Source organism: Paenibacillus sp. FSL R10-2736 (genome assembly GCF_038000245.1).
Taxonomy (GTDB): domain Bacteria; phylum Bacillota; class Bacilli; order Paenibacillales; family Paenibacillaceae; genus Paenibacillus_AQ; species Paenibacillus_AQ phytohabitans.
The window spans coordinates 2996884-3227569 of record NZ_JBBOBN010000001.1 but is presented as its reverse complement, the minus strand read 5'-3'; the positions used below and the strand labels follow the sequence as shown (position 1 = coordinate 3227569).

Here is a 230686-nt window from a genome sequence, read left to right as displayed (position 1 = left end):
CGCTGCTTCACACGCTGCAGCAGGTAATCTGTATGGATGCCATATCGGCGCGCGTCACAGGTATGGTCATTCTGCTTAATGGGCTTGTCCTCGCCGCGTTCGGCAGCTTTTTCATCCCAAACGTAAGACACCAACTCCTGAAGGGAATTGGTGTTGTCAGCACAGATATACAATTCATTGAGTTGGAACCGGTTGGACACGGTCTGTATGCCGTCCAGCACCGTATTCACGGCAGCCCGGATGTTTGCAATGCCCCGCTTCTGCAACTCAATAATAAAAGCCTTTGCTGACGGGTCGATGAAGATTGCATACTCATCGCCGTCAAGAAAGGCTTCCAGGTCATCAGCGTATTCGCCATTTGTTTTCTCACCCTTGCGGCGAATGTTGTGATAATACTCATCCAGCTCATAATAGATATTCCCGCGGACTCCGTATTTTAAGAACGCTGTCGGGTTATTGGCCCCGTAGTCGATACAAATGAACTTACGGTCAAACTTGGCCGGGAACCATTCCCTTGCCTTTTTATGGATCGCGTCATCAAACTTGGAGAAGATGACTCCTTCTGCCATAACCCACAGGCCCAGGATGTACCGCTGATAGAAAATCCCGCTGTACATGCGCCGGTACCGCTCGCGTACCCGCTCGGAGAGAGACAGGTTGTCCTCCATTGTGAAGTGCAAGTGCAGCGCATGCTTCTTCTGCAGCTGATCGAGCCATTCCATCTTGAACCAATGATACGGGCCAGCGGGGTTGCAGTTAAACCAAAGCTTGGCACCGTCCACGGAACAGCGTGCGGTCGCCTGATCCACAAAGGACTTCGGCATCAAGGCCACTTCATCAAAGAACATGCCGGCCAGCGTAATTCCCGCAATTAGATCCTGCGAGCTTTCATCTCGGCCACCAAATAAGAAAAACCGGTTGCTGATAAGCCCCCGGTTAACGGTCAGTACATTTTCAGATCGATTGTCATGAACGTGATAGCCACGACTGGCCAACATGCGCTTCAGCGGACCGACTACATTACGACGGAGCGCGCCGATTGTCTTACCCGACATGCCAAACTGCTCGCCTCGAAAGGTATCCATCGCCCAGGCAATAAAAGAGAACGACATGCAGACCGTCTTGCCGGCCCGGACAGAACCATCACAGATAATTGCATCCTTATCATTGTGAGGGCTATCAGGCGTCCACCAGGTCAGAACTTTAAGCTGCTTCTCAGAAAAAGGAGACCACTTGAACGCCGGCGATTTGAGTTTAAGCTTTGCCATCGTTGCTCCACACTCCCGACGCCATGCCCTTCAGCGCATCGATAAAGCCATCATCCTCGAAGTCTTCCTTACCACCACCGCCACGGAGCATCTGCAGCTCATATTCCATGGTTTCGATGCGGATACGCTTCTCGTCATCGGTCAGCCGGTTCTTAAGCTCAATGGCCCGGATTTTCTTATCCTGAATGCGGGTCAGTGCTTCCTCCAGTTTCACAATGTCATCCAGCTTGCGAAAGCCTTTCTCCTCGATCTTGGATTCCATCATTTCATTGCGGCTATGCGGGATCTTTTTCGTGATGCCCGTCTTCTCATCATGGATTGTAGCGACTTCCTTGATCGCCTTCAGTTCATAAAAGACATTACGCTCCGTTTCAGTAAGGCCATCCATCAGGGCTTTGATCCGCTGCATCATACGGCGCTCCCGGATCGTTAAAAGGTACAGAGATTCATTCGCCTGGATGATCGGATCAGTGTCCACCTGATCGATGAGCAGCTGCTCGGTTTCGGTCAAGGTATCGAGCCAGATCGTTTCATACTCACCGGTGGTTACGGCCTTTTTGTTTCCAGGCGGCCCCCCGGCCCCACCGCTGTTCCCCTTCGCGTTTTGATTGCCTGGAGGAGCACCGCCGCGATTCCCAATTGCGTTTCTGTTCCCTTTGGGAGCGCCGCGAAGTGGAGCGCTCCCATACGTTCCAATTGGAGCGCTTCCTTTGAATTCAGGAGAAACGCTCCCTTTGAGCTCTTCTTCCCAACCGTCCATCGTCTTCCACTTTCGGACTTTGCTGTCCTGAATAGAAAGAGCAGCGGCGATGTCCTTAAGCTTCATCATTCCGCCGCTCTCCAGCCACATCTGCTTTGCCTTATCCCGCTCGGGACTGCGTTTTCTAGCCATGTTACATGTCACCACCCCCAACAAAAAAGAACGCCCGAGGGCGTTCTTAATGAGTTACTGTAAGATTATATTTTCCAGCATGCCATTCAAAATACTTTTTGGTATTCTCATTCCAGTGAAGACTGCTTTGTCCTTCAATCTCAACTATTTTCTCTAAGAGATCAGTTGTGACTGGCATACTCAGATTCTTGTGAATCACTCCGTCTTTAAGATAGATGTAGCCCTTTTCATAAAGATCATCACAACCAAATTTGCACATTGGCATAACAATATTCTGATAGTCTAATCTCTCTTCTCGAGAGCACTTCGATCTCTTCTTGATGTGAGCAGCCACCAACATGTTTACAGGATAATGTTTTCCGCAAATACCGCAGTATCCAGATTTCTTGTTCTTGAAGAGTCGTTTCCGAAGAAATGGCTGCTCTTTTCTTCCTCTCCCCGAATGACTGGTATCCAGATCGCCTTCAATTTCTAAGCGGAGTACCTCTTCCATGTATTCCTCTTCCGTTACCTCAGGAAGATAAATCTCGCTCATTAAATCAAAAGCTGTAAGAATTCGTTCACTGCGCTCTTCGTTAAGAACCGAAAATCCCTGAATAACAAAATTATCCGCATATCCAACAACCTGATTGAACTGAGAATACGGAATCTGATGAGAGTTTACTTCATCCAAGAAGTACATATACTCCCATGTTTGACCTTCTTTATCATAATTCCATAAACGAGCAGCCAAATCCTTATTATGAAGCTTATGTGTTACTACACCTGAACCAAACACGTGACCATTAGCAGAAAATAAAGTTACATCTCCTACTTGAATTTTCCCCCACTTATTTACGTTAACGTTGCCTTTCCCAGGAGTAACTCCCCAAGTCGGAACCCGTCCGTCTGGATAAAGAGTTTCAATTAATTCTATATCTGCAGCTGTTAAATACTCTGCAAGAACTGAGATTGAGACTGGTGATTGAATCGTATTTTCATAGTGTTCTCGTGCATCTTTATTGCCAGATGGTTGTAATATAACTCTCTGCATAGAATCCTCCTACAGTTCGGTGTACTTCTTGTTGGATCCGAATGCTTTATTAATCGGGTATTTCTCAGCATTCTTTTCAAGTTTTTCAAGCAACGCCTGCCTCGGATCAATTCCAAGGTCGTGACACATCAATAAGGCGTAGTACATCACGTCCGCTAGCTCATCTTGAATCTCGTCTCTTTTCTGGTCTAAAGCCTCATCACTACTTTTCCATTGAAACAATTCCAGAAGTTCGGATGCCTCCAGGTTTAATGAAATGGCGAGATCCTTAGGATTATGAAACTGAGCCCAATTTCGTTCCTCTCTAAAAGCGACAATTTTCTTTATGATTTCATCCAAGACTACTCACCTCAATCCCATAATTCGACGAAAAGGAAGACGTTTCCTGTTATGATAACGTCAATCCTACCAAAGAATTATCAAATCGAAACTACGATATATCACAATTCTTCTCTTTGCAGTTGAATATCTATCTCAATCAGCTTCTTCAGATCGTCCACCGTCTTAATTTCAATCCGACCTTCCTGAAAGTCCTTGACCCACTTTGCTATCCCAGCCTTAACGATCTTCCGGTATTGCGCCTTACTTTCGAGGATACCGGCCATGATTTGAAGCTCATGTTGCAATAAAAGTTCATCTTTTGTTCCCATTGCGTTCCCCTCGGCTTCCGTGTATATTTGGAAACGAGACAGCGGATGTCTGGAAATGCCACGCGTGGCGCGCCGCTGTCTCAGCCGGGGGATACCCTGGGTGATCGGGAGGACGTTCGCGCGTCCTCCTTTTATTTTGTATTAAGCCATTGCATGTGAATCTGTTCGGAGATCCGCTGCATCATCAGCGGCGGAACACTCATACCGCATACATAAGAAACATCAGCATCCATGAAATCATAATCGCTCGGGAACGTCTGGATCCGGATAGAATCCATATCGCTGATCCGGCTTGGTTCATCTGATCGAAGGAACCAGGAGGAGCTGGCCAAGGTATTCGATACCTTCTGATCTTTGAGAATGATTGTGTTGTAGTCGCTGGCCTTCCCCTTTTCTCGCTCGGTTACATCCCCCATGCTGAGATCAGCTGGCCGCTTCCGTTGCCATCGACGGAATGTCTCTTTTGCCGGGTTGAGCGGCTTCCCATCTCCGCTCCGCACATCCCGGTATAACACCGGTGGCTCATTGAAGTTCAAACGAAGCGACGGGAGATTCAGATCTTCCCTTGCCGCAGCAAAGAAAAGGCGCTCCCGCTTTTGAGGAACGCCCATCGTAGCTGAATTAAGAAGAAAGAGCTGCGGCTTGTAACCAAGCTCTCGGAAGCGGGACAAGACTAGGCTGACAAAGCCGCGGGCTTTACCAACCATCATGCCGCGAACATTCTCAGCAATAACAACCTTAGGCCGAAGCTTATCAGCCACATCCAAGAAATCAAAGAACAGATCATCCAGCCGCTGGACGGCTTGTCCCTCACGGAAAGCATGCTCTCCTCCCCATTTATCTTCCCTGTCACCCGACATAGAGAATACGCTACATGGCGGCGATCCGTCCAGGATGTCCAGGTCAAATAGCTCCGATGGCAGCTGTGCATCTGGCAACTCCTTAAAGTCCTGAATAGGCATAAGAAATGGATAACGCGGATTATGGTTCTGACGGTAGATCCGCATCATCTGCGGATCAATCTCCACATTGCCCAGCACCGTATATCCTGCGAGCTTATAACCCATCGTGGAGCCACCGCCGCAGCTGAAGCAGGAGAACACGGTCCGCCCATGCTTCGGCACGCTGGCAAGGTCTGATAGCCTCCAGTTCCATGCAGGCTGACTCATGAGGCACCTTCCTGGTCAAAGACAAATCCACAGCGCGGGCATTTACAGTCAAAGCGGGATTCATCGAATTCACTCACATCCAGCTCCCGGTTTTGGAAGTCCCCCAGCTGATCTGCAGCTGGCTCTGTGAAATCGGAGATTAACCTGTCGGCTTCTCCTATATCAAAACCGGACAGCGCCAGATCCGCACCGCCCTCCTGCAGCTCACTAAGCAGCTGTGCCAGCGCTTCATCATCCCAGTGACCTGATACCTTATTCAGCGCCAGATTCAGCAGACGCTCCCGCTCCGGGTCTAGGTTAACTACCGATACGGCCAGCTCCGTGCAGCTCTGCTCATTGACCAACACCTTGTACCGTTGATGGCCGCCGACCATGTTGCCGGTCTGCTCATTCCAAACAATCGGATCGACATAGCCATATTCGTTCAGGCTGCGTCGAAGCTTCTCATACTCCGGATCCCCTGGCTGCAAGTCGACGCGGGGGTTATAGGCAGCGGGATTAAGCTGCTCGATCGGTATGATTCTGATTTCCACTTATACCTCTCCTTAACAATATGTTCAAAGCACCTCAACCAAAGCCACCCATGCAGCGATAGTTAATTTGACTACACTGGAAGGGAGACAAGATTGATGCTTACAGTAATTCTCAGCACTACAATTCCGGCTATCTGTAAAGTGATAGTAGCGTATTACACGTATAAAGCAGTAGAAGCAAAACTCAGACTTCTGAAGTAAGTCAAAGAGGGCAAACCTTGGTGGTTTGCCCTCTTTTTGAGTTGAGTCGATTTTTGCTTTACGACCGGATGGATTTTACCCATAAGTCTCCATCCATATTTTTATTACTGATGTTAATACTAAGTTCAAATATCAAAAGGAGTTGAAATCATGGCAGGTTTTGGTATACCAAAAATATCTATTCCTAACATCCCTGTCCCTAACATCCCTGTTCCCGACTTCAAAGTTCCTAACATCCCTGTCCCTAACATCCCTGTTCCCGACTTCAAAGTTCCTAACATCCCTGTCCCTAACATCCCTGTTCCCGACTTCAAAGTTCCTAACATCCCTGTCCCTAACATCCCTGTTCCCGACTTCAAAGTTCCTAACATCCCTGTCCCTAACATCCCTGTTCCCGACTTCAAAGTTCCTAATTCCCCGTCCCTAACATCCCTGTTCCCGACTTCAAAGTTCCTAACATCCCTGTCCCTAACATCCCTGTTCCCGACTTCAAAGTTCCTGAGTTACCCACGACAGGGTATGAAACTAATAAGTTTGATTTAAAATCCCAAGTCGAAAGTGGACCTCCTCCATGGAATGTCGCTTGGGCTGATGACATTACAGAACAGGATGCAATGATAGGGATTGTTTCTGTAGGTGTTTCCATTTTTGCCGAGAACCCTGCTCCTTTTTATCTCTGGATTGAAAACTTAATTAACCGTACAGTTTCTTCGTTATTAAAAAGCGGTGAAAATTTCCCTAATGCTATAATAAATCAAGCTAAAGAACTTGCTGCAAATGGGATAAGACAGGCTATATCCGGAAATAATCCCATTGAAGTATTTCAGAACTATGACACTGTTGATTTTAAAGCAGGTGCCATAAAATATTCAGGCAGGAATCTACTACTTGGTCAGACAGTTTCACCAACGTTCGGATTAAAACCATATGTCGCATTTCGTTGGAGAGCAAGTGGCATTCCCGTTTATTATTATTAATATTATTCACTTATTCGGGGGAATTTTATCGAATCAATTGGATATTTCTTCATATTATTTATTTGACATTTAATTCTTAAACAAAACTGCGAAGAACCTTCCCACCTGCCCCAGATACACTGTTTACACTTCTTTGGTTGCTGGGGCGGGCCAATATAATGGATTCGTTTTTTATTCATTGCTACTTTAACTCCTTTTTTACATAATAAAAAGCCGCCCAATAATGAGCGACTTCAGAATATGTATACAGTTACGCCGTGCATTGAGCAGGGCCAGATCAGTGGCGTCCGCTCCGCATCCGCAGCAAATGCGCTGCGCTCTTTGCTTAAAATCTTTACGGACTTTGTAACAAAGGAGGACAAGACCATTTTACAAAAGTACAGGATTAAGAGTCAAAAACAGAATAACCATCAATCGACTATCATTCCCCCGAACTCTTCCACGTTCTTGTTCATTCTTGTTATTTTGATATTGCAAATAAAAAGGTTTATTCTGGTAGTATACCAAAACGATAGGAGAATGAGCTTGGAAGTATTGAAAAGAAATCTTGGAACAATTGTCGCTATAACCTTCGTAGCTGTCTTTGCAATTGGTATTTGGAAAGGCCTCTTTTATGCATTTGAAACACTCCCTGAAAGAGTGGCATTCTTTGGAGCCAGATTCGGTAAGTAACAGAAAAGGCGAGAGGAGGTACGCCCCAGTTAAGCGCCGCAAGTGCGGCCGTGCGTGTCACTCTCGCCTGATTATCACAATACAAATATAACATGCCCAAACCCTAATGGACGGCCACTATGCGGTCAATAATCGGTCAAAAAACGGTCATTCTAATAACAATTCAGATCTTTAAACGGTACTTCTTTTTCTAAAGGCATTGCTCTCTCAAACATCACTCGATAATACAATTTTAAATTATCTTCCTCAATTAGCTGCCATGAAACCCTATCAATCGAATAATTTATATCCACTGGAAATTCATATCCTATGAGTTCTAACTCTTCGCCTGGATAAATGGGATCCTTTACATCTATAAAGTATTCAATATATTCTTTACCATCCAGTTCGACAAATCTTCTAAGTGTTAAGCCGTTTTGATAGTTAATATGTATCTTTTTTGGCCAAAGAACCACTAGTCTAAATTGATTTAACACAGGAGGTGTTAAGAGCTTCATTGTAATTTTCAGACTGTTTGTATGAACATCCGCTGTGCTTTGATCCGCATGATAATTATAAGTCACTCTAATAAAGAGATATGATTCATCCTCTTGATCTAAGGCTGGGTTCTGAATATCGCCTTTAACAACTTGGGCAATTTCTTTAGCAACTGTTAGAATCCCTCTGTTTGTATTAGTTCCTAATTTATCTGAGAGAATAAGCGAAAACTCAGCCACTTCCCTTGGTGTAACATTGTGCCAAACAGGAAGGATTACCTTCTCTCTTTTAAAGAGTACCTCTTTTTGAATTAACCCGTTTAGTTCTGCTACAGTCCATTGCTTAGCAAAAAATGCAGGACTCAATACAACAATCCCATACTTTGAATGTTTTAAACCTTCATCGATCTTTTTTCTCAAACTATCTCCAAGCTGTAAAGACCATTTATCATACCATACAGATAAACCGAGTTTAATTAACTCCGTCGCGAGAGGTTCTACCACTTCTGTTTTATCTTCACTGGCATGACTAATAAATACGTCATATATTTCTTGAGTCGCCTCAGCTCCAGGTTCATCTTTTTCTTCTTTACTTAATCCCTCTATCCTTTGAAGCCCGTCAGGTCTAATGTAGATTTCTCCTTTTTCTATATCCCTAACCCCGATATAGTTATTATCAAGAAAAATAGAAATGCAAAACAACAGATATTTCTTCTCAATTTCCAGTAGACTTGCTAATCCATCTAGATTAAGCACGTAAGTCTGGTATTTAACTGGATCTTCTTTTCTGACATTATATAAAATTTGCAGAAGCGCTCTTTCAACTTCCCCCTTATCCTTTTCGTTTTTTTTCTCTTCAAACTCTTTGGAATTTAATAATTTTTCATACATTTTTTCCTTATCAAAATAGAGAAAAAGCCTAGATTCCGCCCGTGAAAAAGCTAAATTCCTAATATAATCAAGTGACTTTTGACGATCCCCCAAAAAATGAGTTCCAATAACAGATCCAGATAAACCAACTTTTTCAGCAAATAAATATTCGTTGGCCGAGTTGTAACAAAAAACAATATAATCTAAACGATCTGAAACTCTAGGCTCAGCTCTACCGTTTAAATTAAAACTCAGAATTTCTTTCTCATCCAAAGCTAAATCCCCCTAAACTGTTTTCTAAATGCTATGTTTATTCTCTATTTAACATCCAAAATCCTCCATGCAAAAAAAGAACTAGCGCTAGCCAGTTCTAATTATATGCTAATTCATTTGAATCTTTTAACACTTCTATGCTCAAAGCACACGCCAAAATATAAATCGCCCTTGACTTCACCCGCCGATACTTTCGCTCACTCATGCCAAGTTCCCCACACAGTATCGAATCATACTCATCCTCATGCTCCAGGTACCGAAGCTGAATAATTTCCCGCTCAGCCTTCTTAAGCCGCCCCATTGCCAATTCCAGCAGCTTAGACTGTCGCTCCAGTTCCACTTCCCGGTCCGTATTCCATACCGCTATATTCTCCGTCGTCCGGCTTATCATATTGGTAGATCCATGATACCGCGGCTCTGGACTGGCCGTGAGCGCCGCCTGACGCCGCACGAAGCCAATCTGTCGGTACACACGAACTGTTTCTAGATATTCCTCCACCCGGCGACGGGTCTCTGTTTCGTCGATCGGGAGGATGTCAAAAGCCAGTTGGATTGCTAATTTGTCGCTTTTCCCCATGATAATCCCCTCACTCGTGGTATAATTCGAATGAAGGTAAGAGATTGGACCCCCGCCCCGGCCAAGGATATGGGGGTTTTTGTCATAAAATGTACAATTCAATCTACTTTATTTACTTAACTTATTTATTCATTTTGTTATAATTCTCATAAATGATTATGGGAGCTGACATATGCCTAAAGAAAATAGTTGGTCAAAGCCTAATATTCCTAACTTATTAGGTAGAAAGCAAATAGACTGGAGTATGTTTCAATGGGGGAGTACCATTCCCATTGATTATCATGATAGCTTCAAGGGTTTTGGTGAATCTGATCCTGATCAGAAGTTAAATAGAGAGAGAATAAAACTTGTTTATCAAGGTGAAGAGTATTTAGCTCATATACAAAAATCATCAATTAAAACCCGTAGTAATGATACATATCAAATTAGATTCGATTCAAATCATACTTTAATAAATCTGATTAAGAGTAACTTTAGCACTAGCCTAAACTACATAAATGCTGAGCGTGAGCGTCAAAAAAAACTTGGAAAAGAAAAACCATTTGCAATTGTTCCAGAAGATCGTGCCGAATATATCGACTTTATTACCACCTCAGAACCATTTGTCCTCGAGATGATCTTCTATCCTTTTTTTGATATAGAGGATGATGATGTTTATTTCCAAAATAATATGTTAAGCACAACCGTAGAAAAAGACATTCCGATAATCGATGTTCCAAAAGAAAAAACTCCAATAACAGGAACAACACGCAAGGATGCACCGTATAAAAGAAATGCTGTTACAGCAAAAAAATCAATCGTCCAATCAGGATACAAATGCGAATATAACCCAGAACATAAGGATTTCATTTCTGATAAAACAAATGAAAATTATGTTGAGGCACATCACATAATCCCTATGGGCTTTCATGAGCTGTTTCTGTATAGTATTGACGTAGAAGCAAATATCGTCCCACTTTGCTGTTCTTGCCATCGGAGAATTCATCATGCTATATTTCCAGAGAAAGTACATATTCTTAATATACTGTTTGAGAATAGATCAAAACGACTTCGGAATTGTGGCATTGAATTAACACTGGAACAGCTTCATACTTTCTATGGAATCAGTAGTAAAAATCAATACTAACCTCCAAAACTATCAACTGTAAAAAAACGTTGATAGTTTTTTTACCTATTCAAAATCACCATATATTAATTGTATATCGAAACATTTGGCCTTCAACTCAAGGGTTATTTAAGATTCCTCTGCTTAAAGTTGAACCCTATACGCTCCAGCTTACCTCGTACCCCCAATGCGCTTCTTCCAACCTTTAGAGCAATCGTTTCATAACTATAGCCTTCTTGTGCCATTCGCAGCAGTATCTGTACGTCCTCTGCGGTGTATTTAATATGATTCTCAAGCCTAACCGGGCGCACCTTAACTCCGAGATCATGGAGCCGCCGCTTCACAGCAGCCTCGGAACGATCAAACAACTTGGCAACTTCGGGATAGGTCATTCCTTTAGTTCCAAGCACCTGAACCAGTCGCTGATCTTCCTCGGGTGTCCAGTTTACCGCCTGATATGTCTTTTGGGACCGCATCAGGTCTGCTCTGCGTTTCACTTTCGCCCAAGCCGGCTCAGCGCCAAGTAGGTTCGGGTCCATCTTAGCCAGGTTAATCAGTTCCTTATGCTGCTCTGCCCACTTCCAGAAATCATCGTAGCCTACTACTAATACTCGAGCGCTACTGGCGAATATCTTCCGCCTTGCCGGGAAGCCATACTGTGGAATCCAGTACCGAATGATCTGGTTATATGATTTATCAAGTGCAAGGGATAATTGATTCACTGTGATCCCATCAAAATTCATACGACAATCTTTTAGTCCCAGCTTACCAGCCTTCAGCTTAATAGCCTCAATACTGCGGTCAAGCCTAAGAGCAATTGATTTTAAACTTACAACTCCCCAGCGATCTTGCAAATATTCAACTTCCTCAGTTGTCCAGTTTCTTGCTCTACCCACAGCCTACACCCCCACAGACTTAAGCTCAGCACCCTCAGTCTCATCCATCGTAATTGTTTCCATACCGTCCCAGGTCTCCCGGATCTCATCGGCCTTAGCTGTTACTGCAGCAACCTGCTTCGGCTGAAGGACAATCCCCATTGCCTCCTCGTAGTGCTGCTGGGCTTTTGCGTAGGCCCGGGAGTGGATCATGTTCATCCAGGCCCAAAACTTCTCATTGGAGAATGACTTCACTTTTTGAAACGCCCTCCGGCGTTGTCTTTCGTTCATGAGATTCCTTCCTTTCATACTGACTTGAAATCCTCAGCTACTGCCGGACCCGGTATGCATCGTAATGCTGTTAGCTTGTAGGGTCTCAGGTATCATTTCCGAGCTTGACTCCATTTGTGCGTTGAACGAATACATGTATTACGTAAATTTGGTGAGACTAATTAACAATTAAATAAAAGGAGTGAGTTTTTGTGCCAAAGGTAGATGTAGACATAGGTGTCCCAGGTATTCGTGAAATTTATGTTGAATTTGAAGGTGATGATGAGGAAGTTAAAGCTTCCCTTTTCGTCCTTGGGCATAAAATTGGTGATAGAAGAATTGGAATTGATCCAGCAAGACAGGATGGATATAGCTACTACAGTGAAGAAGAGAACGCGCCAGGCAATGTACAATTAAAATTAGAAGTATGGGTTCATTGGGCAACACGAGTATTGACTCTTGTTGTCTTATATAAGAGTCCATTGGGCAAAGGAAAAAAAGAAAACAGAACTACTTGGTGATCCAACTAAACCGCTTCTTTAAGAATAACTCACCCATAATTTTCTTCTCCGGCGCCACTCCGCGGCAGCTTCCTGCCGCAGAACCTGGTGCGCGCCGGTGTCCCATATGACCATCCTTAATTGCTGAGGAGTTGCGGCGCGCCAGTTCATTTTAGTCCCAGGTCGGAAGGTCCTTGACCCGGACCCGCTGTCCATCAAGCGAAAGTTCTGGCTTCACGACAATGTAGTAATCCTCCCCGTTATGCTCAACCCGTGAGCTCACCCACCTGGTATCTTCGCCAGGCTCCGTCAGCAGGTACTCTATATATCCACTGCTGGAAAAGTAAGTGCCGTCCTGCAGGCCGTACCGCCCATCTGAGCGCTTGTACAGAACCCCCTCTTTCAAAACCGGAGCCACCATAAACCGAATCAGACGCCGAGCATCGTTCAGCTTGTCTTCAATCTGATAGAACATCCCCCGGAGATACAAGTCATCCGGCTGAGTCCGGTCATAATGAGCCGGCCAGTCTTCCTCAGCCTCTTTGATCATGTTCGTAACCCACTTAATCTGCGGCAGCAGCTTCTCCAGCTCTAGCTGTATTTGAGCTTTCATATCATTCCACCTGTAAGAGAAGAAGCAGCTTACGCTGCTCCCCCGCCACCCTTCATCATTTTTCTTTCAACCCGCTTCTTGTAGGCGCCCCACTTGGCCGACAGCACAGATGGGCTCACTTCCTTCTCCTGGGCGATCTCCTTCCAGGTCTTCTTCTGCTCCAATCGCTCCTGCAGCAGCTCCGGGAACAGAATTGGCGTGCCGTCAATCTCAATGTCGTCATAAACCGGACGGTTGGTCAGGATGAATGATTCTAGCGCTTCCTTGCTTACTTCTTCCGGAGTATCAGTTCCTTCAGTGTCTTGCTCCGCGCCCTGGTTCTCTTCGCCGGTATTCTCTCCAGGAGCAGCTTCGCCTCCTTCGCCTTCAGTGCCGCTGCCGTCTCCCTCTCCGTTCAGCCATTCTGGTTCCAGACTCTCGTCCTGATCTCCATCCACATGATCAGGATCGTTCCCCGCCTCTTCCTGCTGCTCTTCTGACTCCTCTTCTGTATGAACAGCATCACTGGTTCCTTCTGCCTCAGAACCCTCACCAGAGGCGCCACCTTCGCCCTCTTGGCCAAACAGAAGGACCTGATTGGGATCATTCCCCTCCCGCTGCTCAATGTCCACTACAACGCCAGAAGCATCGGTGGTCACACGGCGACCGGTTACTTCCCGGTAGATCTCCCCATAGTCTTCACCGAAATCAAACGCCGCCTGTGGATCTCCCATGAAGACATTGATCTTCTCCCCCTGATTGCTGCTTAGGAACAGGAAGTTTTCCTGCATGACTCTCAGAGGCAACAACAGCTTAATCTCAACCTCCGTGTCTCCGACCTTAATCCCCTTCGCTACCGTTGCACTGAATTTCGCATAATCCTTAATCATTCCGATCCCATCCCCTCTGGATTTATTGGAGTTGCTTAATTTTGACTTCAATCCGTGGCCTTGCACTGTACCGCTTCTTCACAAACGCGTCCACCACCTGGCTGTCGTCCTTCCAAATGATCCCCTTCAGCGCATCTTTGACGCCCTTCAGGTAATTGTCCGCGTCCGGTTTGGTTGTTGGCAGGATCTCGCCTCGTTCTGCGGCCGCAGCCTTTTTCTTGCTAAAACTCTTCGGAGTCGAACGGTAGGCTATCACTGCGACTCCCAAAGCGCCCTCCAAGAGGGCGGCCGGTGCAAACTCTCTCGCTGCTAAACGAACATAGTCTTTATAGTCCCGGGACTTGGCCGGATCATATGCTCGAGTGAAGCCACCTGCGGTACTAAACTTGGGTCTACCTTGGGCGACGGGCTCGCCGTACACGGTGAACTGAATCATCAGGCTTTGCTCCCCTCTGTCTTGGCGGCATCATCGATGTATCCAGTACAAATACCGTCCCTGCCAGCTTTCCGCCGTCGTCCCATACGGTGAAATAATTCCGCCGCTGGAAGAACGGATCAATCGGCTTGCGTGTGCTCTTTGCCATCCGGTACCGCCCCCCGTTTCCGCTTGCCGATTGCAAGCTCAAATTCTGCAATGCCCTCGTCGATCTCCCCGGACTCCAGCTCCGCGAACTCTTCCAGGAGATCTATGCGTTCCGCTGCTACGCCTGTTGCGATATAATGCCGGCGTAGCCAGTTATACACGTGCCAGTAATTGCGCCCGCTCATCAGGCACCCTTACGGATTGTCCGAGTCTTCGTCTTGCCGACACTGACCCTTGCGATCAGCACCAGCTCCGCAGGCGTCTCCCGCTCAACCAGCCAATTATCCGGATTAAGCCGACTGGCCCGGATCGTTTCCTTCTGCCGGCGCGTCGGCCGTTTTCCCTGTTTCATCTGCTCCGTCCCCCTTATTCAGCTGCTTCCACTCTTCAGGCCATACGTACTGGCCGTCGATCATCTGTACGACGATAGAATCACCACCATCTGTCACCCGCACCTCGCGAAACATCCCGGTTCTACCATGCAGTTGCGTATAGCGGTAAATCTCCTCCGGAGTATTCAGCGTCACCGGAGGTGTATGCCAGCCTCCCGGCTCCGGGAAGCAGTAACCGTAAAATTGCTCCTCCATGTTGACCTCCTTCATGCCCATTTGCGCTTGTTCATGTCCTTCACATTCCCCGCAGGTGGCGGTGATGGGTCCGCATGAGCATGCTCGTAGTTGGCGAATTTATTAAATTGCTTCAGGAAGACCAGTTCGGCTGTGCCGAGTGGGCCATTCCGCTGCTTGGCGATAATGATCTCGATGATGTTCTTCTTTTCGCTTTCCTTGTCGTAGTAATCATCCCGGTAAAGAAAAGCAACAATGTCCGCATCCTGCTCAATGGAACCAGACTCCCGTAAATCACTGAGCATCGGCCGTTTGTCCTGGCGCTGCTCTACGCCGCGGCTGAGCTGAGACAAAGCAATAACCGGCACGTCCAGCTCCCGCGCAATCTGCTTCAAGGTACGGGAGATTTCGGATACTTCCTGCTGCCGGTTCTCATTCCGTATTCCCGCCCCCGAGATCAGCTGCAGGTAGTCGATCACGATGAGCCCAAGTCCTTCTTGCTTCTTCAGGCGGCGGCATTTATTCCGGATCTCGAAGACTGTCAGTGTGGGTGAATCGTCGATCAGGATATTACTCTCTCCCAGCCGCCCGATCGCGTCCGCACCTTTCGTCCAGTCGTCCTCGACAAAATCAGCTGTCCGCATGTGATTGGCATCCAGGTTTGCCTCAGCACAGATCATACGCTGCACCAGTTGTGGAGCCGACATCTCCAGACTGAAGATGGCCACTGTCTCATTTGATTTCACCGCTACATTTTGCGCAACGTTCAAGGCAAAAGCCGTCTTCCCTACAGAAGGCCGCGCTGCGACAATGATCAGGTCACTCCGCTGAAATCCGGAGGTTAACCGATCCAGATCAGCAAAGCCCGAAGAAAGACCGGTTACCCCACTCTCCGTCTTCGTCATCGCCCGGTGCTCCATGTCCTCATAGACCTCGATAGCCACGTCTCGGACACGCTTGAATTCCCGCTTCGGCGCCGCCTGATCTGATAGCTTTGCAGCTGCTACCTGCATTGCTGTAACCACCTGAGCAGCATCGCCGCTCTCCGTGATCATACGGAGTTGCTCCCTCGCCGAACGGGTCGCTTCCCGCAGCGTGAACTTCTCCTTCAGAGTGCCGATGTAATAGTCAATATTGGCTGCTGTAGGTACGCTATGTGCCATCTTAGACAAGTAGCTCACTCCACCCGCTGCTTCAAGCTGCCCATTGGCCTCTAGGGTGGTGGTCAGAGTGACTAAATCAATCGGAGAGCCATCCTCTCCGAGTTGTATCAAGGCCTCGAACACATACCGGTGTTGCGGATTGTAGAAGAACTCCGCCGTTAATTCCATGACTGAATCTATTGCCTCGCCGGTCGCATCGATAAGCACCGCCCCTAAGACAGAAGCTTCCGCCTCAGGGCTGTGCGGCATCTCAGCGCCGAATGCCGAGTCTTGCATATAATCGCTCCTTCAAGCCCACAGGCGGTGGGACAGCAGCTGTACGGGACTGGTCCATCACAGCAAATAGCTCTGCCGTCTGTTGGCGCATTCGCTCCCGTTCCAGTTGTTCCCCGAGTCGGCCACGGATGTTTGCAATCTTGGGTTCTGTTGTTTCCGTCAGAATATAGCGATCAATATTCTCCTGGGCTGCTTCTGCTGGGAAATCCTTAAGATATTTATAATCTGCCTTCACCTTTTCGACAGACGCATCAAAAAATGGGTAATGCTTCTTGATTTCACGATAAAGCTGAGCAATCTCAACCACTTCCACGCTTCTTCTCCTCCTCGATGAACTGTTCAAGCTCGTCGATTTCTAGTTGTCGTTGGCTTTTCCGACGCTCTCTTGAGGCTCCCAGGGCGACTGTTCCCTGCTGAGAAGATGCAGGGGGAGTTAGGTACCGCTCAAGAAATGAGGACAATTCATCCCAGCAGCCATAAATCACGGTTTTGCAATACGAGAACGTCCGGATCTTATCCGAAGGTCTCCTCCGTTTGGCTTTCTTCCGGGCAATTGCCAGATCGATGAAAAAGTATACGAGATCCAGCGGCATGGCCTCGTTCGCAATCTCACGAACATGTTCCCAATCGGTAGTAACGGGACTAAGTAATCCGTTACGCTGCATGTAGTACTGCTCGATTTGAAGGACACGCCGTTCGACTGTCGGTTTATCAAAGTCTATTTTGCCTGTGGAGACGGCACCCACAGCGGTAGTAAGAACCCCGGACCTTGAACTCAACTCTTTTTGATCATCTTCTTCCAAGCCATCAATCCATCTATCAATCAAAATCTTTATAATATCTTTATTAGATCGGAAGTTTTCTTCCGGGTGATCGGAAGTTTTCTTCCTATCTCCATCCTCCAGAGTGGAAGTTTTCTTCCTATCTCTATCGTCAGAGTGGAAACTTACTTCCGGTCTATTTTGATACTTTTTGGAGTTTTTCACGCTGAAAATGAGTCCATATGGAGCACGAGTCACACGTATGTAACCATGCTCCTCTAATTTTTTAATCCATTCTCGGATAGTTCTTCCGGTCACTCCGAAAGTATCCTCCAGCTCACTGCTGCGGATCGGCTTGTTCCCGAGGACAATACCCCAGACAGTTCCCTCTCTTTCCTTCTCCGATGTCGTGGAGCTGATACACCACAGGAAAAGCCATATCGCGCTGCCTATTTGTTTGTAATGTTGTGGCTGCAAAAGCCCTGAGTATGTCGGAAACGGGTAACTGCCATCGGGCATTCAATCATCCCCCAAAACTTCTATCAATCTCGCTTAATTTTTATAAAGGTACCTTCCATGCCAACGGCCACCATACCCGCCTGAATCCCATCTGTCAGTGTATCGATGGCCTGACTCATGGCCGGGCCAATTCCGGCCGAGTGACCGACTGCAATCGCTATACAAGAACCGAGCGTAAACGCTGCAGCGTCCAACATCTGAGCAACGTGCTCTTCTCCCTTTTCAGAAGCCTGTTCTAATTTATTCATGAAGTAATCCAACAACTCATCAGCTTCCTTCTTGGCCTGTTCCTTTGTTAAAGTGCTCATATTGCACGCTCCCTCATCGTTTTGTCCTTCCACGCCTTGTCCCCCAAGCATTGCCTGGGAGGTACTTCATAGTGCCGGCGGCCCTGCACGAAGGTGACAAACAGGTCTGTCTCCCGCTCATAGTACAGGCCGTTCAGGAGTGGCTTTTGGGCCGCGGCGGACGGTTTCGGCTTGGAATCAAGCAGAGCAAACAAATCAATCTGCTGCGGCTTGCTCATTGTACTGGCCCCCGTTCGTCCTGAATGTAAATGTAGGGATAAGCTGCTCGGATAACCCGGAACCCTGGATGCGCAATGGCATAATACTCTCTGACAGCTGTTTTAAAGGCTTCTTCATCCACCGGCCGCAAGGCCCACAGGCGCTCACTGATCATGCTCATCCAGATCCGCTCTCCCATCGGGCCGTTCATCGGTCCGCCACCTGCACTGCAGCACCAGTCAGTTCCTGAATTTCACGCTTGAACATCGCTGCGTCGCTGTTACCATCAGACAAATGGAGCAGCCAGATTTCATCTACTTGGCGGGTATCATTGGCTTTCAGAAATTCTTTAACATGCTCTAGGCTGAAATGAGAGCGGAGCAGCCGCTTTTTCTGCGCTGGATGAAGCTCACCCGCCAGTACCCGGCGATTTACGATATCTATGGAATAATTGCACTCAATCATAATGTGGGTGAGTCCTTGAAACTTGTACCGGCAGTAATAGCTATCCGTCAGGAAGAGAAGCTTATCGCCGTCCTGATTGGCCAGCAGCCAGCCCAGCGGCTCTGCTGCGTCGTGCTCTACGCCGAACCCCATGATTGTCCAAGAGCCTAGTGTGAACGGCTCCAGCACCACCACGGCGCGCAGGCGGTGCCCGGACAAGCCAAGTGCATCCGCCGTCCCGCGGCTGGTATACACTGGGATACCGGCGCGCATGATGTCCGCCGCCGCCCGGCTGTGATCGCCGTGCTCGTGTGTAATCAGGCACCCGGCAATCTCCGTCATTCGGAACTGCAAGGCCCGCTGAATCGACTTATAAGGAAAACCGGCTTCCAGCAGGAGCGCGGTGTGGCCGTCCGATATTCGGTAGGCATTACCGGCGCTGCTGGAGCCGAGACATTGGATATTAATCATTAGAAATCCAGATCTTGTTGCATTGGCGGAACATCTGCAGCAAAGCCATAAGGATCATCAACAGGTTGCTTTGTGCGTGGTGCCGGCTGTTGTTTCGATGACGGCGGGGCAGCATCCGGTTTGATATCAATCACTTCTCTGTTCGCGTGCTCCGCAATCTCTGCTTTGACCTCTTCAGGCGTCACATCGATACGCTCGTCATACTCGTTTTCTGTTGAGCGATTAATGGCATCGACGAGCAGGTCACTGTCGTCACTGGTGTTGATGTAAGCCTTGGCCGCACGGTTGATGACAGTCCGCTTTGCCATTTCTTGCGGGAATTTTTTATGGACGGATTGACTTGTTTTACTCTGACTCCACGATGCGTCAACCTCCTTTTTCGTCATGACGGTAAGGATTTCGTCATCATCAACGGCCTTCACGACCGCATACACACCTAGAATTTCATTGTCACGATTCTCAAACTTGGTTTCATGTTTGACCAATTTTTCACGTCCGCCATCAACTTCATATTCGAATACATCACCTTTATAAATCACGTTTGCCCAAATATCCTTAACGTTGGACAAGCGCTTAAGAACAGCTTGTGTACCGAAATAGGAGCGATTAAGCTGAAGCTTGCTACCGTACACAATGAAATAGCATTGTGTCTTGGCCGGGCTTAAACCTTGCACAACCATATCCAGCAGGGCATTTGCGACAGATTCCCGCGAGCACACCTCCAGCGCAGGCTTACCGTTCTTATCCTGTACCTCCTGGAGTTTGAAGAATGCGCTTTTCAGCGCATTGCTCGCATTATAATTCAGAGGCAAGATCAACCCGTCATCCTGCAGCCGTGTAAGACTCCGATTAACATCATCGGTGATGTCCTTTTGAATAATCGCCACTTGATTACCTGTACTCATTCCTCATCCTCCTCATATTAATCGCAGTAAGAACGGAAGCAGTGCGGGCATCCGGTAACGAGCTCACGCCCTGCTTTTTCAACAGAAATCCCCGCGGACTCACGTCCATCGGATTTCCCCTTCCATACGTGATGGCCGGGTGCATAAATGTTCTGATTACAAGACCAGCAGCGACCATCTTTTGGAGCAAAGTGAGGATCTTGATGTTCCTCACAAAAATGCTTCTGTGCCTCAATGCTCTCCTGAACGTTGTACAATTAAATCGCCTCCTGTATCTGTTGATCCGTTTCTACACGCAATGTACTATTTCTCTTAATCCAATTTCGTTCGGCATTCTCATGACTTCCGTGAATTGAAACTAAATGTGCTTGCACATCATCGGGCAGCTTTTCAAAAGATGGCGGAACAATCAATTGAATCATTTGCCCCTCTGTTTTGACCAGTTTTGTTACTCCCTCTGCATTATCAATAAAAATAGGAGCTGAGAAGCCGTAATGCTCACCCAGCGTATTGATGATGTCCAGACCGACATTTATCCGAGCGGCATTGTTCAGGCCGCCTTCGTACGGAACACCCTTGTAAAGCGTGTCGCAGACCTCCTTCAGCCCACCATTCACCTGTTCTTCAAAGAGCCGGAACCGCGCCAGCTTAAACTTGCTGTTTATTTTGGCATCCAGCAGATTGACCTTGGTGCGGGTGAACTCTTCGCACAAGAACAGTTCGTGCTGCAGCCGCTCATATTCACCGGCCAGACTTCTCTCCTGCTGCTCCAACTCGGCGACACGTTGCTGTCCGCGCTGAACGCCGTCAAACTTAGCCAGGTCACGTTCCATATCCTCGACTTCCAGCCGCAGCCTGCCGATCTCTTCCCGGACGCCCGCAGCCGCCGATTGACTAGACTGCCGCAAAGTTACGATTTCCTGCTGAAGCCGGGTTGCTTCGGCAATCTTGCCGGCATACTCCGGATCTGCTGCTGGGTCCTTGACGCCCGCCCGCAGCTCAGCCAATTCAGATTCTGCTCCGCTGATCTCTGCCTGCAAGGTGGCCAAAGTGTTATTGAGCTCGTCAATATCGATCTGGAGCCTTTTGACTTCTTGCTCAAATTTCTCAGCTTCTGCGACAGCAGCCTTCCCATCCGCGTTAATGCGCGCCTTCCGGTCTGCCAAGTGGAGATTAAAATCAGCCTCCGCCTTTTCATGTGCCGCTTTGATCTGCTCCTCCGGAAGATTCTGGCCGCAAGTCGGGCAGCTCGCATCATGATGATGTTCGAATACCTCTTCTTTCAAAGCGGTAAAATCTGCTCGGAGCCGCTCTGCTTCCTTATGGCGACCAGCAGCCAAGCGCTCGTTCTGCTTGATTCGCTGCTGCATATCTTCGATGCTACGGCGATGCTGATCGAGCTTCGAATGCTTCAGATTGACTGCATTCCGCTTCTCGGCCACCTTATTCAGCACCGATGATTGCAGCCGAGATTTAATATCAATCTGCTCTGCCTCGACTTCGCGCAGACGCTTCTCCTTCACAGAAACCTCACCACCGGAGAGAATGCGAGATACCTCTGCCTCCCGGGACTCAATTCGGCTACGCAAGAGCGCTATATCTTCCTTCAAAAGCTCTTCGTCCAGTTCTGCCACATCCGGCATCTGCCGCTGAACCTCGCTGATGCGGACCGGCAGCTCCTTAATCTCCTTGTTAATAGCTGCACTTCGAGCGGTGATGACTTTCTTATGAGCCTCCATTTCACGACCAGCCAGGATTGTAGGGAGCCCGGCCAGTTCCTTATTACTGTGAAGAACTTCTTCATCTGTCAGATCACCAGATACCTCCAGCAGCACCTTGCGTCGATCCTCTTTCTTGAGGACCTCGTTAAAGTAAGATGGGCTGGTCAGCAGTCTGAACAATTCCTCGTTGATGATGGAGTCAACCTCACCCTGGAATTCCCGCATGCTGAGTGGGACACCGTCAACATAATAGGTGGTGGTGTGGCCCTCGAAACTCTCAACCGGTGCACCGCGCTTCTTCGTCCATTTCTCCGCGTATACCCGACGGAATATCCGCCGGCTGCCATCCACCAGGAGAGAACCTTCAATTTCATGCTCCAGCTTGTGCTGCAGGACCTTGCCTACCGAGTTCAGCTCTTTGATCTCGAATTTCTGTTCTGTGCGATTCTCGCTATCCTTACCAAACAGGAGCCACAGAAAACCATCGAATATCGTGGTCTTACCTGTGGCATTGTCTCCATAAATGTCAACGTCTCGGCCATCTGCCAGGACATTGAATTCCTTGATTCCCTTAAAATTGCGGAGCGTCAAACGCTCTAGATCGATTCGCTTCAAGCGATCTCCTCCTTCTCGGCCGGCTGTACCGACTGAGGATATTTGATATTGTCGATATGCGTATTGACCATATAAGCCAACTCCGCAATAATTTCATCTGGCAAATGGAGCTGGACAGAATATCCTTCAGTCCGCAAGCTAATTACTGCAGGGCAAGAAGGATTTTTCGGAACAATTTCAATTTCAACGGGTTTCCCGTTTGGATCAAACGATGTGGCCATGCTCATGAATAACCACTCCCTCTTGTGTAGTTCGCCCCCACCTGCTAAAATGGGGGCAAGTTAATTTGATTTTCAAAGAACTGAGATAGCCCATTGCCCTGGGCTATTTTTTATTTCTGCAATAAGGGAACTGGAACATCGTGTTCAACGATACTCTGCCAGTCGATGATGACCGGCGCATTCTCCACGCTTGCGATCAGTTCACCATTTTCATCTTCAACATGAAATTCAGAATGAACATGATCCTCGTAATTCGCGCCAACCTGCCGGATCTCAATAACTTCCCGGCCATCCATTTCCGTGCCGACCTCAAAAATCCGTGTCGGGTTACTAATAACCGTCAATTTCCGAATAATTTGCATAAGCCTCCTCCTTTCTATGTACTTTTCAAGGTGGGCGAGGGAGTAACTGCACCAATAAAGACGGCCTCTTCGGCTCCCTTGACCTATGTGATCCGCCACCACCTTGGATGCGTCAGCCGCATCTCCAAACGCCAACCGGAGGAAAGGTTATTTCTAAGGGGCGACGCTTGGAGACAGGGGCCGAAGCCCATGTCTGTCCTGCTTATATCCCAGCCGCTGCAGCCATTTGCTGAATAATAGCGCGGCTGTACAGTTTCCCTTCGAACGGGACCAAATCTTCCTGACTGCCAGTGATCGCACATCCCGGTGCATATTTGCGGAGGATGATTTTCTCGTCATCCACGAAGATCTCCACAGGGTCTTTAATTTCCAGATTCATCGTTCTGCGCAGTTCAATCGGAATAACGATCCGTCCAAGCTCGTCGATTTTGCGTACAATTCCAGTAGATTTCATATTATTTATCCTCCGTAGGGTTTATTTTTTGAAAGTGATCAATGAAAGCCTTTTGAATCTCAAACGGTAGATTGTCAGTGACTTCCTTCCAGGAGTCAAAAGCAGCCTTGGTCATATCCCGCCTTCTCTCTAGTTCCAGCACCTCAAAGCGAGTGGATGTTGAAGAGTACAGTGTTTCGCGGAACCGCCTTTCTGCGGAAGCTTGCTCATCCCCTATTTGTTTAAAGCGTTCAGCCAGAGCTTGACCGAAACTTCTTACCTGCTGATCGGTCACGCTGCCCCCTCCTTGCGCTTTTCGCGCTTCGGGGTTAAAATGGACATCAAGAGATTCTCTAACCGAGATTTCAACCTAAGTGACTGCCCTGACCGGCGGTCATTTTTCATTTCCATTTCTGCAAATCGGATCATATTATTAAGATGTGCTTCTGCATCCTCGATTTTCCCTGGCAGCATGATCTCCGGATTCTTCCGGATCATCTGCAGGTTATGAGCTGCATGCTGACCCGCTTCTCTTGCCTCAGCAATCAACTGTTCTCTTTCCAAGGCCTACCCCTCATTTCATGTATTTCTTAGCTTTTAATTCCGCTCGATGTTCTTTCCAGGTACCGAGCCAACTGAAGGAATACTCTTTACATAACACTGCAGCCAGATGAGTCAGTGCCGTGATTGCCTCAACCGTTTCCATAAGCAATTGCTTAATTTGATAACGTTCCGATTCTGTGATCTGCTCATTAGTCTTGCTGATTGGAGCACGTCCAGAGGCTTCCAATACTTCCTTCATCTCCTCTAGCGTCTTCAATAGAACACTCGCCCTATGAAGATCAACATTGTCCAACCAAGGAGCGGAAGCGCCACCGGTGACTTCTGCCGCCGCAGCAAGGAAAAGTTGGCTATCATCATAATGCTCAACTGCCGCTCTCATGACCGGTTCGGAAGCTTTACGGGTTCCTTTAACGATCTTTCCGATCTGCGAGCCATCAACATGGGCGGCTCGTCCAGCATTTGCTAAAGTGTCTCCCTTGCGCCGCATGACATCCTTGAGCGCTTCAGGAAAATGTCCAATTGCCAATCTGGTTTCACCTCATTTGTCCAATTTAGTGGGATGCTATCGGACAGAGGCCTGATGTATGATGTTGTTAAGCAATTCCCCTTGCCGAATCCCCCACCCGCCGTTGCCGGTACAGCTCGGCGGGTTTCCTCTATCCTGCAGCATGTCGGCGTTTGCTTTTGAAATTGTCGCCGGCATTTTTGCGCACCCAATCCGTATGTTCATCAATCCACTGTAGCAACAATCCCGTTGGTATTCGCGGATTGCCAAACTCACGATTAACCGGAAAATCCGGACGTTTGAACAATGCTGTTGCGGTAGGGCTGCTAATGTCTAAGAGATTCATAAACTGTGTTCTCGTAAGCACAGGAGGTAGTGCGTTCGGAACCTGTACGGCGTACTTTTCAATTGCTTTTGAGACAACTTTATCGAGCAGGAGTTCCAGATCGTCGCTGTCCATTACGACCACAGCCATTTAGATCACTTCCTAATTTGAATTTGATGAGCACGTACCGGGAATAACCTTGACCGTGCTCTCGGTAATCGAGGACTCAGTCTTCGCTTATTAGTCGAGTAGCTTCGTCTGCTTTACGTGTTTCCTTAATTTCGTTGATGTCCTGAGCTTCCAGTTAGATCACCTCCTTCTCAGCATCCCCATTAGTACACTGAACTTGTACTTTCAATTCAGAGAAAAGAACATTGATATCTTCTTCAAGAATTTCAGATACCTTGAACGCATCCGAAAGTGACGGGTTAGAATAACCATTCTCCCAGTTACTCACACTTGCCTTCGAATAACCAAGTAATTCTGCAAGTCCTTCCTGAGTAAAACCCTTCTTCTTTCGAGCCTGTGTCAAGGATTCATTTTTCATGTCGTTCACCTCACGTGTACACCAATCTTGTACTTGATGATCTGATTATAAAGTACAAGATTGGTGTATGTCAACGCAATAATACAAGTATCATGTACTTTATTTATTTTAATTCAACCCCAATGTACAATATACTTGTACTTTCATTTTCTAGGAGGGCTTATATTGTTCCGAGGAGATCGACTTACCAAATGGAGGAAGATAAGAAAACTAACTCAAGAGGAACTTGCCTTAAAAATTAAAATGACAAAATCAGCAATAAGCAACTATGAAAATGGACATAGCTCGCCATCGGATGAGACTCTTGTTGCATTAGCCGATTGTCTTGATGTTGACACCGATTATTTATTAGGAAGAAGAGATACACCGAAATTTGAAACCAACATTTCTTTTTTTGGTGGTCCTGATAATTATACTTCGGACGAAATTGATGAGATGGAAGCAGCCCTTCTGCGCTATCGCGAGATGAAGAAGCGCGCAGCTGAGCAGGTAGACAAACAGAATAACTGAGCAACTCCCTCATCCGATGAGGAATTAAAATGGAGTATCTATAACAATGGGTTATATTTTTTTGCTAATAGGAATTATCGGTGTACCGTATGCATTGTTTTCTTTACGAATCAAAAAAAACGAAGCTAAAAAGAATTTCATTCTTGCTTTATTATGCACAGCGGTATTATTCATAGGAATTTATGAAGTGTCTTCACCTAATCAAAATAATGATAGTGCGGTTGAAGAATCAACCTCCAAGGTTAGCAATAATGTTCAGAAACTAACGGAGTTTAGTGAAGCTGATAAAAAGACAGCATTAGAAATTGACTCGACCATTTCGGAACAAGTCAAATATTTGGAACCAACGGAGTTAGAAGCCAATGAGCTCATAAATAACTATGCAGATGGAAAAATTGATGGATATACTGCCTATGAAGGAGTTAGAGAAGCTAAAGATCAATATTCAGCTGCCTCAATATCTGTAAATAGGATTTCAATTCCCGAAAGTTTATCAGATGAATTGAAAAGTGATCTTGAAAAGATAAAATCTGGGGTAGCAACTAACTATTACACACGATCAAAAGCAATGGAGCATTTCATGAATTACATTGATAACCAGAAAATTAGCGATCTTGATAAAATGAAACAACAATTAGAACTTTCTAGCGGTCTTGTCAGGGAAATAAATTTGAACACTGGCTTGTTTTATTCAAAAGTCGGTATTCCAGAAAATCCACAACAATAAAGCCAGTAATGGCTTTTCTTTTCGCAATAAAATAGAACATACGTACTCATATCGGAGGTAATTACATGAATTTATCCAACTACTTCAGAACCCCTCTGGAACAATGGATTGAGGAACAGTACCTGTTAAGTGGCATCTTGACTCCACACGATCTTGATTTAGACAAAATTGCTATGATCTTTGGAGTAGACATCATTTATCATGACAATAGCCCATTCAGCGAAAATGAGGATAAGGTTATCTTCCTGGACAGGCGCGACGACTACATTGAGCAGCGAAAGATCTTTTTCCACGAGCTTTGTCATGTCATTCGGCACTCCGGCGATCAGCGGTGGATGCCTGAACTCTTCCGAGAAGCCCAAGAGTATGATGCGAATCAATTTGCGCTTTATGCAATGATTCCATTCTTTATGCTTGAACAAATGCAGTTGCCCATGAACCGAAGTCAAGCGCTTAGCTTACTGGTCAGCGAATTCCACGTATATCTGGATTTTGCTAAATTACGCCTTAGTCAAATTGAAGATCGAATAACCGAATCAAAATTAATGTCGACCCTTACATATGCCAGCCACTCTCCGGCAAATCCCGTTTCAACCATTTATGACTCTCCGATGACAGGCCTCGATTACCTCCAGCAGCCTCGTATAAGTTCCTTGTATGGGTTAGATCTCTCCCGCCCGGAAGCCTTGGTCATCGAGCAACGTCATGGATTCATTTGGGATGAGCCTTTACTTCTCAATGTGGAGCGATCCTATAAGCTGCATGATTCGTCTTTCTATCGCTCTAGACAAGAGGCCACCGTTCTCCCTGGTGATCTTTCCCTCCCTCCGAATCAGAGAGGGTACGTAAATATTAATTTGTCCCGTGTTGCCTGGCGTCACGGTCAGAGCGTGACACGGCTGATTCTGCCTATGGAGGCGGTTGACGATGCTATTAATTTTTAATGTTTACTAATTCATAGAAACTGGAGCATAAATATTACATGAGTTGTCTTCACCTCGAATAATTCAAAAAGGAGCGACCCCATGGACAATCCAAAAAAACGATCATCTGCCCCCACTCCAAAGAAAGTGCCTGCCAATAACAAGCAGGGATACAAATGGCGTCTTGTCATCGAGGGACCGCCCGACCCTGTAACAGGCGAACGCACACAGATCCCCCGTGTGCGTGATACAATTAACGAAGTAAAAGCAGCATGCAAAGCAGAATACGATAGATTGGCTGCAGGTATTGATACCAAAAAAGCAAAGAAAACCACTTTTGCTGAGGCCGCTTCTGAATGGCGAAGAGAATATATTAAAACGATCAGTAAAGATGCTACACTACAGAACAGAGACAAAGCGATTAAAATACTAACACGTTATATAGGAAATTCAGCCATAGGCACTGTGACAAAAAAGCAATACCAGGGAGTTATTGATAAGATGGGGACATTCGGATATCCAGTCAAAGATAAAGAGAACCCTGGTAAGTTTATTTATAAGCCGTATGCCATAAATACGATCAAGAGCACACATTCTGTAGCTGGCATGATTTTTGAATGGGCCATTAAAGAAGGGTTAAGAAAGGACGACCCAACTGAAGATGCTATAATCAAACAAAAAGCATTAACCGTCGAGGAAATCGAGGGTGATGATTTAGAGGCCTCTTATTTAGAGCGGCATGAACTCGAAAGTTTTTTAAATGCAGTGATGAGTCATGGGTTTGAGCGTGATCTGGAGACATTCTATCTATTGGCCTTCAGTGGATTAAGATCCGGAGAACTTTGTGCGTTAAAGTGGTCGGATATCAATTTTGACACAACCATGCTCCGGGTAACCAAAACACTATATAGTCCTAAAAATAATATGAGAATTTACGAATTAACTCCACCCAAGACAACAGGATCTATACGGTCATTTAATTTAGACCTTTCAATCATTAAATTACTCCAATCTTATCAAGAACAACAAATTAAAATCCACAATAGATACAAGGAACAGTTTGACGATCATCATACTAAGAACTTTGTGTTTTGCAGGCCTAATGGTTATCCGTTTCACCCAACTAATGTAATCGAACGAATGGAACGGATTTTAAAATACACGAACATAACAAAACATGCTACGCCCCACATTTTCCGGCACACCCACATCAGCATGCTTGCAGAGGCTGGAGTGGATATCGCCAATATTATGAAACGTGTCGGACACGATGATGCAAAAACAACTACGAAGATCTATTTACATGTCACGAAGAAGATGAAGCTGGATGATGTAAATAAACTCAATATACAATTCGGTGACCTGTTGAAAATGAATACATCCACACTCTTGTGATTTTCATGTGATTTCTCCAATAATAAAACCCTCGAAAAGCCCGAAGAACCGCGCCTTTCAAGTGTTTTTCCACGCAAAAAGGAGCATTGGGGGAATGCTCCTCTTCGGCTTGCATATACCGTTATTGGAACTGCGCCTCCGGTAAAAGTTAATCCGGAAGTTATATCAATAAGTTACCTTAAAAATGACAATAATACAAGTATTTCCTACTCCGTCCAAGAAAATAAGACCCTATAATGATTGCGCTTCCCTGTATAGCAGCCCATGCGGGTATTTCGGCCGGAACGGACTTTGCCGACTGAAGAGCTCGCCCGTTATAATGAACCTACTCTGCGCAGAGAGTAAACGAGAGAAGGTACTTATACAATGGATGCTAATCCCCCTATTCAACGCAGGACCGCACAATATTCCCATATCGTTACGGAGGGCACACATTATGAGGTCGGCCGTGCATTTGGCGCTCATTACAAGCATAATTCCGAGCTAATCTCATTCTTATCCTCACCATTCATGGGGGCTTCCCCGCTGCTGCCATCTGCGGCAGATAGAGTCATGGAGAGCTTCGAGAAATATTGCCCCGGCATGAACGAAGAAATCAAAGGCTTCGCCGACGAGACCGGTATTGAACCCGGCAAGGTTGTGTTCTATTACTCCTACTTCCAGCCATCCGGTCACTGTACACAGGCTGCATACCGGACAGGTCCTGATAACGGCGGGCATATCTGTCACATGCGTAATTATGATTTTGGCTGGGAGGATGAGCCTTATAATCAGCTGCTGCTTAGCACCACCCGGGTGAAGGGTAAACCTGCACATATCGGCTTTGCGCTCCAGCTGTTCGGCCGTTATGACGGGATGAATGATGCAGGGCTTACCATTACAACTACATCGGGGAGAATCCGGCCGGAGATGACCGGGGAAGGCTTTATTTTTCCGGGAGTGGTCCGCGCCTTGCTCAACAACTGCACCACTGCGGCAGAAGCGGCGCTGCTGATGCGCAGCATGCCAGTCTCCGACTACCGGAATTTCCTGATCTCAGACGCCAAAGGCGACATCGCCCTCGTTGAAACTGCCAGTACGCATAAAGAGATCCAGTATTATCCGGCAGCGGCTGGCGGGAACTGCAACCAGCTTGTCCTATCAGCCAACCATTATACCCTTCCATCCATGCAGGTTCATAATTTGCAGGTGATGGGGAATTCGAGGACAAGGTATGAAGCGCTACGGTCGGCATTTACGGACGAAGTTGCCCTCCAAAGCCCCGTGGCAGCCATGCAAGCCATCGCAGGCACAGAATACCCTAAGGGAGTCTGCTGTCATCATTACAGTGAGGGCTTCGGAACGTTATGGTCGATGGTCTTCGATAACACGGCCCGCGAGGCGCATATTTGCTTCGGTTCCCCGCAGCTGAACAGCTGGAGGACTTTTGGGTTCAACGACCCGGCCGGAGTCCGCGAATATCACGCCGTTCTGCCTAGCCACCCATCCCCAGCCGGGTTCTGGAACTGGCTGCCTTCCGCAGAATAGAGTGCACGAACTCTGTCTTCCCCTCACAATACGAATCGATATCATAACGGTATTCGTCAGCCAGCCGCTGCTTAACCGCTTGATACTCCTCAAGGTCAGCTGGACTGCTGCGCAGATAATCGCGGAAAACGATATGCTCAAGATATCCCTTCCCGTCCTTCGGACATACGTAAAGGTGGTACTTCATAAATCCGTCATCCTGCAAGCTCCGGAAGGCTTCCCTGCCCTCAATCCCCAAATTGCCCTGATGCTCATAACCGTACTGCTGTAATCTCCGGATGATCTCCGGCAGCTTCTCATAGCTCTCCATCACCAGATCGATATCGATAACAGGTTTGGCCGATAACCCCTCGATGGAGGTACTGCCCACATGCTCAGCCGCTATGATCAGATCTCCCGCGATCTCCAGCATCCGCGCTTCAATTCTGGCGTATTCAACCTTCCAGGCCGGGTCGTAGGGAACAACTTCAACAACTTTTGTTTTCTCAGCGATGATCTTCCCCTCCTTGGTGAGAACAGTTTTTAGTAAATATATTATAGCGCACCTGTCAACGGGGGAAGGCGCCTGCCTGCTAAGTATTCTATGTAACGTTTAAGTCTGCCGGGATAAAATGCAAACCGCTATCTCATACTATCCATCAGATATGGAGGTGAACAGTGTGCCCAAGAACAGTGCAGATCCGAAGCATGACCGTGCTGATAACCGTGCCGATAAAAAGAACAACCAGCAGAATCACTCCAGCATCACCGAAATCCCCCAGATGGTGAATCCGGATAAGGCCGAAGATTATGTGCCAAGCTTAAATGGCGTGACCAAGAACGAAAGCTGAATGTAAAAGGACCGGGCTTCGCTGATGGAAACATTGGCGGAAGTCCGGTCTTTTTTATGTTTTCCGATGAAATTCCAGATCTCAAGCACAGCCGGGAATCAGAATTCATATATGAATTAGAGTGTGTGAATCTGAACGGGCAATGTAGTTATAAAGTTAATGTAGTGATAGAATAATACAATCATTCTAATAATCACGGGAAGAGTGGAAATATGCGAATAGGATTTTTTGACTCCGGAATAGGCGGTTTAACGGTGCTTCATCAGGCACTGAAATTTCTGCCGCAAGAAGATTACCTCTTTTACGCAGACACTGCACATGTTCCTTATGGAGAGAAAACAAAAGAAGAAGTTAGAGAGTACATTCTAAATGCTGTAGATTTCATTGCTAAACACAATATAAAAGCTTTGGTCATTGCTTGTAACACTGCCACCAGTATCGTGATTGAGGAGCTCAGAAGCCGGTATGACTTTCCTATCCTGGGCATCGAACCGGCAGTGAAGCCTGCCATTGAACAATCCGAAGGAAAACAGAAAAAGGTTCTGGTGCTAGCCACGAGACTTACGCTGCAGGAGAAGAAGTATCATGATTTAGTTCACCGTATAGATCATGGGGAAATTGTGAACAGTTTACCACTTCCCGGACTGGTGCAGTTCGCTGAAAGCTTTGAATTTGATGAAAAGAAGATCATCCCCTACTTGAATCAAGAATTGTCCCGGTTTAATTTGCAGCAGTACGGCACAGTGGTACTCGGATGTACTCATTTTCCTTATTTTGAGAATAGTCTTAAGAAGGTTTTCCCTGAAGACGTTGATTTCATCTCAGGAAGTATTGGAACAGCCAGACATCTGAAACGTATCCTCGAACACAAAGGTCAGGTTAACCAAGGTAGTGGTGATATCATCTTTTTCAAGTCTGGTGTGAAAGTTGAGGATACCTGCACATTAGGCAATTACCATCGCCTGTTTAAACTTCTGGATGAACTGTGAGTTTAATTATGTTCAGTTGCTGATGATTACCGGAGAAAAGGAAGTGTATGACTTGAGCCACTATGAAGCGGTCATGGGGAAATTACGCCGAAACCCCCTGAAGAATATAACGCTGCTCAAAATGATGACCGCCTATCACACTCAGATTGACAGTACGCTAATCGAACAGCAGGATCACTGGGGAGTATTATTGATGATGCCTGCCGTGACCTTCCCCTACGATCACCGGACCTATCCTGAGGCCGACACCGTTGTGCTAATGGACTACAGCAGCCCGGAGGTCTTCCCCGCCCTGCTGAAGCTGCTGCCAAGGGACGCAAGGCTCGTATTTAAGCTGCAGGAGGATGCATACCGCCAGGCGCTGGAGCCGTATTTCACACTGCATAAAGTCCGCAGTCTCTATTCCTATTCTACGGCCGAAGGCCAAACCTTCAGCGCGGACGGGGCATGCATCGTAAGTGAAGCAATAGATGAACGGCTGCTGCCGTTATGGATGGCCAACGACTATTCACAGGGGGAAATCAGTCAATATTTTCAGGAGGGGGCTTTCTCTGTAGCATTGTTCGAGGGAGACGTGCCTATCAGCACTTGTATGGTGTTCCGCAATGAGGAGTCTGTCTGGGAGATTGGGGCTGTACATACGGCTGCTGCCGCAAGAAAAAACGGACTGGCGCAGCGCGTGGTCCGCACAGCGTTATACCATACTCTGCAAAGGGGATATATTCCGAGGTATCAGGTACTTGAAGACAATCTCGCCTCCATCCGTCTGGCTGAATCGATTGGGCTTACTCCCGCAGTGAAGCTTGAGCACTGGATTAACTATTAACGGTTATCTCTGTATTCAAAATATTATATACTGTTAGAAACATGTATCTGTCTATGGAGCCTCTGCTCACAAACTATGAAGGAGTTAACCTATGAGTTATCAACCCCCACCTTTTGGAGACCAGGAATTTTACCAGCAGTTTCCCCCGCCGCCCCGCCAGGAGCGGACGAACGGCAAAGCGATCGCAGCACTGGTGCTCGGCATTCTCTCCATCGTAGTTCCTTATATCGGACTTATCTTCGGGATTATTGCGATCGTTCTGGCTGCACTCGCCTTCAAGGAGATTCGTCTCCGTTATGAACAAGGCCGGGGGCTGGCGATTGCCGGGCTGGTCTGCGGGATTGTCGGCACCATCATTTACGCTGTACTCATCCTCCTGTTTGTTCTTGCACTCGTGATGTTTGGTAATATTGACACCGACACGGTGAATTATTTCAACAATTTAAACAGCTTTTAAATGGTGAAAAAACAATCAAAAGGAAGCTGACACCGGTTTCGATAACCGGCATCAGCTTCCTTTTATTGTTGCGGCGGCGTACCCTTACTCATGAGAATATTGATGCTCTCCTGCTGACGGTATTCCGTCGGTGTAAGCTGATATTTCTTACGGAACATTTGCGTGAAGTGGCGCATGTCCTGATAACCCACCCGTTCAGCAATATCGGCGAGCTTCAGCTTGGGATTGAGCAGCAGCAGCTTGGCCTGCTCCAGCCGCAGGGAGGTTACATATTCCTTGTAGCCCTGCCCCGTCTTCTGCTTGAACAGCTGGCTGAAGTACGCAGGATTCAGGAACACCACCGAAGCCATTTTCTCCAGCGACAGATCCTCGTAGAAATGCTCCTTGATATAGTGCAGGGCAACATCAATGGCCTTCTCCCCGCTGCCTTTCATCGGCTCCAGTTCAAGCGCCTGGGAGGCCGATGCCTCCCGCATCCGCTTCACAACCTGCGGCACGGTGTTGAAGTCGTAGCTGAGCCCGGAGTGGATGATCTGGAAAGGAATCTTCAGGTAATGCGTCAAATGAGCCTTGACCTCTTCCTGGAATTGCTCCACCCGGATGTTCTCACCCGGCGTAATAAGACCCAGCAGGCTCTGCCGGTCATAGCTGACAACGAATCCCCGTCCATGCTGGTCGATCAGCTCAGACAGCACATTCTCGACGATGAAATGCTCCAGGCGGACACTTTTGTCACCCGGGTCCAGCTGGATCATTACCAGATAGAAGTGGTTGTAATCTTCAATAAAAGGCTCAATATCCAGATTCCCGATATCCAGCCCAGAGGCCAGCCGCTGGAATACCCCCTCGCGGAGGAATCTCAGACTGGCCTTCAGCCGCTCGCCTTGCCGCGAGATATTGTTGTCCTGCTGGATTTCCGTTGTTAGGCTGTCAATAAGCTCAGTCAGCTTTGTTTTGCCGATCGGCTTAAGCAGATAGTCTCTCGCACCCAGCCGGACCGCTTCCTGCGCATAGGAGAATTCGCTGTGGGCAGAGATGACAATCCATTTCACATAGGGATACCGGCGCTTCGAAATCTTCATGAATTCGAGGCCGTTCATTCCCGGCATCAGAATATCGGTCAGCACAATGTGGATGCGCTGTTCTTCCATGATTTTAACCGCTTCTTCCGCCCGGGCGGCCACGAATACCTGATGCTCCGGGCTAATCTGCCCGATGGTGCGCTTGATGCCTTCACGGATGACCCGTTCATCATCGGCAATAAGAATATTCACGTAGTCTGTTCTCCTTCCACTGAAATCGGCAGCACGATGGCAACCTGCGTCCCTGCTCCGGGGAAACTCTGAATCTGCAGGCCATAATACTCCCCGAACATGAACTGCAGCCGGCGGTGCAGGTTCTGCAGGCCGATGCCGCTTTTGCCGCTCTCCTTGGGACTGGGACCAGGAGCGTCCCCATTCAGCGAGTCCTGAAGCCGTTTCAGCTGCTCCTCATTCATTCCGTTTCCGTTATCTTCCACAATCAGTCTAAGAACAGAACCTTCTTCTCTGGTATATACCTTCAGAATACCTTGGCGGCCCAGTGATTCCAGACCGTGCTTGACGGCGTTTTCAATTACAGGCTGGACCGTCATTTTGGGAACACGGATGTCCAGCCAGCGTTCATCGATTTCCGTAATAATCTGCAGCCGGCCTTCCAGCCGGATCGAGATAATCTTCAGATAATGGCCAATCTGCTCCAGCTCTTCGCGCAGGCTTACTTCGGCCCCATCCTCCCACTGGCTGCTGTAACGGAACATTGAGGACAGGGACAAGACCAGCTCACCCAGCTGCTCATTGCCTTCCTCATCCAGCATCCAGTAGATCATATCGAGTGTATTGTACAGGAAATGCGGATTGACCTGGGACTGCAGCGCATGCAGCTCGGCATTCTTCTCACTGACGGACGAGAGCTTCACGCGTTCAATCAGCTCCTCGATCCGCCGGACCATCCGGTTGAACGAAGCCACGAGAATATTAATCTCCTGATAGGAGGAGACATTGACCATTCCGCGGAAGTTACCGACCTCTACCTGCCTCATCTCCCGGATCAGCTTCTTCAGCGGCGAGGAGATGGTCTGAGATACGATCGAGGCAATCAGCGTGGAGACAATAATCAGCGCCGAAATGACAATCAGCAAATAACGCTTCATCTCAATCAGCTCTACATTCAAATCCTTGTCCGGGGTTATACTCATCACCCACCAGCCGGAGAATGACAGCTTGGAGGCTACGACCAGCCGGTCGCTTTGCTGCTCAACCATCACATTCTGCGTAGTCGGCAGCATAGGCAGATTGGAGACGTCCGGCGTCGGATCTGTAGCAGAAGTGACAAACCGTCCATCCGGGGACATCAGGTATACCTGACTGTGCTCACCGAGCTTCAAGTTCTCAAGGGCATCCAGCACCGGCTGCGGATTCGTCTCATACAGCACGATCCCGATCGGCTTATGCTCATTCAGATCATAAATCTGCCGGCCGAAGGCGAACACCGGGCTGTCCTCCACCTGATCGATCAGGGAATGCTGGTACACCCCCAGCCAGACCATTTTACCTGACGAGGCCTGCAGCTGGTGATACCAGTCTTCATTGGCGTAATCCGGATCGACCACGTTCATATAATTCCCGTAATTATAAATCTTCCCTCTGTCTGTAATCACATGAATGCCCACCAGGTCATCCCGTGAATAAAAAATCGAGCCGATAATATTCGTCACGGTCTGCTCATTGATATAAGCCACCGCCGGCTCATCGGTTTTCTCATTAATCAGACGAATCATCTCGAAGTTATTGCTGAGCGATTTGGACAATGCATCATAGCCCTTGTAGAGGAGTGTGAACAATCCTGCGGTCTGGGCGACGTTTTTTTGCGACAAATCACTGATCTTCTCATGCAGCTGATCCGTAGTCCGGTTATAGTACAGCAAGCTGACAATAAGCAGAATACTGGACATGCAAAAAAGAAACAGCAAGAACAACCGATGATGGATGGAATGAAAGCCGCTCTTCATAGGACTCTCTCCTTTCAACACCCTGTCCTGCCGTTTCCTATTATAAATCTAACCCAATTTTATATGCAACGCGTGAATTCATAATTCTGCAGATCAGCCTTTGACAGCCCCTGCCACCATGCCTTTTGTAATCTGGTTGGACAGGAAGAAGTAGATCAGGATCACCGGCAGCGCACCCATAACGAGGAATGCCCCGATGTTGCCGTAGTTGACCGAATACTGGCTGACGAAGGTGTAGACCCCGAATGGCAGGGTTTTGAGCTTCTCGGACGAGATGAACGTTGCCGCCAGGATGTACTCGTTCCAGATGTTGATGAAGGTCAGGATACATACCGTCATTACCGGCGGTACAGACACCGGAAGAATAATGCTGCGGAAGATCCGGTACACACTCGCTCCGTCGATGAACGCCGACTCTTCAATCTCATGCGGGATAGCTCTCATGAATCCGCTTAAGATGAATACGGCGATTGGCGTGGAGAATGCGACGTAAGGCAGAATCAGCGACCAGTGAGTATTCAGGATATGCATATTTTTGAAAATAATCATCAGCGGCAACAGTGTAGCCTGCATCGGAATCATCATCCCCATCAGGAAGATGGTCATCACGAGATTGCCGTATTTCCAGCGGAACCGCGAGATCGCATAAGCTGCCATTGAAGCCAGCAGGATGACACAGATCATTGTAAACGCAGTAACGAATACGCTGTTGGACAGATACTTCAGATAACTCCCGGAGGTGTAAGCTTCATAGTAGTTATGCCATTGAATTTTTTTGGGAAAAGAAAAGAAGCTGCCGTCCATGATTTCTTCGTTGGTCTTGAGTGAGTAAAGCAGCAGCCATAACAGCGGGTACAGCTGGGTGACCACAGGGATTGCAAAAAGAAGATACACGATTCCTTTTTTAAATTTACGCATGATTCGCGCACTCCTTTCCTAGTTGTATTTTTTCTCAAGTTTATTGAAGATGGTATTGATCACTCCGGTAAAGATGAGACAGACAACAACCAGGAACGTTGCGATCGCACTGCCGTATCCATACTTGAAGGACATGAAGGAACTGTTATACATATGGGTTGAGATGACATCCGTCGCATGCGCCGGACCGCCGCCTGTCATGACCATGACCAGATCGAAGGCCTGCAGGGAGCCGATAAATGCCAGGATAATCGATATTTTGAAGATCGGAACAATCAGCGGGAGGGTAATATAACGATCCGCTTTGAAACCGTCTGCTCCGTCAATTTTGGCCGCTTCATATAGCTCATCAGGAATATTCTGCACTCCTGTATACTGGATCAGCAGATGGTAGCCGAAGAACTGCCAGAGTGATACCAGATAAAGGGAATACATAGCGATGTTCGGCTCGGTGAGCCAGTTGTGAGTCCAGCTGTCAAGACCCAGTGACACCAGCACGCCATTCAGCATGCCCCCCATGGAAGTAGGGTTGTAGATGGTCTTCCAGAGTTGTCCAATGATAACAACCGACAGGATAACCGGTGTGAAGTAGATCGACACCAGTGTGTTGGCTTTTTTCAGATAACGGTTAAGCAGGATAGCCATTCCTAAGCATAGTGGAATTTCCAGCATGGAAGCCACTGCATACAGCAGCGTTCTTCGTACGGAAGGCCAGAACACAGGATCATTGAAGAACATATCTTTGAAATTGCCTAAACCAATAAACTCCGCAGTAGTAAGACCGTCCCACTTCAATAAGCCCGTATATAATGATACCAGTATGGGAACAAACACAAGGCACACGTACAAGAGCAGACATGGCAGTATGAAGACGGCTATTGTGCGTGCTGGCACCTTAAGTACTTTCATCTTTCCCGCCTCCTAAACAAGCAGATTCTTTGTCTATTTACGATATTCACGATATTTACATTGAAAATCTTCATGATAAACTCGATGCGAAGAAGCCTGGATCAGCTTGCTTCGCATCGAGAAGGACAGCTTTACGGTTGCCTGTAGCGTATTGCTTATTGCTTATTTGTTGGCTTCAAATGCAGCCTGGTGCTCTTTCGCTACCGCAGCGGAATCCATTTTCTGAACGAACAGGTTCTGAATGCTGCTGAGGTGAACTTGAGCTGTTGCAGGGTTCATCGTGTTATCGAACGCCAGGTCGCCGCCTTTAACTTGGTTGAACAGGCCGGCAATGTTAACAGCCAGATCAGAGTAACCGGCAGCTTTGAGGTCGCCGTCTACCTTTTGACCGATACCTACAGCATTTTTCAGTTCAAACTGTTTTTTAGGATATTCGGAAGCGAAGTAGTTCAGGAAGTCTTTGGTTTCTTGCAGGTGTTCGCTGTTTGCAGATACGGCAAATGCGCTGCCTGGTGCAAGCATGAATTCGTTAGGGTCACCCTTGCCGTTTACTGTAGGGAACTGGAAGGCTCCAACTTTACCGGCTACAGGGGATGCGTCAATTGCGCCTGTTTCCCAAGATCCGATCGACCACATTGCTGCTTTACCTGTTTTGAAGATGTTACCGCCGGCGTTGGCATCAATGGAAGTAGCTCCATCCGGGAATGCACCAGCTTGAACCAGTTGCTGGAATGCTTCTACAGCTTCTACGAATGCAGGATCTTCGAAGGTTTTCTTGCCGTCAAGCACATCCTGCAGGAATCCAGGGCCGCCGTTGGTGCGGAGCAGGATGTTCATGAACAGGAACGAGCCGGTCCAGGAATCTTTTTCACCGATAGCCAGTGGGGTAATTCCCTTATCTTTCAGGATTTTGACATCCTGGAGCAATTCTTCAAAGGTTGTCGGAGGAGCAGCAATTCCTGCCTGTGCGAACAGGTCTTTGTTGTAGTACACGACTTCGATGTTGTTGCCGTCAGGAAGCGCATACACATTGTTGTCGAAGCTGTAGTAATCGAGCAGGCCTTCCTGATAAGTGTCTTTCAGGCCGTTCTGTTCGAGCATATCATTCAGCGGTGCGAACAATCCTGCATCTACGAAAGGCTTCATTTGTGCAGCCGGGTTAACGATGGTAATGTCCGGTACTTCTTTGGAAGCAGCCTGTGTTTTGAGCTTCACCTTCTGCTGGTCTGTGTTCAGCGTATCCAGTTCAATCTTCACATTCGGATGATCCTTCTGGTACTGCTCGGTCAGCTCGTTGATCATTTTGTAAGCCGGTGTTGCAGGGTCAGGATAGATATTCTGGAAGGTAATTGTTACTTTCTTGTCGCTTGGAGCAGTTGTTGCTGCGGCGTTTCCGCTATCTGTTGTGTTCGGTGCGGCGTTGTTCTTGGCGCCGTCGTTTGCGTTGTTGTTCGAGTTACCGCATGCTGCAAGGCTTAACGCCATAACTGCGGTGAAAGCGATGGTAGCGGTTTGCTTCATTTTTCTGTTGACCATTAATTGATGCCCCCTGTGTTCGTGATATGCTTATTATCATCCTGTGAAGCGCTTCCAACAAGGTGGGAACTACAGAATAAAGGTTTGTTTTTTCTAGGTATACTGCACTTAAGCAGCCTAATCGTCCAACCTTTTCTCTAACATCTGTTCATCGTCTTTAACATAGCTCCCAACCGTACATTTGCAACAGAATCCATCTTCGGTCACCCCTGCATTTCTATATCTAACCCCTTAAGTTTAATAAAACTAATTCTTGAAGAACTTCCTGTACATCACAGTTGGAATTTAGGATATTGATCATCTCTTCCGTAATGGGGTAATCATCGTAAATTTTTGCAACAACATCTAAGGATAGTGATAACTCAAAATAACCTATTGCAAAATCTACAAAATCCTCTGGTGTATGGAATATACAGCCCACTAAAAAATCAGAACCATCACTTTCACCTTTTGGAATCTCAACTTTTCCCTTGTGCCAGTTAGTGTCACTGTTTTTACGCCATATGGGCTTAATTCAGATTCATGATCGAAGCCTTTTATTATGGAGCCATCAGGGGAAAACAAAATAATTAGATGATCACCTGCTCCATTATCTATTTTCGCCATACAAACACCCTCGTCCCAATTTTGAACAAAGCTATGGTAACGAAGCCATTCATCTTGACAAAGAATAATATTTAGCGATGCTTGGATTTTCATTAGCTTTTTTAAGAATATTGGATTTGGTAAACGCTCTAAAACATTTACTTCCATAGAATCCTCACCCTTTCATCTTTCCTTGCAAAGCAATTCTTCCAAGGATATCCTATCCACTCACTTCAACGTCTGCCCATAGCTAACCGAGGCTGCCGTCTCATACCGGCAACCTCGGTTAAATGATTGTTAAGCTATAGTTACCCCGTTATGGAGTTCAATGATTTTATCCTGTAATAACTAATCCCTTATTTCGGTATTTCTTTGAAAGCAGCCGTCGAGTAGGTTTTTTCCTTTATGATAATCTTTCATTAATTTTGATCAATATTTCCTTCAATTTTTGCTTCTCCTCCTCGGTAAGGACTTGAACGATTTCTTCCTCCACCCTTTGGAATGAGTCTTGAAAGTCTGCAATCAGTTCAATCGCTTTTGGCAATACATATATATTTTTTTGCCGTTCATTATTGGCCGGGATTTTGCGCTCGATGAACCCTTTTTGCTCTAAGCCTTGAAGCATGCTTGTAATGCTGGCCCCACGTAGATGAAACCTATCGGCAAGGTCCTTTTGAATAATATGATTATTTTGGTTCTGGTAAATATAATCGATTACTTTTCCTTGTTGAGCGTTTAACCCCTGCTCTTTTATACTTTCGTCCGCTCTTTTCTTTAACTTAAGACCTATAATCTGAAACAAATCCAGATAAGGCGTATCCTTTCGGGATTCCATGATCTTCCCCCCTGTGATTGTTAGGAATCTAACTGTAAGCAAATAAACTATACAGTGATCCTATAGGCTTGTCAAAAGAATAATTAGATTATTGACAGTTAGTTAACTAATAGTTATACTTCGAATTGTTCAAATTACAAACACTTGGGAGGAATTCATATGGAGATGGATAAGGTCACACAAAATGCTGCGTTAGAACAAGTTACGGCAATTACAAATATACGTATTTTTGATGGAAATCAAATGATTGCGCCAAGACATATTGTCGTCAAGGGGGAGTCCATAATTTCAGTGGGCGGAGACCTTCCGGCTGGTGCAACGATTATCGATGGAGAAAATGCGACTCTAATGCCTGGTTTCATTGATGCACATGTCCACACCTCGATCGGCGGATTACGAGATGCACTAAAATTCGGCGTGACAACAGAACTCGAAATGAACGGCGATTTTACTAAAAGAGGGCGGGAGATTCAGTTAAAAAATGTGAATGACGTCGCAGACGTCCGTTCTGCTGGCACAGCGATCACCGCTCCGGGCGGACACCCAGATGAATTATTGCCAGATGGAGATGAAATACCGGAATTCATATTAAAGGAACTAGAGAAGTTATCTGAGGAAGACCGGGAATCGATGTTGGCTGCATACGCTCACGATCACGAAGAAATACCGCAAGTGACGACGGTGGAAGAAGCGATAAAACATGTGCATACCCAAGTGGAGAATGGCGCCGACTATATTAAGATCATGATTGAAGAAGGAACGGTCATGGGTGCGCCTGGCTTGCCTGTACTAAGCGACGAAATTCTAAAAACAGCCGTGACAGAAGCCCACAAGTTCGATAAGCTGGTCATCGCCCACGTATTGACGGCACTTTCATCGCAAAAGGCCATCGATTTTGGAGTCGACGGTTTGGGCCACTTGTTTATCGACAGACCCGAGTATACGTCCGGGTTAGTAATGTCCATAGCGGCTTCAGGCGCTTTTGTTACACCGTGCTTGGTGTTGAATTCATCTATCATTGGAAATCCGGCATCGGAATTGGCGAATGATCCGCGTGTTCATTCCAAGTTAAGTTCGGATTGGATCGATATTTTGAACTCAAGCTTCAATACGTTTCCGCAAGGCAATATGGAGAACAGCTTTAAAAATGTGATGGACCTTCACCGTGCCGGAGTTGATATTCTGGTAGGGACGGATGTCGCGCCGGTTCCTGTTCCGAATCTTGGCGGCCTTGCTCATGGAGCCAGCGTCCATCATGAAATGCAATTGCTGGTGAAGGCCGGGTTCACTCCGATAGAAGCGCTTCAGTCAGCTACCGCGAAACCGGCCCGTTGCTTTGGTCTTAACGATCGCGGTCGTATTGCCGAAGGCGCACGCGCTGACCTTATTTTAGTAACCGGTGATCCGACAACCAACATCTCGGATACCTTGTCGATCAAATCCGTGTGGTTCAAAGGTGTGCAACAACGATATTAATCAAAGCCGATAACCCCGTACTATGTCGTCAGAGCGATTACATTGTGTAAACGAAATAATTACACGGCCGCCCTACAAACATTTAAAACATTCTGATCGTTGGGTCCATGAGTTTCATTGGAGCATCCCGTTGAAAGCAAGCATTACTTTTCACCACTAATTATTCAAAAGAAGCAGCCGATTACGTTAGAATCGGCTGCTTCTTGTTATATATTACTATATCAATTATGCTGGCGGCTGCTTCCACTGTTTAATCACGCTGAGCAATCCCGGAACATCCAGCCCGTCGAGTGAAAAAGCTTTGCGCAGCAGATTATGCGGGATGAATTCATCGTATTTGCCGAGGTAAGGTGCCTCATCCGGTCCGAGCAGGGAAATAGCATCCGTAGCTGCGGCGGTTTCGGCAATAATCTCTTCCTCCAGCGTCTCTGCATCTGCCTTGCCGGCGACAACCATATAATAAGGTTCCATCGGCACGACGGACCGCAGACCGAGCGGTCCCTTCAGATTGTTCTTCAGCAGGCGCTCCAGCGTACGGAACTGCCGGCTGCCCGCCCATGGAAGGATGAACATGGAGTCTCCTCCGGCAGGCAGGACAGAACGCGTCAAGAGTCCGCTCTCTTTGGCAAGCCTGCGGGCCCGCTCCAGTCTGGCGGCCGCGCTTGGTGCAAGATACGGATACAAGGCTGTCGATCCCAGCACTTCGCGGATCTTCGTCATGATCCGGGTGTGGACATCCCCTCCCGCTCCAAGCCATAAGGTGTCTACCTTGCCGCGCGATCCTTTGACATAGACCGCCTTGTGGCGGTTGTCGACCTCTTCCACCTTCCACAGCTTACCGGCCAGGGTGAAGCAGTAGCCCGGCGGCGGCACTGTAGTAATTGAACCGATTTCCTCGGTGCCATTATAGACAACATGCTCTTCATCGTCTTTGAATACCGCATAGAAACGGAAGTTGTTGACGATCTTCTCCCCCGCCATCCCGATCAGCAGACTGCCCTCATCCATCTTCTCAATATGGCCCATGCCCTGCATGTATTCCATGAAGGCGTCATAATCAGCGGGATCAATACTGCGGAAGGACGGCAGGCTCAGCACCGCCTCCTTCAGGTCATCCGGCTCCGCTTCCCCCATACTCTTCAGGATGCTCATCGTCTGATGATACAGCAGCCCGACCGGCAGCTGGCGCACGACCAGCGGCTCGACCCATTTCTCGCGCACGTACAGCTCGATTACGGCAATGGCCCGCAGCAGCGTCCACGGCATCCGCGCAGGCAGCTGCGCCTCCTCGTCCTCCTCCTCGGGCGTGACGAAGATCATCTCGGAGGCGGCGTCCCCGCGCCTGCCCGAGCGGCCCAGCCGCTGCACGAAGCTCGCGCAGCTGTAAGGCGCGCCGAGCTGCAGCACCCGCTCCAGCTCGCCCAGGTCAATCCCCAGCTCCAGCGTCAGCGTCGCTGCAGCCACAGCCGGCCCCGCACCCTGGCGGAGCGCGGCCTCTGTCTCCTCGCGCAGCATCGCGGAGATGCTTCCATGATGCACATGGAAGACATCCCGCTCACCGCGCTTAGCGGCAATGCGCCGCATCTCCAGAATCGCCTCCTCGGCGTCCGTGCGGCTGTTCGTGAAGATCAAAGCCTTCTTCACATGCGTATGGTCGTAGATGAAGCCGTAATAAGCCTGTCGCGCCCGCTCCAGGTGTTCGGCTTCTTCCTCATTCCGCGCATCCGGGAAAGAAAAGTGCTCCACGCTCAGGCGCAGCTTGCGCCCGCCCTGCGGTGCACTGACCTCCACGCTCTCCCGCGTGCCCGCCGCCAGCCACTCCGTGACGGAGGCGTAGTCGCTCAGCGTTGCGGACAGACCCACCCGCCGCGGATGACAGCCGGCCATCCGCGAGATCCGGGCCAGCTGGCTCAGCACCTGAATGCCGCGGTCCGCCCCCATGAAGGCATGCACTTCATCGATTACGATGAAGCGCAGATCATGGAATAGCGCCGGGATGGCATTCGGGCGGTTCATCAGCAGGCCTTCCAGCGATTCCGGTGTAATCTGCAGCACCCCGGAAGGATTCTGCATCAGCTTCGTCTTATCCGCCTGCGGTACATCGCCATGCCAGTGCCAGACCGGAATATTCCCTTCGCGGAGCAAATCATTTAACCGGGTGAACTGATCGTTGATCAGCGCCTTCAGCGGAGCGATATACAGAATACCTACAGATGCGGACGGACGCTCATACAGCTCCGTAAGCGCGGGGAAAAAAGCCGCCTCTGTCTTACCCGAAGCGGTCCCGGAAGCGATAAGCAGATGATGCGGCGTGTCAAACAGTACACGGCAAGCATCTACCTGAGCCTCACGCAACGTATCCCAGCGGTTCTTGTAGATGAATTCTTTAATGAACGGAGCCAGCCGGTAGAACGGGTTATCACTCATAGGTCAAACTCCGCCAGGAATCCGTCCAGTTCATTCTGCCCGGTCTCGGCAGGCCGCGGAGTCCGCTCCCCGACCAGCTTCTCGAACGACATTTCCGGATGCTGGTTCAGCGTATGCAGCAGATCCATGAAGTCGCGCACGACCTCACGCGCGGTAAGCAGCTCATCTGCACCCAGCCGGTTCACAGCCTCTTCCATGAAATGCACCAGCTGCTCCTGCGTCAGTCTGGCTTCATACCCGTAGTGCAGCGCGTGAATGTCCCGCAGCTTCTGCAGCAGAATCAGAATCTCCTCATGGGAGAGCATATCCAGCGCGATGATCGGCCCGGTGAAGTTGTTCAGTCCGGCACCGGCATACCGCCCGGCTACCAGCCTGGAACGGAGTGCCTCATAGCTGAATAAGCCGCGCCGGTGGTCTTCAACGAACTGCGGCGTGCCGCCGACGAAGATCCCCAGCCGTTCTGCCTTGCCCTGCATCGTATCGTTGAACATGGTCAGCAGCTTCTCATAATTGCTCTGGCGGGAGATGCTGTTGGTTATCTTGTAGAGGTTGACTCCCTCATCGATGAACAGCAGCAACCCCTTATAGCCGATGGCCCCGGTGAATTCCGCCCATAGCTTCATATAATCATACCAGTTGTCGTCATCGATAATAACGCCCACACCCAGCGCCTTGCGCGCTTCCGTGCGGGTCGCGAACTCGCCGCGCAGCCAGCGCAGCGAATCCTGCTTCAGTGCGTCATCGGCCAGCTTATGCCCGTTCCAGTAAGAGGCGAGCACCTTCGCGAAGTCGAAGCCATGAACAAGCCCGCGCATCTCGGAGGCAACCGCATAGATCCGCTGCTCCACTTCTTCACCAAGCTCCAGCGCATCCGGCCCATAGCCCTTCTCTTGCATGACGGCCTGCTGCAGAGACATAATCCACTTCTGCAGCATAATCTCCAGTGCCCCGCCATCGGGACGCGTCCGGGTTGACAGATGGCTCATCAGCTCGCGGTAGGTGGCAAGCCCCTGCCCCTTCGTACCGACAAGCCGCCGCTCCGGCGACAAGTCCGCATCCGCGACCACGAAGTCCCGGTCCATCGCGTAATTGCGGATAATCTGCAGCAGGAAGCTTTTGCCGCTGCCGAATTTGCCCGTAATCAGCTTAAAGGCGGCTCCGCCCTCGGCGATATTATCCATATCGCGGAGAATGGCTTCAACCTCCGGCCGGCGGCCGACGGCAATATATTCAAGACCGATACGCGGCACAACTCCCGCTGTCAGCGAGTTGACGAGCGCGGTGGTCATCCGCTTCGGTATTTTGAGTGGGTTCATTCCTGATTTCACCTCTTTATATAGTGCAGCATGGATATACATTCTTCGGTCAGCTCTTCACCGTCGATGACGAGATCCCCCAGACTATCCATAGCAAGTTCATTAATCTCATCGAACAGCAGCTCTGCCATGGTCCCGCCGCCCGCTGCCAGCCGGTTCACCTTCACCAGGCCGTCATCCTCTGCCAGCGCAAGCAGCACATCCCGCTGCAGGAGACTCAGTTCAGAAGCGAAGGACGTCCAGCTGTCCGCTTCGCCATCAATAATTGGTAGCGGAGAATCTGCTTGTCCTTGCACAGCAGGTTCTTCAACAATAATGTCCAGCTTCTCTTCGTCACTTTCTCTAACCGCTGGCTCCTCTGACCTGGAACCAGCCGCAAACGCGGCACTTCCAGGTTCATCTTCATCCACTGCCTCATTATCCCAATCCGTTTCATCATCCTTCTCCAGCGCTTCCTCCACCGTGAGCAGCGAACGCACCACCTCGGAGTCATTCTTCAGCTGTTCCAGCTTCCGCTGATCAATCACAACTGCCGGACCCTTCTCCTCCTGCTCCGCCTTGCGGAATTCACGCTGCAGGAACTTGGTCACCAAGTCCTCCATGTCGGCATCAACCTTGACATCCTTGAGCCGTCCGCGATAACCCATAAGTGCCCGCAGCTTGTTCTCGGTCAGCCGGAATAAGCGTGTAATCAGGCTGCGCAGCGGAGGCGATTTGCTGATTCGTACGACAGGTATAAGAACAGAGTAGCCATAGAGTGAGATATCATATACTGCGCTGCGGAACAAATACCGCTCACGGACAACCGGCGGACCGGGCGGGAACATCGTGATCAGATTCGAGCCGTGCTTCCGCGCTACATACGTATCAATTAGTGCCACTACTTGAGGGATGTACTTTTCCGCAGCAGCTTTTCCTTCACCTGTATAGAATTTCGATTTGCTGATATCATAATCCGACATCACACTCAGCACCTCGATGCTAAGCTGCTCCGGGGCAGCAGACAGGCAGCGGACAAGCTCAAGCTCAGCCAAGTCCCCGGCAAGCCCGCGTGTACGGATCACAATCTCCGAGAGCGGGATATCCAGCTTATGCACGAATGAGAAATCCGCAATCCATCCGCCAAGGTATTGATCCAGACGTTTATACTTGTCACGGTAGGCTTCCCAGAGCAAGCCGAGCTGACGGCAGCCATCCTGCGGCTCATCCCAGCCTACACCGTTAATCAGCTCATATATATGCAAAAAGATATAGGAGAGGTCGGTCTTCGGGTATCTCCCTTGCCGGACTTCATCCCGCCAGAAGAAATACCACCGGCTCTGCGCACCTGTCATATGTCCGTAAGTCGGCCAATAGCTCTTAAACGGGACAAATAAAGCCGCAGGCTCCTTATGATCCGCAAGCTCCCGGGCCCGCTGGACAAACTGGCTCTCCGTAGTAGTTACCGGCTCCTGAGTCTCTTCCATATCCCATAGCTGGAGCTGTACTGTATCATATTGGGACGTTTTCTTCTTGCCCGGACCTTCCGGAGGCTTCGGTATAACCGCTTCTGCAGAACTGCGCGGCGGAATTGCCATATTCTGCTCCGTGCTCTCCCAGACCAGCTCCGTGAAATGCAGGCCCTGCCTGTCTTTAGCCATACTTACCCGCTCCATTAGTGTGCCATAATAATTTTTACCATTATACCATATGCGTTATGACGGTGATGCAGCGGTCTCCAGTCCTGTACTGAACCCCCACCAGTCCGCATGCGAAATAAAGAGTAAGACTCCCTGAAATTCCCAGGCAATAGTCAGAAACAGCTTCTCTGCACTCTAAGGGATGGCAACCGCCGTTTCGGCAGGCGTAAACATATCCATGCTGGCGTATATTTCAAAAAAGACCTTGAGAGACTGGCCCCTCAAGATCCTAGATTAGAGTGTCTGTCACTGCACATTGCCGGACAATGAGAACGTTCGTTTGTGTCTTCCTTAAGAATATACTATATTCCCCCTGTGGGCTGCAATAGCGGAGGCTTCCCTCCAACCGCATCGCAGGTGTTTTTTTGTATCGCGCGTTTCACGCACTCATCTGGCTAAAGCCATAACAAAGGCCAGCCGGAAGCTCCGGCTGGCCTGGTTGCAGTATAACTCCGATGATTTTTCAAATTATGCTTAGAGCAGCTCTGTGCCCTTCGTTTCCTTGCCCAGGAACAGCACGGCCAGCGCACCAATGATAATCGTTACGAAGAACAGCATGAAGATCGTGCTGATCGCGACCGAATTCCCCACCATCACGCCGACCAGTGTAGGTGCAATAATACCCCCGATCCGTCCGAAAGAGGTTGCCAGTCCGGCACCAGTCGAACGGATGGTAGTCGGATACAGCTCCGGTGTATAAGCATACATCCCGCCCCATGCCCCCAGGTTGAAGAAGGACAGGCAGATCCCGGCGGCCATCAGCATGCCTTCGGTCGTGGAATTCCCGAACCAGGCCGCGCTGACCGCTGTCAGCAGCAGATAGATCACGAGCACGAACTTCCGGCCGAATTTCTCGATGAAATAAGCGGCGGTGAAATATCCCGGAAGCTGGGCGAGCGTCATGATCAGCACATACTCGAAGCTTTTGACCAGACTGAAGCCCTTAAGCACCATAACTGTCGGCAGCCACAAGAACATGCCATAGTAGGAGAAAACAACCGTAAACCACAGAATCCACAGCATAATCGTCGAACGGCGGTATTCCGCAGACCAGACTGCCGTAATCCGGTTCCGCAGGGATACCGGAGCCTTCTTGATCTCGGCGAATTTCGGCGAGTCATCAATCGCCTTACGCAGGTAGAGCGCATAGAGCGCCGGGACTGCACCAATCGCGAAGGCAATCCGCCAGCCGTAATCCGGAATAACGAAATAAGCGATCAGCGCGGACAGAATCCAGCCAAGCGCCCAGAAGCTCTCCAGCAGCACGACTGCCCGCCCTCTTTCTTTGACCGGCATGCTCTCGGACACCAGTGTCGAGGCAACCGGCAATTCACCGCCCAGCCCGAAGCCGGCAATGAAGCGCAGCACACACAGCATTACATACCCTGCGGCGAATGCTGACAGGCCGCTTGCTATGGAGAAGATCAGCAGCGTCCACAGCAGTACGGATTTGCGGCCGAACCGGTCCGCGAGAATCCCGGCCGCAGCCGCTCCCACAGCCATCCCCACCGAGTTGATACTGGTTAAATATCCGATCTTCTCCGGTCCCAGCGACCATTCCTTGGCCAGCGCAGCCACCACAAAAGATATCATCCCCACATCCATCGCATCGAACATCCAGCTGAGTCCTGCACTGAAGAGCAGTTTTCTTTGCTTCGGATTCTGCAGCAGCGACATTTGATTCATCATATCAAGCACCCTCTTCCCTGATTCCCGCTAAGTCTCGGAGTAAGACTAGTTTCACTTACACATTCTAGAATCGGACGGTTCAAAAATCAAGGAATAACACCGCATTGAAATATTGCCGGGCCATCGCCTGAAAATAACAGGTCAGAACCGATATGGCGGCGATCAGAAGCATATTCTGCACGGCATCCCGCTGTGATCTGGTCAGATGGCTGAGCCGCTTCATCATTCCGTCCATCGCCGATTTGAGCGCACTGTCGGATTTCAGCAAATACTCTTTGGGGTTACCAGGCTGAGCCTGCCCCTGCACCGGCATCGGGGAGCGGGTCTTGATCTCCTCGAACAGCTCTGCATACCCGTGATACAGCTGTGCCGGCTCGACCAGATCGTCATCATCACGCTCAGGCGCCAGGAACAGCATACGGAAGAGCTGGCGGATGCTCTCGAAATCGAGTGCAGCCTTGAGATCATCAATTATAAATAGAAGCGCAGCCTGATTAATGGAATACTTCTTCCCTTCACGCGGCGCCCCGAGATATTCCTTGAAGTCACGCTTTACCCAGTTCTGCATAGCCGTAACAGATAATGTGGAATACTCAATCAGACTGCCAAGCGAGGCGATTTCACCAAGGGATAACCCTTTGATGCCGCTGCCTTTGATCAATTTCTGCAGGATTGGGGGAATATCCGTAGAGAGAAAAGCCGGCAGTGACGTCCCCTCCCGCACCTCTTCACGGTGGAACTTGGTCCAGGCTTCCTGCAGAATATGGAGCGGCTTCCGCTCCGAGTTTTCGCTTAGAGACAGTAATAGTCCGGACATCTCTATCCGGCTAAGTGTAAATGCTTCCATAGATGGCAACCCTCCACCATTTGATATTTCATTGAAAAGTTCGTACAATAGGTTCATATGAACTCATAATATGAGTATAACCTATTTTAGGGACGAAAGGGATGGTAAAGATTATATGGGTATAGGACTTAGTTTGACGCTCGTGGCAATTTTGATTATTTTAACCGCATTTTTTGTAGCAACGGAGTTTGCAGTAGTGAGATTAAGAGGAAGCCAGGTCAGCCAGATGGTACTCGACGGGAAGAAGAATGCGCTAGCGGTACAGCGGGTATCTGCTAACCTCGATGGATATCTGTCTGCTTGTCAGCTTGGAATCACCATTACTGCACTCGGGATCGGGGCGTTGGCAGAGCCTGCATTTGAGCAGCTGCTGATACCATTGTTCGACCTGACGAACCTGAGCCACAGCGTTAGTGAGCCTATTGCTTTTGCACTGGCCTTCATTATCGCCACATTCCTGCATGTCGTTGTCGGTGAACTTGCACCGAAGACGGCCGCTATAAACATTCCGGAGAAAATCGGTCAGATTACCGCACCGCTGATTATTTGGTTCTACAGAGTATTGTACCCTTTGATTTGGATCATGAACGGTTCCGCCAACCTGCTCGTCCGTATGTTCGGAATGAAGCCGGCCAGTGAACATGGCGATGCCCACAGTGAAGACGAGATCCGCCTGATCTTGTCCGAGAGCTATGAGAGCGGCAAAATCAACAAAGCGGAATACGGTTATGTGAACCGGATCTTCACCTTTGATGAAATGCTGGCCAAAGAAATCATGGTTCCCCGGACAGATATGGTATGTCTGTTCACCGACCACTCGCTGCTGGAGAATATCGCTATTATCCGCAAGGAGCAGTATACGCGTTTCCCTGTAGCAGACGGCAGCAAAGACAATATCATCGGTATGATTAATACCAAGCAGCTGTACCTGCAATATGACAACAACCCTGATTTTGATTTCAAAAGCCTGATTCTGCCGATTCTAACCGTATCGGAAGTAACGCCGGTGAAGACGCTGCTGACCCGTATGCAGAAGGAGCGCGTGCATATCGCCCTGCTGCTGGATGAATACGGCGGAACCTCCGGCCTCATTACGATCGAAGACATCCTGGAAGAGATTGTCGGTGAGATCCGAGACGAATTCGACGGGGACGAACGCAGAAATGTAGAGAAGCTGAGCGAGACCCATTATCTGTTTGACGGCAATGTGTCTCTGCTGGAGATCAAAGATCTTACAGGTCTTGATTTCCACGACGACGAAGTGACTACGATCGGCGGATGGCTGTATAGTCACCTGGAAGAACCGGTTGTCGGCAAAAGCCATGTGTATGAGCATGTCACTCTGACTGTGCGTGAGATGAACCGCCACCGTATCCGTAAGGTTGAGATCAAGATTGATCTTCCGGTCACCGAAGATTCCGCAGTACACAGCGACTAAAGCGGATAGATACGCTGCAGTAATACAGAAAGGCGCTTCCTCAGGGAAGCGCCTTTCTTGCATAATTTGGTGAGTACTAAAGTAATCACGCCTATAATTAATACCATTAACTATATAGAGGCGGGGTTAAATATTTTACTCATATAATATTCGTCTACCCATTCCCCATCCACCAGCAGCGACTTTTTCTTCACGCCTTCAATCTCAAAACCATACCTCGTATACAGCGCAACAGCCCGCTCATTATGCTTCATTACCGTAAGCTCCAGACGCACAATGGCGCTCCGATTCGCCCACAAGTCCATCTCGTGGAACAATGCACTGCCGATTCCCATGCCCTGATATTGCTTCAGGATGCCGATAACTATATAGGCACTGTGTTTATTGCGGCTGACGCTTCCTCCCCTGACTGACAGGTATCCCGCCAGCTCACCGTCAGCTTCGGCTCCGATCAGGATAGAGGTTTGAGCATTCCCGAAGCTTGCTATCATTTCTTCCACCTGCGGAATTCCGGTCTGCCTCTCTCCGGGTGCAAGCAGCATATACGAAGTTTCCTGATCCAGCCGGTGCTGCAGACTTAAGAGTGCGGCGGCGTCTTCAGGAATCAGTTCCCTCAGTATGATATCCATTTCATTCCTCCTGCATTTAGACCGGTATGTATTTTTTGAAAAGCTTGCTTCCCTCTCCGTCGTACCCCAGACGCTCGTAGAAGCGGTGGGCATCCGTGCGGCAGCTCTTGCTGGACAGCATCACCTTAAGGGCGCCTCTGGCCGCTGCTGCCTCTTCTGCGAATTGCATCAGTGAGGCTCCTATTCCCTTGCCGCGCAGCTGCGGGTCAGTTACAACACGCTCTATGACCACGAACGGGCGGTCACCGCTAAGCGCATCCATGCACAAGTGCAGATGTAACGTACCCGCTACCTCCCCGTCTTCTTCGTATACGATCAGCAGGCTGTCCGGATTACTGGCAATTTGGCTGATTCTTTGCGGCGATACTTGGATATCCGTGTGCTCCGGCAACAGAATCCGGTACAGCTTCTCTAAGCCGGAGGCATCCTCCGGTGTGGCTTCTCTTATCATTCGCAATACTCCCTGTATTATAATTAACAACATTAATTAATATAGTTAATGCGATTAATTAGTTGGTTGAACGGCAAATCATCAGCACATTCCCGTCCGGATCTTTGAAATTAAACCAGTGATCATGTTCAATATCTGTGAGAATTTCAGCTCCGGTAGCTTTGACATAATCATAGGCAGCATCAATGTCGTCGGTAAGCAGATGGAAGGAAGGCACCTTCAGCACAGCCTCGGCTGTAAAAATTCTGCTGTCGAGCACGATTCCCGGACCCTGCATCGGCACGTCATACAGATGCCCGAACAAAATTTCACCGTCAAGCGGCAGTCCAAGCAAGCTGCAATACCAGTTTTTGGACCTTTCGATATCACTAACCGGGATGAAGACAGCGCCAACCTGATTCCGTATGGGACTTGTCACAGCAAGTAGAGCCTCCTCTAAAAGTACAGTAGTAGGTGGAGCCTTTAATCATTTCGATAAAATATGTCAATTTCCTGCCTCTTTGGTGACGGGAATATAAGTTATGCTATAATCTTGTCAGATCCTATCCAGATGTCAGGAGAATGAGACTTGGCTAACCTATCCTTTGGGTATCTCAGGCTGACGCCGCCCAAAATATTATCACTGGGCTTTGCAATACTAATCGCGGCCGGCACCCTGCTTCTGTGTCTCCCTGCTGCTTCTACCGGCGGAAGAATCTCTTTCATTGATGCACTGTTCATGGCTACCTCAGCGACCTGTGTAACCGGGCTTGCTGTCATTGACACAGGAACGCAGCTGACGGCTTTTGGACAGATTGTACTGCTCGTGCTATTCCAGTTCGGCGGTCTCGGGTTCGTTACGATGGCGACGCTGATCACGCTGGTGCTGAACAAGCGGATCTCACTGAAGGAGCGCCTGCTGCTGCAGGAATCCATGAATCAGAATTCCATGCAGGGAATTGTGAAGCTGATCCGCCGGGTGCTAATCTACTCGCTGGTGATTCAGCTGACCGGGGCCATTCTTCTTGCCGCAAGATTTATGATGGACATGCCTTTTGGCAAAGCAGCGTATTACGGAGTATTCCATAGTATATCCATCTTCAACAATGCCGGATTTGATCTGTTCGGGGATGTTCACGGGCCCTTCAGCGGTTTAACCCGCTATGTTGAAGATCCGATTGTGAATATTACCTCCATGCTGCTGATCTTCCTCGGCGGTATCGGCTTTATTGTATTATCTGATGTAATCGACTTTCCGAAACGTAAGCGGCTGACTCTTCATTCCAAGGTAGTCCTTGCCACTTCTGCTGCTCTCATTGTGATTGGCGCGGCTATTTTCTTCTGGCTGGAGCTGAATTCCACGCTGAAGCCGCTGCATGCCGGAGGCAAGATAATGGCTTCCTTCCTGCAGGCGATTACGCCACGCTCTGGTGGGGTGACAACGATCGAGATCCCGCTGCTCCGTGAATCCACGCAATTCCTGATGATTCTGCTGATGTTTATCGGGGCAGCTCCCGGCTCCACCGGCGGCGGAATTAAGATTACCACCTTTGCGATTCTGGCCAGCACAGCCTATGCCAAGCTTCGGGGCAAAGAGGATATCGTGATGTTCCGCCACCGGATCTCGAAGGAGAATGTCTACAGGGCGATTACCATGACCCTGCTGTCACTGATGCTGGTGGTCATCTCGACCATGCTGCTGTCCGTGACGGAAAGTGCGGATTTTCTGACCGTGCTGTTCGAGGCAGTCTCCGCTTTCGGTACTTCCGGTATAACAATGGGACTGACTACAGAGCTGACAACAATCGGTAAGGTGCTGGTGATCATTCTTATGTTTGTCGGCCGGACAGGACCGCTTACACTTGCTTATGCACTCAAACCGAAGAACAGTAAGGATCTCTACCGGTACCCTGAAGGCAATATTACCATCGGCTAAACTCTGCGTTACCTTTGAAATGTGAAATGCGACCCTGTGCGGCAAGATTATTCTGCCGGAACGGAGTCGCATTTTTTAATAACAGCTTGTACATAGAAAGTCTATTGTATGACAAGGCTATCCGGAAAGGGTCTAGGCTTCCTCTTCCGGAATCTCCTGAGTGTCGAGTGCCGCGTCCAGCAGCTGATTGTATACATCGTCATCATTCTCCAGCAGGGCATCCACCTCAAGGAACTGCTCTTCACTTCCCGGTTCACCGGCGAAGCTCAGGCTGTAATCCCATTCGGTTCCCCGTGAACTGAAGAAAGTGATCTCATAAGGGGAGCTGTGATTCTCCAGTGTAAACACCGTTCTCCCGACAAAACTTCTATCCTCTACGCGTTTCATTTCTGCTTTGGTGATTTCTAGGTTCATACTCTTTCCTTCCTTTCATCTGATCATGCCCACAATATTCAGTATAACATTGATATGTAAGCAATTCCTTTCCTTTTGCGCTGTAATTGACTTTTTTCATCCGGCGGTTAATAATTTAGTACAATGCTTATTCCGAGCTAAAATTATGGTAATGGAGGAAATCGCAATGACTCAAACAGAGCTTCAATCCAAGCTAAGTAAATATGCTGATCTGGCTGTGCAGATTGGTGTAAATGTTCAGCCGGGGCAAATCCTGGTCGTGAACGCTCCGATTTCCGCAGCCGAGTTCGTCCACCTGATTACCGCCAAAGCATATGCCATCGGCGCAAGCCAGGTCAAGGTTAACTGGAGTGACGAGTTCATTACGCGCCAGCAGTTCGAGCATGCTTCACCGGAAGTGTTCACCAAGGCTCCAACCTGGTACGCGGGTGAAGTAACCGAATTCGCCGAGAACGGTGCTGCATTTCTGAACGTTATTGCCGAGAATCCGGACGCGCTCAAAGGCATTGATCCTGAGCGGATTGCCAACTTCCAGAAGACCCGGGGGGCTGCACTTACGAAATACCGCGAAATGCAGATGTCCGATAAAGTCAGCTGGAGCATTGTAGCCATCCCGTCCCAGCCCTGGGCAGACAAGGTATTCCCTGACGTGCCTGAAGAAGAGCGCGTAGATAAACTCTGGGAGGCAATCTTCCACACCGTACGCCTGGACCGCGAAGACCCTGTAGCCGCCTGGCAGGAGCATCTGGATACGCTGGAGCAGAAAGCGGATGTTCTCAATGCTAAGAAATACAAAAGCCTGCATTACATAGCACCTGGAACCGACCTTAGTATCGAGCTGCCTGAAGGCCATATTTGGGCGCAGGGCGACAGCATCAATGCTAAAGGTCATTCTTTTGTCGCCAACATGCCAACTGAAGAAGTGTTCACGGCTCCGAAGAAAACCGGCGTTAACGGTACTGTCAGAAGCACGAAGCCGCTCAGCTACGGCGGGAATATTATTGACGGCTTCTCAATTACCTTTGAACAGGGCCGGATTACCAGCGTAAGCGCCGAGCAAGGCCAGGAAGCCCTGGAATATCTTATCAGTCTCGATGAAGGCGCCAAGTATCTGGGTGAAGTCGCACTCGTGCCGCACAACTCGCCGATCTCCGACTCCAACATCCTGTACTTCAACACCTTGTTTGACGAGAATGCGTCCAACCATCTGGCGATCGGCACCGCATATGCCTTCTGCCTCGAAGGCGGCAAAGAAATGAACCAGGATGAGCTAATCGCCCATGGTCTCAATACCAGCGTAACCCATGTCGATTTCATGATCGGCTCAGCAGAGATGGATATTTATGGTATTACTGCTGACGGTACGCGTGAGCCTGTATTCCTGAAGGGCAACTGGGTATTCTAATGCCTTTTCTACTCCATATTACAAAATAGAAGATAGTGAAAGGAGCTGAAATCATGCTGGATTTCAAGCAAAAGCTCGAAAATTACGCCCTGCTCGCTGTAAAGATCGGAGTCAATATTCAGCCCGGTCAAACGCTTGTAGTCAATGCGGATATCGTCTCCGCAGAGCTGGTACGGCTCATTGTACGCCAAGCCTATGAAGCTGGAGCGAAGCTGGTAAAGGTTAATTATACCGATGAATTCGTTACACGGACACGTTATGATCTTGCTCCATCCGAGAGCTTCCTCGAGCCGCCCAAGTGGCAGGCGGATGAACTGGAGGATCTCGCGCGTAATGGCGCTGCGTTCCTGACGATTATCTCGGCTAATCCGGACTTGCTAAGCGGGGTAGAACCAAGCCGGATCTCTGATAACCAGAAGACTGCCGGCCAGGCCATGGCTCCTTACCGGGAGATGATGATGGCTAACCATGTCAGCTGGAGCGGCATCGCCTTCCCTTCTCCTTCATGGGCCGCCAAGGTATTCCCGGACGCTGCACCTGAGCAGCAGATTGAACTGCTATGGGATGCAATCTTCAAAGCTGTGCGCGCAGACCAGGAGAACCCCGTTGCAGCCTGGAGCAGCCATCTGGGCGGCCTCAAGCAGCGCTGCGATCTGCTGAACGCCAAGAAGTACCGCAAGCTTCACTACACAGCACCGGGAACCGATCTGACGATCGAGCTGCCTGAAGGCCATATCTGGTGTCAGGCCGGTGCGGTGAACAGCCGCGGTATGTCCTTCCTGGCCAACATTCCGACCGAGGAAGTGTTCACAGCCCCGCTGAAGACCGGTGCAAGCGGCAAGGTCAGCAGCACCAAGCCGCTTAGCTACGGCGGCAACATTATCGACCGTTTCACCTTGACCCTGGAGAACGGCAAGGTCACAGACTTTACCGCAGAGGTCGGCCAGGAGGCCTTGGCTTCCCTGCTGGCTATGGATGAAGGCGCGGCCTACTTCGGCGAAGTGGCCTTGGTTCCTTTCCACTCTCCGATCTCGGAGAGCGGCATTCTCTACTACACCACGCTGTATGACGAGAATGCTTCCTGTCACCTTGCGCTGGGTGCTGCTTATGCTTTCACGCTGCAGGACGGCATTAATATGACTAAGGAACAGCTCGCTGAAAGAGGCATGAACCAGAGTCTGACACATGTAGACTTTATGATGGGTTCCCCGGAGATGAGCATCGACGGGATTGCCGATGACGGCTCTGTTGATCCAATCTTCCGTAACGGAGATTGGGCTTAAGCTTTTGTTTGTAGATTGTCGCTTGAGGATTGTAGCTTGAGGACTGTGGTTTGACGTTTGTTAATGAATTGTTGTGGCCCCGCTGTTCCCCTTATTGGAGAATGGCGGGGTCTTTTTGTATAAGAGAGCTATGGAGTTAGTGTATCGAGAATTTTCCGACTCAGATTCCGCTAAGTAACCTTGGTAGGGTGTGCTCCCTCGTACAGCTTGGAACTAGAATCGTTAGTTTCCTTCTTGTTCATTCCTCCAATAGCCCAAATTTGAAGATATGTTCAAAGAATATTCACAATATTGTTGAATTTAATTCACAAATATGTCACAATACAATTAAGGATGGTATTTACAAGTCCCGCATCCAAAGTTATCACAAAGCTTCTGATGCCAGAATTACGAAACGATGCTGGAAGTTTATGCTTACCAAACACTTAGGAGGGAATCCTGATGAAAGAATCTTTTAACCAAGAAGTGGATTCGACTGAACCGGAACGTCTGGAAGTCCAGGCCCCCAAAGACTTAAGTATCGTAGCCTCCGATGCAATCAAGTACACAGCCTACATCATGCTGCTGTTCGGGTTCTTGTACTTTTTGATTGCATACCTCGCCCCTATGCTATAAGGCTGCTTCAATATATACGCTTCCCCGTAAGCGCTTACGGCCGGTCTGTTCCTAAGGGAAATGGATTAGCCGTTTTATTTTGCAGATAGGGGTTCTAGAAACAGCCTCTCTAATCTGGCAACTACGGCTAGAGTAAAGGGCTGGATTTAAACCAGCCCCTCCTCATCAAACCGTACGTGAGGTTTTCCCTCATACGGCTTTCCGATGTTTGTCATTCATGGGCATGCAGATTACAACAGCGTTTTTAGTCCATATTGCTTGGCACTATACTTAACTTCAGAAACTGAACTCATCCATCTCCCGCGTTGTCTCTTCTTCGCATACCACCGTGTGAATCTCTGCAAGATATACCAGTCAAGCTTGGCTAACCTCTTCTGGCTGTAGTTCGTGTAATAGTAATTTCTCCATCCTTGAATCTTTGGATTGAGCCATTCCACATGCTCCACGAATGATCTTGAGCGCATACTCGGCGGTGCTAATCTTTCTTTGACCACTCCTCGAATACGTTCCTCTGCCTTCTTTGTTAGCCACTGCTGCGTGGTGTAGTACACCTTCCCTTGAGAAGTCTCTGCTTTCGTTTTTCGGTGGTGCATCCCTAAGAAGTCGAACCCTTCGTCTCCTGTCCATAGGCCTACAATACGGGTTTTGGTTGGATGTAAGGTCAGTTCCAAACGTTCCATGATTCTGCCTATGAGCTCATAGGCATGCTCGGCGTCCTTTTTGGATTTACAGACCACAACAAAGTCGTCTGCATACCTTGTCAGTTCTCCCAATCCACTTCCGTGTTTCTCCCACAGTCGGTCAAAATAGTTCAAGTAGATGTTCGCCAGAAGCGGTGAAATGACGCCACCTTGCGGTGTACCTAAATCGGATCGCCTTACGTTTCCTTCTTCCATGACTCCCGCCTGTAACCACTTCCGTATTACCTTTAGGATCCGCCTGTCATTAATACGCATTTGTACCAATTTCATAAGCTTCTCCTGATTAATATTGTCGAAGTAGCCTTGGATATCGACGTCGACTACCCAATTCCCTTTGCGGTTGCAGGCTTTCCGGATTCGATCTAGCGCTCCTTTTGCACTTCGTTTCGGGCGAAATCCGAAGGATACATCTTCGAAGTCTGCTTCGAAGATGGGTTCAATCACGAGTTTCGTTGCCATCTGCACTACTCGGTCGCGCACGGTGGGTATGCCCAGCGGTCTTGGCTTCCCGTCTTTCTTCGGGATATAGTGCCGTCGTACGGGCTGCGGATGGTAATTGCCTTCTTTCAATGCTCGCTCGCATTCCTTGAGGAACCTTGTTTCTCCTTGTTCCACAATATCTGCAAGCGTCACCTCATCTACTCCGGCCGCTCCCTTATTTGCTTTCACCCGTTTCCAGGCTTCGCACAGCACATCCCACCGATAGACTTTGTCGTACAACGCATGGAATTTACGCTTACTGTTCTCCTTGGCCGCATGACCTAGCTTTTCTTGGAGTTCTTGAACTTTTTCCTTGGGTGTCGTTAGCCGTTTGGCATTCACTCACTCGTACCTCCTCCAAAAGCATAAACAAAGCAGGGCTCCTTCCCTCCCTAAGGTTATGTTGTCCTTAGGTTCTTCGGTACTATGAGCCCCTCGGACTCCCTTCCCACAGACGGTTCATTTCGTCTTCTGGACTTATAGAGCGCCTCTTTACGGGTTCCTAAAAAAAAAAATCCCGTGTGGGGGAGGGTCTCCCCAGTTCACTGCATTATCTTTCAACCCATGCCGTTCCCTATACGCCGGAGGATTCTTCACTGCTGATCCAAGTTCTGTACAGTTTCCTTGGCCTTCGTCCAGTATAGCGAGACTCGGCATCCTCTCTTCCCCTTCGCAGGGCCTTTTTGACGACGCGGCAGGATTCACTTGATGTTGCGGCCTGGGTTGTTGCTCGCCCGGTCTCTGACCCGTACTTTTGTCGATGCGCTTTTACACACAGATTTCGCCATGCGCAAGCATCCTAGCTACAAAGGTGGCTTGGCCCCTCCTTTGATTGGACTTTCACCAATTAGATAATGCGTGCCTCTGGGCACGCCTATACAAAAAAAGTAGTCCCCGCTAATCTCGAGGACTACCTTAATATGCTTATTTCCAGCCTAACACCTTGCTGATCGAGGCTATCGCTTCCGGCGTCCAGCTCCCGTCCATTCTTGAACGCAGCCACGCCACCGCCTCTTCTCTCGTTCCTTCAAAAGGTTCGATTCCCGCTTCATTCATCCAGTGGCCCGAGGTTTCAAAAGAGGTACTGTTCCACCCGTTCGGCTCACCGTCTGCATTCAGTCGCTGCTTAACTCCGGAGATTACAATATCCAGAGTGCCCTGAAGCTCGGTTACCGCGTTGTCAAAAGCCGTTTTCTTCTCTTTGGCCTTCATATCAGCCATAGAACGGAGCTGGCGTGTCTCAATGCCTTCGTGCTCCCGGATAATCTGCAATAACGTTAGCGCTTCTCTGGTAGCAAGACCGCTGTCATACCGCTCCTCCAGGGAACGCGGACTGCCTGCAGCCGCCAGGTAAGCGGGAAGCCACTCACGGGATACCAGAACGGCTTTTTTCTTGATAAACTTTCCGTATCCGGCCAATCCTTCTCCCGGAAATCTCACCCGCCAGCCCCAGGGGTCCAGCTCGGAACCGGTATGCCAGTTCTCCGCCAGGGTCAGCCCGTTCACAGAAGGATGCCCAGGGATCAACGGGGCCAGCGGTACGATCCCCAGCTTGACCACAACCTCAGCCATCTCCTCAAATGTTGTAATACTCTCTGGGCTTTCTACACTACCCACTCATTCCGCCTCCTCGATGTAAATTCATTCAAGCTCATCTGCTCCCTCACCCATGCAGCGGATTCCGGCAATATAAGCGCGGATCAGCCGCGTAAGACTGACATTCAAGTCCAGCGGCATTCCGAAGCCTCCTTGATTCTCAAGGGCAGAGAACCCGTGCAGTATGCTGCGCAATCCCCGGACGGCGTGCAGGTTCCCTTCCTCATCCAGCCCAAAGCAGGACAGGACTTGAATAATCAGTGACAGGACCTTCCCGCCCGCAGCCTCCAGTGCGGTATCTCCCTGCTCAGGTGCTCTCAATGTTGTTTCGTACAGCCCCGGATGTTGTCTGGCAAATCCGATGTAAGCCTGACTTAGCGCATGAACGGCCTGTTCGCCCCGTGCGCCTTCCGCTGCCGCTGACATGGCGTCATAGAGCTGCTCCAGCCCGTGAATCGCCAGCAGTGTCCGCAGACCCGCGAGTCCGTTAATATGATTATACAACGACGGCGGGCGAACGCCCAGCTTGGCCGCCAGTGCGGCCAGCGTCACCTCCTGAACACCCTGTGCGTCAGCCAGCTCTGCTGCTGCCAGCACCAGAGTATGTGTGTCCAAACCGGCTCTAGCCATGCACCTTCCCTCCATTCACCAATACCCTGCCCGCCTCTGCTGCCGCATGTTTCATGGATTCCACCGGGTGCCTCACCAGATTTCCATGTCCTACAGCCAGCACTGAAGGCACTAGATCAATCAGCTTATAGGCACTGGCCAATGCCTGCTCCAGACTCCATGTCGCCATAGCCGGAAAAGGAAACAACGGCACCTTCTTGCCGGACACAGCGGTTGCCCGGAAGGTCTGGAACGCATCTCCTACAATCAGTGCGCCACTGCGCTGATCCCGGAAAGACATAGATCCCGGAGTATGACCGGGTGTACTTATGGCCGTCAATGAGCCGATGGTATCCCCGTCGTACAGCAGCACATCGGGCTTCGTTGCTATCTTGGACGGTACACTGCCCTTAATCGGGGTCTGAAGCTCACCTGCTCTTAGCGAGCGGTCACCGGCCAGCAGCGCCGCATCCCGTTCCGAGATATAGACCTTGGCCCCAGGAACAAGCTTCTTGAGCGCATCCAGCGCCCCGACATGATCCATATGGCCATGGGTTAGCATGATCCGGGTAAGCGGCTTCTGAAGCCTGGCGGACTGTTGTAGAATACCTTGTAAACTATATGGCATGCCTGCATCTATTAGAGTAAGCTCCTCTTCTTCTTCGACCAGATAACAGTTAACGGGAAATAAGCGCGGCAGCCAGGTAAGCTGGTGCAGATACCCTTCTTGAGTTACTCTCATAAGGACCCTCCTCAAAACTAATGTAATTAGTTAAATAATAAACTAATATAATTAGTTTTACAAGTGGCACTTGTATTTTCTACATATGTACTGAAAAAACGAGGGTTAAATCCCCGCCGATTGCAGATTCTTCCTAGTTCTCCGAGTCCAGCGTTTTGTCGGCATTTTTATTGGACCGCTTGATCATTAGCCACTGCAGCGCGGTAATTCCTAAGAAGAAAACCATTATGTACATTATATATTGCATTTATGATATAAAATAAACACCATCCGCAAGGAATGGTGCCTATGGCTCCTGAAACTATTGTAATGCCTGTCCGTCAGCCGAAACGGCCCATAATATATTCTTGGGTCATCTGATTCTCCGGATTGCTGAAGACCTTCTCTGTCTTGTCATATTCCACAAGCGAGCCCAGATAGAAGTAGGCTGTATAATCCGAGATCCGCGCTGCCTGCTGCATGTTATGGGTAACGATTACGATCCGCAGCTCTTCCTTCAGTTCCTTAATCAGCTCCTCCACCTTGCCTGTCGATACAGGATCAAGTGCTGAAGCCGGCTCATCGAGCAGCAGGATCTGAGGGTTAACAGACAATGCCCGGGCAATACACAGACGCTGCTGCTGTCCGCCGGACAATGCCAATGCAGAGTCCTTCAAGCGGTCTTTGACCTCATCCCACAGGGCGGCGCGGCGCAGGCTGCTCTCCACGATTTCATCCAGTGCTTTTTTGCCTTTAATTCCATGGTACTTAGGACCAAAGGCGATATTGTCATAGATGGATTTGTAAAAAGGGTTCGGCTTCTGCCAGACCATACCGATTTTTTGCCGCAGCTTGATGACATCTGTTCCGGAAGCGTTGATATCTATACCGTCAATCCAGATGCTGCCTTTGGTAGTCGAGCCGGAGATATCATCATTCATCCGGTTAAGGGAACGGAGAAAGGTTGATTTCCCGCAGCCGGAAGGGCCGATCAATGCTGTTACCGTATTCTGGGCGAAGGGAAGACTAATTCCTTTAACCGCCTCATAAGTGCCATAAAAAATACTCAGATCCTCAGTTTGAAATGATTCGCGTACCACCGGTTCCGCTATGCCCATCTCTTACTCCTCCTAAAAGTTTTGTCAGCATCCGCTTCTTGCATCACCTTCGCAAAACTTGCTTCGAAAGCATACACTTAGTTTTGTCAGCATCCGCTTCTTATTAGCCTAGTTCATTCTCTTGGAAGCGGTAAGCTTGCGGTAGATGAATCTGCCGAAGTAACGGGCAGCCAGGTTGAAGATTAATACGGTCAGCACCAGCACTGCCGAAGCACCTGCTGCGATCTGCAGCGCATCCGGCGCCAGACCTTCGCTGTTGACCTTCCAGATATGAACCGCCAGTGTTTCTGCCGGACGGAACGGGTTAAGCGGTGAAGAAGGACTAAGCGGATTCCAGTTGCTGAAGTCCAGACGCGGACTGCTCATGCCCGCTGTGAACATCAATGCCGCCGCTTCACCGAAGACGCGTCCGGCGGACAGGATCGTTCCCGTAATGATTGTTGGCAGAGCTACCGGGAGCAGTACCGAAGTCACAATCTTCCACTTGGATAAACCAAGCGCGAAGCCTGCTTCCTTCTGCTGCTTAGGTACCGTGCGGAAAGCCTGCTCGGTGATACGAACCATCAGCGGAAGGTTGAAGAAGGTAAGCGCGAGTGCTCCCGAGATCAGGGAGAATCCGAGATTGAAGGTATTGACGATCAATAGGAGACCGAACAGACCGACGATGATGGACGGGAAGGAAGATAACACTTCCACAACCAGACGGATGAAGTTAGTCAGTCTGCCGGGACGGGCATATTCTGCCATGAAGATCCCCGCTCCAAGTCCAAGCGGTATAGTAATAATCAGGGTCAGCACCAGCAGGAACAGGGAGTTGAAGAGCTGAGGTCCTACACCGCCTCCTGCACGGATCTTCTGTGGTGCCGATGTCAGGAAGTCCCAGCTGATATGACTCATCCCGCGGATGAGGATATATCCAAGCAGGCCAACCAGAATAGCTACGATAAGCAAAGCGAACGTTACAATGATAGCAGTGGCAATTTTGTCTGCTGTTCTCGGCTTCAAATTTTATTTCTCCTTTCGAGCATTCTAACAAGCAATACGAATACAAATGTCATCAGCATAAGCACGAGAGCCATGCTCCATAGCGCGTTGTTCTGCGGTGAACCCATCGTCGTGTTCCCCATACCCAGCGTAATAACACTGGTCAGCGTGGACGCGGATTCGAACAGCGAACGCGGCACAAAAGGTGCATTACCGATAACCATCTGTACAGCAAGTGCTTCACCGAATGCACGGGCCATCCCCAGTACCACCCCTGTCATAATAGCCGGGAAGGTCGTCGGGAGAATGACACGGGAGATCGTCTGCCAGCGAGTGGCACCGAGCGCAAAGGAGGATTCTTTCAAGTTTTGCGGCAAAGAAGCAAGCGCGTCTGCAGCCACGCTGGTAATGGTCGGCAGGATCATCACCGACAGTACTAGCGCGCCTGCAGCAACCCCGATGCCCTGTCCGGGCAATGTATTCCGCAGAAAAGGTACAATGACACTTAAGCCAACGAATCCGTATACGACAGACGGAATACCTGACAACAGCTCGATAACGGGCTGCAGCAGTTTTTTGCCCCAGCCAGGGACGATTTCAGTCATAAATAATGCGGCGCAGATGCTAAGCGGACTTGCGATAAGCGCGGCAAGCAGGGTTACCAGGAAGGAACCGGCTATAAACGGAAAAGCTCCATAAGAAGGCGTATCCGCTTCAGGCGACCACTTCGTGCCGAACAGGAAATCGGAAACCTTAACCTCACCGCTTACAAAGTTCGCAATTCCTTTAGAGGCTACAAAATAAACCATCGATACAATGATTACAATCAATAGCAGTACACAAAAGGACATATAAGCGCGTCCGATAAAATTCTCTATATGATGTTTTTCAAACCGCGTTTTCTTTGGTTTTACCCTCAAGATGCTCCCTCTTTCTAAAGTGAAAAGAGAGGCAGAAGAAATCCGCCTCTAATCACATGAAGTTCTAATGGATGATACCTGTGAATGAATTTGTAGTACTTACTTAGTTGTTACAGTTCCTGCTACATCGCGGGATACCTGCATCTGCGAAGCCGGGATGTAACCAAGCTCTACTACGTCACCTGTCTGTACTTCGTCAGTCATCATGAAGTCCAGGAATGCTTTTACTGTTTCATTCGGCTCACCGTTAGTGTACATGTGCTCGTAAGCCCATACCGGATATTTACCGGAAATTACGTTGTCTACAGAAGGTTCAACACCGTCATAGCTCAAGGTTTTAACGGAATCGTCCAGGTAGGACAGAGCCAGGTAACCGATAGCTCCCGGTGTTTCACCGATAATTTTCTTAACAGTACCGGAGGAATCCTCTTGAATAGATCCTGGAAGATCATCCGTTTTGGTGCCAAGCGCGAAGCTCTCGAAGGTTGCGCGTGTACCTGAGCTTGCAGGACGGTTGATGATCTGAATCGCCTGGTCAGCGCCGCCGACTTCGCTCCAGTTCTTGATTTTGCCAGTGAAGATGTCGACCAGCTGCTGCTTAGTCAGTGTATCTACGCCTGCATCCGGATTGCTTACTGCTGCGATAGCTACAACGGCTACCTGATGATCAACCAGCGCTGCCGCTTTTTCAGCATCAGCATCTTTCAATTTCTCTTCTGCGAATACGTCGGAGTTACCGATATCCACTTGCTTCTCAGCCACTTGTGTCAAGCCTGTTCCGCTTCCGCCGCCTTGAACCTGAATATCCACGCCTGCATTGGCATCCATGAATTTCTCTGCCGCCTGCTCTACGAGCGGCTGCAGTGCTGTGGAGCCCGAAGCCAGGATAGATCCGCTTAATTCGGCGCCGCTGCTGTTTTGTGTATTTGTTGCAGCTGCATTTCCTCCGTTATTGGTTGCCGCATTATTTCCCCCGTTGCCACATGCCGAAAGTGCTACTACGCTTGTTAAAGCCAAAGCCATGATCCAAGATTTTCTGAATTGCATTGTTTTTTTTCCTCCTAAAGGTTTTGTGAGTGTCTGCTTCATTGGTCTGCTTCGTACAAAACTCACTTTGGAAGCATTGTCTGTGCTCATGTCAGCTTCTCTTCTGACTCTTCTTATTCTAGGACTCGTTCGTTATGTAAAAGTACTGAGTTTGTAAAGCGGAAGATAAAAGTTATAATAGATTTTGAATAATGTCATAGATATAATCTATATATAAGCAACAATCGTTAATTTATCGCCATCTAACCGGAGGAATCAGCATGAATCTTGTGAAATTACAAATTGTAGTCCTGATTGAAAAATATAAAAAGGTAACGGACGTAGCCGCCGAGATGGGGCTTAAGCAGCCGACCGTTTCCTTCCATATGAAGAGTCTCGAGAGTGAGCTTGGCGCTTCACTGTTCCAGTTCAGGAGCGGCCGGGTGCTGCTGACCGATGCCGGACGCGCCCTGTATCAATATGCTGTGCGGATTGTATCGCTGACGGCAGAAGCAGAGCGGACAGTTAAGCAGTTTACCTCTCTGGCGTCGGGGAATCTGGAGCTTACAGCAAGCGATATCCCCGGTAATTATCTTGTGCCTAAACTGCTGTCCCAATTCACTGGCCTGCATGATGGAATTGATGTGTTCCTGTCCATACTGCCGGATGATGCCGTCAGGGAGCGTCTGCGGAGCCGGGAGATTCAGCTGGCCGTGCTGCACAGTACGGACGGACAGGATGATTCCTTCCATACTCAAGTGATTGCCAGAGATGAAACGGTGCTGGTTTTTGCGCCTGGACATCCTTTTGCCGGAGCGCAGGAAATTACGGTAGAAACGGCAGCAAGAGAACCCTGGGTGCAGCATGAAGCCGCCTCCTTCCTGCGCGGAATCTCCGACAAGTGGACGCAGCTCAATCATGTGAAAGTGTGGAACCATGCCGTACTCGGCTCGCCGGAGGCGGTCAAACGTATGATTAGCGGCGGCGGGATGGTCGGAGTATTCTCCAAATCAGGGATTGAGGCCGAGGTGGCGGCCGGAAGTCTTGCCTATGCCCCGCTGCCGGGACTTCATCCCGGGGATGGTGCATTTGTGCTGGCCTGGCGCAAAGACTACACCCTCTCCCCGCTACAGAAGGCTTTTGCCGGAATGGCAGGCCGTGACGGATTACAGGAGGAGGACCAGCGCGAAGATCTGATACCCAGTGAATAGCTGGACTTCTGAGTGGCGGACGGACGTCGTTGTAGGAATTCCCAGATTATCCGCATTCCTGAGCAGAATCCAGTAACTTTATATAAAATCCTGCCCATAATACAACAATTCCCTCATTATATTGACCCGAAACTAAAATTGTTGTAAAAAAGGCAGCATTTCACCTTTTCCAAGCGGCTAAGCAGGATTATTCTTGTATTTCATACAACAATCGATCTGAACACCTGGCTATCCATACATCAAAGTTGTAAAACGTACAACACTTATGTCTACAGTGCGCTTTATTTACATTTACATAACAAAAAGGTATCCCTTAGCACACGACGTAACCGCGCTTCAAGAGATACCGTTTATATGACTTCTTAGGTTTCACACTATAAATTACTGCTATTCCCCGCTGAAACGGCTTTGCTGTCTTTAAAAAGGATGGCAAAGCCGTTTCCACTTCGTTGATTATCTTTTTCCCGCCACCAAAGTGAAGGTCTTGGGAATCCCCTTGTCATATACATCCGACGACAGGTTGGGCTCTTCCACCAGCTCCTGAATAACAAGCCCGCTGGCCGCAGCAGCCGTTACAATCTCGCCGAGTGTCCAGCGCCGCCAGTAGACTACATTAGGTCTGTCTGCCCCCGCTGCTTTTTCGGAAGAAGGCATATACTTGGAATAGGACACCTGCTTCTCTTCCAGTGCCGTATCGAAATAATCACCGCTCACTTTATGCTTGCGCACCTTGGCGGTTGAACCCTTGGAGGAGATTAGCTTGGTCGTTACCGGGTGGAAATCCCGCAGTACGAACTTCCCGCCGGGTGCCAGCAGCCGGTATGCCGTAGTCATAAACGGAGCCAGGTCGGTGAAATAGTGGACAATTCCCATTTCCGCAAACACCAGGTCATACGAGCCATCCAGCACAGCTTCAGGCAGTCCCAGCACATCTGAGACGATATAATCCAGCTTCACTCCGGCTTCCTGCGCCAGTTCAGTAGCATAACGCCCATTCGCCTCCGAGAAATCAGCAACCGTCACTTCTGCCCCCATCAGCCCCAGCGCTACCGCCTTCATGCCGTTCGAACCCATCAGGTTCATAATCTTGCGGCCCTGCACATCTCCCATATAGGCATTCAGCGGGAACAGCTTCCCAGCCGGATCTTTGACCAGCTTCTCTGCTGCCTCGGCTGGTGATCCGAACCGGCTAGTCCATGCCGCATAGGTATCCTCATTCCACAATTCTTCACTGGAAGGAGCAGCCCCGCCGTTTAGACCTGAAGGTTCGTTCTGATCTTGTTCATTCATTACGTTCGTTACCCCTTTATATATGTTCTGTGAAAATAATGTCATCGCTCCACCGTTCTAACGCATTATGACGCATTAGGCAGAGCTTCCTGGAGCTTGAGCGCCTTCCTGCGTCCGGAATACAGATAGACCCCGAGGCCGGCCATGACCAGCACACCTCCTGCCCATTGTAAACCGCTCAACTGTTCCCCCAGCAGCAGGAAAGCAAGAATGCTTGCGCCGACAGGCTCTCCCAGAATATTCATCGATACTGTAGTCGCAGATGCATACTGCAGCAGCCAATTAAACAGAATATGGCCGAATACGGTTGGCACCACCGCCAGCAGGACAAAGATGCCCCATTCCCGGGCGGGATAAGCGAAGAAAGGTATACTTGTTACCAGATTGTAAACAGCAAATACGATGGCCGCAGAGATGAATACAATCAGGCTGTACAAATAGGAAGGCATACGCGCCACCAGCTTCTGACCGATTAGTAAATGTGCGGCTACAGCTACCGTTCCGCCAACGGACAGCATGTCACCCTTCAGGTTCTCGGCGGACAATCCGATATCGCCCCAGCCGATAAAGACAACCCCAAAGATTGCAATAGCCATACCCAGCATAGCAGAGGCGCTGTTTCGCTCTTTATACAGTATGTACGCACCGAGCATAATGAATAACGGCTCCAGAGCCATGATCATTGTCGAGCTGGCCACTGACGTGTAATTCAGCGATCCCATCCAGAGCAGAAAATGAAGGGCCAGCATTACACCGGAAGCGCCCAGCAGCAACCAGTCTTTCAGGCGCAGCGCCCAAGCTGCTCCGCTATAGCGGCGGGCGAACGGCAGCATCAGCAGTGAGGTGAACAGCAGCCGGTACATCCCCTGAACCGACACCGGAGCAGACGACCATTTAATGAAGATAGAAGAAAAGGATATGGCCACAATTCCAATCACCATCAGCAGCGGTACGGGAACGGGCGGTTTTTTGGGAATCATACGTAGTTGCCCCTTCGTGTTTTGTAAGACTCATTATGTTAATTTAACGCAAATTGCAGAAAAAAGCAGCATTTTTCATTAAAAGAGACATAGAATCCGTCTTTCAGCGGGTTCCATGCCTCATACGAGCTATACCAGTGCTAATAAGCATCTGTATCTATGGCTTAAGTACAACCTTGATACAGTCCTCTTCCTTCTCTTGAAACACCTTATAGCCATGCTCTGCTCTGCTGATCGGCAGCCGGTGGGTGATGATATCTGTGGGATCGAACTTATTCTCCTTAATCATCCTGTAGAGCGCCGGCATATAATGAATGACCGGAGCCTGTCCCATCTTCAGCGTAATATTGCGCTCAAACAGATGACCTAGCGGGAACATATTATAGTTCAGCCCATACACCCCTACAAGCTGAATCGTACCGAATTTGCGGACCACCTCTGAGGCGATACGGAACGCCCCTAGTGAGCCGCCCTGCAGCATTAATGTGGTCTCCACCTTTTCTACAACCGTCTTCTTGGCGTCGAGACCTACACAATCAATAACCACATCGGCCCCGCCGCGGGTGATCTCCTTCATGTGCTTCTCGAACTCTTTAATTTTCTCAAAATTAAAAATCTCCACATTATTCGTTTGCTTCGCATGCTGCAGCCGGTATGGGATATGGTCGACGGCAATGACCCGGGATGCGCCTTTCATCCAGGCGAATTTTTGTGTCAGCAGACCTACCGGCCCGCATCCGAGCACAATTACGGTATCTCCGGGCTTCACGCCGGCATTCTCAACCCCCCACCAGGCGGTAGGTACAATATCCGAGAGGAACAGCAGCTTCTCGTCTTCCATCTCAGCATCCTCCGGAACGACAAAGGGGCCGAAATTTCCGTACGGTACACGCAGCAGTTCGGCCTGCCCACCGGCGAATCCGCCGTAAGTATCCGAATAGCCCAGATAGCCGCCGGTATCCTTGGCTTCATTCGCGTGGTCACATTGGCTCTCCATCTCGTGCTGGCAGAAGAAGCATTGCCCGCAGGCTACATTAAAAGGGATAATGACACGGTCACCCTTCTTTACCTTGGTGACCTCCGGTCCCACATCTTCCACTATTCCCATAGGCTCATGCCCGATAATGTAATCATCATGCATGCCGGGGATTTCGCCATTATAGATATGCAGATCCGATCCGCAAATGGCGGTTGAGGTAATGCGGACAATGATATCATCCTTTTTCTCAAGCCGCGCATCAGCGACTTCCTTAACCTCGACTTTCTTCTTGCCCTGATAGGTTACTGCCTTCATGTTGAGAGTCACTCCTTCAGAAGTTGGGTATGGACATCGCAGCTGTAAATTCACGCTACACTATGTTATAACCCCAAATCCTCCGGCTTTATCCGTGCAGCAGCGGAGAATACATCATCAGTGCATGGTTCTCGGCGACAGCCTCATCACCCGCGAGCTCTCCTGTATGGGTAAGCACCCTGCGGCGGATAGCGTTACTTCGTACATATCCTCCCCACGGCTCCAGGCTGATCACATGGCCGTCTTCATAGACCTCATAATTGTAGAGCTGCCGGCTGTCACAACGCCACTCCCCGTGCAGATGGGTCTCATCCAGATGAAGCTTCAGCTGGTAGGTGTACTCCGTATCATTTCTAAGCTGCAAATCCAGATAGTTATAGGAACAGGTGGCCCCGCTGCCAAAAGGCTGTGTCCGCTGCTCATCGGGAAAAACATCATAGCTGTGCCGGTGCCGTTCAGTAACCGTGAGCGGTGTATGCAGCGCCATCCAGTAGATCAGATTCGACAATTGGCAGAGTCCGCCTCCCGTTCCGGACCGGAAGCCGCCATAATGCAGAACCATTCCATCCAGATATCCCTTCCTGCGGGTCGGCTTTCCGATACTCCGCCAATAGGAGAAAGTCTCGCCGGGACGGATGACGAGTCCGTCAAGCTTGGCAACAGCCAGGCGCAAATTCGTTATTTTATTATACTGCAGCTGCATATCGACATTACGCAGGCTCCGAAGCAGAGGTGTGGCATGGCTGGCCGCCTCATAAGGCAGAGCTTCCGGGCGAAGTTCCTTGGCGAGCCTGCCCCGTGCTGTGATCCATTTCCAATATCTTTTCCAGATAAAATAGCGCTTGCCGGCAAATAATCTCAGCCTGGAGCGGCGGATCGGCTTCATTGCGGGAATTACCGGATTCATCGGAAGGTTACTTCCTGTTCCGAGCGCAGCGCAGCAATTCCGGAGCCAAGCGCATCATTATGCTGCTTCACGATTTCTTCACCTGTGAGATGGTTATCATCGAAGGTACTATGTGCATCTTTGACCAGGACGCTGGAATACCCAAGGCTATGTGCGCGTCTGCTGGTGGCATTTACACAGTAATCCGTCTGCATCCCGCAGATAACCAGCTCCGTCACTCCAAGCCGTTCAAGCTCTTCCTGAAGCCCGGTGAGATGGAAGGAATCCGGAGTTGTCTTCTCGATTACCTTCTCCCCTGCCTGCGGTGCAATGCGGCTGCTGATCTCCCAGGTAGGGATCCCCTTCACAAATTCCCCCTCTTCTTCAGTATGCTGGATGTAAATCACCGGAACCCCGGCTAAGCGGGCCTTGTCCAGCAGCGAGCTGATCCGCTCCAGAACTCCTTCTTCGTCATACAGCTTCATATCAGGATAAGCAAACATCGCCTCTTGAACATCAATGATCAGTAATGCGGTTGACATCATAAATCCCTCCCCGGACTGTTATTCTCCTGCTGCAGACTTTCTCCTGCATACCAGCTGGACCGGATTGCCGTCCGGATCACTTATCCATGCGGATCGCAGATCATTTAGGAAATCATGCGCTGCCGATAGAAGTATGCTGTAGCCATGGCGTTTAGGCACTAATACTCCCTAATATTATAACTGATAATTCACTCTGGTAGCTTATCCGAGATCACCAGGATAAAGGTAGCCAGCGGTCCCAGCAGCAATGACAGCAGAAACCAGTTTAATCCGCTCCGGTTTTTCCCCTGGGCAATTCCCGCATTAATCAGTGCCAGCGTTCCCCAGCCTGCGTAGTATCCGTTCTCCATTTCAATTCCCCCTCATACTTGATCATCCATCAAGTATATTACGCCTAGAATGGGTGATGCACCTCCGCTTGTTACATTAATCCTAATAATTACATTAAAAGGTATTGGGTACCGGCACCCCGAAGGAAGAGCAGGCGGACCGGGGGACTATAACACAAAGACCGGACCTCCGCATCGCAGAGGTTCGGTCTTCATTCAATATATAATGCGCAAGCCTTACTTGCCCCGCTTATTATGCCAGATTAGTGCGTGAAGCTGCGGCAGCACCCGCGCCTTGTTCATCTGCGGGTCGGCAATCACCAGATTAAACAGCCATTCCAGCCGGCCCAGCAGGCGGCCTGAAATGTCGCCTTCCTCGGTGACATTATCGTTCCCCGGCTGAAGAAACAGCGGGACCTCCGGGTACCTGAAATGTACCTTCCGGGCATATTCATAATCCTCCTGGCTAAAAACAACCACCTTCAGGCTATGGGCAGCCTTGCCGCTGCTGCCGACTCTAAGCATAATCTCATCCAGCTTATCCCAGTCGGTCTTCATCCCGGAGCTTGGCGGCTTGGGGCTGATCGTCAGCACATCGACATCACTGAACCAATCCTGCCAGCGGCTGCCCTGTGTCTCGATGGCCGCCTGGATACCGCGTTCGTGGAGCAGGGTGATGAACTCACCCATGGCTTCCCCGATAAGCGCCGGATTGCCTCCGGAGATGGTTACGCAATTGAAATTATCTCCTGCCAGCTCAAGCAGCCCGGCGAGAATCTCCTGCGGTTCCATCAGGGTTACTTTATCTTTCGCCGATCCGTCCCAGGTGAAGGCGGAATCACACCAGCCGCAGCGGTAATCGCAGCCGTAGGTGCGGACGAACATCGTTTTGACACCGATGACCGCCCCTTCCCCCTGAATCGTCGGGCCGAACATTTCGATAACGGGTATTTTACTCATGGTCGCAGCCTCCGTACAGACGGTAAGACGGCCCCGCTTCCGGAATGTCTGCCGCCAGCACCTCCGCCCAGGAGGTCGGAGTCTCCCACAGCTTGACCGAATAGACCGGTAAGGAAGCCCGCTTCAGCTCATAAGCGATGTATGCTGACATGTTCTCCGCCGTCGTACGGAACGACAGCAGTGCTACCTTGGAGCCAGTAGCCGTAAGTGTCTCCAGTACAGGCTCATTGCCCATGGCCAGGAAAGCATGATCCAGCTGGTCGACTACAAGCTGCTTCACCGTCGCTTTGATATCGCTGAAATCGATGACAAACCCCTCATCCGACTGGCCGTGCTCCACGGACGGAACGCCCTTCAGTACAACCTCAAGCTTATACGTATGCCCGTGCAGATTACTGCATTTCCCCTTGTGCCCTATCAGCTGATGGGCGGCGTCAAAGGTAAAGATTTTGCAGACAGATACTTCGCCCAGCATTATAGTCCAGCCTCCTGGCGCTCCGCCTCATACTGCTCAAGGCCGCGCTGGCGCAGCAGACATGCCGGACAGGTGCCGCAGCCGCTGCCGATAATCCCGTTGTAGCAGGTAAGAGTCTGCTCACGGATATAGTCGAAATAGCCAAGCTCGTCGGCCATTTTCCAGGTTTCTTTTTTGTCCAGCCACATCAGGGGGGTATGAATCACGAACTCATAATCCATCGACAGATTAAGTGTAACATTCAGTGATTTCACGAACACATCCCGGCAGTCCGGATATCCGCTGAAGTCCGTCTGGCAGACACCGGTGATGATATTGCTATAGCCCAGCTGCTTGGCCAGAATCGCTGCAAAGGACAGGAATAGCAGGTTCCGTCCGTCTACAAATGTACTCGGCAGCTCCTCGCCCTCCCCGGCAGCGATTTCGATATCGTCCCGGGTTAGCGCGTTCGGGGCCAGCTGATTCAGCAGTCCCAGATCGAGAATATGCTGCTTCACCCCAAACTTCGCGGCAATCTCCTTGGCGACTTCGATCTCTGCCGCATGGCGCTGATTATAATTAAAAGTTACCACCTGAACCTCCTGGAACTGCTGCAAAGCCCATACCAGACAGGTGGTGCTGTCTTGGCCGCCGCTGAAGACGACCAGTGCTTTTTTATTCATCGTAAGTTCTCTCCTCCTTATTGTTCTGTGCGTTGTGGATCTCCCGGATTAACGGTTATCCACTTTCTCGGGATACAGGTCGTGGTTCATCAGCCGGTGCTCGGCCATGGCCTCATACTTCGTTCCCGGACGCCCCCAGTTGCAGTAAGGATCGATGGAAATGCCGCCGCGTGGCGTGAACTTGCCCCAGATCTCAATATAGCGGGGCTCCATCAGCGAGATCAGATCATTCATAATAATGTTGACACAGTCTTCATGGAAATCCCCGTGATTGCGGAAGCTGAACAGATAGAGCTTCAGGGATTTGGATTCAACCATTTTGATATCAGGAATATACGAAATGTACATCACGCCGAAATCCGGCTGTCCCGTAACCGGACACAGGCTGGTGAACTCCGGGCAGTTGAATTTGACAAAATAATCACGGCCGGGATGCTTGTTATCGAACGCCTCCAGAATTTCCGGAGCATAGCCGAAATTATACTTCGTACCTTGATTACCCAGCAGGGTAACCTCCTGCATTTCCTCTTTCAGTCTGCCTTCTGACATGACAAAAAACCCCTCTCTTTTCCCTAGGCTCACGGCCTGAACTGGAAAGAAGAACGAGATTTCGAAAACCTGGCTCTACTAAGATGAGACACGCGCGGCATAACAAGAAATAAGTACAGGCAAATGCCCGTACTCCTTAAGCCCCCGGATATCCGGAAAGCTGCTCATGCCTGTAGCGGTCTTAGTTTTTTATAGAGGGAGTTTGCGAACCTCTCCTGCGCTTGCGCGCGCAGATTCCTTCTTTGTGCTTATGACTATACATATGGTGCGTCTTGAACTATACCATGATTGCCGGAGGCTTGACAACCCTCACAGCTGATCCAGGATCAGCGAGCACAGCAGCCCCATGGCGGCGATAAATCCCGTTAGCGGTCCACCGTCCTCATAGGCTTCCGGCATCATGCTGGAGGAGACCATCGCGATAATCCCGCCCCCGGCAAAAGAAGCAATCATCGCCTCCGTATACCCGCTTGCATGGTCCATAAATGTATAGCCAGCGCCTGAAGCCAGGGTGGAGATTACCAGTACGCCGAGCCAGAGCAGCATAATTTTTCTTTTGCCGTAGCCGTCCTGCTTCAGCCCTGCCGTGCTCGACAGCCCTTCCGGAATATTGCTGATAAAAATAGCAATAACCAGCAGCAGACTTACACCTTGGCCGGCAATCAGACTGGCCCCGATCATGATCGACTCAGGAATAGCATCCAGTACCGTTCCGGCAAAAATAGCCATGCCGCTCCCGCCTTTAGCTTCCGTCTTCCCTGATGCTCTGGCTGAGCGTTTGCGGCCGGCTCCGCCTTTCCGCGAGATATACCAGTCAAACAGCGTGAACACCAACGCTCCTGCGGTAAAACCGATGATCGTCGGGGTCAGCCCGCCGTCACTCGCGGAATCCTCCAGCAGTTCATAAGCAGCTGCTCCAATAAGTACGCCTGTCCCGAAAGCCATAATGAAGCCGATCAGCTTGGTGGGAATGGACAGGAACAGAGCGAGCAGCGCCCCGAGTAACACAGCTGAGCCGGAAATGGCGCCCCACATCCATGCACCCCACATTATGCTCACCTTCCCCGTTTATGTATTGTTAATAGAAGTGCATAGATGTAGTTTACACCCTAATGGGGAACTGCAAACAATGCATCTTCCGGCGGGCACCTATTCGAGATCTATTCTTTTACGCTTATATATTATTCATTATGTTAATTATTAATATTATTAATTATATTTCGCCTTCACGGGAATGGAGCAGTTGGTTAGGCTGTGAGCGGAGATGTGACAAGCCGATGGATTCATTTGCCCGGAAAAGGGTAACTTAGAATTATCAATCTCTTACTAACCAAAGGATGGGATCCTATATGGAACAAAACGTACAGAAGCTTATCGATTGGCTGGAGGCGCAGGAGCATGCAACCCTGGTGATCAAGAAGCAGGAGCTGGATGATCTGGATACAGTTCACTTTAATCTGGACACCGTAGACTACCGCAATGCCGAGGATGTTCTTGATGAATACCTGGGCAGTGCACTGATTCTGCGGGGAACGGGAAATACACTCAATGCAGACGGTGAGCTTGTGCCGCTTCCGCAGCCTAATTATGAGATCGCGGTCAGCGGGCTGAAGCTGAATACAGTAGCTGAGGATAATGTCGAGCTGGAGACGGACAGAGCGAAATATTCCTTAGCCTTAAGCTGAATGATCTAGTATTACAGGAAAGTTGTGCGCGTCATGTTTATTTCCCCTCTACTTGAGACACATACAGGCCATGGGTGAAGCACACCCATGGCCTTACACACGTCTATTGATTCAAATACAAGAATTTATTAGCTGATTTATGCTTCTTCCCCGAGAATCTCGACTTCCGTCTCCAGCTCGACATCGAATTTATCCTTGACCGTTGAGCGCACATGCTGAATCAGTCCGATGTAATCACTGGCCGTCGCATTATCCGCATTGACGATGAATCCGGCATGCTTGCGCGATACCTCCGCTCCGCCGATGCGGGTTCCCTGCAGGCCGCTCTCCTGAATCAGCTGGCCGGCATAGCGGCCCGGCGGCCGCTTGAACACACTGCCGCAGGAAGGATATTCCAGCGGCTGTTTAGATTCGCGGAGATAGGTCAGCTCATCCATGGAGGACTTGATCGCAGCAGGATCACCCGGCTGAAGCGCAAATCTGGCCTCCAGCACAATATACTCTCCGCTGGCAAAGATACTTTTGCGGTATCCCCACTGAAGCTGGTCGCCCTGCATAGTAATAAGCTGTCCGTCCTTGTCGATCACAAGTGCACTTTGCAGCACGTCCTTAACCTCACCGCCGTAAGCTCCGGCATTCATATACAGCGCCCCGCCTACCGTGCCGGGGATGCCGCAGGCGAACTCCAGCCCCGTCAGCTCCAGCTCCAGCGCATATCTTGAAGCATCGATAATCTTCGCCCCGCACTGCGCGTAGAGCAGTCCGTCCCGGATGCCCATTTCCGTCATGTCGGAGGTCTGAAGCACAATACCGCGGATGCCCCCGTCCCGGATGATGACATTCGAGCCGTTTCCGAGTACAGTAAGCGGAATATGATGATCATGCGCATATGTAGATATTCTCTGAATTTCATCGTAGGTTGCCGGAGCAGCCCAAATATCCGCTTCCCCGCCCATGCGGGTATACACCAGATGCTTAAGACTCACGTGGCGCTTCAGCGAGCCTGCGGTGACCAGCTGCTGCAGGTCCTTATATATGTTGTCGATATTCATACTTCATGCTCCTAACTCTATGAAAATGATGATCGTGATCATCTGCCTGCCTCAACTGCATCGCGGCAACCACAACTTTAACAACGAACAGGCTCCCTTGTCAATGACAGGAGCCTGTTTGGAAGCTGCATACAGCATTATTATGTTTCATCATTCCCGTTTATAACCTAACTTCTGTCCGGTAGTACATACAGCAGCGGTTGCGCATCTGTACAGTTTGCTCCGGGTCAACGAGCGATTCAATTCTCCGTACCTTCACATGAAACGGATTCCGGGGCATCTGGAATACTTCAGCAGGCAGTTCATCTTTCAGATAGCTGTAATCTGCTTCAATCCGCTTAAGCACTGCAGGATCGGTAATTCCGGCTGCAAAGGACTCCACATAATAATTGAATTTGGACGGCATCTGTCCCCATATCTCACCAAGTGATAAACTGCTCACCTGTGAAATACAGCGTACCAGCGGCCCGGCAGTCTCTTGATAAAAGCGGGCAAACACATCATTTCGCCACGCGTCCCTGCTCTGCTGTTCCTCAGGAGCCTGCTCAGTCTTCCACGCGTGAAGGGAGAAGGCAATCCGGCAATATCCGTCTGCCGGAATGAGATGAATCCCCAGATTCGCTAGTCTGAGCTCAGGAACGAAGGAGAATCCTGTGACTGAATACTGAACCGCAAGCGCCAGATTGGACAGATAGCCGCCGAAATATGCAGCAACCGCTTTATCGTCCAGTGCTTTCATTAACGGCCCGTAAGTGTCTACAAATGCCCTCATACCCTGCTCATGCACCAGTTCAGCTGCAGCGAAGGAGTGCAGAGCTCCCTCCGGTACCGCAGGATGCAGGTCAAACTTAGTGGTGAATTCCTTAATCAATTGTTCATTCATTGCACTGCCCCTCTCCGCTCCACTAGCCTGCACAGCTCGCGCTTATAGTCCAGCTGCCTTGTACGCAGCCAGCTCGTAAGGGAGGCACAGCGGCACTCCGGTACGCGGATCAGGCACAATATCGGCTTCAATGCCGAATACCTCACGCAGAACTACCGGTGTCATTACATCAACCGGCGCACCTTCACTGATCACATTGCCGGATTTGATCGCTACCATATGCTGTGCATAACGGGATGCATGGTTCAAATCATGTACCACCATGATAATCGTCCGGCCTTCTTCTTCATTCAGCTTCTGCAGCAGCTGCAGCACCTCCAGCTGATGGGCCATATCCAGGAATGTCGTCGGTTCGTCAAGGAACAGAATATCTGTCTGCTGCGCCAAAGCCATGGCAATCCAGGCCCGCTGACGCTGTCCGCCGGAGAGCCGGTCAATCGGACGGTCATGGAACTCCGTCATACCGGTAACTTCGATTGCATTAGCAATGATGCTGCGGTCTTCAGGCGTCATGGTGCCGAAGCCCTTCTGATGCGGGTAGCGGCCGTAACCCACAAGCTCGGATACAGTCAGACCGTCAGGCGCAGTAGGATTCTGCGGCAGAATCGCCAGCTGCTTGGCCACCTCTTTGGTGGACAGGTTATGAATGGATTTGCCGTCAAGCATGACGCTGCCGCTCTTCGGCTTCATGATGCGTGCCATCGTCTTCAGGATGGTCGATTTACCTGAGCCGTTCGCTCCAACCAGCGCTGTAATCTTCCCTGTCGGAAGTGACAGGTTCAGCCCCTTTACAATCATTGCCTCTGCGTATCCGATACTCAGCTGTTCTGTATTCAAACGTTCCGACATGATACTCACTCCTCAGGATTTTAATTTTTCATGATAATTCGCCTATGAATGCCTCTGTTAAGCCTTAGATTTTGCCAAAAGATATAAAAAGTACGGGGCGCCGATGATCGCCACCACGATACCTGTAGGTATCTCTGTTGGCTGCAGAATCCAGCGCCCGATGGTGTCTGCGGTGAGCAGCAGCAGCGCGCCTATCAAAGCGGCTGCAGGCAGCATGATCTGATGACGCGGGCCTACAAGTCTGCGGGCGAGATGCGGTGCAATCAGTCCGACAAAGCCGATGCCTCCGCTGACCGAGACGCAGGCGCCTGCGAGAGCCACAGCAGCAGCCAAGAGCAGCAGACGTTCCCGCTCCAGCGGCAGCCCAAGTCCCTTGGAGGTTTCATCCCCCAGGTTCAGTACGTTAAGCACCCGGGCTTTGTAGAACGCGAACGGCAGCAGAATCAATATCCAGGGGAGCAATGCCAGCACGAACCGCCAGTCTCCGCCCCAGATTTTGCCGGCCAGCCAGATGGCTACGAACTGATAATTCTGCGGGTCCAGCCTTAATGACAGGATCAGCTGAAAAGCGTAAATGCCGGCACCTACGGCAATTCCGATCAGGATCAGCCGTGTCGGCGAGAGTCCGTCGGCTCTCCGGTAGGAGAGAAAATAGATCAGCGTGGCCGTAAGCGCTGCACCTGCCAGCGCCAGCAGCGGAAGAACAAAGATGGGCCCCGCTGTGGTTGCCGGGACAAATGAAATGAAGATCAGCACTGCGAATCCCGCTCCGGCGTTAATCCCTAAGGTAGAGGGTTCAGCAAGAGCATTGCGCGACAGGCCTTGCAGAATAGATCCGGATACTGCGAAACCCGCCCCGATGAGCAGTGAGATCACTATACGCGGCAGCCGGAAATCAAACAGAATCAGCTTCTGCTGCTTCGTTCCTTCACCGAGCAGAGTATGTAGAACATCAAGTGGTGATAAGCGCATGAAGCCGGTATTCATACTGACAATAAAAATAATGATGATAAGTGCAGCAAGCAGCGTTAGAATACCGGCTTCTCTGGTGCGGCGCGATTTCACTGAGGGTACAGACATGGTCCTGTTCATTACAGCTCCCCCTTGCGCTTGCTGGCCAGATAGATGAAGAACGGTACGCCGATTACTGCAATCAGGGCACCTATCGGTGTTTCATAAGGCGCATTAATCATTCTCGCAGCGATATCGGCAAAGAGGATCAGGACGCTCCCGAGTACTGCCGAGCAAGGAATGATCCAGCGGTAATCCACCCCCACCAGATAACGGGTAATATGCGGAATCATTAATCCGACAAAAGCAATCGGCCCCACCGTCGAGACCGCCGCTCCGGCAAGAATGACTACAATGATCATCCCTGCGGACTGTACCAGCCGTGTGCGCTGCCCCAGTCCTGCGGCAACATCCCTTCCCAGGCTTAACAGCGTGATGGAACGCGAGAGCACCAGCGACCCGATAAGCGCACCTGCAACCCAGGGGGACATAATCTTGAGCTGTGTCCAGTTCGCTCCGCCAATCCCGCCTGCCATCCAGAACGCAATATCCTGGGAGAGGTGATACAGAATGGCGATGCCTTGGCTGACCGCCAGCAGCATGGCACTGACCGCCGCACCCGCTAAGGTCAGGCGTAGCGGTGTCAGCCCGCTATGGGACAACGAACCGATGCCGAAGACTAAGAGCGATGCCACAGCCGCTCCAATGAAGCAGTAGATCATGATATACATGAAAGACAGCGAAGGCGCAAAGGCGAAAGCCAATGCCAGGCCGACACCGGCTCCGGCGTTGAGTCCCAGCAGCCCGGAATCCGCCAGCGGATTCCGGGTCATCCCCTGCATGATCGCGCCGGCAACAGCAAAACATGCACCCACCAGCGCTCCGGCCAAAGCGCGGGGGATTCGCAGCTCCCGGATGACCTGATGCTGTCCCAGCTCCGGATTGAAGCGGAAGACAGCTTCCCATACAGTAGACAGCCGGATATCTGCCGCTCCTAACGATACAGACAGCATCAGCCCGAAGACGATGGCGGCTATTCCGAGCAGCAGGATCGTAGCTGCAGCTACCGGCCGCGACTTGATGGGTTTATCCTCTGCGGCCTTATAAGGATTGAGGTTAGAACGTGTGGATGAAACCATAAGCCGTCTCCTTAACAGGATTATTACTTGCTTATTACTTGCTTCTAATTGATTATCATTCTCATTATCGCAAATATATGAATATTGTACAAGCAGATAACGCGTAATCTATACTGAACGCCCTCATCTATCGCTCCATTTAAAAAAAGGTGCAGATCATCGTATCCGGGGATACAAGGACCTGCACACTCGCTACCGGCAAAGGCTGATCACCGGCATTTTGAACGCTGCTTATTTTACAAGACTGCTCAGAGCATCATCAATTGTTTTGGAGTTAGCTATAGGACCGCTGTACAGCCAGCTGGTTGCTCTGCCAAACTCATGAACATTCCCCGCCTTAACAGCCGGAATCCCCTTCCAGATCGCGCCATCCGTAACTTCAGCAGCATCCGCCCCGTCACTGTTCACAAGGATGATATGATCTGCAGTCAGCTCAGACAATTTCTCAAGTGAAATCGGATTCCACGTTGCTCTGGACTCAGCAGGAATTTCGGTAACCAGATTCGGGAGCTTCAGTCCAAGATCTCCATACAATACCGCTCCGCTGCTGCGGGTTTCGTCTACAATGAAGAAGCTCTTGGAGACCAGCCAGAGAATGGCAACGGACTCATCGCCGATGGCAGCAGAGATTTTGGCTTTTGCATCAGCAGCTTTTTGATCGTACGCTGTAATTGCTGCTTCAGCTTCAGGCGTTTTGTTCAACAGCTCGCCGATCTTGAGCAGCGATTTGCGCCAGTCCTTGCTGACTTCGTCGCCGAGTACATACGTAGGTGCAATTTTGTTCAGCTGGTCATACAGGCCGTTCTGAACAGTACCTTCCGATTGTACAATGGTGAAGTCCGGTGCGAAGCTGGTTACGGCTTCCAGTGGAAGGTCATAGCTGATGGTTGGAATATCTTTAAGCTCAGCTGCGAGGTATTCCATAGTACCGTTTGTAACGGACCATTGGGCAACCGGGGTCACGCCAAGTGCGACCAGATAATCTTCCAGATAAGAAGCCAGCACACGCTGCGGGTTCGCAGGGATAGTGACTTTATGTCCCATGGCATCCGTTACTGTTTGCTCTACCGCTGGAGCTGTTGTTTCTGCAGGTGCAGTTGTAGCTTCGGTAGTTGCTGCAGGTGCTGTAGTTGCCGCAGCTTCATTATTGGCTGCATTGTTATTTCCGCACGCGGATAGTAACAACGTTGTGGTCATGAGTCCGGCCATAGCCAGCTTCATGCTTCCTGATCTTTGTAGGTTGAACGAAAACATTAACTACCCCTCCTGTAAGTACATTCATTATTGGTCAAAGGTTACTGCTGCCTTCGCCTCACATAAACTGATGATATTGATTCTCATTCTCTCTGTCAACTAAATTATCTGGTTCCATGTACACTCACCCTGCGCTTAACAAAAAACGGCTGTCCCCGCAACCTGCGGAAACAGCCGTTTTACATATAAAGGGTATGTCTATTTGTGCAAATGATACGGTACAGTTGCTATAACGATATCCTTCTGATTCATCAGATAAGAACGGATGAACAAGCTGGTCTGATTATGCAGAATCGCCTGCCACCAATGCTTCGTAACAAATTGCGGAATGAGTACAGTAATATGGTCTGTAGAAGCGGTTTTCCACTCCACCGTATCGATGAATTTCACCAGCGGGCGGATGATGCTGCGGTAACGCGAGCGGAGTACAATCAGGCGCACCCCAGGGTTCCACTCTTCCCACTTCTGTTCCATTTTGTGAATCTCTTCTTCATCGAATCCGACATATACAGCCACTACATTCTCAGTCAATGACTTCGCATAGCTGATCGAATGCAGTACCGCGCGGGTGACACCGGCAACAGGTACAACCACTGTGCTTCCTTTAATACAAGGTTTATCCGTAGCCGGACAAATGCGCAGCTGATCGGCAATATTCATATAATGGCGGTGAATCCGGTGGAACACGATGATTACAAGCGGCAGGAAGATGAAGGCCATCCATACACTCGAGAATTTAGTAATAATGAAGATGAGCGTAATGGTTAAGGTTGTGAGCATGCCTACTGTATTCACAGCGAATTTGCTCTGCCAGCCCTTAGGCTTGGTTCTGTACCACTGGACCATCATGCCAAGCTGTGAAAGGGTAAACGGAATGAATACCCCAACGGCGTATAATGGAATCAACCCTTCGGTATTTCCGTGAAAAGCAGCTACAAGCACAGCCGACATTACGCCGAGGAAAATAATGCCGTTGGAGAATCCCAGCCGGTCTCCGCGCACCATGAAGGCATGGGGTAAATATTTGTCCTTGGCGAACATGAAAGCCAGCAGCGGGAAGGCCGAATACGCTGTATTCGCCGCCAGGAACAAGATTACTGCAGTGATGCCTTGGATGAAGAAGTACAAACCGCCGCGGCCAAAGGTAGACTCGGTAATCTGCGACACAACCGTTGCTTTCTCATCCGGCATGATACCGTACCAATAAGCCAAAAGCGTAATCCCTGTGAACATAGCTCCGAGAATCAGACCCATCAGCATCAGCGTTTTAGCCGCATTTTTCTCAGCCGGTGCTTTGAAGTTAGGGATCGCATTGGAGACCGCTTCTACCCCGGTCAGTGCCGAACAGCCGGAGCTGAAGGCCTTGAGCAGAAGGAACATACTAACGTTTGATACCGCCGAGCCAATCTCAGGAACCTGGGCATGAGCACCGCCGGTTGCATATTTGAAGACTCCCGCGATAATCAGTACAAAGATGGATACGACGAACAGATATACCGGAATGGCTATGAAGGAAGCTGATTCAGTAACACCCCGCAGATTGACAATCGTTAAGAGCAGAATGACAGTAACCGCTATGAGTACACTATGATTATGAAGACCCGGGAACGCTGATGTAATTGCATCCGTTCCCGCCGAGGCGCTTACCGCCACCGTTAGAATATAATCGACCAGCAAAGAGCCACCGGCAAGCAATCCGGTATGAACCCCTAGATTGGTTTTGGCAACAATGTAGGCGCCCCCGCCCTGCGGATAAGCAAAAATGGTCTGCCGATAAGACAGGATTAAGATGGCCAGCAGGCCCAATACGGCTAATGCAATTGGCAATGAGTACCAGATAGCTGTGAAACCTGCGGCCACAAGTACGATTAGGATTTGTTCTGTTCCGTAGGCTACAGACGAGAGCGCATCAGAAGACAGGACAGCCAGTGCTTTCACCTTGGATAACTTTTCATGATCGAGTTCGTTCGACTTCATCGGACGCCCGATCAATAGTCGTTTTACCTTGCTTACCATTGTAGTAACAGTTCCTCTCTTTGTTAAGTTGAAACGGCAGTACCGCGCGCTGTTTTCATAAGTGGATTTCATAAATGCAGGCACAAAAATAAGCATACGGAAATGATCCGCATGCCTTGAGTGCATGGTCATTATCCCACTATTGCTTACGAGGTTAGCTGGCGGATTCGGGCTGTGGTAGCCCTACGGTTTTCGAGTCTGCTGACCCGCTTCCGATTCACCCCGTTGGCACTCGGCCAAGTTTGGTTCCCCCGTTTTTCCTTCCGGAAAATTCAGCGCATATTCAACTTCTCACAAGGACTAATAATAATCTACAATGCCTCTTCCGTAAAGCGTTGAAACAAATGAAAAAAGAATGAAAAACAACCAAAACAACCAAATCCATGATCCGGTATGTCTTGATCTTTCATTCTCTTTCATTATCCCTTTATCGCGTGATTTTACAGCATTTCTGCTTAATAATTTACACTCAATTTAAGGGAAATAGTTACTCTTCATTCTGCCTGACGGCTTCTTACTCACCTGCATCCTCTTTACGCCCTGTCCATAGCAGAATTGTGATTAATGCGAACGCAATGAGTGCCAGCAGCGGGATGGTGATGAATCCGAAATAATTCAGATAATCCGTGTTGCACGGCACACCGATTGTACATGGAAGCACCTTGCTGAGTGCCGGAATTTTCTGCTCTGCGTAATGATAGATCGAAATGCTTCCGCCAATCAAACTTAAGGGAAGGACATAAGGGATAATGCGCTTATCCCCCCGGTAAGTGGCGATTCCGAGCAAAATCAGCTGCGGATACATAAATATCCTCTGAAACCAGCATAGCTTGCAGGGCTCATATTTCAGCACTTCACTGAGATACAGACTGCCTGCTACAGCAACAACCGAGACGAACCAGGCCAAGTAGAGACAATTCCGGCGGCAGAATGCAGAGAATTTATTCATTGTGCAGCCACAGCTTCCGCAGCTACCTGGATTTGAGCATCAATCTCCTCCATATTAAAAGGTTCCTTCACCTTGACTCCATTGACAAACAGTGATGGCGTGTTGGTTACGCCGGTGTCAGTGCCAAGCTGGATATCTCTCTCCAGTTCGCTTTCGTAGGTCTTGTCTTCAATATCCTTACGCAGCAGGTCGAAGTCAATGGGCAATTCTAATTGCTGTGCCAGACTTACCAGGAAGTCCGGTGTTGCCCACTCTACCTTTTCTTCACCCTGGTTAGCATAGATGGCATCGAAGAATTTCCAGAAAGCCTCTTGATTCTGATGGTACACGGAGAGTGCCGCAAGTGAGGCTGTTCTCGAATCCGTACCGATAAAGGCCAGGTTGACGAAGTAAAAGGCTGCTTTATCCTGATTGACATACTCCTGAACGATTTGCGGTTTAATCACCCCGGTGAACTGGGCGCAAGCCGGACATTTGTAATCGCCGAATTCAACGATTTTGACGGGTGCGTCTTCTTTGCCCAGCCGTGCCATTTCACTGTAATTGAAGTCAACGGGAGCGGCAGCAGATCCTGTGGTTGAGCCGTCCCTCGAGGCCAGCATGAATAATCCTACAAAAATAATAACGACTAACGCCACTGTACTCACGATCAGAATTCTCGTTTTCTGCTTCTGCTGCTCCTGCTCTGCCCGGCGTTTCTCCTGCTTGCTCATCTGGGGAAGCGCGACATTGTTCTTTTTCGGTTTGCTCAAAGAGAGTTCCTTTCTGTCCATAGGACTGTCGTGATAAAAGATAAGTTACTTTAAAATTATATAATTAAAGTTCTCTCCTTGGCAAACCCTACATTATACAGCTTTGGTTGCCGCAGGCACTCCGCTGTCTTCATTTTCTTGGTTGTAAATCAGCTCCGGCGATGAATCCAGCGACTGTAGTACAATTCTGAAAAAGAACTGGGTCCCGCCGCCCGGCGCCGGTTCCGCCCATATTTCTCCCTGCATAAGCTCCACCAGCTTCTTGCAAATGGCCAGACCCAGACCGGTACCCGGATATTTACGCGTGTGGGAAGCATCCACCTGGGAAAAGGATTGGAACAGCAGCTGCAGCTTATCCGGCGGAATACCAATGCCCGTATCATGCACTTTGAATTGCAGCGTCTGAGACGCTCCCTTCAGGCCGCAGGACTCTACAGTAACTGTAACCGCTCCCGAAGGAGTGAATTTCACCGCATTGCCGATTAAATTAACCAGGATCTGACGGATCCGCGCAATGTCTCCCACGAACTTGCCGGGAAGCCCCTCTTCTACCGACAGCACAAACGACAATTGCTTGTCTCTGGTGATAACTTCGAACAGCTCCATACACTCCTGCAGCAGCACAGTCAGCTGAAACGGCTCCTGGTTCAACACGAGACCATCTGCTTCCAGGCGGGAGATATCAAGAACATCACTCATTACACGGAGCAATGCCTGGCTGCTGGTACTCTGCAGCTTCAGTAGCTCCAGATGCTCGGGTTTGCTGATCTCTTCGGCCAGCAGCTGATTGATGCCGATAATTCCGTTCAGCGGTGTACGGATTTCATGGCTCATCGTCGCCAGAAACTCGCTTTTCATCCTGGCAGCACTCTCTGCCGCATCCCGGGCCTGAATCAGTTCATGCTGGTACTGCATCAGGGCAGTGACATCCTCGGCAACGATATAGACCAGCTGTTCCTTATTATGAAGCAATGGAAACACCGTTACGCTGCAGATCATCTGCTGGCGGTCCCTGGTGATAACCTTCAGCTCCAGCTTGGAGGACTTTCCTTGGGAGGCATTGCGCACAGCTTCCTTGACTGCGGCTTCATCCCTGTCACTGTACAGGATGTTCTTGAATTCCCCCAGTTCTTCTCTTCCATATCCGGTGGTATACCGCAGGGCAGGATTGGCACTGATGATCTTCTTAAGGGCCGGATCAATACACAGCACCATATCCGGGCTATGCTCGAACAAGGCCATATAACGCTGCTCATTAAACGCTGCAAAGCGGAGCACATGCTGCCGGTCCCTATAGAGCAGGCCAAGCACAATCGTCACAATGAACAAGAAGGAACCGCCCAGAATGATGCCCAGCAGTGAATCATCCAAGAGCGGAGCGCGCCCTGTATACAAGAATGAGTCTACTACTGTGAAGGATGCGCCGGCCATTGCAGAATAATGTATACCTGTGAACGCTCCGGTCAGAGTTAACACGAGCAGCAGTTTTTTGACACTGAACATGTTGTAGGCATTCTCCAGCCATTTCGGGTCGTAGGATGCGGTAATAACAGGGACAACCAGGGCGAACAGGATGGACAGGATAATGGAAAAGAACCCTTGTTCATACGTTGCTGAGAGCTTCATCGCCAGAATGCCGCTGAAATGCATGATCAGGATTCCGCTGCTGAACAGCATGCCGCCAAGACCCAGATAGACACGGCTGCGGGTATGGGGGTTGCCAAGCATTACGAACAGCATATAAGAAGCGGCCACAGGAATGATCAGCGAGAACACAAGCAGCAGCAGATCATACGATACCGGAACTCCCATATCCATCGCCCGCATTCCAATAAAATGCATACTCCACATCCCTGTACCCAGCACTACAGAGATAAGCAGAATATAGAGATTTCCCTTGCGGCCACGGAGAAGCCGTTCCGCCAGATCCAGGGCTGTGAAACACGATAGAAATGCTATAGCAACAGATAAGAGGACAAGCAGATCATTGTAATGATTCGGATGATGCTCCATAGCCTCTCTCCTTCCTTGATTTCACAATATTGCACTGCACCTATTTACACTACCTTACCCTTGGTGAATCCAGTCGAATCGTGGATTTTGCCTTATGGGACAAGTAGTTTTTGCCTAAGGAGAGCGCTGCAAAAACTGGAGCCCCTGAATGCAAAAAAAAGCACAGCGCTGTAATAGCGCCATGCTCTTGTCTTCTTGTAATTAAGCTCCGGCTTCCTCCGTCAAAAACTGCACCTTCAGCAGCTTAATCCGGGAAATCCGCTTATTGTCCGTCTCTTCAACCACGAATAAATGATTGTCGAACTCCACCGTCTGGCCTTTTTGCGGAGGATTCACCTCCAGCTTGGAATACAGCCAGCCGCCTATCGTATCGTAATCATCCGTCTCCATATGGATTCCGAGCGTATCATTGATCTCCTCGATCAGCATCAGGCCGTCGATAGAGAACTCATCCTCCCCCAGCTTCTCGATGCCGGGACGTTCCTCGTCGAACTCATCCTGAATCTCTCCGACAATCTCTTCCATAATATCCTCCAGAGTAACCATTCCCGAGGTACCGCCATACTCATCAATCAGGATAGCGATTTGGGTCTTGGCACGCTGCATGACCTTGAGGAGGCTGCTAATCTGAATTGATTCCGGTACAGTCAATATCGGACGGATCAATTCGTTATACTTGGGCGCATTATCACGGATCATATCCTTGATATGAATGAAGCCGAGAATATGGTCCTTGTCTCCGTCGCAGACCGGATAACGGGTTCTCATTCCGTCAAAGGCAATTTCAAGATTCTCGTCCGTCTCCAGATGCGTGTTAAGACAGATCATTTCCGTGCGCGGAATCATAATCTCCCTGGCCATCGTGTCAGCAAATTCGAAGATATTATCCACCAGGGTCATTTCCGTGTTGTCGATCAATCCGCTTTTGTTGCTCTCCTGCATCAGAATGCGTATTTCTTCCTCCGTATGGGCTGTAGCCAGCTCCGATGCCGGCGTCAGACGGAAGATACGCAGCAGCCCGCGTGCCAGGCCGTTAACCACCCAGATGAAGGGATACATGATCCGGTAAAAGACATTCATCGGACCTGCAGCAAGCAGAAGTACAGCCTCGGCTTTATTCACCGCAATGGTCTTCGGGGCAAGCTCGCCCAGTACAATATGCAGAACAGTGATGAACATAAAGGCTATGATAAGCGAAACCACAAAAACAGTTGTTTCTCCGAAGCCGAGGTTCGTAATAACCGGCCCCACAATCGTAGCAATCGCCGGTTCTCCGAGCCAGCCTAGCGCAAGCGAGGCAAGTGTTATGCCAAGCTGACAGGCCGACAGATAACCATCCAGATTATGAACGATCTGTCTTGCTGCAGGGGCTCTCTTGCTGCCTTCCTCAATCAGTGAATCGATGCGCCCGCTGCGCACCTTCACCATCGCATACTCAACCGAAACAAAAAAACCGTTAAGCAGCACAATCAAAATAATAAGACCTACATTTAATATACCGGGTAAAGGGTCGCTCAATTTATACTCCTATCCGCCGTTTCCTGTGCGGGCGGATAGGCCCACCTCCTTCGTTTGTTCAAAATGTCAGACTGGATCATGCCAGCTGTTCCTTTCCGTATCAATTTCCCAATGCCTTCATCTCCAGTACATAAATCACGGATTATAAATAATACTTTTATTATATAAATATATTAGGTGAAACAGCAAGCATGCGTGTCCCCTCGAAAAATACAGCATATGTGCGTACGGTAGCAAAAGAAACGGCTGACCGCCTTTAAACAAAGGTGGACAGCCGTTTTTGCGTTATTCTATGGATAAATGGCCAGAAAGCTTATCGGCAGCTCCGTACAACCGCCGGATTTCCGATAACTCCCGGATATTGATAGACAAGCGGCTCTTCAAAGGTGGCATAATCGAAATTTACCATCAGCAGCACAACCCGCTGTCCGGTCGCCCGGTCGCTGATAATCAGATGGTCGCGGCCCGCAGCTTCAAGCACACCGGTATAGACCTTGGCGTTCCAGTCTTTGTTGTTCTCATAGGTGAAGTAGAAGGTGCCGACCTTGCCAAGGTTGAGGCGGAAGATGTTCTCCACATAAGACTGTTCGAACACCGGTGCAGTTGTTGAGACCACGGTTCCGGCTGGCGTCATGGGGCTGCCGCTGGTGACCTGCGGCGGCATGCTGCTCATAGTACCCATGGTGCCCATGTTTCCAATGTTCCCCTTGTTGCTCATGGCACCCATAGTATTCATCGGGCCCATGCCGTTCATGTTGTTCATGTTGTTCATGTTGTTCATGTTGCTCATGCCACCTGCTGGGTTGCTGCCCATCATATAATTAACGGGACGATAGGGTTGAACGATCATTTACAAATAACCTCCTTGAATTTGAATTAGCATTCACTTAAGCGTACCTAGAATAATGACGGGCAATCCACCTGGGTCGGAGTGAAGAAGCAGTGTGCCTTGTAGCGGCCGGTGTTCTGCTGGTTATACCAGTTGGCCGGACAAGCCCCGACAGGCCGGAAGAACCACAGTGCATTTGATGCTGGCCAGGTTCTTTCCCCGGCGATAGCGCGTTTTGCCAAACGGATGTCGGCCTCCCGTGCACGCTGATAGAAGTACCCCTTCTGCGGGGCTTCAAAGCCGCCCGGGCTCTGGTACACCATATCATTCACACTGCGGATGTTGTTGAAGTCCAGACAGTTGCCGAGAATCCGGTTGACCCCGACATTACCGACCATCAGCATGCCTGACTCCCCATCCTCTTCGGCCTCGGCCCGCATCAGCCGCGCAAGCACCCTTACATCCTCCGAATTCGTTTTGATGACGGCCACGCGTTCTCCTCCTTGTAATCACTTCATTGACAGTTATGGAACAAAGCTGTAACGCCAAGCATCCGTTGTTCTTTACTGCTCGCTGTATTGTATGTGCATTCGCCTAAGTGGTGACAGTCCCCGCCCAATTTCCTGCGGTCTGCAGCAATACCTTGTATACCATGAAAAACCTGCCTTTGAGCCGAGGCAAGCACAACCCAAATACCCCCTTGCACCGCTGACGGTTACAAGGGGGCTGCTGAACACTTTTCAAATAAACATCACACTATCCATGAACAAGCCTGTTCACTATTCCGCTGTGGAGTAATGCGGGCGCCGCTGAAAGCCATGATATCTTGTACCCTGATATGTCAGCACCCCTCTGTCCCCTTCAGCACTCATGCCATATTCATGGCCATCCACCTTGAACTCTCTGCGGACACCATCCTCCGCCTCATACGTCAGGTAGTAGGTTGTGCTGGTGCGGCTGCTCTCATCCTGTGCCTGCTGCTGGCGGACTTCGCTGCGCTTGCTGACAATGCGGGCGGGTATGGACTGCAGGGGGGCATTATTGTTCCGGCTCCACTGAAGCAGTCCTCTGCCTGCAGACACAGCGATAATCCCCACGACTACAGCGAGGAATATCGGCAATACCGTTCCTGTAAAATCAAACATCCAGGATGGATCCGGTCCCGTTCCCATGGTCTCTTCCCCCTTGTTCCCATCTGGTTAGATTCCCTGCCCTTGCAGGTCTTCTCTACATGTATATGCCTCTTCCCTTCAAGACAGCATAACAAATGTGTAACAACCCCGGCTGCTCCGAGAGAATCTTCACTTGGGGTGATGACAGCACGCCAAAAAGACCACCTAAATCCCCCTATATCCGGGAACCTAAATGGTCTTCATTATACCAAAAGAGGTGATCACATTAAGCATGTACGAGATCTAGCAATTGTCTGGTTTCGCTTGTTTCTTCCGGCAGCATACCGTTGTCCGCCCAGCAAGCTCTGCATTGTTCTTCCGTTTCACACAGGTGAGCATCGTCACAGTTGTAGCACAATTGCAGCAGGTTTCTTGTCATATAATCCGTTTCAAATGTTTTCATAATAATCTCTCCTATTCGGGATGAAAGTTTGTGAAAAAATGAACTTGTTCTCTATGTGTTAAATATATCACAGGAGTGAAAGTTTGTCATGTGATTTTTTTCACATTTTTAAAGAAAATTTTAAATAAGATTTTTCCTTATATTAAGAGGGCTTTGCGGCCTTATTATCCAAAAGAAAAGGCTGCCCGCCAATGCGGACAACCTCTTAATTACTTTTACATAACCCGCCAGCTCACTCCGCCATTCGTAGTCTGTAGCAGGATAGATCTGCGGTCCTCTTCTTTCTGGATCAGCAGCCAGCCTACATCATCCGAGATGAATTGCAGCTTCACTACTTCCGGGTATTCCAGCAGCTTGGACTGCAGTACACTGCTGGCAGGAAGTGCCGTCCAGGTCTGTCCCTGATTCATCGTCTTGTACAACAGGTTCCCCTCTAAAGACCAGCCCGCCTGCGAGCTGAGGAATTCAGGTGCCACATGCCGGTTAATTCCCGTCAACGCCGGCCGGCTGAAGCTGATAAACTTCCAGTTTTCTCCCCCGTTTGCAGTGAAATAGCCGTTGTAGGTCATGCTGGCCTCTTTTTCTTTTTGACAACCAACAGACAGCCATCCGCTTGTATGATCCGTACCGAAGAATTCAGGTTCACCGGCAATGACCCGGTCACAGCCTCCAAAGCTCTCGTTGACCAGAAATTCAGAGCCTGCCGCCCAGGTTGCCCCGCCGTCTTTGGTGACATAGATCTTAGGCAGCGCCCCGGTCTGCAGCGTTACGAATCCGCGGCTTCCGTCCTTGAATATCATTCCGGTCGTAACGCCAGGCAGCGGAATTGTATTGTTAGGCAGATTCGGATTATACTGCTCATTCTGCATGACCAGGGCCCAGGTTGCCCCGCCGTCCTGCGTTGTATACAGGGCTTTGCTCTCTTTGGTGGAGCTGGCATCCCATGAAGTCATCAGCCAGCCATGGGACGGTGAACTGAAGTAGAACGAAGACAAGGTGTTGGTGTCAGGAAAAGCAGAAACTTTCCAGGTGTGTCCCCCATCTGTTGTGCGCAGCACCACGGTCTCGGTCGTGCCGAAAGAGCTTCGTATAATCCAGCCGTTGCTGGGATCGGTGAAGAAAATCTCTTTGCCATACACCGGGTTGCTCAGAAACTGCACAGTCGTAGCCGGCGAGATGTTGGCCCAGGTTTTGCCGTTATCAAGGGTCATATACATGCGCAGCTCATTTTTGGTGACACCCCAGGCTATTCCCGCTGACGGGTTAAGCAGCCTGAAGTCTGTCAGCCGGGTCTGAATCTGATATTTCGGGGCATTCTCATTATCGACGTTCTTGGCATCCGGTGTGATGACCGTAATCATCTGCCCTTCTTCCGGCGCTTCCGTCGGCTGCGGGGGCTGGGAAGGCTCGGGAGCGGGAGCAGAAGAACAAGCCGAGAGAATAAGTAAGGTCAGGAGAAGCAGCAGCACCCTTCTCAGAACCTTGTAACCTGAAGCTGTGGATGACAATGCTCTCTCTCCTCTTCCCGTTAATCGTTATTTCTTCGTATTTAAATTACTGCGTTTGTATCCGTACAGACCATAGATTAGCAGTCCTACCGCAAGCCAGATCAGGAAGCCAATCCAAGTTTCTCTTCCCAGATTATACATTAGATAACCGCAGGTTGCCGCACTAAGGAGCGGAATGAACGGAACCCAAGGAACCTTGAAGCCTCTTTTGAGATCTGTTTTCGTACGGCGGAGCACAATAACACCCAGCGAAACCACCAGGAAGGCGAATAAGGTCCCGATACTGGTCAGATTGGCCAGCCGGTCAAGCGGAACGAAGCCGGTAAGAACGGCAATCAGTCCGCCGACCATCCATGTGCTGCGCACTGGCGTATGTGTTTTGGGGCTGACCTTGGACAAGCTCTGCGGCAGCAATCCGTCACGGGAAATGGCAAACAGCAGACGGGTCTGTCCGAACAGCATTACCAGCAGCACGGTAGTCATCCCGGCAATCGCACCTACAGAGATCAGACCGGCGATCATATTCTGGTCAACGAACCGCAGGGCGAACGATACCGGATCACTTACATTGAGGTTCTGATAAGGCACGATCCCCGTAAGTACCAAGGATACGGCGATATAGAGCACGGTACAGATCGCAAGCGACGAGATAATTCCGATCGGCAGATCGCGCTGCGGACGCTTCACTTCTTCGGCAGCAGTCGAAATGGCATCAAATCCGATATAGGCAAAAAATACGGTTGCCGCACCATTCACCACACCATGGAAACCAAACGGCAGGAATGGCGTCCAGTTCTCCGGCTTCACATAGAATATACCGGTGACGATAAACAGCAGCACCACCGAGATTTTGATCACAACCATCACTGCATTGAAACGGGCGGTCTCCTTGACCCCGCGTGTCAGCAGGTAAGAGATCAGCAGGATAATGACCACTGCGGGTAAATTAATAATGGTTCCTTTATCTGCATTATACGCCCCTGACAAAGCGGTGGGCAAATGAATGCCGAAGCCTTCCAGCAGTCCCTGGAAATAACCGGACCACCCGCTGCTTACCGCCGCTGCGGCTACGCCGTATTCAAGCACCAGATCCCATCCGAGAATCCAGGCCAGCAGTTCCCCGAAGGCGACATAGCTGTATGCATAAGCGCTGCCGGATACCGGCAGTGTGGAAGCAAATTCGGAGTAACACAGTGCGGATAACACACAGGCAAAGCCGGCGATGATGAAGGACAGCACAAGTCCCGGTCCGGCATGTTCTGCAGCAGCCACTCCCGTCATTACAAAAATTCCGGTGCCGATAATGGCCCCTACACCGAGCATGGTCAGATCCATTGCACCCAGTGTCTTGCTAAGTTTCTCCGCTCCGGTATTCTGGGGAATAGCCAGCGGTTTTTTGCGGAATAAATCCATTCTGAAATTCGCTCCTGTCAAGTGGTTGAGTGGATAATAAGAAATACATTGTTAGCATGCCCGTTTTGGGGTAATGGATTAAAAGCGGACAGCTTGAAAACACTATCCCTAGAGATTATGATGGATAAGATTGGACCGCAAGTGGAAACGGCTCTGCCTTCCTTATATAGGACGGTACCGTTTCAGCGAGAAATATAAGGATGAATGATGGCGTTTAACTTATAAACCCTTATATTTCAAAATTCGAAAGCTGGAGGAGATCTAACAATGGCCCCATTTAAGCCCAATCGTGTCGTAGTGATCGGCACCGGTGCAGTCGGAACCACGACAGCCTATACGCTGCTGCTGCGTAAGCGCATGCCCGAACTAGTACTCATCGATGTGAACCATCAGAAGGCGCTTGGTGAAGCGCTGGATATGAACCATGGCATGCCATTTGTCGGCGGTGTGAAGCTGTGGGCCGGCACCTATGAGGACTGCAAGGAAGCGGACATCATCATCGTCACTGCAGGAGCCTCCCAGAAGCCTGGTGAAACCCGGATCGACCTGCTGCGCAAGAACATCTCGATCTTCAAAGATATCATCCAAAAAATCACGAAATACAATCATCACGCTATCCTGCTGATTGCCACAAATCCGGTCGATATTCTGTCCTATGCCACCTTGAAGATCAGCGGCTTCGACCGCAGACGGGTTATCGGTTCCGGTACTGTACTGGACAGCGCCCGCTTCCGTTACCTGATTGGGCTTCATAAGGAAATCGATCCGCGCAGTATTCATGGACAAATCATCGGTGAACATGGCGATTCCGAGCTGCCGGTCTGGAGTCTCGCCAATGTCGCGGGAATTGACCTGGGCTTCGATGAAGCGGAACGTGATGAGATCTTCGAGGACACCAAGAATGCCGCCTACGAGATCATAGATGCCAAGGGCTCTACCTCCTATGCCATCGCATTGGCACTGGACCGGATTGTTGCGTCCATCCTGAACAATGAAGGCTCCGTCCTGAATGTCTCCACACTGCTGAACAACTACAACGGCGTATCAGACGTGTTCCTTGGCGCTCCATGTGTCGTAGACCGTTCCGGCGTGCGTGAAGTACTTGATCTTCCGCTCAGTGACGAAGAACAGCTTCTGTTCCAGCAATCCGCCGATAAGCTCAAAAGTGAGATTGCCAAGCTGGAGCTGTAATCTCCGTGCTTGGACAAGCCTGCCGCCAATCCTCAGAGGATTGGCGGCTATTTTACTTATAGGAAGAGATTCAAGATTCAGACTCTGCTTCTTCTCCAGCCCGCCTTACCATCAGACGTGCACAGACGCGTTAACCAATTAAAGTCAGAATTGCTGTCCAGCTTATCAATTTCTTTCATCCATGGTCTAATCGTTGTGTCTACGACTTCGAGGCTTGTCCCTCTCCGCCTTCTACCCTGAATAATAACCCCTTCTCATGGTAGCAATTCACGGCGGTGTTGTCATTATAAAAATGCACATTCCGTGTGATTTATGCGTTATGTTTTGAACAAAAGTTCATAGTGTGTATTGACGCTGTTAGCCCCAGGTTCACGAGTCACCGCTGCCTGTCTTATACGGCATGCCGATCTGCAGTCTGGACATAGCTTCTTCCTTCTCACGGCTCGTAATATGTGTGTATACAGTGGTCGTCTGGATCGAGGAATGGCCCAGCAGCTCCTGCACCGTGCGCAGATCCGCTCCCTTACGCAGCAGCATGGTGGCAAAGGAGTGCCGCAGCTTATGGCTGGAGTACGGCCGGCGCTGGGACAAAGGCACCTCACTCTGGAAGCGGCTGAATGTATCCGCAGCAATCCCTTGGATGCCGCGGATGGAGAGCCGGCGGCCTTTTTGCGAGATAAACATCGCCTCCTCCTTGCTGTGCCAAGGATTAAGACGGTCCGTCAGCGCCTGGTCAAGATACGGGGCAATATCCTCAGGAACTGGGACATTGCGCCATTTGCGTCCTTTGCCGAAGACACGCAGTGAACGTCTCTCTACATTATAATCACTCTGATTCAGCGTATGTACTTCTCCTACCCGCAAACCCATATACGACATCAGCAAAAAAACAGCCAGATTGCGGCTTCTGTATTTGCCGTCTACCGCTGACAGAAACCGCTGCAGGTCTTGTTCATCCAGATAGACCGGCTCACGGTTTTTTTCAGTCTTGGACTTCTTGATTCCGGCGGCCGGGTTGATATTCAGCAGCTCCAGCTCCGTCAGTGCCTTGAAGAGGCAGCTTATTGAGGCATGCTTGCGGTTACGTGTCGCATCACTTACCCCGCGTTCCCGCACAGAAGTCAGATAGGAGACAACCTGCAGCTTTTTAACAGTACCCAGCTCCCGCCCATTCAGACTGCCCAGAAATTCCCGTGCATCAGCAAGATAGGATTTCTGGGTATATGCTGTGTAGCCGGCGTCCTTCATCCAGATCAGAAAGGCATCCAGCTCTTCTTCATATTCAAGCTCCGGCTCATTCATGCCCTGTGCTCCTCCTCTTCCCTCCACATTACAGCATGCTTCTGTACCGTTCCAAGAAACTCACTTAACGCCGGGGATTTCCACTTTTTGCTGTGATATGCAATTTGGGTTGCCACCCGCTGGGATTCATCATTCCAGTTCAGCCGGCCCAGCTTGCCTTCCGCCAATTCCCTGCGGACCGTAATCATCGGCAGGAATGAGATACCGAGTCCAGCCATTACGCACTGCTTGATCGCTTCAATGCTCCAGAACTCCAGATTCGGATCGGGGAATACTCCATGACTGTTCAAATGGCGCTCGAACAAAGTGCGGTAAGTGCAGCCTGTTTCGGTATGCAGAATCGTTACATTTTTAAGATGCAGCGGTTCTACTTCTTCCAATTCCAGCAGCGGGTGATCCAGTGGAGCGACCAGCGCCATCGCTTCATGGATCAGCGTGTCACAGTACATCTCCTTATACTCCGTCTCCGGTTGGAGAAGAAAGGCAAGATCAAGCTCTCCTGAGCGGACGAATTCCGTCAGCTCCCAGCAGGCTCCCGGCTTCAGCGTAATCTGCACCTGCGGATGCCGGCTGCGGAATTCCTTAATAATCCCCGGGAGGCGGAAGGCCGCCAAAGATTCAGGTGCACCAATCCGCAGCGAACCGGATATTTCCGTCTCCGACCGCAGGGCGTTCTCGGCCATCGTGTGCATCTTGGAGATTTCCTGGGCATACGGCAGGAGGCGGCGGCCGGCATCGGTGAGAATGATCTTTTTGCTGATCCGGTCAAACAGGGGCTGCTCCAGTTCTGCCTCCAGCGCCTGAATCTGTGCGGTAATGCTGGACTGGGCGTAATCAAGCTTCTGGGCTGCGCGGGTAAAGCTGCCGGTCTCAACTACAACGAGAAAGGTGAACAGATGCTTAGACTCCATAGTACCTCCTTCAACCTATCGGTTATTCGAATGGATTCCATTCGATAATTCCGTTTTTCCAATGGATCTATTATCTGATACTCTATATTTAAATACAAGGAAAGCGGGACTATTTATATGAAGGAAAATAAATCATTACAACGGAATATCGGGATGCCGCAGGCTATTGCCCTGTACATAGGAGCCGTCCTCGGCTCAGGTGTGTTAATCGTACCCGGACTGGCAGCGGAGATGGCTGGTCCCGCTTCGCTGCTGGCCTGGGGATTCATGACCCTGCTGATTCTCCCGCTTGCGCTGTCCATGGGTCTGTTGTCGGCCAAATTCCCTAATGCCGGCGGGGTATCCCATTTCGTCACCCTGGCCTTCGGCCCGAAGGCAGGCGCACTGGTCGGCTGGTTCTTCCTCATGTCCGTGCCGATTGGCGGTCCTGTCGCTGCACTGACCGGAGCGGGCTATATGACAGCCGCCATGGGCTGGGGCGATCCGGCCAGAATTGCCATCGCTGCAGGGATGCTGGCCATTGGCCTGATTGTCAACTGGATCGGCATGAAGGTTGCCGGTAAAGTGCAGATCGCCGTGGTTATCGCGATTGTTGCCGTACTGGTCTTCTCTTTTGCTGCGGCTCTGCCAAGAATGGAGAGTGTCCACTTCACACCGTTTGTTCCGCATGGCTGGATGAGTGTCGGGCAGGCGGCAGCGATTCTCTTCTGGTGCTTCATCGGCTGGGAGGCCGTCTCACATCTGTCTGAAGAATTCAAGGACCCGCAGCGCGCTGCGGTCAAGGGTGTGACCATCGCTGCGGTCATTGTCGGAGTCCTCTATTTCCTCTCGGCACTCGCTACAGTCGGTACGCAGAGCTATCTCCGCGGAGGAGCCGACTCTTCACTGGTCTGGATCATCAGTCAGCCGCTTGGAGCCTGGGGCGGATTCATTGCCGGACTCACCGGACTCTTCATCTGTACGGCGACGATCATCGCCTACTCAAGCGCTGCATCACGCGTAGCATATGCCTTATCACGGCAGGGATACGCCCCGAAATGGATGGGCCGCTTATCGGCCCGCTATCAGACACCCGTCGGAGCAATCGGCTTCCTGACCTTCTGCTTCACAGCAGTGTTATCGCTCTACGGCGGCGGCCTGCTCTCGATTACGACACTGATTAAATTTCCCAACGCCACCTTCATCCTCACCTATATTGGCGGTTGTGCTGCAGGAATCCGCCTCTTGCGGGGCAGCCGGGCAGGCGTGATGATCAGCTGGATTTCTTTTGCCGCTACGGTAGCCGTGTTTCCGTTTACAGGCTGGGCGATCGTGTATCCGCTGCTGATTACACTGTTGTTTGTTCTGGTGGATTATTTAAGACAGGGGCGTAAACGTGCAGACAATAATCCTGCAGCTACAGGTGCTGAAGAGATTTCCCGGCGCGCATTATAAGAACACTTAAAAGAAACAGGCTGCACTCCTCCTTATTTGGAGGATGCAGCCTGTTTTTCTATATGAGCGGCGGAGTTTCCAGCCCCTGACCAGGGCCTTCCGTTCGGTATACGTTTCAGAAAACTGTCAGATGGTTATGGATGAAGGAGAGCCTGACCTAAATCAGATCTAAGAAGGAGACTATAAACCATGCCAGAAGACAAGAAGATTGTTCTCGAGCCCGCAGCCCAGAAATTCGCTGATGACAACTCCGAGCCTCCCTTTCTGCCCGACCTTGGGCCTGAGAAAGGCCGCGAAACTGTAAATACAGTTCAATCCAGTGAAATATTCAAGCCCGAAGCCGATATCCAGGATCTGACGGTATCCGGCGGCCCTGGTGGTGAGGTGAAGGTACGAATTGTCCGTCCTATCGGCTCCGCTTCTACTTCTCTCCCGGTCATACTCTATATTCATGGAGCCGGCTGGGTATTCGGCAACAGCCATACGCATGACCGCTTAATCCGCGAGCTGGCCGTCGGTGCCGAAGCTGCAGTCGTTTTCCCGGAGTACAGCCTCTCTCCCGAAGCCAAATATCCTACAGCCATTGAAGAAATCTACGCTGCACTGGAATGGATTGCCCAAGAAGGCTCCACTTACGGGCTGGATGCGTCCAAGCTTAGCGTTGCCGGAGACAGTGTTGGCGGCAATATGACTGCGGCCATCACACTGATGGCCAAGGAACGCAGCGGCCCGGCAATCTCCAAGCAGCTGCTGTTCTATCCGGTAACCGATGCAGCCTTCGATACAGAATCATATCACCTGTTCGCCGAAGGATATTTCCTGCAGCGCACCGGCATGAAATGGTTCTGGGATCAATATACCACTGATCCGGAGGAGCGGGCACAGATTACCGCGTCCCCGCTGCGGGCCAGCCTGGAGCAGCTGAGCGGTCTGCCGGAAGCCTTAATCATCACCGGCGAAGCGGATGTGCTGCGGGATGAAGGCGAAGCCTACGCGGCCAAACTCCGCGAAGCAGGAGTGCCGGTTACGGCAGTGCGGTTCCAGGGCATCATCCACGACTTCGTGATGCTTAACGCCCTGGCAGAGACCCATGCCAAAAAAGGGGCCCTGCTGCTGGCAACGGCCTGGCTCAAGCAATAAAGATTACGTTAAAATACGAAATCACATAATGAAAACAGCGGCAGCCATGGATGATATACATCCGGAACTGCCGCTGTTTTATTGAATCAGACTGGTTCCCGGTGGTCAAATGATGGAGATAAACGCGCTACTTCCGCTGGGAATAGAATTCCGCCGCTTTGACAAGCATGTCCTTCAGTGAACTGAAGGAGGTAGTTTTCGTGACATGCTCGTTCAGCTGATCCTGCGGCAGCGACTTCAGCTCCTCTGCTGATCCGGCAGAGAATCCCCCGCTTTGCAGAAGCTCCGTCAATGATTCGAACGGAGTGAACTGTTGCAGAAAAGAACCCGACAACAGTTGGTCCAGCGGCAGCTTCTCCAGCAATTGATCGACAGGCAGCTGGTCTAGCGGAAGCTTTTGCAGCAGCTCACCGACTCCGCCCTCTTTGAACGTATCCACTAATCCTTGTATTTTATCGCCAAAGCCTCCGAAATTGAATCCCATAAAGGCAACCTCCTGATAACTGTAGTTGCTCCTTATTACCCTAAATACCGCTCAGCGAATTATCTAGTTTACATAATGTATGTTATGTTACGTTATTGTTATGATTGTAGTTATGATTGTAGTTATGATTATGTTTATCGTTGTGGCTGTACCTACGGTTACAATATTGTCTTCCTTATTTTAGCAACCAATCCTTGCTCCCGGCGTCTTACTATTTAGTACAAGACACATCAAGGAGATGACTCAGATGCCGCCAATGAAACCCATCCTCACCAGTTTACTCGCCCTTTCCCTGCTCTCATCCCTCACCGCTCTCTCTTCAGCTGACCTCTTGCCGGGTACAGCATACGCTGCTTCCGCGAACAATGCAGTCCCTGCGGTCTCCAAAGATCTGCTGCTGCCCCTGAAGTGGCAAGTAGCCACGGATGGCATGGGCATGTATGACAGCAAGCCGCCTATTATGAATGGAATTCTCTACTACTCAGACAGCAACAAGACGCTGTACGCCAAAAATATAGCTTCCGGCAAAGTTCAGTGGTCCTATAAACAGGGGGCGCATCCGCAATTCGTCACGAATAACTCCGTATTCTTCATCGACAATCAGGAACAGCTCGTCAAAGTATCCGCTGCAACCGGAAAGCTGATCTGGAAGGTTAAGGTGTCGGAGCGGCCTATAGAGATTGGGGCACAGGCCCGCCTGATTAACGGAAAAGTCTATTTTGCCAATGAGTACGGCGTTGTCGCGGCCTATAACCCGGTTACCGGAAAGAAAGTATGGGAGAATAAGAATATTCCTATGTATGCGGGGACTATTTATGGAGAATATTCAGGTGTGTTTGTCGTTTCCAGCACGGTCGATAACATCCGCACCCAATTCTACGGCCTTGATCCGGCTACCGGGAAGCGGCTGTGGAGAATTGAGGGGTTATATAGTTATGTAACTTATCAGAATGGACAACTATTACTCCGTGAGCAGGCAAAGACTGCAGCGGGGAATACGGCAACGGCCGTGCCGGGTTACCAGCTGACTCTGGTACAACTGAATCCCGCTACAGGCAAGATTTCCGGCCGGGAAAACTATAATCTGCTGGACGACATCTCCAGATTGGGAAGTGCCGCTACCTCCATCCAGAACTCTTATGTTTATACGGCAGACGGCAATCTCGACCAGGATGGATATACTCTTACGCGCTTTAAGCGTGGAGCGGATACCGATACGGCCCCCACAAGCTATGCTAGCTTCGGCAACTGGCTGGCCGGTCCCGCGAACGGAATGGCCTTCTTCCAGCATGAGACACAGATTAGCGGAATCAATATTGCGAACGGCAATGTCGTTGCGTTCGATCATCCGGCAGACAAGGTGGAGCACCTGCAGCACGTTGGCAAGGCTGTATTCGCCATTTACAAGAATGGCTATATCTCGATTAACCATTCCGATACCGGCGCACTGCTGGGGATGATCAACAGCGGTTCAAAGTATCCATACTTCGGCAATATAACCATCGATCATGGAACCGCGCTGATTCCTACTGAACACCATATCTTAGCCGTTGCCCTGCCACAAGAATATCAGTAACATACGCGAAGTTTAAACGTTCGTACGCAGAAACTCCCCTATCCTCCGGGCGGCTTCCAGAAGCCGCTCTTCATCCTCAACCAGCGCTATTCTGACGAAACCCTCTCCCTGGCTCCCAAAAGCACTTCCGGGAATTACCGCTACCCCGGTCTTCAGCAGCAGTTCTTGAGCGAAGCTCTGTGATCTTCCGGCTTCACCGTTCACTCCATAGGTCTCCGGCAGCCTCGCCCAGATAAACATCGTTGCTTCCGGCAATGGCACACTCCAGCCTTCACGTGCCAAGGCTTCCACAAAAACATTCCTGCGGCGTTCATACAGTGCAGCCACTCCCTGCTCCGGTCCGGAAGTCATCGCCTGCTCCAGCGCTGCGACTGCCGCTTCCTGGATGGGATCGAAGACACCGTAATCCACATTGCTCTTCAGCTCCCGCAGTGCCCCGACGGCCTGAGCATTGCCCGTCATGAAGCCGATGCGGCAGCCGGCCATATTGAAGCTTTTGGAGAAGGAATGAAATTCAACCGCCGAATCCATCGAACCTGGTACCTGAAGGATACTGACGGGCCGGTAGCCATCGAAGCCCATCTCCGAATAGGCCAGGTCATGAATGATCAGCACGTCCCATTTAAGAGCAAGCTCCACTAACCGCTCCATATAAGCCAGATCTACCGTGACAGATATCGGATTGCCGGGAAAGCTGAGTAATATAAATACCGCTTCACGCCATACCTCATCAGGGATGCTCTCCAGATCGGGCCGAAACGCATTCTCTTCCAGCAGCGGCAGCGGCCAGGCTCTAACGCCGGCTATAGCCAGTGATCCTGAGTAGATCGGATAGCCGGGGTCCGGCACAATCGCCAGATCCCCAGGATTGCAGACCGCGAGTGCGAGATGTGCCAGTCCGTCCTGCGAACCCATCAGGGATACGATTTCTTCATCCGGATCAACTTCAGCATCGAAACGCCATTTCATCCATTTGGCCGCCTGCTTACGGAATGCTTCACTTCCTTTGGAAGCCGGATAAGCATAACTGTCCTCCCGCAGCACTGCTTCGCTTAAGACATGACGGATTTCAGGCAGAGGCGCCCGGTCCGGACTGCCAATCCCGAGATCAATGACCTCCAATCCAGACTTTCGTGCTTCCGCCTTCCAGGCGGCTACCTCAGCAAAAATCGACGACCCCAGATGAGACAGCTTGTCCGATCTCCATTTATGTTCCGGGCTGCTATGTACCAATACAATACCTCCAGCATTTGTTTTCCAATTATTATAGCATGCGTTCAGAGTGCAGAAACCATGAAAGCCTGAGCAAATTTCGCGAATGGGATTATATTACATTAATATATTATTATTCTACTAAATTGACTCTATTTGAGCTGATCACTAGTGCCTGAATTCATATAAAAGTCCCTCAGAACTGAAATAGCGTATAATTTATATTATACGCTGTTTTTTCGGGGTATATTTCGGCCATTTTAGCCCCTATTTCAACGGACCTCACTTCCTTTCAAATGATTTCAGTTCCGGCCGAACCGTAGGTTCCCTCTGGGCATAGGATAGGGGTATACATTACAAAGGTGGGACGTATCATGGCCAAAAACAAGCGCGGCAAAGCACTCTGGCGCACTCCTTCCAGAGCAAGGGGCACCTGTCCGATCTGCGGGAGCACCCGTATTAAGCTATTGTATTTCGGAAAAGGTCCTGCGGGCGAGAAGCTCACCGTCTGCAAGAAATGTGACGGCAAGCAGCAGGCGGCGGTCTGAGCTAATCCCAGCTTCGCCTGCACAAAGAAACGGCTTGCTTGTCCCCTAGGGGAAGCAGCCGTTTCTTCAAGTTAACCCTCTCTCCTGTTCCAGCTTAAGCAGAGACTCATTGCAACTCATGCTGCGGTACCCAGTTCTGAATTCCATTATCCTCGAGTATGCCGAGCGTCACATCGGAAATATGCGGGTCTGCAAGCAGCTTGTCCCTTACCTTGAACTTAATATCGTCGGCATCGGCAAGTGTCATTCCCCGTTTCAGCTCAATGAGTCCTTCTACGTGGTAATAACGTCCCTCCTGCAGAATCCGCATCTGATAAATATCCGTCACCCACGGGTCATCAAAAATAATCTTTGCCACCCGCTCCTCAATCTCCGGCGGTGCAGCCACACCGATCAACCCGACCATGTTGTCGTAGCCTACACGGAAGGCCACCCCGATCATCATGAAGGCAATCAGAATACTGCTCACACCATCCAGCAGCTTGAAGTTTGTAAAAGCGGTAACCAGAATGGCAATCATGGCGAGCAGCCCGCCGCTGGTTGCGACCAGATCCTCATAGTAGACAAGCCGGGTAGGCGGGGCGGCTCTTTTTACATTTTTGAGGGAAGCCGTGAACTTGCCCAGCCCCTTGGCCTCAACCCGTGATTCATGCAGCACCTCGTTCATCGCCTTAACCCAGACGAATCCGTCTGCCGCGATTGACAGCACAAGTACCAGCACATTGATCCAGTAGCCTTGCGAGTCCGTAGCCGGATGCTTCAACAGATGGAAGCCTTCATGCATTGTCTCGTACGCCATGATGGTTACAACAATTACGGCCACCATGCAGAACAGATTAATCACCCGTCCGAAGCCGTCCGGGAAGCGGCGTGTCGGTCTTTTCTCAGCCAGCACACTGCCTGTAAATACAAACATCTGATTCACAGCGTCGGCAATCGAATGCATCATTGTGGCAAACATTGAACCGCTGCCTGTCAGTGCAAAAGCGATTCCCTTAACGATGGCAATACCTGTATTGCCGATAGCAGCCGAGCCTGAGGATTTATTGCCCTTTTTGATTAAGCTTCTTATGCTTTCGTTTGTCTGCTCCATTATCCGGCAGCCTCCTTAAGCTCATATACCGAAATCCGGCAAACGCCTCCGCAGCTGATTTCGTACGGCTCCCGCCGTGGTCTATGTATCTATTTACCCCATGCGGCAATTTTCTATCAGCTGCGGTGAGTTGGAGGTTGAATTACTGGAATCCCGATTTAACCCATAGCTTCGAAATATCCAGAAATCCGAAAGAGCCGGTCTGCAGTCCGAACAGGTTTTGGCTAAGCTGCGCTTTTTTGTTCATATGGCAGCCATAGAGCACCCAGCAGTTGTCGCGCAATTGGTCTTCCGCCAGATCCAGCAGCTCCGCCCGCTTTTCAGCAGGCAGTCGGGAGAAATGCTCCAGTACCCGCTGCAGCGCCAGTTTCTGACGATCCAGCAGCAGATCATGCAGATAGTTCGACTCATTGCGGAAATAATTGATCATCCCCCACTGCCAGTCATCCTCCAGCACCTCTTCGGCAATCAGCAAGTCAGCATAGCCCATGATATCTGCGAGATCGTATTCGGTCAAAGGATGCAGCTGGAGCTTAAGGCCGATCCTCCCGCCGCGTTCCTGCAGCCATAAAGCCTCCTCCTGATCCTCCTTCCGGCTCCGGTAGGCAATCGTCAGCACTTCTCCCCCGTAGCCGCCAGCCTGAAGCAGCGCTCTTGCTTCCTCAAGCGATGGCTCTCTGAACTCCTGCTGATTACTCTTCCAGGGCAAAAAGCTGTCCGCCGGCATAATCCGGTTGCCCCCGAGCTCCCGGATCATGGCCGGCTGATTGTACAATATCCGTAACGCTTGCCGTACAGCCTGCTGATGGTGAAGTCCTTCTCTTCTAAAATTAAACAGGATATAGCGGCAGCCCAAGGCCGGGTAATCAATGCTATGACCCTGCTCTTCCCCGGCAGGAAGCGGGTTGTGCCCGGCATCCGTAAGCTGATACTGGCGGACACTCGATCCCAAATGCGGTAAATACCAGATTTCTACCCGGTCCAGCAGTGGGCGGATTCCGTAATAGAGGTCATATGCGCCTAGCACCAGTACATCCTCATTCAGATCCAGTACCTGATATGGCCCCGTCCCTACCGGATTAGCGGCGAAATCCACATCATAAGGCAGAATAGACATATAGATTGAACTGAACAGATGCAGAAAAAAGGTATTGGGCTGCACGAGGTCAAACCGGATTCGATAATCACTTTCCAGCTCGACATGACAGATATCCCTAAAATGGCTGATCGCCGGACTATTCAGATCGGTCAGACGCTGCAAGGTCTCTTTGACATCCCGTGAAGTCATCCCCCGTCCGTGGTGAAACCTTACCCCCTTACGCAAATAGAACAGGTAACTTGTACTGTCCGGATTGGCCTCCCAAGTATGCGCCAGCCCAGGCAGAAAGCTGCCATTCTCTGCATCATAGGTAATTAATGTACTGCAAATATGCCCCAGCAAATAGGTTTCAAAAGCTGTGTACACCATCGCCGGGTCCAGCTTCTCCATCGGGCGGTTACGGGAAATCCGCAGCACCTCCTGCCCGGATGTGGAGTCCGGCTCACTCCAGAAGCCCATTTGTTTGTCGAGTACTGCCAGCAGGCGTTCCTTAAGCGGCTCGTTCACCTGATATTGGCCAATTAACTCGATCGCCGGTTTAATCCGGCCTTTATGGACCATGTCCTGAAACTTCTCCTCCAGCACCTCGTCCACACTGCGCAGGAACGTCAGCTGCGAATAATTTCCTCTGCCTCTGCCGGGTATCCATGTGATCAATTGCTGTTCCTCAAGCTTCCGCAGAATAAACTTTACATTGCGCGGCGTGCAGCACAGGATGCCGGTTAGTTGCTCAATAGTGACCGGAATGGGCTGCTGTACGATAAAAGCCGGGTCTAAAGCCGCGGCCAAACAGAGATAATTCATGCTGCTATTGTCCATATATCCAGACTCCTTTAAAGGTGAAAAGTCACATGAAATTCTTACACTTTTATTTCATCCTTTTATCTATACAATTATACTTAATTCAGCATCAAGAAGCATTCGCCAAATTCAATCACCCGATTAGGAGACATCTGATTCTATGAAACAGCATTTGCGGCACATTCATCCTCTGGCTTGGACCATTATCATCGGAACGATGTTTGGCCGGCTGGTCACCTCCATGAGTATCCCTTTTCTATCGATTTACCTGACACAAGTCCTGGGCGCTACTGCCACCCAAACAGGATTTACGGTAGCCGTCAGCTCTCTGGCGGGTGTTCTGATCAGCTTCTACGGCGGTTACATATCTGACGTGATCGGCCGCAAAATCGTTATGCTGGTCTCCGTTTTCGGCTGGGCCTGCGTATTCTTCGGCTTCTCAGCCGCGCAGCATTTATGGGTCTTTTTCCTCGTCAATACGCTAAATGGGCTATGCCGTGCAGTATTCGAACCGACCTCGCGAGCTTTACTCTCGGATATTACACCTCCGGATCACAAGCTGCTGGTCTTCAATCTGCGGTATGCAGCGGTTAATCTGGGTGTGGTATTCGGGCCGATCATTGGCCTGCAGCTGGGCTCAGCCAAATCCACATTCCCGTTCATGATCGCCGGGATCGTCTATATCGCCTATGGACTTGTACTGTTCCTGCAATTCTCTGTACACCGTGCCAGCCTGCCGGTTCATGGCGAAGTCCGTACACCGAAGCTGCTTGAAGCGCTGTCCACCACCGGAAGGGATAAGGTCTTCCTGCCCGTTCTGCTCGGTACGATCTTCTGCGTGCTGGGATATGGGCACTTCAGTTCAACACTGGCGCAATATCTGGCGAACAACCCCCATTTCAGTAATGGCAAACAGCTCTTCTCCTACATGCTCTCTCTGAATGCGGTAACGGTGCTGATTGTGCAGTATCCGATCGTCCGTACAGCCAGCAAATTCCCGCCGGTCATTCCTCTGATCCTGGGTAATAGCTGCGTTGCTCTCAGTCTGCTGCTGTTTGGCATGCCTGGCGGAGTCGCGCTGATCATGTTCAGTGTCGTGCTGTTCACAGTCGGGGAAGTCCTGCTCTTCACGATGATGGATATGCTGATTGACCGGATTGCCCGTCCGGAGTGGAAAGGTACTTATTTCGGCACCATCGGCTTCAATAACCTTGGCAATGTAATGGCGCCTATTCTGGGAGGCCTGCTGCTCGATCAATTCGGTACGGCGAATGGTCCGGCCGTATTCGTGCCGCTGGCTTTGACTACCGCGCTGGGTCTGCCTTTCCTGATTACGGCGCACAAAAGGCTCCAGAGCAGAGAGCTTGCCGAAGCTGGCAATAAGGCTAACATAAGTGCCTAAGACATCAATAATCCCCAGACTTGGCTGAGAAGCTTAAGTCTGGGGATTATTTTGACTACCTTGCTCTATAACAATAACATGCTGCCATAAATTCACTCGCGAACTATTGCTTAACAACCACTCACCCTCAATTAGTTAACATAATATTAATTATGTTATCCAATCTCAACAATACATTTTATTCCATGTACTAACCTGACTGCTAATGTATTCCCGAAGCTCTGCCGGTTCCATAATTTCAGCTTGGACGAGCAAAGGAAGCACCTTCTCACACGCAGTCTCATAGTCGTACATATTCGCAGTGATGATCTGGAATTCACCCTCTGGTTCCGTATTCATAACTTCTAACCTCTTACTGATCCCCTGATTATGCACTGGCGTGCGGATGACTACGGGGTAGATTTCCCGTGCTTTGCTGGCATTAATGAAGGCAAGCTCTCCTTCCTTCCAGTATACCTGCAGGGAGAAGTGTTCAGGGATAGTATAGGTCCCCTCTATTAACGACACCGCGGCAAAACGCTCGCATTTAAACGTACGAATAGCCTCTGCCCCCTCGCAAAAAGCGGCCAGATACCAATCGCCCTGCTTGACAACAAGCCCATAGGGATGCAGCTTCCGGCGGGAGAGCTCTCCATTCACTTTGCGGTACTTCGTCTCAATCCGTCTGCCTCGCCACACCGCAGTGCGCAGCGTCTCCAGATATGGCACTGCCGCCCGATCACTCCACCACGGTGTATCATCGAACAGAAAACGGCTCTGCGCGGTACGGATATCCTCCTGATAAGGAGCGGGCAAGCTTGCTTCGAGCTTCAGCAGAGCATTTTGGAGCAGAAGACCGGTCTCGCCCGAACCGCCTGCTGGCATCCCCATCCCTGTCAAAAACAGCTGAATCACCTCTTCGCCATGCAGCCGCCGCAGATTCACCGTATAGCCCTCCATCAATGAAATCCCGCCGTTCGGCCCGGTTGTGGTAACGAGAGGAATGCCCGATTCAGCCAGGACATCAATATCTCTGTAGATGGAGCGGACAGAAGTTTCGAGGGCCTCTGCCAGAGCAGCTGCCTTCATCCTGCCCCTGGATTCAACCAATAAAAGAATTGCAATCAAGCGGTGCAGCCGCATCCTATCCCTCCAGTTTCTATTTCAATGACGCATCGTTTCACAACTCTATTCTTGCCACTCAGTTGTCAACAATAGGACGTTATGATGAATGTATCAAATCTAAGGAGCTGCTGTAAATGAATATTGGCATATTGGGAACAGGTTTTGGAGCCTATCATGCATCGATCTTGAAGCAACTGGAGTCTACAGACCGTGTGGTCGTCTTCGGACGTAATGAAGCCAAGCTGCTGAAGCTGAAGGAAGAGCTTGGGGTAGAGATCACGTTGTCTATAGAAGATATAATGTCTGATCCCGGGCTGGATGTAATAGATATCTGTCTGCCTTCTGCGCTTCATAAGACTTATGCTGTGGAGGCACTGAGACGCGGGAAGCATGTATTTTGCGAAACGCCGGTTGCCCTGGAGCCGGAAGATGCACAGGAGATGCTCTTGGCTGAACAGCAATACGGCCGGAGAATTCTGGTCAATCAATTCATCAAATTCGATTATGCCTATGAATACTTATATAAGGCAGTTCAAGAACTAACATACGGCAAATTGCTGCAAGTCACCTTGCGCCGGGAAACGGCACCGCTATGGGGAGACCTGGGCCTCTCCAAGATCGCAGCTAATCTGATGATTCATGATCTGGATTTCATCGAGTGGCTGCTGGATTCACCTGCACCTTCTGCGGTCTGGGGTACCTCTGGAGCTAAAAACGGTCAAGCATTAGTGCATGCTTCCTTCTCTCAACCTGAGGTGAGCGCACAGCTGATTGTCTCTTCGCAGATGCCGGAGTCTTATCCTTTTACCGTCGGTTATGAAGCTTATTTCGATCAGGCGAAGCTGGTGTTCCACGAGGTCGGTTATGCGAACGGGGATATAGAGGCCAGCTTAACCGCATATACGTCTATAGGCAAAGAGAGTATTCCATTGACTCCTAACAATCCTTATGAAAAAAGCTTACGCCATGCACTCCAATGTCTGCAGGACGGTACGGACTCTATCCTCTCTCTGCAGCATGCGCTGAAGTCCCTGGAAATGGCGTCAAAATTGACGGAAGTACTCCGTTAATTATTCGCGATAAATACTGTTGATTTCTGTAGCTGGTTGTGGTACTTTCATCCTTTTTTCTATCTTTTTGTGGATAGGTACGTATTGAATTTGCAGAGGAGTGAGGTAGCTAAGTGGAGTAATTGGGGAAGACTTTACTATTATGAATTTTTCATATGTTGAAATAGTATAATACATAGAGGAAGGTCTGTTATTTTTAGAGATAAATACAGATTGTTAGTTAACATAATTATATTTATGTTACCCTAGATAGAGTTGAATGCTATATCTTCCCAAAATCAATGCAGCGGCAGCTCTTTGCACAGGATCAATTTCCTTGGCTGCCGCTCTTTTACAGAAACTTTATCATTCCAGCCCCTGCCGTTGGCTTGCAGCCAATCTAACTCACTGTCATTGCACGCGCGAATCCTTCGAGCTTATTCATCGATAATCCAGCTCCAGCTTCATTCCCTTTCCCCTTGACCATCCGCAGAACCCATTTGTCCAGTGCTGAAATTCTCTCCGGATAAATCTCATCGCCCAGGATTTCCTTGGCAAGTGCCTTCTTGTACAAAACCTCCGGATAAGCTTGCTGAAGCTCCTGCTCCGCTTTCTCCCCCGTCATCCCTGCACAGATGAATAACCCGAGCCGCTTACCCGACAGCTCCTGTACATTTTTGGAAGTGAATGCCGCCATTTCTTTACGGATTGTACCGTAGTAGATGGAACCGCCCAGAATCACCGTGTCATAGGCAGCCAGCGCCGGCACTTTGGCATACTTTAGATTCACAGCCTCAGCCTCTCCAAGCCTCAATTTCAACAGAAATGCCGCTTTCTCGGTACATCCATACTTGCCTGCATATAGAATCAGTGTTCTATTACTCATATTATCCGCCGCTCCTTATCTATGGTAAATGGGTTTGAAGACTATCCCGGTTCCTGTACATTGCTTAATACAAGGTATAAACAAACAATAGCACCTAAATTAAACGCAGGAAACGCTATCAGCTCTACCGTGGATACACTTACTCCCGCCCTCAGCATCCCAATGATCATGGCAGTGATGGAGGTTAGCAGGGCCGCAGCTTTTACTATGACTACAGAAGCAAGCAGATAACCATAAGGCCGTCTGCGAATGAGCAGTACTCCGGTAATTGAAGATAGCGGAACAACAATGGCTAAATCGAGTGCCTGAATCACTAATGTGCTGTAATGCTCCAACCCTTCGGGTGCTATCCCTTGGCGATAAGAACCAGCGAGCCTGCCCAGCCATAACAACATGATCATTAATGAGGTGAAAAGCAGGAATACACCTATGCTTTGTGCCGGTAAACTTGGTCTAAAGAAACGTTCTACCTTCTCCTTCTCTAATGACAGCAGAGTCAGAATAAATGCAAATAAGCTGGATGAGAATAATATTACATAGATTAGAAACAGGTTATTGTACATAGACAGGAAGCTGTAGGACGCATAAGTATACGTAAAATATCCCAAGGCTCCAGCTAACAGCAGCCGCCCTCTGACCAGCCCTCTGAAGCTCATAACCAGTGAAACGAGCAGCAAGGGAACCCCCAGTACCAGTGTAACTCCATCCTGGGCTTTGGCCTGGGCAACGACAGAAATTGAATCATTTTTATAGATTCCGCTACCATATAATTCGACCTTCTCACCCCGGATTGAGGTAAAGGATTCAGAACTCCCTTTCACCCCCGGTCCGTGACCTGACAGCAATCCGTACCCCGACGCGGCTATCGCAAGGATAATAATTAATCCCGTTAAAATGCCAACTGACCGTCTATACCCCATCGCCTTCTACCCCTTAACCGAATAATCGTAAAAACTCATTCCCTACTCCCTGCAATAAGCACCATTAACTCGACATGCCGGGCAATCAGCGCCTCCTTCTGCTCCTCCGGCAGATTCTTCTCGACGCTCAGCCTCATGATCAGTCCAAATGCCGCACTCCAGATCACTTGGGCAGTAAGTTCAATTTCCTCCTCTTGGCGGGCTGCCATCCCTCTGAATTGGCGTAGAGTCCTGCAGAGCATGCTGATCGCATTACGCTCCAGTGCAGCCCCTTTATGCAGTACTGCAGTATGGTTAAGTACAGCAGGCGAATCATTAAGCATCACATTCCGGTACTGTGATCCTTCCGCGGTGGTCATCCGGATAAACTGTGACAGCGACTGGCTTAAGTTATCCTCAGCCGATACTTCACTCCGCGCAGTGTCTGATCCGGCTGTTAGCCCGCCCATCAACTCCCTGTACCCCTGCTGAAGAAGCTGCTCCACTATATCCTCTTTTCCCTGAAAATAGTGATAAATGATCCCGGCGGAATACTCCATCCGTTCAGCAATCTTGCGGATAGACAGCTGCTCAATCCCCTTCTCGGCCACTAGTTCACCAGCCGTTGTCAGAATTAAATTGCGCATCGCTTTCCGTTCCTGCTCTTGCCTTTCTTCTTTGCCCATGATTGTAAGACTCCTTTAACAAGGCGTTAATTAATTTAACACTGTAATGTTTTTAAACATTGTTCAATTCAGATTATATGCACCGGGATACCTTAAAAGATGTGATTATTTTTACATTTTGAGAAATCGACCCATTGCACGAGCAGAAAAAGCCCGGGACTAATCCCCGGAGGGCATCCCAAGCTTTGCTTTAAGTTCACTTTTAAGTTCTCTTTTCATTGCAATCCCGCTTTAGCCGATTAAACTCAGGAATTAGTTAACATAATCATTATTATGTTAACTAACCGTTACCGTCTTGCGTTTTTTCTCCCGGAAGATCCATTTAAACAACGGCGGAACCGCAAAAAAGATGAAAAACGTCCGGAATAACTGATAGCCCGCCACCGTTGGCAAATCCGCCCCTACCTCATGCGCGATCAGACTCATCTGATCCATCCCTCCGGGAGCAAGACTGAGCAGCGCGGTTGCTGATGATACCGAATCCAGATAAGCGAACAGCAGACTGAGGCCATACGCCCCTGCTATCAGCACTGCCCCGCTGCCTACAGCCAGCGATAGAGTCAGCAGTTTATTGTTCAGCTTACGCGGATCGAGCAGCAGTCCGACATATACCCCAATCATCAGCTGCGCGGCATTGATTAGAGCATCCGGAAGCGCTGGCCCCTGAAGACCGCTGATCTGCAGAATTGCCGTAATAATAGCCGGACCGAGGAGATACGCGGTGGGAAATTTAATCTTTTGGCCTACAATTCCGCATACCGTACAAGCGACGCCAAAATAAAAGATATTCGGGAATAGCCCTCCCCACCCGGCCGCAGATTCAACCAGAAGAGGTGTATTCTCTCCCCCGCCAGCGTGGCTGGCAAACAAGGGACTGTAGATCAGCAGCGGCACACAGATAATAATCATCATCAGCCGTACCACCTGAATGACGGTTACAACCGTAAGATTGATATCCTCCGACTCTTCGGCCAGCACCAGCATCTGGGTTAAGCCGCCAGGGATACTTCCCAGCAGGATGGTCTTGTAGTTGGTTCCCGACACCTTAGATACAATCACCGCAATTCCGGCGCAGAACAGCAGCAGAAGCGTAGTCATAAGCAGCATAGAGGGCAGCTGATAAGCTATTTGATTCAGTGCAGAACCGGTCAACGAGAGACCAATCGTATAGCCGACGATAATCATCCCTGTATTCCGTATTTGTCCGGGCCAGATATATACTTGCTTACGCAGATTGGAACCGGTCAGCACAGCGATCATAGGGCCGAGCAGCCAAGGCAGCGGGAGATGCAGCAGCATAAAGATGCCCCCGCCAGCCAAAGCGGTAATCAGGGTCATCAGAACATATAGCGGATTACGCCGGGTCACAGATAGGGTTGACATCAACAATCCTCTTTTCCAGCCCATTCAGCTTGGTTCATATTGGAGAGTATAGATGTGATTCAGTCCGGCAAGGGTCTCACCGGTAATCACCAGCTCTTCTACAACGTTAACAGGCCGGCCTGCAGCCTGCAAGAACTTATCCGCTTTGGCAAAATAAAACCGGCCGAGCAGTCCCAGCGCTTTGGTGCTGTAATGCATAGGAATGGCAACCGCCGGCTGCAGCTGCTTCACCACTGCCGCTGCTCCAGTACCATCCAGCGTCATTCTTCCGCCGACAGGAATCATCAACACATCAACCTCCCCTATCTGCTCCACTTGCTCTGGGGTCAGAATATGGCCGAGGTCACCGGCATGACAAATCCGCAGTCCGTCGACGGTGAAGACAAAGACCGTATTGCTGCCTTTTTTGGCCCCTTCAACATTATCATGATAAGTGGGCACCCCATGAATCTCCACTCCTTTTACACTGAAATGCCCTGGGTTATTAATTAGTTCGTAGTCGCCTTCAGCGATATGAACCTGGTTATGATCCTTATGCTCATGGGTGACTGCCAGTATATCCGCCCTAACCCGGGGCATCCGGTAGCCTAGGAATTTCCCGTACGGATCAATCAGAATTACCGTCCCCTGCTCCGATGTGAGCTGAAATGCGGAGTGTCCAAACCAGTGTATTCTCATTTAATCTCCTCCATAATTGAATAGTGCTATTAAATTGTGCATTTATTTGCACATTTTAAATCAAAAAAAGCATGTGTTTGGAGAACGGCCACGGAATCCCAGCCGTCACTCCACCAAATCAGCAACCGTATAGGATTTCAGCACATGCTCAACCTGGAAACGGATATCCGTCATAATCTGATCGAAGGACTGGCGGACCTTCTGTCCAAACAAATGATTGCCTGTAGTGTCCAGCATGCCGTCCAGCATAGGTACATCATCATGCATGGACAGATATACCTCTGCCAGGGTAATATCTCCGGGTTGTTTAGCCAGCATATAGCCTCCACCCCGGCCTTGACGTACCTCAATATAACCGGCTTCAGTAAGCCGGGACAGGATCTTGCGCAGCGCTGTCGGCTCGCAGCGGATCTGTTCAGCAATCTCCCTGCTTGAGTACTGTTCCTTAGATGAAGCGAGCACGACTAACGCCTGCAATCCATAACCAAATCGTTTGAGCTCTGCCATGGGAAGTAGTGACTCCTTCACTGCTACTAATATGTGCAAATCATAGCACACTTAATATCTGCATACAACCTTATTAAACGGCTAATCAATACTAGCTATCTTCCATTCACCTTGCTTGTTTTTGAGCAGAGAGATCTCATTAGCTCCATCAATAATATATCCCTCTGAAGTCATCCGGGTATAGCTGACGATGAAGGCAGCCCGTTTGGCCCCTTCCATAGGAATGCCCCGGACGGTCAATTCGGAGAAATGATAGACATTCTTATGATCCAGAAAATACTGCAGAGCTTCATTAAGCTGCGGTGAGTACAGAGTAGAGTCGAATTTCTCCTTATCCCCTGCCGCCCAGGCTTCAAGACAGTCCATCGTTTCCTGCAGCGCTTGCTTTTTCCCGGGATCACTTCCTACATCCGGCGCTGTTAAGAACACACCCGGAGTGATAGGCGGTTGCTTCTTCATATATTCAACATCTCTAAGCATATCAATGAACACAGGAAGCAAAGTTGTACGTTGTTCATCCTGTATATGGATTTCCGCCCTGTAAGCCTGATCTTTCGCCGTGAAGTTGAATGCTTCGGCCGTCTGGCTTCCATTTACTTTGCTTCCGAGGTATTCCTTATATTTCAGCAGCACCAGATCATTACCTGGCCCAAATTCTCCATCACCAGCTGCCGTATCCGCTCCGTCAAGTTTAATTAAAGTAATATAATTCTGTTTATCCTGTGTGCCCCAGGCAGACCTTCCGTCCTGTTCAAACCGCACCATTGTTTCGGGCATGAACAACCCCAAAGGCAAAGTCTGATCTGCCGAGAATGAAGCTTGTACAACCTCTCCCTTAATCACATAACCTCTGCCGCTCTCGGTATAATCCGGCACTGCCGGAATCAGCGCGACTGATTTGTTGGCTACAGGCCGCTCGGTTTGGACTACAGCCGGAGTTGTGGCGGCCGGAGCAGGAGTAACGGATACTGCAGCTGTCGTTGCGGACGGCTGTGCCATCCCCCCGGCACCGGACGAATTAATCTCTGCCCCGTTGCCGCAGCCTGAGCTGAACGCTAATACAACTGTAATGCAGCCCGCTCCGAATACACTCTTACGCATGGACATTTGTGATCACCTCAGTTACCAGACGCTGGAAGCGCCCTAAAGTTGCGCGTCATTCAGGTAAGTGTATGTGATGAACCGGTGAATTTATTCAAGTTCAGACGTTCGCATTTATTTCTTAATCCGATTAGTATTTAATGTGCTGAAGTATTGACTGGGATTGCCTTGCCGGGAGTTGAACCTCTCCTGGAACTCCCCTCCTGTATATGAACCGATCACCCGGTGCCAGAAGTTACGCGCAGGCGTATTCGCGCGGATCTGCGAGACCTTCCAGTCGCCGGGGAACATATCGAACAGCCGGTGTGCAGCCCAGGTTCCTACGCCGCTGCGGCGGTATTTCTGCATCACAAAAAACTCCGTCATATAGAACTGTCCCTCCGGATCACGCAGTAGCCGGTCTACAAGCGCAAAGCCGGCAATATTGCCGTCTACCGTGAATAAGTAGGCAAACTTGTTTAGACCGCTGTTCCAGTAGGCCTCCAGCCCGGGATAAGACGGAAACAATCCGTCACGGTCCACCTGCAGCTCCAGGTACCGCGTAAAATCATACAAATAGAACTGCATTAATCTGCTTATAATCTGCTTCTGCTCTTTAGGAACCAGCTCGATTCCAAGTTCCATCAGGTTCACCTCTGCCGTTTTCGTTTACTTCACATCATATAACTTTGTCACATCAGGAGCAAGGGCACTGCCTTTCCCGGAAGCAGATTCAAGCCATAAAATGCTAAAACATGTTAAGATAGAATGACAGCCCTATCGGGCTTCCGGCAAACTATAAAGAAGGTGATTCCTATCAGTATTCAAAAAACCACCGACCGGAAAAACCTCGACCAGCGTCTGCCGCAGATGCCCTGGTTCGTCCAGCAGTTCATTGATTATAAACGTCCGGATCTGTCCCCCTCCACGCTGCTGGAGTATATCCGTGACTATGAATCCTTTTTCGGATGGCTGCGCGGTGAAGGTCTGTCCGTGGCTGCCAGCAATACTGAAATTACGCTGCTCGATCTGGAGACCCTGCATATGGACAGCATCGTCGGCTACCGCCTGCATCTGACAACCCGGGCTGAGAGTGCGAATACACGCGTTACCGTGTCCCGCAAGCTGTCCGCGCTTCGCTCCCTTTTCCACTATTTAAGCCAGATTGCGGAGGATGAGAACTTTTATCCGCTGCTTAAGCGCAATATTATGGCCAAGGTGGAGATCAAACGGATTCACAAACCGAAGGATACGGCCGCCAAGCTGAAGGGCAAAATTCTGGAGGATGAGGAGCTGCTGGAATTCGTAGGCTATATCTACGAGGGGTATGGCAAGGATGTAGAAGCCAACAAGCAGGCTTATTATTCTTTTCAGCTGAACCGTGAGCGGGATGCCTGTATTGCCAGTCTGATTCTGAACTCCGGCCTGCGCGTATCCGAGGTAGTCAATCTCAATGTGGATGATCTGGATGTGAACAACAAGCTGCTCTATGTCTTCCGCAAGGGTCATAATGACGAAACCTTCAAGACCCCGGTCTATTTCCGCGAGCAGGCCAAGGATGATCTCAGCCTATACCTCAGCCTCCGCCAGTCCAGATACAAGACTCCCAAACGGGAAAAAGCGCTCTTCATCACCCTGCCAAATGGCAGCACTGAGGGCAAACGGATGACCAAGCGGGCGATTCAAGAAATGATTATCAAATACGCCAAGCGGTTCGGCAAACCTTATCTGACTGTACACAAGCTGCGGCACTCCTTCGCAACCGACTATTATCTGCAAAATGATATTTACAGGACGAAAGAACAGCTTGGACATGCTTCAACTGAAACCACCGAAATCTATGCCCATCTCACGGACAAAACAATGTCAGAAGCTATTGAGCGCCGTCTGGAGAGTGAATCCCCCCAATAGTCTGACATTTCCGGAAGACTCGGGCTGAGTCTCATTAATTATGTGGAGGTATTATTCCTTTGATTGAAAATTATTTAAATTGGACTGAAACTCAGGATACTGGACTGCATGAGCTGCATTCTGACTGCCTGAACTGCTTTGGCCTGTGCTGCGCGGCGCTCCCTTTTGCCGCTTCGTCCGACTTCGCTATAGATAAGAATGCCGGACAGCCCTGCCCCAATCTGCGGGAGGACTTCCGCTGCGGAATTCACACGGAACTGCGGGAGAAAGGCTTCCGGGGCTGCACAGTGTATGACTGCTTCGGAGCCGGGCAGAAGGTCTCCAATCTGACCTATGGAGGCCGTGACTGGCGGCAGGCCCCTGAAACCGCCGGGCAGATGTTCGAGGTCTTCCCGGTGATGCGCCAGCTTCATGAGCTGCTATGGTATCTGCGGGAGGCGATAGCATTCCCCGGCGCTGATATTATGCATGATTCTCTTATGCTGATGATAGAACGGACCTTGAATCTGACTACACTCAGCCCAGAAGAACTCCTGACGCTAGATGTGCCTGTTCACCGCGCTGAAGTCAATGAACTTCTGCTGCGCGCCAGCGAATTGGCACGTAATGCCGCTTGGGCGCAGCTGACACCGGCTCCCAAGGGGCAGAAAAACTACGGCCGCGGGGCAGATCTGATCGGCGCCAAGCTGCGTAAGGCCGATCTCCGCTGTGTCAGCTTACGCGGCGCTTATCTGATCGCCGCTGACCTCAGCGGTGCAGATCTGCGGCATGCCGACCTGATCGGCGCTGACCTCCGCGACACGAATCTGAGCGGCGCCGATCTGCGGGATAGCCTCTTCCTTACCCAAGCGCAGCTGCAAGCCGCTAAGGGAAATTCGGCTACCAAGCTGCCGGGATCGCTTACGCATCCTGAGCACTGGTCAGCGGACAAAGGGTGCGACTAAGTTAGGCTGCTCTGCTGTTTTATATAGCAACAGGTGGCTAGTTACTGGCGTATTTGTGTGTTGATTGAGGTTATCAGACTGTCTGTACCATATCTTCGGGTACAAGCGCATTTGTACACCTGATTCTCCCCTTTTCAGCCGCATGCGGATGATCATGGGTATCCTTATGCCTGATTCGGGCTTTACGCGACAAAGCAGCGGTTTGAAGCGTACTTCTGCTTCTGAGCTTAGATTATCGAGAAACCCGGGTCGTAGTCGACCCGGGTTTCTTTGTGATATTCATTAAGTATTCTGAGAACTTAGGGCTTTCCCTTGTAACCCGTCTTTCGGGAGGCGCATTATGAAAATAGGAGCACGATGGGATGATCCTGCTGGCAGGTTGCTCTACTTTTTTTGATTTTCTATTGTGAATTTTTCATATGTTGCAATATTAGAATTAATCCCGTTGCTGCCCATAGCAGAATTGAAAATATTCATATCAAGTTAGCCTTCATCACAGTAAATATTGGACCTTTTAGTCTGTTGGGGCAAGATTTTACGATTTCAACCAGCAGTGTGTGAGGAGGAACGGATTACTTTGCCAAATCTTGCACAGAATACAACAATTCCCTTATGATTCCGGCTATAATCGAGAATTGTTGTATAAAAGGCATCAATTCTCCTCCCCCAAGCCGTTGAGCGAACCAATTCTTGTATTTCATACAACAATCTCTCTGAACACCCCGATATCTTGGGGTCCGAGTTGCATTACGTACAACATTTAAGCCGCTACGATATGAAACTTAAGCAAACTTAAGCATCTCATGCACTACCAGTAAGTCACTTTTCTATTATGAATTTTTCATATGGTGAAAATATTAAATAAATTATAATACCATACATCAAGCGATAGTAACATCAAGTGATAGTAACACATCAAGCGATAGTAACATCAAACGATAGTAACACATCAAGCGATAGTAACATCAAACGATAATAAGTCATCAAACGTTAAAATACATTAAACGGATAATAAGTCATCAAACGTTAAAATACATTAAACGCCTACGTTTTATCCGCACTCATAAGTTGTTCAACCCCAGTATTCCCCTTACATTTTCTCACAAAATGACATACTCAGCATGACCATACGCTTGTCCATGCTGATGAGCACCCATCTATGAGGTTTCGCCCAGGTTCGGGTTCGCGCGTCCGCGTCCGGGTTCAGGTTCGCGCGTCCGGGTTCGCGCCCGGGCTCTACTTGCTCTACTTGCTTCTGCACAGTTCCTTAACCTTTCCTTTCAAAGCTGATATGCGCTTCTGTTGAGGTTCCCGTCTCCTCCACTATTCACCCCCGGATCTCCCCCGGCAGCTTAAGTACGGTTACCTTATCCCCGGAATTCATCTGCCCGCTATCCGGCGGAATGACGATGAGGCAATCGCTGTCTTTGATCGTAACCGTCACGGAGGATTCGTCAACGCCGGCTGGATATGCATAGAGAACGCCCTCCCGGATCTCCAGCCGGGCCCGGACATACCGGGTGAAGGAGTTTACCCGCTTATAATCCACGCCAAGCGCAGCAGTCCATTCCGGCAAAAAAGGCCGCGCCGCCCCCTGCATCAGCCCGATGACAGGCCGGGCGAACAGCTGGAACCCTACAAAGCAGGCTCCCGGGTTGCCTGATAAGGCCAGCAGAATAGTCCCTCCACGTACTGCTGCAGTTGTAACGCTGCCCGGTCGCATGGTTACTTTGTTAAACAGCATTTCGCCGCTTTGCTCGCGGATCAGATCACCCATAATGTCATAATCTCCGACGGACACACCTCCAGTAGTAATTACAAAATCATAGCTCTCCAGTGCCATCTGGACTTTACTCCGGGCAAGCTCCAGATCATCAACAATTGCACCAAGCATTACGGGTTCTCCGCCTGCCTCCCGTACAAGCGCCTCCAGCATAGGAGAGTTGCTGTTGCGGATTTTGCCTGGAGCCAGCGGCTCGTCCACCTCAAGCAGTTCAGTCCCGGTGGCGAAGATTGCTACCTTAGGTTTGCGATGCACGGGAACATTCGCGACACCCAGCGCAGCCAGTGCAGCGATATCACCGGCACCGATTATTTTCCCCTCAGGCAGCACCAGTTCTCCTGTCCCCAGCTCCAGGCCGCGCGGCGTAATATGAAGACCCGCCGCTTGCGGCTTGCGAACGCCCACATAAGTAACACCATCTTCCATCCGGCTCTCTGTGGCTTCCAACATAATTACAGTGTCCGCTCCATCCGGAACCTGTGCTCCGGTCATGATCCGCGCAGCAGTCCCCGTAGAAATCTCTCTTGACGCTACTGCGCCGCAGGGAATAACATCGACCACCTCAAGCCACACCACGCTGTTATCGCCAGCCGATGCTGTATCTGCTGCGATAACTGCATAGCCGTCCATACTTGAGCGGTCAAATGCCGGAAAAGGATGCGGTGCATGAACGGACTGGGCCAGATAGCGCCCGCAGCTTTGATTCAAGGGCACTTCTTCATGTGTAAGTGGTGTTGCATATGCTGTCAACCGGGCCTGAGCCTCTCTAACCTGAAGCGCCGAGCGCTGAAATTTATCATTGGTATATTCCTTGTTATGGTTCTCTGGGTTAGCCATGGAAGTAGTCCATCCTCCTTGTTAAGTTGGCAGTTTCCTGCATCTGCTAAGCTACGCCCATTTTAACATGCAGCACTACAAAGGGAAATTCAGCTCCGGGTTGCTCACACGCAAAAAGGGACGCATACGGCCTGTAGCAGGCAGTTGCATCCCTTAATCTCAATACATTTCAGTTGTTAGCAGACTGATCTCTTCTGCTCCATGTTAACCTTAAGACGCACGAATCACTCGGACATCAGCCGGAATGACAGTTTCACCTTCATAGAGCATGAACCGGCCATTCTGCCATTCCACACGCAGCAGCCGTGAATCATCCGACTGGTACTGCCAGACATGCTGTTCTCCGCCATTCATGTATGGAGTCTGGCCTGTAACTGCTGCATACCCCTCGTATTCTTCCTCCAGATAAAAGGTACAATCATCCAGCTCCAATGTAGCCGGTACCTCGGAAGGGCTATCCAGACGCCCGTCGATCGGATGATACAATCTGTATTGCAGCTGTTCCCGTTCTTCAATATACAGATAGGAAATCTGGCTTCCGTCGCGAAGCGTCAATACAGCAGCATTGCGGCCGCTGGTCTTCGTCCGGCCCGTTACTTCGTAGGTTACCAGAGATACTTCGCAAATATCTCCGGGAGACAGGTCGAGCATGCTTTTGGGCGCAGCGGGCGCCTCCGGCTTCGAGAACATATTACCGATCCTTTTCCATAAACCCAAAGCCATCAATCCTCCTAAAAGTTTTGTTAGCATACACTACGTCGATTTTTCTTCGCAAAACTCGCTTCAAAAGCATCCGCTTAGTTGTGTCAGAGTAAGTATGTTATCCACGAATAAATGCAGCAATAATTAAAGCCCCGATTACATGCAGAGAGCCTGCAAGCAGACCGTAGCCGACTTTGCCCAGCTGAGTGCCATGATCGAGATCAAGCTTGCCCACCCTGCCCAGCAGCAGCTCGGCTGATTTTTCCAGAACGAACAACAGTACAAAAGATACAATAGAGACAACAAGCGCTTCCCCAAGCCGGCTAGTCGCAGCAATGGATGACGATAAAATATAGCCCTGAGCCCCCAGCTTCAGCACAAAGCGCGTAGTGACTGCCATATTGCCTGCTTTGAGTTCTTCCAAATCATCATAACGGGTAAACAGCGAATCCACGAACATCAGCACACACAGCAGTACTGCGCCGCTGACCGTCCACACTACCATGGACACCAGGGTATGGAAATCCATTGCTTTAGCCCCCGCTTGTTCAGATTACCTTCCAGGTAAGACAAAGATAAGGCGAAGGAGAAACCGCTAGTTCTGTCTCCCCTTCGCCTGTGGACAACCGCCTGAACTCCGGCTTATGCCAATATATTATTGTTTGTCGTACTGCTTCATCAATGCAGCCAGCTCATCCTCAACCGCCTGGTCTTTACCCAGCTTCTCGAATTCATCATCCAGCGATTTGTTGCCGGAGCTCATCTCGTTGCTGGCTTCTGCCTGCGCTTCTGCCTGAAGCATCTTGTCTTCCATCCGTTTGAGACCGGCGGAAGCCGAATCGGAGCTGAATCCGCTCATGGCTTTGTTGATTTCAGTCTGCGCCTTCGCTGCGTTGTAACGGGCAACAAGGGTCTCACGTTTGTTCTTCATCTGTGTAAGCTGCTTGCGCATTTCTTCGAGCTTGCCGCGGAGATTGTCCGCCGAAGCCTTATTCTGGTCGAAGCTGGTTTTGTACTCTACAAGCTTGGCTTCAGCCGATTTCTTCTCTTCCAGTGCACGGCGGGCCAGATCGGCATTACCGGCTTGAGCAGCAGCGTGCGCCTGCTGGTTACGCTTGTTCACCAGAGCTTCCTGCTCTTCGTACAGTTGCTTGAACTTCTTCTCAATAGCGATCTGGGCAGCTACCGCTTTCTCGGCATCTTCCAGATCCTCGGTCATATCACGAATGTATTGGTCGGTCATTTTGACCGGGTCTTCCGCTTTATCAATAATCGCATTCACATTGGACATGGTCAGATCACGCAATCTTTTAAATATAGACATGGTTCATTCCTCCAAAATAAAAGTTAGTTGCTCATTTGGTATCTTTTACGCAGGGAGTGCCACTATCGTTTCAAAAATTGTTAAACATTCTGCAATAAATATTGGTCCACTTTGGTATTCACAATATTTACGATTTCCATAATGCCCTCTTTGGTCAGATTGTCATAATGAATTCCCATCACAACCGTGACCGTCCGGTTCAGCGCTGCTGCTGCCCGGAGTGCAACCGATTCGCTGATCGTATGCTCCTTATGATGCGGGACCGCTGAAGTCATGACCCTGGCAGTGTCACCATCCATATAAGCGGTGCTTGCCGCACCGATATGACGTACACCTCCGGTAATTAGCAGCAGCAGGTCACGGCCAACCGTGATTTCAGACAGCTCAATGTCATCAGGATGCGGCTGATCGGATGTCATAACAGAATTCCCCCTACTCATTATATTAACCATGGCAAGTGAAGATCTCTCAGGCTGTGCAAAAAAGTTATGCAAAATCGCAGGATCAGCCTTCCAGCTATACAATACCGCGGATTTCATCCAGCGAGCTGATATTCTCTTCAGCCATAAACTGCTGCAGTTCTTCGACAAGCGTTCTGCCGGCCCGTAAATTCATGAAGTTGTACGTTCCCACTTGAATGACGGCTGCCCCGGCCATAATGAATTCAATAATATCGGTAGCAGAGGTGATGCCGCCCATCCCGATAACCGGAATGGATACTCGTTTGGATACCTGATGCACCATCCGCAAGGCTACAGGCTTAATGGCAGGTCCGGACAGACCGGCATACAGATTATTAAATACACTGCGGCGGCGGCGCACATCAATCTTCATTCCTGAGATCGTATTGATCAGTGAGACGGCATCCGCTCCCTCAGCCTCACACATCTCAGCCATCTCTGCGATATCCTCGGCGTTCGGCGACAGCTTCACGGCCAGCGGAAGACGGGTTGCTGCTCTAACTGCCCGGACAACCTCAAGCGCTGCCGGAGTCTTCACGCCGAAGGCGATGCCGCCTTCCTTCACATTCGGACAAGAGATGTTCAGCTCGATCATATCCACTGCCGGTTTGCCTGTAAGCAGTCGGGCATCCGCATCACGCTGGATCAGCTCGGCGCCGAGCACGTAATCAGCCAGCGTGTTGCCGCCCAGATTCACGATACGCGCCGTGTCCAGTGTCTCCCAATATGGGAGCTCCTTGGCCAGGAAGGCTTCCACTCCCGGATTCTCAAGTCCTACACTGTTCAGCATGCCCGAAGCTGTCTCATACACGCGTACACCGGGATTTCCCGCTTTGGCATGGAGAGTGAGCCCTTTGCCGGAGATTCCGCCAAGCAGGGACACATCATAGAGCTTGCCGTATTCACGGCCGAAGCCAAACGTACCCGAAGCCATAACAATCGGGTTCTTGAAATGAACACCGGCAATAGTAGCAGTTGTATTAATCATGGAACAGCACCTCCCCAGCCAGGAAGACAGGGCCGTCTGCGCAGGCCTTCCGTTGTCCATCCTTGCAGGATACACTGCAGACGAGACAGGCACCGATGCCGCAGGCCATGCGGTTCTCCAGCGACAGATATACGTCAGGACGCTTGCCGGCTGTTTCCGCTGCTATGCCCTTTAGCTGTGCCGCCTTCAGCATGGGGTGGGGACCGCAGACAAATATATGATCATAGGCTGTGAAATCCACGCTGTCCAGAATGTGGCCGCCCACATCGACGGTTAGCTCGGCAGCAAGCGGACGGAAGGCTTCGGTACGGAAAGGTTCCCTGCTGAAGCCGAGGTAGATGTCACTCTCCGGAAGCTCCTGGGCGCAGTAATAGAGCGGAGCAATTCCGATGCCCCCGCCTACTAACGCAACCTTACCTTCCACATGCGGGAAGCCGGTGCCGAATGGCCCTTCGAGTTCAAGATTGTCTCCCGGCTTCAGTCCGGCAAGAATCTCCGTGCCTTCCCCTACTACGTGATACAAAAAATCAACACCGCTGTCATTCACCTGATGTATGCTAAGCGGTCTGGACAGCAGCGGATAGGCTCCCCATGCCCGCAGCATGTAGAATTGACCCATCGCACCGCCGTTACCTCCTTCAACCACCAGGTGGTATACTCCGTCTCCAAGCCGCTCGTTACTTATCACCGTCGCCACGTTATCAAGCTCCTTCAAATTTAATCTTATTAACCATGCCTTAGAAGGAGCTTAAAATCTGTGACATACTTCACAATCACAGCCTTCTATTTCTTGTTCCAAAGCCCTCGCATATAAGGTTTAGGCAAATTGTCCTGATGTACCCCTCCGAGCACTTCTTCCGCATGCAAAGCCCAGTACGGATCACTAAGCATCCCCCGGCCGACAGCCACAAGTTCGGCCCTCGCTTCGGTAATTACCGCCTGGGCCTCCCCGTAGGATTCCAGACGGCCGACAGCTATCACCGGTACCTGCAATCCGCTGCGTATGTACTCAGCAAGCTCTACCTGATAAGCCGGTCCTGCGTTAGGACCTCCATTAGAGCCGATCGGGCCTTCCCCGCCGGATGATACATGGAACATGTCTACTCCTGCAGCTTTGTAGCGGCGGCAGAATTCCAGCGCGTAAGCTTCATTATATCCGCCTTCTACATATTCCTTAGCGGAAACTCTCATTAGTAGCGGCATCTCCGCCGGCAGCACTTCACGCACCGCCTCAACTACCTGCTCACCGAACAGCGCGGGATCGCTGCCGTACTCATCATCCCTGACATTGGACAGCGGGGAGTGGAATTGGTGGATCAGGTACCCGTGGGCTCCATGCAGCTCAACGGTATCAAATCCGGCCTCGACCGCCCGGCGTGCAGCATCCCGGTATGCCCCGATCATCTCTGTAATCCCGTCCCGGGTCAGCGCGCGGGGCGTTTGGGAATGTGCATCAAACGGGATCGCTGAAGGCGCAACCGGGGGATTGGCATCCACCGCCTTACGGCCGGCATGTCCGAGCTGGATGGCGATTTTGGCACCCTGGGCATGAACAGCCTCTGTTATCCGCTTAAACGCCGCAATCTGCCCGTCCTCCCAGATCCCCGTATCCTGATTGGTAATTCTTCCATCAGGATGAATCCCGCTCATCTCTACGATGATAAATCCGGTACCGCCGACAGCGCGGCTGACATAATGCACAAAGTGCCAGTCCGTCGGAATCCCATCCTGCTTCTCAACTGCGTATTGGCACATCGGCGGCATAACCACCCGGTTCTTCAAAGTGAGGGCCTTCAGTTCATAAGGTGCAAACAAATCTGTCATTCTTGTCTCCATCCTTCCCGTTTCTCTCATCATTTGGCGGGCTTCCCCCCGTATTCATTAAGTATACACGTATTTACGGACAGGTTAAATCTTTAGGTGATTCACATGCTGACAGCATAAATTCGCAAAGGCTGGGAATAACAACCCTTGTATTTCAAAATATCCAGCTGTGTGATCAGAGGAGGCGTAACCCATGAAGTTGGCAAGAATCCGCCGCGTTTTGCTCCTTATCTTCATAATAATAGTGATCCTGCCCAGCATCTTCCCGATTGCTGCGTCTGCTTCTGTATCCGCTCCAGCCTCCGCCGGGCCGAATGTCTCTATGGAAGAAGATCCTGCTGTTCCGGCCGACTCCACCGCCTCCCAGTCTTCAGCCCGGCGCCACAAAAGAAATAAAGGACTTTCTCTAAGCCAGCTGCTGCGCAAATATCCGGATACGATCAAGACCCAGGGTCCGCGGCGCAAGATCATTGCCCTGACCTTTGACGATGTGCCTGATCCGCGCTTTACTCCGCAGCTGCTGGATGTACTCCATAAATATAATGTCAAGGCCACCTTTTTCGTGGTCGGCAGCCGTGCCGAGAAACATCCCGGTCTGGTTGCGCGGATCATCCGGGAAGGTCATGCGATCGGCAACCACTCCTACAATCATCCCGAATTCGGCAAGCTGGGGATGAATGAATTCCGCACCCAGATTATCCGTACCGAGAATATTATCCAGGCTCTTGCGGGCTACAAACCGCGGCTGATCCGTCCCCCGTACGGTGACATCAGTGAGCAGCAGCTGAAATGGGCCAGAGCCCACGGCTACAAGCTGGTGAACTGGAACGTCGACTCCCTGGACTGGAGAGGCTTATCCAAGACCCAGGTGCGGAACAATATCCTCTCCAGGGCCGGAAAAGGCGCAATTATACTCCAGCACGGCGGCGGCGGCCGGGGCAGCAATCTGCAGGGTACCATACAGGCGCTTCCGGAAGTCATCAGCATTATGCGCAAACGCGGGTATAGCTTCGTGACTGTTCCGCAAATGTTCGAAGTCAGCAAAAGCAAATGAACCGGCTGATGCACCGGAGAGCCAGTATATCAAATAGAAGCCGAGGGATAAATTATAGCTTGAAACCTTTTATAAATTAAAAAAGGAAACAAAACCTGCCGGAGAACGGCCGGGTTTTGTTTCCTTTGGTAAATGGTGCAGCTATACATTTATCGGGTTATTGAATAATATACAACTGTACATATTGATAGCCGAAATCGGCTACAAAGCTCTGGCTGCCGGGAATGAAGATGTCAATCCGGTTGCCCTTGATCGCGCTCCCCATGTCAGTGGCGGTCGCCAGGAATGCCTGCTTCGGGAGACCCGGATGAGAATATCCGGTAACGAGAACCTTGGTACCCAGCGGAATGACACTAGGATCAACTGCAATCGTTCCCAGCTTAAGCGCGTTGCCGAAATAATCAACCGCTCCCCACTTTCCATTCTCACTGGCAGCAGAGGAATAGGCCGAAGCCTTTACCTGTATGGATTTGGCATAAGTATAAGCTTTACCCCATGCTTGAACGGTGTTTGATGCAGGCTCCACACTCAGTGCTGACAAGTCTGCGTTAGTTACAACTGCGGCGGCTGCCGATTCTGTGACTGCTACCGTTTTGGCCTGAACAGTGCCGGGAATGGCAAGCTTAAGACCCGGATAGATGTTGCTTGCAGAAATCTGCGGATTTGCGCTCATGAGTTCTTCTACGCTGATGTCATAATGATTGGACAGCGTATAAAAGGTAGTTGCTTCTCCAGCGATATGTACGCTGTCAGCTTGAACAGGGGCGGCTTGGAGCAATGTGCCGAGTCCCAGTACAGCAGCCAGGGCTGTGATGGCTCCGAACTTGATTTTCATTAAATAGCCTCCTTCATTAGTGGGCGTCCAGGATATAACGGATACGCTCCGCCAGTGACGCCAAGATAACGCTGGACCTATGTACTTTTTTGTTGCCAGGTCTCTGAGTTGCGGCGCTTTGTAAACTAACAGTTATGAATATATCACAACTTTGTAACCAATGGCTATGTTTTTGTTACGTTTGGAAATATTTTGCCTATTTGCAGCGTTTTCATTGGGTTAATTATTACATATTCTTAATATTTATCATTGGAATTATCGTGGCTTCGGCAATCTTTTTTAAGTTTTCGCGAAAATTTTACACAGTTTTAACATTTCTCCCTTTGGCAAATAGTAGAATGATAGAATACGATAGATAATGTAGAGACTGAAGCATAACTTGGAGGGTCAATGAACGTGAATGCAGAAGAGAAAAAAAACAACCACACCAGTCCCGCAACAGCCTATCTGAACCGCGATTTGAGCTGGATTGAATTCAACCGCCGTGTCCTTGCCGAAGCACAGGATCCGGAGAACCCGCTTATGGAGCGGGCCAAATTCCTGGCGATTGTGTCCAGCAATCTGGATGAATTCATCAGTGTCCGGGTAGCGGGCATTCAGGATCAGATCCGGGCGGGTTATACCAAAAAGGATTTCACCGGCTACACCCCCTCCGGCCTGTACAAGCGTCTGATCAAACGGGTCACCAAAATCATCGCCGACCAATACCGTACCTTCAAGGACATTTCCCGGAGTCTGCACAAGGAAGGGATCGTGTTCGTCGATTACAAGGACCTCACGCATGCCCAGGAGCAATCCATTGAGCAATATTACCGTGATATCATCTATCCAGTCTTAACGCCGATGGCCGTGGATCAGAGCCGTCCGTTTCCGCTTGTGCACAGCCAGTTCATCTATCTGGCAGTAGTGCTGACACGCAAGAACAGCCAGGAAGAAGAACCTTATTTCGCAATCCTGCAGATTCCCTCGAATCTGCCGCGCTGTATCCCGCTGCCCCACCGCTCCAACAGTAAGAAACGGCAGTTTGTCTTCATTGAAGATGTGATCCGCCAGCATATCCAGACCTTGTTCAGCGGGTATGATCCTGTGGCTGTCAGTGAATTCCGCCTGACCCGCAATTCCGATCTGACCATTGATGAGGAAGGCGCAGAGGATCTCCTTGAGGAGATTGAGAAGGAGCTGCGCAAACGCCGCCGCGGCGTCCCTGCCCGTCTTGAAGTGCAGAAGGGGATTCACCCTTATGCCCTGGAGCAGCTGCAGGCTGAATTCGAGCTTGAGGATTTCGTGTTTGAAATTGAGGGGCCGCTGGATCTCAGCTTCCTGCGTGGGTTCGCCGGCAGCGTCAAGGGCTTCAGCTACCTGCATCATGCACCGATCGAGCCGCTCTATCCGGCGGAATTCGAGGAGAATGAGGACTTCTTCGAGGTGCTTGGCGAACGTGATGTGCTGGTCTATCATCCGTATGAATCCTTCGATGCCATGACGGACTTCATCATTCAGGCTTCCGAAGATGAGCAGGTTATGGCAATCAAAATGACCCTGTACCGGGTCAGCGGGAACTCCCCGCTGATCACCGCCCTGGCCAATGCCGCCGAATCAGGTAAGCAGGTTACGGTAGTTGTGGAGCTGAAAGCCAGATTTGACGAGGAACGCAACATTGCCTGGGCGCGTAAGCTGGAGCAGTCCGGCTGCCACGTGGTCTATGGCCTTGTCGGTCTCAAAACCCATGCCAAGGTCACGCTGATAGTCCGTCAGGAAGGCCCTGAGCTGCGCCGTTATGTGCATGTAGGGACTGGTAACTATAATGACAGCACGGCCAAGGCGTATACAGACCTTAGCCTGTTCACCGCCAATCATGAGATCGGCCTGGATGCCTCGGAGCTGTTCAACCAGATGACCGGTTATTCTGCCAACTATAACTGGAACTCCTTCATTGTGGCACCGACCAATATGAGCCTGTCGCTCCAGAAGCTGATCCTGCGCGAAGCAGAGCATGCTGCGGCCGGCAGACCGGCACGGATCATCGCCAAGATGAACTCCCTGTCCAATCAGGAGGTCATCGACAACCTGTACAGCGCAGCACAGGCCGGTGTATCGATTGATTTGATTGTACGCGGTGTCTGCTGTCTGCGTCCGGGCATTGAAGGATTAAGCGAACGGATTACAGTCCGCAGTATTGTCGACCGTTTCCTGGAGCATTCACGCATCTATTATTTCGAGAACGGCGGTAAACCGGAGGTCTATCTGTCCAGTGCGGACTGGATGACCCGGAACCTGACGCGGCGGATTGAACTGATGTGTCCGGTGAAGGACAGCAGCATCCGCAAGCAGATCGTCAAAATACTGGACCTGTCGCTGATGGATAATGTGAAATCCAGCTTCCTGCAGCCTAACGGTTATTACGAACGGGCGGACGACAAAAAGGCCCCGTTCCGGAGCCAGTTCGCTGCTATGAATGTTACCCGCTGGAAGGGAAGCCGAGCTTTACCTTCACCGACCAAGCATTCCTGAAGGCTTTGAGCGCATTCTCAATGTCCTCCAGCCCGATAAGAACTTGTCCGCCCTGCAGCTCCAGATCCAGCGTATTGTTATGCAGCCGGGCATTGACCCCGCTGACAATGCCGATCTCGGTGCTGTCCAGGGCAATGCTTAACTGCACCAGCGTACCCAGCTTATGAATCCACTCTTCGTCGGAAGCCAGCAAAATGTCCTTATGCATCTGGGACAATTTCTGCTTCCGGCTTTTGGTGCTGTAGGAAGCAATGTACGCACTTAGAATCAGCTGCCGGTGGGTCAGGCCGCGGATCGGGGAATTCATCAGCCAGTAGCGGGTATGCCGCTTGGACTGATAATAATTAATGTTGGAGCCGGTACGGTGCAGCATAATCGCCACGTAGATCAGCATCTCATGCTCCTCCCGGTCACCTTCCCTCTCAAAAGCCCCCAGCAGGCCGAGTGCCAGCTTATAGATATGATCCAGATGCCGCTTGGAGGTACGGATATCAAAGCGGATAATGGTATCCAGGCTGTACTCCAGCGCGCTGTCACGGACCGGCTGCTCCGGCTTCAGCAGATCATGCAGCATGCCCTCACGCAAGCCTTCCCCGCTAATTACAGCACGGCTGGCCCCGATATAATGGTACACCGTATGGAAAATAACCAGACCGGACACGATGATATCTCCCCGGCTTTTCGACAAACCATCCAGATCCTTGCGCTTCTCATATGGAGTCGCTGGCAATGTCTCCATGAACTTCTCTATGGTCTCCCCTTCCAGCACGTAGCCATGGGAGTTCGGCAGCGAATATTCCCGGTTCTTCTGGTCCAGCTTGCCGAGTGAACGCAGCGTTCCGCCGAGTCCATATAACGGAAGCCCGTTGCCCGTAGTGAGCCAATCATGCTCTACCAGCCTGCCGGTAACGTATAGCTGCAGCTTACGGACCTGATCAGCGTTCCAGTTGCCGCCCTGGCTGAACATCAGATTCGTATTGACTGCACCGAACGGGAAAGAGATGCTGTGCTGATAACGCCGTCCGCGGAACAAGGTGACCTCCGTGCTTCCGCCTCCGATGTCAATGACGAACCCGTCCTGAATGTCAAAGGCATTGATGACCCCAAGAAATCCGAAATAAGCCTCCTGATGCCCGCTGATCACTTCAATCCGGATGGATGACGCTTCAGACAGATAGCTTATAATCTCGGCGGAGTTGGCTGCGTTGCGGATTGCGGCGGTAGCTCCTGCGCGGATGTTATCCACTTCGAAATCATCACAAATCTCTTTGAACTGGTGGAGGACAGGAATAATCGTATCCATATCCTTCTTCTCCAGTCTGCCTTCTTTGGTGATTTTCTCACTCAGACGGGCAGAGTACTTGCATTCCTTAATAATTTTGTAGCCGCCTGCCTGCGTCGTATCATAAATTACAAGCCGTATGGAGTTGGAACCAATATCAATAATGCCTATCCGGCAAAGATCATCTCTCATCTGTATGTACTCCCTTTCAAGTAGATTGATCATTTGTATACTATATCACCCATTTCTCGCTCCGCCAAAATTTAATTCCCTCACAAAAACGGCCGCTGAAGAAATTTTCAGCGGCCGTTCCAGGAATTTTATAAAACTTTGCTCAAGAAATCACGGGTACGGGCGTGTTTGGGATTGCCGAACACCTCTGCCGGTGTCCCCTGCTCTACGATAACCCCGCCATCCATGAACAGGATCCGGTCGCCGACTTCACGGGCAAAACCCATTTCATGCGTCACAATGACCATCGTCATACCGTCTACAGCCAGCTGTTTCATAACCTCCAGTACCTCACCGACCATCTCCGGGTCAAGCGCCGAGGTTGGCTCATCGAACAGCATCACATGCGGCTGCATCGCCAGCGCCCGGGCAATCGCGATCCGTTGCTTCTGTCCGCCGGAGAGCTGGGCCGGATACGCATCCCGCTTGTCCTCAAGGCCGACGGTGCGGAGCAGCTCCGTGGCTATTTTTTCCGCTTCGGAAGCTTGCTGTTTACGCACCTTCAATGGCGCGAGCATAATGTTCTGCAGCACAGACTTATGCGGGAACAGGTTGAACTGCTGGAATACCATCCCCATTTTCTCGCGGGTCACGTTGATATCATGCTTTTTGGCTGTAATCGATTGTCCTTCAAACGAAATCTCACCGCCGGTAGGCTGCTCCAGCAGGTTCAGACAGCGCAGGAAGGTGCTTTTGCCCGAGCCGCTGGGACCGATCACTACAACAACCTCGCCCTTGTGAATATTCAGATCAATCCCCTTGAGGATCTCCAGCTTGCCAAAGCTCTTCTGCAGGTTCTTAACCTCGATCATCCGTATTCAGCCTCCGTTCCAGAATGCCCAGCAGCTTGGATAACGTGAAGGTCAGCACAAAATACATGGCGGCAATCACGATCAGCGGGCTAAGTCCTTCATAGGTGATCGAAGTAATGGATCTGGCTTCAAACAGCAGATCAGCCACCCCAATCATCGATACAATGGAAGACTCTTTAATAATGGTAATAAATTCATTTCCGATCGCGGGCAGCACATTCTTCAGCGCCTGCGGCAGAATGATGTAACGCATGGTCATCCCCTGCTTCATCCCGAGCGAGCGTGCCGCTTCCATCTGACCGCGGTCCACCCCTTGAATTCCGGCACGGAAAATCTCCGCCAGATAAGCCGAGCTGTTGATTGTTAGCGTAATCGCACCCGACTGGATCGGGGACAGCGAAATACCGAACTCCGGCAGGCCATAGTGGATCAGAAACAGCTGCACAAGCATCGGCGTCCCGCGCAGAAACTCCACCCAGGCGGTGGCGATAAAGCGCAGAATTCTCCATTTGGACATCCGCAGCAGCGAAACCGCGATACCCAGCACGAAGCCGAAGAATACGCCCATCACAGCGAGCAGCAGTGTGTACTTCAGACCGGATAGGAAAAAATTGCGGTAATCATAAGCAAGTTCAAATACACTCATTGCCTTTCAATCCTCCTGTTCTCAAAAAAATAGAAAACAGCGGATCACCGCCATTTTCTGCAAAGTAGAGCATTGTCCCGCAGCAGGCTGCGGGTTGTACTTAATTCATCAGGGCTAACCGTGTAACGGGTTCGCGTTCTATTTGCTCTCAGCAAGCTCGCTTGCTGCCGCTACATACTCATCAATCTTGCCTTCCGAGTTCAGGCGGGTCAATGTCTTATTCACTTGGTCCAGCAACTCTGTGTTACCCTTCTTCACCCCGATTACATAGCCGTCATCTTCCACTTCAGGTTTGGCATCGGTAATTACCAGTCCCTTAACGTTCTTCACAAAGGACTTGGCAACAGGTCCTTCCATAATTGAAGCGTCTACGCGGTTTGATTGCAGCTGCAGGACGATTTCAGAAATTTTACTGAGGGATGTCAGCTGTGCGCCTTCAATACCTTTGGCAATATCTTCCTGGATCGAACCGGTCTGAATGCCCAGCTTGGCACCCTTCAGTGAGTCCATTGTTGCATATTTGTCCTTATCCGATTCACGCACAACGACAGCCTGTTCGGCTTTGTAGTAAATATCGGACAAGCCCACAGCTTCAGCACGTTCCGGTGTCGGACTTAACCCGGAGATTACCATATCGATTCTGCCGCTCGACAATTCATTCAGCAGCGAATCAAACGGCAGATCCTTAATCTCAAGCTCTCTGCCCAAATCAGCAGCAATCTCCTTCGCGATCTCGATATCGAAGCCAACAATCGTATCCTGGCCGTCAACCACCTTGTGGAATTCATACGGAGGAAAGTCTGCACTTGTGCCCATAATCAGCTTCTTGGCGGCAGCCCCGGTGTTGGCATTTCCGCTTGCTGCGGTATTATTCTCGTTGTTATTAGAGCCGCATCCGGCCAGTAGTCCAGCTGCCAGCAGCAGTCCCAATGAAAGTTTACCCCATTTGTTCATTTGTCTGTCTCCCCTATTCTCTTTATGTTCATTTCTCTAAGTAGTCCCATTGACCGATTTATTATAAATCACTCCGCATGAATATGCAAAGACAAATTTGTGACAAAGCCTGTTAAATTCATGAATTAATTGCAGGCAGTTGGCCGGGTCTGCTATTCCCCCATTTTGCACATCCTATGAAAAGAGGTATATACTATTTACTATCTCCATTTGCCGCCGGAATAACCGGGCTGGTTCAGATGCCGCTGTAGGCGTTATTTAACGGATAAGGTGAATAGGCTCACAAAACTTAAGCGTATGCTTTCGAAGCGAGTTTTGCGTAGCGTAATCGGGAAGCAGTTGCTCACAAAACTTTTAGGAGGTGAAGTCATGCTGCTGGAAGCGATGTACCATGTTCCCCGCGATAAATGGGCTTATGCCTACGATGCCACAACCATACATCTGCGGGTGCGTACCAAACGTGATGATGTGGACTATGTAGTTGCGCTTACTGGCGACAAGTACGATTGGCAGCATACCTCTTACGACATCATAATGGAAAAAGCTGCCTCAGACGATAAATTCGACTACTGGGAAGCGGCTGTCCGTCCCAAATACAAGCGCCTCAGCTATACTTTTCGCGTCAGCAAGGGTTCGGAGACAGTGTATCTGCTCGACAACGGCATCCGGACCGAATGTCCTCAGCCGCCCAACCACTTCTATGAGTTTCCTTATATACACGGGATTGACTTATTCAAAGTACCCACCTGGGCCAAGGATGCGGTGTTCTATCAGATCATGACCGAGCGGTTCGCGAACGGCAATCCTTTGAATGATCCGGAAGGCACTGAACCGTGGGGCGGCAAACCGAAGCTGGATAATTTCTTTGGCGGTGACCTTCAGGGTGTGCTGGATCATCTGGATGATCTGCAGGAGCTGGGTATCAATGCCGTCTACTTCACGCCGCTGTTCGTCTCCCCCTCCAACCATAAATACGACATCGTGGATTATAAAAAAGTCGACCCGCATTTCGGCGATAATGAGCTGCTGAAGAAGGTCGTAGAAGAATGCCACAAACGGGGCATCCGTGTCATGCTGGACGCCGTGTTCAACCACTGCAGCGACAAATTCCCGCCGTTCCAGGATGTTCTGGAAAAAGGCGAATTCTCCGTCTACCGCGACTGGTTCCATATGAATTCTTTTCCGGCTGAGATTGTTGACGGTATCCCCACGTACGATACGTTCGGCTTCTATGGCAATATGCCGAAGTTCAACACCGCCAATCATGAAGTGAAGTCCTACCTGCTGGAAGTTGCAGAGTACTGGATCAAGGAGATCCGGGTAGATGGCTGGCGGCTAGATGTGGCCAATGAGGTCGATCATCACTTCTGGCGTGATTTCCGCAAAGTGGTCAAAGCCGCAAACCCGGATGCCTATATCGTCGGCGAGGTATGGAGTGATTCCTTAACCTGGCTGCTTGGTGACCAGTTTGATTCGGTAATGAACTACCCCTTCTCGGGGGCGGTGCTGGAATTCTTCAACGGCGGGATGGACGGCATCACCTTCGGCCACCGGATCGGCAGCCTGCTCATGCGTTATCCGCAGCAGACGAACGAGGTTGTCTTCAATCTGCTCGGCAGCCATGACACCCCCCGCCTGCTCACCGTCCTGGGGGAAGATAAACGCAAATTGAAGCTGACTGTCGTCTTCCTGTTCACGTTCATGGGCACTCCCTGTATCTATTACGGGGACGAAATCGGCCTGACCGGGGGTGAAGATCCGGACTGCCGCAAATGTATGGAATGGGATGAAACGAAGCAGGACCGTGAACTGTATGATTTCTACCGGATGATGATCGCACTGCGCAAGGAACATAAGGCGCTCCGGGAAGGCCGCTTCCGGATTCTCCAGGCCTGTGAGAATGACCCGTGCATCGTCTATGAGCGTGCAGATGAGCGGATCCATTTCACCGTCTGGATGAACAATTCGCCGCAGCCCCGTACGCTCAGCCACCCGATGGAGACCGATGACTGGCTGGATGCGTTGACGGGAGAAGCTGTAGTGCCGGAGAACGGGATGATGAATGTTGCGCTTGATCCGTACGGGTACCGGATATTGTACCGGAATTTAAGCTGAGGTAACTAACAGATAACTGTAAACAATAAAAGGTGGTGTCCCAGAAGCTGAGAATCGGCTGCCTGGAGCATCACCTTTTTTGACTCGGTTAGATAGAGAATCTCATATGGGTGATAGATATTCTGTAGTACACTTATAGCAACAATAACAGGGGGGACATTATGATTGAACGTGAGAAAGTCATTGAAAAGTATTTCCAGTCTTGGATTCATAAAAACAATTCAATATTAAGCCAAATCTTCGACCCAAACATCACCTATACAGAATGTTATGGACCTGAATATCACGGATTAGCCAAAATAACAAAATGGTTTGACGACTGGAATACAAGAGGTACAGTTCTGGTCTGGACGATAAAACAATTTATTCATCAAGGCAGCATGACTGCTGTTGAATGGTACTTCAAATGTGAGTATGAGTCAGTATTTTCCCTATACATAATTTAAAAAGGCATTCCTCCCATCACCATGATCGGGGAATGCCTTTTCTATACAATAGTCCTTCTACTCCGTAACTTTATCCGAAATCTTGTTATAAATATCAATATACTGCTGAGCGGATACATTCCAGCTGTAATCGCCGGTGAAGGCATTCTTCGCTACTTTTTTCCAGTGCTCCGGCTTGTGGTAGAACGATACGGCGCGGCGGAGCGTGTGCATCATATCATGGGCATTATAGTCCTTGAAGGTGAAGCCGTTGCCCTCTCCGGTCTCCTCGTTGTACGCATGAACGGTATCGTTAAGTCCGCCTGTCTCACGCACTACAGGAATACTGCCATAACGCAGAGCCAGCAGCTGGCTGATGCCGCAAGGCTCGAATTTGGACGGCATTAGGAACAGGTCGCTGGCCGCATATATTTTGCGGGACAAGGCATCACTGAATGTAATTTGCGACGACAGCTTGGTCGGATAACGCCACTGTGCCTCGCGGAACCAGCGTTCGTAGACCTCATCACCGGTGCCCAGCAGGACAAACTGAATATCGTCATAGTAGAGCAGCTCATCGAGAACCCGGGTCAGCAGATCCAGCCCTTTGGAATCCACGAGACGGGTAACCATAGCTACCATTGGAATATAAGGAGCTACAGGCAAGCCCAGTTCCTGCTGGAGTCCCAGCTTATTCTCAGCTTTCTTGACCAGGTTGGAACGGTAACGGGTGAAAATAGACGGATCGCTGGCCGGATTGTAGCTCTTGGTATCAATCCCGTTGACAATCCCGCTTAGAGCATCTGAACGCGATGTCAGCAGGCCGTCCAGGCCATATCCATAATAAGGTGTGCGGATTTCATCGGCATAGGTCGGGCTGACCGTAGTGACATGATCACTGTAGACAATTCCGCCCTTCATATAGTTCACGTTCCCGTAATACTCTACGCCAGGGAAATAGCTGTCGCCGAGACCGAGCAGCTCGCCCAGTACCGAATACGGGAATACCCCCTGGTACAGGAGATTATGTATAGTGAACACTGTACGCATCTCACTGTAGAACGGATTGTGGCGGTAGTGCGCCTGCAGCAGCAACGGAATTACCGCGGCATGCCAGTCATGGCAATGCAGGACATCAGGCTGGAAGTTAATCGCCGGCAGGCATTCAAGCACAGCGCGGTTATAGAAAGCGAAACGTTCGCCGTCATCCATATATCCATAGATGCCGTCACGTCCGAAGTAATACTCATTATCGATAAAGTATACAGGAACTCCCTCAAAAACAATCCGTTCAATCCCGCAATATTGATTGCGCCAGCCGATCGGCACCTCAAGGACAGCGACATGCTCCATCTGGGAGGAATACTTCTCTGCGATCCCCTTGTATTTGGGCAGGATTACCCGAACATCTACTCCGGCAGCCTTAAGCGCCTTCGGCAGGGCACCGATTACGTCGGCTAACCCGCCTGTTTTGATAAATGGATGGGCTTCAGCTGCAGCAAATAGAACTTTCATCCAGATTTCCCCCTTATAGATATGAATAGTTTATTTAATCGTTTTGCGTCCGGATTTCTTGAGCACCAGGAATCCAAGCGGCGGAAGGGTCAGCTCCAGGCTGTTCAGCTGGTTATGCCATTCCTTCTTCTCACTCTTAACAGGTTCATTATGAAGACCAGAACCGCCGTATTCGCGGGTCTCCGAGCTGAATATCTCTTCATAGGTCCCCGGACGCGGCACACCGATCCGGTAATTATGCCGTTCCACCGGCTGGAAATTGATAATGATCAGCAAGGTATCCACAGGCCTCTTCCCTCTGCGGATATAGGAGGCAACACTCTGGCCGCTGTCATCGGCGTCAATCCATTGATAGCCCTCCATATCATGGTCGAGCTCCCACAGCGCTTTTTCCGTGAGATAGAGCTTATTCAGGGCAGCCGTGTAAGCGAGCATCCGGCGGTGGGCCTCATATTCCAGCAGCAGCCAGTCGAGCTGGTCCTGATCCTTCCATTCGATGAATTGACCAAACTCACCGCCCATGAACAGCAGCTTTTTGCCCGGATGACTAATCTGGTAACCGAGCAATGCCCGCAGACCGGCGAACTTCTGCTCATACGAACCTGGCATTTTGTTCAGCAGCGACTTCTTGCCGTGCACCACTTCGTCATGGGACAGAGGCAGAGTATAGTTCTCGGCATAGGCATAGACGATCGGGAAGGTCAACAAATTATGATGGTAGGGCCGCGCCCCGAAATCATGTTCTATGTACCCAAGAGTGTCATTCATCCAGCCCATGTTCCATTTGTAATTAAAGCCGAGCCCCCCTTCATGAACAGGTGAGGTTACGCCAGGCCAGGCACTGGATTCTTCGGCCATCATCAGAGCTTTCGGATAATACCGGAAAATCGCCGTATTCAACTGCTGAATGAACGCGATCGCTTCCAGATTCTCAAGACCCCCGTGCATGTTCTTTGTGTACTGATGGTGCTGCTTCTCGAAATCAAGCCGCAGCATACTGGTTACGGCATCCACACGCATGCCGTCAATATGATACATCTCAAACCAAAAAAGCGCATTAGAAATCAGGAACGATATGATCTCCGGTTTGCTGAAATCAAAGGATAGTGTGCCCCAGCCCGGCTTCTCGGCCAGCATCGGATCAGCGTATTCATACAGCGGCGAACCGTCAAACATTCTCAGTCCGTGGGCATCCTTGGCAAAATGGGCCGGAACCCAGTCGAGGATAACCCCAATGCCGGCTTGATGCAGCTGATCAATCAGGTACATCAGATCCTGCGGATCACCGAAGCGGCTGGTGGCCGCAAAATAACCGGTTCCCTGATACCCCCAGGACAAGTCATACGGGTGCTCGGCAAGCGGCATAAACTCCACATGAGTGTAACTCATCTCCGTCAGATACGGGATCAGCAGGCTGCTCATCTCTCTATAAGTATAGAGTTCTCCATTGTCCTTCTGGCGCCAGGTCCCAAAGTGCATTTCATAAATGTTCATAGGCGCATTGTACGGTGCTTTGCTCTTCCGGCGCCACGCGGCGTCGCCCCATTGGTAACCATCCAGATTCGCCACAACGGAAGCGGTGGCCGGACGTACCTCAGCTTTGAACGCGTAAGGATCAGCCTTGAGGAAGCTTGTTCCATCCGCACCATGAATCCTGTATTTGTAAAAAGTTCCCGGCTCTATACCCGGAAAAAAACGACTCCAAAATCCTGAATCGGGTATCTTATATAACGAGTCGGAGTCCAATGTTCCATCCCAGCCATTATGATCACCAGCCAGTCCTACATATGCCGCATGAGGAGCCCACACGGTAAAGCGAACGCCGGCTTGCCCTTCTTCCACGGCAATGTGCGCGCCAAGCATCGTATAGCTGCGATAATTCGTGCCCTCATGGAACAGATAAATATCTTCAGATGACGGGAGGTTTACTGTTTTTGGTATTTCGGCCAAATCATCACCACCTTAGTATATAGGATGCACCTATTACATTACCCCAATATGTGCCGTTTGAAAATGATTTTGCGGGCAAATTCAATGATTTCTGAATTAAGAAAATTATTGATGTAATTTTTCCTGATGCACAGCAATATAATTCACCTATGTCGTTTCAAGCGCTTGCCGGCAGGTTATATTACAAGCATTGACAAAAAAATGGGAGGGATAACAAATGAGTAAAAAAGATTGTATCGCCATGCTCCTGGCTGGCGGGGAAGGCCGCAGATTAGCCCCCTTGACCTCCAGTATGGCTAAGCCTGCAGTCCCTTTCGGAGGACAGTATAGAATCATTGATTTTCCACTCAGCAATTGTGTAAATTCCAAGATCGACACTATTGGAGTTCTGACACAGTACGAAGCCGATTCCTTACATCAGCATATTGGGGAAGGCGAACCTTGGGGACTGCACAGCCGCAGCGATAAAGGCGTGAAGCTGCTTCCTTCAGGGGTTGAAGGCAGAGAAACCTATTCAGGTACAGCCGATGCCATTTATAAGAACATAGAATACATTGACAGCCAGAATCCGGAGCATGTGCTTATCCTGTCTGCTGATCATATCTATCATATGGATTACCGTAAAATGCTGGATTACCATGTGGGCAAAGCAGCCAAAGCCACCATTTCGGTCATGGAAGTGCCGTGGGATGAAGCCAGCCGGTTCGGTGTGATGAACGTTAATGATGATCTCCAGATCTCTGAATTTGCCGAAAAGCCAAAGGTTCCGAAAAGCAACCTCGCTTCCATGGGTATTTATATGTTTGAATGGGAATATCTGAAAGGCTATTTGCTGCGTGATGCCGCTAATTCGGAATCCGGCCATGACTTCGGCAAGGATGTCATTCCGTCCATGCTGGATGCCAACGACCAATTGTTCGCATACCGCTTTGACGGGTATTGGAGAGATGTAGGTACGGTTGACAGCCTCTGGGAGGCACATATGGATCTGCTGCAGTCCGAGAATGGCTTCAAGCTCGACAACTCCCGCTGGCCGATGTACAGCCGGGCTTACCGTACGAAGCTGGCTGCCTATAAACCACGGGTTCAGGCACCGCCTGCAGATTGCCTGATGCACGAAACCTGCACCTTGGAAGGCAATCTCCAGCGTTCCGTTATCTTCGGGGGTGTAGAGATCGGCAAGCTAAGCAAGATCAAGCAGAGTGTAATTATGCCGGGAGTCCGCATCGGCCGCGGTGTTCTGATTGAGAATGCGATTATCGGTGAGGGAGCAGTCATCAAAGACGGCGCTGTGATTAAAGGCAGCGCGGACAACATCGTGGTTGTCGGCCCGCATGAGATCGTAGCAGCCAAGCCAATCATCCGTACCCAGCCTTCCCGTCTGCTTCAGGAGGTCTACGAGAAGACCGGCCGTCTGCGCGCGGAAGGGATGCCTTCATAATCTTACATCAGCCTTAAGGGCTGCTACATAAAAGGGATACAGCTACGGTCTATCCGACCTTCTGCTGTATCCCTTTTGTAGGTTCTTCCTATTCATTTGCCGGAGGGGCGGTTTGCCCTCCACTCCCTGTCCAATATGCCCATCTCGATGCAATCGGCATAGCGCCCGCCGAATGTAGCAGCCTCACGCGAAATCCCCTCCCGTGTAAATCCGGCTGTCTCGTAGGTTTTCTGTGCCGCCGTGTTGAAATCGAAGACTCCAAGGGATATCCGGTGGAGCCGCAGCCCGTCGAAGCCGATACGCAGGACTTCACGAACCATCTGCAGTCCGATTCCCCGCCCTTGGCTCCCGGGGTCAACGACGACCCTGCTTATTCTGGCCGAACCGTTCTCACGGTCGATTCCGGATAAGCTTATGTGTCCAACCGTTTGTCCGGTAGCTCTCAGCACCGCACAATAGACCAGCAGACCAGACTCTGCCGGATGATTGGCTCCGTCCAGATATCGCTCAAGCTGCCGGTCATCCAGAGGGTAGGACAACGATGAACCTGCCCACTTCTTCAAATATTCCGGGGAAACACTCCATTCCCTCATTAAAGCGTAATCAGCTTCCCCCATATACCGGAGAATTACGCTGCCCGGATCGCCGGTCTCCGCTTCATACTCATACAGGTTAACCAACCGGCCTGCTCCGACATCCCGGGTACCCATATAGTGAAATCCCAGGCTCTGATAGTAACGGTTAAGCTTAATATTATGGGCTACTGTATCCAGTCTGAGACCCGCACAACCCAGTTCCTCCGCTCTTCGTAACGCAAAACGGATCATCTGGCCGCCAAGTCCCATGCCGCGGTGGGATTTGGCTACAGCGAGCCGGTGCAGATAGGCATAGGATTCGTCATTGCGGTCTCCCCAGTACTGGATATCGCTGAACTGCAGGGTGAACATCCCGGCAAGAGCCGCTCCCTCCATGGCCAGATAAACCTCTCTGCTGCTCAAATAATCCTCCACATCGCGGATGCTGAATTGCCCCGGCGTCCACTGGTTGATTCCTTTGCTCTCCATCCAGCCTGCCGCTTCCCGGAGGAGCTTCAGAATATCCGCTGAATGTTCACGTCCGCCGCGGATCATCTCGAGCCTTTGTTCTGAAGAAGATTTCCCTGATTCCTGTGTATTCATGCCTTCTCCTCCTGCACATCATCAAGCGGCAAAATAACGGTAACCTGAGTACCCTTGCCAAGCTCACTGTCCATTTCCAGCTTGCCGTTATGAAGCTCTACAATCTGCTGGGAGATCGCAAGGCCAAGGCCGGTTCCGCCGTTGAGCGCATCGACCTGGAAGAACCGGTCCCGCACTCTGGACAGATGCGCTTCGCTGATGCCGATCCCGCTATCCCTTACAATTACGGCCATCTCTGTATTCGACAGGCGTTCAGCGGACAGGACGATACTGGAATCCTCTGGCGAGAACTTCACAGCATTGTCGACCAGATTGAGGAATACCTGCTTCAGCCGGTTCGCATCGCCTCTTATGAAGATAGTCTCTTCGCATTCCAGCAGCAGGTGAATCCGCTTCTTCTCGGCCTTGGCCCATATATTCAGCAGCGTCTCCTGCAGCAGCACCTTGATATCCACCTGGGCAATCGACAGCTTCATTTCGTTCTGCTGCAGCTTGGAGAAGTCCAGAATCTCTTCCACCAGCCCGATCAGCCGGTCGCTCTCCTTGGAGATGATGCCCATGCCCAGCTTGGTTTCCTCGGGATCGTAGCCGCCTGAGATGAGAGTCTCACTCCAGCCCTTAATGCTGGTCAGCGGTGTCCGCAGCTCGTGGGAGATCGAAGAAATGAAATCATCCTTAATCTGATTACTGCGGACGATCTCCTCCGCCATATAATTGAGCGTTGAAGCCAGTTCAGCGATTTCGTACCGGTAATCCCCCTTGATGCGGGTGGTGAACTTCCCCTTGGCCATCTGCGCCGATACAGCCGTGATATTGTTGAGCGGCCGCACAATGGAATTCGCGAGACCGAAGCTGAACAAGACCACGATCGACATAACCGCCGCCCCGATGCCAATGGAGAGCAGCGTCAGATTCAGCAGATCCTTGTTGACTCCCTCCATGGAGGTCAGGTAACGCAAGATGTAAGTTTCATGCGAGTTGATCTGCACCATCTTGGAGACGGCCATTACACTTTCATTCGTCCCGGCCTGCCGTCCCACCCAGCGCCCGACACTACCGCCCACAGCCTCGGGAACATCACTGGTGGTGATGGTCCGGTCCGGCTGAAATCCGGTGGAACTGGTAATGATATCTCCGTTCAATGTCAGAACTTCTAGTTCGGTATACTCCAAGTTGAAGAAGTCGAGCAGGTTCAGCAGCTGATTCGGCGATCGTTCCGCTGAGAATTCATATTTTACGAAAGTCTCCCCCGCACTGATATGAGTGGTGATTTTGCTGTAGATGCTGTCGTAATAATACGTCCGGATCGCCAGCAGAAAAATAGTCTCCACGAGGAGAAGCGCCACAAAGACTACAAGAATATAGTGCAGTACGATCTGTCTGCGCATCCCCTTCTTAATCATTGTACCTGACCTTTCCATTTGTAGCCGTGCCCCCACACCGTCTGCAGGAATTCTGGCTCTGACGGATTATTTTCGATTTTCTGGCGCAGGCGGCGTATATTCACGTCAACGATTTTGGGATCGCCCATGTACTCCTTGCCCCACACATGATCGAGCAGGGAGTCGCGGCTGAGCGGCGTATTCTCCTTCTCAAGGAAGAATTGCACCAGCGAAAATTCAGTAGGCGTAAGCTCAATCGCTTCACCGCTCTTCTTGAACTGCTTCGAGATCAGATCCAGCGTAAACGGACCCGAGTGAAATGAGACTTTGGCCGACTGCTCACGGTGAACATTGACCCGGCGCAGCAGGGACTGAATACGGGCAATCAGCTCGGTTGGACTAAACGGCTTGCTGACATGATCATCTGCGCCCACAGACAGTGCGTATACCTTATCCTGCTCCTGAACTTTGGCTGTCAGAAAAATAATGCCGAGCCGCTCGTTAGTTTCTCTAATGCGTCTGCAGACCTCAAAGCCGTCGATGCCGGGCACCATGACATCCAGCAGGGCTATATCAATATCCGGAACCGTTGTCAGCTTATGCAGGGCCTCATTGCCGTCAGCGGCTTCCAGCACTTCAAACCCGTTGCGTTTAAGATTGATCACTATAAAACTGCGGATGGATTCTTCATCCTCCAGAATCAGTACTTTACTCATCGATTCCCTTCCTCTCTATAGAAGATTTGACTCTTCCGTTCTCTCCCCCGATGGTGTTTTGCTCCAGTTCCCCGCGGTAGCCGATCATTTTGTCCAGATCACGCCCCAGAAGCTTCCAGCCGGAGTTCTTTACCCTATCCCATTCTGCCGGTGAGAAGAACGATACCTCAGCTACAGTCTCCCCGGTGTCGAGCATAATGAATTTAAGCGATTTGTCCTGAACGGACTTGGTATCCACAGTGACATTCTCATGCCATTCCGGAGAAAAATTAATGGTAAACCGGTCCGAAGGATCATTATACAACTGAGTACTAAAGGTCAAGCCGTCTTTTCCGTCCCATTTGTAATAAGAATTGAAATACGGTATGGTCTCAGGGTCGAAATACTCCCACCCCGAAGGGGGCTCCAGCATTCCGATCTCAATAATTCCATCCAGGTCAATATCCTCACTGACAATCTTCCGGTCCTTGAAGGTCCGTACATCCCCCGGAATGGCTACGCGCAGCTTGTTATTCTCCATAACAACAATTGTTGTATAGGCAGAGCGCGAATCCACAGCAGAATCCAGAACTATACCTTCTTTGTTCTCCGCCACTTTTCCTGAGACAATATTGTAATAATTATCGAAATAGGGGTCCAGATTATCCAATTCGTCAAGCACCTTGAAGCTGTCGTTGTATTGATAGGTAGTTATTGTGGCGAATTCATTGCGTTTGAAATACACGACTGTAATGTCGGCAATCCCGTCCTCGTTCAAATCATCCAGTATATATTTGGTATAAGGCTTCGTCAGAATTTCTTCCAGCTCTCCGCCGGAATAACTGTAGACCACCATGCCCTTTTCTTCCCCGCGCGAATAGCCGGTAACAATATCAAGCTTCCCGTCACCCGTCACATCCCTAAGATCAACTGAATCCAGCATCGTTCCGTCACCGTCAAAAACAAGCTTCTTGACCCAGGTGTCCTCATGCTTCTCCAGAATCATCCCGTGGATCACTACAGCTTCATTCTTCGTCTGGTAGAAGACAAGCGTCTCCATAATCCCGTCCTTGTCCAGATCCTCGGTAAAAATAGAACTGTCATCATCATTGGCCGGACGGATCAGCGTTGCATCGAGCGGCTTCAGTGAGGAATTAATCGCTGTCATCAGCGAAGCTTTGTCAGCGGACAGCTGCGGCACCTTCATCTGGGAAACAGGATCGCTGATGAAGGTACAGCCGGACATTACAAACAGGGACAAAGAGGCTGCTGTAAGCCTTCCGAGTAACCGTTTATTCAACTTCATCACTCTCTCCTTATTGCACGCCTTGCCGCTTCACAGATGCAGCCGCTCCTGTGAGGTCAGCCGGCGCCCCTTCACATCATGTTTGATTCTTCCGTCTTCCAGTACCCATAACCGGCTGGCGAAACGTTCCGCCAGTTCAATCGGCAGTACGGTAATCACAGTTAATCCGGTTTCCTTGCACAGCTTACGGAGCGTTTCAAGCACATTCTCCGCAGTCTTGGGGTCCAGACCGGTAACAGGTTCATCGGCAAGTATAACCTTAGCACCGTGAACCAATGCGCGGGCGATAGCCACACGCTGACGTTCACCGCCGCTGAGGTGGCTCGTCTTCATCTTTGCTTTGTCCAGCAGACCCAGCAGATCAAGCTGGTCCATCGCCCCCATATAATCATCAGAGCGGACCATTCCTGTAGCCATCCGCCACAGAGGTGTCTGTGAGGCTTGTCCGATCAGCACGTTCTTCAGTGCCGTACGGTTCGGATTCAGCTCCGCATTCTGCTCCAGATAGGCCCATTCGCGGCGGATTTTGCGTTTGCCGGCAAAAGGGCTCTTCATGATGTCCTTGCCGTCTACCCGGAAATTCCCTCTATCCCATTTCTCGCGCAGAGCCAGGCATTTCAGAAGTGTCGATTTTCCGCTTCCGCTGGCTCCCAGAATAACCACAAATTCACCCGGTTCTAATTGAAATCCGATATCCTGCAGAACCGGTGCTTTATCTTCCCCGACCGCTTTGGCCAAATGTTCAACTGTAATCATAGTTCAGCCTCTCCTGTCTTCAACTCTACTCTATAGTGTACTCTGAAAGCGGGATCAAATTCCATGCGAGCATTCGTTCTTATCTTACCTCAAATTATCTTCCGTGGCGAGAATAATAAGCCTGTCAGTCCGAAGAGAATATATAAACCACCCATTACTGCGAATACACTGCCACCCCAGCCGAATTGCAGCAGCAGCCCGCCGACACCGGGTCCGGCGATACTTCCAAGGCTATAATGGAAGGAAGACACAACATTCGCCGCCGGAAGCAGATGGCGCGGCAGGATATCTGCGGCATAGCTCAGGCCAAGGGAGAAGAAGGAGCCTACCAGGCCTCCGGCAACCATCAGGAGCAGCAGATTCAGCAGAAAATGCTCTCCGGCCAGCGGAAGCAGTGTGAAGGCAAGGCCTCCGCCTACTCCTGAAGCAATCAGGATGGCTCTGCGGCCATAGCGGTCGCTCCATATGCCAAGCGGCAGCTGCAGCAGCAGGCCGCCAATGCCGGCAAACGGCAGTAGCGTCGCGATCTGATCCGTACTGAAGCCGATCCGCAGTCCGTATACAGGGAAGTTACTGTTCAGGCTCGCTTCCATATATCCATACAGCAGTGCCGGGATCAGAGCGTACCAGGCCAGCCTGTAGCTTCGTCCGAACCGTCTGGCCTGCCCTTCACTATGGTCTATCGGGTCCGGACGGGAATCCGGCAGTTTAACCGCTACGAGCAGCAGTACAAGCACAAACAGTACGGCAGTAATCAGAAACGGCGCGGACGGGCCAAAGCGCAGCAGGATGATGCCCAGCGGCCCCAGGCTGAAGCCCAGTCCGTAGGACATTCCATACAGGGACAGATTGCGGCCGCGGTGCTCGGCGGGTGACATCAGCAGCACCCATAGCTGAGCGGCGTAGTTAATGGCTGAATCACCAATGCCTACCAGCAGCCGGAGCACGAACCAGACCTTGATCCCGGGAAGCAGCGGGAACAGGAGCAGTGTCACCAGCACCAGACTGAGGCCTGCGGCAATGAGCTTCTTGAAGCCGATTGCGCCAAGTACCCGCTCTGCAATCAGGGTCATTGCGAAGGATCCTACGTATAGCGCTGCGGCATTTAATCCGTTCAGTGAGGAGGATACACCCTTTTGCTCGAGCAGAATGGATAATACCGGCAGCAGCATCCCCTGGCTAAGTCCTGCCAATATAATTACGGTAATCAGAATCATATAATTCATTGTGCTGCTGTGCTCAAGCGATATAGATTTGGAATCGGACACGAATAAATCCTCCTATGTAATTCAGCGGTGATCAAAACTGCCGTCAGAGCGGCAAACACCGAACATTATAGTGGACAACCCTCTTCAAAACAAGAGATAATATATAGAAGTGACGGATTTTCTGGAGGTGACCCGGCTTGATGAAGTATGAACTCGAAATTGATGTTTCACCCGTATATGAACTGCTGGACAGTTTTATGCTATATGTGACGAAGAAATGGATTTCCAATCTGGAGATCGGCACCGATTGGGTCCGGGATGTAGACGGCCGGTTCCCGCCTATGCAGCTGGCCGCGCTGAAGCAGGCTGCCGAGTGGCCTTTTGACGACTATGATGTGCTCTATGCCTGGGCTTACAGCCGGGGGGAAGCATCCAAAGTACTGCAGTTCCTGGACGAGCTTGAAGCCTCTACCGTTGAGGATTGCCTGGTGCGGACCGCCCCCTTCTTCCACAACTTCACTCTTGAGGAATGTGCCCGGATCAAGAACGGCTATACCCCGCTGCTGCGGATGTGGTATGAGCATTATTTCCGTCATGTGGAACACACGATCCTGCCGATCCTGATTGAAGACGCATCCGAGAAAAAAATGCTTGAGAGCAAAATGGACATGGTGCCGCTGATCGAATATGCCTCGGGCGGTGTTGTTATTGAAGATATTCCTGAGCTGAAGACCATTGTGCTGCTTCCTACGGTACATAACCGGCCGATCAATACTTATTGCTTCTATAAGAATCTGATGCTTGTACAATATCCGGTCGATGTACCCTCCGAGAATGAAGAGGAGCCGCCTACCGTGCTGCTCCGGTTAACCCAGGCCCTCTCCGACCCGACCCGGCTGAGACTGCTCCGCTTTGTGGCGGGTGAGCCCAAGACCCTGTGGGAGATGCAATCCGAGCTGAACCAGTCGCGGGAGATGCTGATGCATCATCTGCTCAGTCTGCGGGTCGCCGGACTGCTGCGCGTACATCTGCGCGGTGAAGGCACTGAACGCTACAGCATACGGCCGGATGGCGCAGCTGAACTTCAGATGTTTCTGGAGTCCTATATTCGTATATAATAATTGTACATTTACAGCAGAGGCATATTTACTAACACAACCAAACGGATGCTTCCGGAGCAGGTTTTATGTGAAGCGCACATCATAGAAGGATTCCTCACAAAACATTTAGGAGTGAGCAGTATGAAATATTTGACACAACAAGTAATCTTCGATCTGGACGACACCCTGGTGCATTGCAACAAATATTTTGACCTCATTCTAGGCCGGTATTTCGAGCTTATGTCCGACTGGTTCAGTGATTACGGACCGACCATGAGCGAGTTCCGCACCAAGCAGGTTGAAATCGATGTGGAAACAGTCAGCACCAGCGGACTGGCCAGCGATAATTTCCCGAAATCCCTGATTGCCACATACCGTTATTTCGCCGCCAAATTTAACCGCAAGACCGATCCGTTCGAGGAGCAGCAGCTGATGAAGCTCGGCCTTAGCGTATATGATCAGGAGGTTGAAGCCTACCCGGGTATGGTGGAAACCCTCGATACCTTGAAGCAGGATGGTCATTCCCTGTACCTCTACACTGGCGGAGATGATTCCATCCAGCAGCGCAAGATCGCCCAAATGAAGCTGGACGCTTACTTCGATGACCGGATCTACATCCGCCAGCACAAGAATGTGGAGGCGCTTGAGAATATCCTGACCACTTACAATTTCGACCGCAAAATAACCTGGATGATCGGCAACTCCCTGCGGACGGACGTGCTTCCCGCACTGACTGCCGGCATCAATAGCATCTATCTGAAGCAGCAGAATGAGTGGCTCTACAACCTGATTGAGCTTCAGCGTGAAATGCAGCAGTCGGTCATGACCATTTCAGCAATTCATGAGGTACCGCCGGTGATCCGTTCGGCTGCCCTGCGCAAGCATCACGGGTGACTGGTGTTACAAATGACATATGCAGCCTGCTGCGGGTATGATTATACTATTTGAGTAGATTTTCATCCCGCGCAGGAGGTAGGCAATGAACAAACCTATGAAATCTAAGAATTCCAAGAATTCCACGGGTAACAAACGTCTGCTCCCCATGTTGCTTGCAGTCATTGTGGTTCTTCTGGTGGTTTTACTGTTCTTCATCACTACAGGCAGCAAATCATCCGGTTCAGCCGAACTAGAGGGCCTGCCCAATTACACAGATGTGAAGGGAACAATCGTTGTTGACGGGCTGAAATATGAGAAACAGCCTCATCTGGGCAAGGAAGATGCTAAGGTGAAGGTCATTGAGTTTGCCGATTTCAAATGTCCAGCCTGCAAAAAATGGACCGCAACCTATCTGGATACGTTCATCAATGATTACGTGGATACCGGAAAAGCACAGTTCTACTTCATGAACTTTGCCTTCATTGACCGGGACTCCTATCTTGCCGCCAGTGCAGGTGAAGCCATATACAAGCAGAGCAACGAGAAGTTCTGGGAATATGTCCACAAGCTCTATGCCAATCAGGGGGATGAGAGCAAGATCTGGGCTACGCAGAAGTTCATCCTGAAATTCGTTAAGGATAACATCGAAGGCATCGACTACGGACAGTTCGAGCAGGACGTCAAGAACCATACTTATATGTTCGATGTAAAAGAAGACTTCAAGATCGCCGGCGCTTACGGTGTAAACGGCACGCCCAAGTTCATGGTGAACGGTGTTCTGCTGCCGGACTCCTCTTATGAAGGCTTAAGCGCTGCGATTGACAGCGCACTGCAAGAAGCTAAGTAACTTCACAGCCTATAAAAGCATATAAAAAAGCGCCCCGGCCGGGATAAACTGGCCGGGGCGCTTTTTTAATTTATGAATTATTCCACAGCCAGCTGTCCTGTATCCATGTTGGTCAGCACCAGCTTGCCTTCCAGCGGAGAGCCGTCTTCGGCAGCCAGCTTCAGCTTGCCGGTCTTGCCCTTCTCGATCAATGCTTTCACCTGGGCATCGGTGAGCGTGCGGCCGTGATTTTCTTTCCAGATCACGAATTTGCAGCCTTCCTTGTAATGGGAGCAGCCGTAGCCCTTGCGGCCCATGAAGATCATCCCGCCGCAGCCGGGCCGCGGGCAGCTGCCGATTATCTTCGGCCCGGAATCCTCCGCTGTCGCGGCAGCCGGCTCACTGCGTTTTCTTGCCGCTGCCGGTTTGTCGGCGGCTTTGCGGTCCGCAGCTTTGCGCGGCGCAGCTCCCCCACTGCGTCCTTTGGCTCCGGCGTTCAGCGAAGGGGTTTCGCCTTCGAAGGAGGTTTTGGCTGCACGGGACTGCACCCGGACCTTGTCCACGATCATGGAGGCGAAACGTTTGACGTTCTCCATGAACTGTCCGTCCGCCGCGGTGCCGCGGGCGATTTCATTCAGGCGGCGCTCCCACTGGCCGGTCATTTCCGGCGAAGTCAGCAACTCGACGCCTGCTCCGCGGATCAGCTCAATCGCCGTCCGTCCCTTTTGGGTGATGGCGATTTTTTTACCCTGCATCTCCACGTAGCCGACATTCTTCAGCCGCTCAATGGTTGCTGCCCGTGTCGCCGGAGTGCCGAGCCCCGAATCCTTCATGGCATCGCGGAGCTCCTCATCCTCAATCTGCTTGCCTGCGCTTTCCATCGCCTTGAGCAAAGTCCCTTCCGTGTAATGCTTCGGCGGCTGGGTATCCTTCTCCTTAACGATGGCGTCACTGCAGACCACCTCATCCGTTGTTGAGATCGAGAACGGCTCGTTCACCTCAACTTCCTCGTCTTCCTCATCCTCCTTGCCTTTGCCCTTGGCCGGTTTGGACTTGTCCTTCTTCTGGTCTCCGTAAATCACCTTCCAGCCCAGACTGAGCAGCTCCTTGACGGTGGTTTTGAACTTCTCATTCTCCACTTCGGTGATTACAGTATGCACCTTGTATTCAGCAGCCGGATAGAACTGGGAGAGGAACCGGCGGACGATCAGGTCGTACAGCTTGGCCTCATCCGCGCTCAGTCCGTTGGCCTTACGGTTTGTCGGCAGAATGGCATGGTGATCCTCAACCTTGGACGGGTTACAGATAAACTTATTGCCTTTATGGACCAGGTTGCGGTTGGCACCCTTCACCCATTCATCGTACTGCGTACCTTGCAGCGCCGACAGCGTCTTGTGCATCTCCGGGATGTTCTGCTCCGTCACGTAGTTGGAGTTGGTACGCGGATAGGATATCACTTTGTGCTTTTCATAGAGCGCCTGGGCAATATCCAGCGTTTTTTTGGCTGAAAATGCATATTTCCCGTTCGCCTCACGCTGCAGCAGCGTCAAATCATACAGCTTGTTCGGATATTCCTTAGTTTCCTTAACCTCATACGATTCAATTCTGGCAGGCTTGCCCTTCACTTTGGCTGCAAGCGCTTCTGCTTTGGCACCGTCAGTGAGCCGTTCCCCCTGCCACATTCCCTTGTAGTTCAGTTCGTTCTGGCTGAAATGCCCCTCCACCTCAAAAAACTTCAGCGAGGAGAACGCCTCAATTGTCTTCTGGCGGTCATAAATCAGCGCAAGCACGGGGGTCTGCACCCGACCTACAGACAGCAGCACATTGTGCTTGGTCGTAAACGCCCGCGAACCGTTCATCCCGATCAGCCAATCCGCTTCACTGCGTGCCCTTGCCGCCTTGGTCAGATTCTCGTATTCCGAGCCGTCCTTCAGCTCCTGGAACCCTTTGCGGATCGTTTCCGGTGTCAGGTCAGAAATCCACAGTCGCTTGACCGGCTGGCTGAGCTCCAGATGGCGCTGGATTAGCGAGAAAATATGCTGCCCTTCGCGCCCGGCATCACAGGAATTGACCAGCAGATCGCTGCGCTTCGCCAGCTCTCCGATCACCTTCAGCTGATCCAGCGTCCGCGCATTCGGCACCAGCTTGAACTGCTCCGGAATGATCGGCAAATCATTAATGTTCCACTTTTTATATTTGTTGTCGTAAGCTTCCGGCTCCGCCAGGCCAATCAGATGCCCGATCGCCCAGGTGATAATGTACTGCTCCCCTTCCAGATAGGAACGGTAATTTTTGGCCTTCGGTTCTATTGCGGCGGCGATATTCCGCCCCATGTCCGGTTTTTCCGCAATAATGAGTGTCTTCAAAAATAATCGCTCCTTACCCATGGTTCTTCCAAAATACGTCCAGTAGTCTATTATACCATTACTTCACCACTTTTTAACGTATTGACTTGAAGACTGAGTTCAGACCCGCGGAATTAGCGGTTATAACCCGCAGGTTGAGTCCCAGTTCAATAAATATTTTCTCATTCCAATAGATACATCTAAATATGTCATTTCGCACTATTTATTCGCGATATATAATTCAGTTACATAAATTCAGCAAAACCTGCAGCCGATGCGGATCTTAAGGGTGAACTCATGGCGAATAAAAACATTTCAAGAAAATCATATGTAGGATTTGGCGGATGGTTAGTGCTGTTTGCTGCTAGCTTGTTCGTACAATTTATCAGACTTCTATTAAGTATCCTTGATAACTACTCCATTATCATTTCTGACGAATTCAAACTAATCACCGATCCAGACAGTGAATATTATAATTCATCCTTGTATCCGTCATTAATTGTTGATACCATCCTAAGTTTGTTCATCTGTATTATGATTATATTCATTATCTATTTTTGTATAAGGCATAGTATATGGTTCAAAAAGTTATCTGTAATTTACATAATCAGCTCTTTCATTATTCAATGCTTAACACTTTTTTGGCTGCTGGGTATTCATTTTTTGCCGGAGGAATTCTATGAAGAAATAAATATATATCAGGGTGTTATATCTTCATTGGCTTATATGCTGATCTGGTTGCCTTACTTACTCATATCTAAAAGAGTGAAAAACACATATGCGTAAAAGACGCAGTTTTTGTTATGGGTAATCAAACAGAGTTATTCAAAATGTTGTACGTTGTGCAGCTTTGATTCGTAAATACCCAGACGTGCTGGTGGATTGTTGTACAAAATATAGGCGTGTTGATTTCCCAAAAAAAGGGACGAAAAAGGCCGCCATTTCGGGTAATGGTAAGTACGACCAAACCAAACCGAAATGAGGCGACCTCATGAATAAATATACCCCATTTTTAGCCGTTTTCAAACAAGTATTAACACCGGAAGAAGTCCAAATGGTGACTGGACAAACCAAGGACTACGTAGATAGTGGAACCAAAATGACCGTCGGGTTGCTACTCGATTACTTTGTCCAAGCCTGCTACCACAAATGGGACGGCTTCCGGCAAAGTGCCCGCTTAGGCCCAAACTTTGACTTGCCTGAGATTCATTACTCCACCCTTTCCGGCAAGGCCGGTGAAGTCCCTTACGAAATCTTCAAACGTATCTTTCAACTGCTCGTCAAGAAATGTAACCGACAAACCCGGCGGCATCTGAATCTTCCTAAAGATCTTCTGCTGATTGACTCGACGACGGTCACGGCGGCGAATTCCCGAATGCCTTGGGCCTCGTACAAAAAATTTAGAGGGGGCATTAAGCTGCATGTCGCTCTTTCGCAAGGTCAGCGTTTACCCGTGAACGTGGAGGAATCGATTGCGAAGCGCAATGACGCTCCGTTTGGAGAAGTTTTGGCAGATACGGACTACATTTTGGTACAGGATCGGGCGTATGGAAAAATTAGCAGATTGGATCAATATGTGCTCCAGGGCCAGTCGTTTGTGATTCGACTCAAAGACAATCTCCATTTGGTGAAGCCGAGAAACCTCCAGCGACCCGCAGAGGGAGAAACGAAAATTGTTCGTGATATGACTTGTTATATCGGTCAAGGGAAGTGCCAATCCGCTCAGCGCCACCGGGTCGTAGAATTTGAAAATGACCGGGGGAAGTCGTACGGGTCGTGACCGATTTGAGAAAAGAGTCCGCTCATGTAATCGCCGAAATCTACAAGGCACGCTGGGAAATTGAAGTCTTTTTCCGCTGGATTAAACAGCATCTGAACGTGCCATGTCTATTTGGAACCACCGAAAATGCAGTATACAGCCAATTGTTTGTGGCCCTTGCTGTCTATGTGCTTCTGAGACGCGTTTATGATGAAATCCACTCCAACGTGCCTGCCTTTGCTCAACTGACCCTTTGGGAATTTATGCAGCATTGGCGTATATTTAGTCTTCCGCTGGAGTGGCAGGTTCAACTGAGTCTACTCAGGAACAAGAGCATTTTGGGAATTATATTCATTCCATAATATGGGGAATCAACACGCCTGTACAAAATACAAGAATTGTTCCGATTAGACACATAATGCCTGAGAATTGCTGCATTCCATACAACATTTTTACATTGTGGCCGATTTTATGAGGGAAATGTTGTATTTCGTGCAGGATTTTATATTAAAGGATACCGATAAAGAATATTTCTTTGAAAATGCCCATCTGCTTGTGGAAGAACTGCCTGCTGCGTTTCGGAGTACAGAGGTAGTTGTTTATATTGGATAGATACAACAGGCCGATTAGGTTCCATTGAAACCTTAATCGGCCTTTGTACCATGTCCCGCTCAAGAAACCTTAGATCCCGCTCACCCGCGCCACAGCCTCACTGATATCAATCATTTCTTTGGTCCCGGCTCGGCGGTCCATATATTCAACTTTCTGCTCTGCTGCCCCCTTGCCCACGACCAGAGCAACCGGAATACCGATCAGCCCGGAATCCTTGAACTTGACCCCGGCCCGCTCATCCCGGTCATCCAGCAGCGTCTCAATGCCGTTGGCGGTGAGCTGTGCGTACAAGGCTTCAGCAACCTCACGCTGCCCCTCATCCTTCACGGACATCAGCAGAATATGAACCGTATAAGGAGCAATGGCCGCCGGCCAGATCAGCCCCTGGTCATCATGATTCTGCTCTGCGACTGATGACAGGAGCCGCGAAATGCCGATACCATAGCAGCCCATCACCATAGGCTGGCTCCGCCCGGCCGTATCTAAGAAGGTCGCACCAAGCTTCTCACTATAGACTGTGCCGAGCTTGAAGACATGCCCTACCTCAATCCCCTGATGAAACACCAGCTTCCCTTCGCCACACTCCGGACAGATATCACCTGCAGCAGCGTTGCGGAAATCCCCAACATGCGCAAGCGTGAAACCGCGGCCAGGTACTACGCCACGCAGATGGTAATCTTTTTCACCGGCACCCGTGACCGCCTCTGTCATGCCGGCAACGGCTGCGTCAACCAGGATGGTTAAAGACAATCCGGCCGGACCGACAAAGCCGCTCTCAACTCCGGCCGCCGCCTGCACACTATCATACTCAGCCAATGCGATTTCGCCGCAGCCCAGATACTTCTCCACCTTCAGTTCATTGACCTCATGATCTCCCCGCACCAGCACGGCAAAGGACCGGCCGCCGCCGGTGTAGATCAGTGTCTTGATAATATCCTGCGGTTTAATCCGGCTCTCCTGCTCCAGCTGCTGGATCGTCTTCTGATTAGGCGTGTGGAACTTTACAGGAACAGGAATGCCGCTGTAATCCCGCTCCTCGAATGCGGCTCCCCCGCGTACTTCAGCCTGCTCCAGATTTGCGGCATAATCGCAGATGGAGCAGACCGCAACCGTATCCTCTCCAATCTCTGACAGAGCCATAAATTCGTGATTCTGGCCTTTTCCGCCGATAGCCCCGGCATTGGCCTGCACTGCCCGGTAGGTCAGACCGCAGCGGTTAAATATCCGCCCGTAGGCATTGTACATCTGCTCATAGTTCATATCGAGACCTTCCCAGCCTGTGTCAAAAGAGTAGGCATCCTTCATGAGGAACTCCCTGCCCCGCAGCAGCCCTGAACGCGGACGTCGTTCATCGCGGAACTTCGTCTGAATCTGATACACCGTGAGGGGAAGGCGCCGGTAGGAGTTAATTTCATCCCTTACAAGTGCTGTCACTACCTCTTCATGGGTAGGTCCAAGCACAAATTCCCGTTCATGACGGTCCTGCAGCTTCATAAGCTCCTTACCGTACACGTCATATCGGTCCGATTCTTTCCAGAGCTCTGCGGGCTGCAGAGAAGGCATAAGCAGCTCTTGTGCTCCAGAGGCATCCATCTCTTCCCTGACAATGTTCTCAATCTTGCGGAGTACCCTCCGCCCCAGCGGCATATATGTATACACTCCTGCCGCCAGCTGGCGGATGTATCCGGCGCGCAGCAGCAGCTGGTGGCTCATCGTTTCCGCTTCAGCAGGGGCTTCGCGGAGAGTTGTGACGAATAGATTGGTTTGGCGCATGCGGATCAGCCTCTTTCTTCGATAAAAGTGTTATGTTGCCGCTTCATCTCTTTGAATACGCAAAAAAGACGCATCCGTCAGGGACGAATGCGTCGTGTTACCACCCTGGTTCAACCGCCGTACAGAGAGCCTGGCGATCCTTAAATCCGGATAACGGCCGGGGCCGGCAGCATTATGCATATTCCCATAAGCTGCAGCTTCCAAGGCAGGGTATGCCTCACACGCACTTGAGGGACCTTTCAGCCGGTGAATCCCCTCTCTGTTCTGGCGGGTACGGAAACATAGATCCTTGGTCAACGCTTTGTACACTATAAATATTGTACTTAATCTATACGATATTTCGGCACCCGTCAAGCCCGTACTGAAAAAACACAATTCTGCTGAAATTCAACATTTTGTAAATTGTATCCCCTTTCATTCGCGGAAAGCTATGATGCAATTAAATATTTTTTCCAGACGTCTTCAGATATGAAAAAACTGTGTCGATAAACCGAATATATGAGTAGAGTTATTCAAAGAAACGGCTACATTCTCATATAAAAGCCGATTTCCATGTATCCGAGGGGGAACCATTCCAATGTCCAAATCCGTCAACCGTTCTAAACGAAAATCCAAGTCAGGGTCGCTGCAAAGAAAAATGATGATCCTATTCAGTATTATGCTGGTGATCCCCATCCTGCTCGTAAGTACTTTCTCCTATTTCAGTGCAAACAAGCAATTGAAAATCAAAATGCAGGATGCCACGCATTCCAGTGTGGATCTGGTCGCAAGTACAATTAACGAATATGTTTCAGCCGCAATGCGAAATGTAGATCTGCTAAGCCAGCAGATTAATTCTTCCGATATTGATGCAAATTCGCCGGAAACGCGTACGCTGATTGAATTGTTCATGAAGGCGCATCCCGAGCTGGAGATCTTAACGGTGGGCAATAATCAGGGTGCCTGGATGAAAGCCCCCGATCCCGGGAAGCAGGAATATGATCCGCGCACCAGAGACTGGTATAAGGCAACCCTGCTGAATCCCGGTAAAATCACAATCATCGACCCTTTTGTCTCAGCAACAACCGGCAACTATACGCTCTTTATCTCGGAAACGCTGAAGGATGGCCAGGGCGCGATTACAACTAGCCTCAACCTGAAAGCCTTAAGTGAGAAAATCAACAAGACCACGCCAGGGGAAACAGGCTATTTTTATATTGTTGACCGGAATCATAAGTTCGTCTCTCATCCCGTAAAAGCTGCAGGTGATGATGTAGCAGACTATGTCGTGGAGATGCTGGTTAATGAAAGCGGAGATCTCGACTATACAAATCCGGATTCAGGCATGGATATGCGGGGTTACTATACAACCGATGCGAATACCGGATTCAAGATTGTCGGCATTCTTCCGACCCAGGAATTCTCTGATGCGACGCAGCCAATTATTAATACAGGAGCAATTGTACTGGTCTTGTCTCTGATCGTCAGCATGACCTTATTGTTCCTGATTATCCGCTCCATCACGAATCCGATCCGCAGTCTGAACCGTTCTGCACAGCGGGTGAGCGAAGGCTACCTGAACGAACAGATTCACATTAACCGGTCGGACGAAATCGGCCAGCTGGCGGAGAATTATAACCTGATGGTAGGTTCTCTGCGCGGTATCGTTTCTGATATTTCAGACACTTCGGCACAACTGGCTTCTTCAAGCCAGCAGCTTACAGCTACGACTGAAGAGAATTCCAAAGCTACTGCTTATGTGACCGAACTGGTGCAGCAGTCAACTGAAGGTGCTGAAACACAGACTTCAGCGATGGCTGAAACCTCGCGGGCGATGGAGGAGATGTCTTCAGGTATTCAAAAAATCGCTGAAGCGGCAGCCACCATCGTAGATTCTTCGGCCAATACAGAAGCTGACGTGCTTAGCGGCAGCCTCAAGATCGAACAGGTCAGCCGGCAAATGGATGCCATCCGCACATCCACCCATCACTCCTCCGAGCTGATCGGACAATTAAACGGCCTGAATACCGAAGTATCGGCGATGAGCAGCGCGATTACGGCCATTGCTGTGCAGACTAACCTGCTGTCCCTGAACGCCGGAATTGAAGCCGCCCGGGCCGGAGAACATGGCAGAGGCTTCGCCGTGGTCGCCACAGAGGTACGGAAGCTGGCGGATCAATCGAAAAATACAGCCGGAGATATCCAGGACACACTGCTCCAGATGACCAAGCTAATTGATCAGACCTATGAAGCCATCCGTCATACGGTAGCCGCTGATGTAGATTTGGGCATTCAGGTTACTGCTGAAGCTAAAGAAGCATTCATCAGCATCGAGCACTCCACTACCAAAATCAACAGCCAGCTGCATGACATCTCGGCCATTACCGAGCAGATGTCTGCCGGCGCGCAGGAGGTCGCTGCTTCCGTTCATGAGATTTCCGGCATCTCGCGTTCAACTTCAGATGCATTCCAGAGCGTAACAGCGGCAACAGAGCAGCAGCTTGCCTCCATGGAAGAAATCTCCTCCTCCTCCACCGAGCTGTCCAAGATGGCCGCAGCACTGCAGCTTAAGATCGAACGCTTCAAGCTGGAGGACTAGTTCACACGGATTACAGCCCTATAGCAGCACAAAAAAACCGTCACTCAGCAAATGCTGGGATGACGGCTTTTTTGTGCATTTTATTATATTAAGGCTAAAAACTCATTGTCTTATTATCTAAACGAGTACGGTCGAACCCATCAGATATCTATCCACTTCACGTGCCGCTTCACGGCCTTCGTTGATCGCCCAGACCACCAGACTCTGTCCACGGCGCATATCTCCGGCTGCGAATACTTTATCCACATTGGTGTTGAATTTACCGTAACGGGCCTTTACATTACTGCGGCGGTCCGTATCCAGCTTGAGCTCCTCAATAATATCCTGCTCCGGTCCGTCGAAGCCGATCGCGATCAGCGCAAGCTGAGCGGGATAGACAGCCTCAGTTCCCGGAACCGGCTGGTAAATCTTCCGTCCGGTCTCGTCCACCATACGGCGGATTTGCACGGTGTGCAGCTCCTTGAGGTTGCCTTCTTCATCGCCTACAAACTTCGTAGTCATGATGGAGAATTCACGGGGATCTTCACCGAAGACCGCCTTGGCTTCCTGCTGGGCATAATCCAGCGTATAGACATTAGGGAATTGCGGCCATGGGTTAGCAATCGGATCGCGCTCCAGCGGCGCCTTGTCATGCGTACCGAACTGTGTAATACTGCTGCAGCCGTGACGCAATGAGGTAGCCACGCAGTCGGAACCCGTGTCCCCGCCGCCAAGTACGATAACATCCTTGCCGGCAGCCGATACATAGTTGCCATCCTCCAGATTGGAATTCAGATAGCTCTTAATCGTACCGTTAAGGTAATCCATAGCGTACATTACGCCATTCAGCTCATTGCCTTCTACATTGAAGCGTCTGGCTTTGGTCGCTCCGCCGCAGAGTACAACGGCATCATATTCATCCACCAGCTGCTGTGCCGGAATATCCTTGCCGATTTCTGTGTTCACTACAAACTGGATGCCTTCCGCTGCCAGCAGATCCACACGGCGCTGCACGACACGTTTGTCCAGCTTCATGGTAGGGATACCATACATCAGGAGGCCGCCGATGCGGTCACTGCGTTCAAAGACCGTCACAGTATGGCCCGCTTTGTTCAGCTGGGCTGCTGCCGCCAGACCTGCCGGTCCGGAGCCGACAATGGCAACCCGTTTGCCTGTGCGTTTCTCCGGAGGGTTCGGTACCACCCAACCCTCTTCAAAGCCTTTGTCTACAATTGCCAGCTCAATGGTCTTAATGGTGACAGGCTGGCCAATCAGGCCGACGGTACATGAACCCTCACAGGGTGCAGGACAGATGCTGCCCGTAAATTCCGGGAAATTATTCGTCTTGTGCAGGCGTTCCAGCGCTTCCTTCCACAATCCCCGGTAGACAAGATTATTCCATTCCGGAATAAGATTATGCACCGGACAGCCCGAGGTACCGCCGCTCATATCTATGCCGGTATGGCAATAAGGTGTTCCACAATCCATACAGCGGGCACCCTGGGTCCGAAGCTCGTCCTCGGTCAGATGCTCATGGAACTCTTCCCAATCCTTGATGCGCTGCTCGGGATCCCGGTCCCCTGGGAGCTGGCGCTTATACTCCATAAATCCAGTAGGTGTAGACATATTTACGTTTCCCCCATCCGTTCTCTTCGTGTTGATGTATAGTACACTATAACATACCTGCGGCAGAAATATATCTAATGCAGCGTAGGTGAAGAACCTGCATATTTTATACTACCTAGTGAAATATCATTTCTAATTTTAATTATAGTAGCATTCAATACTTTCACACTGTAATGGACTAATCTGCTGATTATTTGTACTATTTCACATCTTGTGTCAGAGAAAACGCTTTTTCGTTACTCCCTGCGTTCATATACAAAAAAACGGTAATCATAAGGATTCTGTTCATTGCGAATCCCCTGTGTACTTGAGATTTCGTTCCACTGGCTCCAGTTGACCTCCGGAAACTTCGTATCGCCCGCAATATCCGCGTAAATCCGCGTGACCAGCAGCTTATCAGCATAAGGCAGCATCAGGCTGTAGATCTCAGCTCCGCCGATCACCATCAGCTCATCCTCTTTACGGCCTTCTGCCAGGGCTTCTTCCAACGAGTGTACAACCTCCGCACCTTCCGGCGCAAAGCTGTGGTCCCGGGTCAGAATAAGGCTGGTGCGGCCTTTAAGCGGCTTCCCGCCGAGAGAGTCCCATGTTTTACGGCCCATCAGCATTCTTTTGCCGAGTGTCTCTGCTTTGAAATAAGCGAAATCCAGCGGCAAATGCCAGGGCATATCGTTATTCTTACCAATCACACCATTCGAAGCCATCGCCCAAATCATGGTGATACTCATATTCATGCCCTCTTTTCCATGAAATCATAGATTAGGTTTCCGGACAGGGTTATATAGCAACCGGCGCTTTGATCCCCGGATGATGGACATAGTCGGTAAACTCGAAATCCTCAAACGTATAATCAAAAATACTGTCAGGCACCCGGCGGATATTCAGCTTCGGCAATGCGTAAGGCTCCCGCGCGAGCTGTGTGGCCACTTGCTCCATATGATTTGTATATATGTGCACATCGCCGCCTGACCAAATAAATTCACCAACCTCAAGCCCTGTCTGCTGGGCCACCATATGGGTGAGCAGCGCGTAGCTGGCTATGTTAAAAGGAAGCCCCAGGAACGTGTCCACAGAACGCATGGTAAGCATACAGGAGAGCTTCCCGCCCGCTACATAGAACTGAAACACAAAATGGCATGGCGGTAGCTTCATCTGCTCAATCTCGCCTACATTCCAGGCACTGACGATATGACGGCGCGAATCCGGATTATGCTTAATCGACTCAATAACATTCGCAATCTGATCGATATGGCGTCCGTCCTTGCTCTCCCAGGCACGCCACTGCGAACCGTATACCGGTCCCAGCTCACCGTTCTCATCCGCCCATTCATCCCAGATGGAGACTCCATTCTCCTTCAGATAAGAAGTATTGGTATCCCCTTTGAGGAACCAGAGCAGCTCATGCACCACCGATTTCAGATGGATGCGTTTGGTGGTCATCAGCGGAAATCCCTTCGACAGATCGAAGCGGAGCTGACGCCCGAATACAGACACTGTGCCTGTGCCGGTTCGGTCGCCTTTGGCTGTACCGTTGTCCAGTATATCCTGTAATAAATCCAAGTAATTACGCAAGCAGTATCGCACCCCACTCTCTTTTTTTCTTATACCAGTTTACCATGACCTGCCCGTGCTTGTAACTTGTTCGCGCGTAGAAAATGTTATTTCCTGCGGACAGCAAATACTGACAAAAGCAGTTTTTCCTAATCCTGATAATAGAGGGAATTAACTAGCGGAATTCCCGCACTAAAATATGATGATTACTTTTGAGACTACAACTCATCCGCCGATACGAACAGACAGCTAACATGTACAGGAATCTGTTTAGTAATTATTTGCTTAAGCACCCTCTGCAGCTCCAGCACATGCTCTGTCCCGTTGTTCATCATGCTCTGCCTCCTCTACTCCCAGATCTTAAGCTCTACCTTCTCCTGCAATGCTTGCAGTGATGCTCTTCCTCCTATGGGAAAAGTGATTATCGGCGATGCGTGGCCAAAATTAACATCAGCAATCACGGGGAGCTGCTCCAGCTCCTTTTTGGATTTGATGATGGTGTGCAGGATCTCGCGGCTCATTCTCGACCCCCGCTGAAATCTGCCTAGTGCCAGTCCTTTGACCCCTGAGAACTCCGGCTGCTGAATCAGCGATACCAGATCACGGTCAAACACTTCAGGATAGACCTCGAAATCATCCTCCAGAAACAGAACCGAGCCTTCCAGATCCGGCATGTACTCCGTTCCGTGCAGCAGGCTGAGCGTACACAGATTTCCGCCGAGCAGCGTACCCTCCGTTTCGCCTTCGTTAATGTTATAAGGGCCGCTATTTTTTCAAAAACCCGGTTCTCCTGATCTATAAACCAAGCGTCATCGCTCCAATGTTCAGAGGGCTCTACGGTGACGGCTTCATGACCCATCATCATTTTCGTGAAACACTCCACAGTATACTCATTACCGAGCTTCATGCCGAAAGTGGAGAAATGGGGTCCGGAATAGGTGAGCAGGCCTGTCTTGGCGTATATTGCGTTACTCAGCACAGTAATATCTGAATACCCGCACAACCGCTTGGGGTTGGCCGCAATGAGGTCATAATCAAGTTCACGCAGCAGCTGATTGCTGTTATGTCCGCCCAGGGTTGTCAATATTCCTTTGACCTGGGGATCGCTGAAGGCATTATGTATATCTTCTACTCTGGAAGCAACGGATGATGAGCCGAAGATATCTTGTTCATAAGCATGTCCGGCAAAAGAAACTGTAAAACCAAGCTTCTCCAGCAGTTTCGTGGCATGTTCGAGCTGATCTTTGGCTATGATCCCCAGGCTGTTTGCCGGTGATATAATTCTGATTTCGTCCCCTGTTTTTAATTTCGCAGCTTGCATGATCCCACTCCCCGTCAAAATAAAATACCGGCCCCGCTCCTCTGCCGCCGATTGAAAAGAGGATGTCCCCTTAACCATTCTACATGGCCTTGGAAACATCCTCTTATGATTATACCCGTGTAGGCGTAAGGTATTATTTAATCACGTGAATCGGGTGTCCTTCTACCAGCTCAGCCGCTTCCATGACGATTTCGCCTAGGGTTGGATGCGCGTGGATCGTCAGGGCGATATCTTCGAGCGTAGCGCCCATTTCAATGGCCAGACCCAGCTCAGCGATCAGGTTGGAAGCTTCGATACCGACGATTTGCGCGCCGAGCACCTGATTATTGTCGCTCTTAGCCACAATCTTGATGAAGCCTTCCGGAGCATTCAGGGAAACGGCACGGCCGTTGCCTGCGAACGGGAATTTGCCGCTCTTCACAGCATAGCCCTTGTCCTTCGCTTCTTTCTCAGTCAGACCTACGCTGGAGCATTCAGGATCTGTGAACACTACTGCAGGCATAACTTTGTAGTCAACAACCGATTTGTGGCCGGAGATTGCTTCAGCAGCAATTTTACCTTCGTAAGAAGCCTTATGTGCCAGAGCAAGACCGGGAACGATATCGCCGATGGCAAAGATGTTAGGAATATTAGTGCGTCCCTGGTGGTCGACTTTGACCAGACCGCGTTCGTCCAGCTCAACACCGATCAGATCCAGACCCAGTTCACCGTCAGTGTTAGGACGACGTCCTACAGTTACCAGCAGGTAATCGGCAGTCACTTCTTTGGACTCGCCGCCCACGGAGTACTTCACGGTTACTTCCTTGTCGTTCTGAACCGCACTTTCAGCTTTGGCGTTAGTCACAATTTCAATACCGGTCTTCGCCATGTTCTTGGCAACCAGACGGGTCATGTCTTTGTCAAAGCCAGGCAGAACAGTGTCCAGACCTTCAATGATCGTTACTTTGGTGCCGAATTTGGAATACATCTGGCCAAGCTCTGCTCCGATATAGCCGCCGCCGATAACAATCATGCTCTTCGGAATTTCCGGCAGATCAAGCGCTTCAGTCGAGGACAGAATACGTCCGCCGAACGGGAAAGGCTTCAGTTCAATCGGACGGGAGCCCGTTGCGATGATGCAGTTATTGAATTTGTAGCGCGGGGATTCATGATCATTGAACAAACGGGCTTCGTTTGTGCTGATGAACATAGCTTCACCGCTGAATACTTCAATTTTGTTGCCTTTCATCAGGCTGGTTACCCCTGAAGTCATTCTTTTGACAACGCCGTTTTTGAACTCCTGGGTTTTGGCCCAGTCCACTTTGACGTTCTCGGCAGTAACACCGAATACTTCGCCGTGCTGAGCAGCCTCGAATTGATGAGCTGCAGAGATCAGCGCCTTGGAAGGAATACAGCCGCGGTTCAAGCACACGCCGCCGAGTTCCGATTTATCTACAATGATTACCTTTTGGCCGAGCTGGGCGGCACGAATTGCCGCCACATACCCGCCGGGACCTGCACCAATTACCAATGTGTCGATTTCGATTGAAGCGTCTCCGACTACCATTTATTACACCTCCATAACTAACATATCAGGATTTGCAAGCAGGGTCTTAATGTAATTCATGAAGTTCTGAGCGGTTGCACCATCGATAATACGGTGGTCAAAGCTCAGGGACAAAGCCATAACAGGAGCAGCGACGATTTCGCCATTCTTAACGACCGGCTTCTCAGTGATGCGTCCTGTACCCAGAATCGCAACTTCAGGGAAGTTGATAATTGGGGTGAAGAACATACCGCCTGCGGAACCGATGTTGCTGATCGAGATGGTGCTGCCTTTCATTTCATTCGGAGCCAGTTTGCCGTCGCGTCCGCGGACTGCCAGATCTGTAATCGCGCTTGCGATCATCCAGATGCTCTTGCGGTCAGCGTCTTTGATTACAGGAACGATCAGACCGTTGTCTGTATCTGTAGCGATACCGATGTTGTAGTATTTCTTGTAGACAATTTCGTTCGTTGCTTCATCAATCATAGCATTAAGCGCAGGGAATTGACGGGAAGCTGCAACGAGTGCCTTCACGATGAACGGAAGGTAAGTTACCTTCACGCCTTTCTTCTCGGCTACAGGTTTCATACGGGCACGGAAGGCTACAAGCTCAGTAACATCCACTTCGTCCATAATGGTAACATGCGGTGCTGTGTATGCCGATTTAACCATAGCATTGGCAATGGCTTTACGGATACCCTTGAATGGTACGCGTTCTTCTTCCAGGTTTGCATTGCCGGAAGCTGCCGGTGCAGCTGCTGCCTTAGCTTTTGGAGCTTCTGTTGCTGCTGCAGGTGCAGATGCCGCCGCCGGAGCCGATGCCGCAGGTGCTGCTGATCCGCCCTTCAGGAAGGCTTCTACATCTTCAAGTGTGATCTTGCCGTTCTTGCCGGAGCCATTTACCTGAGAGATGTCAACACTCTTGTCACGGGCAAATTTGCGTACGCTAGGGGTTGCCAGCACTTCACGGTTAGGAGCCGGAGCTGCCGCCGCCGCTGCTGCTGGAGCCTGGGAAGGAACTGCTGCCTGCGCACCAGACGCTTCTGCATGGCCGCCTTCCTGCTGAGGAACATCGCCTTCTGCAGCAATGATTGCCACCACTTCGCCTACACGGCATACTTGACCGTCTTTGGTGAACACTTCTACTACTGTACCGTTGACAGGAGAAGGAACTTCAACTACAGCCTTATCATTCTGAACTTCCATGATGATATCATCGTCGGTGATTTTGTCGCCGACCTTGATATGCATCTTGATGATTTCCCCTTCATGCAGACCTTCGCCGAGTTCAGGGAACTTATATTCAAAGTTGCTGGTTCCGCCTGTTGCAGGGCTGCTGGCTGCCGGAGATGATGTTGTATCTGCTCCGCCCTTTGCTGCATCTGCTTCCTGGGAAGCCTGTTCTGCAGGATGGCCGCCTTCCTGTTCAGGAACTTCGCCTTCTGCATCAATAATTGCAACTACTTCACCTACGCGGCATACCTGACCGTCTTTGGTGAAGACTTCAAGCACTGTGCCGTTAACCGGACAAGGAACCTCTACTACTGCCTTGTCATTCTGAACTTCCATTACGATATCGTCATCGGTTACTTTGTCGCCGGCTTTGATATGCATTTTGATAATTTCGCCTTCATGCAGACCTTCGCCCAGCTCAGGGAACCGGTACTCAAATTTTGCCACCTTGATAACCTCCTAAAAGTTATGTTTACATCCGCTTAGTTTGTAAGCAGTACAATGTATTGCAGAAACGGGTGCCGCCCTTTTGCAAGGACGGCAAGGTCATTTCTCTTAGAATTCCATTACTTTCTTCACTGCCGCAATGACACGCGCCGGTGTAGGAATCCAGGAATCCTCGATTTGTGCGAACGGGAAGATTGTATCAGGGCCAGCTACACGAAGCACAGGAGCTTCAAGATGCAGCAGAGCTTTTTCATTAATTTGAGCAATCACTTCAGCGGCTACGCCGGAGCTCTTTTGTGCTTCTTGGACTACAATGGCACGGTTGGTCTTCTTAATAGAAGCGACAATCGTATCGATATCAATCGGGCTAACCGTACGCAAGTCGATAATTTCGGCTTTGATGCCGTCTTTTTCGAGCTGATCGGCCGCTTTGGTAGCAGTATGTACCATCAGGCCGTAAGTGATGATTGAGACATCAGTTCCTTCGCGTACTACATTAGCTTTACCCAATTCAACGGTGTATTCACCTTCAGGCACTTCTGCACGGAAAGCATGGTACAGGTTCAAGTGCTCCATGAAGAATACAGGGTCATTGTCGCGGATCGAAGCGATCAGCAGTCCCTTGGCATCGTATGGATTGGAAGGAATAACAACCTTGATACCCGGGCTCTGGGCAATCAGGCCTTCCAGGGAATCGGTATGAAGTTCGGCTGCTTTAACGCCGCCGCCGAATGGAGTGCGGAAGACTACAGGAGCATTGTATCTGCCCCCGGAACGCCAGCGCAGGCGGGCAGCCTGAATGACGATTTGATCAAGTGCTTCGAAGATGAAGCCTACGAACTGGATTTCGGCAATCGGGCGGAAACCCTGTACGCCGAGACCGAAAGCCAAACCTCCGATTGCGGATTCAGCCAGCGGAGTATCGAAGACACGCTCCTCGCCAAATTCCTTTTGCAGCCCTTCCGTTACACGGAACACGCCGCCTACATTACCAACATCCTCTCCGAAGATAAGAACATTGGGGTCACGAGTCAGTTCAACGCGCATTGCGTCACGAATTGCTTCTTTCATATTCATCTGTGCCATTGCCTGATATCCCCCTTATTCAAAATCGGCTTTTTGTTCTTCAAGATGTTTCGGAGTTACCTCGAACATGCTGTCGATCAAGCCGGGAATGGTCATTTTTTCGGTCTGTTCTGCTTTTTTAATCTGCTCGTTCACAGTTGCTTTCGCTTCTTCTCTTACGCGCAGAGTGTCTTCTTCGGTCCAAAGGCCTTTTTTCTCCAGGTACTTGGCAAGACGGGCAATCGGATCTTTCTCATTCCATTGTCCTTCTTCTTCCTTGGAGCGGTATTTACTGGCGTCATCGGACAGGGAATGTGGACGGAAACGGTAAGTTACGGCTTCAATCAATGTCGCGCCTTCGCCTTTACGGGCACGTTCAGCAGCCTGCTGAACAGCGGAGATTACCGCGAACACGTCCATACCATCGATCTTGATTCCCGGAATGCCTGCTGCAACCGCTTTGTGGGCGATCGATTTAGCTGCCGTCTGCTTCGCGAACGGAGTTGTAATCGCATAGCCGTTGTTCTGAACAAAGAAGATTACAGGAAGTTTGAAGACACCTGCATAGTTAAGGCCTTCATAGAAGTCACCTTCGGATGAACCGCCGTCACCTGTATAAGTAATAGCTACATTAGCTTGTTTCTTCAATTTGAATCCCATTGCAATACCGGTAGCATGCAGGATCTGTGCTCCGATAATGATCTGCGGCATAAGTACATTTACGCCTTCAGGAATCTGTCCGCCGTGCTGATGTCCGCGGGAATACAGGAAAGCCTGATATAATGGAAGTCCATGCCATACCAGCTGTGGAATATCGCGGTAGCCCGGGCAGACGAAATCTTCCTTCTGCAAAGCGAACTCGCTGCCGATCATCGTAGCTTCCTGACCGGATACCGGTGCATAGAAGCCGAGACGGCCTTGACGGCCCAGGTTGACGGCACGGTCATCCCAAGTACGGGTAAATACCATACGGTACATAATTTCTTTCAGTTGGTCATCGGTAAGATCAGGCATCATTTCCTTGTTGATAACTTCTCCATCCGGGGAAAGTACCGAAAGGGCTTCAACGTCCTCTGTATACACTTCATAAGGAACTCTAGTCATTATCTTCACCTCAATAAAAAAATTTGAATATCAGTGGTCTCTGTTATAGAATTATTATACACCTGTTGTAGCTGTTTCGTCAAAGAAATACGCATAAAATTTATGTTTCCATAAATTTTGTATGTATAACAGGCTTTGGAATATCCTATAACAGATAGAAGGATATTATTCAAGTAAATGATATATCCCACATTTGCCGCTTGGGTAATTTTAACGTAACACTTAGTCTAATGCAAAAATCCGACATGAAAGGTGACGATTGGACAATGAGCGAACCTGTTTTTCTGAAACGTACAATAGTGAAACAAACACTGTGGAGCGAGCATCTGCAGGAGGAACGCAAGCTGCGCATTTATCTTCCTCCCGGCTATAACGAAGTCCTCAGTTACCCGGTGGTCTACTGCCAGGACGGGGAAGAATTCTTCAACTTCGGCCGGATCGCCACGCTTGCCGGGCAGCTGATTCTGGAGCAGGATGTGGATCCCTTCATTATAGTGGGTGTCGAAGTGAACGTAGCTGTCCGCACCGAAGAATACGCTCCGTTTGGCAGCCGCTTTAAGCAGTACCTTGCATGCTTCGCCGAAGAGATTATTCCCTTCATTGAACATAATTATCCTGTACGGCGTACGCCGGAAGAACGAATCATCGCCGGCGATTCCCTGGGCGGCAGTGTCTCCCTGCATCTTGCCCTGGCTTATCCCGCCTTATTCAACCGTGTGCTCAGCCTCTCCGGCGCCTATTACCCCGAAACCCGCCAGCAGCTGGAACAGGAAGATGATCTCTCCTGGCTTCAGATCAATATGGTCGTCGGTCTGCAGGAGCGAGACTACAAGACTGATACCGGAATCTACGATTTCGTAGAAATGAACAGGGAAACCAAAGCGATGCTGGAGTCAAGGGGAGCCACCGTATCCTACCGTGAGAAGGACGGCCGCCATCTCTGGGGATTCTGGCAAAAAGAGCTACCGGAATCATTACTCTATTTCTTCAACCGCTGAAACAGCCTTTAAGGCCTAAAAAGTGAACATCTTCCGAACTTATGTACGTTGTGCAGGTGAGTGCGCTTTCAGTACAGGGCGGGCATACGGTGCCCGTCCTTAAATGTAAGGACGGCAACCGGTCATGCTGCGGATCTATGCCTGCTACAGCTTCTCGGTAATAATACGTTCCAGCAGCACTTCACAGCCGGCATTCACCAGATCATATACCTGCTCGAAATTTCCGGTAAAATACGGGTCCGGCACTTCACGAAGCTCCTCGTCCGGCAGCAGATCCATGAAGAATAACAGCTCCGACTTCTCGCCTCCGGGAATTTTGCGAACATTGTCCCCATTGGACTTGTCCATGCAGATTATATATTGAAACTTCTCAAAATCTTCGCCGCTCACCAGCCGGGCTGTCATGTGCTCATAGCTGATTCCATGCAAATCCAGAATCCCTCTTGTGCCCTCATGCGGCATCTTGCCGATATGCCAGTCTCCGGTTCCGGCTGAATCCACAGTGATTTGACTGGACAATTGCCGCTGCTCTATTTTGTGGCGCAGAACTGCTTCAGCCATCGGCGAACGGCAAATATTGCCCAGACATACGAATAACACGTTTACGATCTCTCTCACCCCCCGTGACCATTTATGCCTTCCAATCCGCGGATAAGTCTTGCGGCGAAATGCATCTGACTTCATTTTAGCGTTATGGCAGCAATTGTACAACTTTTCAAACTGCATTATACTGTTCAGGGTGACTAACTTAATAGCCACAACAAGGAGGGGATCACATTGCCATCTGGGCGTGTTGTCATATTTGCAGGCGGTGAGCTATCACCGGATGGTTTGCACCTATTAGATGAAGAGGATTTTATTATCGGAGCGGACCGGGGGGCACTTTTCCTGATTGATCACGGATACACACCTGATATTGCCGTCGGAGATTTCGATTCCGTCTCCCCCGAAGCGCTGCTGCTGATACAGGCGGGAAGCAAGGAAACCATCAGCTGTGATCCGGTCAACAAGGACCTGACGGACAGTGAAATGGCGCTGGATCTTGCCCTGAATACACAGCCTGAGTCCATTCTCCTTATGGGTGTAACCGGAACCCGTATGGACCATACACTGGCCAGTATCCAGATGATGACCCGGGCACTGCAGCGTCAGGTCGCCTGTTCTATCATGGATGCGAATAACTATATTACGCTGACCGGCTCGCATGCTGTAGTCGAGGAACGCGGGTATACCTATGTCTCTCTGCTGCCTTTGACACCGGAGGTTACAGGAATTACGCTGCAGGGTTTTCAATATCCGCTGGAGAATGCCACCCTTAAGCTGGGCCAGTCTCTGGCCGTAAGTAATGTGCTGCTTGCCGCTAGCGGAACGGTTACTATTGAGAGCGGACTTCTGCTGATTATCCAGAGTAAAGACTGATTACATAGGTTTTTAGAGACATCACTGTAACCTTTGTTTCAAAAATGTAAAGCCGGGAATCTCCTTACACAGTAAGGGTTTCCCGGCTTTTTTCTATGCCTGTTCAAGCTAAATATTAATATTTTGTAACTTTTAATGAAATTTTAATAAAACGCTTACAACGTAGACCCAGCCTGCATTTGAAGCCTCTGCTCCATAATTTAGGAAATAGATAACCTGCTATACTACGAATCAGAGAAAGAAACTAGAAAGATAAACACAAACCTGGGAGGTATTACTACATGAATAAGCAACAATGGTTTAAGCAAGCAATTGCTATTGGAATGTGCACAACAATCGGGCTCGGCACCCTAATGGCTACCGGAGCAGGCACAGCCCCTGCTGCTGCCGCATCCGTATCCTCTTCCGCTGTCACAGCAGAATCCGTATCCGCATCTTCAACCGGCTCAAGTATTGTCAGCTTCGGCAAAAAATATCTGGGTACGCGCTACCAGTTCGGTGCATCCACTTCTACTACAAGATACTTTGACTGCTCTTCATTTACTCAATATATTTTCAAGAAATATGGCGTTAACCTGCCGCGTACTTCCGTAGCCCAATCCAAAGTCGGATCATCCGTGAGCAAGGCCAATCTGCGTGTCGGCGATTTGGTGTTCTTCTCCAGCGGAAGCCGGGCAACAGGCAAGAATGTAACGCATGTAGCAGTCTATGCAGGCAACGGCAAGATTCTCCACACTTACGGTTCACCTGGAGTAACGATTTCAGATCTGAATTCGGGCAACTGGAAAAAAACCTACCTGAAAGCACGCCGCGTACTGTAGACGCATCTGATCAGCTCTCTCTTATTAAATATTAAACGTGCTTCATTCACGATTTGTTGCAAGTCCATAGCACGGTTCTCAAAAAAGCCGGAGAGTCAGTTAAGTATTCCCTAACCTGTGACACCGCTCTCCGGCGCCCGCAGTACATATCCGGTTCCGCGTACCGTATGTATCAGTTTATTCCGGTGGCCCTTGTCTATCTTCATACGGATATGCCGGATGTAGACATCCACCACATTAGTGTCAGCGTGAAAATGATACCCCCATACCTGCTGTAAAATCTCGTTTCTGGGACAGATTTCACCCAGATTAACGGCAAGATAGTACAATAGGTCGAATTCCTTGGGGGTCATCTTCAGCTCTATTCCGTCCCGGCTGACCTGCCGGCGGCTGGGATCGAGCAATAAGCCATCCACCTTAAGCAGCGAAGCCGCTCCTCTGCGGCGTCCGGTAAGCTTCAATAAATTGAGCACCCTGCATTTGAACTCACCGGTATGTACAGGCCTCGCCATATATTCATTGCCCCCTGCATCAAAAGCTGATACAGCTGCCGGACCACGCGCCTCTTCATCCCCTCCGGATATCACCATTACCGGCAGAACCATCCCCCCTTCCCGCATTTCTGACACTACCCTCCAGCCTGACCAGCCTGCGGGTTCACCCAGCTCTGCGAGCAGCAGCACTGGTTCTTGACCAGACAGCAGCAAGCGAAGATCCTCTACATCTTCGCTTGTTGCTGTCTTCATACCCAGCTCACGGATTGCGGCTTCAAGCTCCGCACGACCCTCTTCCCGTTTCTTGCGTTCCGCCTCAGATTCCCGCACCTCCGGCGCCGGACCGGGCGCATACCAGGCAATGATTTCATTCACAATGAAGTCCCCCCACCTTCCACCTTTGTACCGGCTGTACCGGCGCAGATGAAGCTTAGAGTTCCCGTAAAGCAAAGAGACCATTCCAGGGAATGGTCTCTTTGCTTTACTTTGCTTAGGCTACGGACGATTAAGTCACGAAGTCAATCTCCTGGAAATCGGCTACCTCAACCTCCCAGCGTTTTGCAACAAATGCCTGATGCTCGGGATGGCTATTATAGGCATCATAAGCCGCCTGGTCTTCGAACTCCATCGAGAAGCCATACTGGAAGTCACATTTCATACTGATCTGGCGCAGCACCTCGAAATTCTTTACTACCGGAATGGCGCTGAGGATCTCCGCTCCGTCCCGCAGGAAGGCAGCAGTCTCCGCAGAGTCCGGGGCATGCTTCAATGTAAAAATAGCCATATGCCTGATTGTTCCATTCTTCATCTTATCCTCCCCTTCGTTACCCGAAATACCGGTGATAGAAGCTGCGTGCCGCAGCAATATCACTGGTTCCATGAATTAATGCCCTCCCGTCAGCAAACACAACCATACGGTAAGGCTCCTCTGTAAAGGAGACCAGATACGGATTGCTCTCTACCTTGCCGCTATTCAGCCCGGAGAGGCGGGCGGCAGTCTCCTGCAGATTGAGGCTCCGGCGCTGCGCCGGGCGGATCTGCACCGTATCCCGGCCGCAGAGCACGTCACTGCGCTCAGTATTGGATGCTGACAGATACGGATAGACCGGACGGTCACCGCAGGATGGACAGTCTACCTTTTTCGCCGCCTTGACGCCAATCTCCTGCTGCTCGCTCTGCCAGACATCGAATGTCAGCAGCTTGCCGCGCAGCTTCTCTTTGTACCCGCCGAGCAGCTTCAGCGCCTCAGCCGTTCCATTCGCCGTAACCATCTGTACAGCTTGCGGCAGAATGCCGGCCGTATCACAGGTATCCCCGCCCAGCGGGATAGTACCCAGCAGACAATTCAGACAGGGCGTTTCACCCGGCAGGATGGTGTATGTAATTCCGTAGCTTCCGACACAGGCGCCATAGATCCAGGGAATGCCGTGTTTTTGCGCCAGGTCATTCATGATCAGCCGGGTGTCGAAGTTATCCGTCCCGTCCATAATCAGATCCACCCCCGGAAGCAGGCTCTCCATCTCCTCTGCACGCACATCCAGTACATGGGCTTCAAGCACGATTTCCGAGTTAATCTCCAGGAGTCTGGATTTGGCCGCAGCCGCTTTGGGCATCCTCAGACGGGCATCCTCTTCCGTATACAGCTGCTGACGCTGCAGATTGCTCCACTCTACATAATCGCGGTCCACAAGGATGAGCCGGCCTACCCCGCAGCGCGCCAAAGTCTCGGCAATCCCTGTACCCAATGCGCCCATTCCTACTATCAGCACACTTGAACGCGCCAGTCCCTGCTGCCCCGCAGCCCCGAACGGAGTAAAGCGGACCTGTCTAGAATACCTTCCGTCCCGTCCCGCCGCTGATGCCGGAGCCAGTTTGTCATTGTCATTAGGACCCATTCCTGAACAGCCCCCTTTATCCAATAGAAAATGTTTATTCCATTTATCACTCTATATTATGAAAATCCGGGAAACAGCGCCTTGCAGCGCTCCTCCCCGGACGTTGTAATTCATCTATACAGTCTGAGCAGACCACTGCTCCACATTCCATACCTTCGTTACCCAATCCTCGTAGAATTCCGGTTCATGGGAGACAAGCAGAATCGTCCCTTTGTATTCCTGCAGCGCCCGTTTGAGCTCTGCCTTGGCAACAATATCAAGGTGATTCGTAGGCTCATCGAACAGAATCCAGTTGCTCTCACGCATCAGCAGTTTACACAGACGTACTTTGGCCTGCTCGCCACCACTCAGCATGCTAAGCGGACGGGTAATATGTTCATTCTTCAGCCCGCAGCGTGCCAGATGGCCACGTACTTCATTCTGGGTGAGACTTGAGAATTCATTCCATACATCTTCAATCGGGGTAATATTCTCCGCCTTCATTTCCTGCTGGAAATACGCTGAACTCAGGTAATCCCCCAGATAGGTTTTGCCGCTGTAGGTCGGGATTACGCCTAGAATCGTTTTGAGCAGCGTGGATTTGCCGACACCATTGTACCCGACAATAGCAATCTTCTCTCCGCGTTCAATCATCATATTCAGCTTGCTTGGCAGCAGCGGACGATCATAACCAATCTCGAAGTCAACGCCTTCGAACACGGTCTTCCCGCTGGCCCGGCTCTCTTTGAACTGGAAGGTCGGCTTCATCGCCTCTTCCGGACGGTCAATCCGTTCCAGACGCCCAAGCTGCTTCTCGCGGCTCTTGGCCCGGCCCGATGTGGAAGCCCGCGCTTTATTGCGCTGGATGAAGTCTTCCTGCTTTTTGATGAAATCCTGCTGCTTCTCATACGCATCAATGTGCTGAGCTTTGTTCATCCCCGCCATTTCCAGGAATTTCTCGTAGTTTGCCGTATAGCGGGTCAGCTTCGAGAACTCCAGATGATAGATCACATCTACGATTTTATTCATAAATTCCGTATCATGGGAGATCAGCATGAAGGCATACGGATAATTTTTCAGATAATTGGTCAGCCAGTCAATATGCTCCACATCGAGATAGTTGGTAGGCTCATCGAGCAGCAGCACATTCGGTTTCTCCAGCAGCAGCTTCGCCAGCAGAACCTTGGTCCGCTGCCCCCCACTCAGGCTGGTTACGTCCCGGTCCAGACCGATCGCCGACAGGCCGAGGCCGCCCGCCATATCCTCCACCTTCACATCAATCATATAAAAGTCGCCGATGTCCAGCTGTTCCTGAATCGTGCCCATCTGATCCAGCAGCGTTTCCAGCTCTTCGGGAGTGGCGTCGCCCATTTTATCAGTAATGGCCAGCATTTCAGCCTCCAGCTCCAGCAGCGGCAGGAAGGCATCTTTAAGCACATCGCGTACCGTTTTGCCTGCCGTAAGCTGGGTGTGCTGATCGAGATAGCCGTAACGGACACGCGGAGTCCACTCTAATTTGCCGCTGTCCTTCAACAATTTACCGGTCAAAATATTCATCAGCGTCGACTTGCCCACGCCGTTAGCTCCAACAATTCCTACATGCTCTCCATCCAGCAGGCGGAAAGATACATCCTTGAACAATACCCGGTCCCCAAAGTTGTGGGAAACGTCTTCTACAGTAAGTAAACTCATAAATTCTCCGCAAGCTCCTGTCTATATTATAAATATTACAAATCGGGTTAAGCACATACATCACTCCATTCTAGCACACCTATGTCCTGCGCCGAAATAGAAAATAAGCCTAATTCCTGCAAAACACGCAGAAAAAGTAGTGATTTCAACGTTTTTTCTGAAATATTCCACTATTTTTTGCAGGAAATCGTTTGTCCGTTCCCAGTCCAAGCATCTCTCCAACCGCTTGACCCAGCTTCCCTTTGGGCTGAAAAGGGTCCTGCTGAAGCGGCAGGCTGCACACATTGGCTTGTCCCAAAGCAGAAGCCAGAAGCGCTGCCGCTGAACCGCCGGCCAGCGGCAGACAGATCCGCCAGTCCGGCTGAGGGGTGAGACCGCTGCGGCGCAGCCAGTGCAGCGTATCCTCCAGCCGCCAATCCGCCCCGGAGGCCACCAGCACCGGCCTGCCGCTGGCCGTGAAGGCGGGCAGCGCCCCTTCGTAACCGCCTGTCCCCAGATCCAGAACCACGAAGGAATACGACTTCCCCGTCCGCTGAGGTAGTCCGTCAGCAGGCGCAAGCTTCCAGAAATCTACGTTGCTCCAGGTAAAGGGATGCTCCGGCAGCACTACACCATGGCTGGCACTTCTTTCAGGCACTTCTGCCATTCCTTTAATGCGATTAAATACTTGCGCTTCAGGAGCGCATTCCACCCAGGCGGTGTGGCCAATCTGCGACAAATAATGGCTCACAGCCAGTGAAGTATGCGTTGTCCCCAGTCCCGGAGCTACGCCCAGCACAGCCACTACTAAGGTCTGCCGGGACTGCAGCCTAACAGAAGCGGCCTGTAAATCCGGCTTATGCTCCGGCGCTGTCAGCTCTGCGGCTTCGGCTTCAAGCGGTTCAAGCGCTGACAGCACCTCCTGGGCACTGCCGTACCGCTCCTCCGGATGATGACGCAGTAGGCGCCGTATTACCGGAATCAACCGGTCCGGAATGCTGCCATGCAGCTTCCGTTCCATTCCCGGCTGCCAGCTGCTGAATTGTCCGCCGGAAGCCATGTACAGCAGCAGCGCGCCCAGCCCGTACAGGTCAGACAGCGGACTGCTCTGTGCACTGCCATATTGCTCCGGGGCAGCGAAGCCGGCGGTTCCCAGCTTCTCCGTGTCTTCATCAGATCCGGTTCTCAGCTTACGCGCAATACCGAAATCAATCAGCCGCAGCTCATGAGGCCCGGTCAGCATAATATTGGAGGGCTTCAGGTCACGGTATACGATCGGCGGATGATGACTGTGCAGGTATTGCAGGACCTCCAGCAGCTGCCTGGCATAGCTGATAATCCGCCCTCCCGTAAGGGCTGCCGGATGCTCAATCATGGATTGATGCAGGGTTACCCCTTCAATGTAATCCATCACCAGATAACTATAGCCGTCACGGTCCGGCGGGAAGAAATCGCCAATCCGCGGCAGCTTAGGATGATTCAGTGAGATCAGCAGCTCTGCTTCTGTCTGGATGGCTCCAATGCTATGCCCTCCCCCTTCCTTTATCACACTTTCCTTAACCGCCCATATCTTTCCCGGCAGCCGCAAATCCTCTGCCAGATATACACGGCTCATTCCTCCTGCACCGATAAGTCCGGTAATAGAGTAACGTCCTCCAAGGATTTGTCCGGTTGTCAGCTTGCCCGCTACATTCATCTTTTTTCCTCCTTATTGTCACACAAAAAAGGGAAAGCATCCGCCATCAGCACCTGGTACCGGCATGAAGCCGGCGGTGCAAATAGCGGGATGCTTTCCCTTTATCCATGAACCTAATTAATATTTAATCATATAAAGTGTTATTTCATCGCGGTTGTGAAACAGTTGCTTCGCGCGCTGAATCTGCATCCGTTCACCTTCGAACATGGTAATAATCTCTTTGATCATCGCCAGCGGCTTCTTATGCATCAGCTTCACCGTGACAATGGCAGTCCCGCCCGGAGTCAGACTATGGAGCAGTCCGGTGACCAGCTTCGCCATCAGCTTGGGACTCCAGCTCATATCACAGACCAGCAGATCAAATTCATTCTCACGGAATTTGACCTCCCCGGCATTTTTACGCAGAATCTTGAGTCCGGGATAATTACGCAGCGATTCATGCATCAGGGCCGGATCCACAGCGGTTACCTTAAGGCCGCGTTCCAGCAGGAACGAGGTCCAGCCGCCCGGGGAAGCGCCGATATCCACCGCATTCTTGAAGCTGTAGAACGGAATCGCGAATTCCTTCTCCGCCTCCATCAGCTTGAACTTGGCCCGGGAGATCTGCCCGTCCTCCTTGCGGAAGCGGATCATCCCGCCGTTCCAGCTGGAGAGATTCTCTTCCGGCCGGGATACACCGGCATACAGGGCTTCTCCATCTGCATATACGGACACCACCCATGCCGGCTCCTGTACGGTGAATTCTGCACCCAGACTGTCAAGCCGGCCCTGCAGCCACTCCCGCAGCTCTCCCGGGCTGTCTTCCCAGAAGGACGTGCTGCCCTTGCGGACATGCAGCGAGACCTTCTCACCCTCCAGCTCTGTCCGCCGGCTTAAGTATACGGCCAGCCTGTCCATAGCAGACATATCGCCTGTGTCCTGGAACTGCACCGGCTGGATATGGCGCAGGAAGATCGGCAGGTTCTGTGCCAGCATCCGCGATACCTCTTCAGGCTCTGCCTCCAGCGTTGCCAGGAACACTTCACCCGGCAGCAGCAAAGTACTTTTCACTGCTCCGAACAGGCGGCGCAGCTCCTCTTGTGCATAGGGAGCAAAGCCGTGGTTCGCGGTGCAGATGTATCTTGAAATTATTTTCTCATCAGGAGCCAGGTTTGGCTCGAGGGGTTCTTGCGTAAAATCATTCAAATCGATGTGCCTCCAGGTCTTATTTTTATCCAGGGACGGCCGCTATCCCATTCAACATCAACAGGTATATCGAAAGTGTCCATCAGCATTTCCCTAGTCAGCACTTCTTCCTTAGGACCGGCTCCCGCCAGCTTCCCGTCACGGATCAGCGCTACATGGGTGAAGAGCGGTACAATCTCCTCTACATGATGCGTTACGTACACTACAGCCACATTGCGCTGCTTCAGCTTGTCGATCTCGGCCAGCATCTTCTCACGCTCGTAGAGATCAAGGCCGGCGCAAGGCTCGTCCATGATCAGCAGCTTGGGCTCTGCTATCAGGCAGCGTGCCAGCATCGCTTTCTTGCGTTCCCCCTGGGACAGGGTACCAAACGGATGGTACGCCAGTTCGCTGAGATTCATATCCTCCAGCAGCTTCAGCGCCTGATCCTGCACACTTTGCGGGATTGCCTGATAAAAGCGCAAATAGGCATAAGCGCCAGTTGCGACGACTTCCCATACGGGATCGCTGAGCGAGAGCTTTTCCATCAGGGACGGGCCAATATAGCCGATTTCCTTGCGTACCTCACGTACATCACACTGGCCGAATTTGTAGCCCAGCACTTCAACGGAACCCTTGCTTGGAAACAGGTAACCGGTCATCATTTCCAGCAAAGTGGTTTTACCGGAGCCGTTACGCCCGAGAATTACCCAGTTCTCGCCTTGCTTCATTTCCAGAGATACATCATCAAGAATCAGGCTTTGTTCCCTGCGCAGGGAAAGATGTTGTAAAGATATCATTATGAGGTCACTCTCCTTATGTAATCCAGTACCCGTTCTACCGAGCCCATTGAATAAAAGATTTCCGGTTCAGCGCGGCGGTCCGCCGGCACTACCATCAGTGCAGGCACACTGGATATACGGTACGTGTTTACAAGTCCGGGCAGCATATTTACGTTGCCCTCAGCAATCAGAAGTCCGGGCGGCAGCAGATGCTGCGCAACCTCCAGCATACGACGTGCGGCCTTGCAGGTCCCGCACAGCGGGGTATACAAGAACACTGCAAGAGGTTCTCCCGGCCTTCCGAGCAGCTCCATCAGCTCTTCCTGATTCATATCCTTCATCCAGCCGCCGCTCCTGCAGCAATTTCCTGCAGCCTCTCCAGCCCAAGCGGGCCATTGTGCAGCTGTGTGCCGGCAGGCACGGCCGGATACAAGATTTCGTACATTTCCTTGCGCCCCTCAAGGCTGGAGGTGTGCAGATAGATTTCCCGCGGGAATAATCCTTCGAGCACCATCCTTTTGACCACTTCACCGCCGCAGAAATCGTCCGGGCCCATATCATAATCAAGCGACAGAATATCAACCGGGCCGCTGCGCAGCATCAGCAGACACTCTCCGGTGGTTCTGGCCAGCGCAAAACCGGAAGGCCGTCTTCTCATATCGTCCATATATATATTCATCACGATTCATCCTCCGCTTCAAACCAATGCCTGACTACAGCAATTTCCGCCCTGTGAGTGCCGTCAGGCCCTTTTTCCGTTTCCATCGCAATCGCTGCCACCTTGCGCAGAGAAGCAGAAGTCAGCAGTTCTCTCAGCGCCTTAACTCCAATATGGCCTTGCCCGATCTGAGCATGTCTGTCCCGCCTCGAGCCGCAGGGGAACAGGGAGTCGTTCAGATGTACGGCAGCAAGATGTGGCCAGTAGCCGAGTGCTTCTCCCCTCTGCAGCAGCTCGTCAGTATTCTGCGGATTCCATATCCCTGATGCAAAGGCATGACAGGTATCGAAGCAGAAGCCGATTTTCTCCGGATAGCGGCTCAGTTCACGGACTTTGACCAGCTCTTCCAGCGTCATGCCTTCATGGCCGTGATTGCCTGCCATGTTCTCGATCAGCAGCTTTGTCTGGCCTTCCCATCCTGACAGGGTGTCATTTATACATTGTATAATATTTTGATAGCCTTGTAATGGCTCCATTCCGGCAAAATGGCCAAAATGCACCACAATGCCCAGGGATCCGCAAGCCTCGGCGATCTCGAGATCATTGCGCAGCGAAGCAGCCATAACGGCTCTGCCTGCGGGATCTGCGGCCAGATTGGTCGGATAAGGGGTATGGGCAATGGAGACCATCCCCTGTTCCCGGCAATAATCGGCACATAAGTGCGCATCCCGGTAGTCAACCGGCTTAAGCTTCAGACTGCGCGGATTCTTAGGGAAATATTGGAAACATGACGCGCCGCTCTCCCTGGCGGACCGGGCAGCCTGCCCGTATCCGCCGCGTATGCTGACATGTGCCCCTATACCGGGATTAAGCGTCATGCTGACAATCCGGGCAATAAAATACCTTGCGTCCGGACTGTTCTGTCTTGATAATCGTTCCCCCGCCGCGCAGGCAGGGTTCGCCGCCACGGTCGTACACTTTACAAGCATTGTTGTAAGAGCCGGTAACTGTATCTCCGGTCATGAACGGCATTTCCATATAACCGCCAATCTCGGTTGCCTCCGTCAATACCTTGCGCACACTGTCATACAGCCGGGTTACTGCCTCTGGTGACAGATTCTGAACGAGCGTAGAAGGCAGAAGTCTTGCTTCAAAGGCAATCTCGTCGGCATAACAATTGCCGATTCCGGCCATAACATGCTGGTTGACCAGCAGACTCTTCAGCGCACCGCGGCGTCCTTTGAGCAGTCCGGCGAAGCGTTCAGCCGTCATCCTCCGGTCCAGCAGCTCCGGTCCAAGCTTACCCATTGCCGCTTCGCTTTCCTTAACAGAAAGGAGATGCAGGTATCCCAGGCGCAGGCCCATGAAGTAGAGGATATGCTCTCCAAAAGCCAGTTCAACCTGAGTAGTCCGGTCCGGACGCTCTTCCTCTGTCCCATAGAACAAAAGTCCGCCTAACATCAGATGAAGCAGCAGTCTTCTGCCGTCATGCAGATGGAAGAGGATATGCTTGGCACGGCGCTCTACGAACACAACACGTGCACCAACCAGACCGTTCACGAAATCTGCTGTCTCCATATTGATTGTTTTTTCTCGGTTTACGGTTACCCCCGTAATTGGAACATTTATTAGATGCTGGCTCAGCAGCTTTCTGTAATTCTCCATTTCCGGCAATTCCGGCATATTGTCATCTTCCCTTCCAGGTTGGTAAAAGGCATACCTTTGTCATTATACACCGAGCAGTACCAATAGTTCAGCTAAATCAGCACAAATTTCATCTGGCTTAACTCCTGTAACAGTCTGGTAGTGCTCCAGATTATCGCGTGTGGTCAGACCCGTCAGCACCAGTATCGTGCGGCACCCTGCATTTACACCGGCAGAAATGTCTGTACGCATGTTATCTCCGACTACAACCGCCTCCTCGGGTGTAATCCCCAGCAATGTTGTCGCATAGGTAATCAGATGGGATTCCGGTTTGCCGATCACTACAGGTGACACCCCGCTGGCTGCTTCAATTGCAGCTCCAAGGGTTCCGGCGCCGGGCATCACCCCGTCATCGGAGGGGAGCATCAGGTCCGGGTTGGTCAGCACAAACCTGGCTCCTTCCCGGATCCAGCGCGAGGCCCGGGCCAGCGATTCATATGTAAAAGAACGGTCGATGCCCTGGACAACATATTGCGGATTCTCCTTGACCAGCGTTAACCCCGCTTCGGCGCAGGCCTGCACCAGTCCCTCTTCTCCAAGTATCGCCACGGTTGCTTCCGGTGATTCCTCAGCAATGTAGCGTGCCGCAGCAAGGGATGAGGTGCAGACCTCTTCCGGATTCGCATCAATTCCCATCCCGCGCAGATGTGCAGCAACACTTGCCGCTGTGCGTGAAGAGTTATTCGTGACAAACAGGAACGGTACAGCCGCTCTACGCAGCGCTGCTATCAACCGATCTGCATCCGGAATCATCCGGCCTCCGTGATACAAAGTTCCGTCCAGATCAATTAACAAACCACCTATATTCTTCATAATACCCCCTGTTTGAGTCCCGTTTATTTAATTCATCGCATTAATAGTTAATGTTATAAATTATATTCGCAATTTTCTAACCATTTCCCGCTATAGCCCACTGTTATTGAGTTTTTTGATGGCATCCTAACTTTTCCGCTACTCCGTTTCGCCAATTTCTCTACTGCTTCGTACGCTTAAAGCTCTCCAACTATTTAAAATTTAACATACTTCGTCGAACGATAGCGAACCGCTGTACCGGCAGGCTTTTTTTGGCACAGCCCTGTCATTTCCTGCGCTTTCCCGGAAAATAATTCATTCCCCGGGGGCATTTCCCGCGGCTCTCCGGTGGACCGGGAAGGTGCAGAATTCCTCCGCCAGCAGTGTATTCGGGAAGATGGCCTGCGCCTCTTCCAGTAGTGGAATCAGCTCCTCCTGTGAGCTGTACCGCGAGCTGAAGTGGGTCAGCAGCAGTTCACGCCCGCCTGCCTCACGTGCCAGCTCCGCGGCTTGCCGGGCTGTACTGTGATGATATTGATAGGCCATATCGGCCAGGTCATGAGCAAAGGTAGCCTCATGAATGATCAGATCAGCATCCTGCGCCAGCGGCAGTGTTCCCTGGCAAGGACGGGTATCTCCCAGAATAGTAACAATGCGGCCGCGTTTCGGCGCATGAATCACATCCGCTGCCCGGATCACAATCCCGTCTTCAGTTGTAATATCTTCGCCTCTCTTCAGCTTGCCGTAGAGCGGTCCCGGCTTCAGCCCGTAACTCTTAAGCAGCTCTGCATCGAGGTTGCCAGGACTGTCTTTCTCCGTTACCCGGTACCCATAGCTGTCAATTCTATGCTCAAGCAATCCCGCCTCAACCTTGAACGTGTCATCCTCAAACACAAGCCCGCCGCTGTGCTCAATAATCTCAAGCTTGTAAGGGATTCGCGACTGGCTTGCGGACAGTGAAATATCCAGATAAGCTTTGATCCCCGGAGGTCCATACACTGTAAGCGGTGATGTACCGCCCTGATAACCGCGGCTCGACAGCAGCCCCGGAAGACCGAACAAGTGGTCACCATGCAAATGGGTGACAAACAGCTTCTCCAGCTTGCCCAGCCGCAGCGGTGAACGGAGAACCTGATGCTGTGTTCCTTCTCCACAATCGAACATCCAGAACGTGCGCCGTTCTTCAAGCAGCCTGAGGGCGATTGAGGTTACATTCCGCTGCAGTGTCGGTACCCCGGCATTTGTTCCCAAGAAATATATTTCCATTATGCCCCTCCTCTCTTCTCTCGTACTTCTCACCTTATTTTTATCATGCCGGTTCTTATGAAAAGAATTCTACTCTGTTTTGGCGCTGAAAGCATCTTTCAAGTGGAATCAGCTGGATACGTTACATATAAATTCTTATATTCCCAGCAAAAAACCTCCCGGTGACGGGAGGTTCCGCTATGACGGGCACAGGCCCTTCTGACAGGTGATGATCAATCAGGGCAGTTTACAGCTTCTCCACATTGAAATACTGCGCTTCAGGATGTGCAAATACCATAGCTGATACCGAAGCCTCTGGCTCCATCATGAAGCCTTCGGTAAGGTGAACTCCAATATCCTCCGGAGACAGCAGCTTGAATAACGGCCCTTGATCCTCCAGATCCGGGCAAGCCGGGTAGCCAAAGGATACACGGATTCCCTGATAACGCGCCCCGTGTCTCTGCTTCATCGTCATATCCGCCGGGTCCGGGAACCCCCAGGTATCCCGCATCATATGGTGAACGCGTTCAGCCAGACCTTCTGCCACCTCCAGCGCTACTGCCTGCAGGGCATGGGAACGGAGATAATCTCCCCGGTCCTTAAGCTCCGTGGACAATTCACGTACCCCATGGCCGGCGGTTACGACCAGGAACCCGACGTAATCCATAACCCCGCTGTCCACCGGCTTCAGGAAGTCGGCGAGGCAGAGATACGGCTCAACGTTCTGCCGCGGGAAAGTGAAGGTATGCAGCACATTGGCAGGATTCTGCGGGTCATAGATCAGGATATCATTCCCGCTCGACTGGGCCGGGAAGAACTGATACATGGCATGTGGAACAATGGTACCTTCCAGCATCGCCTGATGCAGAATATCGTCTACGGTTTCTTTCAATTCCACTGTACGCGCATCTCCCGCTGCCAGCTGCGCTTCCACGGAACCGCGCAGCCCCAGATGATGGCCGAGCAGCATCTGCATGTTCACATAAGGAATAATATGTCCAAGCGGATAATTGCGCAGGACATGACGCTCCAGATCCGGCGGAGTAAACACAGGGGCATCTGCCGAAATCTTGGAGCGGACGGCACGCGTCAGCTCAGGAAGCGGCTGCTGAGGAGCCACAGCTACGGCAGCTTCTGCCTCTTGGCGTACCTCTTCCTCAATCTTCCCCCGCTCCAGCGGATTCATCAGCCGGTTGGCGATATCCAGACCGTCCATGGCATCCTTGGCGTATAGTACCAGGCCGTCATATTCAGGGCGGATACGGGTCTTGGTGAACTTTCGGGTTAATGCCGCACCGCCGACCATAATCGGCACATCGATACCGGCAGCGCGCAAATCCTGCGCCGTCAGTACCATCTGCTGCGCCGACTTCACCAGGAGGCCGGATAATCCAATGGCGTCAGCTTTTTCCTTGCGGAAGGCTTCAATTATATTCTCTGGCGGAACCTTTATCCCCAGATTGACGATCTCGTAGCCATTATTGGAGAGGATAATCTCCACAAGGTTTTTGCCGATATCATGTACATCGCCCTTAACGGTTGCGAGCATAATTCTTCCTTTAACCGAGGTCTCATACTTCTTCATAAACTGCTCCAGATGACCGACTGAAGCCTTCATCACTTCAGCGCTTTGCAGCACTTCAGCCACAATCAACTCATTGTTATTGAACAATCTGCCGACTTCCGACATCCCCGCCATCAGCGGACCATTAATAATCTCAAGCGGACCGGATAACTTCAAGGCTTCGTCCAGGTCAGGAATGAGCCCTTCCTTGGTTCCCTCAACGACATACGAGGCGAGACGTTCTTCCAGCGAGAGATTGGAGATCTTCTCTTTCTTCTCGACCTTCTTCTCCCGGAAAGCCGCTACGAACGCAGACAAAGTATCGTCATTGGTATTATAAATCAGCTGTTCGGCAAGCTTGCGTTCTTCCTCCGGAATGGAGGCATAACGCTCCACCTTTTCGGTATTCACAATCGCATAATCCAGCCCGGCTTTGGTGCACTCATAGAGAAACACCGAGTTGAGCACTTCACGGCCCGCTTCCGGCAGTCCAAACGATACATTGCTTATGCCCAGAATCGTATGAACGGAAGGCAGGGCTTCCTTGATCAGGCGGATACCGTCAATCGTCTCTTTCGCAGAACCGATATATTGTTCGTCACCTGTTCCGACAGGGAATACAAGGGTATCAAAGATCAGATCTTCAGCGGCCAGCCCATATTTGTTCACCAGCAGATCGTAAGAACGTCTGGCAACCTCCAGCTTGTCCTTAGCCAGGATCGCCTGCCCGGTTTCATCAATTGTGCCCACAACGATCGCAGCCCCGTATTTATGAATCAGCGGAGTCACGAGCTCGAATTTCTCTTCACCATCTTCAAGGTTAATGGAGTTAATAATCGCCTTCCCTTGGCAATATTGCAAGGCCAGATCAATCACCTTCGGATCGGTGGTATCGATCATCAGCGGTACTTTGACTTTCTTCACTACAAGCTCGAGGAAGCGTTTGATATCCTCCGTCTCATCACGGTCAGGGTCCTGCACGCAGACGTCAATGACCTGCGCTCCGCTCTTCACCTGTGCGCGGGCAATCTCTGAAGCTTCCTCATACTTGCCTTCGACAATCAGCCGCTTGAACTTCCGAGATCCCAGCACGTTGGTCCGTTCACCGACCATGTAAGGACGGTTATCGCTCTCAATGTACACGGGCTCTATGCCGGAGAGTGCCGGCGGATGAATGCCATCCAGCCCGCGCGGCGGATATGCCGATAGGGCTTCGGCCATCGCCCGGATATGATCCGGGGTTGTGCCGCAGCAGCCGCCGGCAATGTTCAGCCAGCCCTTCTCGGCGAAGCCGGCCAGCTTGCGGGCAAGTGAATCCGGAGATTCATGGTAGTTGCCGTTCTCGTCCGGAAGCCCGGCATTCGGATAGCAGCTAACCGCTGCCGAAGAAATGGCCGACAGCGAACGGATATGATCGCGCATGAATTCCGGTCCTGTCGCACAGTTTAATCCGATAGAGATCGGCTTAAGATGCTCCAGCGAAATGTAGAAGGCCTCGATGTTCTGCCCCGCAAGCGTAGTCCCCATCGGTTCGATGGTACCTGAGATCATCACCGGCAGTGTAATTCCGCTTGTCTCGAAGGCATTGTGGATGCCTATACTTCCGGCCTTCACATTCAGCGTGTCTTGGGAAGTCTCCAGCAGCAGGGCATCTACCTTGCCATCGATCAACGCGACCGCCTGCTCCTCATAGCTGTCCACGAGCTCCTGAAACGTTACTCCTCCGGTTACGGAGAGTGTCTTGGTCGTCGGTCCCATTGCCCCAATAACGTACCTTGGGCGCTCAGGTGTATCATATTTATCTGCAGCATTACGCGCAAGTCTGGCAGCCTCAAGGTTAATCTCCCGGGCCCGCTGCGGGATATCATATTCTGCAAGCACCACAGAGGTGGCGCCGAATGTGTTAGTCTCAATCAGATCCGCACCGGCTTCCAGGTATTTCTCATGAATATCCTGAATCACCTCCGGCCGGGTAAGCACCAGCATTTCATTACAGCCATCCAGCTCATCCCCGCCGAAATCCTCGCCGGTAAGCGGCACCTGTTGAATCATCGTGCCCATGGCTCCGTCTAGTATTAATATGCGTTGCTGCAAGCTTTCTGCAAGTGTGAATTTGGCCACTTTCAATCCCCCCAGTAAAACATTAGAGTAAGTTTAGCAGAATAAAGGGAATTCGGAAAGCCTTCCTTTCCACCCTGCATTATTTGTATTGACAGTATAGCTACAGATCACAAACTCATCATGGCTGTACCGTGAGTTCTTTAGACGGCATAGAGTGCTGCGTCCGGGCAGTCACATGGGAAGTGACCGTATAGCTGCCGGCTTGCTCAAATGTACGTTCACTTATATAAGCTCCTTCTCCGTCACTTGCCCCTTTCAGCTGAGTGCTGTTGCCTGGCTCTGCATTATCTACAATTTCGAAGATCACTTCTTTGGCGTCCTCAACAACTTCTCCGTCCTGACTAATGACTGCTTTAAAAATCACCTTGTCGTTAACGGATACTTCTTCCGGACTCCAGCTTAGCTCTACCTTGATAGGCACCATTGAGGAATCAGCAGCTGCATGCATATACATATCCTCTTCATCATTCCCTGAACAGCCGGCAAGCGTCATACCCATGACAATGCAAATGAGACCTCTAAGTACCTTTGGCTTAATCATCTGGAGCCCTCCCGGTTCATCGATAGATTCATCTTCATGTTAACAGCGAAAGTCAGATTGCTTTCTTCCTTATTATACACATTTTATTCAACTTGTCGGAAATAAGCTTCGTTAACCGCCCTATCACATGAGAATAGTCATATACATGAACTACATTTGTCCAAATCCTCGCAGGTATATCAAAAAAGCCAATATCCTATAAGGATACCGGCTTCATCTAATTCAATTATAAGGAGTGTACCAATGGCAGAAGCTCCGAAAGATGGCTGATCTGATAATCCGGAGTAATATCCGGGTCAGGAGTCTTGGCCGTCCGGTTGATCCAGACCGTCGTTAGACCTGCAGCCAAACCTCCGAGAATATCAGTCGTAAGCTTATCTCCGACCATGACCCCCTGCTCAGGCGTAATATCCAGCAGTCCGAGGGCATGCTCGAAGATTGTCTTGTCCGGTTTCCCTTTACCGAAGCTTCCAGAAATGACAATATGGTCAAAATACGGAATAAGCTCAGGTACACCATCAAGCTTCTCCTGCTGGAGTGCAGGACAGCCATTCGTCAACAGCAGCAGCTTCACCTTGCCGCGCAGTTCATCCAGCACCTGAAGCGTCTCTTCATATATATAAGGACGGCTGCGGCGCTCAGCGGCGAACTTGGCCGCGAGGCGTGCCGCCAGCGCATCATCGTCCACTCCAAGAGAGGCAAGTCCGCGGCGCCAGGATTCGGTGCGGTAGGCCGGAGCAAGCTGTTCCAGTTGCCGGAATTCCGGCTGGTCTCCAGCTGTGAAGTTAGCCCATAGTGCCTCAAAAGGATTAATTCCGATCAGCTTCGTGAACGGAAAGGTCTCGTAAGACTCATAAAGCGCACGCGCTTCTCTACGCACCGCCTGTTCAAGCTCCTGCGGATCAACAGAATCCCCTGCAGCCTCAGAGGCGTAGCGGAATGCTTCTTCCACACTTCGATCATCCCATAGCAGTGTATCGTCAAGGTCAAATAGTACGGCGGTAATCGGCATTTCGTTTCCCACTCCCTATGCTGGTCTATCTTACTATTCGTGCACTACTTCAATGTTGTTGTTCTTGCCGAATTGTTCCAGGCGTGCAGCCATAGCGGCGGTGTCATACCGGTTGATCAGCTTGGAGAAAATCCACTGCTTACGCTTGCCTTTATACTTAATGGTAACTACACTGCGGGACAAGGTAATCTTCTCAATTTCAGCTGCAGGCAAAAAGCGTTCACGGTTGTATTTAATAGTAGACAGACGGGCACGTTCCACCTTAAGGAACGGACGGCGGAAGAATAACAGCGCGGCAAGCAGGAAGTACAGTACTACCCCCAGCCAGTTAGCCAGTATTCCGCTTCCTTTCGCTTCATCGATGGAACCGACTACCCAGAACATAATGCCAAGCAGCAGTAACACGACAGGGAATACAATATTGCGGCCTTTGAAAATATCGACGCTCTTTGCAGCAGCTTTAGAGCTCGCCCCATAGATCGTCTCTTTCCCCTGCTTCTTTCTTTGCTGATTGATTTGCTTGGTGTTGCGTTGAACCATTCTTTCCCAAGAACGGGCCATGTTAGTTCCCCCTAGTCATCCTGTATTATCTATGAAAAGGCCGCAGACTAAGCTTTACGTCCGTTGTTGCCTTCTTCATGCTCCGGATTATCCACAATCTCAATGGTATCAAGCTGGGCCCGGAAATTGCTGCGGATATTGCCCAGATAAATCTCGCGGAGTTTGGCGCGTTCTGCCAATTCTTCCTCATTCAGGCCGCTTTCCTTATGTTTGCGTGCCAATTCATTGATGCGTGCGACCAATTCGTCAATATTCAATACTTTCCCCTCCCCTATAAATTCATTCTAACTTTGCCATGAGAAAAAGAGCTTGTCAAGGTCTACCCCCTGAAAGCTCTCTTAGTCGAACACCAGTATGCTTCTATCGGTTAATATACCGGCACGGACAGTATATCTCCTGCCTTAATTCCGCTGTCCTTCAGACCATTTGACTTCTTGATCCCTTCTATATATACAGCAGTCCTCATATCATCCGGTTTATTCTTGAGGGCAATGCTCCACAAGGTGTCTCCGCGTTCAACTACGATCCGTTTCTCAGGCTTCATTAAAGTGACAGAACCAGCGAACACATTTCCGACTACTGTAAATCCGGAGATCGTGAGTAAAAGTATCAGAGATATCTTGATGAAGCTGACCTGGCGGAATATTGAGGTAAGTACAGACAGCAGGCGAAGGGTCTTGTCTCTGAATTGTGCCAATGGATTATAGGGTAATGGATTACCGGGAGCGGACACCTTGATATCCTCATTGTAGATACTATTGTAGGTACTGTATTTTAACATAAACATCATCCTCCAAACACTTGTTCTTACTTTCGAAAATAATATAACACGAACATGTGTTTTGATCAATAGTTTTTTCGAACAACTGTTCCCTTTATTTTTCAGGCTATAATTCTCACAATTTAGAACTTATGTTTGTACGAACGGCAGTTCTATGTTATAATTTTCCCAAACATAGTATATGGGGTTGATTCCGATGTCAAAGATTTCGAGTCGCCAGCTGGCGATCCTGGAATTTATACGTAACGAAGTCCGCAGCAAGGGTTATCCTCCGTCCGTTCGGGAAATTGGCGAAGCTGTTGGCCTGGCCTCCAGTTCTACAGTGCACGGTCATCTGGACCGGCTTGAGAAGAAAGGCCTGATCCGGCGCGATCCTACGAAGCCGCGTGCAATTGAACTGCTCGGCCAGGAAGATTCAGAGAATGTACATCAATTCGTCCAGACGGTTACCCGTATCCCTGTAATTGGTAAGGTTACTGCTGGTGTTCCTATTACTGCAACAGAGAATATTGAAGATTACTTCCCGCTTCCTACCCATTACGTAGGGGATAACAAGGTATTCATGCTTTCTGTACTCGGCGACAGCATGGTTGATGCCGGTATTATGAACGGTGATTATGTTATTGTCCGCCAACAGCAAACCGCTGACAATGGTGACATCGTTGTTGCGATGACCGAAGAAGATGAAGCAACCGTTAAGACCTTTTACAAAGAACGTGATCATATCCGGCTGCAGCCGGAGAACCCGGCTTACGAGCCTCTCCGCCTTAACCGCGTTACTATTTTGGGCAGAGTCATTGGATTATTCCGCGATATCCATTAATCTTTCTCCTCCATAATCAGGCTGCTCCGCATCACGCGAAGCAGCCTTTTTCCTCTTTAGATCCTGTTACGCTTGCCCAAAATGCCAAAAAACCAACATAGGAACATTTGTTCCTATGTTGGTTTTTTGGCATTTTTTACTCCGAACCGCTTTAGCTATCCGCACATATCCTGTTACAAAGGAGTGCTGATCCCATGCCCAACTATCGAATTATTGTCGACCTTTCACAGCGCATGCTTTATCTGCTTGATAATGACACCGTAACCAGAGGATTTCCTGTCGGCATTGGCCGGATGCTGACCGTCTCGCCGGTAGGCGAGTATACGATCATTAACAAGCAGCCCAACCCGGGCGGACCGTTCGGAGCCTTCTGGATGGGCCTGTCCAAGCCACATTATGGAATTCACGGAACCAATGACCCTTCCTCCATCGGCCACATGGTCTCCCACGGCTGTATCCGCATGTATAACCAGGATGTGGTCGCGTTGGCTGCTATCATTCCCATTGGCACCCGTGTAACCATCAGGGAGTAGCTACAGTCATGCAGCCGCCTATAAATTTCTATATCGAACACAAGAACCCCTCTGACGGGTTACGCCAAAGGGGTTCTTCACAGCATTATTGCACAGTTTGCTCATAACCAAGCTCGTCCAGAATATTTTCAGCCAGACTCCACTGTTCCGCAGGTGAGTCTTTGCTTTTTTTGGCGTAGACCAATGCACTCTTGGTAACTTTCTCGATCAGCCTGCGTCCCTGCTCTTTGGTGATGGACACTTCCAGCCCGGAGCGGCCCACCACCTCAGACAGACAAAAGAACGCAATCCGCATGGCGTAATTGTCTCTGCTGAGGAAATAGAACAGATGAGGCACGTTCTTGAGCAGACGGTCAACCCAGTTCGTAATCTCCCGAACCTGATAGACTTCCCGGCGATCCTGCTCATACCCATTGAATATAATTATGATTTTGCCCCGTAGCCGCTTCTTCTCATATTTCTTAAATTCACGCAAATAGCTCTCGAGCCGTCCCTTCTCCACATCTTCTCTGGAGACATTCAGCACGGTGGATCCGGCTGCATCCCATTTTGAACTTTCTTCCATCACCGGATCTGCGTTAACAGACAGTGTACTATCCTGTGTTTCCGGCAGTCCCAAACGCTGGCGTAATTGATCGTCCATTCTTCACACCTTCCTGTATCAAGCTCTTGTGCAGCTTGTTCACCATGTTATCCTGATATGTAGCTGTTCCTCAAGCCTTTTGCTCTTCATCGATCAATTATACTCTGAGCCTCCCACAGTCTCAATCGCACGCCAAAAAGACATCCGTAAGGATGTCTTTGAGTGGATTCATATCCCCTGACTACAGATTACAACACGCTGCGCAACAACCGGATAGCAATAGTGTTTAAACGAATTGCTTCACGGATGGATGCTCTTGCAGCCAGCAATTCTCTTCTGGCACGTGAACCGCTTGGAAATCTGCGCAGGTTCTCATTAATTTCCTCAAGTCTTTCCAGCAGGATTGCTCTTTGTGCGAGCAGTGCATTAATTGCTCTGCGGATTCTGTTTCGTTCTCTTTGCGTCATCATTACACCTCTTTTACGTTTTATAGTATAAGAAATGCAAAGATTGGCTTCGGAGACTGTGTGATTTGGCAGTAATATTATAATTAGCTTTCTTTGACCTTGATGGAGATAATATTTACAGGATTAAGATACTTGCCTCCTGCCGGAATCCAGCCTGTCAAACCACCGGATGTCAGATAGGTTCTGGCTTCTGCCGCCGATTCAAACACAGATTCTAGCTCTTCAATTTGCCCATTCACATACTGAAGCTCAAAAATAACTTTACTCACTTGCGACCACCTCCTCAGCTACTAATTCGTTACCCCGAAGCGGTTACCTGCTTTTACTTCTTGGGCAGCCTTACACGGAACTCAAATTCGTCACGTCTATAGGTCATTCCGGCCAGCAATACATACTCCGGCGTCCATTTTTGTACAGGTCCGGCGTAATCAGCTATAACATGAGGTTTACCTTCGATCAGCTGAACGACATAGACCTTCACCTGGGCAAGTGCCGCCGCGAATATATCAGCATCACTTGAAAGAACTTTATACGCAGTATTCAACATCTTTCCTCCTCAGTGCACAAGCAAGAATGATAAGGATTCATAGAGCACACAAATCAGTTTAATTATACCGGGTTCTGGAACAAAATGTATACCCTATTTAGAGTTTAGAGCTTGATGAAAATGATTTTAAACAGCCCAAGGTATTTGCGCTTCGCCTTAATATCCCCGATAAATGTCTTACCGTCTTGAATATCAGGTATGCTGAAGGTGGAGAACAGAATGTAATTTTCCCGGATTGTAAACGATTCGACCATAGGCTGAGCGACCAGACTGGTAATTCCTCCAGCTAGCTCTACCCCCAGTGTTTCCTCGAGATGATTCACAGCATATTCTCCAAAGTCCTCTTTACCCGGATTCATAACGGCTAGTAAAACTAGTACTACTATAATTACAAAAGACAGTTTTGCCGCTGTTTTCTTGCGGACTTTGTGTTCTGGCTGCGTTGCATCATATCGCGGGTTCATGCTTATTCCCTCCAGCTAGAATATTTCTTGAATCGCGAACACTAACGGACTCACAATAAACCTGCAGATTATAACCAGCACATCAACCGGCCCGCTTATCCCCACATCCATTCCGCTCCAGTCCGGACTACCTGCTACCGGTGAATCCAGCCCATATTGCTCTATAATCCGTTCCCTGGTTTCAGTTGACATGCCGGCCCCTTCTGCAGCTCCAGCCTGAGAACAAATTAGCGTTAATAATAGGATCATTGCAATGATACTTACATATTTATTTCTCATTTCATACCCCTATGTATCTTATTTATTAACAAGGAAATACCAGCACCGCAACAACCACGGCCAGTATCAACTGTAACAGCAATAGTCCCCAAGCCCAAACCCTCTAAACACATGCTTCACTTCAGCCTTCCCTTAGGCATAAAAGTGATTCCCAGTGTAAGCACCTGCAAAAGCTTCCTTTAGTGTGTATATGATCCAGTATATAGGACATGGTACATTATGTAAAATAAACCATCCGGCAAACCATTGGGATGTAAATAAAATAACCCGTCAGCCATTATTCCGGCGAGTCGGTTTAAATTTAATAACTCTATTAAATATATATTATCCTAAATAATAATTTTGTATTTTATGTGTATTTTGTAAATAAAGGGTTGAATTATTTTCTCATATATTTATAATAATTACCAGATATATGAAGGGAGACATCAAGAGATTGTCCACTAGAGATATTCTTCCCCTCATGTCTTACATTGAAATTGACCGTAGATTATATCCGCGACCTATTCACACTTTAAGACAGAGATCGACCAGAAACCCTAAAAGCATTTCTCGTATTCTTAATTCGGTATATGAGAGCAATTACATCACCGTGGGTGATTTGATGAAAGCTTCATTAGCTGAATTGCGTTGCTTAAGGAATTTTGGCGTCACGGGGCAAATGATTGTCGTCGAGTTGTTAGAGGCCCATACCAAACAGTTGTCTGAGATTTCCCGCTAAGGACCTTTTTTAAAGGTTCTTTTTTTATTAGGGTGCAAGAAGCAGTCGGCATAACCGGAATCCATCCACTTCCCTTGGCCTATGAAGAACAAATTTACCCTCACGGGTGAATGGGCTTACTAGCCAGTGGTCATTTGGCTGCTGCCTCTTTTTTTTCTTACCAAGGTTCCATTCTCCTCATATGCAGCTGGACATCGTAATGTTGCTATGCATCAACAATCGTATATCATGGGTTTCAACAGAGTGATCGATACGTTAATTTATGGCATTTAGCCGACGGGAACAGCTTTGCTCCTTCGTTATCTGGTATAAACAAAGACCTTACCGGCAATCTCTACATTAATGGTACCGTAATGTCTCCTGCAGCAGACTACGCTGAATTATTTGAAACCGTGGATGGGCTGCCAATTGAACCAGGATATTCGTGACGACGAAAGGTGAAAAAGTCAGAACAGCAACGCGAGAAGTTAATTACATTCTTGGAGGCATCATCGCAAGACCTTCAATTATCGGTGATGCAAATCATTTGAACTGGAAGGGGAAATACATGTTAGATGAGTGGGAACGGATAAAGTATGAGGTTATAGCAATTCCGGCGGTGAAAGACGAAGAGGGAAATTTTATAACACTATCGAACTCTATGAAAGCAGGGTTAATCAGTTCTCAATATAACCCTACTCAGGAGCATGTCTCCCGGATTGACCGTCGGGAATGGGTGGCTGTAGGAACAATGGGAAAACTCCTTGTTCGGGATCATGAAACATGTATTGAAGATGGTTCTTGCTTACCAAACGATGAAGGAGTAGCAACCGCAACTCCTGAAGGATATCGCGTGCTGGTAAGAGACTATATGTATTATTCATTACGGCCCACCTTATTAATATCAGATCTATAAGCAAGCAGATATATAATATTATTAAAAACATAATGGAAAAAGCCCTCGAAGCAGCTCCGAGGGCAAAATAAAAACGCCTTTTAGGCGTTCATAAGAAAAAAAGAGACGTCAATTTTATTTATAACGTCTCTTTCTTTTTATCTCGGCTTAATTTACGTCATATGCAGAGAAATTCAAATGGTATGCAGGTGCTGAGCTAAAGTTTGGGGCGTCTACTACAATATAAACTGTCGCACCTGCTGGTACAAAAATGTTACCAAAGGTTTGTGACTCTGTTGTATTTGCCTTTTCTGTATAAAATATTTGGGTTTCACCGAAACCATTATTGTAATTAATTTTATAGCCTGCCCTTGTCACTCCATTTCCAGAGTAGCCTCCTACAGTCGCATATACTCTTTTATAACCAGAAGATGTATTGGTCCATTTAAACCAATCTTTTTCTGTAGAATTTTGAATAAAGAGATCATAAACAACTCCGCCATATTCATTTAAGAGAAGAGAAATTGCGGTAGCTTGTGAATCCCCTATGCCGACTATATAAGGAGTTACTTCTGTTGAATTAACATCTTCGGCAAATGCGGAAGCCGATGGCAGCATAACTATTGCTGAGATAATAAGTAAAGAAAGAAGTTTTTTAATTTTCACTAATCTTCCGCCCTTCGATTCATTTGTTAACCGGCCGATTACACTTAAATAATACATCTTTCCCTTTTGTTAATACATAGTCCATAAGTTGTCAATTATTATAATATTCTACCGATATTTTATGTCTATTGTTGTTGAATTATGAATAAAACCCTCCCTTCCTGTCATGCGGATTTTTACATGCACATTAATGTAGGGACAAAGCCTCGTTATTTAACATCCTTTTATACTGGTCGCGAAGAGTAGATCAATATGGTGAGCTTTATATGCACTGAGTAGGAAAAATCCCCTGGCCTATAAACACACAAAAAAAACCCCCGGCGCTTAGAGCGCCAAGGGCTGCTATATCCTAGTAAAGCGTCATGTACTGATCTCTTTCCCATTCGTGAACCTGGGTCCGGTAGATATCCCATTCAATTTCTTTAAGTTCGTAGAAGTGGGCCAGCGCATGTTCGCCGAGAGCTTCGGTAATAACATGGCTGCGGATCATTTCGTTGAGGGCTTCCTTCAGATCGGACGGCAAGCTTGGGATGCCTTCTTCAATCCGCTCTTCCTCAGACATCACATAGATGTTACGGTCGATTGGAGCCGGAAGATCAAGCTGGCGTTTGATTCCATCCAGACCTGCCTTCAACATTACAGCAAGTGCAAGGTAAGGGTTAGCTGCCGGGTCCGGGTTACGGACTTCAACGCGTGTACTGAGCCCTCTGGAAGCGGGAATACGGATCATCGGGCTGCGGTTGCTCGCAGACCAGGCCACGTAGCAAGGAGCTTCATAACCAGGCACCAGACGTTTGTATGAGTTGACAGTCGGGTTAGTGATCGCAGCAAAAGCACGTGCATGCTTCAGAATCCCTGCCATGTAATAACGGGCTGTTTTGCTCAGACCCAGTGTGTCACTTTCGTCATAGAACATGTTCTCGTTGCCTTTGAACAAGGATTGGTGTGCGTGCATACCGGATCCGTTCATGCCAAATAGCGGCTTAGGCATAAAAGTAGCATGCAGGCCGTGCTGACGGGCTACCGTCTTCACGACAAGCTTGAAGGTTTGAATCTGGTCCGCTGCCTTGATAGCATCGGCGTATTTGAAGTCAATTTCATGCTGGCCGGAAGCCACTTCATGGTGGGAGGCTTCCACTTCAAAGCCCATTTCTTCAAGCGTCAGTACGATTTCGCGGCGGCAGTTCTCCCCAAGATCCATCGGCGCCAAATCGAAATATCCGCCCTGATCGTTCAGTTCAGTGGTCGGGTTACCCTTCTCATCTGTTCTGAACAGGAAGAATTCAGGTTCAGGTCCAACGTTCATAGCAGTGAAGCCCATTTCCTCAGCTTCGAGCAGACAACGTTTGAGGATACCGCGCGGATCTCCGGCAAACGGTGTTCCGTCTGGCATATACACATCACAAATCAGACGTGCAACACGACTATCCGTCACCCAAGGGAAAATCACCCAAGTGCTGAGATCCGGATACAGGTACATATCGGATTCTTCGATCCGGACATAACCTTCGATGGAGGAACCGTCGAACATCATTTTGTTGTCGAGCGCCTTTTCCAGCTGACTTACGGGAATTTCCACATTTTTGATTGTTCCGAGCAGATCGGTAAATTGCAGGCGAATAAACCGGACGTTCTCGTCCTTGGCAATACGCAGAATATCCTCTTTAGAAAAGCTCACTTTACCCTCTCCCTTTCAAAATCTCTATGTTATTTATTAAAAAACCGGGATAGCTCGCCTTGGATTAGAGACACTTGTCCCGGTCTTTTACCGGAAACCAGTTCCTGCTTAAGCAGACGGTGAAGCTGTGAATCGGATAACTCTCTACGCCGAACCTCTGTATCAGGGGTAATGACTGTAGCTTCTTCAGATTCCTTCGAGACAGGATTCATCACCTGCTTAATGCCGGCAATATTAACACCCTTCTCAATCAATGCCTTGATCTCTAGCAGACGTTCAACATCATTAAAGGAGAACAAACGCTGGTTGCCGGATGTGCGCGCGGGTACGATCAGACTGTGCTGTTCATAATAACGAATTTGTCTGGCAGATAGATCGGTTAACTTCATTACGATTCCTATAGGGAATAATGCCATATTTCTGCGGATTTCATCACCCATGACTCATCCAACCTTCCAATGATCTTTTTCTCATCTCATTGTACATTTCCTTATATGGCGTGTCAATGGTATGTGAGTTTTTCTCACAAGATTTCTTTAAGCCAATGAGAGATTAAGTGAACAAAGTGTCAGCTACATGGGACCTGGCTTCCCGCAGTATATCACATAGATCAATCCTCAAGCAAAAGTTCCGTACTGGAAAACTGTTTCGCTCAAACGCGCATCATGCACGACTCCAACTTTTCAGAAACTCCTTATTCAAAAGAAAAGTGACTGGCTAACCTTCAATCACTAGCTCCCCTTCTCCTGCCGGGGTCTCAAATCCGCTCAAAAACCGGGTCAGAATCTCTTCCGTGATTGGAAAAGCGGCATTAGCATCAAAACGCCCGCTCCGGATCTGAAGCCTATGGCGCAATTCGTCCGGATGGACTTTTAAATGGATCAGTGCCCATACGCCTCCATAACGCTCAATCAGTTGTTTATATTCATCCCGCTTCTGCCGCTGCCAAAAGCTGAAATCGATAACGACATGACGCTTCGCCTGAATCAGCTTCACCAGTTCCCCCCGCAGCCTGATTTCCGATTGTTCCTTAAAGGATTCATAAGCCTGCTCCGGATAATCTACACCAAAACGGCCATGTGTACTCCAAATATCCTCATCGATCGAGAGCCGGACGAATCCCGCTTTCTCCAGCTTCAGCGCAAAGGTTGTTTTCCCCGAGCCAGCCACACCGCACATCATCACTATAACGGGAGCTTCGCTCACATTGTTTTGTTGCGTTAAATATTCTACCGCTGCCGCTTCATTCAGCATAGACTTCATCTCCTCTTCACTTTGAGCATAGGGGAACGCTTCTCCTTAAACTACGTAGATATAGTATAAAACTACTACGAGGTGACTTCTATGAACCAGAATAATCTCATTTGTAAAGCTTGCGGAAATAACACTTTTGCTGAAGGAAAACTGGAGGGCTACGCTAATGTAAGGCCTGTAAATAACTACTTTTCTTTTGGTTCGAAGCTTACATTAACAATTTGCAAAAGATGCGGTGAAGTGGCTTCTATGAAAGTAGATAAATTCGAGAAATTCTAATTCAGTCCTCCAATGCAAATAACCGGACAGCACTCTGCTGAGTGTCCGGTTATTGTACGTTCACAATTAATTAAAGTAAATTGCGTTCTCTCATACTTTGCAGGGCCATTAGTACCCCGTATTTTACATGAGAGTAAGTTAGTCCTCCCTGCATATACCCGATGTACGGCGCCCGGATTGGCGCATCCGCAGATAGCTCCAGACTTCCGCCCTGAATGAACGTCCCTGCCGCCATAATGACCGGATGCTCATAACCAGGCATATCCCATGGCTCGGGAACAACGTGGCTGTCTACTGCCGCTGCACGCTGAATTCCCTGCACGAAAGCAATCAGATGCTCAGGTCCGTCAAAAGCTACCGCCTGGATCAGATCCGTCCGCGGCTCATCCCAGGCTGGCTTGGTCGTAAACCCGCAGCGCTGGAATACAGCGGAAGCGAAAATACTGCCCTTCACAGCCTGCCCTACGGTATGCGGAGCCATGAAGAGCCCCTGATACAGTCCACGCGTCGTCCCCAGCATGGCACCGACCTCTCCGCCTATCCCGGGAGCAGTCAAGCGGTATGCGGCCAATTCCACCAGATCTGCCCGGCCGCAGATATACCCGCCTGTCTCGGCAATTCCGCCGCCGGGATTCTTAATCAATGAACCGGCAACGAGGTCAGCACCAACCTGAGGGGGCTCCAGAGTCTCGGTGAACTCTCCGTAGCAGTTGTCTACGAATACAATTACATCAGGCTTTAGCGCTTTTACCTTCGCTACCATCTCACCAATCTCAGCAACAGTGAAGGAAGAACGCCAATCATAACCGCGGGAACGCTGGATTCCTATGACCTTAGTTTTATCGTTTACCGCTATTGCAACCTCGTCCCAGTCAATTTTACCGTCAGCCGTCAGTGCAGTCTCGCGGTAGCCGATGCCAAAGTCAGCCAGAGAGCCTGTCCCGTCGCCGGGCTTGCCAACTACCTTATGCAGTGTATCGTAGGGGCGTCCTGTAATGTATAGAAGCTCGTCTCCGGGACGAAGCACACCAAAGAGCGCCGTAGATATCGTATGAGTGCCAGAAGCGAAATGCGGGCGTACGAGCGCCGCCTCCGCGCCGAATACTTCAGCATAGACCAGATCCAGTACCTCACGCCCCCGGTCATTGTAGGCATATCCCGTAGACCCGGCAAAATGAAAATCACTGACATGCTGGCGCTGAAAGGCTTCAATGACCTTCCACTGATTATGATCTACAATTTTATCCAGCCGCTTAACGGCAACTTCAATTTCTAGCTCTGCAGCTTCCGCTGCCTGTAATAGATCCTCTGCAAATACTGCCATTTCCCCTCAATCTCTCCTTACCCTACTTTTACTTTGTCAAAGCTGAAATTATCTGCGCCATTCCGATAGGAACGGTGTGCGTTTCAGCGAGAAACCCCGCACAGCAGCGCCTGCCCCGAATGATACGAAGCAGAACTGAGGCTGTGCGGGGACTTGTAATGCCTGTACCTATCTTGCACTTATTGCGGTTCGATAAACTCAGCAAGCTTGTAGCTCCATTTATCGTAGTCCTCTTTATTCAGACGAACATTATAGAGTACGTCATTCCCGTCATAATTCTGCTCAAGTACTTCTCCAACCCGGTAGAGCAGTGATGACAGGTCTCCCCGGTCCCCGGGAATCCGGAAGATAAGGGTGTCCCCGGCCAGTTCATCGCTGATAATCTCCGTAATCCTGGTCAGGTCATCCTGATTAAAAGCACTGATCTTCAGGAAGCCCGGACCTGTAGGAAGCATTTCCAGCTGCTCCGGCTGGCACAGATCGGTTTTGTTGAACAAGACGATCTGCGGCTTTCCTGCGGCTCCCAGATCCTGCAGAATAGACTGGACAACATCCATCTGCTCTTCACGCATCGGCGAAGAGGAATCAACGACATGCAGCACCAGATTCGCTTCATTCACTTCCTCCAGTGTAGCCCGGAAGGAGGCTACCAGATCATGCGGCAGGTTCTGAATGAACCCTACAGTATCTGTAAGGACAACTTCTTTACCCCCAGGTAGCTGGAGCACGCGTGAAGTCGGGTCGAGGGTCGCAAACAGCTGGTTCTCAATATAGACATCCGCATCTGTAAGCTGCTTCAGCAGCGTGGATTTGCCGGCGTTGGTATAGCCAACAAGTGCCACCTGTACAGCGCCGCTCTTACGGCGGCGTTCACGGTGCAGCTCACGTGTCTTGACGACCTCATCAAGCTGGCGTTTCAGCTCGGTAATCCGGTCGCGGATATGACGGCGGTCAGTCTCCAGCTTGCTCTCCCCTGGACCTCTCGTACCAATCCCGCCGCCGAGCCGCGACAGATTCTTGCCGTGTCCGGACAGACGCGGAAGCAGATAGGAGAGCTGCGCCAGCTCTACCTGAATGATGCCTTCCCGGGTTTTTGCGCGGCCGGCAAAAATATCAAGGATCAGCTGGGTCCGGTCAATAATCTTCAGATCCAGAGACTCCTCCAGATTCCGTACCTGTGCTCCGGACAGCTCCTGGTCGAAGATCGCCGTATTGGCACCCAGTCCGTCAGCGGCCATCCGCAGCTCTTCTACCTTTCCCTTACCGATGAACCATTTGGAATCCGGGGTTTCCTTGTTCTGCCGGATGACATCGAGCACCTCCACTCCGGCCGTTTCAGCCAGCTGGACCAGCTCCTGGAGTGAAAGCTCGGGATCAATGCCCGTGCGTTTGATTTTGTCTGTGACCAGACTGACGAGTATTGCCCGGTCCTGAACATCTGTTTGGGTATCATGTGTGGTGATTGCCATTAATTAAGTGCTCCTTATCTGTATGCATTCATATCTTACAATTTGAAATCCTCCGTCCGCAGGGTCATCAGCTCCTGCTTGCCGGGACTTGTGCTTTCATACTGATTCAGCAGCCGTACCGCCTGCGAGCGCACCGCCTTCTCAATACTGTTGCGCACGTACCTTGCGTTGCTGAAGGCATGCAGACTTTCTGTTTTTTCAAGCAGTAAAGCCTGCTTAAGTTTGAGTATGGCCTGCGGCATCAGAATATAATCGCGTTCTTTGGCCATTAGCTCGGCAATCTGCAGCAGCTGGTCAATCGTATAGTCAGGAAATTCCACCTGAATCGGAAACCGTGAAGGCAGACCGGGGTTGCTCATCAGAAAATAGTCGATTTCTCCGGAATAACCGGCCAGAATCAGCACAAATTGGCTCCGGTGATCCTCCATGGATTTCACCAGTGTGTCGATGGCCTCCTTGCCGAAATCCTTATCTCCCCCACGGGCCAGACTATAGGCCTCATCGATAAAAAGAATGCCGCCCAACGCCTTTTTCACCAGATCCCGCGTCTTCTGTGCAGTATGCCCGATGTATTCGCCCACCAGATCGGCCCGTTCCACTTCAATGAGATGGCCTTTGCTGAGCACACCCATCCGCTGGAACAGCTTCGCAACAATCCGTGCTACGGTTGTTTTGCCTGTGCCGGGATTTCCCTTGAAAACCATATGATAGGCCTGGCCCCCGCTGGCGAGTCCGGCTTCACTGCGCATCTGCGCTACCTGCAGCAGGGCATATATCTCAAAAACTAGCTCTTTGATATTATCCAGACCTACTAACGCGTCCAGTTCCCGGCTGAGTTCCTGGAACAGTCCGCTGTGGCTGTGATTTTTGGAGGGGGCCGGTCCGCTGGCACTGTCTGCGGGTGAGCTGGCCACCGGCGCCGGATCCTGATTCCTCAGCACAATATTGATCTGCCGTGACGGTCTTCCTTCATCCCGTCCACTTGCCGCCGCTACATGTCCGTTCACCTTGTTCACCTCATTATACAGGGCTGACTTGCTCTAAACAGTCTATTCCGGTACAGGGGGTGTTATTAGCAGTTTCCGAAATTAGCAGATTTATAAAGATAACTGCTGCATTTTCCATTTGGTATAGGCGAGAATTTCGCGTGTCTTGTACTTGAACATCGACATGACCTTAGACTCCGTAACCCCAAGCTCCGGGTTCGTGAACTTAAGCTCACGTGCAATCTCCAGCGCACGGCGGCCATGGAAATCATGCGTAATGATAACCGCAGAAGACAAGCCCTCCTGCTGCATGACAGCCTTACTGAACAGAAGATTCTCATAGGTGCTGGTAGACTGATTCTCCAGGTAGATTACATCCTCCGGCACATCATGTGCCGCCAGATACCTCTTCATTCCTTCGGCTTCAGTATACTTGTAATCGGGGTGATCCAGACCTCCGGAAACCACAAAATGGGTGAATGCTCCTGAACGATAGAGCTCAAGCGCATAATCCAGCCGCTCCTTCAGACCCGGACTGGGTTCATCCCCCCACATCGACATGCCCAGAATTACACCTGCATCCGCTTTCACCATAGGCGCGGTTGTTTCTGCACCATTAATTCTGCTTAGTGCCACAGCGCACCAGATCAGTCCGGCAACGATGAGCAGAATCAGTGCTGTCCAAAACAAGCGCTTCATACGGTAGTGGCGCTTCCGGGTGACTCTGCGAATGGGAGAGGATCCTCTTTGATAGACATACCATTCCATTATTATTTCCTCCTGAACTCTCCGTGATGAAACAATTCGGCACGGTGCTTCAGTGAAAGGGAGAAATAAGGGAAGGCATGAGCATCGATACTGCGCAGTATCGTATTCGCTGTAGACCAGGCTAAATTATAGTCACTGTCTGTTATATCGTCCCGTTCCAGCGCTTCCTCCAGCTCATCCTCATCCAGCAAGAACACTTCACCGTTCCACAGCACCACAACATCCAGGTACAAATCATCAAACCAGGGAACCCCTTGGTCTGTTACTCCCTGAACCTTGCAGGTGTCGATATACCATTGTACAATATTCTGCCGTTCGTCAAACATGGCCGTCACAATATAGTGGCTGTCTTTGGGAAAATACTGCAGCCATGAATACCCTTTGTCCGCAATGCGGTATGTATGCCTGCCATAGCTCTTCCACAGCGGCTCCTTCAACCCGTAAATGGTATACAGAGTAATGTAACCGCTGAATTCCCGGGTTTCCACATAGCGGCAGGCAAAATGGCGGCGCGTAATCCGGCGCCAGTTGGCCCGGTCTCCGAATTTACGTTTCATATGAATAACCCTCTCAGATAATGGTGCCTTCAGCTTAACACATTTCGCTTAGACACTCAAAATATCACTGTGATCCCAGTCACCAGAAAACCCCGGCAGCCGGGAATTCTGCAACATGCAGAGCTCCCCGGGCTGCCGGGGTTAAATGGTTCCATGGATTTTATTAAACCGCTGCTACCTACTGCGTAGTATTAACGCCTTCTACAAAACCGGCATTCGGATCGCTGCCCGTATCTGTAGCGGGATCCGTTACAGGTTCGCCAGTAGTCGCGGTTGCTTCCGGAGCCGGCGTAGGCAACGGTGTGCTTTGCACTGGAGTCGGTGTTATTTCAGGCGGAGGTGTTACTGTTCCGCCGTTATTGCCGCTGCCTCCATTGCCGTTACCATTGCCATTGCCATTACCGTTACCATTGCCGTTACCATTGCCGTTACCATTGCCGTTACCATTGCCATTACCGTTCCCGTTGTTGCCGGAGCCGTCATCACCCGGAATACCGCCGTTTCCGGAGTTGCCGCCGTTGCCAGTGTCATCCGTAGGCAGGTTCGGATCGAGTGTCGGTTCAGGTTCCGGCGTTTGCAGTTCATCCTGCACGGATACCGTTACGATATCCGAAGGCTCACTTTCCACATCAAGCTCCGGATAATAAGCTGTTACATAATATTCATAAGACAGTCCCGGCATCGCACTTATATCCCCGACACTGCCAGTGCTCGTGTTAAGGAGCTGAGTAAAATCTGCTTCTGAGGTTTCCCGGCGGTATATGCGGTAGTCCACCCCTGCAGCTTCAACCGGATTCCAGCTCAGGTTGACCGTCATGGTCGAGGCATCATAAGCCGCCTGCAGACCGGTTACAACCGGAGTCGCCTCAGGTGTCGGTGTGGCTTCAACCTCTGCCGAGCCTTTGGGAACCGGGAACGATTTGGCAGGAACGCCTTCCAGCGCTTCCTCCATGACCTTGCCCCAGAATGCTGCCGCGAGCGGACTGCTGTTCTTGAGCAGATGTTTCTTGCTCGGCTTGTCATAGCCCATCCAGACGGCGGCTGTCCATTCCGGTGTATAACCGACGAACCAGACATCGCGGTTAGAGCTGATTCCTTCGTAGCCGCTCTGGGTGGTTCCTGTCTTACCGGCTACCGGACGGTTAATTCTGGCTTTTTTACCCGTGCCATCCTGTACGACCTTCTGCATCATCTCAGTCATCTGATAAGCCGTGTCCTCGCTCATCACCCGTTCTGCGGTGGTATTGGCCTTATAGACCGTCTTGTCATCGCTGTCGGCAATCGACTTAATGGAGTAGGCATCCCGCAGCTCTCCGCCATTGGCAAATGCGCTGTAGGCCTGGGCCATCTCCAGTGTATTAGTCCCTTCACTCATTCCGCCGAGGGCAAGCGACAAGTTCTTGTCTTCATCCTTCAGATTGATGCCAAGCTTCTTGGCGAACTGGAAGCCGGTGTTCACACCGATCTCATTCAGCAGCCATACCGCCGGAATATTCTCTGATTTTGTCAAGGCATCCGCCATGCTGATCGTTGTCGAATAGCCATGCAGATTGTTCGGGCAATATTTGCCGAAGCACTGCTTCTCATTGCTCAGCCTCGAATCATTCGTGAATTTGCCGGATTCCAGCGCCGGTGCGTAGGCAACCAGCGGTTTGAACGCTGAACCCGGAGAACGCCGGCTGCCGTCAACGCGGCTGTAGCCTTTTTTCTCATAATTGCGTCCGCCCATCAGCGCCACAATACTGCCGTTCTCCTGGTTGATGATCGTCATCGAACCCTGCACCAGCTCATCGTCCACGCTTTTCTCGAAATTATCACTGTCGGCAAAAGCATCCTCAATGGTCTCCTGGGCATGCTTATCCATCGTTGTATAAATCTTGTAACCGCCAATATTCAGATCATCTTCCGTTAGACCGAATTTATCCTCAGCCTCGTCGATAGCATAATCAATGAATGCCTGGTAACGCTGCTTGCTGCTCTCAGGCGGCGTATAGTTATAGTCAACAGCCTTAGCCTCATCCATCTGTTCCTTCGTGATCGCCTTCTGATCATACATAAGCTGCAGCACAACCGCGCGGCGTTCCTTGGACAGCTCCGGATTACGCAGCGGATTATAGCGGGAAGGCCCCTTCGGCATGGCAGCCAGTGTAGCGATTTGCCACAGCTCCAGCTCGTTCAAATTACTCTCACCGAAATAACGGATAGAGGCGGCCTTGATGCCGTAAATGGTTCCCCCGAAAGGTATCCGGTTCAAATACATCGTAATAATTTCTTCTTTGGTATGCTTATTCTCCAGCGCAACAGCAATCGAAACCTCTGTCGCTTTGCGGAAGAAGGTCTTATCCCGGGTCAGGAAGATATTCTTCGCGAGCTGCTGGGTGATGGTGCTTCCGCCTTCAACCATGCTGCGTGCCGCAATATCCTTCACCGCCGCCCGTCCGATGGACCAGATATCTACACCTTTGTGATCGAAAAACCTTTTATCCTCGGTAGCTACAAAAGCGGTGATCAGCATCTTGGGAAGATCCTCGTATTCCACCGGATCACTTTTCTCCAGGGCGAGCTCTCCGATCAGATTCGCATTCCGGTCAAAAATCTGCGTCGGCGGATTCACCGTCAATTTACCCTGGTTCTCCTCCAGCAGCTTCTGCCCGTTCAGCATAATGAACAAATAGCCGCCCAGCGCACAAAAAATCGCCAGTGCCGTTGCAAAAAACAAACTCCACAATACACGTTTCTTGGTTAGAAATTTTTTCTTTTTCTTTGGTTTCCCTTTGGAATTCGGCGTGCTGCTACCTCTGTTTCTATTGCCGCCATTCCTGGTTAGTTGGTCTCTGGACATGTTGCCTCCTGACTCCCTTAGCGGAAAAATCATGAATTATGGTCACGAATGAAAAGAACAACCTTCGCAGGTTGCTCTCTCGCACTCTCTATTCAAACGATTGATAAACAAAAAGGTTTCGCTTCAAGGCTGTAAAATCTTAAATCTCGTTATTATTGTCCTGCATCAGCGATACGCTGCGCTGTGGTGTAAACGTGGAAATCGCATGCTTGTACACCATCTGCTGGCGCCCGTCGCTGTCGATGACAATCGTAAAGTTGTCGAAGGCTTTGATAATTCCCCGGATTTGGAAACCGTTGGTCAAATATACTGTAGCAGGGATATTCTCTTTGCGCAGCTGGTTCAAGAACGTATCTTGGATGTTAATGGACTTGTTCATATGACGTACCCCCAATGGTTCAATTAGATTGTTCGTAAGTATATTCAACACCTTAGAGAAACTTTCCTGCTATTATACCATGTATTCTGCAAGCACAGCAATGTAATAAAACAGGCTGATATATGGTATGTAAAACGTTAACACATGGATGAAATCAGCTCATTTATAAAACCCTTTGAAAGTTAATAAAAGATAAACCCTGATTTTTCAGTTGTTTTTTCTCCCAATCCCCTTTAGTTGAAATGGTTATATTTATGGTTCCCTCCACTACATATTAAATCTTCGGAGCCCTTCCGGTCAATCTCAATAGCTCCAGCATCGGCTGCGGCCCCGCTTCAACAGGTTTATCCGGCACAACAATATCCTCTAATTCAGCAGTGGCGCGTGGAGCCTCCGCATAGTCACTCTGGGCAGCTGCTCTGTTCACGCTTTTAACATTTGGGTCCCCCGGTTATCAGTACATTCGGCAAAAAGAGGCATGAAGCGGGATGTAAAAAGATGCTTCCGGTAAAGCGCGAATACGCTTTGGAAGCATCCTACAATGTTCGTGCAGCAACGAATGGATTCAATGGAGTATAACCTCAAGGGTTATATTGAATTTGCAAAGGTTTGCGCAATTTTATGCTGAATTATTGCGAAAATCTCATTATAGTCCGGACTCTCCTCCACATCGATCCATTGAATTTCTTTCATGTGGCGAAACCAGGATAACTGTCTTTTGGCAAAACGGCGGGTATCGCGCTTCAGCAGCACCACAGCTTCCTCAAGCGTTGACTCTCCCTCCAGATAGGCGGCGATCTCTTTGTAGCCCAGTCCCTGCATAGATACAAGGCTTCTGCTGTAGCCGCGCTCAAGCAGTCCCTGAACTTCAGCGACAAGTCCTTCCGCCAGCATCTGATCAATCCGTTCTTCAATACGTTTATATAGTTTTTTACGGTCCATAGTCAGCCCTATGAGGCATAACTCATAAGGGGACTCCTTCTTTTGCCCTGAAAGAGAGTCGGACAGCGGAATGTTAGTCTGATGATAGATTTCCAGCGCGCGGATAATTCTTCTCCGGTCATTGGGATGCAGCCGTTCCGCACTGGCCGGATCTACCGCCGCCAGCCGGGCATGCAGCGCTTCCGCCCCATGCTCCTCAGCGTAAGCATCCTGCTCGCTGCGGAATGCCTCATCCGCCACCGCCTCAGAGAAGCGGAATCCGTAGCACAGGGACTCAATATACAGTCCCGTCCCGCCAACAATAAAAGGCAGCCTGCCCCTGCTGCTGATCTCTTCGATGAGCCGGGTACCCTGCTCCTGAAATTCTGCGGTGGAATAGGCATCAAGCGGATCATGAATATCAATCAGATGATGGGGAATCCCCTTCATCTCAGCTTCGGTGATCTTCGCCGTGCCGATATCCATACCACGGTAGACCTGCATGGAATCCCCTGATATGATCTCGGCACCGAAAGCCCCGGCCAGCTCCAGGCTCAGCCTGGTCTTCCCTACGGCGGTCGGACCGAGCAGCACGAGTACCTTGCGTTTAGTCTCCGTTGTCAATGGTGATCACCCCGTACGATGTTTTGGCGCTTGCTCTCAGCAGCTCCGTGAAGCCCAGGCGGGCAAACTCCCCGCTCAGCGCCTTCTCTTTCAGCACAACGGTCTTGCGTGCAACCCTGACCGCCTCAGCCACACTCTCCGCCGACAATGCGGCGGGATTAGCGAACTTACGCAGCGGGGAGATCGCCGCCGAATCCGTCAGCGGTACCCGGAACATGGGGTCGAAATAAACAATATCGACACTGTTGTCCGGCTGAGCCTTCAAATACTCCAGATGGTCACCCCGCTGGACATTGATGCGTCGCAGGGCTTCATTCACCTTAATCTGGCCTGAAACATATTGGCTCATCCCTTCCAGCAGCAGCGCATACAGCGGCAGGGAGCTCTCCAGCGCCGTAACCCGGGAATGCTCACCTCCGGTGACGGCAAACAGCAGCGAGTCTCCCCCGAGACCTGCCGTACAATCCAGCACACTGTCGCCGGGCAGCATGCCCGCTGCATCAATCAGGGGGTCTGATTCGCCTCTAATGATCCGTTTCGCACGGACAAACCCCATGCTGGGATGGAATTCCATAGGCGGCATCTCCGGCGTAATCAGCCGGACCGCCTCCTGCAGAACAACCAGAACCTGTTCGTCCCCATATTGATCCACAAGCTTCGCCATGGATAACTTGGCACGGGGCGCATAGAGACAGCCGGTGCGCTCAGCCAGAGTCCTGGCCCGGTCTACAATTTCCGGTATCGGGTTAAAGCCCGTGGTTATAATCATGTTGCCTCCGATCTTGCACTCTTCAAATGTACAGTACTGCCACTACATCACGCGCTTAAACAGCTTCTCCAGATCATAGGAAGAAAAGGAGACGACTATCGGCCGTCCATGCGGGCAGGTATAAGGCTGGCGGCAGGCCGCTAGCCGGGAGAGCAGCGATTCCACTTCCAGCTCTGTGAGCTTCTGGTTAGCCTTGATCGAGGCTTTGCAGGAGCAGAGAATAGAGGATTTCTCGCGCAGCTTGGCGAGGTCAATGGACCGTTCGCTTAGCACCCACTCCGCCATCTCCTCGATGACCGCCTTCTCGTCACCTTCCGGGAACCAGTACGGCAAGGAACGGACCAGGAAAGTCTGTCCGCCGAAATGCTCAAGAAATACTCCCGCCTGCTGGAACCAGTGCAGCCGTTCGCTGAGCTGTCTGCTCTCCGAAGGCGTGAATTCCAGCGTGATTGGCAGCAGCAGCTCCTGCGATGCGTCTTCCGGCTTGCCGAATTTCTCATAGTAGAATTCATAATTCACCCGTTCATGCGCAGCGTGCTGATCGATCAGATACAGCCCGCTGTCATTCTGGGCGATAATATACGTTCCGTGATGCTGGCCGATATAATTCAGCTCGGGAAATTGCGGGAGTCCTGTGTCTTCGCTTCCGGCAGGAGCAACCGCAGGGGCGTATAACTCCTCTGCGGTTGGCATTTGTCCCCGGTCAGCCGCAGCTGCCTGCGGGCGGTAGCTGTCGCGCGGACGGGATGACGGCTGCGCTGCGGTCCCGTTCCGGTAAGGTGCAGGCGGCATGGAACCGCCGCCGTAAGCTGCAGCCGTCTCCCTGGTCTGAGACTGCGGCGTCAGAGAATTGCCGCCGCTTGGATAACGCTGCGGAGCCCCGGCAGCGGCCCCACCGCCGAACAGCGGAGCACTGCTGCCGGTTAGCGGGGCTGCGCCGCCGGGAAACGGAGCAGCACTGTTCCCTCCCTGGCGCGGCTGGCTGCTGCCTCCCTGCAGAGCATCAGCAGCAGGCATCCCTTGGCCGGGACCGCGGCCAGCGGAAGCATCTGCAGGGTTAGCTGGCTCAGCACCTTGCTGCGGAGCTCCCGGAACCGCCCCTTTGGAAAAGGCGAACTGCTCCTGAATGAAGGAGCTGCTATTCTTGCCCCCGATAAGTTCCTTGGTTGGACGTGGTATCAGGCTCTGTCCCATAAGCAGGCTGCGGATCTGCTGCTCCACGAATGCATACAGCTCGGTCTCCTTGCTGAAACGGACCTCCAGCTTAGCCGGATGCACGTTGACATCGACCAGTGACGGATGCATGTCGAGCTGCAGCACCAGCAGCGGATAACGGTTAATCGGCAGCAGCGTATGATATGCACGCATGATCGCGGCATTCAGTCCGTTGCTGCGGATATAGCGTCCGCCGACAATCGTCGTTACGGCATTACGGTTCGAACGCGTCCATTCCGGACGGCTGATATAACCGGAGATCTTATAATCCGGGTCCTCAGCCGCGACCGGCAGCATCGCCTTGGCGGCGGAGGTGCCGTACACGGCGGCAATAACCTGCAGCAGATCGCCGTTGCCCAGCGTATGCAGCAGCTGATTGCTGTTATGCTGCAAGGTGAATGAGATATCCGGATGTGCCAAGGCCATACGGTACATCGCATCCGAAATATGGCCCAGCTCCGTCTGGATGCTCTTCATATACTTCAGCCGTGCCGGGGTATTATAGAACAATTCCCGTACGGTGAGATCACTTCCCCGGCCGGAAGGCGCATCCTCACTCAGGATCAGCTTCCCGCCCTCAATCTCCAGCAGCCGTCCCTTCCCGTCATCACCGCTGGCAGTCAGCAGGGTTAGCTTCGATACCGCCGCGATACTCGGCAGCGCCTCCCCCCGGAACCCGAGGCTGGTGATCAGGAACAGATCACGGCCGTTGGCGATTTTGCTCGTTGCATGGCGGTAAAAGGCCGTCTCGCAATCCTCCGGCTCTATGCCGGAGCCATTATCCTTGACGCGGATGCTCTGCAGTCCGCCCTCTTCCACAGAGACTTCGATACGTGTGCTTCCCGCATCAATCGCGTTCTCCACAAGCTCTTTCACTACAGATGCAGGACGCTCCACTACCTCTCCGGCAGCAATCTGGTTGGCAATATGCTCGTCCAGCACATGAATCTTGGCCATATTCGTTCACCCCGCAATTTATAAATAATGTAGCTGCAAACTCATATTGATGTCTGAATAAGCCCGGTAAAATCTTAGCCCACTCGCTTATATACTCTCAGGCTTATAGCTCCCTGGCCTTCATCTTCAGTTCATTAAGCAGACCCATCGCCTGCAGCGGTGTCATATTCATCAGATCCGCACCCTGTACAGCTGAGATCAGCTCTTTCAGGAGCGGATTTTCTTTGGCTGCCGGTGCTGCGACCCCGCCTTTGCGGTTCTTGCGGGGCTCGTCCTCACCAAATATAGAGAGCTGTACAACCTCATTGTCCTCTTCCTCCGCAGGGGAAGCAAGTGAAACAGCTGCTTCCTGCTGAGCCGCAGCCATGGAAGTCACAGCCCGGTTCTCCTGAATCACAGGTCCGGAACGGTCATTATAGTCCGTACCGTAGTTCAGCGGCACGCTGCCCGGTGGAGATGCCTGTTCGATGCTCTGAAGCAGGCCGTACGCGCGGTCGATGATGCCTTCCGGCAGTCCGGCCAGTCTCGCACAGTAAATCCCGTAGCTGCTGTCCGCCGCTCCCGGCACAAGCTTACGCAGGAAGTTGACCTTGTCCCCGCTCTCCTGCACCGCCATGGAATAGTTGCGGAGTCCGCTCAGACTCTGTTCCAGGTGAGCCAGCTCATGGAAATGCGTCGATACCAGCGCCTTGCAGGCGATAGTATCATGCACGTATTCAATCACCGCCTGGGCGATCGCCATACCTTCACTGGTCGAGGTCCCCCGGCCCAGCTCGTCAATGATGATCAGGCTGCGGGCCGTAGCCTTTTCGGTCATGACCTGGATATCGGCCATCTCCACCATGAAGGTACTCTGGCCGCCGATCAGGTCATCCGCTGCTCCGATCCGCGTGAAGATGCGGTCAATCAGCGGAACCTCGGCACTGGATGCCGGCACGAAGCAGCCGATCTGGGCCATGATGCAGATTAGTGCAACCTGGCGCATGTACGTGCTTTTGCCTGCCATATTCGGTCCGGTAATCAGCAGGATATTGCCCTCATCCTTGCTGAGCGTGCTGCCGTTCGCAATAAACGCGGAATCCTTCAGCACTGCCTCAACCACCGGATGGCGCCCGCCTTCAAGCCGCAGGTCATAGCTGTCGGACAGCTTAGGCTTCACGAAACGGTGCTCTGCACTAACCGCCGCGAGACATTGATACACATCAATCTCGGCCACCTTCTCGGCAAGCGCCTGCAGCCGGGGAACCTGGGCGCTAATCCGCTCGCGCAGCTCGGTGAACAGGCTGTACTCCAGGTCTGTCATTTTGTCCTGGGCTTCCAGGATCAGTGCTTCCTTCTCCTTCAGCTCCGGGGTAACATAACGCTCGGCATTGGCCAGCGTCTGTTTCCGTTCATATCTGCCTTCCGGAAGTGCAGACAGATTGGAACGGGTAATTTCAATATAATAGCCGAAGATTTTGTTATAGCCGATCTTCAGGGATTTGATGCCCGTCGCCTGGCGTTCCTTCGCTTCCAGCTCGGCAATCCAGCGTTTGCCGCTGCTGCTGGCTTCACGCAGCTCGTCCAGCCGCTCATGATATCCGCCGCGGATAATTCCGCCGTCACGGACAGACACAGGAGCATCCTCAACAATGGCACGTTCGATATCCTCCCGGAGCTCTGCGCACTCATCCATGGACGTGCCGATCTCCCGCAGAGTGGCCGAACCAGATGTCAGGCACATCTCCTTTAGCGCCGGAATCTGCGCCAGCGACAGCTTCAGGGCGTTCATATCCCGACCGTTGGCGCTGCCGAAGGCAATACGTCCGACTAGCCGCTCCAGATCATAGATTTCTTTCAGTGCTCCGCGCAAATCCTCGCGGACGATAAACTGGTTATACAGATAGTCAACAGCTTCGAGGCGGCGTTCAATCGGTGCACGCTGCAGCAGCGGCTTGTCGATCCGGCGGCGCAGCAGACGCCCGCCCATCGAGGTTTCGGTGCGGTCGAGTAGCCAGAGCAGCGAGCCTTTTTTGGAGCGCTCCCTTACGGTTTCGGTCAGCTCCAGATTGCGCCGGGTGAACGGATCAAGAATCATATAATTTCCGGGCTCGTAGGGAGAAATCTGGGTTAGCTGCCCAAGTGACCGGCGCTGGGTCTCGCTGAAATAGGAGATCAGCAGTGCCAGACAACGGCCGCGTTCCTTCTCCAGCCGTACCCATGCCGCTTCGCCGAACTGGCGGCGGGCCAGTCCTTCCTCCTGCTTGTCCCACGGTGTATAAACTACTGGCTTAGCCAGCAGGGAGGCTTCACTGCGCAGCAGCTCCAGGAGCGCCGCGTCCCCGATAATCTCTGCCGGCTCATAGATGCCGATCTCATCCCGCAGCCATTCGGTGCTGGAGAGTACAGAGGTGACATACAGCTCACCTGTTGTTAAATCGCAGGCAGCCAGTGCCGTCATGCCATCTTCCTCAGTCACACAGACGAGGTAATTGTTGCTTTTGTCCGTTATAATTTTGCCGTCCATCACGGTGCCCGGTGTAACCACACGGACGATATCGCGGCGGACCATCCCTTTGGTCACCGCAGGATCATCGAGCTGCTCGCAGATAGCGACCTTGTAGCCTTTCTCGATCAGGCGCTGTATGTACCCCTCGGCAGCATGATGCGGGACTCCGCACATTGGAATCTTTTCGCCGACCCCGCCATCACGGCCTGTTAGTGTAATCTCAAGCTCCTTCGAGGCCAGCAAGGCATCCTCAAAGAACATTTCATAGAAATCGCCCAGACGAAAGAAAAGGAAAGCGTCTTTTGCCCCTTCCTTCACTTTTAAATACTGCTGAATCATCGGCGTATAGTTTGCCATCGTCTACCTCCATGCCTACTTCATACTGTTCTCTATTATAGCAGAAACTTCCCTCTCAAAGTTACCCGCAGCCTCTTCCGGTCTCCTGCTAAAACCTGGTGTACAGATTTTCCGGCCGGCTGGCAGCAGCTTTTCTCGCTGTAATACAGCGTTTTTCCTTTGGCGTTAAGCCAATTAGAACGAATTTATATTTTCAAGCCCATAATATTCTATAATATGATCTATGAAAACGATTGTACATTCTATCTTATGTAAGGAGGAAAAATCGTGATAAGAAAACTGAATGAAGCTGACCGCATCCCGCTGATGGCGCTGTTGCACAAAGACCCTGCACTCAATTTGTTTATCATCGGGGATGTGGAGAATTTCGGGTTTGAACAGGATTTCATGGAGCTGTGGGGCGAGATGGATGAACCGGACGGCCGGTTCAAAGCGGTGATGCTGCGGTTCTATGGAAGTTTTTTGCCCTATGCAGAGGGTCCTTTTGACGTGGAAGGATTCGCGGAGCTGGTAAGAAAGAGCGGGAAGGCCGAAATGCTCTCGGGTTCATCACAGGTAATTGAGAAATTCCGCCAGGTGCTGGACTGTAAATCCGAGAAGCAGATGTTCTTCGCCGAGCTTAAGGAAATGAATGAACAAATTCGTGCTGCGGCTGCTGCCCCGGGCGGTTTCCGGAGTGCGACAATCCATGATGTGGAGGCGGTATGTTCCCTTACGGATCTGATCGAAGAATTCTCAGGCAGTTCGGCAGACTCGCGTCAAACGCTGCACAAAGCACTGGAGAGCAAGACCGGACGCACCTATTTCGCGGAAAAAGAGGGTAAAGTTGTTGCAACGGCTTCCACTGCGGCGGAAAACTCCATGTCGGCGATGATCATTGCTGTAGCGACCCATCCGGAATACAGGGGACAAGGGTTAGCCACGCAGGTGGTCGCCCGTCTAAGCGCCGATGTACTGGAAGAAGGCAAGTCACTGTGTCTTTTCTATAACAATCCGCAAGCGGGATTAATCTACAAAAAGCTCGGGTTCACTGACATCGGGACATGGTCCATGCTATACATATAGGAATTTGGAGCCCTGTCCTTGTGGAAGCGTGGGGCCTGCTTTAGAGGGAACAATAACGAAAATTGATGTAGTAGAGGCTGTAAAAACCGTGATCCGCTAACTTGCTATATAATCCTGCACATAAGAGTCAATTTCATAATTCAGTTGGCTGAATAGCAAGACTTGGCCAAAATCCAAGGTCGTTTTTTAAAAATCAGGCCACTTGCTGGGAGTTTCTCAACTGCTGGTTCAACTTGTCTAACGCAAATTTACTCAGATTGTAAGCTAGCGTACTGAGCTGGAAATCGACACTTGCCCGGACGCCGCGGTGACGTGTGCGTTTCATTCCAAAATACTCTTTGAGATAGGCAAAAACACGCTCCACTGCCGTACGCTTTTTGTAAAGCTCTGTAAAGCTTTCGCTCCCTCTTGCGGGATAGGTATGCTTACGTAAATCCGTTTGTATGCGGATTTTAAATACCTTTTGACAGCCGGAACCGGAAAGCGGACAGCCTTTGCACTCGCTCGGCCGGGTATACTTCAGCGTTTCGTACTTGGCATCAAAACTGTCGTAACGGTAGGCGTGCCCTTGTGAGCATACCGGAGTGTAATCCAGGTTCATTCCCTCGGGCGGATCTTTGTGGTGAATCATGGGAATCGCCGGATAGGCGCCTAACGAATGAATCAGCTGGTAGATGGCCGCGCAGTCGTATCCTTTGTCGCCCAAAATATGCTTTACCTTCAGCATAGGAAACTTCAGGAGCAGGCCTTTGAGAAGGATGACGGCCATGCGCTGGTCATTCGGATTCGCTGAGCTCCAGAGGCCACTCAGGATATACTGGCAGTCCGTATCGACGAGCAAATTCGCCTTGAACCCGTAGTAACTGGTCATTCGGCCCTTCGTATTTTTCTTGTCACAACGCGCGGCATGCCGGGGCAACGCAGCCAACAGTTCGTCATACGTGTAGGGCAACATCGCTTCAATGGTTTTCTGAAACGGTCCAAGACTTTGTTCATAGGCTTCCAGTTCTTGACGTCGGCGTTCCTTTTCAGCATTAGACGGCCGTCCACGCTTCGTGTACACGGGTTTCTTTGGCGGCTCGTTCTCAGCCTTAGGCTCAGGCTCGGGAAGTTCGAACTGAAGTTGCTCGGCTCCTGGAGCCTCGCTTGGCTTTTGCCCCCGGCGAGCCGCACGGCGCTTGGAGGCCGATTCGCTAAATTGGCAATCCCAAGCCTCGACCATGGAGGAATCCACGGCAATATGTGTGCCGGTCACAAAGCCTTCTTCTAGGGCAGACGTCACCAAGGTATCCTGAAGTTTTTCAAGCATCCCCGTTTGCTCCAGCGCATGAATCAAACGGGAATACGAGGCTTGGCTTGGAATATTGTCGGAGCCACTAAACCGGCACTGTACTCGAAATTCGTTGCTATGGGTCAGTCGGCGGGTCAATGCAGAGACAAACTCAATGTTCTCCATTTTTGCGATAAGCAGCGAGTAGATCATGGCAGGTACGTTTAGTTTTTCCGGCCGTCCGCGATGGTTCTTTTTCCCCAGTGCCAACAAGACCGGTGCCAGATTTAAGTGTTCAAAGATTTGACTATATTTATCTTCTGGGTGCATCAGGAGCAATTCCTCAAAGGAAAACAGCTCTTCTTGTCGAATAGAATAGATAGGGATTACCTCTTTTCATTCTCGGGTGTTGGTTTCGTCACCTATATCTTCGAGAATTTGGGGAGGTACTCCTTTTTCTATGCTCAAAAAAACCGCTCCCAGCAAGGGTTTGGAATTATGAAATTGTCTCCATAATACAACATTCTCCTCATCCTACCGGCCCAAACCCAATAATGTTGTATAAAAAGCAGGATTTCTCCTTTTCCAAGCGGATTAGCGGGATTATTCTTGTATTTTATACAACAATCTTCACAAACACCCGGCTGCCCATGAATCAAAGTTGTAGAACGTATAGGCGTGTTGATTTCCCAAAAAAAGGGACGAAAAAGGCCGCCATTTCGGGTAATGGTAAGTACGACCAAACCAAACCGAAATGAGGCGACCTCATGAATAAATATACCCCATTTTTAGCCGTTTTCAAACAAGTATTAACACCGGAAGAAGTCCAAATGGTGACTGGACAAACCAAGGACTACGTAGATAGTGGAACCAAAATGACCGTCGGGTTGCTACTCGATTACTTTGTCCAAGCCTGCTACCACAAATGGGACGGCTTCCGGCAAAGTGCCCGCTTAGGCCCAAACTTTGACTTGCCTGAGATTCATTACTCCACCCTTTCCGGCAAGGCCGGTGAAGTCCCTTACGAAATCTTCAAACGTATCTTTCAACTGCTCGTCAAGAAATGTAACCGACAAACCCGGCGGCATCTGAATCTTCCTAAAGATCTTCTGCTGATTGACTCGACGACGGTCACGGCGGCGAATTCCCGAATGCCTTGGGCCTCGTACAAAAAATTTAGAGGGGGCATTAAGCTGCATGTCGCTCTTTCGCAAGGTCAGCGTTTACCCGTGAACGTGGAGGAATCGATTGCGAAGCGCAATGACGCTCCGTTTGGAGAAGTTTTGGCAGATACGGACTACATTTTGGTACAGGATCGGGCGTATGGAAAAATTAGCAGATTGGATCAATATGTGCTCCAGGGCCAGTCGTTTGTGATTCGACTCAAAGACAATCTCCATTTGGTGAAGCCGAGAAACCTCCAGCGACCCGCAGAGGGAGAAACGAAAATTGTTCGTGATATGACTTGTTATATCGGTCAAGGGAAGTGCCAATCCGCTCAGCGCCACCGGGTCGTAGAATTTGAAAATGACCGGGGGAAGTCGTACGGGTCGTGACCGATTTGAGAAAAGAGTCCGCTCATGTAATCGCCGAAATCTACAAGGCACGCTGGGAAATTGAAGTCTTTTTCCGCTGGATTAAACAGCATCTGAACGTGCCATGTCTATTTGGAACCACCGAAAATGCAGTATACAGCCAATTGTTTGTGGCCCTTGCTGTCTATGTGCTTCTGAGACGCGTTTATGATGAAATCCACTCCAACGTGCCTGCCTTTGCTCAACTGACCCTTTGGGAATTTATGCAGCATTGGCGTATATTTAGTCTTCCGCTGGAGTGGCAGGTTCAACTGAGCTACTCAGGAACAAGAGCATTTTGGGAATTATATTCATTCCATAATATGGGGAATCAACACGCCTGTAGAACGTACAACATTTATGTCTACATCGCTTACTGAGTTGTCTCCATTCTGCCGGTAAAGAATTGTTTGTGAAGAATGGATGTTTTGCTCTAGCCCACAACGATTGCAATTTCCCGGATTCTCTCCCGAATCGTTGCTTGAATTATATTTAGCCTGCTTTGTAATTCTTGTTCGGGCTCTATTTGTTAATTTGTTCAACTACACAAATCACCCCGCACCGGGAGGCGAGGGGAAATCGTGAACGGCGGCTGCCTGCTGTTATATAGGCAGGCACTATTGAAAAGTATCTTCCGGGCTGCCCAGGCGCGTCCCGGAGACTGACGGTGCGCTGCCGCACCACAAGCCGCGGATATCACGCGACTCGTCCCAGGTCTGCTGCGCGGCTAAAGAGCGCAGCAGAGGATCTATGTAGCTGGCGGCAGCTGCGTAGCCGCCCAGCGCGCGAAGCTGCGCCTCCAGGGGAGGCCAGGCTTCGCGGAGCGGTTGCTTGTCGCCGCTGTAGAAGGCGGCATGCAGCTTCTCCCGGTCGAGCGGGCGCAGCGGCAGCTCTTCATAATGGCTCACGATCAGGTGAGCCAGGCAGACCGCGCCTTTGGCGATGACCGGGGATACCAGGAAGCTCGGCAGCGTCCGGTATTCGAAGCCGCCATGCGGCTGCCGCCGGAAATCGCCGAGCACGCCATAGCGGGGACGCCGGGCCGCAGCCCGGATGTCCTCGAGCAGCAGCATGGGCAGCGCGAGATAGTTATCGAGCGCGCGCAGCAGCGGCGCGCACAGCGTCACGCCGCTGAAGTGCAGGTGGCCGCCGAGGGCCCAGCCCCGCAGCGGCATGCCTCCCGCCCGCCAGCGGAGCGAGCGGTCGGCGATGAGCCGGTCCGCCTCGCGCGCGGCGGACATCAGCTGCGCCAGCAGCGCGCGCGGTTCCCCGCGCGGCGCAGGGCGCAGCTCCGCCACCGGGAACACGCCGCGCGTTCCCGGGGGTCCGGCGTCGCAGCCCGCGACGCCGTCCATGGGCAGGTACCGCGACGCCGGCACGACGCGGCCCGTGGATTCCCGGAGCAGCAGAAACTCCGGGTCCATACCCATAAGCAGCCCTGCCCGGCCTGGCTGCTCAAGGGCAAGGGAACGGGCCAGCACCCGCGAGGCTGCCCGGTACGGCTCAGGCAGCGGCTTGCCGGGAACCGGCATCAACGGAGTGATGCCCGTCACCACATAACGCCGCCCGCCCATGGCCCGCAGCTCCACCTCGCCGCTGTCCAGCCCCAGGCTGTATAGCGCCCGGACCGCCGTTACACGGACAGCTCCTGCCACCCCGCGCATCTCACTTCCGCCACCACCCGCTCCGCCATAGCTGTTCCCGCTATCACTTCTGGTACCCGTTCTCTCATTGCTGTTCTCGTCATGCCCCGCAATATCCGCTCCGCCATAGCTGTTCCTGCTATCACTTCTGGTACCCGTTCTCTCATAGCTGTTCTCGTCATGCCCCACAATTTCCGCTCCGGCATAGCTGTTCCCGCTATTACCTCTGGCACCCGTTCCCTCATAGCTGTTCTCGTCATGCCCCGCAATTTCCGCTCCACCATAACCGCCCTCTCTCACCGGCCCCAAAAAAGCAGCATTCATAGCCGCTCCAGCACCCAAAGGCTGGCACTCCAGCACAGCCAGATTGAAAATAACCACCCGGTAGTGCTGCCTGTAACTTGCGGGGTCTTGTCCATGGGAATATGAATGACTCTCTCTTGCATCCTTCCGCCGTGCTGGTCTGCCGATAGCCCCGGGGTCCGCTTCAATCCCGCAGCGCCGGAGTCTGCGCATAATCTGCTCCGGTGCCAGCTGAAGGAATAAGTTAAGCCCTTCGTTCATCCTTATGCCACCGCCCATCCGAAATTCTTCATGCCGCGCCTACAGCTGCATCATCCTTCATAACCGGATAGCCCGCCCTTCTGCAGTACGCAGATGAAGCTTTTGGTGCTGAAACCTAACCCCAAAATATTTTAAAAAAAAGAGGGCATTCGCCCTCTACGCCGCTGCCCTCTCATCATATAATGGATCATAACCCAATACAGTAACAGAAAGGCAGCGGCGTATTCCTTCCTTACAGCTCATCATCCAGGGCGTCAGGGTCCAGATCATCGTAATCAAAACTCTCGCCGTCAAAATCATAGTCCTTGTCTTCCAGATCATCACTCTGATCGCTGACATACACGCGGACCTTGGTCTCAGCCACCAGTTCCGCCTCGAACTCCCGTTCCACCCGGAGCGTCACACTACCGCCGCCCGGCGATACCCCGGCTTCCACACAATTGGGTTCCTGCGTTGCCTCCGCAGAGACCTGTGCCGTGGAAGCACGGTGTCTCGGGTCCAGATACGACAATGGAATAAGCTCCACATAGGAGACCGTTTCCTTGGCAACCTCGGTCTGCTTGTTTTTGTCGTACGAGTACCAGATGTTCACATCATAAGTACCGATTACTTCGATTCCGTTCCCGGCGGCAACCGCTTCGTACTGGTGGTTGATAATCCAAGCCCCCAGAATACTAGTCGGATGATGTGGCGGAGTCACGGTATGGGTTGCGGTAGAGAACTTACGACCTTTGCCGCAAATTGCCTTCGTAATGATCTCCCTTGTTTGACGTTTATGGCTTAATGACATCTTTGAACCTCCTCCATACAATCATTCACTATCAAGTGTATGCACGTTCTGGGCATTTGTTGATTGTTAGAGTAGAAATAAATTTGGGTAAGCCCTCATGAGAGTCTAATTAAGCCTCCTGCTTCATTTTATTGCTGAAATTAGCCAGTTATGAGTCCCGCTTCCGAAAAAAACAAAAGGCAGCCCTTCCCCAAAATATGGGGAACCGCTACCTTTTTTTCGTTTTACGATATTGCACCCTGTGCTTATTGCGGAATTACACGCACAATCCCCAATTGCCTGTGACGGCTCAGATCAATGAAATCGTCATCGATATTCACCAGGGGACGCAGCGGATCATGTGCAAGAATCATGATGATTTTGCCGATTCGTCCGTCTGTGAGCAGTACCTCATTGCCGATCATCGATTGCATCAGCTTGTTGATGAACACACTGCAGATATAAGGGTCCAGCTTGCCGTAGACATTATCGTCCATCTGCCTGAGCACCTCATACAAAGGGGCGGCCGTGCGGTAGAAGCGGTCTGAGGTCATCGCATGAAAAATATCCGCCACAGCGACAATTTTGCTGAAATCGGTAATCCGGTGCCCCAGCACCCCGAAGGGGTAGCCGCTGCCGTCCATCCGTTCATGATGCTGCAGCGCAACAAGTGCCTGCATGTGAGTGGTGCCCACGGTATCCCGGATCATTTCATATCCAAAGGTGGTATGCTTCTTCATCAGTGCATATTCTTCCTCACTCAGCGGACCGGGTTTGGCGAGAATTTCAGCCGGAATCATAATTTTGCCGATATCATGAAGAGTCGCTGCGATGGTCAGCATGCTTAGCTCGTCCGGCTTCAGCTTCAGCCATTTGCCTAGCAGCGTGGAGATAATACCAACCGCAACATTATGCCTGTATGTATAATCATCCTTGGACTGCAGTGCAGCCAATATTCCGTAGAAATCGTTCTTCTCACTTACCTGCTGGATAAAAGGAATGACTTCATTTCTGAGCTCTATCATCGGCAGCCTTTTGGTCTTGGTATAGCGGAGCTGGTCAAAAATGCTCTCCATCGCTGCTGTGCAGTCATCCACGGCCAGCTGATAGAATGCCGCGTTGTCCAGCTGAAGCACATCATGCGGCTCCAGGAGGATCTTGTGCTGGGAGATCAACCGGATATGTTCCCCGCTTAATAAGGTCATCGCCGGCAGAACAAACACACCGCTATGATTAAAAAGGTTGGCTGCAAGCTGTTTGCCGATATATTGTTCATTGCTGTTGTTCATGTTCCTCACCTGCCAGTGCAGCCGTCCACCGGAGTGAACCGCTGCTGTAATTGGAAGCATCGCGGCCTCATCTACAATCTTATCCTGAAATGTGTTTCTCTGTCCCGAACAGAAAATGAACATAACTATAGAGATAAGCTCACTTTAAGTGCTTATATATCTTATCGTTAATTCACACCGTAATGTTAATACCTGAGACATATTTACCTTCCTGCTCAAGCATTTCCCTTTGCGGGCAGCTTGTCCTTCACCGGCCTTGGATCGACCGGACTTTTATAGCGTTTGGCAATTTTAAGATAGAGCGCAAGCTCCCGGCATAACTGCAGAATAGCGGAGCGGATCTCGAATACCTCACGGGAATCCGGGAGCTCCATCTGCTGAAACTCCTGCTGCAGATCATCCAGCAGCTTCTCGGTCCGGCCCGTATATTCCTCAGCCAGCACATCGCCGCTGAGCTGATCGAACAGCTCCGCAACCATATCACCATGCGGCAGCTGGAGGTATACCTGAGAGAGGAGCTGCATCATATTCTGGATTGACTCCAGCTGCTCCTTGCGCATGTAGAAGTACACATTCCAGGCTTCATCCGGATGGATCACATGATTCTCCATCTCTCTTGAAGCTGCGGTCAGACCCTTCTGCACCGCTTCACCGGCTCCGATCAGTTCCTTTCCGTCCCATACATAAGCGGGATCACGCAGGGTTCTGGCAATCTGCCGGAAGATAACCGAGAAATAGCCGTCCACCTCTTTGCGGATACCGGCAATCATGCCTCCGGTCTGCGGCATATAGATGAAGTTGACGAGTCCGGCCGAACCCAGGCCGATAATCAGCAGCTCAATCTGCTGCAGCAGGATGTGAACGGTAATGTCAGCTTGTCCAAAAACACGGAACACAATAACTGAGCTGGTGACAATCCCCTCTTTGAAGCCGGATTTGACGATAAGCGGGAAGCCGAACAGTACATACAGTCCAAGAACCCAATAATGAAAGCCCAGGGTGAAAAAGAGAATACAGCCCAAAAAGAGTCCCACCAGCGAGGCGAAGAAGCGTGCCGTGATCGTGCGGAGACTCCTTTTGCGCGTCGTTTCCACCCCGAGAATGGCCAGCAGTCCCGCGCTTTGCGCATTGGGAATACCTGCGGCGGCTGCCAGCAGAATGGACAGCAGAGTTGCAGCCGCCGTTTTGATAATACGAAATCCCATGTTAATACCTCTCCTACAAAGTTCAGCTTCAATATTCAGGTAAAGATATAGTCATGGTACAAGATTTTGCCGGGAGACACAATATTACATTATTCTACCTCCGCGACAATAACAGCTTCTCTACATATACAACCAGCTGATACATGGCTGTAGCCACCGCGGCGATGATAAGCAGACTGGACATGACGAGCGTGAAATTGAACACCTGAAAGCCATAGATAATCAGATAACCCAGCCCCGATTTGGCTACCAGAAATTCCCCTACAATGACTCCGACCCATGACATCCCGACATTCACCTTCAGTGTGGAAACCACCGTAGGGAAGGACGCCGGAAGAATCACCTTGTTAAATTCCTGTACTCTGGAAGCGCCGAATGAACGGACAACCTTAACCAGATTCGGGTCCACACTGCAAAAGCTGTTGTACACCACCAGAGTGGTAATAATCACCGTAATGGATAATGTGGTGACCACAATCGCGGTGAACCCGGCGCCGAACATAACAATGAAGATCGGACCCAGCGCCACCTTCGGCATACTGTTGAAGACGACCATATAAGGATCAAGTACGGCAGACAGAAAAGGCGACCACCAGATGATCACAGCCAGCAGCGTCCCAAGCAGGGTTCCGAGAATA

General features: G+C 50.4%; 233 protein-coding genes, 1 pseudogene and 2 riboswitches (2 of these 236 running past the window's edge). Of the genes and pseudogenes, 52 read left to right on the top strand and 182 right to left on the bottom strand.

Annotated elements, in window-relative coordinates; translation table 11 throughout:
- From NSQ73_RS14080 to NSQ73_RS14050, 7 genes are all read right to left on the bottom strand, one after another.
- Positions 1-1268: the 5' portion of a PBSX family phage terminase large subunit gene (locus NSQ73_RS14080; RefSeq protein WP_340986893.1), read on the bottom strand. It extends 49 nt beyond the left edge of the window; the window shows 1268 of its 1317 coding nt (coding positions 1-1268); it begins with the start codon at positions 1266-1268; its stop codon lies off the left edge, out of view.
- Positions 1255-2160 carry a phage terminase small subunit gene (terS, locus tag NSQ73_RS14075; RefSeq protein WP_340986892.1) on the bottom strand — a complete coding sequence of 302 codons (906 nt, stop codon included), beginning with the start codon at positions 2158-2160 and terminating at the stop codon, positions 1255-1257. Before terS ends, NSQ73_RS14080 begins: the two co-directional genes overlap by 14 nt.
- Positions 2161-2206: 46 nt before the next feature.
- Positions 2207-3193 carry an HNH endonuclease gene (locus NSQ73_RS14070; protein WP_340986891.1) on the bottom strand — a complete coding sequence of 329 codons (987 nt, stop codon included), beginning with the start codon at positions 3191-3193 and terminating at the stop codon, positions 2207-2209.
- A gap of 9 nt (positions 3194-3202) precedes the next feature.
- A complete protein-coding gene (locus NSQ73_RS14065; RefSeq protein WP_340986890.1) occupies positions 3203-3532 on the bottom strand; it encodes a nucleotide pyrophosphohydrolase in 330 nt (109 codons plus the stop codon).
- A 101-nt stretch (positions 3533-3633) separates the two neighbouring features.
- A complete protein-coding gene (locus tag NSQ73_RS14060; RefSeq protein WP_340986889.1) occupies positions 3634-3843 on the bottom strand; it encodes a hypothetical protein in 210 nt (69 codons plus the stop codon).
- Positions 3844-3974: 131 nt separating this feature from the next.
- A complete protein-coding gene (locus NSQ73_RS14055; protein ID WP_340986888.1) occupies positions 3975-5012 on the bottom strand; it encodes a DNA cytosine methyltransferase in 1038 nt (345 codons plus the stop codon).
- Positions 5009-5545 carry a ParB N-terminal domain-containing protein gene (locus NSQ73_RS14050; RefSeq protein WP_340986887.1) on the bottom strand — a complete coding sequence of 179 codons (537 nt, stop codon included), beginning with the start codon at positions 5543-5545 and terminating at the stop codon, positions 5009-5011. Before NSQ73_RS14050 ends, NSQ73_RS14055 begins: the two co-directional genes overlap by 4 nt.
- Positions 5546-5896: 351 nt before the next feature.
- Here NSQ73_RS14050 and NSQ73_RS14045 point away from each other — a divergent pair, with 351 nt between their 5' ends.
- The 3 genes from NSQ73_RS14045 (at position 5897) to NSQ73_RS14035 (ending at position 7395) form a co-directional block, all read left to right on the top strand.
- Positions 5897-6289: a hypothetical protein gene (locus NSQ73_RS14045; RefSeq protein ID WP_340986886.1), complete on the top strand. Its 393-nt coding sequence runs from the start codon at positions 5897-5899 to the stop codon at positions 6287-6289.
- A 71-nt stretch (positions 6290-6360) separates the two neighbouring features.
- A complete protein-coding gene (locus NSQ73_RS14040) occupies positions 6361-6723 on the top strand; it encodes a hypothetical protein (protein ID WP_340986885.1) in 363 nt (120 codons plus the stop codon).
- A 525-nt stretch (positions 6724-7248) separates the two neighbouring features.
- Positions 7249-7395 carry a hypothetical protein gene (locus NSQ73_RS14035; protein WP_340986884.1) on the top strand — a complete coding sequence of 49 codons (147 nt, stop codon included), beginning with the start codon at positions 7249-7251 and terminating at the stop codon, positions 7393-7395.
- A 152-nt stretch (positions 7396-7547) separates the two neighbouring features.
- On the opposite strand, the gene NSQ73_RS14030 is transcribed toward NSQ73_RS14035, so the two are convergent.
- Together NSQ73_RS14030 and NSQ73_RS14025 are read right to left on the bottom strand one after the other, a co-directional pair.
- Positions 7548-9014 (bottom strand): toll/interleukin-1 receptor domain-containing protein, encoded by a 1467-nt coding sequence (locus NSQ73_RS14030; protein ID WP_340986883.1) that lies wholly within the window; start codon positions 9012-9014, stop codon positions 7548-7550.
- Between the two features lie 97 nt (positions 9015-9111).
- Entirely contained in the window at positions 9112-9591 is a 480-nt protein-coding gene (locus NSQ73_RS14025) for an ArpU family phage packaging/lysis transcriptional regulator (protein ID WP_340986882.1), read from the bottom strand.
- Between the two features lie 172 nt (positions 9592-9763).
- On the opposite strand from NSQ73_RS14025, the gene NSQ73_RS14020 reads away from it, so the two are divergent.
- Positions 9764-10717: an HNH endonuclease gene (locus NSQ73_RS14020; protein WP_340986881.1), complete on the top strand. Its 954-nt coding sequence runs from the start codon at positions 9764-9766 to the stop codon at positions 10715-10717.
- Between the two features lie 104 nt (positions 10718-10821).
- On the opposite strand, the gene NSQ73_RS14015 is transcribed toward NSQ73_RS14020, so the two are convergent.
- Positions 10822-11592, bottom strand: a complete 771-nt coding sequence (locus tag NSQ73_RS14015; RefSeq protein ID WP_340986880.1) for a hypothetical protein — start codon at positions 11590-11592, stop codon at positions 10822-10824.
- Positions 11593-11595: 3 nt separating this feature from the next.
- A complete protein-coding gene (locus NSQ73_RS14010) occupies positions 11596-11862 on the bottom strand; it encodes a hypothetical protein (protein WP_340986879.1) in 267 nt (88 codons plus the stop codon).
- 191 nt (positions 11863-12053) lie between these two features.
- Here NSQ73_RS14010 and NSQ73_RS14005 point away from each other — a divergent pair, with 191 nt between their 5' ends.
- Positions 12054-12362, top strand: coding sequence for a hypothetical protein (locus NSQ73_RS14005; protein ID WP_340986878.1), 309 nt, complete (start codon positions 12054-12056; stop codon positions 12360-12362).
- Positions 12363-12513: 151 nt separating this feature from the next.
- Here the strand turns inward: NSQ73_RS14005 and NSQ73_RS14000 are convergent, their stop codons facing one another.
- The 25 genes from NSQ73_RS14000 to NSQ73_RS13880 all read right to left on the bottom strand — a co-directional run bounded on the left by NSQ73_RS14000 (position 12514) and on the right by NSQ73_RS13880 (position 25310).
- Positions 12514-12954 (bottom strand): DUF5348 domain-containing protein, encoded by a 441-nt coding sequence (locus NSQ73_RS14000; RefSeq protein ID WP_340986877.1) that lies wholly within the window; start codon positions 12952-12954, stop codon positions 12514-12516.
- A gap of 29 nt (positions 12955-12983) precedes the next feature.
- Positions 12984-13823: a hypothetical protein gene (locus tag NSQ73_RS13995; RefSeq protein WP_340986876.1), complete on the bottom strand. Its 840-nt coding sequence runs from the start codon at positions 13821-13823 to the stop codon at positions 12984-12986.
- Between the two features lie 22 nt (positions 13824-13845).
- Positions 13846-14259, bottom strand: a complete 414-nt coding sequence (locus tag NSQ73_RS13990) for a RusA family crossover junction endodeoxyribonuclease (RefSeq protein ID WP_340986875.1) — start codon at positions 14257-14259, stop codon at positions 13846-13848.
- A complete protein-coding gene (locus tag NSQ73_RS13985; protein ID WP_340986874.1) occupies positions 14216-14407 on the bottom strand; it encodes a hypothetical protein in 192 nt (63 codons plus the stop codon). Before NSQ73_RS13985 ends, NSQ73_RS13990 begins: the two co-directional genes overlap by 44 nt.
- Positions 14379-14591, bottom strand: a complete 213-nt coding sequence (locus NSQ73_RS13980) for a hypothetical protein (protein WP_340986873.1) — start codon at positions 14589-14591, stop codon at positions 14379-14381. The genes NSQ73_RS13985 and NSQ73_RS13980 overlap by 29 nt, the downstream gene beginning before the upstream one ends.
- Positions 14591-14758, bottom strand: coding sequence for a DUF6906 family protein (locus NSQ73_RS13975; RefSeq protein ID WP_340986872.1), 168 nt, complete (start codon positions 14756-14758; stop codon positions 14591-14593). The genes NSQ73_RS13980 and NSQ73_RS13975 overlap by 1 nt, the downstream gene beginning before the upstream one ends.
- On the bottom strand, positions 14697-14993 hold the full coding sequence (locus NSQ73_RS13970; protein WP_340986871.1) for a hypothetical protein: 297 nt from the start codon (positions 14991-14993) through the stop codon (positions 14697-14699). The genes NSQ73_RS13975 and NSQ73_RS13970 overlap by 62 nt, the downstream gene beginning before the upstream one ends.
- A gap of 11 nt (positions 14994-15004) precedes the next feature.
- A complete protein-coding gene (gene dnaB / locus NSQ73_RS13965) occupies positions 15005-16411 on the bottom strand; it encodes a replicative DNA helicase (RefSeq protein ID WP_340986870.1) in 1407 nt (468 codons plus the stop codon).
- Positions 16386-16724, bottom strand: a complete 339-nt coding sequence (locus NSQ73_RS13960) for a hypothetical protein (protein ID WP_340986869.1) — start codon at positions 16722-16724, stop codon at positions 16386-16388. Before NSQ73_RS13960 ends, dnaB begins: the two co-directional genes overlap by 26 nt.
- Positions 16711-17691: a hypothetical protein gene (locus NSQ73_RS13955; protein ID WP_340986868.1), complete on the bottom strand. Its 981-nt coding sequence runs from the start codon at positions 17689-17691 to the stop codon at positions 16711-16713. Before NSQ73_RS13955 ends, NSQ73_RS13960 begins: the two co-directional genes overlap by 14 nt.
- Positions 17692-17714: 23 nt before the next feature.
- Positions 17715-17999 carry a hypothetical protein gene (locus NSQ73_RS13950; protein WP_340986867.1) on the bottom strand — a complete coding sequence of 95 codons (285 nt, stop codon included), beginning with the start codon at positions 17997-17999 and terminating at the stop codon, positions 17715-17717.
- Positions 17996-18217, bottom strand: a complete 222-nt coding sequence (locus NSQ73_RS13945; RefSeq protein ID WP_340986866.1) for a hypothetical protein — start codon at positions 18215-18217, stop codon at positions 17996-17998. The genes NSQ73_RS13950 and NSQ73_RS13945 overlap by 4 nt, the downstream gene beginning before the upstream one ends.
- Positions 18214-18408: a hypothetical protein gene (locus NSQ73_RS13940; protein WP_340986864.1), complete on the bottom strand. Its 195-nt coding sequence runs from the start codon at positions 18406-18408 to the stop codon at positions 18214-18216. Before NSQ73_RS13940 ends, NSQ73_RS13945 begins: the two co-directional genes overlap by 4 nt.
- Positions 18405-19112 (bottom strand): MBL fold metallo-hydrolase, encoded by a 708-nt coding sequence (locus NSQ73_RS13935; protein ID WP_340986863.1) that lies wholly within the window; start codon positions 19110-19112, stop codon positions 18405-18407. The genes NSQ73_RS13940 and NSQ73_RS13935 overlap by 4 nt, the downstream gene beginning before the upstream one ends.
- Positions 19112-20017, bottom strand: a complete 906-nt coding sequence (locus NSQ73_RS13930; protein ID WP_340986862.1) for a recombinase RecT — start codon at positions 20015-20017, stop codon at positions 19112-19114. Before NSQ73_RS13930 ends, NSQ73_RS13935 begins: the two co-directional genes overlap by 1 nt.
- Before the next feature lie 17 nt (positions 20018-20034).
- Positions 20035-20274: a hypothetical protein gene (locus NSQ73_RS13925; RefSeq protein WP_340986861.1), complete on the bottom strand. Its 240-nt coding sequence runs from the start codon at positions 20272-20274 to the stop codon at positions 20035-20037.
- Positions 20275-22353 carry a hypothetical protein gene (locus NSQ73_RS13920; RefSeq protein WP_340986860.1) on the bottom strand — a complete coding sequence of 693 codons (2079 nt, stop codon included), beginning with the start codon at positions 22351-22353 and terminating at the stop codon, positions 20275-20277. It lies immediately after the preceding gene.
- Positions 22350-22580 (bottom strand): hypothetical protein, encoded by a 231-nt coding sequence (locus NSQ73_RS13915; protein ID WP_340986859.1) that lies wholly within the window; start codon positions 22578-22580, stop codon positions 22350-22352. Before NSQ73_RS13915 ends, NSQ73_RS13920 begins: the two co-directional genes overlap by 4 nt.
- Before the next feature lie 104 nt (positions 22581-22684).
- Positions 22685-22936: a hypothetical protein gene (locus NSQ73_RS13910; protein WP_340986858.1), complete on the bottom strand. Its 252-nt coding sequence runs from the start codon at positions 22934-22936 to the stop codon at positions 22685-22687.
- Between the two features lie 202 nt (positions 22937-23138).
- Positions 23139-23390 carry an AbrB/MazE/SpoVT family DNA-binding domain-containing protein gene (locus tag NSQ73_RS13905; RefSeq protein WP_340986857.1) on the bottom strand — a complete coding sequence of 84 codons (252 nt, stop codon included), beginning with the start codon at positions 23388-23390 and terminating at the stop codon, positions 23139-23141.
- 1 nt (position 23391) lies between these two features.
- Entirely contained in the window at positions 23392-23664 is a 273-nt protein-coding gene (locus NSQ73_RS13900; RefSeq protein WP_340986856.1) for a hypothetical protein, read from the bottom strand.
- Complete coding sequence (locus NSQ73_RS13895; protein WP_340986855.1) at positions 23661-23933, bottom strand: hypothetical protein; 273 nt, start codon at positions 23931-23933, stop codon at positions 23661-23663. Before NSQ73_RS13895 ends, NSQ73_RS13900 begins: the two co-directional genes overlap by 4 nt.
- Before the next feature lie 10 nt (positions 23934-23943).
- The gene (locus tag NSQ73_RS13890; RefSeq protein ID WP_340986854.1) at positions 23944-24459 is read right to left on the bottom strand and encodes an XRE family transcriptional regulator; all 516 of its coding nucleotides are present in this window, start codon (positions 24457-24459) and stop codon (positions 23944-23946) included.
- Between the two features lie 130 nt (positions 24460-24589).
- Positions 24590-24913 (bottom strand): DNA-binding protein, encoded by a 324-nt coding sequence (locus NSQ73_RS13885; RefSeq protein WP_340986853.1) that lies wholly within the window; start codon positions 24911-24913, stop codon positions 24590-24592.
- Positions 24914-25067: 154 nt separating this feature from the next.
- On the bottom strand, positions 25068-25310 hold the full coding sequence (locus NSQ73_RS13880; RefSeq protein ID WP_340986852.1) for a helix-turn-helix transcriptional regulator: 243 nt from the start codon (positions 25308-25310) through the stop codon (positions 25068-25070).
- Positions 25311-25475: 165 nt separating this feature from the next.
- On the opposite strand from NSQ73_RS13880, the gene NSQ73_RS13875 reads away from it, so the two are divergent.
- From NSQ73_RS13875 to NSQ73_RS13855, 5 genes are all read left to right on the top strand, one after another.
- The gene (locus NSQ73_RS13875; RefSeq protein WP_340986851.1) at positions 25476-25820 is read left to right on the top strand and encodes a helix-turn-helix domain-containing protein; all 345 of its coding nucleotides are present in this window, start codon (positions 25476-25478) and stop codon (positions 25818-25820) included.
- 46 nt (positions 25821-25866) lie between these two features.
- Positions 25867-26547 carry a hypothetical protein gene (locus NSQ73_RS13870; RefSeq protein ID WP_340986850.1) on the top strand — a complete coding sequence of 227 codons (681 nt, stop codon included), beginning with the start codon at positions 25867-25869 and terminating at the stop codon, positions 26545-26547.
- 65 nt (positions 26548-26612) lie between these two features.
- The gene (locus NSQ73_RS13865) at positions 26613-27491 is read left to right on the top strand and encodes an ImmA/IrrE family metallo-endopeptidase (RefSeq protein ID WP_340986849.1); all 879 of its coding nucleotides are present in this window, start codon (positions 26613-26615) and stop codon (positions 27489-27491) included.
- 81 nt (positions 27492-27572) lie between these two features.
- Entirely contained in the window at positions 27573-28865 is a 1293-nt protein-coding gene (locus NSQ73_RS13860) for a tyrosine-type recombinase/integrase (RefSeq protein WP_340986848.1), read from the top strand.
- Positions 28866-29231: 366 nt separating this feature from the next.
- The gene (locus NSQ73_RS13855) at positions 29232-30392 is read left to right on the top strand and encodes a C45 family peptidase (RefSeq protein WP_340986846.1); all 1161 of its coding nucleotides are present in this window, start codon (positions 29232-29234) and stop codon (positions 30390-30392) included.
- Here NSQ73_RS13855 and NSQ73_RS13850 read toward each other — a convergent pair.
- A complete protein-coding gene (locus NSQ73_RS13850) occupies positions 30340-30804 on the bottom strand; it encodes a GrpB family protein (RefSeq protein WP_340986845.1) in 465 nt (154 codons plus the stop codon). The genes NSQ73_RS13855 and NSQ73_RS13850 overlap by 53 nt on opposite strands.
- Positions 30805-31051: 247 nt before the next feature.
- Here NSQ73_RS13850 and NSQ73_RS13845 point away from each other — a divergent pair, with 247 nt between their 5' ends.
- From NSQ73_RS13845 to NSQ73_RS13830, 4 genes are all read left to right on the top strand, one after another.
- Positions 31052-31222 (top strand): hypothetical protein, encoded by a 171-nt coding sequence (locus tag NSQ73_RS13845; protein WP_179093454.1) that lies wholly within the window; start codon positions 31052-31054, stop codon positions 31220-31222.
- 212 nt (positions 31223-31434) lie between these two features.
- The gene (murI, locus tag NSQ73_RS13840; RefSeq protein WP_340986844.1) at positions 31435-32211 is read left to right on the top strand and encodes a glutamate racemase; all 777 of its coding nucleotides are present in this window, start codon (positions 31435-31437) and stop codon (positions 32209-32211) included.
- Between the two features lie 52 nt (positions 32212-32263).
- The gene (locus tag NSQ73_RS13835) at positions 32264-33037 is read left to right on the top strand and encodes a GNAT family N-acetyltransferase (RefSeq protein ID WP_340986843.1); all 774 of its coding nucleotides are present in this window, start codon (positions 32264-32266) and stop codon (positions 33035-33037) included.
- A gap of 91 nt (positions 33038-33128) precedes the next feature.
- Complete coding sequence (locus NSQ73_RS13830; RefSeq protein ID WP_042137678.1) at positions 33129-33494, top strand: DUF4190 domain-containing protein; 366 nt, start codon at positions 33129-33131, stop codon at positions 33492-33494.
- Positions 33495-33556: 62 nt separating this feature from the next.
- Here the strand turns inward: NSQ73_RS13830 and NSQ73_RS13825 are convergent, their stop codons facing one another.
- From NSQ73_RS13825 to NSQ73_RS13795, 7 genes are all read right to left on the bottom strand, one after another.
- Complete coding sequence (locus tag NSQ73_RS13825) at positions 33557-34768, bottom strand: response regulator (RefSeq protein WP_340986842.1); 1212 nt, start codon at positions 34766-34768, stop codon at positions 33557-33559.
- Positions 34765-36543, bottom strand: a complete 1779-nt coding sequence (locus NSQ73_RS13820; RefSeq protein ID WP_340986841.1) for a cache domain-containing sensor histidine kinase — start codon at positions 36541-36543, stop codon at positions 34765-34767. The genes NSQ73_RS13825 and NSQ73_RS13820 overlap by 4 nt, the downstream gene beginning before the upstream one ends.
- A 93-nt stretch (positions 36544-36636) precedes the next feature.
- Complete coding sequence (locus NSQ73_RS13815; protein WP_039301053.1) at positions 36637-37461, bottom strand: carbohydrate ABC transporter permease; 825 nt, start codon at positions 37459-37461, stop codon at positions 36637-36639.
- 18 nt (positions 37462-37479) lie between these two features.
- The gene (locus tag NSQ73_RS13810; RefSeq protein ID WP_039301056.1) at positions 37480-38370 is read right to left on the bottom strand and encodes a carbohydrate ABC transporter permease; all 891 of its coding nucleotides are present in this window, start codon (positions 38368-38370) and stop codon (positions 37480-37482) included.
- 162 nt (positions 38371-38532) lie between these two features.
- Positions 38533-39906: an extracellular solute-binding protein gene (locus NSQ73_RS13805; protein ID WP_340986839.1), complete on the bottom strand. Its 1374-nt coding sequence runs from the start codon at positions 39904-39906 to the stop codon at positions 38533-38535.
- A 420-nt stretch (positions 39907-40326) separates the two neighbouring features.
- A complete protein-coding gene (locus NSQ73_RS13800; RefSeq protein ID WP_340986838.1) occupies positions 40327-40659 on the bottom strand; it encodes a hypothetical protein in 333 nt (110 codons plus the stop codon).
- Between the two features lie 235 nt (positions 40660-40894).
- A complete protein-coding gene (locus NSQ73_RS13795) occupies positions 40895-41326 on the bottom strand; it encodes a MarR family winged helix-turn-helix transcriptional regulator (protein WP_340986837.1) in 432 nt (143 codons plus the stop codon).
- Between the two features lie 165 nt (positions 41327-41491).
- Between NSQ73_RS13795 and NSQ73_RS13790 the strand changes: the two genes are divergently transcribed.
- On the top strand, positions 41492-42802 hold the full coding sequence (locus tag NSQ73_RS13790) for an amidohydrolase family protein (RefSeq protein WP_340989270.1): 1311 nt from the start codon (positions 41492-41494) through the stop codon (positions 42800-42802).
- 225 nt (positions 42803-43027) lie between these two features.
- Here NSQ73_RS13790 and NSQ73_RS13785 read toward each other — a convergent pair whose 3' ends face one another.
- The 5 genes from NSQ73_RS13785 to NSQ73_RS13765 all read right to left on the bottom strand — a co-directional run bounded on the left by NSQ73_RS13785 (position 43028) and on the right by NSQ73_RS13765 (position 50760).
- On the bottom strand, positions 43028-45229 hold the full coding sequence (locus NSQ73_RS13785; protein WP_340986836.1) for a DEAD/DEAH box helicase: 2202 nt from the start codon (positions 45227-45229) through the stop codon (positions 43028-43030).
- On the bottom strand, positions 45226-46545 hold the full coding sequence (locus NSQ73_RS13780; RefSeq protein WP_042141234.1) for an ATP-binding protein: 1320 nt from the start codon (positions 46543-46545) through the stop codon (positions 45226-45228). The genes NSQ73_RS13785 and NSQ73_RS13780 overlap by 4 nt, the downstream gene beginning before the upstream one ends.
- 8 nt (positions 46546-46553) lie before the next feature.
- Positions 46554-48185 carry a TerB N-terminal domain-containing protein gene (locus tag NSQ73_RS13775; RefSeq protein WP_340986835.1) on the bottom strand — a complete coding sequence of 544 codons (1632 nt, stop codon included), beginning with the start codon at positions 48183-48185 and terminating at the stop codon, positions 46554-46556.
- 513 nt (positions 48186-48698) lie between these two features.
- Positions 48699-49910, bottom strand: a complete 1212-nt coding sequence (locus tag NSQ73_RS13770) for an MFS transporter (RefSeq protein WP_039299274.1) — start codon at positions 49908-49910, stop codon at positions 48699-48701.
- An 82-nt stretch (positions 49911-49992) separates the two neighbouring features.
- Entirely contained in the window at positions 49993-50760 is a 768-nt protein-coding gene (locus tag NSQ73_RS13765) for a DUF1836 domain-containing protein (RefSeq protein WP_340986834.1), read from the bottom strand.
- A 115-nt stretch (positions 50761-50875) separates the two neighbouring features.
- On the opposite strand from NSQ73_RS13765, the gene NSQ73_RS13760 reads away from it, so the two are divergent.
- Positions 50876-52198: a hemolysin family protein gene (locus NSQ73_RS13760; protein WP_340986833.1), complete on the top strand. Its 1323-nt coding sequence runs from the start codon at positions 50876-50878 to the stop codon at positions 52196-52198.
- A 110-nt stretch (positions 52199-52308) separates the two neighbouring features.
- On the opposite strand, the gene NSQ73_RS13755 is transcribed toward NSQ73_RS13760, so the two are convergent.
- From NSQ73_RS13755 to NSQ73_RS13745, 3 genes are read right to left on the bottom strand one after another with little or no spacing between them, the layout of a single operon-like run.
- Positions 52309-52827, bottom strand: coding sequence for a GNAT family N-acetyltransferase (locus NSQ73_RS13755; RefSeq protein ID WP_340986831.1), 519 nt, complete (start codon positions 52825-52827; stop codon positions 52309-52311).
- 16 nt (positions 52828-52843) lie between these two features.
- The gene (locus NSQ73_RS13750) at positions 52844-53278 is read right to left on the bottom strand and encodes a GNAT family N-acetyltransferase (RefSeq protein WP_340986830.1); all 435 of its coding nucleotides are present in this window, start codon (positions 53276-53278) and stop codon (positions 52844-52846) included.
- Positions 53279-53336: 58 nt separating this feature from the next.
- Positions 53337-53696 carry a VOC family protein gene (locus NSQ73_RS13745; protein WP_042137700.1) on the bottom strand — a complete coding sequence of 120 codons (360 nt, stop codon included), beginning with the start codon at positions 53694-53696 and terminating at the stop codon, positions 53337-53339.
- 150 nt (positions 53697-53846) lie between these two features.
- Here NSQ73_RS13745 and NSQ73_RS13740 point away from each other — a divergent pair, with 150 nt between their 5' ends.
- Positions 53847-55193, top strand: a complete 1347-nt coding sequence (locus NSQ73_RS13740; RefSeq protein ID WP_340986829.1) for a TrkH family potassium uptake protein — start codon at positions 53847-53849, stop codon at positions 55191-55193.
- Positions 55194-55325: 132 nt separating this feature from the next.
- Here the strand turns inward: NSQ73_RS13740 and NSQ73_RS13735 are convergent, their stop codons facing one another.
- Complete coding sequence (locus NSQ73_RS13735; RefSeq protein WP_039298880.1) at positions 55326-55607, bottom strand: hypothetical protein; 282 nt, start codon at positions 55605-55607, stop codon at positions 55326-55328.
- Positions 55608-55773: 166 nt separating this feature from the next.
- On the opposite strand from NSQ73_RS13735, the gene NSQ73_RS13730 reads away from it, so the two are divergent.
- The 3 genes from NSQ73_RS13730 to NSQ73_RS13720 all read left to right on the top strand — a co-directional run bounded on the left by NSQ73_RS13730 (position 55774) and on the right by NSQ73_RS13720 (position 58910).
- The gene (locus NSQ73_RS13730; protein WP_340986828.1) at positions 55774-57012 is read left to right on the top strand and encodes an aminopeptidase; all 1239 of its coding nucleotides are present in this window, start codon (positions 55774-55776) and stop codon (positions 57010-57012) included.
- Between the two features lie 53 nt (positions 57013-57065).
- Entirely contained in the window at positions 57066-58295 is a 1230-nt protein-coding gene (locus tag NSQ73_RS13725; RefSeq protein WP_340986827.1) for an aminopeptidase, read from the top strand.
- Between the two features lie 441 nt (positions 58296-58736).
- The gene (locus NSQ73_RS13720) at positions 58737-58910 is read left to right on the top strand and encodes a hypothetical protein (protein WP_156118649.1); all 174 of its coding nucleotides are present in this window, start codon (positions 58737-58739) and stop codon (positions 58908-58910) included.
- A 230-nt stretch (positions 58911-59140) separates the two neighbouring features.
- Here NSQ73_RS13720 and ltrA read toward each other — a convergent pair whose 3' ends face one another.
- The 8 genes from ltrA to NSQ73_RS13680 form a co-directional block, all read right to left on the bottom strand.
- Positions 59141-60433, bottom strand: a complete 1293-nt coding sequence (gene ltrA, locus NSQ73_RS13715; protein ID WP_340986826.1) for a group II intron reverse transcriptase/maturase — start codon at positions 60431-60433, stop codon at positions 59141-59143.
- A 582-nt stretch (positions 60434-61015) separates the two neighbouring features.
- On the bottom strand, positions 61016-61708 hold the full coding sequence (locus tag NSQ73_RS13710) for an AlkZ-related protein (RefSeq protein ID WP_340986825.1): 693 nt from the start codon (positions 61706-61708) through the stop codon (positions 61016-61018).
- Positions 61709-61732: 24 nt separating this feature from the next.
- Positions 61733-62317 (bottom strand): TetR/AcrR family transcriptional regulator, encoded by a 585-nt coding sequence (locus tag NSQ73_RS13705; RefSeq protein ID WP_042236728.1) that lies wholly within the window; start codon positions 62315-62317, stop codon positions 61733-61735.
- A complete protein-coding gene (locus NSQ73_RS13700) occupies positions 62310-63038 on the bottom strand; it encodes an MBL fold metallo-hydrolase (RefSeq protein WP_340986824.1) in 729 nt (242 codons plus the stop codon). The genes NSQ73_RS13705 and NSQ73_RS13700 overlap by 8 nt, the downstream gene beginning before the upstream one ends.
- A gap of 320 nt (positions 63039-63358) precedes the next feature.
- Entirely contained in the window at positions 63359-64135 is a 777-nt protein-coding gene (pstB, locus tag NSQ73_RS13695; protein ID WP_039298903.1) for a phosphate ABC transporter ATP-binding protein PstB, read from the bottom strand.
- Positions 64136-64243: 108 nt separating this feature from the next.
- Entirely contained in the window at positions 64244-65140 is an 897-nt protein-coding gene (pstA, locus tag NSQ73_RS13690) for a phosphate ABC transporter permease PstA (protein ID WP_042137714.1), read from the bottom strand.
- On the bottom strand, positions 65137-66039 hold the full coding sequence (gene pstC / locus NSQ73_RS13685) for a phosphate ABC transporter permease subunit PstC (RefSeq protein WP_039298909.1): 903 nt from the start codon (positions 66037-66039) through the stop codon (positions 65137-65139). The genes pstA and pstC overlap by 4 nt, the downstream gene beginning before the upstream one ends.
- A gap of 99 nt (positions 66040-66138) precedes the next feature.
- Positions 66139-67086, bottom strand: a complete 948-nt coding sequence (locus tag NSQ73_RS13680; protein WP_042137717.1) for a phosphate ABC transporter substrate-binding protein PstS family protein — start codon at positions 67084-67086, stop codon at positions 66139-66141.
- A gap of 260 nt (positions 67087-67346) precedes the next feature.
- Between NSQ73_RS13680 and NSQ73_RS13675 the strand changes: the two genes are divergently transcribed.
- The gene (locus NSQ73_RS13675; RefSeq protein WP_340986822.1) at positions 67347-68276 is read left to right on the top strand and encodes a LysR family transcriptional regulator; all 930 of its coding nucleotides are present in this window, start codon (positions 67347-67349) and stop codon (positions 68274-68276) included.
- A gap of 453 nt (positions 68277-68729) precedes the next feature.
- Here NSQ73_RS13675 and NSQ73_RS13670 read toward each other — a convergent pair whose 3' ends face one another.
- The 11 genes from NSQ73_RS13670 to NSQ73_RS13620 form a co-directional block, all read right to left on the bottom strand.
- Entirely contained in the window at positions 68730-69566 is an 837-nt protein-coding gene (locus NSQ73_RS13670) for a class I SAM-dependent methyltransferase (RefSeq protein ID WP_340986821.1), read from the bottom strand.
- Between the two features lie 65 nt (positions 69567-69631).
- Positions 69632-70546 carry a DMT family transporter gene (locus tag NSQ73_RS13665; protein ID WP_340986820.1) on the bottom strand — a complete coding sequence of 305 codons (915 nt, stop codon included), beginning with the start codon at positions 70544-70546 and terminating at the stop codon, positions 69632-69634.
- Positions 70547-70703: 157 nt separating this feature from the next.
- Positions 70704-71840: a zinc-dependent alcohol dehydrogenase gene (locus tag NSQ73_RS13660; protein WP_042137724.1), complete on the bottom strand. Its 1137-nt coding sequence runs from the start codon at positions 71838-71840 to the stop codon at positions 70704-70706.
- Between the two features lie 88 nt (positions 71841-71928).
- Entirely contained in the window at positions 71929-72747 is an 819-nt protein-coding gene (locus tag NSQ73_RS13655; RefSeq protein WP_340986819.1) for a VanW family protein, read from the bottom strand.
- A complete protein-coding gene (locus NSQ73_RS13650) occupies positions 72744-73268 on the bottom strand; it encodes a cysteine hydrolase family protein (RefSeq protein ID WP_340986818.1) in 525 nt (174 codons plus the stop codon). Before NSQ73_RS13650 ends, NSQ73_RS13655 begins: the two co-directional genes overlap by 4 nt.
- 191 nt (positions 73269-73459) lie before the next feature.
- Entirely contained in the window at positions 73460-73621 is a 162-nt protein-coding gene (locus NSQ73_RS13645; protein ID WP_167549552.1) for a hypothetical protein, read from the bottom strand.
- A 216-nt stretch (positions 73622-73837) separates the two neighbouring features.
- Positions 73838-74560 carry a 7-carboxy-7-deazaguanine synthase QueE gene (queE, locus tag NSQ73_RS13640; RefSeq protein ID WP_042137728.1) on the bottom strand — a complete coding sequence of 241 codons (723 nt, stop codon included), beginning with the start codon at positions 74558-74560 and terminating at the stop codon, positions 73838-73840.
- Complete coding sequence (gene queD, locus NSQ73_RS13635) at positions 74553-75035, bottom strand: 6-carboxytetrahydropterin synthase QueD (RefSeq protein WP_039298931.1); 483 nt, start codon at positions 75033-75035, stop codon at positions 74553-74555. The genes queE and queD overlap by 8 nt, the downstream gene beginning before the upstream one ends.
- The gene (queC, locus tag NSQ73_RS13630) at positions 75035-75697 is read right to left on the bottom strand and encodes a 7-cyano-7-deazaguanine synthase QueC (protein ID WP_039298934.1); all 663 of its coding nucleotides are present in this window, start codon (positions 75695-75697) and stop codon (positions 75035-75037) included. The genes queD and queC overlap by 1 nt, the downstream gene beginning before the upstream one ends.
- A 48-nt stretch (positions 75698-75745) precedes the next feature.
- Positions 75746-76246, bottom strand: a complete 501-nt coding sequence (gene queF / locus NSQ73_RS13625) for a preQ(1) synthase (protein ID WP_042137732.1) — start codon at positions 76244-76246, stop codon at positions 75746-75748.
- A 175-nt stretch (positions 76247-76421) separates the two neighbouring features.
- Positions 76422-76465, bottom strand: a riboswitch (PreQ1 riboswitch).
- A gap of 90 nt (positions 76466-76555) precedes the next feature.
- Complete coding sequence (locus NSQ73_RS13620) at positions 76556-77296, bottom strand: ZIP family metal transporter (protein WP_340986816.1); 741 nt, start codon at positions 77294-77296, stop codon at positions 76556-76558.
- 299 nt (positions 77297-77595) lie between these two features.
- Here NSQ73_RS13620 and NSQ73_RS13615 point away from each other — a divergent pair, with 299 nt between their 5' ends.
- Positions 77596-77931, top strand: a complete 336-nt coding sequence (locus NSQ73_RS13615) for a hypothetical protein (protein WP_039298941.1) — start codon at positions 77596-77598, stop codon at positions 77929-77931.
- A 137-nt stretch (positions 77932-78068) separates the two neighbouring features.
- Here the strand turns inward: NSQ73_RS13615 and murB are convergent, their stop codons facing one another.
- From murB to NSQ73_RS13530, 17 genes are all read right to left on the bottom strand, one after another.
- Positions 78069-78983, bottom strand: coding sequence for a UDP-N-acetylmuramate dehydrogenase (murB, locus tag NSQ73_RS13610; RefSeq protein ID WP_340986814.1), 915 nt, complete (start codon positions 78981-78983; stop codon positions 78069-78071).
- A 160-nt stretch (positions 78984-79143) separates the two neighbouring features.
- Complete coding sequence (locus NSQ73_RS13605; protein ID WP_340986813.1) at positions 79144-79866, bottom strand: hypothetical protein; 723 nt, start codon at positions 79864-79866, stop codon at positions 79144-79146.
- A 42-nt stretch (positions 79867-79908) separates the two neighbouring features.
- Positions 79909-80715 (bottom strand): ABC transporter ATP-binding protein, encoded by an 807-nt coding sequence (locus NSQ73_RS13600; RefSeq protein ID WP_039298947.1) that lies wholly within the window; start codon positions 80713-80715, stop codon positions 79909-79911.
- Positions 80716-80772: 57 nt separating this feature from the next.
- Positions 80773-81795: a FecCD family ABC transporter permease gene (locus tag NSQ73_RS13595; protein WP_445669667.1), complete on the bottom strand. Its 1023-nt coding sequence runs from the start codon at positions 81793-81795 to the stop codon at positions 80773-80775.
- 11 nt (positions 81796-81806) lie between these two features.
- The gene (locus tag NSQ73_RS13590; protein ID WP_340986811.1) at positions 81807-82865 is read right to left on the bottom strand and encodes a FecCD family ABC transporter permease; all 1059 of its coding nucleotides are present in this window, start codon (positions 82863-82865) and stop codon (positions 81807-81809) included.
- Positions 82866-83096: 231 nt separating this feature from the next.
- Positions 83097-84119 carry an ABC transporter substrate-binding protein gene (locus NSQ73_RS13585; RefSeq protein ID WP_340986810.1) on the bottom strand — a complete coding sequence of 341 codons (1023 nt, stop codon included), beginning with the start codon at positions 84117-84119 and terminating at the stop codon, positions 83097-83099.
- Positions 84120-84317: 198 nt separating this feature from the next.
- Complete coding sequence (locus tag NSQ73_RS13580) at positions 84318-86135, bottom strand: APC family permease (RefSeq protein ID WP_042137741.1); 1818 nt, start codon at positions 86133-86135, stop codon at positions 84318-84320.
- Between the two features lie 128 nt (positions 86136-86263).
- A riboswitch (cyclic di-AMP (ydaO/yuaA leader) is annotated at positions 86264-86423 on the bottom strand.
- 226 nt (positions 86424-86649) lie between these two features.
- A complete protein-coding gene (locus NSQ73_RS13575) occupies positions 86650-87084 on the bottom strand; it encodes a disulfide oxidoreductase (protein WP_039298958.1) in 435 nt (144 codons plus the stop codon).
- Entirely contained in the window at positions 87081-87836 is a 756-nt protein-coding gene (locus NSQ73_RS13570; protein WP_340986809.1) for a DsbA family protein, read from the bottom strand. Before NSQ73_RS13570 ends, NSQ73_RS13575 begins: the two co-directional genes overlap by 4 nt.
- Before the next feature lie 93 nt (positions 87837-87929).
- Positions 87930-89849: a sensor histidine kinase gene (locus NSQ73_RS13565; RefSeq protein WP_340986808.1), complete on the bottom strand. Its 1920-nt coding sequence runs from the start codon at positions 89847-89849 to the stop codon at positions 87930-87932.
- Between the two features lie 201 nt (positions 89850-90050).
- A complete protein-coding gene (locus NSQ73_RS13560; protein WP_042137745.1) occupies positions 90051-91367 on the bottom strand; it encodes a hemolysin family protein in 1317 nt (438 codons plus the stop codon).
- 313 nt (positions 91368-91680) lie between these two features.
- Positions 91681-92217 (bottom strand): spore coat protein GerQ, encoded by a 537-nt coding sequence (gene gerQ, locus NSQ73_RS13555; protein WP_445669496.1) that lies wholly within the window; start codon positions 92215-92217, stop codon positions 91681-91683.
- A gap of 47 nt (positions 92218-92264) precedes the next feature.
- Positions 92265-92687 carry a cell wall hydrolase gene (locus NSQ73_RS13550; RefSeq protein ID WP_042137747.1) on the bottom strand — a complete coding sequence of 141 codons (423 nt, stop codon included), beginning with the start codon at positions 92685-92687 and terminating at the stop codon, positions 92265-92267.
- A 288-nt stretch (positions 92688-92975) separates the two neighbouring features.
- On the bottom strand, positions 92976-93368 hold the full coding sequence (locus NSQ73_RS13545) for a DUF2500 domain-containing protein (RefSeq protein WP_042137749.1): 393 nt from the start codon (positions 93366-93368) through the stop codon (positions 92976-92978).
- A gap of 226 nt (positions 93369-93594) precedes the next feature.
- The gene (locus tag NSQ73_RS13540) at positions 93595-93771 is read right to left on the bottom strand and encodes a hypothetical protein (protein WP_171715899.1); all 177 of its coding nucleotides are present in this window, start codon (positions 93769-93771) and stop codon (positions 93595-93597) included.
- Between the two features lie 215 nt (positions 93772-93986).
- Positions 93987-95279: a WD40/YVTN/BNR-like repeat-containing protein gene (locus NSQ73_RS13535; RefSeq protein ID WP_340986807.1), complete on the bottom strand. Its 1293-nt coding sequence runs from the start codon at positions 95277-95279 to the stop codon at positions 93987-93989.
- Between the two features lie 27 nt (positions 95280-95306).
- Positions 95307-96692: an APC family permease gene (locus NSQ73_RS13530; protein WP_042137753.1), complete on the bottom strand. Its 1386-nt coding sequence runs from the start codon at positions 96690-96692 to the stop codon at positions 95307-95309.
- Between the two features lie 267 nt (positions 96693-96959).
- Between NSQ73_RS13530 and NSQ73_RS13525 the strand changes: the two genes are divergently transcribed.
- Positions 96960-97883, top strand: coding sequence for an L-lactate dehydrogenase (locus tag NSQ73_RS13525; protein ID WP_039298976.1), 924 nt, complete (start codon positions 96960-96962; stop codon positions 97881-97883).
- Between the two features lie 369 nt (positions 97884-98252).
- Here NSQ73_RS13525 and NSQ73_RS13520 read toward each other — a convergent pair whose 3' ends face one another.
- Positions 98253-99185 carry a tyrosine-type recombinase/integrase gene (locus NSQ73_RS13520; RefSeq protein WP_340986806.1) on the bottom strand — a complete coding sequence of 311 codons (933 nt, stop codon included), beginning with the start codon at positions 99183-99185 and terminating at the stop codon, positions 98253-98255.
- Positions 99182-100096, bottom strand: a complete 915-nt coding sequence (locus NSQ73_RS13515) for a LysR family transcriptional regulator (RefSeq protein WP_340986805.1) — start codon at positions 100094-100096, stop codon at positions 99182-99184. Before NSQ73_RS13515 ends, NSQ73_RS13520 begins: the two co-directional genes overlap by 4 nt.
- A gap of 117 nt (positions 100097-100213) precedes the next feature.
- On the opposite strand from NSQ73_RS13515, the gene NSQ73_RS13510 reads away from it, so the two are divergent.
- Positions 100214-101530: an APC family permease gene (locus NSQ73_RS13510; protein ID WP_340986804.1), complete on the top strand. Its 1317-nt coding sequence runs from the start codon at positions 100214-100216 to the stop codon at positions 101528-101530.
- Positions 101531-101719: 189 nt separating this feature from the next.
- The gene (locus NSQ73_RS13505) at positions 101720-102670 is read left to right on the top strand and encodes an alpha/beta hydrolase (RefSeq protein ID WP_340986803.1); all 951 of its coding nucleotides are present in this window, start codon (positions 101720-101722) and stop codon (positions 102668-102670) included.
- Between the two features lie 127 nt (positions 102671-102797).
- On the opposite strand, the gene NSQ73_RS13500 is transcribed toward NSQ73_RS13505, so the two are convergent.
- A complete protein-coding gene (locus tag NSQ73_RS13500) occupies positions 102798-103154 on the bottom strand; it encodes a hypothetical protein (RefSeq protein WP_340986802.1) in 357 nt (118 codons plus the stop codon).
- Positions 103155-103401: 247 nt separating this feature from the next.
- Between NSQ73_RS13500 and NSQ73_RS13495 the strand changes: the two genes are divergently transcribed.
- On the top strand, positions 103402-104730 hold the full coding sequence (locus tag NSQ73_RS13495; RefSeq protein WP_340986801.1) for an outer membrane protein assembly factor BamB family protein: 1329 nt from the start codon (positions 103402-103404) through the stop codon (positions 104728-104730).
- A 12-nt stretch (positions 104731-104742) separates the two neighbouring features.
- Here NSQ73_RS13495 and NSQ73_RS13490 read toward each other — a convergent pair whose 3' ends face one another.
- Positions 104743-105963 carry an aminotransferase class I/II-fold pyridoxal phosphate-dependent enzyme gene (locus NSQ73_RS13490; RefSeq protein ID WP_340986799.1) on the bottom strand — a complete coding sequence of 407 codons (1221 nt, stop codon included), beginning with the start codon at positions 105961-105963 and terminating at the stop codon, positions 104743-104745.
- A gap of 353 nt (positions 105964-106316) precedes the next feature.
- Between NSQ73_RS13490 and NSQ73_RS13485 the strand changes: the two genes are divergently transcribed.
- The gene (locus NSQ73_RS13485; RefSeq protein ID WP_179093450.1) at positions 106317-106490 is read left to right on the top strand and encodes a hypothetical protein; all 174 of its coding nucleotides are present in this window, start codon (positions 106317-106319) and stop codon (positions 106488-106490) included.
- 106 nt (positions 106491-106596) lie between these two features.
- On the opposite strand, the gene NSQ73_RS13480 is transcribed toward NSQ73_RS13485, so the two are convergent.
- Together NSQ73_RS13480 and NSQ73_RS13475 are read right to left on the bottom strand one after the other, a co-directional pair.
- A complete protein-coding gene (locus tag NSQ73_RS13480) occupies positions 106597-107583 on the bottom strand; it encodes a cation diffusion facilitator family transporter (protein WP_042137768.1) in 987 nt (328 codons plus the stop codon).
- Between the two features lie 142 nt (positions 107584-107725).
- A complete protein-coding gene (locus tag NSQ73_RS13475; protein ID WP_340986798.1) occupies positions 107726-109501 on the bottom strand; it encodes an ABC transporter substrate-binding protein in 1776 nt (591 codons plus the stop codon).
- Positions 109502-109643: 142 nt separating this feature from the next.
- On the opposite strand from NSQ73_RS13475, the gene NSQ73_RS13470 reads away from it, so the two are divergent.
- On the top strand, positions 109644-110885 hold the full coding sequence (locus NSQ73_RS13470) for an MDR family MFS transporter (RefSeq protein WP_340986797.1): 1242 nt from the start codon (positions 109644-109646) through the stop codon (positions 110883-110885).
- Between the two features lie 165 nt (positions 110886-111050).
- Here NSQ73_RS13470 and NSQ73_RS13465 read toward each other — a convergent pair whose 3' ends face one another.
- The gene (locus tag NSQ73_RS13465) at positions 111051-112007 is read right to left on the bottom strand and encodes a helix-turn-helix transcriptional regulator (RefSeq protein ID WP_340986796.1); all 957 of its coding nucleotides are present in this window, start codon (positions 112005-112007) and stop codon (positions 111051-111053) included.
- A gap of 116 nt (positions 112008-112123) precedes the next feature.
- Between NSQ73_RS13465 and NSQ73_RS13460 the strand changes: the two genes are divergently transcribed.
- A complete protein-coding gene (locus NSQ73_RS13460) occupies positions 112124-113059 on the top strand; it encodes a Gfo/Idh/MocA family protein (RefSeq protein ID WP_340986795.1) in 936 nt (311 codons plus the stop codon).
- A gap of 379 nt (positions 113060-113438) precedes the next feature.
- On the opposite strand, the gene NSQ73_RS13455 is transcribed toward NSQ73_RS13460, so the two are convergent.
- The 8 genes from NSQ73_RS13455 to NSQ73_RS13420 form a co-directional block, all read right to left on the bottom strand.
- Positions 113439-113924 carry a flavodoxin domain-containing protein gene (locus NSQ73_RS13455; RefSeq protein ID WP_340986794.1) on the bottom strand — a complete coding sequence of 162 codons (486 nt, stop codon included), beginning with the start codon at positions 113922-113924 and terminating at the stop codon, positions 113439-113441.
- A gap of 41 nt (positions 113925-113965) precedes the next feature.
- Positions 113966-114844 carry a hypothetical protein gene (locus NSQ73_RS13450; protein ID WP_340986793.1) on the bottom strand — a complete coding sequence of 293 codons (879 nt, stop codon included), beginning with the start codon at positions 114842-114844 and terminating at the stop codon, positions 113966-113968.
- Between the two features lie 35 nt (positions 114845-114879).
- Complete coding sequence (locus NSQ73_RS13445; RefSeq protein WP_340986792.1) at positions 114880-115509, bottom strand: TetR/AcrR family transcriptional regulator; 630 nt, start codon at positions 115507-115509, stop codon at positions 114880-114882.
- Positions 115510-115785: 276 nt separating this feature from the next.
- Complete coding sequence (locus tag NSQ73_RS13440; protein ID WP_340986791.1) at positions 115786-116892, bottom strand: AbrB family transcriptional regulator; 1107 nt, start codon at positions 116890-116892, stop codon at positions 115786-115788.
- Between the two features lie 24 nt (positions 116893-116916).
- Entirely contained in the window at positions 116917-117570 is a 654-nt protein-coding gene (locus NSQ73_RS13435) for an MBL fold metallo-hydrolase (protein ID WP_340986790.1), read from the bottom strand.
- A 105-nt stretch (positions 117571-117675) separates the two neighbouring features.
- Positions 117676-118077, bottom strand: coding sequence for an RrF2 family transcriptional regulator (locus NSQ73_RS13430; RefSeq protein ID WP_340986789.1), 402 nt, complete (start codon positions 118075-118077; stop codon positions 117676-117678).
- Positions 118078-118158: 81 nt separating this feature from the next.
- Positions 118159-119184 carry a hypothetical protein gene (locus NSQ73_RS13425; RefSeq protein WP_340986788.1) on the bottom strand — a complete coding sequence of 342 codons (1026 nt, stop codon included), beginning with the start codon at positions 119182-119184 and terminating at the stop codon, positions 118159-118161.
- Positions 119185-119292: 108 nt separating this feature from the next.
- On the bottom strand, positions 119293-119802 hold the full coding sequence (locus NSQ73_RS13420) for a GNAT family N-acetyltransferase (RefSeq protein WP_039299018.1): 510 nt from the start codon (positions 119800-119802) through the stop codon (positions 119293-119295).
- Positions 119803-119973: 171 nt separating this feature from the next.
- Between NSQ73_RS13420 and xerS the strand changes: the two genes are divergently transcribed.
- Positions 119974-121068 (top strand): tyrosine recombinase XerS, encoded by a 1095-nt coding sequence (xerS, locus tag NSQ73_RS13415; protein ID WP_340948932.1) that lies wholly within the window; start codon positions 119974-119976, stop codon positions 121066-121068.
- A gap of 59 nt (positions 121069-121127) precedes the next feature.
- Entirely contained in the window at positions 121128-122012 is an 885-nt protein-coding gene (locus tag NSQ73_RS13410) for a pentapeptide repeat-containing protein (RefSeq protein ID WP_445669494.1), read from the top strand.
- A gap of 1327 nt (positions 122013-123339) precedes the next feature.
- On the opposite strand, the gene NSQ73_RS13405 is transcribed toward NSQ73_RS13410, so the two are convergent.
- The 8 genes from NSQ73_RS13405 to NSQ73_RS13370 form a co-directional block, all read right to left on the bottom strand.
- Positions 123340-124632 carry a molybdopterin molybdotransferase MoeA gene (locus NSQ73_RS13405; RefSeq protein ID WP_340986787.1) on the bottom strand — a complete coding sequence of 431 codons (1293 nt, stop codon included), beginning with the start codon at positions 124630-124632 and terminating at the stop codon, positions 123340-123342.
- Between the two features lie 210 nt (positions 124633-124842).
- Complete coding sequence (locus NSQ73_RS13400; protein ID WP_039299317.1) at positions 124843-125349, bottom strand: DUF4178 domain-containing protein; 507 nt, start codon at positions 125347-125349, stop codon at positions 124843-124845.
- 103 nt (positions 125350-125452) lie between these two features.
- Positions 125453-125863 carry a DUF350 domain-containing protein gene (locus NSQ73_RS13395; RefSeq protein ID WP_340986786.1) on the bottom strand — a complete coding sequence of 137 codons (411 nt, stop codon included), beginning with the start codon at positions 125861-125863 and terminating at the stop codon, positions 125453-125455.
- Positions 125864-125989: 126 nt separating this feature from the next.
- Complete coding sequence (locus NSQ73_RS13390; RefSeq protein WP_039299055.1) at positions 125990-126658, bottom strand: PspA/IM30 family protein; 669 nt, start codon at positions 126656-126658, stop codon at positions 125990-125992.
- Positions 126659-126738: 80 nt separating this feature from the next.
- Complete coding sequence (gene lpdD / locus NSQ73_RS13385; protein ID WP_340986785.1) at positions 126739-127077, bottom strand: prenylated flavin chaperone LpdD; 339 nt, start codon at positions 127075-127077, stop codon at positions 126739-126741.
- 97 nt (positions 127078-127174) lie between these two features.
- Entirely contained in the window at positions 127175-128107 is a 933-nt protein-coding gene (locus NSQ73_RS13380) for a dihydroorotate dehydrogenase (protein ID WP_340986784.1), read from the bottom strand.
- The gene (locus NSQ73_RS13375) at positions 128100-128804 is read right to left on the bottom strand and encodes a dihydroorotate dehydrogenase electron transfer subunit (protein ID WP_340986782.1); all 705 of its coding nucleotides are present in this window, start codon (positions 128802-128804) and stop codon (positions 128100-128102) included. Before NSQ73_RS13375 ends, NSQ73_RS13380 begins: the two co-directional genes overlap by 8 nt.
- 86 nt (positions 128805-128890) lie before the next feature.
- The gene (locus tag NSQ73_RS13370; RefSeq protein ID WP_340989268.1) at positions 128891-129931 is read right to left on the bottom strand and encodes an NADH:flavin oxidoreductase/NADH oxidase; all 1041 of its coding nucleotides are present in this window, start codon (positions 129929-129931) and stop codon (positions 128891-128893) included.
- A 193-nt stretch (positions 129932-130124) separates the two neighbouring features.
- Here NSQ73_RS13370 and NSQ73_RS13365 point away from each other — a divergent pair, with 193 nt between their 5' ends.
- Positions 130125-130985 carry a polysaccharide deacetylase family protein gene (locus tag NSQ73_RS13365; protein WP_340986781.1) on the top strand — a complete coding sequence of 287 codons (861 nt, stop codon included), beginning with the start codon at positions 130125-130127 and terminating at the stop codon, positions 130983-130985.
- Between the two features lie 157 nt (positions 130986-131142).
- Here NSQ73_RS13365 and NSQ73_RS13360 read toward each other — a convergent pair whose 3' ends face one another.
- Positions 131143-131820 (bottom strand): 3D domain-containing protein, encoded by a 678-nt coding sequence (locus NSQ73_RS13360; protein ID WP_039299072.1) that lies wholly within the window; start codon positions 131818-131820, stop codon positions 131143-131145.
- A gap of 390 nt (positions 131821-132210) precedes the next feature.
- On the opposite strand from NSQ73_RS13360, the gene ppk1 reads away from it, so the two are divergent.
- Entirely contained in the window at positions 132211-134331 is a 2121-nt protein-coding gene (ppk1, locus tag NSQ73_RS13355) for a polyphosphate kinase 1 (RefSeq protein WP_042137801.1), read from the top strand.
- On the opposite strand, the gene NSQ73_RS13350 is transcribed toward ppk1, so the two are convergent.
- From NSQ73_RS13350 to NSQ73_RS13335, 4 genes are all read right to left on the bottom strand, one after another.
- Positions 134279-135805, bottom strand: coding sequence for a Ppx/GppA phosphatase family protein (locus NSQ73_RS13350; protein ID WP_042137803.1), 1527 nt, complete (start codon positions 135803-135805; stop codon positions 134279-134281). The genes ppk1 and NSQ73_RS13350 overlap by 53 nt on opposite strands.
- 128 nt (positions 135806-135933) lie before the next feature.
- Positions 135934-136656: an amino acid ABC transporter ATP-binding protein gene (locus NSQ73_RS13345; RefSeq protein ID WP_039299084.1), complete on the bottom strand. Its 723-nt coding sequence runs from the start codon at positions 136654-136656 to the stop codon at positions 135934-135936.
- A complete protein-coding gene (locus NSQ73_RS13340) occupies positions 136643-137302 on the bottom strand; it encodes an amino acid ABC transporter permease (RefSeq protein ID WP_171715928.1) in 660 nt (219 codons plus the stop codon). Before NSQ73_RS13340 ends, NSQ73_RS13345 begins: the two co-directional genes overlap by 14 nt.
- Positions 137303-137440: 138 nt before the next feature.
- The gene (locus NSQ73_RS13335; RefSeq protein ID WP_340986780.1) at positions 137441-138256 is read right to left on the bottom strand and encodes a transporter substrate-binding domain-containing protein; all 816 of its coding nucleotides are present in this window, start codon (positions 138254-138256) and stop codon (positions 137441-137443) included.
- 369 nt (positions 138257-138625) lie between these two features.
- On the opposite strand from NSQ73_RS13335, the gene NSQ73_RS13330 reads away from it, so the two are divergent.
- Both NSQ73_RS13330 and NSQ73_RS13325 read left to right on the top strand, forming a co-directional pair.
- Entirely contained in the window at positions 138626-140371 is a 1746-nt protein-coding gene (locus NSQ73_RS13330; protein ID WP_340986778.1) for an alpha-glycosidase, read from the top strand.
- A 161-nt stretch (positions 140372-140532) separates the two neighbouring features.
- Positions 140533-140817, top strand: a complete 285-nt coding sequence (locus NSQ73_RS13325) for a nuclear transport factor 2 family protein (RefSeq protein WP_340986777.1) — start codon at positions 140533-140535, stop codon at positions 140815-140817.
- A 57-nt stretch (positions 140818-140874) separates the two neighbouring features.
- On the opposite strand, the gene glgA is transcribed toward NSQ73_RS13325, so the two are convergent.
- Both glgA and glgB read right to left on the bottom strand, forming a co-directional pair.
- Positions 140875-142311, bottom strand: coding sequence for a glycogen synthase GlgA (glgA, locus tag NSQ73_RS13320; protein ID WP_340986776.1), 1437 nt, complete (start codon positions 142309-142311; stop codon positions 140875-140877).
- Positions 142312-142341: 30 nt separating this feature from the next.
- The gene (gene glgB, locus NSQ73_RS13315; protein ID WP_340986775.1) at positions 142342-144261 is read right to left on the bottom strand and encodes a 1,4-alpha-glucan branching protein GlgB; all 1920 of its coding nucleotides are present in this window, start codon (positions 144259-144261) and stop codon (positions 142342-142344) included.
- Positions 144262-144478: 217 nt separating this feature from the next.
- Between glgB and NSQ73_RS13310 the strand changes: the two genes are divergently transcribed.
- Positions 144479-145702: a glucose-1-phosphate adenylyltransferase gene (locus NSQ73_RS13310; RefSeq protein ID WP_340986774.1), complete on the top strand. Its 1224-nt coding sequence runs from the start codon at positions 144479-144481 to the stop codon at positions 145700-145702.
- 92 nt (positions 145703-145794) lie between these two features.
- On the opposite strand, the gene NSQ73_RS13305 is transcribed toward NSQ73_RS13310, so the two are convergent.
- The 6 genes from NSQ73_RS13305 to NSQ73_RS13280 form a co-directional block, all read right to left on the bottom strand.
- Positions 145795-146880: a GNAT family N-acetyltransferase gene (locus tag NSQ73_RS13305; protein ID WP_340986773.1), complete on the bottom strand. Its 1086-nt coding sequence runs from the start codon at positions 146878-146880 to the stop codon at positions 145795-145797.
- A complete protein-coding gene (locus tag NSQ73_RS13300) occupies positions 146877-148283 on the bottom strand; it encodes a sensor histidine kinase (RefSeq protein WP_171716269.1) in 1407 nt (468 codons plus the stop codon). The genes NSQ73_RS13305 and NSQ73_RS13300 overlap by 4 nt, the downstream gene beginning before the upstream one ends.
- Positions 148280-148978: a response regulator transcription factor gene (locus NSQ73_RS13295; protein WP_039299112.1), complete on the bottom strand. Its 699-nt coding sequence runs from the start codon at positions 148976-148978 to the stop codon at positions 148280-148282. Before NSQ73_RS13295 ends, NSQ73_RS13300 begins: the two co-directional genes overlap by 4 nt.
- Positions 148971-150263 (bottom strand): hypothetical protein, encoded by a 1293-nt coding sequence (locus NSQ73_RS13290; RefSeq protein ID WP_076243023.1) that lies wholly within the window; start codon positions 150261-150263, stop codon positions 148971-148973. Before NSQ73_RS13290 ends, NSQ73_RS13295 begins: the two co-directional genes overlap by 8 nt.
- 30 nt (positions 150264-150293) lie before the next feature.
- Positions 150294-151019, bottom strand: a complete 726-nt coding sequence (locus tag NSQ73_RS13285; protein ID WP_042137817.1) for a phosphonate ABC transporter ATP-binding protein — start codon at positions 151017-151019, stop codon at positions 150294-150296.
- An 89-nt stretch (positions 151020-151108) separates the two neighbouring features.
- A complete protein-coding gene (locus NSQ73_RS13280) occupies positions 151109-152245 on the bottom strand; it encodes an MFS transporter (protein WP_340989267.1) in 1137 nt (378 codons plus the stop codon).
- 182 nt (positions 152246-152427) lie between these two features.
- On the opposite strand from NSQ73_RS13280, the gene NSQ73_RS13275 reads away from it, so the two are divergent.
- The 3 genes from NSQ73_RS13275 (at position 152428) to NSQ73_RS13265 (ending at position 155050) form a co-directional block, all read left to right on the top strand.
- Positions 152428-153345 carry an ArsR/SmtB family transcription factor gene (locus NSQ73_RS13275; RefSeq protein ID WP_340989265.1) on the top strand — a complete coding sequence of 306 codons (918 nt, stop codon included), beginning with the start codon at positions 152428-152430 and terminating at the stop codon, positions 153343-153345.
- 123 nt (positions 153346-153468) lie between these two features.
- On the top strand, positions 153469-154221 hold the full coding sequence (locus NSQ73_RS13270) for an HAD family hydrolase (RefSeq protein WP_042137820.1): 753 nt from the start codon (positions 153469-153471) through the stop codon (positions 154219-154221).
- Positions 154222-154306: 85 nt separating this feature from the next.
- Complete coding sequence (locus NSQ73_RS13265; RefSeq protein ID WP_340986772.1) at positions 154307-155050, top strand: DsbA family protein; 744 nt, start codon at positions 154307-154309, stop codon at positions 155048-155050.
- A 77-nt stretch (positions 155051-155127) separates the two neighbouring features.
- Here NSQ73_RS13265 and NSQ73_RS13260 read toward each other — a convergent pair whose 3' ends face one another.
- A complete protein-coding gene (locus NSQ73_RS13260) occupies positions 155128-157395 on the bottom strand; it encodes a type IA DNA topoisomerase (protein ID WP_340986771.1) in 2268 nt (755 codons plus the stop codon).
- Positions 157396-157671: 276 nt separating this feature from the next.
- Between NSQ73_RS13260 and NSQ73_RS34965 the strand changes: the two genes are divergently transcribed.
- From NSQ73_RS34965 to NSQ73_RS13250, 3 genes are all read left to right on the top strand, one after another.
- Positions 157672-158160 carry a DUF2569 family protein gene (locus NSQ73_RS34965; protein WP_445669493.1) on the top strand — a complete coding sequence of 163 codons (489 nt, stop codon included), beginning with the start codon at positions 157672-157674 and terminating at the stop codon, positions 158158-158160.
- 205 nt (positions 158161-158365) lie between these two features.
- Positions 158366-159154: a transposase gene (locus tag NSQ73_RS13255; RefSeq protein WP_340985386.1), complete on the top strand. Its 789-nt coding sequence runs from the start codon at positions 158366-158368 to the stop codon at positions 159152-159154.
- Positions 159151-159495, top strand: coding sequence for a transposase (locus NSQ73_RS13250; RefSeq protein WP_340985387.1), 345 nt, complete (start codon positions 159151-159153; stop codon positions 159493-159495). The genes NSQ73_RS13255 and NSQ73_RS13250 overlap by 4 nt, the downstream gene beginning before the upstream one ends.
- 319 nt (positions 159496-159814) lie before the next feature.
- On the opposite strand, the gene NSQ73_RS13245 is transcribed toward NSQ73_RS13250, so the two are convergent.
- Entirely contained in the window at positions 159815-161518 is a 1704-nt protein-coding gene (locus tag NSQ73_RS13245; RefSeq protein ID WP_340986769.1) for a proline--tRNA ligase, read from the bottom strand.
- A gap of 577 nt (positions 161519-162095) precedes the next feature.
- Here NSQ73_RS13245 and NSQ73_RS13240 point away from each other — a divergent pair.
- Entirely contained in the window at positions 162096-164096 is a 2001-nt protein-coding gene (locus NSQ73_RS13240; RefSeq protein WP_340986768.1) for a methyl-accepting chemotaxis protein, read from the top strand.
- A gap of 117 nt (positions 164097-164213) precedes the next feature.
- On the opposite strand, the gene NSQ73_RS13235 is transcribed toward NSQ73_RS13240, so the two are convergent.
- The 8 genes and pseudogenes from NSQ73_RS13235 to pdhA form a co-directional block, all read right to left on the bottom strand.
- The gene (locus NSQ73_RS13235; RefSeq protein WP_042137832.1) at positions 164214-165701 is read right to left on the bottom strand and encodes a glutamate synthase subunit beta; all 1488 of its coding nucleotides are present in this window, start codon (positions 165699-165701) and stop codon (positions 164214-164216) included.
- 236 nt (positions 165702-165937) lie between these two features.
- Positions 165938-166429 carry a dihydrofolate reductase gene (locus NSQ73_RS13230; protein WP_340986766.1) on the bottom strand — a complete coding sequence of 164 codons (492 nt, stop codon included), beginning with the start codon at positions 166427-166429 and terminating at the stop codon, positions 165938-165940.
- Between the two features lie 49 nt (positions 166430-166478).
- Positions 166479-167273, bottom strand: coding sequence for a thymidylate synthase (gene thyA / locus NSQ73_RS13225; protein ID WP_042137834.1), 795 nt, complete (start codon positions 167271-167273; stop codon positions 166479-166481).
- Between the two features lie 326 nt (positions 167274-167599).
- A pseudogene (locus tag NSQ73_RS13220) lies at positions 167600-168573 on the bottom strand (S66 family peptidase).
- A 133-nt stretch (positions 168574-168706) separates the two neighbouring features.
- Entirely contained in the window at positions 168707-170119 is a 1413-nt protein-coding gene (gene lpdA / locus NSQ73_RS13215) for a dihydrolipoyl dehydrogenase (RefSeq protein ID WP_039299144.1), read from the bottom strand.
- A gap of 3 nt (positions 170120-170122) precedes the next feature.
- Positions 170123-171778, bottom strand: a complete 1656-nt coding sequence (locus tag NSQ73_RS13210) for a 2-oxo acid dehydrogenase subunit E2 (RefSeq protein ID WP_340986765.1) — start codon at positions 171776-171778, stop codon at positions 170123-170125.
- 108 nt (positions 171779-171886) lie between these two features.
- On the bottom strand, positions 171887-172864 hold the full coding sequence (locus NSQ73_RS13205; RefSeq protein ID WP_042137842.1) for an alpha-ketoacid dehydrogenase subunit beta: 978 nt from the start codon (positions 172862-172864) through the stop codon (positions 171887-171889).
- Between the two features lie 15 nt (positions 172865-172879).
- Positions 172880-173947, bottom strand: coding sequence for a pyruvate dehydrogenase (acetyl-transferring) E1 component subunit alpha (gene pdhA / locus NSQ73_RS13200; RefSeq protein ID WP_039299153.1), 1068 nt, complete (start codon positions 173945-173947; stop codon positions 172880-172882).
- Positions 173948-174213: 266 nt separating this feature from the next.
- Here pdhA and NSQ73_RS13195 point away from each other — a divergent pair, with 266 nt between their 5' ends.
- Positions 174214-174945, top strand: a complete 732-nt coding sequence (locus tag NSQ73_RS13195) for an alpha/beta hydrolase (protein WP_042137844.1) — start codon at positions 174214-174216, stop codon at positions 174943-174945.
- Between the two features lie 144 nt (positions 174946-175089).
- Here the strand turns inward: NSQ73_RS13195 and NSQ73_RS13190 are convergent, their stop codons facing one another.
- Positions 175090-175554, bottom strand: a complete 465-nt coding sequence (locus NSQ73_RS13190) for a low molecular weight protein-tyrosine-phosphatase (RefSeq protein ID WP_042141256.1) — start codon at positions 175552-175554, stop codon at positions 175090-175092.
- 168 nt (positions 175555-175722) lie between these two features.
- On the opposite strand from NSQ73_RS13190, the gene NSQ73_RS13185 reads away from it, so the two are divergent.
- Together NSQ73_RS13185 and NSQ73_RS13180 are read left to right on the top strand one after the other, a co-directional pair.
- A complete protein-coding gene (locus NSQ73_RS13185) occupies positions 175723-176364 on the top strand; it encodes a thiamine diphosphokinase (protein WP_076243015.1) in 642 nt (213 codons plus the stop codon).
- A 281-nt stretch (positions 176365-176645) separates the two neighbouring features.
- Positions 176646-177185, top strand: coding sequence for a C40 family peptidase (locus NSQ73_RS13180; protein WP_171715943.1), 540 nt, complete (start codon positions 176646-176648; stop codon positions 177183-177185).
- A gap of 110 nt (positions 177186-177295) precedes the next feature.
- On the opposite strand, the gene NSQ73_RS13175 is transcribed toward NSQ73_RS13180, so the two are convergent.
- The 19 genes from NSQ73_RS13175 to NSQ73_RS13085 form a co-directional block, all read right to left on the bottom strand.
- The gene (locus NSQ73_RS13175; RefSeq protein WP_340986764.1) at positions 177296-178054 is read right to left on the bottom strand and encodes a response regulator transcription factor; all 759 of its coding nucleotides are present in this window, start codon (positions 178052-178054) and stop codon (positions 177296-177298) included.
- 130 nt (positions 178055-178184) lie between these two features.
- Positions 178185-178487, bottom strand: coding sequence for a Dabb family protein (locus NSQ73_RS13170; RefSeq protein ID WP_340986763.1), 303 nt, complete (start codon positions 178485-178487; stop codon positions 178185-178187).
- Between the two features lie 16 nt (positions 178488-178503).
- Complete coding sequence (locus NSQ73_RS13165) at positions 178504-179574, bottom strand: ThiF family adenylyltransferase (protein ID WP_340986762.1); 1071 nt, start codon at positions 179572-179574, stop codon at positions 178504-178506.
- Between the two features lie 114 nt (positions 179575-179688).
- A complete protein-coding gene (locus NSQ73_RS13160) occupies positions 179689-181245 on the bottom strand; it encodes an ABC-F family ATP-binding cassette domain-containing protein (RefSeq protein WP_042137854.1) in 1557 nt (518 codons plus the stop codon).
- Positions 181246-181390: 145 nt separating this feature from the next.
- The gene (locus NSQ73_RS13155) at positions 181391-182920 is read right to left on the bottom strand and encodes a serine/threonine protein kinase (protein ID WP_340986761.1); all 1530 of its coding nucleotides are present in this window, start codon (positions 182918-182920) and stop codon (positions 181391-181393) included.
- A 117-nt stretch (positions 182921-183037) separates the two neighbouring features.
- On the bottom strand, positions 183038-184105 hold the full coding sequence (locus NSQ73_RS13150) for an SAM-dependent methyltransferase (RefSeq protein WP_340986760.1): 1068 nt from the start codon (positions 184103-184105) through the stop codon (positions 183038-183040).
- Positions 184102-184884 carry an ABC transporter ATP-binding protein gene (locus NSQ73_RS13145; protein ID WP_042137857.1) on the bottom strand — a complete coding sequence of 261 codons (783 nt, stop codon included), beginning with the start codon at positions 184882-184884 and terminating at the stop codon, positions 184102-184104. The genes NSQ73_RS13150 and NSQ73_RS13145 overlap by 4 nt, the downstream gene beginning before the upstream one ends.
- Entirely contained in the window at positions 184884-185207 is a 324-nt protein-coding gene (locus NSQ73_RS13140) for a thioredoxin family protein (RefSeq protein ID WP_340986759.1), read from the bottom strand. The genes NSQ73_RS13145 and NSQ73_RS13140 overlap by 1 nt, the downstream gene beginning before the upstream one ends.
- Positions 185204-185545: a cyclic-phosphate processing receiver domain-containing protein gene (locus tag NSQ73_RS13135; protein ID WP_331281731.1), complete on the bottom strand. Its 342-nt coding sequence runs from the start codon at positions 185543-185545 to the stop codon at positions 185204-185206. The genes NSQ73_RS13140 and NSQ73_RS13135 overlap by 4 nt, the downstream gene beginning before the upstream one ends.
- Complete coding sequence (locus NSQ73_RS13130; RefSeq protein ID WP_340986758.1) at positions 185545-186402, bottom strand: deoxyribonuclease IV; 858 nt, start codon at positions 186400-186402, stop codon at positions 185545-185547. Before NSQ73_RS13130 ends, NSQ73_RS13135 begins: the two co-directional genes overlap by 1 nt.
- Entirely contained in the window at positions 186392-187207 is an 816-nt protein-coding gene (locus NSQ73_RS13125; protein ID WP_340986757.1) for an Fpg/Nei family DNA glycosylase, read from the bottom strand. The genes NSQ73_RS13130 and NSQ73_RS13125 overlap by 11 nt, the downstream gene beginning before the upstream one ends.
- A 45-nt stretch (positions 187208-187252) precedes the next feature.
- Positions 187253-188041, bottom strand: coding sequence for a TIGR01457 family HAD-type hydrolase (locus tag NSQ73_RS13120; protein ID WP_340986756.1), 789 nt, complete (start codon positions 188039-188041; stop codon positions 187253-187255).
- A 294-nt stretch (positions 188042-188335) separates the two neighbouring features.
- Positions 188336-189286: a ribonuclease Z gene (rnz, locus tag NSQ73_RS13115; protein WP_340986754.1), complete on the bottom strand. Its 951-nt coding sequence runs from the start codon at positions 189284-189286 to the stop codon at positions 188336-188338.
- Between the two features lie 226 nt (positions 189287-189512).
- Positions 189513-192890, bottom strand: coding sequence for a methionine synthase (gene metH, locus NSQ73_RS13110; RefSeq protein ID WP_445669666.1), 3378 nt, complete (start codon positions 192888-192890; stop codon positions 189513-189515).
- Positions 192891-193068: 178 nt separating this feature from the next.
- The gene (locus NSQ73_RS13105; protein WP_340986752.1) at positions 193069-193491 is read right to left on the bottom strand and encodes a FixH family protein; all 423 of its coding nucleotides are present in this window, start codon (positions 193489-193491) and stop codon (positions 193069-193071) included.
- A 226-nt stretch (positions 193492-193717) separates the two neighbouring features.
- Positions 193718-194503: an HAD family hydrolase gene (locus tag NSQ73_RS13100; RefSeq protein WP_340986751.1), complete on the bottom strand. Its 786-nt coding sequence runs from the start codon at positions 194501-194503 to the stop codon at positions 193718-193720.
- Positions 194504-194536: 33 nt separating this feature from the next.
- Complete coding sequence (locus NSQ73_RS13095) at positions 194537-195064, bottom strand: hypothetical protein (protein WP_039299192.1); 528 nt, start codon at positions 195062-195064, stop codon at positions 194537-194539.
- 47 nt (positions 195065-195111) lie between these two features.
- Positions 195112-195321: a DUF896 domain-containing protein gene (locus NSQ73_RS13090; protein WP_042137875.1), complete on the bottom strand. Its 210-nt coding sequence runs from the start codon at positions 195319-195321 to the stop codon at positions 195112-195114.
- A 110-nt stretch (positions 195322-195431) separates the two neighbouring features.
- Positions 195432-195845: a LysM peptidoglycan-binding domain-containing protein gene (locus tag NSQ73_RS13085; RefSeq protein WP_340986750.1), complete on the bottom strand. Its 414-nt coding sequence runs from the start codon at positions 195843-195845 to the stop codon at positions 195432-195434.
- 196 nt (positions 195846-196041) lie between these two features.
- On the opposite strand from NSQ73_RS13085, the gene lexA reads away from it, so the two are divergent.
- Together lexA and NSQ73_RS13075 are read left to right on the top strand one after the other, a co-directional pair.
- Entirely contained in the window at positions 196042-196668 is a 627-nt protein-coding gene (gene lexA / locus NSQ73_RS13080; protein WP_039299199.1) for a transcriptional repressor LexA, read from the top strand.
- Positions 196669-196862: 194 nt separating this feature from the next.
- Positions 196863-197201, top strand: coding sequence for a L,D-transpeptidase (locus NSQ73_RS13075; protein WP_039299202.1), 339 nt, complete (start codon positions 196863-196865; stop codon positions 197199-197201).
- Positions 197202-197286: 85 nt separating this feature from the next.
- Here the strand turns inward: NSQ73_RS13075 and NSQ73_RS13070 are convergent, their stop codons facing one another.
- From NSQ73_RS13070 to NSQ73_RS13045, 6 genes are all read right to left on the bottom strand, one after another.
- On the bottom strand, positions 197287-197844 hold the full coding sequence (locus tag NSQ73_RS13070; RefSeq protein ID WP_340986749.1) for a hypothetical protein: 558 nt from the start codon (positions 197842-197844) through the stop codon (positions 197287-197289).
- Between the two features lie 188 nt (positions 197845-198032).
- Entirely contained in the window at positions 198033-198254 is a 222-nt protein-coding gene (locus tag NSQ73_RS13065) for a hypothetical protein (protein WP_144026006.1), read from the bottom strand.
- Between the two features lie 80 nt (positions 198255-198334).
- Positions 198335-198520 carry a hypothetical protein gene (locus tag NSQ73_RS13060; RefSeq protein ID WP_039299211.1) on the bottom strand — a complete coding sequence of 62 codons (186 nt, stop codon included), beginning with the start codon at positions 198518-198520 and terminating at the stop codon, positions 198335-198337.
- Between the two features lie 53 nt (positions 198521-198573).
- A complete protein-coding gene (locus NSQ73_RS13055) occupies positions 198574-198798 on the bottom strand; it encodes a hypothetical protein (protein WP_305954185.1) in 225 nt (74 codons plus the stop codon).
- A 104-nt stretch (positions 198799-198902) separates the two neighbouring features.
- Entirely contained in the window at positions 198903-199262 is a 360-nt protein-coding gene (locus tag NSQ73_RS13050; protein ID WP_171715962.1) for a hypothetical protein, read from the bottom strand.
- Between the two features lie 15 nt (positions 199263-199277).
- Positions 199278-199454, bottom strand: coding sequence for a hypothetical protein (locus tag NSQ73_RS13045; RefSeq protein WP_171715963.1), 177 nt, complete (start codon positions 199452-199454; stop codon positions 199278-199280).
- Positions 199455-200686: 1232 nt separating this feature from the next.
- On the opposite strand from NSQ73_RS13045, the gene NSQ73_RS13040 reads away from it, so the two are divergent.
- Positions 200687-201157, top strand: a complete 471-nt coding sequence (locus NSQ73_RS13040; RefSeq protein ID WP_340986748.1) for a peptidase G2 autoproteolytic cleavage domain-containing protein — start codon at positions 200687-200689, stop codon at positions 201155-201157.
- 147 nt (positions 201158-201304) lie between these two features.
- Here NSQ73_RS13040 and NSQ73_RS13035 read toward each other — a convergent pair whose 3' ends face one another.
- The 15 genes from NSQ73_RS13035 to mutS all read right to left on the bottom strand — a co-directional run bounded on the left by NSQ73_RS13035 (position 201305) and on the right by mutS (position 220669).
- Positions 201305-201802, bottom strand: coding sequence for a hypothetical protein (locus NSQ73_RS13035; RefSeq protein WP_340986747.1), 498 nt, complete (start codon positions 201800-201802; stop codon positions 201305-201307).
- Between the two features lie 349 nt (positions 201803-202151).
- Positions 202152-203480 carry a type I glutamate--ammonia ligase gene (glnA, locus tag NSQ73_RS13030; protein ID WP_039299225.1) on the bottom strand — a complete coding sequence of 443 codons (1329 nt, stop codon included), beginning with the start codon at positions 203478-203480 and terminating at the stop codon, positions 202152-202154.
- A gap of 29 nt (positions 203481-203509) precedes the next feature.
- On the bottom strand, positions 203510-203920 hold the full coding sequence (locus tag NSQ73_RS13025) for a MerR family transcriptional regulator (protein WP_019910684.1): 411 nt from the start codon (positions 203918-203920) through the stop codon (positions 203510-203512).
- Positions 203921-204197: 277 nt separating this feature from the next.
- On the bottom strand, positions 204198-204734 hold the full coding sequence (locus NSQ73_RS13020; RefSeq protein WP_340986746.1) for an AAA family ATPase: 537 nt from the start codon (positions 204732-204734) through the stop codon (positions 204198-204200).
- A 349-nt stretch (positions 204735-205083) separates the two neighbouring features.
- On the bottom strand, positions 205084-206337 hold the full coding sequence (locus tag NSQ73_RS13015) for a methionine gamma-lyase family protein (protein ID WP_340986745.1): 1254 nt from the start codon (positions 206335-206337) through the stop codon (positions 205084-205086).
- A gap of 179 nt (positions 206338-206516) precedes the next feature.
- Positions 206517-207806, bottom strand: a complete 1290-nt coding sequence (hflX, locus tag NSQ73_RS13010; protein WP_039299242.1) for a GTPase HflX — start codon at positions 207804-207806, stop codon at positions 206517-206519.
- 35 nt (positions 207807-207841) lie between these two features.
- Positions 207842-208813, bottom strand: coding sequence for an AAA family ATPase (locus NSQ73_RS13005; protein WP_042137900.1), 972 nt, complete (start codon positions 208811-208813; stop codon positions 207842-207844).
- A gap of 90 nt (positions 208814-208903) precedes the next feature.
- Entirely contained in the window at positions 208904-209560 is a 657-nt protein-coding gene (locus NSQ73_RS13000) for a YdcF family protein (protein WP_340986743.1), read from the bottom strand.
- A 2-nt stretch (positions 209561-209562) separates the two neighbouring features.
- Positions 209563-210117 carry a DUF402 domain-containing protein gene (locus tag NSQ73_RS12995; RefSeq protein WP_039299253.1) on the bottom strand — a complete coding sequence of 185 codons (555 nt, stop codon included), beginning with the start codon at positions 210115-210117 and terminating at the stop codon, positions 209563-209565.
- Positions 210118-210295: 178 nt separating this feature from the next.
- A complete protein-coding gene (locus tag NSQ73_RS12990; protein WP_340986741.1) occupies positions 210296-212959 on the bottom strand; it encodes a PBP1A family penicillin-binding protein in 2664 nt (887 codons plus the stop codon).
- Positions 212960-213098: 139 nt separating this feature from the next.
- On the bottom strand, positions 213099-213338 hold the full coding sequence (hfq, locus tag NSQ73_RS12985; protein WP_039299258.1) for an RNA chaperone Hfq: 240 nt from the start codon (positions 213336-213338) through the stop codon (positions 213099-213101).
- Positions 213339-213926: 588 nt separating this feature from the next.
- The gene (miaA, locus tag NSQ73_RS12980) at positions 213927-214883 is read right to left on the bottom strand and encodes a tRNA (adenosine(37)-N6)-dimethylallyltransferase MiaA (protein ID WP_340986739.1); all 957 of its coding nucleotides are present in this window, start codon (positions 214881-214883) and stop codon (positions 213927-213929) included.
- The gene (locus NSQ73_RS12975) at positions 214867-215652 is read right to left on the bottom strand and encodes a class I SAM-dependent methyltransferase (RefSeq protein WP_340986738.1); all 786 of its coding nucleotides are present in this window, start codon (positions 215650-215652) and stop codon (positions 214867-214869) included. The genes miaA and NSQ73_RS12975 overlap by 17 nt, the downstream gene beginning before the upstream one ends.
- 42 nt (positions 215653-215694) lie before the next feature.
- A complete protein-coding gene (gene mutL, locus NSQ73_RS12970) occupies positions 215695-217824 on the bottom strand; it encodes a DNA mismatch repair endonuclease MutL (protein ID WP_340986737.1) in 2130 nt (709 codons plus the stop codon).
- 103 nt (positions 217825-217927) lie between these two features.
- Positions 217928-220669: a DNA mismatch repair protein MutS gene (gene mutS, locus NSQ73_RS12965; RefSeq protein WP_340986736.1), complete on the bottom strand. Its 2742-nt coding sequence runs from the start codon at positions 220667-220669 to the stop codon at positions 217928-217930.
- A gap of 267 nt (positions 220670-220936) precedes the next feature.
- Here mutS and NSQ73_RS12960 point away from each other — a divergent pair, with 267 nt between their 5' ends.
- Positions 220937-221734 (top strand): GNAT family N-acetyltransferase, encoded by a 798-nt coding sequence (locus tag NSQ73_RS12960; RefSeq protein ID WP_340986735.1) that lies wholly within the window; start codon positions 220937-220939, stop codon positions 221732-221734.
- Between the two features lie 193 nt (positions 221735-221927).
- Here NSQ73_RS12960 and NSQ73_RS12955 read toward each other — a convergent pair whose 3' ends face one another.
- Positions 221928-223334 carry a transposase gene (locus NSQ73_RS12955; protein WP_340986734.1) on the bottom strand — a complete coding sequence of 469 codons (1407 nt, stop codon included), beginning with the start codon at positions 223332-223334 and terminating at the stop codon, positions 221928-221930.
- Positions 223335-223771: 437 nt separating this feature from the next.
- On the opposite strand from NSQ73_RS12955, the gene NSQ73_RS12950 reads away from it, so the two are divergent.
- Both NSQ73_RS12950 and NSQ73_RS12945 read left to right on the top strand, forming a co-directional pair.
- Positions 223772-224560, top strand: a complete 789-nt coding sequence (locus NSQ73_RS12950) for a transposase (protein ID WP_340985386.1) — start codon at positions 223772-223774, stop codon at positions 224558-224560.
- The gene (locus NSQ73_RS12945; protein WP_340986733.1) at positions 224557-224958 is read left to right on the top strand and encodes a transposase; all 402 of its coding nucleotides are present in this window, start codon (positions 224557-224559) and stop codon (positions 224956-224958) included. Before NSQ73_RS12950 ends, NSQ73_RS12945 begins: the two co-directional genes overlap by 4 nt.
- A gap of 237 nt (positions 224959-225195) precedes the next feature.
- Here NSQ73_RS12945 and NSQ73_RS12940 read toward each other — a convergent pair whose 3' ends face one another.
- The 5 genes from NSQ73_RS12940 to NSQ73_RS12920 all read right to left on the bottom strand — a co-directional run.
- A complete protein-coding gene (locus NSQ73_RS12940) occupies positions 225196-226785 on the bottom strand; it encodes a putative amidoligase domain-containing protein (RefSeq protein ID WP_340986732.1) in 1590 nt (529 codons plus the stop codon).
- A gap of 232 nt (positions 226786-227017) precedes the next feature.
- Complete coding sequence (locus NSQ73_RS12935; RefSeq protein WP_039310097.1) at positions 227018-227575, bottom strand: outer spore coat protein CotE; 558 nt, start codon at positions 227573-227575, stop codon at positions 227018-227020.
- Positions 227576-227820: 245 nt separating this feature from the next.
- Positions 227821-228903, bottom strand: a complete 1083-nt coding sequence (locus NSQ73_RS12930) for an HD-GYP domain-containing protein (protein ID WP_231575150.1) — start codon at positions 228901-228903, stop codon at positions 227821-227823.
- 155 nt (positions 228904-229058) lie between these two features.
- Complete coding sequence (locus NSQ73_RS12925; RefSeq protein WP_340944988.1) at positions 229059-230048, bottom strand: aromatic acid exporter family protein; 990 nt, start codon at positions 230046-230048, stop codon at positions 229059-229061.
- 94 nt (positions 230049-230142) lie between these two features.
- On the bottom strand, positions 230143-230686 hold the 3' portion of the coding sequence (locus NSQ73_RS12920; RefSeq protein ID WP_373604804.1) for an ABC transporter permease. 209 nt of this gene lie beyond the right edge of the window; the window shows 544 of its 753 coding nt (coding positions 210-753); its start codon lies off the right edge, out of view; the stop codon is at positions 230143-230145.

Excerpts from the sequence above, each read along its gene's own strand:
- NSQ73_RS13615 (WP_039298941.1), top strand. The coding sequence starts at position 77,596 with ATGGAACAAAACGTACAGAAGCTTATCGATTGGCTGGAGGCGCAGGAG.
- queD (WP_039298931.1), bottom strand. The coding sequence starts at position 75,035 with ATGCTGGGCGAAGTATCTGTCTGCAAAATCTTTACCTTTGACGCCGCC.
- NSQ73_RS13675 (WP_340986822.1), top strand. The coding sequence starts at position 67,347 with ATGAATCTTGTGAAATTACAAATTGTAGTCCTGATTGAAAAATATAAA.
- NSQ73_RS13235 (WP_042137832.1), bottom strand. The coding sequence starts at position 165,701 with ATGTCTACACCTACTGGATTTATGGAGTATAAGCGCCAGCTCCCAGGG.
- NSQ73_RS13275 (WP_340989265.1), top strand. The coding sequence starts at position 152,428 with ATGAAGTATGAACTCGAAATTGATGTTTCACCCGTATATGAACTGCTG.
- NSQ73_RS13425 (WP_340986788.1), bottom strand. The coding sequence starts at position 119,184 with ATGTCCATGCGTAAGAGTGTATTCGGAGCGGGCTGCATTACAGTTGTA.
- NSQ73_RS13765 (WP_340986834.1), bottom strand. The coding sequence starts at position 50,760 with ATGGAAGCATTTACACTTAGCCGGATAGAGATGTCCGGACTATTACTG.
- queC (WP_039298934.1), bottom strand. The coding sequence starts at position 75,697 with ATGAATAAAAAAGCACTGGTCGTCTTCAGCGGCGGCCAAGACAGCACC.
- NSQ73_RS13065 (WP_144026006.1), bottom strand. The coding sequence starts at position 198,254 with ATGATGACGCAAAGAGAACGAAACAGAATCCGCAGAGCAATTAATGCA.
- NSQ73_RS13940 (WP_340986864.1), bottom strand. The coding sequence starts at position 18,408 with ATGAACGGCCCGATGGGAGAGCGGATCTGGATGAGCATGATCAGTGAG.
- NSQ73_RS13480 (WP_042137768.1), bottom strand. The coding sequence starts at position 107,583 with ATGGAGCAGACAAACGAAAGCATAAGAAGCTTAATCAAAAAGGGCAAT.
- NSQ73_RS13050 (WP_171715962.1), bottom strand. The coding sequence starts at position 199,262 with ATGAACCCGCGATATGATGCAACGCAGCCAGAACACAAAGTCCGCAAG.
- NSQ73_RS13670 (WP_340986821.1), bottom strand. The coding sequence starts at position 69,566 with ATGAATGAACAAGATCAGAACGAACCTTCAGGTCTAAACGGCGGGGCT.
- lpdD (WP_340986785.1), bottom strand. The coding sequence starts at position 127,077 with ATGACATCCGATCAGCCGCATCCTGATGACATTGAGCTGTCTGAAATC.
- NSQ73_RS13485 (WP_179093450.1), top strand. The coding sequence starts at position 106,317 with ATGGCCAAAAACAAGCGCGGCAAAGCACTCTGGCGCACTCCTTCCAGA.
- NSQ73_RS13380 (WP_340986784.1), bottom strand. The coding sequence starts at position 128,107 with ATGATTAATACAACTGCTACTATTGCCGGTGTTCATTTCAAGAACCCG.
- NSQ73_RS13395 (WP_340986786.1), bottom strand. The coding sequence starts at position 125,863 with ATGGATTTCCATACCCTGGTGTCCATGGTAGTGTGGACGGTCAGCGGC.
- NSQ73_RS13330 (WP_340986778.1), top strand. The coding sequence starts at position 138,626 with ATGCTGCTGGAAGCGATGTACCATGTTCCCCGCGATAAATGGGCTTAT.
- NSQ73_RS13865 (WP_340986849.1), top strand. The coding sequence starts at position 26,613 with ATGAATTTATCCAACTACTTCAGAACCCCTCTGGAACAATGGATTGAG.
- ppk1 (WP_042137801.1), top strand. The coding sequence starts at position 132,211 with ATGAACGTGAATGCAGAAGAGAAAAAAAACAACCACACCAGTCCCGCA.
- NSQ73_RS13240 (WP_340986768.1), top strand. The coding sequence starts at position 162,096 with ATGTCCAAATCCGTCAACCGTTCTAAACGAAAATCCAAGTCAGGGTCG.
- NSQ73_RS13360 (WP_039299072.1), bottom strand. The coding sequence starts at position 131,820 with ATGAAAATCAAGTTCGGAGCCATCACAGCCCTGGCTGCTGTACTGGGA.
- NSQ73_RS12950 (WP_340985386.1), top strand. The coding sequence starts at position 223,772 with ATGAATAAATATACCCCATTTTTAGCCGTTTTCAAACAAGTATTAACA.
- pdhA (WP_039299153.1), bottom strand. The coding sequence starts at position 173,947 with ATGACTAGAGTTCCTTATGAAGTGTATACAGAGGACGTTGAAGCCCTT.
- NSQ73_RS14000 (WP_340986877.1), bottom strand. The coding sequence starts at position 12,954 with ATGAAAGCTCAAATACAGCTAGAGCTGGAGAAGCTGCTGCCGCAGATT.
- NSQ73_RS13125 (WP_340986757.1), bottom strand. The coding sequence starts at position 187,207 with ATGCCGGAATTGCCGGAAATGGAGAATTACAGAAAGCTGCTGAGCCAG.
- lexA (WP_039299199.1), top strand. The coding sequence starts at position 196,042 with ATGTCAAAGATTTCGAGTCGCCAGCTGGCGATCCTGGAATTTATACGT.
- NSQ73_RS13340 (WP_171715928.1), bottom strand. The coding sequence starts at position 137,302 with ATGAGTGTATTTGAACTTGCTTATGATTACCGCAATTTTTTCCTATCC.
- NSQ73_RS13045 (WP_171715963.1), bottom strand. The coding sequence starts at position 199,454 with ATGTCAACTGAAACCAGGGAACGGATTATAGAGCAATATGGGCTGGAT.
- NSQ73_RS14055 (WP_340986888.1), bottom strand. The coding sequence starts at position 5,012 with ATGAGTCAGCCTGCATGGAACTGGAGGCTATCAGACCTTGCCAGCGTG.
- NSQ73_RS13455 (WP_340986794.1), bottom strand. The coding sequence starts at position 113,924 with ATGAGTAATAGAACACTGATTCTATATGCAGGCAAGTATGGATGTACC.
- NSQ73_RS13600 (WP_039298947.1), bottom strand. The coding sequence starts at position 80,715 with ATGTCGGAACGTTTGAATACAGAACAGCTGAGTATCGGATACGCAGAG.
- NSQ73_RS13935 (WP_340986863.1), bottom strand. The coding sequence starts at position 19,112 with ATGATTAATATCCAATGTCTCGGCTCCAGCAGCGCCGGTAATGCCTAC.
- NSQ73_RS12990 (WP_340986741.1), bottom strand. The coding sequence starts at position 212,959 with ATGTCCAGAGACCAACTAACCAGGAATGGCGGCAATAGAAACAGAGGT.
- NSQ73_RS13755 (WP_340986831.1), bottom strand. The coding sequence starts at position 52,827 with ATGGATATCATACTGAGGGAACTGATTCCTGAAGACGCCGCCGCACTC.
- NSQ73_RS13735 (WP_039298880.1), bottom strand. The coding sequence starts at position 55,607 with ATGAACCTAGAAATCACCAAAGCAGAAATGAAACGCGTAGAGGATAGA.
- NSQ73_RS13505 (WP_340986803.1), top strand. The coding sequence starts at position 101,720 with ATGCCAGAAGACAAGAAGATTGTTCTCGAGCCCGCAGCCCAGAAATTC.
- NSQ73_RS13860 (WP_340986848.1), top strand. The coding sequence starts at position 27,573 with ATGGACAATCCAAAAAAACGATCATCTGCCCCCACTCCAAAGAAAGTG.
- NSQ73_RS13055 (WP_305954185.1), bottom strand. The coding sequence starts at position 198,798 with ATGTTGAATACTGCGTATAAAGTTCTTTCAAGTGATGCTGATATATTC.
- NSQ73_RS13295 (WP_039299112.1), bottom strand. The coding sequence starts at position 148,978 with ATGAGTAAAGTACTGATTCTGGAGGATGAAGAATCCATCCGCAGTTTT.
- NSQ73_RS14045 (WP_340986886.1), top strand. The coding sequence starts at position 5,897 with ATGGCAGGTTTTGGTATACCAAAAATATCTATTCCTAACATCCCTGTC.
- dnaB (WP_340986870.1), bottom strand. The coding sequence starts at position 16,411 with ATGCAAGACTCGGCATTCGGCGCTGAGATGCCGCACAGCCCTGAGGCG.
- NSQ73_RS13575 (WP_039298958.1), bottom strand. The coding sequence starts at position 87,084 with ATGAATAAATTCTCTGCATTCTGCCGCCGGAATTGTCTCTACTTGGCC.
- NSQ73_RS13790 (WP_340989270.1), top strand. The coding sequence starts at position 41,492 with ATGGATAAGGTCACACAAAATGCTGCGTTAGAACAAGTTACGGCAATT.
- NSQ73_RS13120 (WP_340986756.1), bottom strand. The coding sequence starts at position 188,041 with ATGAAGAATATAGGTGGTTTGTTAATTGATCTGGACGGAACTTTGTAT.
- NSQ73_RS13015 (WP_340986745.1), bottom strand. The coding sequence starts at position 206,337 with ATGGCAGTATTTGCAGAGGATCTATTACAGGCAGCGGAAGCTGCAGAG.
- NSQ73_RS13990 (WP_340986875.1), bottom strand. The coding sequence starts at position 14,259 with ATGATTCAGTTCACCGTGTACGGCGAGCCCGTCGCCCAAGGTAGACCC.
- NSQ73_RS13160 (WP_042137854.1), bottom strand. The coding sequence starts at position 181,245 with ATGAGTTTACTTACTGTAGAAGACGTTTCCCACAACTTTGGGGACCGG.
- murI (WP_340986844.1), top strand. The coding sequence starts at position 31,435 with ATGCGAATAGGATTTTTTGACTCCGGAATAGGCGGTTTAACGGTGCTT.
- gerQ (WP_445669496.1), bottom strand. The coding sequence starts at position 92,217 with ATGATCGTTCAACCCTATCGTCCCGTTAATTATATGATGGGCAGCAAC.
- NSQ73_RS13945 (WP_340986866.1), bottom strand. The coding sequence starts at position 18,217 with ATGAGCAAGCCGCAGCAGATTGATTTGTTTGCTCTGCTTGATTCCAAG.
- NSQ73_RS13405 (WP_340986787.1), bottom strand. The coding sequence starts at position 124,632 with ATGGCTAACCCAGAGAACCATAACAAGGAATATACCAATGATAAATTT.
- NSQ73_RS13645 (WP_167549552.1), bottom strand. The coding sequence starts at position 73,621 with ATGGAGAACGGATACTACGCAGGCTGGGGAACGCTGGCACTGATTAAT.
- NSQ73_RS13520 (WP_340986806.1), bottom strand. The coding sequence starts at position 99,185 with ATGAATGAGCCGGAGCTTGAATATGAAGAAGAGCTGGATGCCTTTCTG.
- NSQ73_RS13155 (WP_340986761.1), bottom strand. The coding sequence starts at position 182,920 with ATGAATGTAGCGGGCAAGCTGACAACCGGACAAATCCTTGGAGGACGT.
- NSQ73_RS13390 (WP_039299055.1), bottom strand. The coding sequence starts at position 126,658 with ATGTCTATATTTAAAAGATTGCGTGATCTGACCATGTCCAATGTGAAT.
- NSQ73_RS13545 (WP_042137749.1), bottom strand. The coding sequence starts at position 93,368 with ATGGGAACGGGACCGGATCCATCCTGGATGTTTGATTTTACAGGAACG.
- NSQ73_RS14020 (WP_340986881.1), top strand. The coding sequence starts at position 9,764 with ATGCCTAAAGAAAATAGTTGGTCAAAGCCTAATATTCCTAACTTATTA.
- NSQ73_RS13665 (WP_340986820.1), bottom strand. The coding sequence starts at position 70,546 with ATGATTCCCAAAAAACCGCCCGTTCCCGTACCGCTGCTGATGGTGATT.
- NSQ73_RS13170 (WP_340986763.1), bottom strand. The coding sequence starts at position 178,487 with ATGAAGAATGGAACAATCAGGCATATGGCTATTTTTACATTGAAGCAT.
- NSQ73_RS13810 (WP_039301056.1), bottom strand. The coding sequence starts at position 38,370 with ATGAAAGTACTTAAGGTGCCAGCACGCACAATAGCCGTCTTCATACTG.
- NSQ73_RS13020 (WP_340986746.1), bottom strand. The coding sequence starts at position 204,734 with ATGCTGAATGAAGCGGCAGCGGTAGAATATTTAACGCAACAAAACAAT.
- NSQ73_RS13365 (WP_340986781.1), top strand. The coding sequence starts at position 130,125 with ATGAAGTTGGCAAGAATCCGCCGCGTTTTGCTCCTTATCTTCATAATA.
- NSQ73_RS12935 (WP_039310097.1), bottom strand. The coding sequence starts at position 227,575 with ATGTCATTAAGCCATAAACGTCAAACAAGGGAGATCATTACGAAGGCA.
- NSQ73_RS13105 (WP_340986752.1), bottom strand. The coding sequence starts at position 193,491 with ATGATTAAGCCAAAGGTACTTAGAGGTCTCATTTGCATTGTCATGGGT.
- terS (WP_340986892.1), bottom strand. The coding sequence starts at position 2,160 with ATGGCTAGAAAACGCAGTCCCGAGCGGGATAAGGCAAAGCAGATGTGG.
- NSQ73_RS13650 (WP_340986818.1), bottom strand. The coding sequence starts at position 73,268 with ATGTCAACCGCATTACTGATCATTGATGTTCAAGAGGCGATGTTTGCT.
- NSQ73_RS13540 (WP_171715899.1), bottom strand. The coding sequence starts at position 93,771 with ATGAAAACATTTGAAACGGATTATATGACAAGAAACCTGCTGCAATTG.
- NSQ73_RS13255 (WP_340985386.1), top strand. The coding sequence starts at position 158,366 with ATGAATAAATATACCCCATTTTTAGCCGTTTTCAAACAAGTATTAACA.
- NSQ73_RS13000 (WP_340986743.1), bottom strand. The coding sequence starts at position 209,560 with ATGGAATGGTATGTCTATCAAAGAGGATCCTCTCCCATTCGCAGAGTC.
- NSQ73_RS13805 (WP_340986839.1), bottom strand. The coding sequence starts at position 39,906 with ATGGTCAACAGAAAAATGAAGCAAACCGCTACCATCGCTTTCACCGCA.
- NSQ73_RS13145 (WP_042137857.1), bottom strand. The coding sequence starts at position 184,884 with ATGATATCTTTACAACATCTTTCCCTGCGCAGGGAACAAAGCCTGATT.
- NSQ73_RS13870 (WP_340986850.1), top strand. The coding sequence starts at position 25,867 with ATGGGTTATATTTTTTTGCTAATAGGAATTATCGGTGTACCGTATGCA.
- NSQ73_RS13580 (WP_042137741.1), bottom strand. The coding sequence starts at position 86,135 with ATGGTAAGCAAGGTAAAACGACTATTGATCGGGCGTCCGATGAAGTCG.
- NSQ73_RS13430 (WP_340986789.1), bottom strand. The coding sequence starts at position 118,077 with ATGGCAGAGCTCAAACGATTTGGTTATGGATTGCAGGCGTTAGTCGTG.
- NSQ73_RS13980 (WP_340986873.1), bottom strand. The coding sequence starts at position 14,591 with ATGAGCGGGCGCAATTACTGGCACGTGTATAACTGGCTACGCCGGCAT.
- NSQ73_RS13820 (WP_340986841.1), bottom strand. The coding sequence starts at position 36,543 with ATGAAGAGCGGCTTTCATTCCATCCATCATCGGTTGTTCTTGCTGTTT.
- NSQ73_RS13310 (WP_340986774.1), top strand. The coding sequence starts at position 144,479 with ATGAGTAAAAAAGATTGTATCGCCATGCTCCTGGCTGGCGGGGAAGGC.
- NSQ73_RS13795 (WP_340986837.1), bottom strand. The coding sequence starts at position 41,326 with ATGGAATCCCGAAAGGATACGCCTTATCTGGATTTGTTTCAGATTATA.
- NSQ73_RS13950 (WP_340986867.1), bottom strand. The coding sequence starts at position 17,999 with ATGAGCACTTTAACAAAGGAACAGGCCAAGAAGGAAGCTGATGAGTTG.
- NSQ73_RS12975 (WP_340986738.1), bottom strand. The coding sequence starts at position 215,652 with ATGATTATAACCACGGGCTTTAACCCGATACCGGAAATTGTAGACCGG.
- NSQ73_RS13095 (WP_039299192.1), bottom strand. The coding sequence starts at position 195,064 with ATGGCCCGTTCTTGGGAAAGAATGGTTCAACGCAACACCAAGCAAATC.
- NSQ73_RS12940 (WP_340986732.1), bottom strand. The coding sequence starts at position 226,785 with ATGAACGAAGGGCTTAACTTATTCCTTCAGCTGGCACCGGAGCAGATT.
- NSQ73_RS13565 (WP_340986808.1), bottom strand. The coding sequence starts at position 89,849 with ATGGAGCATCATCCGAATCATTACAATGATCTGCTTGTCCTCTTATCT.
- NSQ73_RS13780 (WP_042141234.1), bottom strand. The coding sequence starts at position 46,545 with ATGAACCCACTCAAAATACCGAAGCGGATGACCACCGCGCTCGTCAAC.
- NSQ73_RS12955 (WP_340986734.1), bottom strand. The coding sequence starts at position 223,334 with ATGCACCCAGAAGATAAATATAGTCAAATCTTTGAACACTTAAATCTG.
- NSQ73_RS13245 (WP_340986769.1), bottom strand. The coding sequence starts at position 161,518 with ATGCGCCAAACCAATCTATTCGTCACAACTCTCCGCGAAGCCCCTGCT.
- NSQ73_RS13085 (WP_340986750.1), bottom strand. The coding sequence starts at position 195,845 with ATGTTAAAATACAGTACCTACAATAGTATCTACAATGAGGATATCAAG.
- queF (WP_042137732.1), bottom strand. The coding sequence starts at position 76,246 with ATGTCAGAAGGCAGACTGAAAGAGGAAATGCAGGAGGTTACCCTGCTG.
- pstB (WP_039298903.1), bottom strand. The coding sequence starts at position 64,135 with ATGGGCATAGCGGAACCGGTGGTACGCGAATCATTTCAAACTGAGGAT.
- NSQ73_RS13265 (WP_340986772.1), top strand. The coding sequence starts at position 154,307 with ATGAACAAACCTATGAAATCTAAGAATTCCAAGAATTCCACGGGTAAC.
- queE (WP_042137728.1), bottom strand. The coding sequence starts at position 74,560 with ATGAGTAAAATACCCGTTATCGAAATGTTCGGCCCGACGATTCAGGGG.
- NSQ73_RS13345 (WP_039299084.1), bottom strand. The coding sequence starts at position 136,656 with ATGATCGAGGTTAAGAACCTGCAGAAGAGCTTTGGCAAGCTGGAGATC.
- NSQ73_RS14040 (WP_340986885.1), top strand. The coding sequence starts at position 6,361 with ATGATAGGGATTGTTTCTGTAGGTGTTTCCATTTTTGCCGAGAACCCT.
- NSQ73_RS13725 (WP_340986827.1), top strand. The coding sequence starts at position 57,066 with ATGCTGGATTTCAAGCAAAAGCTCGAAAATTACGCCCTGCTCGCTGTA.
- NSQ73_RS13660 (WP_042137724.1), bottom strand. The coding sequence starts at position 71,840 with ATGAAGGCAGTAACCTATCAGGGCAAGAAGAAAGTCGAGGTTAAGGAA.
- NSQ73_RS13305 (WP_340986773.1), bottom strand. The coding sequence starts at position 146,880 with ATGAATACACAGGAATCAGGGAAATCTTCTTCAGAACAAAGGCTCGAG.
- NSQ73_RS13970 (WP_340986871.1), bottom strand. The coding sequence starts at position 14,993 with ATGGAGGAGCAATTTTACGGTTACTGCTTCCCGGAGCCGGGAGGCTGG.
- NSQ73_RS13700 (WP_340986824.1), bottom strand. The coding sequence starts at position 63,038 with ATGAGAGTAACTCAAGAAGGGTATCTGCACCAGCTTACCTGGCTGCCG.
- NSQ73_RS14060 (WP_340986889.1), bottom strand. The coding sequence starts at position 3,843 with ATGGGAACAAAAGATGAACTTTTATTGCAACATGAGCTTCAAATCATG.
- NSQ73_RS13450 (WP_340986793.1), bottom strand. The coding sequence starts at position 114,844 with ATGGGGTATAGACGGTCAGTTGGCATTTTAACGGGATTAATTATTATC.
- NSQ73_RS13750 (WP_340986830.1), bottom strand. The coding sequence starts at position 53,278 with ATGATAAGAGAAGCCACACCGGAGGATGCCTCCGGCTTAGAGAAGCTG.
- NSQ73_RS13230 (WP_340986766.1), bottom strand. The coding sequence starts at position 166,429 with ATGAGTATCACCATGATTTGGGCGATGGCTTCGAATGGTGTGATTGGT.
- NSQ73_RS13585 (WP_340986810.1), bottom strand. The coding sequence starts at position 84,119 with ATGTTTTCGTTCAACCTACAAAGATCAGGAAGCATGAAGCTGGCTATG.
- NSQ73_RS13930 (WP_340986862.1), bottom strand. The coding sequence starts at position 20,017 with ATGAGTACAGGTAATCAAGTGGCGATTATTCAAAAGGACATCACCGAT.
- NSQ73_RS13885 (WP_340986853.1), bottom strand. The coding sequence starts at position 24,913 with ATGGCTGTGGTCGTAATGGACAGCGACGATCTGGAACTCCTGCTCGAT.
- NSQ73_RS13470 (WP_340986797.1), top strand. The coding sequence starts at position 109,644 with ATGAAACAGCATTTGCGGCACATTCATCCTCTGGCTTGGACCATTATC.
- NSQ73_RS13370 (WP_340989268.1), bottom strand. The coding sequence starts at position 129,931 with ATGACAGATTTGTTTGCACCTTATGAACTGAAGGCCCTCACTTTGAAG.
- NSQ73_RS13420 (WP_039299018.1), bottom strand. The coding sequence starts at position 119,802 with ATGGAACTTGGAATCGAGCTGGTTCCTAAAGAGCAGAAGCAGATTATA.
- NSQ73_RS13465 (WP_340986796.1), bottom strand. The coding sequence starts at position 112,007 with ATGCGGCTGCACCGCTTGATTGCAATTCTTTTATTGGTTGAATCCAGG.
- NSQ73_RS13205 (WP_042137842.1), bottom strand. The coding sequence starts at position 172,864 with ATGGCACAGATGAATATGAAAGAAGCAATTCGTGACGCAATGCGCGTT.
- NSQ73_RS13460 (WP_340986795.1), top strand. The coding sequence starts at position 112,124 with ATGAATATTGGCATATTGGGAACAGGTTTTGGAGCCTATCATGCATCG.
- NSQ73_RS13905 (WP_340986857.1), bottom strand. The coding sequence starts at position 23,390 with ATGAAATCTACTGGAATTGTACGCAAAATCGACGAGCTTGGACGGATC.
- NSQ73_RS13760 (WP_340986833.1), top strand. The coding sequence starts at position 50,876 with ATGGGTATAGGACTTAGTTTGACGCTCGTGGCAATTTTGATTATTTTA.
- NSQ73_RS13730 (WP_340986828.1), top strand. The coding sequence starts at position 55,774 with ATGACTCAAACAGAGCTTCAATCCAAGCTAAGTAAATATGCTGATCTG.
- NSQ73_RS13770 (WP_039299274.1), bottom strand. The coding sequence starts at position 49,910 with ATGAATCAAATGTCGCTGCTGCAGAATCCGAAGCAAAGAAAACTGCTC.
- NSQ73_RS13025 (WP_019910684.1), bottom strand. The coding sequence starts at position 203,920 with ATGGGTGATGAAATCCGCAGAAATATGGCATTATTCCCTATAGGAATC.
- NSQ73_RS13070 (WP_340986749.1), bottom strand. The coding sequence starts at position 197,844 with ATGGACGATCAATTACGCCAGCGTTTGGGACTGCCGGAAACACAGGAT.
- NSQ73_RS13350 (WP_042137803.1), bottom strand. The coding sequence starts at position 135,805 with ATGAGAGATGATCTTTGCCGGATAGGCATTATTGATATTGGTTCCAAC.
- NSQ73_RS13335 (WP_340986780.1), bottom strand. The coding sequence starts at position 138,256 with ATGAACAAATGGGGTAAACTTTCATTGGGACTGCTGCTGGCAGCTGGA.
- NSQ73_RS13910 (WP_340986858.1), bottom strand. The coding sequence starts at position 22,936 with ATGCAAATTATTCGGAAATTGACGGTTATTAGTAACCCGACACGGATT.
- NSQ73_RS13475 (WP_340986798.1), bottom strand. The coding sequence starts at position 109,501 with ATGGACAATAGCAGCATGAATTATCTCTGTTTGGCCGCGGCTTTAGAC.
- mutL (WP_340986737.1), bottom strand. The coding sequence starts at position 217,824 with ATGGCCAAGATTCATGTGCTGGACGAGCATATTGCCAACCAGATTGCT.
- NSQ73_RS12995 (WP_039299253.1), bottom strand. The coding sequence starts at position 210,117 with ATGAAACGTAAATTCGGAGACCGGGCCAACTGGCGCCGGATTACGCGC.
- NSQ73_RS12930 (WP_231575150.1), bottom strand. The coding sequence starts at position 228,903 with ATGCTTCCAATTACAGCAGCGGTTCACTCCGGTGGACGGCTGCACTGG.
- NSQ73_RS13130 (WP_340986758.1), bottom strand. The coding sequence starts at position 186,402 with ATGACGCTTAATCCCGGTATAGGGGCACATGTCAGCATACGCGGCGGA.
- NSQ73_RS13445 (WP_340986792.1), bottom strand. The coding sequence starts at position 115,509 with ATGGGCAAAGAAGAAAGGCAAGAGCAGGAACGGAAAGCGATGCGCAAT.
- NSQ73_RS14010 (WP_340986879.1), bottom strand. The coding sequence starts at position 11,862 with ATGAACGAAAGACAACGCCGGAGGGCGTTTCAAAAAGTGAAGTCATTC.
- NSQ73_RS13510 (WP_340986804.1), top strand. The coding sequence starts at position 100,214 with ATGAAGGAAAATAAATCATTACAACGGAATATCGGGATGCCGCAGGCT.
- NSQ73_RS13850 (WP_340986845.1), bottom strand. The coding sequence starts at position 30,804 with ATGCTGGAGATCGCGGGAGATCTGATCATAGCGGCTGAGCATGTGGGC.
- murB (WP_340986814.1), bottom strand. The coding sequence starts at position 78,983 with ATGAATATCGACAACATATATAAGGACCTGCAGCAGCTGGTCACCGCA.
- NSQ73_RS13500 (WP_340986802.1), bottom strand. The coding sequence starts at position 103,154 with ATGGGATTCAATTTCGGAGGCTTTGGCGATAAAATACAAGGATTAGTG.
- glgA (WP_340986776.1), bottom strand. The coding sequence starts at position 142,311 with ATGAAAGTTCTATTTGCTGCAGCTGAAGCCCATCCATTTATCAAAACA.
- NSQ73_RS34965 (WP_445669493.1), top strand. The coding sequence starts at position 157,672 with ATGGCGAATAAAAACATTTCAAGAAAATCATATGTAGGATTTGGCGGA.
- NSQ73_RS13590 (WP_340986811.1), bottom strand. The coding sequence starts at position 82,865 with ATGGTTTCATCCACACGTTCTAACCTCAATCCTTATAAGGCCGCAGAG.
- NSQ73_RS13720 (WP_156118649.1), top strand. The coding sequence starts at position 58,737 with ATGAAAGAATCTTTTAACCAAGAAGTGGATTCGACTGAACCGGAACGT.
- NSQ73_RS13975 (WP_340986872.1), bottom strand. The coding sequence starts at position 14,758 with ATGAAACAGGGAAAACGGCCGACGCGCCGGCAGAAGGAAACGATCCGG.
- NSQ73_RS13530 (WP_042137753.1), bottom strand. The coding sequence starts at position 96,692 with ATGGATTTATTCCGCAAAAAACCGCTGGCTATTCCCCAGAATACCGGA.
- NSQ73_RS13995 (WP_340986876.1), bottom strand. The coding sequence starts at position 13,823 with ATGATTAAGGATTATGCGAAATTCAGTGCAACGGTAGCGAAGGGGATT.
- NSQ73_RS13440 (WP_340986791.1), bottom strand. The coding sequence starts at position 116,892 with ATGTCAACCCTATCTGTGACCCGGCGTAATCCGCTATATGTTCTGATG.
- NSQ73_RS13195 (WP_042137844.1), top strand. The coding sequence starts at position 174,214 with ATGAGCGAACCTGTTTTTCTGAAACGTACAATAGTGAAACAAACACTG.
- NSQ73_RS13830 (WP_042137678.1), top strand. The coding sequence starts at position 33,129 with ATGAGTTATCAACCCCCACCTTTTGGAGACCAGGAATTTTACCAGCAG.
- NSQ73_RS13280 (WP_340989267.1), bottom strand. The coding sequence starts at position 152,245 with ATGAATTATATGATTCTGATTACCGTAATTATATTGGCAGGACTTAGC.
- NSQ73_RS13495 (WP_340986801.1), top strand. The coding sequence starts at position 103,402 with ATGCCGCCAATGAAACCCATCCTCACCAGTTTACTCGCCCTTTCCCTG.
- NSQ73_RS13785 (WP_340986836.1), bottom strand. The coding sequence starts at position 45,229 with ATGAGTGATAACCCGTTCTACCGGCTGGCTCCGTTCATTAAAGAATTC.
- NSQ73_RS13775 (WP_340986835.1), bottom strand. The coding sequence starts at position 48,185 with ATGGCTAAAGACAGGCAGGGCCTGCATTTCACGGAGCTGGTCTGGGAG.
- NSQ73_RS13655 (WP_340986819.1), bottom strand. The coding sequence starts at position 72,747 with ATGAATCCGGTAATTCCCGCAATGAAGCCGATCCGCCGCTCCAGGCTG.
- NSQ73_RS13100 (WP_340986751.1), bottom strand. The coding sequence starts at position 194,503 with ATGCCGATTACCGCCGTACTATTTGACCTTGACGATACACTGCTATGG.
- lpdA (WP_039299144.1), bottom strand. The coding sequence starts at position 170,119 with ATGGTAGTCGGAGACGCTTCAATCGAAATCGACACATTGGTAATTGGT.
- NSQ73_RS12925 (WP_340944988.1), bottom strand. The coding sequence starts at position 230,048 with ATGGGATTTCGTATTATCAAAACGGCGGCTGCAACTCTGCTGTCCATT.
- NSQ73_RS13620 (WP_340986816.1), bottom strand. The coding sequence starts at position 77,296 with ATGTGGGGTGCATGGATGTGGGGCGCCATTTCCGGCTCAGCTGTGTTA.
- NSQ73_RS13800 (WP_340986838.1), bottom strand. The coding sequence starts at position 40,659 with ATGGAAGTAAATGTTTTAGAGCGTTTACCAAATCCAATATTCTTAAAA.
- NSQ73_RS13955 (WP_340986868.1), bottom strand. The coding sequence starts at position 17,691 with ATGCCCGATGGCAGTTACCCGTTTCCGACATACTCAGGGCTTTTGCAG.
- NSQ73_RS14025 (WP_340986882.1), bottom strand. The coding sequence starts at position 9,591 with ATGGGGAAAAGCGACAAATTAGCAATCCAACTGGCTTTTGACATCCTC.
- NSQ73_RS13140 (WP_340986759.1), bottom strand. The coding sequence starts at position 185,207 with ATGAAGGATATGAATCAGGAAGAGCTGATGGAGCTGCTCGGAAGGCCG.
- NSQ73_RS13515 (WP_340986805.1), bottom strand. The coding sequence starts at position 100,096 with ATGGAGTCTAAGCATCTGTTCACCTTTCTCGTTGTAGTTGAGACCGGC.
- hflX (WP_039299242.1), bottom strand. The coding sequence starts at position 207,806 with ATGGCAATCACCACACATGATACCCAAACAGATGTTCAGGACCGGGCA.
- NSQ73_RS13705 (WP_042236728.1), bottom strand. The coding sequence starts at position 62,317 with ATGGCTAGAGCCGGTTTGGACACACATACTCTGGTGCTGGCAGCAGCA.
- NSQ73_RS13595 (WP_445669667.1), bottom strand. The coding sequence starts at position 81,795 with ATGTCTGTACCCTCAGTGAAATCGCGCCGCACCAGAGAAGCCGGTATT.
- NSQ73_RS13135 (WP_331281731.1), bottom strand. The coding sequence starts at position 185,545 with ATGAATATATATATGGACGATATGAGAAGACGGCCTTCCGGTTTTGCG.
- NSQ73_RS13075 (WP_039299202.1), top strand. The coding sequence starts at position 196,863 with ATGCCCAACTATCGAATTATTGTCGACCTTTCACAGCGCATGCTTTAT.
- NSQ73_RS13880 (WP_340986852.1), bottom strand. The coding sequence starts at position 25,310 with ATGAAAAATGAATCCTTGACACAGGCTCGAAAGAAGAAGGGTTTTACT.
- NSQ73_RS13855 (WP_340986846.1), top strand. The coding sequence starts at position 29,232 with ATGGATGCTAATCCCCCTATTCAACGCAGGACCGCACAATATTCCCAT.
- mutS (WP_340986736.1), bottom strand. The coding sequence starts at position 220,669 with ATGGCAAACTATACGCCGATGATTCAGCAGTATTTAAAAGTGAAGGAA.
- NSQ73_RS13915 (WP_340986859.1), bottom strand. The coding sequence starts at position 22,580 with ATGAGCATGGCCACATCGTTTGATCCAAACGGGAAACCCGTTGAAATT.
- rnz (WP_340986754.1), bottom strand. The coding sequence starts at position 189,286 with ATGGAAATATATTTCTTGGGAACAAATGCCGGGGTACCGACACTGCAG.
- NSQ73_RS13165 (WP_340986762.1), bottom strand. The coding sequence starts at position 179,574 with ATGGGTCCTAATGACAATGACAAACTGGCTCCGGCATCAGCGGCGGGA.
- NSQ73_RS13435 (WP_340986790.1), bottom strand. The coding sequence starts at position 117,570 with ATGAGAATACACTGGTTTGGACACTCCGCATTTCAGCTCACATCGGAG.
- NSQ73_RS13680 (WP_042137717.1), bottom strand. The coding sequence starts at position 67,086 with ATGCAATTCAGAAAATCTTGGATCATGGCTTTGGCTTTAACAAGCGTA.
- NSQ73_RS14070 (WP_340986891.1), bottom strand. The coding sequence starts at position 3,193 with ATGCAGAGAGTTATATTACAACCATCTGGCAATAAAGATGCACGAGAA.
- NSQ73_RS13270 (WP_042137820.1), top strand. The coding sequence starts at position 153,469 with ATGAAATATTTGACACAACAAGTAATCTTCGATCTGGACGACACCCTG.
- NSQ73_RS13300 (WP_171716269.1), bottom strand. The coding sequence starts at position 148,283 with ATGATTAAGAAGGGGATGCGCAGACAGATCGTACTGCACTATATTCTT.
- NSQ73_RS13525 (WP_039298976.1), top strand. The coding sequence starts at position 96,960 with ATGGCCCCATTTAAGCCCAATCGTGTCGTAGTGATCGGCACCGGTGCA.
- NSQ73_RS13285 (WP_042137817.1), bottom strand. The coding sequence starts at position 151,019 with ATGATTACAGTTGAACATTTGGCCAAAGCGGTCGGGGAAGATAAAGCA.
- NSQ73_RS13815 (WP_039301053.1), bottom strand. The coding sequence starts at position 37,461 with ATGCGTAAATTTAAAAAAGGAATCGTGTATCTTCTTTTTGCAATCCCT.
- NSQ73_RS13985 (WP_340986874.1), bottom strand. The coding sequence starts at position 14,407 with ATGGCAAAGAGCACACGCAAGCCGATTGATCCGTTCTTCCAGCGGCGG.
- NSQ73_RS13605 (WP_340986813.1), bottom strand. The coding sequence starts at position 79,866 with ATGAATGAACAATTGATTAAGGAATTCACCACTAAGTTTGACCTGCAT.
- NSQ73_RS13325 (WP_340986777.1), top strand. The coding sequence starts at position 140,533 with ATGATTGAACGTGAGAAAGTCATTGAAAAGTATTTCCAGTCTTGGATT.
- metH (WP_445669666.1), bottom strand. The coding sequence starts at position 192,890 with ATGGGCACGATGATTCAACAGGTGCCGCTTACCGGCGAGGATTTCGGC.
- NSQ73_RS13180 (WP_171715943.1), top strand. The coding sequence starts at position 176,646 with ATGAATAAGCAACAATGGTTTAAGCAAGCAATTGCTATTGGAATGTGC.
- hfq (WP_039299258.1), bottom strand. The coding sequence starts at position 213,338 with ATGAACAAGTCCATTAACATCCAAGATACGTTCTTGAACCAGCTGCGC.
- NSQ73_RS13290 (WP_076243023.1), bottom strand. The coding sequence starts at position 150,263 with ATGAAGTTGAATAAACGGTTACTCGGAAGGCTTACAGCAGCCTCTTTG.